The sequence below is a fragment of the Microcoleus sp. Pol10D4 genome (genome assembly GCF_036701555.1).
In the GTDB taxonomy this organism is placed as follows: domain Bacteria; phylum Cyanobacteriota; class Cyanobacteriia; order Cyanobacteriales; family Microcoleaceae; genus Microcoleus.
Genome location: NZ_JAUBRA010000007.1, coordinates 1 through 183,101 on the forward strand (window position 1 = coordinate 1; position 183,101 = coordinate 183,101).

Genomic DNA, 183,101 nt, shown 5'->3' on the forward strand with positions numbered 1-183,101 from the left:
GCCGCTTTTATCAACAAGGTATGCGGGCTGCAACCCTTATACAGTCTATCTCGTAGACCTCTTTGTCACCCCCCCAGCTTCCGGGCAAATTGCAATAAATTCGTTAAAATTTAAATTAGGGTTTTGCGGTGCCAATCATGTTATTTAATTTGATCCCAACTTGACACTAAATTACTAAATAATTAATAATTATTAGGGTGCGCCGAAGATCACTTTTTTGATAATTCGTTGGTGGGGGCGGGTTTTTGAGATTGTCGGTTTTAGGCAATTTTTGTTTGTAAAACCCGCCCCTACAGCATTTATCAGGCTTGATATTTTTTCAGAATAGCAACTTTTTCGGGGAAGATTTCGATCGCCATTTTGTCATCATAACGAGTCGCGAGCGATCGCCTCACTTCGCCCAAAAACAGCGGCTGCGACAACCCAGGTTCAGGATGTACAACTGTACGAACCCGGATTGTCATGTAGTCTCTGCCCCGCCCAGAGCGCCCTGGAGAGTACAAATCCGCAGCCGCTTGCTGCATCGTTGCTTCTAATTGCGATTCGGTGATCGTAGGTGGCACAGTAACTACTGTTTGAGCGCCGCCAGTATCGTAAACTAAAGAATAGCGCACCGCACCAGGAATTTCTGTACGGGAAAACAGTCCCAAACCCAGACCGAATATACTGGCAGCAATTACTCCCATAAAGCTGGTCACTCCTACCAATCGGAAGCGAAAACCCCATTTGAAGATAAATGCTATAACTGTTAAAATAGCTAAAGCTACTGTCAGAATTCCCGCCCATTGGGCGTACATTAAAAGATTAGAATTTACGTTCATTTGATGATTAGTTGACTGTTGACTGTTGACTGTTGATATTAGTTACCAATGCCCAATGCCCAATGCCCAATGATTAATTAAGCGTTTCGGGACACAAGCAGATAAGTCATCATATCGCCTTTCCCCTTCACTGGAATCACGCCGCGCTCCTCAAAAACGTACTTACCCCGCAAGCGCTCGTAGGTAGCAACTGTCACCTGAATGCTGCCGGGGACGCCTTGAGATTCCATCCGGGAAGCTGTATTTACCGTATCTCCCCACAAATCGTAAGTAAATTTTTTAGTACCGATTACCCCAGCTTCCACCGGGCCTGTGTGGATGCCGATGCGGATGCTGAGCGGCTGACCTCCCTTGGTACGGATCTTAGTCATTGCTGCTTGAATTTCCAGCGCCATTTCGGCGATCGACTCGGCGTGATCCTCGCTGGGCGTCGGCAAACCGCCAACCACCATATAAGCATCGCCGATCGTCTTAATTTTCTCAAGTCCGTAGCGCTCGGCCAACTCGTCAAAAGCCGAAAAAATCTCGTTGAGCAACTCCACCAATTGGGCCGGCGATAAATGAGACGAAAGTTTAGTAAAACCGACCAAATCGGCAAACATCACTGTTACCTCGGCGAAACTGTCTGCGATCGTAATTTCCCCGTGTTTCAGGCGCTGTGCGATCGCCTTCGGTAAAATATTTAACAGCAAACGCTCGGACTTTTCCTTTTCCTGGGCCAACTCATGTAAATACGCCTGTTCCTTATCCCGCAGTCGCTTCTTTTCTAAACAAGCGCTAATCCGAGCCTTGAGCAATACCGGATTGAACGGTTTAGAAAGATAATCCTCCGCCCCCAACTCTATACACCGGACGATACTGTCGATATCGTCCACCGCCGAAATCATAATCACCGGGATGTAGCGCAAATTCTCGTCCGCCTTCAGACTCTCGAGCACCTGATAGCCGTTCATTTGCGGCATCATAATGTCTAGCAGAACCAAATCAAAAGGAACGCTTCGCAACATTTCCAGAGCTTGGAGACCATCTTCAGCAACAGTCACCAGATGGCCTTGACGCTGAAGTCGGCGGGCCAGCAAATCGCGGTTTACCTCATTGTCGTCAACAACCAGCACGCTGCCCTCGTCACCTTTCATGTCAGGGCCTCTTTCAGAAGAGTTTCAATTTTACCCAAAAGTCGGGGAAACTCGACCGGTTTAGTGTCATAGTCATTGCAGCCTGCAGCCAGACACTTTTCACGATCGCCCGCCATTGCGTGAGCCGTCAGCGCAATCACCGGAATCCTGCTAGTTTCAGGAGCCGCCTTAATTTGCTGCGTTGCTTGCCACCCGTCGAGAACCGGCAGACTCATATCCATCAAAATCAAATCTGGTACTTTCGCGAGCGCCATCGACACTCCCTCAGCACCGTCAACAGCAATAAAGACCTCGTGTCCCTTGCGGGCCAGACGCCTGGAAAGCATATCCCTGTTCATTTCGTTATCTTCGACCAACAGGATTTTAGCCATTGGTGTTCTCCTTGCCTTTCGAGTCGTACCTGCGATCGAACCTGTTATTGACTATAGAGCGAACATCGCGCAATAAACTATCGCAACTGTAGACTCCCTTTTGTAGCACCCGCTCGACGTAGCCGTTTAGCTGCTGGCTTTCGGCCGATGTCAAGTCTTTCCCCGTGATCACAACAATCGGTATAGGATCTCCCGAATGGGATTTGCGAAGTTCCCCGATCAACTCAAAACCATCCATTTCTGGCAACATCAAATCCAGTAATATCAGGTGCGGGCGAGCAACTTTTAGCCGATCGAGAGCAGCGCGTCCGCTGTCAGCTTCCGTTACTGCCCAGCCTTGTGTTTCTAGTACGCATCGCAGTATTTCGCGCGTGGCAACGTCGTCTTCCACAATTAGAATCTGACAAGTCAAATTGTTACTTGCAACGCCGTCTTGGTCGCGTCGGTACTTGTTCAACAAGGCAGCCAGCCGTTTGCCGTCCACTGGTTTGGTGAGGTAGTCCGAGGCACCCAATGCAAAGCCGAGGCTTTTGTTGCCCACAAAGGATAGCAGGATTACGGGAATTTCGGCAAGGTCAGGATCTGCCTTCAGCGCTGAGAGTACCGCCCAGCCGTCCATTCCGGGCATGATCACATCCAGGGTAATGGCGTCTGGCCGTAGTTGCTTAGCGAGCCGGAGAGCTTGCTCGCCACCACCGGCGACTTCTACGTGCAGTCCTTGGCGACTGAGGGCGCGCTGGATTAAATCCCGCGAGATCGGGTCGTCGTCCACTACCAGCACCGTGCCGACAGCGGGGGCGTCGGGAGGGCTAGTGCTGTCGTGGACTTTGTTGGGGATTTCCGGCTGTTTGATGGCTTTCGGCAAGAGCACGGTGAAAGTGGTGCCGGAGCCCAAGGCGCTGCTGACCTCAATGCTACCGCCCATCATCTGACAGAAGCGCTGGCTGATTGCTAGTCCCAAACCGGTGCCACCGTACTCGCGGGTAGTCGAGGCATCAGCTTGGGTGAAAGGTTGGAAAACTCGCTCCAATTGCTCTTGTGTCATGCCGATGCCGGTGTCGGCGACGCGGAAACTTAAAAATTCGGAGTTGGAAATTAAAATTTGGGAAGATTCCTCTTGATTTTTGATTTTTAATTGTTCATTTTTAATTCTTTCCACTCCGATCGCAATTCTCCCGTTTTGTGTGAACTTGGCAGCGTTGCTGAGCAAGTTAAGCAGCACTTGCCGCACTTTGGTCATGTCCGCGTGCATAGTGTCGAGGTTGTCTGGAAAGTACACTTCTAGGGTATTACCGTTTTTCTCGACCAGTGGCCGGGCCGTAGCAACAGCACTTTCAATTAAGGTATGGATGTCGAAGGTTTCTAAGTAGAGATCCATTCGACCTGCTTCAATTTTAGAGATATCTAGGATGTCGTCGATCATCGACAGCAGGTGTTTGCCGGCGCTGCAGATTTTTTCAAGGTCGGGGACGAAAGCTTCATCGCCCAATTCTTCGGCTTCTTCTTGGAGCATTTCGCTGTAGCCGATGATGGCATTGAGCGGCGTGCGAAGTTCGTGGCTCATGTTAGCGAGAAATGTGCTTTTTGCCCGGTTGGCTGATTCTGCTGCTTCTAGGGCCGACTGCAAGGCGGATTCTGCCTGTTTGCGATCGGTGATGTCTTGGGTTGTGCCTTCGTAGTACAAAACGCTGCCGCTTTCGTCGCAGATGCTGCGGGCGTTTTCGGAAATCCAGATCGTGCTGCCGTCTCGGCGGTATACTTGGGATTCAAATTTTGACACTTGGTGGCGCGCGCGCAATTGGGCCATAAACTCGGCACGCCGATTCGGGTCAACGTAAAATTGGCGGTTGATATCTGTGAGTTCGGCTAGCATTTGGGCACAGGATTCGTAGCCGTAAATCTCGGCTAGTGCGCGATTGGCGCTGAGGTAGCGCCCGTCTGAGGTGGTCTGGAATATGCCTTCGACTGCGTTTTCAAAGATGTTGCGGTATTTTGTTTCGGATTGTCTCAAGACTGCTTCTGCTCGCTTGCGATCTAGGGCATTGGCGAGCATTTCTCCTACCATTTTTAGCTGTGTGGATATTGTGGATATTTCGGTTGCTCGACCTGCTGTTTGCTTTAAGCCATCGAATCCGAGAAATCCTACTAGGTTTTTATTAGAAATTAGGGGAATAATTATCAGTGATTGGATATTGATTAGCGGTTTTTGGGATTCTAAATTATTGAGGGAAGCGCCAATCGAAGCTATTGAGGCGGTTGCTGTTTGATTGACTGTTTGGGATGCGAAGTCTGTCTGGAATTGGGCTGAATTTTGACAGAGAAAATAGGCAATTTCGGCGATTGCTGAGGGCAGGAGTTCGCCGATTTCTGGAATATAATAGAGGCATTCGGCGCGATCAAGTTTTTCTGCGATCCAAGGGATTTGTGCGATGTCTATTGGTTTGTCGGTGCTGTCTTTGACTGCAGGAATGCTTTCGCCACACCACTCGTAGGTTTTGTCGGCGCGGGTTTTGTCTTCTGATAACAGGTAGATGTAACTGCGGTCAAACCCGCTCAAGGTGGCTATCGCTTCCAGGGTTCGATCGATGCTTTGATCTATTTCTGATAAGGGCTGGCTGATAAAATCGGTTGACAAACGGGCAATCAACTGAGCTAATTCTACTCGATACTGCAAATATTGTTCTTGTTTTTTGAGTTTAGTAACGTCTCGAAAGCTCCAGACTCTACCGACTGTTTTCGCTCCGACTTTTGATGGCAACGAATTTAATTCCAGAATTTTTCCGTCTTTAAATTCTAATAATTCGCTGATTTGAGTATCTGAATCTGCCGACACTTTAATCACGTTTTCGAGAAATCTTTGCGGGTATTTTAATTGTTCCCTGTCGAAGGGTAATCCTGTTTTGAGCGTGTTTTTGAGTGTGCCGAAGGTCGATCGGCTCAACTTTCCTTGGCTGGCGGACAAACCCCACATCTCTAGAAATTTCTGATTATAATCACATATATTGCCGTTTCTGTCAACCGCCAGAATTCCTGCATCTGTAAATTTTAGAACTGCTTGCAGTATCGAGAGCGATTGCTTGTGTTCTCTAATGTCAAAAATGTCAAAAAACACCAAGACTGATATTTCGCTGCCCTCAACTGCGGGATGGAAAAAATAGGAAACTGGTAACATCTTGCCGTCGCGACACAAAAACTCGTCGTCCCAGTTGTTGCAAGGTTGACCGGAAGCGATCGCCTCTTGTAAATCTAGTGTAGGTGCGATCGGCCTATCTTCACTCTTGCTTGGGAACTGTTTCGGAGCCGTCAAAACTTGGGATTTGTTGCCTTTGTTTTGCTTCCCGATGCGCTCTAGCAGGGAAACGCCTGCAAGTTCCGACTCTTGCCACCCCAGCAAGCGTTCTGCTTCTGGATTCACCGAGATTACACAGCCCTTCGCGTCAAGGATACACAATCCCGCCCCCCAACTGTTGACACTCGCCCGCAGTCGATCGAATTGTGAAGCTGTTGGAGAGTCTTTAGGGGACTGGGGCGAGTCAGTTAAATCCTTGAGCGCCACTGTCTCCGAGTTCCAGCAATCCTGCTGCTGAAGTTCTTGCTGACTCTGAACTCCGTCATAGCTACAACTTACCTGCTCTAATAAAAGCTGCCACTGCTCAGCAGTGGGAGGGGGAGACTCGCCGACTAAACCGAGCTGTTCGAGTTGGCGCTGGAGGTGGGGGTGCATATTTTCTGGCGCTTTGTAGGCAACTTTCTACAGTATATCTTGTTAATTAATAATATTATATATACGCAGCTATACAGTTAGTCGAAAGCTACGGGATCAAGCAAATACTAGGTTTGATCGAAAAGCCTATTGAGCATCTCTGCTCTCCAAAAAACTTTAAACTGCGCTAATTATATCCTAACGGCTTTAATGATTTGGCTATATGTTTAAAATCTCGATACCTGCTAGCGAAAGAATCAGCGAATTGCGGAGGCTAATAAAACCGGAAACGCTCGAAAAGAAATGTCAATAAATTATTATTTATCAGAATTTTCGGTTGAAATTGAAAGGTCGGTGAAAATAGCTGGCAGCCGAATGATAAAAGTAGAACCTTTGTCCTCCTCGCTGAATGCGGTAATGTCTCCGCCCATCATTTCGCAGAATTTCTTAGTAATGGTCAGCCCCAAACCAGTGCCGCCGTACTTTTTAGTAGTGGAGGAATCGGCTTGGGTGAAAGGCTCAAAGATTCTGGCTAACTGTTCGGGACTCATGCCAATGCCGGTATCTTTGACCGTAAAAATGATCCAATCTTGAGCGGAAGATAAGAGAGATAAGCTATTTTCAGCTTGGCCACCTTCTCTATACGCTCCAAGTTTTTTGTCTTTCTTTGCAGAGTCGGCGGGGGTTTCGACGGATCGGGTAACGGCGAAGGTAATCGCGCCGGAGCAAGTAAATTTCGCGGCGTTGCTGAGGAGGTTGAGCAGAGACTGCCGGAGTTTAGTCAAGTCGGTCTGCATCGAGCCAATATTTTCGGGGCATTGTATTTCTACAATATTGCTATTTTTGTCCGCCAGCGGCGCGATCGTGGCAACTACTTCCTCAACCAGAGTTGGAATGGTGAAAGTTTCGACGTGCAAGTCGGTGTGGCCTGCTTCAATTTTGGTCAAGTCGAGAATATCTTTAATCAGCGCGAGTAGGTGCTGACCGGCCGTGTTAATTCTCTGGAGGTCGTCGATGAACTCTTCGGCACCAAGGTCTCGGGCGTCTTCTTGCAGGATCTCGCTGTAGCCAATGATGGCGTTGAGGGGGGTTCTGAGTTCGTGACTCATGTTGGCGAGAAAAATGCTTTTGGATCTATTTGCAGCTTCGGCGGCTAATGCGGCCCGGCGGAATTCTTCGGAACGCAAGCGTTCGGTGATGTCGGTGGTCATGATTAAAACGCACTGAGTGCTGCCGAGGTGGATGAGTTCCAATGACAGCAGCCAGTCGCGGACTTCGCCGGCTTTGGTGCAAATTTTGATTTCTTGGTTGCTGATCGAATTTTGTGATTGCAAAATCTGGGCGAGCCGCCCCCCGTCTTCTGAATTGACAAACATTCCTAAGTCGCTGGGAGTGCGGCCGAGAAATTCGTGCCGCAGCCACCCTAATGAGCGCAAAAAGCTTTCGTTGGCATCGAGGAAGCATCCATCCGTGAGGGTGCAGATGCTGATCCCGACTGGGGAGGCGTGAAAGGCCTTGGAAAATCTTTCTTCTGAAGAACGTAGGGCGGCTTCGGCTTGCTTTCTGTCTGTGATGTCTTGGACGGTGCTGGTGATGTAGAGGGAGGTGACGGCCGCTTGTTCGTAGACTGTGCGGTTGCTACCGTTGGGGAGTATGAGTCTGTAGTCGATGCTGTAAGGCTGTTGCTGAAATAAAGCGGCTTCGATCGAGGTTTTGACTAATTCTCTGTCTTCAGGGTGCACGTATTCCAAGAAGGCTTCAAGGCTGGGTTCAAAAGTTCCCGGTTCCTGTCCCAGGATGCGGTAAATTTCCTCTGACCACCGCAATTGCTGCGCGTTGCGGTCTAAGTCCCAGTTGCCTAGCTGGGCGATGCGCTGGGCGTTAGCGAGGCTGGCTTCGCTGGCGCGCAGGGAGGCTTCTGCTTGGTGGCGTTCGGCGACGGTGGCAGCTAAGACTAAGCCGGTGACGGCGATGACGGCGATGAAGGCTTGCAGGGATAACAGTGCTTGGGGGATACTGCTGGCGTGTTTGAGGAAGGGGCCGCTGCCTCGGGCTATGCCCCAGATGGCGAAGCCGCAGAGGATGAGGTTGGAGAGGGCGGTGTAGCGCTGACCGAATCGAAAGGCAGCCCAAACTACTAGGGGAAATGGTAAGTATTCGAGGGGATAGCGGGCGTAGGCGGCGCGGGTGCGGGAGCAAAAGACGAGCCAGCCGACTGCTAGTAGCAGCAGCAGCCAAATCGCTTGTTCAGCTATCTGTTTGCGATGGGTGGGGACTTTGGGCAATTGTTGCCACGTCAGTAGCAGCGGGGCGACGAGCAAAATTCCCATAGCGTCTCCCACCCACCAAGTCCCCCAAATCGTGCCAAAATCGCTCCAGCTAGATATACCACTCAGACATACGAGGATGCTGCCGATTGTGGAGCTGATCAGGGTAGATCCCAAGGCTGCTAGCCCGACTATTCCTAAAACGTCTTTGAGCCGATCGAGCCCGGCGCTAAAGTTAATGCCCTGGAGTAGATAAGTTCCCGTCCACGCTTGCAGGCTTCTGGCGCCTGCCGAGATCAATGCCGTGGCGATGTTGGCCGACGGTACGTTCATGCTGAACAGGAAGCCTCCGATCGCGATTCCCGGCCACAGTTGCCGCCCAAACAGCAGCAGGGCGACTTGGGCAATTCCTGCTGCTGGCCACATCGGGTAAATTTCTGAACTGAGGGTGAGGGTGGAAATGGCGAATTGCGACGCCCAATAGTAGACCAGGGCGATCGCGCCTACTGCGAGGAAGTACCGCCAGGAATGTCCTTTGATTGCATTAAGGAACTTTGTCTGCATGGTCGTTTGGGGAAAAGGTGGACGGTTGTTGGGGTCTCAGTAGGTGGCACGGGACAGGCAGAGGGTAGAGAAAATGTTTCTATTAAGTGATGGTAGGTCATGAGTGGTAGGTAGTGGGAGAAGCTTTTGAGCTAACTTTTTGTGGTGCCGTTGAGGGAGTGGTTTTTTTGTTCGATCAAATCTGCCCATGAATTTCGGGAGTATCGCTTTTTTGTAAATATATCTCTAATGGCTAAGCAATTGGTTTGGAAATTTTTGGTTTTTGTTAAAAATTTATTACCGAGCGACAGCGGGTGTCTTTTTGTGTCGGGCGATCGTAACTCTATTCACCCTAACATCTTGCACGATGCTCAATAATACCTAAAATACCTAAAATACCTAAAATACCAATAACAGCGACGTAAAATCTCTGCTTTTCGGTAAGTTTGGGGCAAGAAACACGGTTTCTGATTAGAATTGCAGGCTGTAGTGATTTTCACTAGATTTTTAACCAATCAATCGAGGCTTCAAGTCTTTCGCTCGAATACAGTCAAAGCGGATAATTTACAGCTAAAAAAAATATTTTTTATTGTCTATTTCTCTTTGGCTGTTGTAATATCTAAGGTTAGTGTCAAACGCTCTTGAGATTCTTGAAGGGCGTCTTGGGGGTTGCGGCCGAGAAGGGTTGCCTCTATGGCGCGACCGAGGTTTTCTGATAGGCGGGAGTAACCTGATATAATGGGTCGCGCTCTGGCTGAGTTCATTTGTTCTAAAAATACTCGCAAAACAGGGTTTTTTTCCACAAAGCTTTGATAAGCTTGGCTCTGTCTCGATTTTAAGTTAATGGGCAAGTAACCTGTTCCCAATGCCCATGCTGTTTGGAATTCTTCACCTATAACGTATTCTAAGAATACTAGGGCTGCTCGCTCTCGTTCTGGCGAGGTTTTCATTAAAAATATGTTTTCACCCCCTACGACGGCTGCGGGGCGTTTGAGCATCGGTAAAGGCATTGCTGCGTAGTCGATCGCGCTTTGCTGCAACTGTGCTAGCGTCCACGGCCCGGTGATTTGCATGGCGACTTTCCCGGCGATGAAATTGTCGAGTTCGTAACCGCGTTCGGGTGCTGACAATATTGCTGAACCTTCTTTTAACAAGTCGCTCCACAATTCTAAGGCGGCCTGAGAACCGGGATTATCTATTTGAGGTACAGGACTTTGAGGTATTTTGCCTTTGAGTTCGCCGCCTGCGCTGAACATGAATGGCAGCCAGGTAAATACTGTCCATTCTCCTTTGCCTAGGGGGAGCACTATGCCGTGTTGGTCTGTGCGGCCGTCTCCGTTGGTGTCTCGCGTGAGCGATCGGGCTACTTGCTTTAATTGCGCCCAATTCTGCGGCACTTCTTTGATTCCTGCTGCTGCAAATAAGCTGGGACGGTAAAATATGGCGACGTTGTTTGTGCCTAGGGGAACTGACCAAGTATGTCCGCCAAGTTCCATTGACTCGAAGAGTGCCGGGTCAATTTCGGCTTTCCGGGGCGATTTGTCGAGCCAGTTTTCTAAGGGTTCAATTGCGTCGAGTTCTGCTAGTTTTCCTGCAATTGAGGGGCCATTCCACAACAAATCAGGCGGTGCATTTCCAACTATTGCTGTTAGTATTTTTGGTAGTTGTTGGTCGGGCTGACCGATGTAAACTGGTTTGATTTGGATGTTGGGATGTGTTTGGTTGAATTTGTCTGTAAGGGTTTGAAATACGTCGCGATTTGGCGGAGGATTGATGCCGTGCCACAGTGTGAGTTCGATCGGCTCGCCGTTTTTTGAGACTGGGGTGGTACTGTTTTGACAGCCGCTTAATATTAGCAGATTTAAGGCAATTAAAATGCCGATCGCTAGTTGGAGTGGTCTTTTAATTGCTTTGGATAATTTGGATAATATCATTTTTTAGTTAGATTCAGGGAAGAAGACTTTTTTAACCGCAGATGAACGGGGATGGACGCCGATAGTTAGAGGTTGGTAAAACGAGCTAAATCTAGAAAATCTGCTGGTAGCGGATTTCTTTCTGCATCCGAGGTGTTTTGAAACAAAACGGTGGAAGCTCCAGCTCCTAGTCTATCTTGTGGCCACATCCGATAGCAAGGAATTTCGGTCAGGTGCGATCGATATTTTTCTAAATGACGAACAGTGACTGACTGAAATTCGGGTAATTTGCTTAACAGCCATTCGCTGACTTGTTCATTTTCTGCGGTTGAATAAGTGCAGGTCATGTATGCAAGATAACCTTGGGGCGCTACAATTTTAGCAGAATTGGCTAAAATTATTTTTTGGCGGTTGGTATTGCTGTTGATGGTGACATGATGAAAGCAGCCGGGTGCTTTGTCTCCTTTTGCTAAAAGTGATTGACCAGTACAAGGAGCATCTACTATTACTAAATTAGCCGTTTGTGGCATCTTTTCGGCAAGTATTTTTGAATCGACGTTGGCGGCGGATGGTAGAATTTGGCAGCGTCTTAAATTAGAGATCAGCATTCCCATGTGTTTGCCTATGGCTTCGTTGCACAACAGCAATTCTGGGTTTAATGTTTTCCAGGCAAATATACTTTTTCCTCCGGGGGCGGCGCACATATCTAAGATTAGTTTGATGGGCAGGGGTATTGTTAACAATGTGGAGGCAGCGAAGATTGAGGAAAAGTCGAGACCGTAGTAATGTCCTGCTTGATGTAACGAATGTTTTCCCGGCTGGGATTCTCATGCCAGTCTATCTACAAATTCCGGTTGCCAAGCAACGGGAATTTCGACAGGAAATGGGTTTTCTGCTGGTTTTGGTTGCAGCCACAAGATGGCAGGATTAAAAGCTTGGGGATTGGTGACGGCATGAATAAACTTTTCTTGTTCGGCGGTGTCGGCAAATAAGCTGCGGCTGAGTTTAAGCAGGAGATTCGACGGCTTTTCCATGTTCGAGGAGATATGATCGCAATTTTGACAACTTTACCACCTATAGATTGTAGGCGATCGTCCTTCGGAACACCCCTCTCTCACTTTAATCAAGCAGTCCTAGGGTGCGTCGCCATTAAAAATCCTAAAGAGGGGTGGGGGGGTTTTGATCGTTTGTCGATGGGTAGCAAATATGTGGATGAACCCGCCCCTACATGATAAAATTATTGGTATAATCTTCCATAAAATCCGTAGGGACGGGTTCACCGCTCAATTGTGCCACCCACCAATCATCTGAATAAACCCGCCCCCACCCCAGCAACAGCCCCAAATAACGCTTAGATTCCATCCATATCTGGTTGATCAAACCTTAACCATACAAAATAGGAGCAATTTTTTATGACGAAATCATTACCAGGAAAAAAAAGTGTTTTGGTTCAGATTAAAAATGATGCTAATGCGAAACTTTTTTCGACCGAATATCAAGCAGATATTCAAGCTGGAGCCGCCCTCTCTATTGCTAATATCAATGCAGACACTGCGCTCTCTATTGCCAAGATTAATTCAGAAAACGCTAACAAACAAATAAAACTACAAGAAAATATTTCTATTCTCCAAGCCTTGCAACATCAAGCCACCCTTGATGTCACAAGGGAAGAAGGCGAATTAAACCGAGATTTACAGCAATACCTCGCAGAAATGAATAGTGCTTGTCAACGCAATGAAGGTATGCTAAACCGCGAGTTACAATATAAATTAGCGGATTTAAATTGGGCTTTTCAAGCCAATGAAGGCCAACTAAACCGCGAACACAGCGCCCAACTAGAAGTATTGCGCGCCGAATTGCAAAAATTTTGCCTCGCTGAACAGCGTCAGCTCCAACTAGAATTAAAACAGTTAGATGCTCTCTTAGCACGAGAGATTGCTCAGGCAAATCGCGAAACAGCAATTGCCACCATTGTCAAACAAAAAAACTTAGAAAATTCCCCAATTTTCGTCACCGCCGAAAACATTATTGCCAACATCAACCCTGAAGATACACCCATTTTACGAGTTTTCTTATCACCACCAGTCTTGACTCACGATGCTGCTAAACCAAATCAAAACTTTCCGGTATCTGAGGAATTTTTAAGCAATTATCTGCGAAACTTCCTAGACAAGTATATCACCGAGGGCCGGCCAGTGCAATTTATGGGCGGTTATTGGCGGAGTAATGTTTTTCGGGAAGAAGCGGCGGCGGAAAACTTATTTGCAGGTTTGCGGGTAATTCCCACACTCATTTTAGACTCATCCGCCACGCCCGATGACTTTTATTTGCGCTTTGGCTTTTGGCATATTAATTTCAAAAAATATCGTTACCAAACCCCAATTCATCAATTACCTTGGGTTGAGGTATTGTATGATTTTGCCAAACAACGGGCTGTGAATTGGCAAGGGAAACGACAAGCGTATATTGACTCTGGTAAGCCTGTGGCTGATTTTGATAGCCGTTATGGTGAGGAAACAGTTCAAGGCTATCAGCAAAATTTACGAATTTCGGAAATTGAACGCCGTGCCCTAGAGGAAGGAGAAGATTTAAGCGAAATTCATCGCCCTTATCATTTGCACAAAAATGATTACAATGATTTGGCCGAATTTATGGGGATATTCCATGCTTTAATCGCCGGGTTAATTGTTGATGAATATTGTCTGATATTTCTGCCTCCAAACGAGCAAAAAACACCTTTGCTGCCGCAGTTACTCCCGGAAATGTTGGCAAAAATGCCCGCAGAGGAACAGGAGACTGTCATAGAAATTGCAGTGGGTTATTATCAGGCATTATATGACAACTTGGCTGAAGAACAGTCGGCATTAATTCCTGATTTGCGTTTGGATTTAGCTGTATCTCTGTTGAGTTTGGCTGACAAGCAGTGGGCCGCAGCACAGTTATATTTGTCTGTCCAATATTGGTTAAAACTGCATGGTTTGCCGATTCCAGAACAAAGTCAGTTATTAAATGCTTTGGCTGCGGCTTTAACCATTGATGATGTGCCCTATTTAACCAAGCTAAATCAATGTTTGCAAGGTTTGGGGGCGGATTTACAACTAAGCGCGATCGAGTCTTGTTGGCAACGGGGTTTACAACGGGCAAATAATGGGGAATATTCCTCGGCAATTACAGATTTTTATCAAGTTTTACAGTTAGATAGTTCTCGCTTAGACGCGAATATTCAGCGCGGTTTGGCTTATTATCAAGTTGGCGATTATGAGGGCGCTATCGCAGATTTTGACCTGGTACTGCGATTAAATCCTAATGATGCTCATACTTACCATCATCGCGGGTTAGTTTATCATAAATTAGGACAGTTAGAACAGGCAGTTGAAGATTTTAATCGCGCTTTGCAAATTGATCCGAGTTTACCGGGTGTACTCCATATTCGCGATGTGGCTTTGGGTACATTAGAGGAGAGAAAACGGGAAGCAGAAGCGAAACGTCAACGCGAGGACGAAGAAAAAAGGGCGCGTCAACGCCGGGAAGCAGAAGCAATAGAACGTCAACGTAAACCAGCAGCCACGCAACCTGTGCAGGAGGAGTTTGGAGCTAACGACGGGGTGTCTTGCCTGGGTCTACTCTTCGTTGCTTTTTTGCTCTATTGCACTTTCTCTCAAGGGCATTAGCACTTTAAAAATTTAAGGAGTGATAGCAAACCGGGTTAAATAGACATAATTTCGGTAGGGGCTGGTTCACCGAAATATTTGCCACCAATCGACAAATTATCAAACCCGCCCCCACCCCACCGAGATGTTAAATAATTGATGGAATTTAAGGGTTGTTTGGGGTTATTGGTTGGGTGGGGGCGGGTTTATAGATATTTGGGGTGTCAATTAAAGATTGTTGATGAACCCGCCCCTACAAGTTTTCTTGAAGATTTTACCAAGAATTTGACCATCTATGTAGGGGGGTTCACGCCTGATACTTACAACCCATAGACAAACGATCAAAACCCCCTCCCACCTCACTATAAACTGCCGGCTTGTATAGATTTTTGCTAAATACGCCTCTATAATATGTTAGGGTTTTTTCGGGCAGTTCTACTTAACTAAAAGTATATGAAAATTGTTTTTTTTGGCACTCCCGATTTTGCTGTCCCTACTTTATCCAGTTTGCTAAGCCACCCAGAATTTGAGGTGGTGGGTGTGGTGACTCAGCCGGATAAACGCCGGGGAAGGGGCAATAAATTGATGCCTTCACCTATTAAAGATGTGGCTTTAAATCACAGTCTCCCGGTTTGGCAGCCGCAGCGAATTAAGAAAGATGCGGAAACGCTTGCTAAGTTGCGAGAAGCGGCGGCGGATGTGTTTGTGGTGGTGGCTTACGGCCAAATTCTTTCTCAAGAAATTCTGGATATTCCTAGTTTGGGTTGCGTTAACGTTCACGGTTCAATTTTGCCGAAGTATCGCGGTGCCGCGCCGATTCAGCGCTGTCTTTTTGACGGGGAAAAGACAACAGGAATTACTACTATGCTGATGGATGCTGGGATGGATACGGGGGCGATGCTATTGAAGGCTTTTGCTGGTATTTCGCTGTTGGATAATGCTGATTCTTTGGCGGATAGGTTGGCGGAAGTTGGGGCGGATTTGTTGATAGAAACTTTGGTAAAATTGAGAGACGATAAGGTTAAAGCTGTTGTTCAAGATGATGCTGAGGCGACTTACGCACCGATGATTAAGAGTGCAGATTATGTGCTCGATTGGTCGAAAAGTGCGATCGCCCTTCACAATCAAGTTAGGGGCTTTTTCCCGGATTGCACGACGACTTTTCGCGGCAATTCTCTGAAGGTGATAGCTACTGTGCCCGTCGGGCCGGAATATTGGCTGCAAATGCCAGCGGATTTGAGAGTTTTGGAACGCGAATGGCCTGTTTTAGCCCAGTTATCGGGCGCCAATGGGGAAGTTGTTAAGGTTGTGAAGGGGTTGGGAGCGATCGTCCAAACCGGTGATGGTTTATTATTGTTGCGGGAGGTGCAGTTAGCGGGGAAAAAGGTGCAGTCTGGGGTGGATTTTGCCAATGGAACTCGGTTGGCGGTGGGTGAGATTTTTGGGAGTTAAATAGTATATTTAGGGCGGGCAAGATGCCCACCCTACAATATTGGGCAGCAAAATCATCCTGTAATTAGATGCGCGATTATTGACTTAAAATTCCACCAAAACTTCTTCCGTATTGCCCAACAAACCTTGTGCCGCCTCTAACATACTCTCAGCAACATCTTTCAAATCTTCGCGACTTGCCAGATAAGTTTTCAAAGCTTCTAACGGTTCTATACTATTATTAGCATTCAATTCTGGCAAGCGCGGCCTCGCTAACTGACTGACTAATTCCGGCTGGATTGTGTAGCTGTGCGCTTCGCCCAGAAGTGCGTGCAATTCTCCGTTATCTATTAAATCCAATTGTTCCGATCGCAATTGGTAAATTAATCTCACAACTGCGTCTTGTATCTCTTTCTTGCCAATAGCTTTAACTAACTCGGCTTGCGGATTTTCCGATTCGGAAACATTCACTTTAATCGTCTGAAACACCCGTACTGGCAAAGTGCAAAATTCCCACTCAGCTTTCCCCCGTTCCAAATTAACTAGCACAAAACCTTTATCTTCTTTCTCTTCGCTAAAATCAACTCGTTCGATACTTCCGGGATAAATTACGGGCGGATTGTTGGAAGCATTGAGATTTTGGTGTTTGTGTACGTGGCCGAGAGCAACGTAATCAAAACAAGGGCGAGTTAGCATGGAAACCGGAATGTTAAAGCCTTTGCCAACTGCTAAAAAACGTTCGGCGCCCAGACTTGCTTTATCTGCCATTAAGTGCGCTAAAAGTACGGTTGGTATGTCGGGGTTTAGGCGGCGAATTTCGCCTTCCATTGCGATCGTCAGTTTTTCGGTTAACAATTGGTTAACATCGCCCATAGACAGGCTTTCAGTCTCGGAACGTGTCATTAAGGTCGATCGAGTCAACCAAGGCAAAGTAACCACCTGTACTGGCCCGCTGCGGGTTTGAATGAGGTGAGTGTCCAGGCGATCGCCTACAATAAACTTAGGTATTCCCAAAGTCCGATAAATTCCCAAACTCGCGCCACCTTGTCCCTGAGAATGTTGGTCGTGATTTCCTACTAGCAAAACAGTCGGAATTTGGGCGTCCACCAAGCGGCTGAATTGTCGGGCAAAAGCCTCTTTAACAAACGGTGGAGGCGTCGAATCAGGGAAAGCATCGCCGCCGAATATGACTAAATCTACGGGTTCAGAAATTGCTCTATCCATACATTTGCTCAGCGTCGCCGCGAAGTCTTCCAGCCGCGTATTTAAACCAGTTTCTGGATTAATCCGGCCGTGGGAAAAGCCGCTGCCCATGTGAATGTCTGAAAGGTGTAAGATTTTAATCATTGTTTTTTCTATTGGTTAGCTATCGTTTTGGTTCGTAGTGAGGACGGAAGTCCTCAGAAGAAGGACTTGCATTCCTGACTACGAACCAAAGAAAGTTGTTTTTCATACATCACAATATGATGCCGGGGACTTTTTGATAAATTTCGCTAATTGCACAACTAAAATTCGCACTAACAAATTCTACTCTATCTCCTTGTCCGTAAGTTTGAGAAACCCAATTTCCTGACTCATTCAGCCGAAAGCACTCAATTTTAATCTCAGATTGAGTGATGAGTACGTATTCTTGCAAACTCGGAGAAGTTTGGTAATCGGCAAATTTATCGCCTCTGTCGAAAGCTGCTGTTGAGGGCGACAATACCTCAACTACTAAAGATGGATATAAAATGAAATCTTCAGTAGTTGAGGTATCTCTTTCGTCGCAAGTCACCGCTACATCAGGATAGTAATAGCAATTTGCCTCTTCCAGTCGGACTTTTATATCTGATGATAAAACTAAGCAGGGTGTATTCAGAAGATGATTTCCCAGCAGCCGAACTAAATTACTACCAATAACAATATGAGGCTTTTTTGCCCCTGTCATTGCATAAACGTGTCCGCGTCTGTATTCGTGTTTGATCGGGCTTACTCGCTCGCCTTCTAGGTACTCTTCTGGAGAAATGTAGAAATTGTTTTTGCTGATAACCATTGATTTTTACTCGGCTGATTTTATCTGATACTATGTGTTGGAACTCGCATATTTGGGGAAGAAAACGGCAGTGCCGTTTCCCTACAAATTTAACAAAACTCCAGAAATCGTGCGTGCCATAATTTGCCACTTTCCGTCAAACCCTGCGATCGCACTTTAATTTTGACACTTTTGGGGTTAGCCTCGTAGAGTCGGGCAATTTCCTGCATTTCCTCCGCGCTAAACCCGGTTCCCACAGTTCCTACTGGGACTAATTTGCCCTCAATTTCTTGCGCTACTTTAACGGCGCTAAACGGCCGCCCCGCAACTTTTGTCGCCGTCAAACCCACAATAAACAAATCGTGTTCTTGACAGTATTTAGTTCTCACCATCGGATATTTCTTAACATCTTTTCCCCCGACATAGTGACAGTTGTGCAACATCCAAACTTCGCCTTCTTTATTTTCAGATTCCTGCTGATTTGCCAGGAATAGCTTTTCGGCGGTGGTGCGAAATGTCGGTACAACTTCAAAGGCTGGGGATAAATTCGCCAGCATTTCGCCAACTTCAACTCCCACTGCAATTCGTTCGGATTCTGCCACGGGAGTTAAATCATTGCCTTTGAAAAACAAACTTTTAAAAATGGCATAAATTGCGCTGGGCTGAGTAGTCGGAAAACCGCTTTCAATATTAACTGTAGCAGCTTGCGCCCCGGTACGGTGTTCGCTGCCTGTACAGCTTTTGTAATACAGTTCGCCGTCTAAAACAAAGGTGCCAATTTTAGCGGCTGTGTCGATTAAAGTGCGATCGATCTCAACCGATGCCTGTTGCCGCAGGTTAGTCGATCGCGATTGGTAGTATACTTTATCTGGCGTGGCAATGACCACTACTCGATTGCCGTCGCGTTTTGGCTGTCCCCAATAATCGGGATTTTCGATGTAATAAGAACGTTCACTCGGCGCGTCAACCGGCTGCATGGTGACAATCCTTCCCGGCTGTAAGTGCGGTGGTAATTCGGGAACTACGGGGTTATTAACAGTCTCTATGTTGGCAGCGGTAGCTGATTTTGCAGCAGCAAGATTGGTGCTAGATTTGTTTGGAGTATTGAGGGCGATCGGCTTTTCTCCGGTTTCCAATTCAAACGCTCTTTTCCAAAAGCCGATCGCCATTTCCGGGTATCCTTCCGACTCCGCGCACAGTGCAAAACCAATAACTTTTGCCGTTCCAATTCCCCGCCCGTAATCAGCCAAATACTGCACTGCCCCCGCTTCTCCCATCAAGTGCAATCCTCGCGTCACGATGCGATTGTTCCAGCGTTCTCGAATGTCGGCGCTAATTTTTTTAGCTGCTTTTCGCTTGGCTTCTGCGTATTCGGTGCAGTCCATACTGCCTCCTTTATGTAGGGCTATTTATATACTATACTAAAGATTGATTTATTAGTCAAGGTGGAGTTTACAATTAGGTTATGTCAATAAATTTAACTCTTTCATTGGTGAACTAGATTTATTTTTTTACCGCAGAGGCGCAGAGGACACAGAGGAAGAGAAGAAAGAGATAGTCAAGCGCGGTAATCTGTTGGCTGCCAATGCTAAGATAACTTCGATCGCGCATTGCGACCAATAAAGCCGTGAGTTGCGTCTTACTCGCGTTGAGTTCGCCAACTGGCGATCGCAGGTTTGAGAATTTAAGATCGAGTTTAATCTTACTGTTATGATGCGATTGATTTTGTACAGCAAACCCGGATGCCACTTGTGTGAAGGGTTGCAAGAAAAACTCGAACAGATTGAAAGCGTCAAGTTTCAACTCGAAGTCCGAGATATTACTGAACGCGAGGACTGGTTTCAAGCTTATCAGTACGAAGTTCCAGTTTTGTTTAAAGTGCAGCCGCAGCCAATAAATTCTGTTGGCGAGGCTGCATTCTCCGCTGAAGAACTGTTACCCCGTCCTTCTCCCCGCTGTAGTGTCGCCCAATTGGAGCAAATGTTACAGAAATATTTGCAAATCGATCCGTCACAATAATACGATTTACCCAAAAACTCAGGTTTTAATCCTGACTTCAGGGTGCTCGGTGTGCAGCTTACTCTAGGCCGATAGGTTTTACACCGCGCATAAAAAAACCTAGGGTTTGCACCGCATACAGCAAAAACCTGTAGAGAATGGCTCAAACAATGTGTTCCGCCAGTCATATTCAAGACATTCAAGCGAGGAGTTTTTTAGATGAAATTGAGAGAATTATTAGCAGCAGTTCCCAGCATTTCCTTTGACGCGCAACATCCCGCCCTCGATGCCGAAGTCAAGGGTTTATCCACTAATTCCCACGCTTGTCAGGCGGGTGATTTGTTTTTGGGAATGCCGGGAACTCGGGTAGATGGCGGAGATTTTTGGCAAAGTGCGATCGAATCTGGTGCAGTTGCCGCCATAATTTCCACCCAAGCAGCCGAGAAGACACCTTCCGAAGACGGGGGTAGTTGCGTCATCGCAGCAGCGGATATGGCTCAAGTTTGCGGTCAAATAGCAACTGCTTTTTACGGCAATCCAGCTAGCAAATTAAAACTTGTCGGCGTTACCGGGACTAACGGCAAAACTACCACAACTCATTTAATCGAATTTTTGCTCAATCAAATGCAGTTGCCGACGGCGATTTTCGGCACGCTTTATACTCGCTGGCCGGGCTTCCAACAAACTGCACTTTACACCACACCTTTTGCAGTTGACCTGCAAAAGCAATTAGCAGAAGCTGTAGTCGCCGGATGCAAACACGGGGTGATGGAAGTCAGTTCCCACGCTTTAGCGCAGCAGCGAGTTTTGGGGTGTAGTTTTGAAGTTGCTGTCTTTACAAATTTGACTCAAGATCATCTCGATTATCACCGCGATATGGAAGATTATTTTGAGGCAAAATCGCTTTTATTTAGTTCGGATTATCTCAAAAAGCGCGCTGTAATTAATATTGACGACCCCTACGGGCAGCGGATAGTTGAAAGTTTAAAGTCCGACCTAGTTTGGAGTTACAGCACTGTTCTGAAAACCGCAGATTTGTATGCTTTTGATTTGGAGTATCAGCCCAATGGAGTTAAGGGAATGCTGCACACTCCCAAGGGTGAAACAGCTTTTTCTTTGCCTTTAGTTGGTCAGTTCAATTTATCAAATATGTTGGCTGCTGTTGGTGCTGTTTTAGAATTGGGTTTAGATTTGTCCGCAATTGTGGAGAAGTTATCTCAGTTTTCAGGAGTTCCGGGACGGATGGAACGGGTGCAAATTAGTCCCGACCAAGATATTAGCGTTATTGTCGATTACGCGCACACTCCAGACAGTTTGGAGAACTTGTTGAAGGCGTCGCGGCCGTTTATTCCGGGTCAGATGATTTGCGTGTTTGGCTGCGGTGGCGATCGCGATCGCACTAAGCGGCCGATCATGGGTAAAATCGTTGCACAATTAGCTGATTTAGCGGTTGTTACTTCCGACAATCCGCGCACTGAAAATCCCGATCGCATTTTGGAGGATGTTTTAGCAGGAATTCCCGCCGCAGTAAAGCCGATCGTGATGTGCGATCGAGCCGCTGCAATTCGCACTGCTATTATGGAAGCTAAACCGGGAGATGGCGTGCTGATTGCAGGAAAGGGACACGAAGATTATCAAATTTTGGGCACCGAAAAAGTCCATTTTGACGATCGAGAACAAGCGCGAGATGCCTTGAAAGCGAGAATGAATTCGGTTAAGTGAATGCGGTTAACAGTTAACAGTTAAGTGAATTCACTTAACCGTTAACTGTTAGCTGTTCGCTGGCTGTAAAATTTATTGTATTTTTAAGTATGGATACGAAGGTATAATCTGATTTGCAGTAGATTATAATAGTAAAATAAAATATTTTAATAGCGAAATAATTATTGTTATGATAGAATTAACTGGCTATCAAATTCTCGCTCGAATTTACTCAGGCACTCGCACCCTAGTTTATCGCGGAATTCGCCTCTCGGACCAAAAACCGGTCGCCATCAAAGTCTTGCGGAACGAGTATCCCAGCTTCAGCGAACTCTTGCATTTTCGCAATCAATACACGATCGCCAAAAACCTGAATTTACCCGGAATCATCCAAACCTACAGCTTGGAACCCTACCGCAACGGCTATGCGCTGATTGTGGAAGACTTCGGGGGAATTTCTCTGAAGGAATGGACGGGGAAAGGAAAAGCCGTGCAATCTCTGGTTGATTTTTTCCAAATTGCGATCGACCTAAGCAACACATTAGATATACTTTATCGCCACCGCATAATTCACAAAGACATTAAACCCGCCAATATTTTAATAAATCCTGAGACTAAACAAGTCAAACTCATTGACTTTAGTATTGCATCTTTGCTGCCGCGAGAAACTCAAATGCTGATGAGTCCTAACGTGATCGAAGGAACATTAAGCTACTTATCTCCCGAACAAACAGGAAGAATGAATCGCGGCCTTGACTACCGCACCGACTTTTATTCACTAGGTGTAACTTTTTACGAATTGCTGACAGGAAAATTGCCATTTCAATCCAGCGATCCGATGGAATTGATCCACTGTCACATTGCCCAGCACCCACCATTTGTACATGAAATTAACCCCAAAATTCCCCTTGTTCTCTCGGAGATGGTCAGCAAATTGATGGAAAAAAATGCCGAAGCTCGGTATCAGAGTGCATTAGGGCTGAAAGCCGATTTAAAAACTTGTTTGCAACAACTCAATGAGACAGGTAAAATTGAGAGTTTTGCCATTGGGCGGCGAGATTTTTGCGATCGCTTTATCATACCCGAAAAACTCTACGGCAGAGCAACCGAAGTCGCTGCATTATTAGCAGCATTCGATCGAGTAGCAAACCCCTCTAATTCTCCTTCCCCAAAAGAGCCTATAACCGATAGAAACGAGGGAAAAGAAGACCTCCTTTTGATTAAGGAGGAGTGGCGTGACTCGAATTTATCCCGCAGCGAAATGATGCTAGTTGCCGGATTTTCCGGCATTGGGAAAACCGCTGTAGTCAACGAAATTCACAAACCCATTGTTCGCCAACGCGGTTATTTTATCAAAGGCAAATACGACCAATTTCAACGTAACATTCCCTTTAGTGCTTTTGTGCAAGCCTTCCGAGATTTAATGGATCAATTACTCTCAGAAAGCGACGCTCAGCTCAAACGATGGCAAAGGAAAATTATCAAGGCTCTTGGCGAAAATGGTCAAGTTATTGTAGAAGTAATTCCTGAATTAGAACGAATTATTGGTAAACAACAGCCTGTCTCTGAACTTTCGGGAAGTGCCGCCGAAAATCGTTTCAATTTACTATTTCAAAAATTTATCTCGGTTTTTGCTACAAAAGAACATCCCTTAGTGATTTTTTTAGATGATTTGCAATGGTCAGATTCAGCATCCCTGAAGCTTTTGCAAGTGTTGATGAGTGAAAAAGATAGTCAAAATTTGCTGGTAATTGGAGCCTATCGGGATAACGAAGTATCCCCAGCTCATCCATTTATGTTGGCAGTAGCAGAGATGGAAAAATCCCAAGTAACGGTAAATACTATTACCTTGCAACCTCTGAGTCAAGCCGATATTAACGATTTGATAGCAGATACCCTCTCGTGCGATCGCATTCTGGCTCAGCCATTAACCGAGTTAGCTTATCAACAAACCAAAGGCAATCCATTTTTTGCCACGCAATTTCTCAGGGCGCTAGAGGAAGATGGGCTGATTGTGTTTGACCCCACCCCCCTTTCCCAGGGGAGAGAGAGGGGGGTAACAGGGGGGTGGCAGTGCGATATCGCTAAAGTCAAAGCCCTAACTATCACCGATGATGTAGTGGAGTTTATGGCGGTGCAATTGCAGAAGTTGCCACCAGAAACTCAGGATGTGCTGAAGTTGGCTGCGTGCATAGGAGCGCACTTTGATTTGAATACATTGGCGGTAGTCAGCGAGAAGTCACCGGAAGAAACTGCTGCGGATTTATGGAAATCATTGCAAGAAGGATTCATCTTACCAACCAGTGAAATTTACAAGTTTTATCTAGGAAAAGAAGAGCGAACAACCAGCTCTGCATTGCCAACGACAGCAGCTCAATTACCTCACTACAAGTTTCTACACGATCGGGTTCAGCAAGCTGCTTATTCATTAATTCCTGATGACCAAAAGCAAGCAACCCATCTCAGAATAGGACAGTTACTTCTTCCGAATTTCTCCGAAGTTGAAAGAGGAGAAGAAGTGTTCGATATTATTAATCATTTTATCATTGGCTCCGAGCTAATAACGCAGCAAGAAGAACGAACAAGGCTTGCTAAAATTAGCCTCTTTGCAGGGCAGAGAGCCAAACTCTCAACGGCTTATGAATCGGCGACAAGATATCTCGCTTTCGGTTTAAGTTTCCTACCCAGCAATAACTGGGAATCTGCCTATAGATTAACATTTACGATGTATTTAGAAAGCCTTGAAGCTGAATTTTTGGCTGGAAATTTTGAGGAAGCTGAAAAGTTGACAGGCCTCGCATTTAGCTCTGCTAAATATATTCTTGATCGAGCTAAAATTATTGCTATTCAGCTAACCCATTATCAAAATAAGGCCCTGTATCAAAAGGCGATTCAGGTAGGAATTGAAGGACTGAAACTGTTAGGCTTAGAACTGGCAATTATGCCAAATGAAGCCGAGTTAGAAGGGATGGCTCTGGAAGTTAAAAAAACCTTAAATCAGCGCGCAGTTGCAGGACTAATCGACGCACCACTCATTGTCGATGAAGAACGTCAGATGCTGATCAAACTGCTAATGAACATGGTCCCGCCTACTTACCTAACTAATCAGGATTTGTTAGTGCTGGTTGTTTTACACATGACCAATCTCTGTTTGCAATACGGGAATACAAATGTGGCGGGTTTTGTTTATGTTTGGTATGGAACAATTCTCTGCCAACGCTTCCAAGACTATGAATTGGGCTATGAGTTTGGAGTTTTAGGGTTGAAGGTGAATGAAAAATTTCATAACACCACCCTGAATGGCAAAATTTATATGTCGTTCGGCAATTTTATCAACCATTGGCGCAAGCACGTCAGTTCCAATCTTCTTCTGCAACAAGCTGCTTATCAGGGGGCAATGGAGGTAGGGGATTTTTCTTGGTGTCATCACAGTGCTCTGTTCAGTTTCTGGCAGCAGGCGATCGTATCCAGCGATATTCACAGTTTGCTGGCTCGACATGAAAAGTACATCAGCTTTGCTGAACGGACGGAGATTACGACAGCATTTGCCCTAATTCTTCAGTGCAAGATCCTAGAGAATTTGCAAGGGCTAACGATAGGGAAGTATAGCCTGAGTTCTGAAACATTTGATGAAGAGTCGGCGCTAGCAACATTCAATGAAATTGGCTATGGCTATGGCAGTAGTACATACTATTTCGCTAAAGCTTTTTTGTTCTTCACCTATGGTGAGTATGCTAAAGCTTATGAAATGTTAGTAGCGGCGGCAGAGTTTTCTAATACACTTTATGGACAATTTCAACGTGTACTGCATTGTTTTTATCAGTCTTTGAGTGTATTGCAACTTTATGGGGTAGCACCGGAAAAACAACCAAAAGATTATCAAGAAGTTGTTCAGAAGAATCGGGAAAAACTTCAAGTTTGGGCAGACAACTGTCCTGAAAACTGTCTGTCCAAATTTATGCTTTTAGAGGCCGAGATGGCTCGTGTTGCTGAACAAAAATGGCAGGCTGCTGAGTTGTACGATCGCGCAATCTTCCTCGCTAAAGAAAACCAATTCCTCAACGAAGAAGCCCTCGCCCACGAACTCGCAGCTAAATTCTACCTCGACTGGGGCAAAGAAAAAGTCGCTGCTGGCTATATGCAGGAAGCCTACTATTGTTACGCCCGCTGGGGAGCCAAAGCCAAAACCGATGACCTAGAAAAACGTTATCCCGATCTGCTGCGCCCCATCTTACAACAGTCCGGCCAACCCCTCACTATTTTAGAAACCCTATCCACCCTCACCAATCCCACCTACTCAATTCATTCGAGCACCCACCACACTACCTCAAGCACCTCGATCAACCATGCTCTAGATTTTACGACCCTGCTGCAAATCTCCCAAATAATCTCCAGCACGATCGACCTGGATGAGTTGCTGCAAATTGTGACCCAAACCATGCTACAAAACTCTGGAGCCGATCGCTGTGCACTGATGCTCTGCCAAGATCAACAATGGCAAGTGCGGGCGATAGCTACGTGGGAAAACATTAGCCTGCAAAGGGAACCCCTAGAGAATAATCCCACCGTTCCTGTTAAATTAATCCAGTATGTCAAAAACACCCTAGCAGCAGTTGTCATTGATCACCTCAAAACTGATCTGCCTGTGATTGACGATTATTTAGAGCACCACCAACCAGAGAGTTTGCTGGGTTTGCCAATTCTAAATCAGGGGAATTTGGTCGGCATTTTGTATCTAGAAAATCGGATAACCAGTGGGGTGTTTAGTCGCGATCGCCTCCTAGTGCTGAATTTTCTCTCTAGTCAAGCGGCGATCGCTCTGGAGAATGCCCGCCTCTATCACCAAGTGCAGCAGACTTTGAATGAACTTCAGCAAACTCAGATGCAAATGATCCAAAGTGAAAAGATGTCAGCATTAGGTAATCTAGTGGCCGGGGTTGCCCATGAAATCAACAACCCCGTTGGTTTCATTGCCGGGAACATTAATGAAGCTCATGCTGGAGTCCAAGACTTAATTGATTATTTGCGCCTCTATCAAGAAAAGTTTCCGCAATCCGAAGCAGAATTGATTAAGAAAGCAGAGGCAATAGATTTAGATTATCTAGTAGAAGATTTACCCAAAATGTTGAGTTCCATGAAAATAGGATGCGAGCGCATCAAAAACATCAGCACCTCCCTCCGCACTTTCTCTCGCGCCGATACTGCCCATAAAGTTGAGGCTAATATCCACGAAGGACTCAATAGCACTTTGATGATTTTACGCCATCGCCTGAAAGCGAACGACAAGCATCCTGAAATTCAAATCATTAAAGAGTACGGCAAGATTCCCAAAGTAAAATGTTATTTGGGACAATTAAACCAAGTATTTATGAATTTGTTAGCAAATGCGATTGATGCCTTAGAAGAATCGAATCAAGGACGGAGTTTTGCCGAAATTCAAGCCCATCCCAATCACATCACTATTCGGACACAAGTAGAAAGTGAAAAGGTAAAAATTTCCATCGCCGATAACGGAAAAGGAATGTCAGACGAGGTAAAAAATCGTATATTCGACCATCTCTTTACCACTAAAGATGTGGGCAAAGGAACTGGGTTAGGACTGGCGATCGCACGTCAAATTGTAGAAGAAAAACACGGCGGAAAACTGAGTTGTTTTTCTACAACGGGAGAAGGAACCGAGTTTGTCATTGAGATTTTAATTGACTAATGACTAATGACTAATGACTAATGACTAATGACTAATAACTAATCACTAATCACTAATCACTAATGACTAATCACTATTGCAGCGGCAAAAATACCGTCATCACCTCACCCTTTTGGGGCCGCTGGCGAATTACCAACTTCCCGCCAGCAGCCCGAAATAAATTCTTAGTCACGCTCAAGTTTAAACTCAAACTTCCCGTCTCCGGCTGCACCATCAACAAAGGCCCGATCGATCGCAAAGGACCATTTGCCTTAGCTGCAAAAGTTGATGCGCCATTACCTTCAGGTAGGTGTTCCGATTCCAACTGCAACTTTAACTGATTGCCGGCTAATGTCACCTCCACCTGAATGCGACTCCCGGAAGGCAAAGTTCGAGTAAAATTCTCAATCAAATTAGTTAAAACCTGATCCAGCATCGTCGGATCGCTGACTACCGCAGGCAACTTTTTCGGCACAATAACTTCCAAAGTGTGGTTGCGAACACTCGCCTGTTTTTGCCAGCGGGGAATGCTATTTTGTAGCACTTCACCGAGGGACATTGCTGTTAGCTGCACGCCAGAATTTTTAGCGTGCGACATTTCCAATTCCACGGCGCGGAAAATTAAACCGAAGCGATCGATCTGAGCGGTACACTCAGCATCAATCATTTCCAAACGCTTGACCACCACCGGATCGAGTTTGGGACGTTTCAGCAGCAAGCGAGTCAGCGTGCGAATGGTAGCCAAAGGGGTGCGGACTTCGTGGGCGATCGCCTGTAGCAATTCCACCTCTTTAGTAGCCAGAGGAATTGGAGATTTGCAGTTGATATCTGTAGCCGATAACTTTTTATGCTTGGGGTTCAAACAATCATCAATTCTTTCATCCTTTATTCTGCCTGCTTCATCTTTCCCAACCGGCAAATTATGCAACAGCAAGCGGCTGAACTGCATCACCGTTTGATAATGGGGTTCCACAGGCAAAAATTGCTGGAACAGCGCGTCTAATTTAGTAGAATTATTAGTGAATTTGCTAACTGGTAAATTGAAGCTACCGTCAGAATTGGCAAGCAAACATTCGCTTTCAGTCACCCTGCGCCGCAAAACCTCCCAAGCTTTCGCCACTACTTGCGGATCGAAAGAAAATAGAAAAGCCGGAATTCCTGCAGAATTTTCACCCAAAACCATCACCAGGCTAAAACGAGCAGTTAAAACCAAACAAAACTGCTCGTTGGCTAAGGGATCGCCACTTGCCAAAGCCAAAGCCGGGGCCGCTGCAGGCGCTGATGTTTGCACATCAGCCGCCGGCATTAAAGCTAAAGTTTGTCTAGCCCGAAAAGACCACAAAGCTGCATCGTTATTGGGAATACTGGTAAAAATCCAATTGGCAAAGCCGTTGGCCCTCTCAGGGTCAGTCAAAACCGAAGACGGGCCAGACAACACCAATCCCTGACAGGAATTGGAGATTTTTGATCGAGCAAATTGTCGATCGACATCTGTTTTTTGTGCTGCTTTTTGCCGATCGAGCATTTGATTCAAAGCTGCGATCGCCCCGTACCATTCGTGTTCAGCTTTCAGCCGAGAAGCCCCACGGCTTGCAGGACACCGATGGCGGTTGTTTTCTCCCGCCAACTTAGCATCAAAGAGACTCAGGTCATTTTCTTGGCCTTCGGAGGCTAAAATTTCGCTTATTGTCGGTAAAAAGTAAGTATTCACAGTTATAAACCCACCTTCGGAGGCATGAAGGGTGAAGTATTTATGTATAGGAAAGTTCAGGAGTTAGGAGTCAAGCACCAGCACGATCAAAAAATCCCGCATAATTTCTTGCACCTTCCTCCTAACTCACAGGATATCCACATTTGTTAACTAACGATATTGGCAGAACCGTACCAATAAGTCGCAATCTCCGTGCTTGGGGCGATATTTTGCACGATCGCCCTGACAAAAGTGCAAAATGAAGTAAGTTAAACACCGTGCTTTCCTTATGCCCACCTCGATCGCCGACTCGAAAAATCTGCTGTCAGACTTAATGGCACGCTACCGCCACCAAGTCGATTATCTGGCAATTCGACTGGAAGAAGCCGAAGGCACCGACATCCTGCTGCGGGGCGAAAAAATTGAAACCCTCAGCGAAGGAGTCTCAATTGGCGGCCAAGTCAGAGCTTGTCACAAAGGCGGCTGGGGCTTTGCCAGTTTTAACCGACTTTCCACCCTCGCCGAAAGAATCGAAGAAGCCATCGCCGCAGCCAAACTGATCGGGGAAGAAGAAACGATTCTGGCGCCAGTTACCCCAATACAAGACATTTGCTTGCTGCCGCTGACTGGAACAGACCCGCGTCTGGTTCCCCTAATTGACAAAAAGCAATTGTGCGATCGCTACGCGGCTATTCTCCGCAGCATTGACCCCCGCATCGCCACAATCTCCGTGCGCTACGGCGACAGCACTCAGCGGATGATCCTCGCCACCTCCGAAGGCACCATGCTCGAACAAGGTTGGGCAGACATGGAAATGCGCTTTGCAGCCACCGCCCGCAGCGGGGAAACCGTACAAACAGGCCGCGAAACTACTGGTTCCCGCAAAGCTTACGAAGACTTAACCGATCTCGATGTTCAAGTTCGCAGCGCCGCTCAGAGAGCCGTAGATTCTCTAGCCTTACCCCCCGTCCAAGGCAACACCTACACCGTCGTCATCGACCCAATTTTGACCGGATTGTTCGTCCACGAAGCCTTCGGACACCTTTCGGAAGCAGACATGGCCTACGAAAATCCCGACATTTTGGAAATTATGACCCTCGGCCGCCAGTTCGGCCCCAAAAACTTGCAAATTTTCGACGGTGCAGCGCCAGAGGGACACCGGGGCAGCTATTTCTACGACGACGAAGGCACTCCCGCGACTACTACTCAGTTAATTAAAGACGGCGCTTTAGTCGGGCGGCTGCACTCGCGGGAAACTGCGGGCAAGTTGGGAGAAACGCCTACTGGCAATGCTCGCTGTTTGAATTATCACTATCCGCCGATCGTCCGCATGACGAATACTTGGATCGAACGGGGTGACACGCCAGTTGCTGACTTATTTTCTGGTATCAAAGAAGGAGTTTATGCGCGCAATTGGCAAGGCGGCATGACTAACGGCGAAATGTTTACTTTCAGTGCCGGCGAAGCTTGGATGATCCGCGACGGAAAATTGGACAATCCGGTGCGGGATGTTACTCTTTCGGGTAATGTTTTCAGCACTTTAGCCGATATTGAGGCGATCGGCGACGATTTCTACTGGGATGAATCCGGCGGCTGCGGCAAGGCAGGGCAAAGCGGTTTGCCCGTCGGCTGTGGCGGCCCGAGTTTGCGGATTCGCGATGTCGTTGTTGGTGGCGAAGCTGCTGAGGAGGATTGATATCAAGTCCGCTTAAATTCACATCAGGCATCATTCTTAGGAACAGGCTTTCCGGCTTGTTCCTAAGAAAATTAAATTTTCTTGTGGGGTTTCCCACCCGCCCCAAAAATATAGAAATCTTAATCCTAGATTTTTGTTGGCATTCCGAGATTTAATTCTACATATCACTGACGTTATCTCGGCGAGAGCACCCCGGAGTCGGGGAGGAGTTACAGCGTTGTGATTTGCTACCGCTATCTTTAGCTAATAACAGTTTTTGAGATGTAGTAAACTGATTTTCCGATCTTAAACTGTTTTCTGGTTTTTGAGTAACAGCTATGGCGCTAGCCAATAGTGCGCTTAATAATGCCAATTGCTTCAGAGTATACATTGTGAAGTTTTAGCTCAAAGTTTCTCCTCCCCGATACAGACTTTTTTTTGCATATCCGGAACTAATGGCGGTTAATTTTTAGTTTGATAAATTCTGAATTCCTTCGTTAATATAAAAAAAAGCAAAATTTACACAAGTAATAAGTCAGTAGATTTCGCTTTTTTTTTGCAAAAATAGCCATTTATTTGGGATTATCTCCCGTCGCCTCGTCCGGGCGGTTTATTTTTATCGTAATCTTCGTAAAAGGTTTGAGTCTCGGCTACGGCGGTTAAAATTTCGGGAGCAGAGTTGTCTTGAGCAAAAAAGGTCGATCGAGTTTCTAAGCTTTGAGCGTTAACTGCGGTACAACTCAGTAACAGGCTGGACATCAGGATGGAAGAGTAAACGCGCATCATAAATTTTGGTATTTGTATTTTCCCCTTCTTGATACGCAGTCTGTACTCTGCTATCAGGATAAAAAAAATAATTGTGGCGAAGTCATCAATTAGTAAGTGAGGGAACCTGCAATTTTTTTGATTTTTGGTTAAAAGCGGGTGAAATCCATTATCTAGCTCGCTTGTTCGCGGGTAATTTCTAGTTATCTGCTACTGGCGGGCAACCAGCAGAATTCAAGACCATGTTCAAAAAAAGAATGCTACTCTTCTATGCCCGTATTCCCAACTCTGGTAGTTATAAATCCTTCCCAAATCTAAAATCTAAAATCTAAAATGGTATCGCCTCTGGAATCCTCTGGAAACGACCTTCCAACAAGGAAACAAAAACCGCCAATTGTAAAGTTTTACGACTTTTATGATTAACTTCATAATTTATTGAGTTGAAGCCGCAATCGGGGGATTAAAGACATAACAGGAGAGTACCCAAGCCCGCCATCAGCACCTTAGATATCAATATCTTGGTCAAGCAGATTCCTTAAAGCGGGCAGTGCCTAATTTTTTACATTAACTTCATAAATGATTGCTATTGTATTTTTAAATAAATTGTGAACCTTTTATTTTTTCTGATCTTTTCTGATCTTTTCTGATCTTGCTTTGTGACAAGAGCGCTTACGCGCCACTCCGAAGGAGGAGTCGAAAGCGGTTGGGAAAAAAAAGCCCGTTGACAAAATCGTGGAGTCAATCTCAAATCTCAACTCTCAAATCGAACTGCCGCGCAGAAAGTAAAAAACCAGGTTTTAAAACTGATATCGCCGAGTCAATCTCAAGTATCAAATCTCACAGCGACTGACTTGCAAATCTACCTGCAGGAATAGCGAGTCGAGGGTTGACGAGTTGTCCAAAATAACATCAGCTTGTTGACACTTTTGAGCTAGCGGCAACTGGGCGTTAATGCGGGCATTAGCTCGATCGTAACTCAAGCCGTCTCGCTGCATTAGTCGTTCTAACTGCACTTTGGGTGAACAGTACACTACCCAAATTTCGGTACACAAGTCAGTCATGTTAGCTTCAAACAGCAGCGGCACTACCAAAACCAAAGTCAACGTGTCAGCCTTGGCACAGAAACCGGTTTTTTTTTCAACAATACTCGGTTCTAGCTTTTGATGATGGTGAAAAAAGCCGGTTTCTTGAGTCTTTGTACCTAAATCCTGTGTGTCTTGGGATACCAAACTCGATGCAGCAATGCAGCTTTGAGTTTCCTCAACTAATCGGCGGCGCACGTAAGGGTGAATCTGTTGTTCCAACCACTGCCGCTCGTCTGCGTTACAAAAAATAATACTTCCCAACTCGGGTCGATTTAAATTGCCATCCGGGAGCAAAATACCCGCGCCGTATCGTTTTACAATAGAGTCAAGTATTGGCGAACCGGGGTTCACAGCTTCGCGGGCGTAAATATCGGCATCTAAAATCGGAAATCCACAGGCATCTGCCAGATAATTAGATATGGCGGTTTTACCGGTGGCGATGCCCCCAGTTAAACCGATCAGACGGACAATTCGATCGCTCATAATTTTCTCTGTTTAAACTTCCTGTGTTTCGACACTTACTGTCAGTCTTTGCTATGTTGGTGACACAATCAAATTTAGACTTAAAATTTAAGATTTGCGATCGAGAGTTCGCGTTAGGAAGTGTCAGCGTTGGGGTGCGATCGACTCTTTTTTACCTAAAATCTCAATTTTAAACTCGAATTAAGGTCTAGACCGAGGCAAACTTATGAATGCTCAACGTGCTGTGCGGTCGATTCTGGCAGCAATTCCCCTTGCTGGATTTTTGATAGTAGATTTTTTCCCCAGCCTGGTTTTCCTCAAAGAAAACAGCAACGGATGGGTACTCGTGGCAATTTATCCCCAATCTCAAATTGCTGCAGCACAATCTATTACTCCAGCCCCAGACGGCACCGGAACCACTGTCACCATCCCAGGTACAGGGCTGTCTCCTCGCTACGATATTAAAGGCGGCACTCCCTCCAGAGACGGAGCAAATTTGTTCCACAGTTTTACTCGGTTCGGTCTGAATTCTGGCGAAACTGCCAATTTCATCACCAACCCAAGCGTTAAAAATATCCTCGGTCGTGTTGTCGGCGGGGATGCTTCCTTAATCAACGGTCTAATTCAAGTTAGTGGCGGCAATTCTAACTTGTTGCTGATGAATCCCGCAGGGATTATTTTTGGAACGAATGCCCGACTCGATGTGTCCGGGTCTTTTTTTGCTACCACTGCTAGCGGTATCGGTTTTGACAACGGCTGGTTCAACGGTACTGGGGCGATCGACTACGCAGCCCTAGTCGGAACGCCCAATGCTTTTGTTTTTGGCCCACAGCCCGGAAGTATTGTCAATGCCGGTAACTTGGCTGTCGGCACGGGGCAAAATTTGACTTTGCTCGCCGGTACGGTCATCAGTACAGGCCAACTTTCAGCCCCGGGCGGTCAAATTACTGTGGCGGCTGTCCCTGGTGAAAATCTGGTGCGGTTGAGTCAAAACGGACTTTTGCTGAGTTTAGAAGTTTCTCCAGCAGCCGGAGTGTCGGGTTCCGAAGCGGTTCCCTTCTCTCCGCTGACTTTACCTCGGCTGCTTTCGGGCCCCGGCGTGGCTAACGCTACGGGTATAACTACGAACGCTCAAGGTGAAGTCGTGCTCACAGGCGACCAAACAGTGCCTGCAGATGCTGGAACTGCGCTGGTAGCGGGTTCTGCAGACGTGTCTGCCAGGGGGGGCGTGGGAGGAAGCGTCAACGTGTTAGGCGACAAGGTAGGGCTATTGGGAGCGAAGATTGAGGCTTCGGGGCCAGACGGCGGCGGAACGGTGCGGATCGGGGGAGATTACCGAGGCGAGGGAACTGTGCCGAATGCCAGGATGACTTACGTGGATGGCAAAAGTTCGATCGCCGCCAACGCAACTGAATCAGGCAACGGCGGCAGTGTTGTTGTCTGGGCTGACAACACAACAGCATTTTTGGGCAGCATCACCGCAAATGGCGTTTCTGCAACGGCAACCGCAGGTGTTGGGGGGTTTGTGGAAGTTTCGGGCAAGCAAAGATTGATTTTTAACGGTACTGTCGATACTTCCGGGACAAACGGTTTGGGGACTTTGCTGTTAGATCCAGAAAATATTTTCATTACAGATTCCTCAGAAGGTGCGGGCGATGCGGCAATAATTGCCAACAATAATATTTTGGCAACAGGAACGCCACCAGGACAGGAAAACAATTCTGAGCCTTCGCTGACAATTTCGGCTGGAGCTTTGGAAAGTATGTCGGCTACGTCAAATGTGGTTATCGAAGCGCTCAATGATATTACAATTGCTGATTTGGCGGACAATCAGTTGAGCTTTCAAGCAACTACTGGTTCGGTAACATTTAGAGCAGATGCCGATCGCAATGGTGCGGGTGTTTTTTCGATGAATTCTGGAGATACAATTACCACGGCTGGCGGTGCGCTAGCCATTTCGGGAAGTCAAATTACTGCGGGCAATTTGTCTAGCAACGGCGGAAATATTAGTTTGATTAGTCCCGGTTCGACTGTTGCCAACAATATTTCTTCATCCAATCCCAGCACCGGCAGCAGCGGGAATATTGTGCTCGAAGGCCTGAACGTAACCGCGCAAAAACTTGATGCCAGCGGCCCGGAAGCGACGGGAAATGTAACTGTGACGGCTCAGAATGTTCTGGGAGTGAGCTCGCTCGCAGCGGGTTCTGGAAACATTACTTTGACTGGTAATGAAATTAATTTCAAAGGCGACAAAAATTCAGTCAGCGGCACTGGGTTTTTGGTACTGCAACCTTGGAGTCCCGGTCAAAATATTGCGATCGGCGGTTCTGGAGATGTCGGCACTAATATTTATTTGAATCTGACGGCAAGCGACCTCGGAAGTTTGGAAAATGGGTTTGCTGGAATTACGATCGGGCGCAGCAACGGTATCGGTTCGATTCTGATTGCCAACGATTTCACATTTTATGACCCGCTAATTATTCAATCGCCGGCGGGTTTGGGAACAATCACTAGCACAAGTTCCCTGACAGGCGCCGACAATGCCTCAATTACTATCAAAGGTGACGGCAATATCCGTACCGGAAATATCACTACCAACAATCAGGAAATTCGCATCGTCAGCACCGCAGGCAATGTCACAACCGGTCAGCTACTTACTGGAACAGCCCGCACCATCAACACTTCTGTCAATCCTTCCCAAGATATAGGCAATTCGGCGGGAGATGTTAGTGTTACCGCACAGGGCACGGTGACTGCAGGGGCGATCGACACGAGGGGCGATCGCGCGGGGAATGTGACGCTGACGGGGCGCAATGGAATCACTGCGGGGGCGATCGAAGCTGGTGGCGCCCAAACAGGGGGAGATATTACCCTGACGGGCAACGACATTGACTTGACGGGTGACAAAAATTCGATCGCCAGCAACGGCAATCTGGTGCTGCAACCGGCTGATCCTAGTCAAAATATTATAATTCAAGGTTCTGGCGATACAGAAGCTCTGAACTTGACTGCTGCTGAATTGAACACTTTTCGGAATGGGTTTGCTTCGATCACGATCGGAGGTTCTGACGGTAGCGGTGTGATCTCGATTGGTTCTCCAGCGCCAGATTCAACGCCGAATTCAACGCCAGTGGCGTTGACATTTCAAGATCCGACGACGATTCGATCGCCATTGGGCAGCGGCGCGATCGTGGGAACGGGTGCGATCGTCGGCACTGATAACGCCACGATCTCTCTGAGGGGCGGTACTGTAGCCGTCGGAGACGTTACCTCGACTGCGGGGATTAACATCACTAGCAGTCAAGGCAAGTTGACTGCTGCTACGGTTTCATCTCGCTCAACTTCAGGGGTGGCGGGCCCTATCAATATTCGCAGCGCCGGTGCGGTAGAAACCGGCAACATCGATGCTTTTGGTGCCATAAGTGGGGGAGATATTTCGATTGCGGCGCCGGGCCGGATCGTTACAGGGGTGATCAACTCGAGTTCGCAATCGGGAAGTGCCGGTTCGAGCCAAATTATCGGGCAGAAAGATGTTGAAGTTGTTTCGATCAAAGCTCGTGGCAATACGGGCGGCGATGTGGCAATCGAGGCTGGGGGAGCGTTTCGGGCTGCGGGAACAGGAACGGCTGCTGAACCCGCCCAGGTCAGCATTTCTACAGACGGGCTGGCTCAATCGGGTTCACAGACGCTGCTGCAAAGCACTTGCCCGTCGGGAACCTGCAGGGCGACGACTGTTGGGACGGGAAACTCGAAGTCGAACACTGCCACCTCCTCAACTGCGATCGGGCCGCTGGCGATCATCGTGCCGAGTCCGGCACCAACTACCAGCGTGGAACTGCAAACGACAGACAATTCTCAACAAATTGTGACTCAGGTGAGTCTCGGCCCCCCAGTGTCGGAGCCAAAGAACACTAACGAAAATATCTCGCCAGAACCTGCTGCTGCGCCTGTTGAGGCGCGGTCGAACGCGACTGCGAGATCATCGGTACTGCTGTCGCCGTCGGTGTTAAAAGACAATTTGGGTACGCCCGCGGCGACAGAAAACGCCAGCGTGGCAACAACTCCACAGAAGCCGACGAGTGCGGTGACAGCAGAAAGTATGGGGAATGTGAGAGTTCCTGAAATTTCTCGATCGAGTTCGATGGCACAAATAAATCCGATCGACGCAGTGCAGCAAAGGGATAGAACTCAGGGCCGGGAATTTGAACGTTACTTTGGGGGCCCTGTCACTGAAAAGTCAGTGACGCAGCAAAGTATTCGAGATACTCTCAGCAGCGTCAATCGGTTGACTGGGGTTAAACCCGCCATCCTTTACGTGTGGGCGAAAGAAAAACATTTAGAACTTGTGTTGTTATTGCCAGACGGCAAAAATGTTTTTAAAAGCGTGCCTGCAAGCCGCGAGACAGTGCTGCAAGTTGCTAAAGAATTCACTAATGCTATCAGAACTCCTAGGAGATTGAATGCTGCTGACTACAAGGAACCTGCCGAGGAACTTTACCAGTGGTTAATTGCACCGCTGCAACCGGAATTAGATGCTAACAAGATTGACACTTTGGTGTTTTCCATGGATGCCGGTTTGCGGACTTTGCCTTTGGCTGCTCTTTACGACGGCAAGCAGTTTTTGGTAGAAAAGTACAGTTTGGGGCTGATTCCGAGTTTGAGTTTAACTGATACTCGTTATGCCGATGTTAAGGGTTCTGAAGTGTTAGCGATGGGTGCGTCGAATTTTCCTGCCAAATACGATCAAAATCCTTTGCCTGCCGTGCCGTTGGAAATCTCGACAATTGTGGGCAAGATTTGGCCGGGTTCGTCTTTTCTCAATGAAGCTTTTACTTTGGCAAATTTGAAGCACAAGCGCAATCAACCGCAATACAAAATTATTCATTTAGCTACTCACGGCGATTTTCAGCCTGGGGGGGCCGAAAATTCTTACATTCAGTTTTGGGATACGAAGTTGCAGTTGAATCAGTTGGATCAGTTGAATCTATCTAACCCGCAGGTGGAGTTGTTGGTTTTGAGTGCCTGTACTACGGCGGTGGGAGACGAACAAGCTGAGTTGGGGTTTGCGGGGTTGGCGGTACACGCGGGGGTAAAATCGGCTTTGGCGAGTTTGTGGTATGTCAGCGATGTCGGTACTTTGGGGCTGATGACTGAATTTTACCAGCAGTTGCGTACAGCGCCGATTAAGGCTGAGGCTTTGCGGCAAGCGCAGTTGGCGATGTTGCGGGGTGAAGTGCGGTTGCAAGATGGTTATTTGGTACGATCGGGCAACAATCAAGCTCTGCCTTTGCCGTCGGAGTTGGCCACCAGGGGCGATCGGAATTTGTCGCATCCTTATTATTGGGCCGCTTTTACAATGATCGGTTCGCCGTGGTAATTCTGAAGGAAGAGGGTGCGATCGCCCAAAAAACCGGGAGAGAACAAGTCGCACAACTCAGAGGATGGGAATACCTAAAAAAGTGCGGTAACTCACACTAGAGACCGCGACCTCAACATCGAAAACGGGATAAAATGGAACAATAAAAATAAAAAAACTCTACTGCTAGTGCCAAAAATATTGATAGTAGACAAGTGTTTACTAAAAACTTTTAGCCCAGATAAATTATGATAATTTAATCCAAAAGTTTCGATTACCCAAAAACAATCGCTCTTGGTTATCAAGCCATAACGCTCTGCGGTGAGAATAAACTCAGTGGAAGCCACGCTTTCTCGGTTTTCGTTTAGCATTTTTAACAATATTTCATAATACTCTCATGAGGGGTTATAGGTAATAGATCCACTCTTTTGGGAGTAGAGACAAAAACGATTGGTTTTTAACGCACGGCTGATTTTGGAAATCAACTGCCTCTCACCACGTTGTCTAATTATATTAGTTAGCCATCATCTAGAGGATAAACATGAACACAGTTGCGACCTTTGCCTTTGGCAGCATAACAAGCTACATCAGCGGTCCTCATAACCTCCCTCAAATCTTGGCTGTCTTGGTTAATGGCAACAACTCCAATACTGACCCCGATGATAAAGGTTTTGCTATCCCAAATAAACCGAAACTGATGCACTAAATCTTTGAGGTTTTCCGCAATCTGAGCTGCTTTAGAGAGGGGACATTTAGTAATTAAAAGACCAAATTCATCACCTCCCAAGCGAGCCAGTATGTCATTAGCGCGGACTCCCTTTTGTAAAAGTGTAGTGATTTGGCGCAGTAGCTCATCGCCAGCACAATGACCGGCGGTATCGTTAACGACTTTGAACTTATCTAAATCTAAATAACAGAGAGCGTGCTGCTGATTGCTATCTTGAACAGAGGCGATCGCCTCCATTAGTCGCTGCTCAAATCCTCGACGGTTGATTAAACCTGTCAGAGCATCGTGACTGGCTTCCCAAGAGAGTTGACGAGCAAGATTGCGCGATTCGGTAACATCATGAAAGACGATAACGGCCCCGATAATTTGACCTTGGCGGTCTCGAATCGGTGCTGCTGAGTCCTCAATGGCATACTCAGTCCCATCGCGGGCAATGAGAATAGTATGGTTAGCTAAGCCCACAATGCGCTTCTCCAACATAGCCTTGCCGATCGGATTCTCTACTGGCTTTCGCGTTACTTCATTGACAATTTCAAAGACTGTAGACAGGGGGAGTCCCTTAGCCTCATGAGCCTTCCAGCCTGTCAGTTGCTCAGCGATAGGATTGAAAAATCGCACATTACCTTGAGCATTGGTAGTAATAACTGCATCACCAATCGATTGGAGAGTCACTTGAGCTAGTTCTTTTTCGGCAAAGAGGGAGGCTTCTAGACGTTGGCGTTCTTCCATTTCTCTCAAGAGACGTAAATTCTGCTCTTGGAGGCTTTGTTGCAACCGTCGGATGGTTAAGTGAGTTTCGACACGAGCTAATACTTCTTCGGCTTGAAACGGCTTAGCAATATAATCTACCCCACCAACAGCAAGCCCCTCAACCTTATTGAAAGTTTCATTGAGAGCACTCAAAAAAATTATCGGAATGCCTGTGGTTTGCTCGTCAGATTTTAATTGTTTACAAACTTCATAGCCATCAATATCAGGCAATTTAATGTCAAGTAAGATTAGTTCCGTCGATGGCGATTTGGCGGCTCGGAGCGCCATTGCGCCTGTTGTGACACTGCGAACTTTATAACCATGTCTCTTCAAAGTACGGCTGAGAAGATGCAGGTTATCAGGGAGATCGTCAACAATTAAAATATTGCCTCGGTAGTTGGTAGCTGGATCGCTAACTCTATTGCTAGTTGTATCGACAATCCTACTGATTTCCATAGTTTCTTGCCAGAGGACTATAAACCTATGAATAAGAGTATAGTTGAATTATTAGGTTATCCACTCACTTGACGCACAAAGAAGTCCTGCGATCGCAGAGTTCTAGGACTGGCACACTGGCACAGCCCCTACAAAATCTGACTTGTTGAGGTAGGGATAATCCGCCCGTGATTGCCCTTCTTCGTTTTGGGTAACATTAGGAGAACATTTTTTCAACCCAAGCAGCCGATTTATGAACAAGCACATTTCTTAAAGGGCAAGCCTACTCGTCATTGCGATCGGATGTCTCGTGCTGCTAGGTTGGCAATTTGACATCTCCCTACTCAAAAGTGGTTTTCCCGGTAAGACTTCGACCCTGAAGCGGGCAATGGCAGAACTCAATCGCTAAGCACTTCAGCACTCATGAATAATGCAGGTTATGTATGATTACACATTTTTTTGAGACAGGAGGATTCATTCCTCATGGTCACTGCTATCTCTGGCAAACAAACTTAGTAGGATTACATATTTTATCCGATGGTTTAATCGCTTTAGCTTACTACTCCATCCCAATCATGCTAATCTACTTTGTGCGACAGCGCCAAGATACTCCATTTCAGAAAGTATTTTTTCTGTTTGGCGCCTTCATAATTGCCTGTGGTACAACTCATATTATGGAAATTTGGACGCTTTGGTTTCCTACTTATTGGCTTTCTGGAGGAATTAAAGCTATTACTGCTCTGATTTCTATATATACTGCATCTGAGCTAGTGTTTTTAATTCCATCAGCCTTAGCTTTACCTAGTTCAGCTCAACTTATGGCGGCAAATCAAGCCTTAGAGAAGGAGATCAACGATCGCAAGCGGGCTGAAAACGAACGCGAACAAATTGAGGTGGCTTTACGAAACAGTGAAGAGCAGTTTCGCAATGCGTTTGAAAATGCGTCAATTGGAATGGCGATCGTTTCACTTGATGGGCAGTGGGTTAAAGTCAATCCTGCCTTATGTCAGATTATTGGCTACTCCTCAGAAGAGTTGTTAGCGTTAACTTTCCAAGACATTACCCATCCTGACGATTTAGACCTGGATCTTAGTTATGTACATCAGCTATTAGCAGGAACAATTTCAACTTACCAACTGGAAAAACGTTATTTCCATAAACAAGGACATATGGTTTGGATTCTTCTTGATGGCTCGCTAGTACAAGATGAACAAGGAAATCCACTGCATTTTATTGCTCAAATTCAAGAAATTACCGCTCGAAAAGAAGCTCAAAAGACGCTAGAGCTTCAGAGTGTTATTATGCACAACATGGCAGGCGGAGTGTGTTTAACTAAAGCCTCAGAACTCACGATAGTCTACACCAATCCCAAATTTGACGCTATGTTTGGCTACACAGATGGCGAACTCGCAGGTCAACCCGTTGGTGTCTTGAATTATGTCGATACAGATGTGACACCAGACGCAAGCGTTCTAGATATTGTCACTCAAATTGAGCAGAACAGAGAAGCAAAATATGAAGTCTGCAATAAGAAAAAAGATGGAAGACTTTTTTGGTGTAGGGTTCATACATCCATGTTTGAGCATCCTGAATACGGAACTGTATATGTTTCCGTTCAGGAGGATGTGACAGAGCTCAAACAAGCTGAGCAAGCCTTGCAAGCTACCACAAATCGCCTCAACTTTCTCTTGAACTACAGCCCCGTCGTTATTTTTAGCTGTAAACCTTATGGCAATTATGAAGCAACGTTCATCAGCGAAAATATCAAAGACGTATTTGGCTATGAAAGCATGGCGTTTTTAGGAGATGATGAATTTTGGGTGCATAACTTACACCCAGATGATTTAGAACGAGTGCTTAATGGCTTAGCCAATCCATTCGTCAATGATTTTTATTTACATGAATACCGTCTTCGTGGCTCAGATGGGGTTTACCGCTGGATACTATGTCAACTCAGACTAATTCGAGATCGTGCAGGTAGACCAGTGGAAATGTTGGGATATTTAATTGACATTAGCGATCGCAAACAAGCCGAGTTGGAACTTGAGCAAGCTAAAGAAGCAGCAGAAACAGCAAACCGAGCCAAAAGTATGTTCCTGTCCAATATGAGCCACGAACTCCGTACCCCTCTCAATGCTATTTTGGGATTTACGCAATTGATGAGTTACGATCCTGTTCTGACTCCCGAACTCCAAAACGATCTGGCGATCGTCAATCGTAGCGGCGAACATTTATTGGAATTGATTAACGACATTTTAGATTTATCCAAAATAGAGAGCGGACAGATGATACTCTATCTTTCTGACTTCGATCTAAAAAAATTGCTGCGTTCTATTGAACAAATGTTGCAAATTAAAGCCAAATCGAAAGGATTGAAAGTAATTGTCGAGCGAGATCCCAATCTTCCCCAATTTGTGCATACCGATGAGAAAAAACTGTATCAAGTCTTAGTCAATCTGCTGGGTAATGCGATTAAGTTTACTAATCAAGGAAGCGTCACCTTACGAGTAAGATCGGAACAGAGCAACCAAACGTCCTGTCGCCTATCTTTTGAAGTTGAGGATACTGGAGTGGGAATTGCTCCAACAGAAGTTGACAGCTTATTTAAGGCGTTCGTGCAAGCTGAAGCTGGGAATAAATTAAATCAAGGTACTGGTCTAGGTCTAGCTATCAGCCAAAGATTTGTCCAACTCATGGGTAGTCAGATTCGAGTTCAAAGCACATTGAATCGGGGCAGCATTTTTTACTTTGAAATTGGGGTAAACTTACCTCAAGCAGTCTGCCCTGCCTCAGAATTGCCTCAACAAAGAGTGATTGGTATAGCTGCAGGACAACCAACTTACCGCATCCTTGTTGTTGAAGATGTAGAGGAAAATCGTCGCTTATTGGTCAAACTCCTTACCTCAGTCGGTTTTGATGTGCGCGAAGCAACACAGGGAGTTGAAGCACTCGAAATCTGGGAAAGTTGGTTCCCAGACGTGATTTGGATGGATCTACGAATGCCGATCATGGATGGCTACACAGCTACCAAACGCATTAGAGAACACCCTAAGGGACAAGAGACTGTGATTATTGCTTTAACTGCCAGTATTTTTGAAGAAGATCAAGAGAAAGTTTTTATGGCTGGTTGTGACGATTTTATGAGCAAGCCCTTTCAGGAAAGGCTCATCTTTGACAAACTCGCTCAATACTTAGGAGTACAGTACATCTACACAGTTGTAGGAAAAGATCCCCAAAAACTAGGTGTTTACACTTTATCTCCAGAAGATCTAGCCGTGATGTCCTCTCAGTGGTTAGAACAAATGTATCAAGCTGCCTACTATGTTGATCCTGAAGTCATGAACGAGCTAATCAAACAAATTCCCGCATCTCAATCAACCCTTTCCAGTGCGCTAATTGATTGTGTCAATAACTTTAAATATGACCAAATTATGGAGTTAATTCGACCTCTGCTACCGAATCAAGTTTAGTTATCGAGTTTAAGGACAAATTTGATTCTATTACCATCAGCCACAACTAATCTTTTAACACTAAAGTGTCGATGCTGTCTTTGATGATAACGCCTTCATCTTCTTCGGAAATTTCTAGGAATTTTTGGGGTTTAATGTAGAAATGATGCAGATAAAACTCGCCCGCAAATAACAGCGGAGAGACGATCGATAAACTGATAATTTTTTCCAGCATGGGCGGAGAGGATCGCAAGTTGAAGTAACCCGCTTTAATCTGAATCCAACTCGCTCGGAGTTGCATTCCTCACTACGAACTGATAACGTTTATTTTACCGAAGATAATATAATTGATAATTGAATTCTGCTAATTCCAAATTTTTTGCAAATTGAGAACAAATCCCGGCAAAACATTTTCCCCAGAAAGAGTGAGAGGAGATTGTAAAACTTCCACATCTTGACCGGGGCGATAAATTTCAACTTCGCGTTTTTTGCGGTTAATCAGCCAACCCAAACGGCAGCCATTTTCCATATATTCTTGCATTTTTTCCTGAGTCTTTTTCAAACTGTCGCTGGGCGAGACTAATTCAATGACAAAATCGGGACAAAGCGGGATGAATTTTTCTCTTTGTTCGGGCGTCAAAGCTGACCAGCGGGATTTTTCTACCCAGGAGACATCAGGAGATCGATCGGCTTTATTGGGAAGGGTAAATCCTGTGGAGGAATCAAACACTTCGCCGAGTTCGGTTTGTTCGTTCCACACATCCAATTGTGTAGTCAATTTGACATTGCGTTTCCCTGTTTCTCCTCCGGTTGGCGGCATGACAATTAATTCTCCGTTGGCGTTGCGTTCGAGTTTCAAGTCTGGGTTTTCTTCGCACAGTTGATAAAACTGTTCTGAAGTTAGTTTGATAAGGGAGTTGAGGTTTAAGGTGATAGCAGTCATGGTTATTTACCTGCTGTTTTTATGAACTACATAATTAAGAATTAAAAATGGGATTACTCATTTTTAATTCTTAATTATTAACTTCTAATTCTACTGCAATTGCTTGATTCTGTTGAGTGCGTCTTGATAGGCGCTGGTTCTTCCGCCTTGCTTGTAAAGTTCTGCTGCTTTTTGAAAGTCAGCAATTGCTTTCGGTTGGTTTTCGTTTTCAAGGTAAGCTAAAGCTCGGTTGTAGTAGGCGTCGGCAAAACCGGGATTGGCTTCGATCGCCCGCGTGTATGCTTGAATAGCAGTGGAACCGCGTGTGGGTCCGAGTTGGGGCAAGCCGGCGGTGATGAAAGTGCGGGCATTACCGATATTAAAATACAATTCAGGGGTATATTTGGGCTTGAAAGCGAGTGCTCTGTTGAAATCGGCGATCGCCTCCCAAGCATCTCCTTGATCTAACAGCGAAAGCCCTCGAAAATAATAAGCTTGGGCATCTTGCGGATTGGCGGTGGATACCGGGCCGATCGTTGCGGGAGTATTGTCTACTTTCAACTCGGATTTGTTTATTCCCGCCGCCACCAGCTTCGCGATAAATGTATTGATGGGAACTGCTGCATTAAATCCGGTTTTAATCGGGGCGACTTCGCCGGAACTGGTTTGGGCGAAACCGAATTCGCCTTGTCCGTGTAAACCGATGACTCGGGCTTCGGAGTCAAAAACTGGGCCGCCACTCATGCCACTCCAAGTTACGGCCTGATACCGCAAAGTGTAACCTTCCGGGCGGTTGCGTGGGCGGCTGGTAACGAGTCCGGGAGAGAGTTCTGGTTCTCGTTCGGCGCCGAAAAGTCCGCCCGTAGCGGGATAGCCGTAAACGAAGATTTGAGTGCCGATGACGGCTTGATCGGAATCGGCGATCGTCGCGACTGGATATTCTTCGGGGCTTTCAAATTTGACTACGGCTAAATCCGGGTCAGTTTCGGCGGTTTGCAAGCGGGTGACTGCAGTTGCTTGATAGTTTTTGCCTTTAGAGGTGCGAACGGTGTATTTCACGTCTGCTTTTTCTACGACGTGGTTGACTGTTAAAACTGTGTAAGTTTTACCTGTTTTGGCAATTATTACGCCTGAACCGTCTCCGAGAGAACTGTTAATTTGTACTGTCAGCGGCCCGGCAATGCTGGCGACTTCTTGGGGCGTTTTGGCGATCGCGGGCTGACTGATGACTATGGTTAAGGCTGCGGTTGTTCCTGCTAGCAAGGTGGTTAGGGTGTCGTAACGAGAAAAGTTTATATTCATGGCTGTTGGTAATTTGTAGCTGGGTAGCGGGATTTGGGGGAGAAAGGGCGATCGGCGGTTGGTGCTTTTTTCTGTTTAGTTTTATTACTGATTTGACGCAAAGGATCTCGGCTTTGTTCTTTAGTGATAATTTTACTCGCTTTTTTGTTCCGCGATTTGCTATTTCAATGTAGGGTGAGTACGCCGCACCTTACTTAATCTCAATGAAGACTGCCCAACTTACTTATTAAAACTCAACAATACATGACTCGAACTCCCTGCTTAATTCTTCCTTAGTCATCGTTCCCCGTGCGACTCGCATGACTAAATCCTATACTCCAATCGTCCGTCAAATTCAGAGTGCAAGCATTTCAACGCAAAAAGGTATCTGTCACTGCAAAAGCCGTTCGTTTATTGCCGTCAATAAAGAGATGATTCATCGCTATGTGATAGAGATAAGCAGCAGCTTGTTCGGCAATTTTCGGATGCAAAAATTGACCGCCAAAAGTTGCTTGCGGTTGAGCCAAAGCCGACTCCAACAAGCCTTCATCTCTAACGCAGGGAGTGCCACCAAATCTTTCTATCTGTCTGGCGTGGATATTGACAACCATACTTGGGCTGACAAAATTAGGAGTTGGCAAGGCGACGATAAACCTCCTTTCTTTCGCGTTCTGAATCTAGATATGCCTGCCATGCTTTGGCTTCTAGTTTTTGTTGTTCTTCTTCTTCAGTTTTTAAGGAACGGACAAATTCAAGCACTTTCAGCAGCACGAGTTCTGGTACTTGGTCGAGTTATTGAAGAAGTTGGTCTTTTGCGGTCATGTTTCTTTCCTCCTAATGATCGTACAACTATTTTACAACCTCGCTTGTGCCCATTCAACGATCGCCTCAGTCAGCCCAGCCAAGGTATATTCCTTAGCTTCCACATCTAACTTACCCAATAAATTTTGGCAGCTTTTGGAAGTTTCCGGGCCGATGGATGCAATGCAAACGTTTTCCAACCAATCCTTAGACAAGGACAATTTTGGGCTTTGTTGTATGAGGTTGCAAAAGTTATGTACGGTTTTGGAACTCGCAAATGTTATGATATTTATCGCTTGATTTTGGAGTGCGGATAGGGCGATCGGATCTATAGTTTCGGGACAGCAAGATTGGTAAGCTGGCACTTCTATTACTTGCGATCCTTTGGCGGTGAATTCTTTAACTAAAACTTCTCTGCCGCCGCTTTCTACTCTCGGAAATAGGATTTTGCAGTTTTGCAAGTTATCGGGGAAGTTCTCGACTAGGGAATCGGCGATAAAGTTGGGAGGAATAAAGTCTGGTTGTAGAGAGTGCGATCGCAAACTTTCTGCTGTTTTTTTCCCGACAACTGCTATTTTAATACCAAACAAACTCCGCGCGTCTTTGCCTTTTGCTTGTAATCTTTGAAAAAAGCAGTCTACAGCGTTGTGAGAAGTGAGAATTAACCAGTGAAAGCTTGACAATTGCGCGATCGCACTATCTAATGGTTCCCAAGTGGACGGCGGCCCAATTACCAAGGCGGGCATTTCGATAACACGAGCTCCTTGTTGCTGGAGTTGATCGCTAAATTCAGCCGACTGAGAAACCGATCGCGTGACTAAAATGGTTTTTCCTGCTAGCGGCAATTTGCTATTATTAATGGTGACAGGTGTATCGATCATATTTGTGCTTTCTGGCTGGATTAAATATTCGCGCAATCTAACTACTTCCCCAATTACGGTCACGCAAGGCGACAGAGATTGACCTGCTGTTTGCTGTACAATGTTGGAGAGAGTGCCGAGCCAAATTTGCTGTTCGGGGCGGCCACAATCTCGGATAATGGCGATCGGAGTTTCGGGCGATCGTCCGTGCTTTTGCAATTGCCAGACGATCTCACTCAAATTTCGCCCTCCCATCAATATTACCAAAGTTTCTATATGCACTAGAGCTTCCCATTCCAAAGCATCCGGTTCATGGGCGCTCATCACTGCAAAACAGCGACTCATTACCGGATCTGTGAGGGGAATTCCTGCTAGTAAAGGTGCGGCTAATGCGGACGATATTCCGGGTATTACTTCAAACTCGCAGCCCGCTGTGATTAATGCTTGAATTTCGGAACTGGAGCGACCAAAAATAAACGGGTCGCCGCTTTTTAGCCGCACGACTTGTTTTCCTAGTTGGCAATTTTTTACCAGCAACCGATTAATTTCTTCCTGCTGGGTGGAAGGTTTGCCGCCGCGTTTGCCGACTTCGATTTTTCGACAAGTTGCTGGGATTAATTCGAGTTGCGGGATGTCGATGAGGGCGTCGTAGATTAAGACTTCGGCTTGGGATAGCAGTTTGTGCGATCGCACTGTCATCAAGTTACAATCTCCGGGCCCCGCACCGACTAGATAAACTTTCCCTTTTGGGTTTTTCACAATTCCTCCTCGATAGTATAGTTGTATGAATATTGCTAGCCTATAGATAAGACGCGCCAAGGCGCACCCTACACTATAGTAAGACGCGCCGAGGCGCACCCTACGGTATACTCCGCAGTTTATTGTATTAGAAAAGCTATTTATGCAGATTATCATCATCACGGCGGCCGATGCAAATTACTTTGAATTGGTGCGAGGTACTATTTTATCGGTGCGGGAAAAACCCGAGGGCGAAAATGTGGCGATCGGCTTTTTCGATCTCGGCTGCACTCCCGAACAATTGCAGTGGTTAAAAACAAAAGTTAATATCATTAAAAAGCCCGATTGGGACTTTGACTTTCCGGGCAGAAATGAAGCTCCCGAACATTTAAAAGGACTATTAGTTAGACCTTGTTTGCGAAAATACTTTCCCAATTTTGATATATACCTTTGGATCGATGCGGATGCTTGGGTTCAAGACTGGAGAGCAATTAATTTGTTGGTTGAAGGAGCATCGCGCCGGGGACTGGCAATTGTTCCCGAAGTTCACAGGGCAAGCTTGCAGCAGTACGGGCAACTACCTCAGTTTTGGCAGTGGGTTTATCAACAATATGAAGCTAACTTTGGTGAAGAAACCGCTAAAAAATTCTACAGTTATCCGATATTAAATGCCGGAGTTTTCGCACTACGAAAAGATGCTTTGCACTGGGAAATTTGGGCGGAAAAACTCAATCAAGGATTGCAAAGATCCGGCTGTGTCATGACAGATCAATTTGCCCTCAACCTCGCTGTTTACAGTGGCGAATTGTTCAATCTCACTGAAATGCTCCCAGCTTGGTGCAATTGGATATTCAACGGTTTTCCGGTTTGGGACAAGCAGCGAGGCTGTTTCGTGGAGCCGTACTTGCCGCAGGAGGCGATCGGCATTTTGCATTTAGCTGGTCACCAGCAGTTTGACCGAGTACAATTTATGGCAACTGACGGCGATATACTGGAAATTACCGTCCGTTATCAACCTAAAAAACAGGAAGCAATACAAATATTTCAAGAACAAAAAATGACTTACCAACAACCTGAACTTAGCAAAAATAATTTATTACAACCAGGGGATTATGTTTCCCCAGGGTTCCAAATAATTATACCTGACTCCTATTTTCCCAATATGATTATTGCTGATCCAAATACGAGTAACTGGCCTTATTTGCGCCGGGAAGTTCCGCATAATTGGTATGCAGACAAGCGCTATCCATTCATCGGGTTTTTGAATCGCGACGAAGCCCACATCCTTTACAATACAGCCCTGCAATTCAAAGGTAAAAAAGCCTTAGAAATCGGCTGCTGGCTGGGTTGGTCGGCCTGTCACTTAGCCCTCGCAGGAGTTGAGTTAGATGTCGTAGATCCGCTGTTAGAAAGAGAGGACATCAGACAAAGCGTAATCGATTCAATTCAAGGTGCTCTAAATGCGTCTGGCGTTCAAACCTCAGTCGAGCTAATACCCGGCTATAGCCCCCAAAGAGTAGAAGAATATTCCGCTCAATTCAACCGCAAATGGTCGTTAATTTTTATTGACGGAGAACACGGAGGTGATGGGCCGTTAAATGATGCCATTGCGTGTGAAAAATTGGCTGAAGAAGATGCGATAATTTTATTTCACGATTTAGCGGCTCCCGATGTTGCTCAAGGTTTAGATTACTTGAAACAAAGGGGATGGCAAACAGTAGTATATCAAACAATGCAAATTATGGGCGCTGCTTGGCGGGGCAATGTCGAGCCAGTAAAACATCAACCCGATCCCAATATTTCCTGGCAGTTGCCAGCACATTTGCACGGTTACAATATTAGCAGTTTAGAGGCAATTAATTCTCAAACAGCCAGCCAAACCAATCAAAACCAACAGTCATCTTATACAAGAGATTTTTACCAATTAATCGGAGAAGGAACTCGCACTTCTGCTAGAGAAATTATTCCCCTGCTGTTAGACTTGCTGCAACCGATTTTACCTAAAAGTGTGGTAGATGTGGGCTGCGGTACGGGAAGTTGGTTAGCTGCGTTTCAAAAATTGGGAATTGCTGATTGTTTGGGAATAGATGGCGATTATGTCGATCGCACTCTTTTACAAATTCCTTTAAATCAGTTCCAATCCGCCGATTTAAAGCAACCGCTACAAATAAACCGAAAGTTTGACTTAGCAATTTCTTTGGAAGTTGCCGAACATTTGCCGACTACCTGTGCCGAAAACTTTGTTAATTCTCTCACTCAACTAGCACCGGTGATTCTGTTTTCTGCTGCGATACCATTTCAAGGAGGCGTCGAACACGTTAACGAACAGTGGCCACAATATTGGGTTTATTACTTTCAGAAAAACGGCTATGCAGTTATTGACTGCTTGAGAAAAAAAATATGGAACAATGACAAAGTAGAGCCCTGGTACGCTCAGAATATCTTGATTTTTGTTAAACAAGAATACTTGTCGGGATATCCGAGGTTAGTAAATGAATATCAAAATACCGATATAAATCAATTAGCCATCGTCCATCCCAAGATTTATTTTTACAGTTTGCAAACTGCTAGAAATTCGGCACATAATTTACAATCAGAAAGTGTCAAACAAGTTACAGCATCGCCACAATTGGCAGATCGACCTTTGGTATCTGTGATTATTCCCTGCTACAATCAATCTCATTTTTTGGTGGAAGCAGTAACTAGCGTGATTAACCAAACTTACAAAAATTGGGAAATTATCATTGTCAACGACGGCAGCTTAGATAGTACCAGCACAGTTGCCAAAAATTTAATATTAGCAAATTCCCAATATCAAATTACTCTTGTAGAACAAACAAATCAAGGGCTTTCAAGTGCTAGAAATGCGGGCATAGCAACCGCAAACGGTGAATACATCATGCCTTTAGATGCCGATGATATCCTAGCTGAAAACGGCTTGACTGACCTTTTAGAAATATGTTTAAAATCAAATGTACCTTGCGTAGCCTTTGGTTCTTATCAAATGTTTGGCACTGAAAATCGCATAGTACCAAGTTACGAGTTGTATTCGTCCGAAAATATCAAGAAATCTAACATGATTCACCCGTCTTCACTTTATCACAAATCTATTTTGGATTTGGTCAGCGGGTACAAAGTTGGGATGAAAGAAGGTTACGAAGATTGGGAGTTTTGGGTGAACTGCCACAAGCACAATATTCCCTTTTTGGGAACGAGAGAAGTCGTTGTCAATTATCGGCGTTCCCAGGGTTCTATGTTGGCAAAAGCTCAGCAATATCATCAAAAGTTGGTAGCACAAATTGTTTGTTACAACCGGGAACTTTACGATATGGAAAGCGTGAATAGTGCTGAAAAGCTATTGGGACAAATCGCAAGTTAATCTGGATTCTTTATTCTGTAGTCCGCAAAAACAAACTTTGTTTGTGTAGTAGCCACTTATGTTCGCCGGAAAAAGAGGATTATTAAAGCGAATTTGATATGACATCCAAAAAACGCTTAACCTGTTTTTCCCAAGTCCAATCCAGCATAAAGTTAGCCGCAGCTAAACCGATCCGTTTTGCTTCTTCGCGATTAGTATAAACTTGTTCCAAAGCCTCGACAACTTCTGCCACATCAGACTCTCCCCAACCTTCAACACCGGAAAAAGGAGCAGTCAGTTTAACTCGTCCTTGACTCCATAAAGGATAGCAAATGTGGCTGTAAATTAAGTCTAAGTGACCAGTATTTGCTGATAAAATAGTCGGGATTCCGCAAGCCATACTTTCCATTGCGACTAAATTAGTGCCGCCTTCACAGCGGTTAGTGAAAACAGCGCAGTCGGCTTCTCGCAAAATTTGTCCGGTGAGGTGATTGGGAATTAAGGCGATGTCTATAAAAGAGTCAATCGGCAAACCGTTAGCGACTAACCATTGGGAAATTGCTAAACTTCCGTCGCGGTTGATATTGGGAAGTCCAGCAACGTTTCCGGTTTGTTCGATTCCTAGCATATATTGAGGCCAGAAGTTGTGCCATGTTGTTAGTAACAAAGCCTCTGGATGTTTGGCGCGAAATCGTTTGAAAGCGGCAATTACAATATCTTGACCTTTGCGATATTCCAGTTTTCCACCTGAGAAGATGACGAAGCGATCGCCAAATAGATTAGATTTGGGTGCAGGATGGAAAATTGTTGGGTCAATTCCTTGATGTACCATCGCCACATTAGTCAAGCCGCAGCTTCTCAAAACATCCGCATTCCAGTTGGAACCTGCGACAATCGCGCTATATTTTTTGGCTGTTTCTAGTGCTTCTGCTGTGATTCGTGTGTCTTCAAAAAATATGACTCCTATTTGACAAGCGCTGGTAATTTGATTGTCAACTCCAGAGGATGCTAAATTATTCCCCAAAGCGTAAAGTACGGGAAAATTACAACTGATTTGTTTGTCGGAATTGGCTGCTACTAATTTCTGAAAAGTTTTGTGCTTTTCAATTACAGGTAACAACAGCGATTTATGCAGCGGATTCATTGATTCTGAGGTGATTGATGGCGGTGCTAAAAGTGCAACTTCCCAGGCTGGATTTTGCCGCAGTTGTAGTGTTAAATTCATGGCGTAAATTCCCCAGCCACTGGTGATGCTGATCGGCCAACTGATGCCCATTCCGGTAATTTGTGGGGGAGTTTCTGGGGGTTGGATTTGAGGCGGAGTTTCTGGGGGTTGGATTTGAGGCGGAGCCTCTGAATATGCGTTACCAGGCAGAGCCTGGTAACGAGAGAGAGGAGGGGAAATTAGCTGTTCTAAGGCTGCTTTTATACGATCGCAAACTCCATCCCAATCACCGACTTTTTGCTGCCTAAACAACCGCACAGTGGGATACCAAGGGCTATCTTCGCGTTCCAGCATCCAGCGCCAATCGGGCACGAAAGACAGCAAAATCCAGACTGGTTTGCCCAAAGCACCAGCCAAATGCGCCACAGAAGTATCTACGCAAATTACTAAATCGAGTTGCGAAATAATTGCTGCTGTATCGGCAAAATCGACGCAATGTTCGCTCAAATCTTCAATTTGGTGTTGATTTAATAAAGTGCGTGAAGCGCAGCTATCCTGTAGGGAATCACCCGCTGACAAATCTTTCTGAAGACTGTAAAAACTCACTCCCGGAACATCTACAAATTTCAAAAAATCGCTCAATTTACACGATCGCCGATGATTGTTGCGGTGCAGCGGGCCGCCCGCCCACACAATACCTACTTTTAGTTTATTGTTCGCCTCTAGGAAAAATTTAAAATCCTGTGGCGGAGCTAAATAAGGAATATTCGCCGGTATATTTTCCAAAGTCGTTCCCAGAATTCGCGGCAAACTTAGCAGCGGGGCTTGCACTTGAAAATCTATCAAGTCGCTAGGCTTGACTCCTACTCGATCTACTCCTGCAATTCCTTCAAATAAACGCTTCAGCAAGACATGACAAGCAACAATAACTTTGCCACCTTTTTGCTTAACTAACTGCGCGTAGCGGATAAACTGTATCGTATCACCAAAACCTTGTTCAGGGTGCAATAAAATTGTTTTTCCCTGCAAATCCGAGCCGTCCCAAAGTGGTTTCTCAAAAGAGCGCGGATCCAATTGTTGAGTTTGCCAGCGCGATTCGTACTCCGCAAAACCACGCTCAAAATTTCCAGTTAAGAGCAAAGCTAAGGCTAGTCTCAAGCGCCAATTTGGCGAGTTGGGACGTAGTTGAATTGCTTTATTGTAGAAGTCGATCGCCTCTGCGACTTTTCCTTGTTCTTCGAGGGCAGAACCCAAGTATAAGTTTGTTTCACTCAGGTTGGGATTGGTTTCTAGCGCTTGTTTGTAATGCGAAATTGCCTCGGTTATTTGCCCGTTTTCCTGTTTGAGATAACCTAAACAACTGTGGGCTTCTGCGTGGCTGGGTGAGGCAGCCATTACTTGTTCATAACGAGCGGCAGCTTCTGCTTTTTTACCTTGTTTTTCTAAGGCATTTGCTATGTGAAATTGTACCTGTGCGGGCGACAAGGCAAATCGAGGCGAAGCTTCGGTGTCTGCGTTATCAGGCACAGCCTGGGAACGAGTAGAGATTAGGTGTTTTAAGGCTGTTTTTACGCGATCGCAAACTCCCACCCAATCGCCCGGTGTTTGCTGCCGAAACAGTCGCGCAGTCGGATACCAAGGGCTATCTTCGCGTTCCAACATCCACCGCCAATCCGGCATAAAACATAGCAAAATCCATACCGGTTTACCCAAAGCACCGGCTAAGTGCGCGATAGCAGTATCCACGCAAATTACTAAATCTAGTTGCGATATCACCGCCGCAGTATCGGCAAAATCGTTCAAATTGTCGCTCAAATCTATCACGGGAATTTGAGTTAACAAAGTACGATCGCCCGCTGACATTTCTTTCTGAAGACTGTAAAAAGTTACACCGGCAATATCTAACAATTGCAGGAAATAGCTTAAATCGCTCGATCGCTGAAAATCCTTCAAATGTTCCACACTTCCCGCCCACGCAATCCCAACTTTAAACTTACCATCGGAATTTAGAGAAAATTGCCAATTCGGCGGCGCAGCTAAATAAGGAACATTTGCCGGTATATTTTCTAAATTTGTTCCGAGAATATACGGCAAACTCATCAGCGGTGCTTGCACTTGGAAATCGGGCAATTCATCCATCCGAACCGCCACTTGTCCGATGCCAGGAATCTGCTTAAATAAACGCTTCAGTTCTTGATAGCAAGAAATGATTACTTTGCCACCTTTTTGCTGGATAATTGCCGCGTATCGCACAAATTGAATCGCATCGCCCAAACCTTGTTCGGATCGGAGCAAAATAGTTTGCCCGTTCAAATCTGAACCGTCCCAAACTGGTTGGTCAAAATTCAACCGTGGTAATTTTTTCGCCTGCTCAGTTTGCCAGCGCCACTCGTATTCTGCTAAACCGCGCGGCAAGTCCCCAGTCAATAACAAAACTAAGCTTAAATTGAAGTGAGCCTTAACACAATTTGCATCAATTTCGAGAGCTTTCTTGTAACAAAAAATTGCTCGATTTACGTCTCCTAATTGTTCAACAGCACTCCCTAAATTAGTAATAGCTTCTAGATAATTCGGATTCAAAGATATTGCTCGTTCCAAACTAGAAATTGCCTGTTCTATTTTGCCCGCAGCCAAGCATAATGTTCCCAGGTGATAGTACCCTTGAGGATTGTTCGGTTCTACTCCAATTGCACGCTCGTAAAGGCGTTCAGCCTCGGCTAGCTGAGATTGTGTTTGCATTGCCGCACCCAAATTTACCAGCGCTGGCACGTAATTGGCATTGACAGAAAGTGCTTGATGAAAACACGCGATCGCACTCGGCAACTCGCCCTGCTGCTGGAGGATCGCGCCGAGATTGTTGAGAGCTTTGACGTAAACCGGATTCAGGGCGATCGCCTTTTGAAAGCAAGATACAGCATCGGGTATATTGCCTTGATCTTGCAGCAAAATACCCAAGTTATTGTGAGATTGAGCGCAGTTAGGGTCGATTTCGATCGCGCGCTGATAATAGGTGGCAGCTTCGGCTAAATTGCCTGTTTGGTGCAGCGTCACTGCCAAATTAGTGGTGGCTTCTATCGAATTAGACTGCAAAACCAAAGCATTTTTAAAATAAGCGATCGCCTCGGCAAATTTTCCTTGCGACTTGAGAATATTTGCCTGATTGAACTGTTTTTGATATAATTGAATATTGGTCTGAGTTTCTATTGGCGGTCGAGATTCTTGATGCTGACAAATTCTTTCTCTCAACGCCAAAGCAGCCCGATCTAAAACTCCTTCCCAATCCCCCGCTGTTGACTGACGAAACAGCCGCGCCGTCGGATACCAAGGACTATCTTCGCGTTGCAACATCCACCGCCAATCCGGCACAAAACACAGCAAAATCCACACTGGTTTGCCCAAAGCACCAGCCAAGTGTGCCACACAAGTATCTACAGAAATCACTAAATCCAGAGCCGATATTACAGCCGCAGTATAGGCCATGTCTTGCAAATTAGAGCTTAAATCTGTTACGGGCATTTGCTCTAACAAAGCGCTATCGTCTGCTGTCATTTCCTTTTGCAAGCTGTAAAATTCTGCTCCCGGAATATCTAACAGTTGGGACAACAAATTTAGCGGTAACGATCGCACTTTATTTTGGGAATGTTGAGAATTTCCCGACCACACAATCCCTATTTTCAAATTAGCAGTTTGGCGAATAGTACATTCCAAACCGGGCGGCGAAGCTAAATAAGGAACATTCGCCGGTATACTTTCTAAAGTTGTTCCCAAAAGGTGCGGCAAACTCATTAGATGCGCGCGAACTTGAAAATCTCGCGCATCCTCTGGATTAACTATTAACTCATCGATTCCCGCAACTTGTGCAAACAAGCGGTGCAAGTGCGGCAAACACCAAACAATTACCCTACCGCCTTTCTGCTTGACTAAATCTGCGTAGCGGATAAACTGAATTGCATCGCCTAAACCCTGTTCCGGGCAAAGCAAAATAGTTTTTCCTTGCAAATCTTTGCCGTCCCAAATCGGCTGTTGAAAACTGTAGTCCGGGTACTCTTTTTGTGGAAGCCGCAGTCGCCATTCGTACTCGGAAAAACCGCGCTGAAAATCTCCCGCCAGCAGCAAAGCTAAACCTAAATTTAGGTGAGATTCGGGGCTAGCGACATTGAATTTAACTGCTTGGCTGTAGTAGGTGAGAGCATCCGCAAATTGTCCGCGATTGTGCAAAGCACTTGCCAAACTGTAGAGGGGATTGATATAACCGGGTTTGAGTTCGATCGCCCGACGGTAACAATCGATCGCCTCTGCCATTTTTCCCGCTTCCTCAAAAGCTTTGCCGAGATTGTTCAAAGCTTGTGGAAAGTCGGGTTTCAGGCTCAAAGCTTGCTGATAGCAGGCGATCGCATCTTCAATTTTGCCCTGTTTGTGCAGGACAATTCCCAGATTGCAGTGAGCCTGTGCACTGGCTGGCAATTTCTGAATCGCCTGCTGGCAAAAAGCTAGAGCCTCATCTAACTTATCTTGGTTTGACAGCCAACTCCCCAAAGCGAGATCAGTTTCTGCCAAAGCCGGTTGCAGCGCCAGAGCTCGCTCGTAGTATGCGATCGCACGGTCAATTTGGCCCTGTCGGATCGAGGCGTAAGCTAAATGCTGCAGGGCGTCCACATAATTTGGCTCGATCGCGATCGCCCGTTCGTAATTCGCGATCGCCCGTTCGTAATTCGCGCCCGCTTCCTCCCCTTGTTGCTCCAAAGCAATTCCCAAATTCAAATAAGCCACCGCGCAATTAGGATTGACTTGAATCGCTTGCTCATAGCAGCTTATAGCCTCCGCCACATCCCCTTGCTCTTCCCGCAACAGGCCCAAATTAATCAGCGCTTCCGCGCAATTCGGGTTCAAAGACAGCGCCCGCTCGTATTCTGCGATCGCCTCTCCAGTCTCCCCTGCTTCCGCGAGCGCGCTGCCCAAATTGCTCGCAGTTTCCGCCAAATTCCCGTCGATTGCTAAGGCTTGTCGGTAGTGCGCGATCGCCTCTGTTAGCTGGCCGCTGTGCTGTTTGACAACGCCTAAATTGCTGTGCGCCGCTGCGTAATTAGGATTGATCGCGATCGCCCGCTCATAACATTTGATCGCACCGCCAAAATCGGCTTGCTGCTGCAAATCCACGCCCAACCGAAACTCTGCATCCGCCGAATCCGATGGCACAAATGCAGCCGCAACCGCGCCTAGAGCTTCCGCCACCCGATGGAAAACGTCCTCCCAGTCGCCCCGCTGATGCTGGCGAAACAGTCGCGCCGTCGGATACCAAGGACTATCTTCACGCTCCAACAGCCACCGCCAATCCGGCGAAAACGCCAGCAAAATCCACACTGGTTTGCCCAAAGCGCCCGCCAAATGGGCGACAGCGGTATCGACACTAATGACTAAATCCAGTTTGGCGATCGCAGCCGCAGTATCGGCCAAATCGCCAAAATGCGGGCTCAAATCTACGATCGACGTTTGATTCAACAGCGCGCGATCGGCCTCGGAAACCTCTTTCTGCAAGCTGTAAAAACTTACTCCCGAAACCTCCAAAAGCGGCAGAAACTGACTCAAACTGCACGAACGCTGCTTGTTTTTGCGGTGTTTTGGATTCCCCGCCCAGACAATGCCAACTTTCAAAGTGCGATCGGGCAACAGTCCAAATTCAGCACCTGCTGGCGGAGATAAATAAGCAGTATTTGCCGGTATTGTTTCCAGATTTGTACCGAGAATATACGGCAAACTCAACATCGGCACTTGCAAGTCAAATTCCGGCAACGGCTCGCCTTTAACTATTAGCAAATCAATGCCGTCAACCGTGGCAAACAAACGGTGCAATTGCGGGTAACAGCCAACAATGACCCTACCGCCTTTATTTTTGACGATCGCAGCATAGCGAATAAACTGAAGCGAATCGCCTAAACCTTGTTCGGCGTGCAGCAAAATAGTCTTTCCCTGCAAATCCGAACCATCCCATAGCGGCCGGTATTCTCTCGCCGAAACAGTATTATCCGGCCCCGTCAAAAAACAGGAATGACCAGTATGAAATTCTTTTATTTGCCAGCGCCACTCGTATTCAGCGAGACCATTTTCCAAATCTCCCACCAACAGCAAAGCCAAGGATAAATTCAGGTGAGCGCTAGCGTGATTTGGACTTAAATGAATCGCTCGTCTGTAGCAGGATATCGCATCTTCTACCGCGCCTTTTTCCAGAAACGTCCTGCCTAAATTGTTGATAGCTTCCACAAAATCCGGCAGCAATTCTAGAGCTTTGTGATAATACTCCAGCGCATCTTCTAAATTGCCCTGTTCTTGCAAAACAGTTGCCAGATTGTTATAAGCTTCCCAGCTATGCGGATTAATTTCCAGCGCTCGCCGGTACAACTCGATCGCCCTGAAAAGTTCGCCTTTTTCTTGCTGCGCCACAGCTAAATTAATCAGTGCGGGTACGAAATCCGGTTCAGCGACAAGAGCTTGCTCATAATGTGCGATCGCCTCTTCCACTTTACCTTGTTCCTCAAAAATCTTTGCCAAGTTGTAAGCTGTTTGAGGAATATTTGGATCGATGGCTAAAGCTTCTCGGTAATGCGACATAGCTGCGTCCAATTCGCCCTTTTCTTGCTTGAGAAAACCAAAATTAATCCGCGCTTGGACGCAATTTGGATCAAGAGATATTATCTGTTCGTAAAGGGCGATTGCCTCTTCCCTATCGCCTGTTTCCATTAAATGCTCTGCTTGCCGCAATAAATCCTCTAAAACAACCAAGTTCTCCCCGCCGTTTCCGATCGCAACAGATGTCTCAATTCCCTGCGATTGCTTATCTGCGGAGCCTTCTGCCAACTCTTCGCTCGCAATCAAAAATATTTTTTCACTCTCTTGAACTACGCTTGTATCTGCCTTTTTGAGGGTCACAGAATCGATGAAAGCCGTATGATTAGCAGTCATTGCGAGTGAAACGAAGTCAAGCGAGTCTTTGGCATAATCCTCGGAATAACTAACAGTATTGGCGCTCGCAAAAGAACTCAAAGCCGCCTGTACATCCTCAAACAATTCTTGCCAAATTTCCGGCTGATCTTGGCGAAAAAGCCTCGCAGTTGGATACCAAGGATTATCTTCACGATCCAGCAGCCAACGCCAGTCAGGAGCAAAAGAAAGCAGCACCCAAACCGGTTTTCCTAAAGCACCGGCTAAGTGCGCCACAGCCGTATCGACAGTAATGACTAAATCCAGTTGAGATATAGCCGAAGCGGTATCAGCAAAGTCGTTCAAATGCGGAGTTAAATCCGGCACTAAGTGTTGATGCAACAAAGTGCGATCGCTCTCGGACAAGTTTTTTTGTAAACTATAAAAAGCAATTCCCGGAACATCCAAAAATCGAATAAAATCGCTCAAACTGCAAGAACGCTGATTGTCTTTCCGACGCTTCGGACTCCCAGCCCAAACAATCCCTACCTTCAATTTGGCATCAGAAGAAAGCGCAAATTTGCACTCAGCAGGCGGAGCTAAATAAGGAACATTTGCCGGTATTGTTTCCAGAGTTGTCCCGACAATTCGCGGCAAACTCATCAGAGGTGCGTGAACATCAAATTCTGGCAAACCTTCCAAACTAACTGATAAATATTCAATACCAGCAACTGTCGCAAACAACCGCATCAGTTCTGGATAGCAAGCCACCATAACTTTAGCGCCTCTGCTGCGAAGAATCGGCGCGTAGCGAATAAACTGAATAGAATCGCCAAAGCCTTGCTCGACGTGGAGTAAAATAGTTTTACCCTGCAAATCCGAACCATCCCAAACTGGCTGTTTAAATTGCCTCGGTTGTAGTTGCGGAGTGCGCCACCGCCACTCATATTCAACAAAACCGCGCTGAAAATCTCCGAACAATAGCAAAGTCAAACCTAATTCCAGGTGTGCGATGGCGTTGTCGGGCTGCAATTCCAAGGCTCGACTGTGACAAGAAAAAGCCTCTTGAAACTCTCCTAAATCGACCAAAGCGTGTCCGACATTGTTAATAGCCTCCACGAAATCTGGCTTTAAGTTTAATGCTTGTCGGTAGTGGGATATTGCTGCTTTTGCATTGCCTTGTTCGTGGTAAAATGCTCCTACATTGTTGTGAGCTTCGGGATTGTTGGGGTCGAGTTTTACCGCTTGCTGGTAGCAGTTGAAAGCTTCGGCTAATTTACCTTGCTGCTGGAAAACTGTTCCCAATTCCATCAGGGAATATGTCAAATTTGGATTAATTTTTAAAGCGTGTAGGTAACAGGCAATTGCCTCGCTTAATTGATTTTTTTGTTTAAATAAATGTCCTAAGTTGTGCGCTGTTTCGTGCAGGTTGGGGTCAATTCGCAGCGCTGTTTGGTAATATAAAATTGCTGAGTCTATGTCAGCGAGTTGCTGTTTGATCCAGCCCAAATTATTGTAGGCGAGTGCGGAATTTGGCTGGATTTTGATGACTTGTTCGTAACTGGCGATCGCCCTTTGATACTCGCCTACATCCAGTAAAAGATTAGCCTTATTTAAATGTGCTTCTACAAAATCGCGGTTTTGGGCGATCGCCTTTTCGTAAAAGTCGATCGCCTCTGCAATCTTTCCCTGTTGTCTCGCCGCTATTCCCAACAAACACAGCACGTTTGCTGATTCCGGCTGCACTTCTATTATTTGCCGATACAAATTCTCAGCTTCTAACAAACGTCCCGCTTGGTGATGTTCCCAAGCTAATTTCAAAGAGTCTTCGGCACCCAGTTTGCAGGCAGATTTCCGCGATTTTTTTTGAGAAGCCATAGTTGTCTTGGTTGTTTGGGAGTTCGCTAACTTGTAATTGCCAATTTGTTCTAATTTGTTAACTCTTCCTTCCTTCTTCCTTCTTCCCCCTTCCTTCTTCCTCCTTCTCCCTTCCTTCTTCCTTCCTCCTTCGGACTGATATCCGTTACATCCCGTACATTGCTCGTTGCCGAACTGCCTTCTTCCTTACATCCGTTACATCCGTTACAAAATCCGTTGCCGAACTTCTTCCTTCTACCCCAACAAACAAGCTGCGGGAAAAATCAGATATTCTAAGAAAAACAACTTCCAGATAAATTGATAAAATGCAGCAATTTCTATTTGATCGTCCAAATCAACTTTTGCGCTCCAAAACCACATCAAACCCAAAGCCGCCAAATGAGAAACTGCCAGAAACACTAAATTAACATTAGACAACACGATCGCTCCCGCCAAAGTCGCGCCCAAATAACAAACCGTCAACACCCAGCGAGATAAATTAAAGACGGCCGGCTTGCCCAGCTCAATCGTAAACGTAGTAATATTATATTGCTTGTCCCCTTCCATGTCCGGGATATCTTTAAAAATGGCGATCGCAAACGTAAACACCACAACAAAAACCGTCAGCACCCAAACTTCCGCAGGAATCCCAAAAGACACACTTTCCAAATTCCAGCCAGAAAAAGCGCTTTTCGCCCTTCCCAAACCCAACACCCAATTAAAGTGCAAAAATAACCCTAAATTTACGATCGCGCCCCGCACCGTAAAAATGCACAGCGCCGCCCAAAAAGGAAACCGTTTCAGCCGAATTGGGGGGAGAGAATAAGCAGTCCCGATCGCCAAACTAACACCAACGGTAGCCAGCAAAAATGGGCCTTGTAAAACAGCGGTCAAAATTGCTATAATTCCCGTTGCAATTACAATTAATTCCCCGGTTTTCCGAGAAAACACTCCCGATGCGATCGGCAAATACGGCTTATTAATTTTATCAATTTCAACATCTTCTAACTGGTTTAATCCCACAATATAAATATTGCCACAAATGCAAGCCAACCAGGCAAAAGCTAGGGGCCCAAATATAGGATTTACAAACAGCCGCGCACTTTGGGCGATCGCGTACAACGCCAATACACTCAAGCTAGTACCCACAATTGTGTGCGGCCGGGAAAACTCCCAAAATGCCCTCACCCAGCTTTGCGGAGCCGAGGCATTTTTATCAATCCAAGACTTGCCAATCGAATCGTTGCCCATAAATCTCACACCCGCACCAAACAAATAATATTCTCTAGGGTGTGCAAGGCACACCTTACTCATCAACTCAAGACTCAAAACTTCTCTGATATATGCCTGTTATTTTACAGCACAAATCAGCCCAAAACGAATCAACCCGCTCTGATATCCACGGCTCATCAATCCGAGAGCAAGTGCTGCTTGAATAGTAGTCCAACCGCTCGTTAGCAAACCCCAAATCGCGCTCGGAGTCAAAGCAGAATCAATCACCACATCCCAAAAAGGAGCAACAGCTTTTGACCAATCAGCGCTGCGAATACTTGTCAAAGGCAAACTGCGGACAATTTCCTCGTATTCCGGCAAAGAAATCACATAAGGCAAAGCATAAACCCGGTAAATTTCTGCCAACTCCTTTCTCTCTTCATCAGTTAATTCTCCCGCCGTTTCTCCCACCGGGCGGTGACACCAAGTAGCCAAAATCAAAGTTCCTCCCGGCTTGAGTACGCGGCAGCATTCCTGCAAAAACTTAATTTTGTCGGGCATATGTTCGCCACTTTCGAGCGACCAAACCAAGTCGAATGACTCGTCAGGAAAAGGCATATTCAAAGCATCGGCCACCAAAAAATTCACATTGCTTTCTTGCCCAGCAATTTTAGCGCGTTCGGTTGCTCTGTTGGCCTGTACCGGACTCAGAGTAATTCCGGTAGCTGTAACGCTACCGCCCGTTTTGTTGAGTTCGGGCGATCGGCTAAAATCACGATCGACCCCGCCATCCAACTTTAAATTATTTTGAGCGATCGAACTAAACTTTTCGGTCAAATACAGCGTGCTGCCGCCGATCCCGCAACCGACATCGAGAATGCGGTAAGATTCACACAGTGCCTTGTCTGAGGGTACTCCAGCCCAGCCCAGCAGTTCTTCTATCAAATCTATCTGAGCCTGTCGGCGCTCTTTTTTCAAATTGCCATCTGGGCCGTAGTAACCGTGGTGCATATGTTCGCCCCACACCTGCTCCCACAAACCGCTAGAAGCGTCGTAAAGTTGCTGAATTTGCTGGTAAAGTGTTGATGTCATCGCCGGATCGCAAGTTATTAAAGGAATTCTACCGTTATTTTCTCGCTGTTGTCATAGAATTTGGCGATTGAGTTCGACCGGTCTCCGGCATTCGCCAAACAGAGATGTTCTGATTTCAAGCCCGAGGATCGATTTGCGGGTTGCGTCTCAAACCTCAAATCTAAAATCGATTTGTGGCTTCCCTCTCAAACCTCAAATCTAAAATCGATTTGTCGTTCCCTCTAAAATCTAAAATCTAAAATCTAAAATCGAATGACTGTCTCGCGAACCATTGCTTTGGGCTTTCTCGCTGTCATCCTCGCAGGTACTCTATTGCTGATGATGCCCTTTTCCACAATTGATGGAACTTGGAGCGATCCAATAACAGCACTGTTTACCTCTACTTCCGCTGTCTGCGTCACGGGATTGTCGGTTGTGGATGTAGGAAAATATTACTCTTTTTGGGGGCAACTGTGCCTAGTTTTACTGGTGCAAATAGGAGGCTTGGGCTACATGACAGCCACGACTTTCTTGCTGCTATTATTGGGCCGCCGCTTTGGCTTGAAAGACAAAGTTGCCCTGCAACAATCTCTCGACAAATCCGGGCTAGCCGGCGTAGTACAACTCGTGCAGTCAATTCTAGCAACAACGCTTTTGTTGGAATTAACAGGAGTGTTTTTGCTGATGACGGTTTTCGTCCCCCAATACGGATTTAAAGAGGGTGTGTGGTCTGCTATATTTCACAGCGTTAATTCGTTTAACAACGCCGGTTTTAGCATCTATTCAGATAATTTGATCGGCTACATCAATTCGCCTATGGTTAACTTCACAGTCAGCGGTTTAATCATATTTGGGGGAATTGGCTATCAAGTAATTATGGAAATGTACCTGTGGCTGCGCGATCGGTTCAATAAAAGCCCTATCTGCACAGTTTTTTCCCTAAATTTCAAAGTCGTTACCAGTACAACTGCCGTTCTTTTAATTTTAGGAACGCTAGCCTTTTTGGTGCTCGAATACGACAACCCAAACACTTTCGGCGCTCTAAATTTTCCTCAAAAGGTGATGGCAGCTTGGTTTCAATCTGTTACTCCCCGCACGGCGGGGTTCAATACAATTAGCATTGGCCAAATGAGCGAAGCCTCGCTATTTCTGACTATCGCGCTGATGTTTGTCGGCGCCAGTCCCGGCAGCACGGGTGGCGGAATCAAAACCACAACTTTTAGGCTATTGTTTTGCTGTACCACAGCAGTTATCGAAGGCCAGGAAGATGTGGAGTGCTATCAGCGTCAAATCCCGCCAGCAATGATTCTGAAAACCATTAGCGTAGTCTTCGGTTCCCTGTTGGTCGCGTTCACATCTGCAATTTTAATCGAGGTGACCAATCCCCAAGTAGAATTTATCGCAGCGCTGTTAGAAGCAGTTTCAGCTTTTGCTACGGTCGGTCTTTCGACTGGGATTACACCCACGCTTTCAGCGATCGGTAAGCTAGTTTTGATTGCTACAATGTACATAGGTCGGGTTGGCGTGTTGCTGCTGATGAGTGCTGCCTTCGGCGATCCAAAACCCAGGTCTTTTAAGTATGCCGAGGAAAGTTTGTTAGTGGGATAAAAAATTCTGCCTCGTTGCTGATAATCTAAACAATGGGTGACAACCCAAATCAACTTTTACTACTTACCCAAAAATCAAAAGGAGGCGGCGCTGTCTCTGCTAAAATTTAAACAGCAAGACGCTCAGCGCTGGATATTCAGTGAACCTGTCATCTTTAAATTTTTTTCGCACTTTGCGCGCCGACAACAAGCAGTTTGCAGTTATTGGTTTGGGACGCTTCGGCAAAGCTGTGTGTTCTACTCTGCACGGTTTGGGTTACGAAGTCCTGGGAATTGACACCGATGAAAAAAAAGTAACTCAAGCTTTGAACGATCGTATTGCTGCTCACGTTGTGCAGTTAGATTCTACTGAGCCTAGCGCTCTTGGGGAAGCTGGTATATTTGAGTTTGAAACAGTGATTGTGGCGATCGGCAATTACCTAGCAGAAAGCATTACCACCACCCTAAATCTTAAGGAAGGCGGGGTAAGTCACGTAATAGCCAAAGCTTCTTCGGAAACTCACTTAAAACTGTTGAAAAAAGTCGGCGCAGATCATGTAGTTTTTCCAGAACGAGAAATGGGCTGCTCTTTGGCCCGCCTTCTTACAAAACCCAGCATTTTAGAACGCTTTGACCTCGACCCAGCTCACAGCATCGTTGAGTTGCTCGTTCCTGAAAAGTTTGACGGTAAAACCATCTCCGAATTGGAACTCCGGCGCAGGTATGGTTTGAACTTGCTAGCAGTCGGCCGCGCCGAAAAGTTCGAGATTAATCCGGAGCCAAGCGAACGCTTGAGAAAGGGCGACGCGATGGTAGTAATTGGTTCTAATAAAGATATCAATCGCTTGCCAATTTAACAGCTCGCCATTTTACGCACATACACCAACACTCCTGGACTCTGAAACCCGGTTTCTTGGGTTCCGAGTGTCTAAGTCCTAAGCAATTCTTGCGGGATGTGTGAAAATTTCAGACCCTCACAAACCCGGTTTATCTAAGATAAACCGGGTTTCTCTGTCAATATGTATGTTCTAATTTTTAACTGAAATATGTAAATTGAATTTCACCAATTCTAGGGTTGGTTCCGTCTTTGCGACTCCCTCTGAGAACCTAGCCAGACAAATCGCGAAAAATTTTAACAAAGTAGCAGCACTCGATCATCGCGCTCCCGCAAATCATAGGAGCGCTAGCCTTGAAAATTCAGCCCACTTTCAAGATTTTTTGCAAATAAGCTTTGCCAAAAACCACCACCGCCAAAACTAGAGCGAGTTCAACAGGCCAAGGACACGCCGCCACAAACCAAATTAACGAACACACTCCAATAATTGCAGCTATCGGAGCCGGAATTCCGTCTAGCGTTCTGTTGTCAGTCCCGGCAGTCACCCACCAAGCAACCAAGCAGACCGTCAAAGGAATCAAGCAACTTGTGATCATGATTTTTACCCCATCAATGTTTTTTACATATGGCATCTGAGCATATTGTTACAATACATCAAAGATTCAGAAGTGTACCATCAATTGCGATAAAATTTAAGGTTAGGTAATTCATACTCTGGGGTGATATATTTTGTGATTTTTAGCTTAGCCTCTCTCAGAAGGCATAAGTAGGTTGGCATCAGGCAGGATTGTGGAATTTTTATTTCGGCAGAAGTCCTGAAAGCTTTCTACCTTGAGATGAATTGCAATGCACCCATGTCTGCAAGTTATAGTGAGGATTGCAGTCAGTTACTGTAGAGCGTGAATCAATGCTGGGCAAATTTTTTCGCAAGCCAGAATCAGAAAACAGCGATCGCGTCCCCCCGGGTCAATACCTCGCCAACGGCTTTCCTGTCCTGACCTACGGCGATACACCCTCCGTCAGCATAGAGAGTTGGGAATTTAAAGTCTGGGGATTGGCAGAACCAAAAACCTTCACTTGGTCGGACTTCCAGGCCATGCCCCAAAGTAACTTTACTGCGGATTTTCACTGCGTCACTCGGTGGTCAAAACTCGACGTGCAGTGGACGGGAGTCAAAGTCACAGATTTTATGAACTACATAGAAGTCGATCCGAAAGCTTTGCACGTCCTGGAACACTGCTACGGCGGCTACACCACTAACATTGCGATCGCCGACTTCCTCCGAGAAGAAAACTTTTTCGCCCACACCGTCTTTGGCGAACCTCTATCCGCAGACCACGGCGGCCCGATGCGGCTGGTAGTTCCCCACTTGTACGCTTGGAAAAGCGCTAAATGGATTAACGGCCTGGAGTTTACAGAAACCGAAGAACTCGGTTTTTGGGAACGCAACGGCTACCACAAGCGGGGCGAACCTTGGGCAGAGGAACGCTACAGCGGTTTGTTTTGATGCGGGCGATGGGAACCAAGGACTTACCCAGAGCTTCTCTATACAATCTTTGTTGAGAGGCAATCCGGTCTTTTACCGCTTCAATCTGCGGAAATTGCATCTCCTCGATCGCATCTTTGGGATATCTCACGCCAGGGGCTCTATTTAATTCAACCAAAATACGTAGACCCAACGATCGCATTTTGTACGTAATTTACCCGATAGATAAACTACTTTAACTCCCCTACACAAGCCCCAAAAAACAAATATTGCCAGTTTCTGGCTAATAGAAAACTTCTGGAACTATCAGTACCCACGAATATTACCGTATTTATACTTAAGTGTTCGCTATTGAGTATTGAGACTTGAGAATATAATAAAAAATTAGCCTAAGCCCGATCCAAATCACTTTGACGGGCCCGCGCTCCATGCCCGCGAATGCAAGGTTTCAAGCCACAATATTTATAATTATTTAGTGGGTATTATGAGGGAGCGATCGCCCGCAGATAGATGCGATCGATAGCATTTGTGAAGGTTATGTAAAGGCTTGATAAAGAATATGTCAAAATTCACCTAAAGTGAACCAAATACAAACAAAGTATCGCATAATGAAAATATTAAGACCATCGCACAAAAGGAACAGGTTATGAATACCAAACTCTTATCCGCCCTCACAGCTACCGCCGCCGCCACAGCTCTGTTTGGCGCCGGAGCTCCAGCTCAAGCCTTCTCCTTTGGTACCAACGGCATAACATTCAGCCAAGATACAAGCGTCAAGTTTAACTTCAAAGAATCTCACGGTGGGTATACCTCCTCTTTGGGCATCTACACCGTGAAGGACTCGGCTGCCACTCTAGTTAACACCCTGTTTTCGGAAACTAAATCCTCAGACAACCAGTGGGAAAACGAATGGAAAGGAACTCTGGGCAATACAGTCCTGGGTTCTGGCTCGGCAGTATTCACATTCCTGGCCAATCAAATTTATACTTTGGGACTCAACAGCGGCGGCAACGGCAGTGTCTACTCGACCTCAGCCTTGAACAGTGGCAGCCAGCAAGCGGTGTTTGGCGGGCAAGGGGAACTGTGGAGCGCGCTCGACAAAGAAACCACGAACGTCTTCCAAGCTGCCGGAGACTTCACAAATGCAACAGGTTCTCTGTTTAATGGAGGCACACTAATCTCCTTCGACGATCGCGGTGGCGGAAACGACAAAGACTTCCAAGACTTCACAGTGAGCGCAGAAGCAGTTCCCGAACCAATGACAATGACTGGTTTGGCTCTCGGTTTGGGTGGTTTGGTTGCAGCACGCCGTCGCCGCGCTAGCAAGACGACTTCATGATTTTTTTCAACCGGAACAATCTCATCAATGACGTTTGACAAAATAAAATTCAATTAGGAGGCGCGCTAATGAGAAATCGGCTCGCCTTTTGCTTGATTTGAAAAGTCAGAAGGGAGAAGTCATATCAATTCTGGTTGCACTCCTCATGATTGTTGACTGTTGACTGTTGACTGTTGACTGTTGACTGTTGACTGTTGACTGTTGACTGTAGAAGGAGGGGTCGCCAAACTGAATGATGGTTGAGTGTTGGATGTTGACTCGATTTTACGCCCCACGATGAAGCGCGGATTTGATATCAGAGGGAAGTTCGGCCACGCAGCAGCGTACGGGATGTAACGGAGTTAACGCATGGGTGTGGAGGGAAGAAGTCAAGCGTGAAGAAGTCAAGCGTGAAGCAAGAAGATTTTTCCAACTCTCCCACTCTGCCACTCTCTCCCTATCCCAACTCAAAATTCAAAACTCACGGTAAATTGTTCGATCGTACAAAGTCACCAGTACCGGTTGAGTAATTTTAATGTCCCCCCGGATGCACGCTACTTTAATCGCCAGCACAGCCCTGGTGTTTGTCCGTCGCACCTGTGCTTGTTCGCGCAGCGTCCAATAGCGGACAATAAGATGCAAAGAACCATCCTTAAAGCCTGAAGTATCAACATCATAGGCTAAATTTAAAGGCAAGTTAGTTCGCCTCTGGATCAGGCTTATTAGTAAGCTGTTGTGCATTTAAATTGTATATTGAGGGCGGGTTATCCTGCCCAATCCCTACTCCCCACACAAGTAAAAATTTATTTGACTATGCAATTTCAATGCGGATTAGCTTGCCCGCACTGAATTGGTAAATACGATCGCCTTCGGCATGATAACTCGTTCTCCCCGATCAATAATAATTTGAGTTGAACGCCACAAAATCTTTTCAACAGTACCTTCAAAGCCTTCTACAATTATCCGATCGCCCCCTTGAAACGATTCGTGCAACAGCAAAAAAAATTCCGCTAAAAAGTATTTTAAGATGTCTTGGAACGCGAAACAAATCCCTACTGAACCAAGTCCTAACCAACTGATCATATCTGCAGGCCGCCAAGCTGGGAACGCAATTACGCAGGCGCTTAAACTGCCAGCAGCCCAAGTGAGAGTGTCAATCGATTTTAGATTTTAGATTTTAGATTTTCGATTGAAGCCTTGACCCCACGGATCAATTCGGGGGCTTGTATCCTGGATGCTTTCGGTCAAATAATTGAAGAATGCCACGCTAACACAAAAGATTGAGATTGATCGCCAGACAGGAATGTTTGACTCTGGCTGTGCAGGTGACTCCATCGACTCGTTCGCTAATCATTAAAACACAATCAAAATTTAAGATTAGCAGCGCCGACCCCGATCGAGTAAAATCACAGCACTTGCCCGCCGATGGGTTAATCTGCTAAAACTAACAAAGTTTGATGATTTCTGAGAAATAACATACATGGTTGCTACATCCGTCAAGATTAAACACGAAGTCAAAGACTTGTCCCTCGCCCCCTTGGGAAAGCAACGCATCGAGTGGGCCGGCCGGGAAATGCCCGTTTTGCGGCAAATTCAAGAACGCTTCGCTAAAGAAAAGCCTTTCGCTGGCATTCGCTTGGCTGCTTGCTGCCACGTAACCACAGAAACTGCTCATTTGGCTATCGCCATCAAACTCGGCGGTGGCGACGCCGTACTGATCGCCAGCAACCCCCTGAGCACTCAAGATGACGTAGCGGCTTGCTTAGTTGAAGACTACGGCATTTCCGTCTTCGCCCTGAAAGGAGAAGACGCGGCTACCTACGAACGTCACGTCTACACAGCCCTAGACCACCGCCCCAATATTATCATCGACGACGGCAGCGACGTGGTAGCCGCACTAATCCAGCACCGCCCGAACCAAATTTCCGACTTAATCGGAACTACCGAAGAAACTACCACAGGCATCGTGCGCCTGCGGGCCATGTTGAAAGACGGCGTGCTGACTTTCCCCGCAATGAACGTCAACGACGCCGACACCAAGCACTTCTTTGACAACCGCTACGGTACCGGTCAATCTACCCTAGACGGCATTATCCGCGCTACTAATATTTTGTTAGCCGGTAAAAATATTGTGGTTGCAGGTTACGGTTGGTGCGGCAAAGGCACGGCACTGCGCGCCCGTGGTATGGGTGCTAACGTAATTGTCACCGAAATTGATCCGATTCGGGCGATCGAAGCAGTGATGGACGGTTTCCGCGTCATGCCGATGGACGAAGCAGCAACAGTCGGAGATATATTCATTACTGTTACGGGCAACAAACACGTCATTCGTGCCGAACATTTCGAGACAATGAAAGACGGCGCAATTGTTTGCAATTCCGGTCACTTCGACATTGAAATTGACCTCAAATCCCTCGGCGCAAAAAGCACCGACGTGAAAACAGTCCGGTCTTTCACTCAAGAATATCACCTCAATAATGGCAAGTCGATTATTGTGTTGGGCGAAGGTCGTTTGATTAACTTGGCAGCCGCCGAAGGACACCCCAGCGCCGTGATGGATATGAGCTTTGCTAACCAAGCTTTAGCCTGCGAATATCTAGTTACGAACAAAGGCAAACTAGAGCCTGGTATTCACTCAATTCCCGTGGAAGTTGACAAAGAAATTGCCCGTCTCAAATTGGAAGCAATGGGTATTCACATTGATACCTTGACTGCCGAACAAATTGAGTACACAAACTCTTGGACTTCGGGCACTTAATCATCGTTTATCGTTCCCCCGCTGTGCCGGGGAATCAATACAAGGAGGCTCTGCCTCCCTCATGGGGAGTCGAGGCAGAGCCTCTAGATATGTGTTGCCAGACAGAGCCTAGGAACGAGCGAGGACTAATGACTAATGACTAATGACTACTGACTTCTTCTTACCAAATTATTAAATCAAAATGGTTGAATGGATAACTAACACAATGCAGTCGATGGGCTATCTCGGAATTGGCCTGTTGATGTTTTTAGAAAATCTTTTCCCGCCCATACCCTCAGAATTGATTATGCCACTGGCAGGATTCACGGTATTCAAGGGCGGAATGGAGTTTTCACCGGCGATCGCAGCAGGAGTAATCGGTACAGTGGTGGGGGCGCTTCCCTGGTACTATGCGGGTAAATTATTGAGCGAAGAACGCTTGAGGAATTTAGCCGACAAATACGGCAAGTGGATCACAGTATCGGGCGCCGATATTGACAAAGCAAATAGATGGTTTAACAGACACGGCAACAAAGCCGTGTTTTTGTGTCGCCTCGTACCGGGAGTTCGCACCCTGATTTCCCTGCCCGCTGGCATCAATAATATGCCTTTAATTCCTTTTTTACTATACTCAACAGGTGGCACTCTTTTATGGGTAAGTTTCCTGACTTTTGCCGGATATAAACTAGGGGAAAATTATACACTTGTAGATGATTATCTGGGCCCGGTTTCCAAAATAGTTGTGGTGATTATAGTCATCTGGTGTATTTTGTGGATTGTGAAGAAGAATATGCAAAAAGAATAAAATTTTAGATAAATGCAGACATCCCCAAAAACATCTGCGTTTATCTGCTGTTATCTGGGGTTAAAAATCAATTTATCAAAAATTCATACAAATCTTTAGGATTGATTGAGGTTTAGGCAGACAATCGTGGCAAAATAGGGAACATTCCTATCCGCGCTGTTAAGATATGTACGAAAAAATTGTAGCCCCAACAACAGGTTCTAAAATTACTTTCAAAGACGGTTCGCCGATCGTCCCCAATGACCCAATTATTCCCTTCATTCGCGGCGACGGTACGGGCGTTGACTTGTGGCCTGCATCCCAGAAAGTCATGGATGCTGCGGTAGACAAGGCTTACGGTGGCGATCGAAAAATCAACTGGTTTAAAATCTATGTAGGCGACGAAGCCTGCGATGTCTACGGTACTTACCAATATCTGCCCCAGGATTCCTTAGACGCGATTAAAGAATACGGAGTCGCCATCAAAGGGCCACTGACAACCCCAATCGGGGGCGGAATTCGATCGCTAAACGTAGCTTTGCGGCAAATATTTGACCTTTACGCCTGCGTGCGGCCCTGCAAATATTATGCTGGAACACCATCGCTACACAAAACTCCTGAACTCCTAGATGTAATTATTTACCGGGAAAATACAGAAGATATTTACCTCGGAATTGAATGGGCTAAAGGCAGCGAAATCGGCAAAAAATTGATTGAATTCCTCAATAATGAGTTAATTCCTGCAACACCAGAACATGGCAAAAAACAAATTCGTCTCGATTCTGGAATCGGAATTAAACCCATTAGCAAAACAGGTTCTCAGCGTTTAGTACGGCGCGCCATTACCCACGCTTTACGGTTGCCGAAAGATAAGCAGCAAGTGACTTTGGTGCACAAAGGCAACATCATGAAATATACAGAAGGAGCTTTCCGAGATTGGGGTTATGAATTAGCAACCACCGAATTTCGCCAACAGTGCGTAACGGAAAGAGAGTCTTGGATTCTGGGAAACAAAGAAAAAAATCCCGACATTAGCTTAGAAGATAATGCTCGCCAAATAGACCCAGGATACGATGCTTTGACCCCAGAAAAACAAGCCAAAATTCGTCAAGAAGTAGCCGACGTTCTGTTTGCAATTTGGGACAGTCACGGCAGCGGCCAGTGGAAAGAAAAAATCATGGTCAACGACCGAATTGCTGACAGTATTTTTCAACAAATTCAAACCCGACCGGCCGAGTATTCGATTTTGGCGACAATGAATCTGAACGGGGATTATTTGTCCGATGCGGCCGCCGCCATTGTTGGCGGTTTGGGCATGGGCCCAGGCGCGAATATTGGTGATAAATGTGCAGTTTTTGAGGCAACTCACGGCACTGCACCGAAACACGCTGGTTTGGATAAAGTCAATCCCGGTTCCCTGATTTTGTCCGGGGTGATGATGTTAGAATACATGGGATGGCAGGAAGCAGCAGACCTGATTAAGAAGGGTTTGGGAGCGGCAATTTCTAACGGTGAAGTTACTTATGATTTGGCGAGGTTGATGGAGCCGCCGGTGCCTGAGTTGAAGTGTTCGGAGTTTGCTGAGGCGATTATTAAGCATTTCGCCGATTGAGTTTGAGGGCTTTTTTTGAACGGGCTAGAAGCCCGTTCCACAACCAGTAAACTTGCTTTGTGGGGTGTCCCGCCCACCCGAAAATACAATTTAGATGCGCGGTTTATAATGATGGAACAGCCATTCCGCGCTCAACGGCGGGACGCTTCTGCAAAGTTTCTACCCAACGTTTGAGGTGGGGGTGGTTGTCGAGGGTTAATCCTTGAAATTCGTAAATGGCAACCCAGGGATAGGTAGCAATATCGGCGATCGAATAGTCGCCGCAGATGTATTCATATTTTGCTAATTGAGTGTCTAATACTCCGTAGAGACGCAAGGTTTCTTTTTCGTAGCGCCCGATAGCATAGGGAATTTGTTCGGGTGCAAAGCGTTTGAAGTGGTTTAGCTGACCAAACATCGGGCCGACGCTGGCCATTTGAAACATCAGCCACTCTATAACTTGAAAGTATTTTTGTTTGTCTGTGGGCAGAAATCTGCCGCTTTTTTCGGCAAGATACATCAGAATAGCGCCAGACTCGAAGACGGTGATGCCGTTATCTCGATCGACTATCGCCGGAATTTTGCTGTTGGGGTTGATTGCAATGAATTCTGGGCTAAATTGGTCGTTTTTTGTGATGTCGATGACGTGCACGTTGTAGGGTAAACCTATCTCTTCGAGCATGATCGAGACTTTGCGACCGTTGGGGGTGGTAAAAGTGTAGAGGTCAATCATAGTTGTGATGTTAAGTTGAAAGTTTGCAAGGCAGGAAATAACCCGATATACTATCACAATTTGGACGAAAATTGCAAATTTTTGATATATTGTGTTAAAATTCTATTCTAATAATAGAAGAATAACGATCGCTCGAAATGGACATTCTTGAAATTATCAAAGACGATTATCAAAGATTTCCCGATAATCAGACTTACAGCATCTATGCAAAAGATGTTTATTTTGAAGACCCAGTGAATCGATTTACAGGAGTCGATCGCTACCGCAAAATGATCGGGTTTATGGGGACTTTTTTTCAGGATGTAAATCTCGACTTGCACAACATTTCGCAGTCGGGAGATACTATAGACACTCGCTGGACTCTGAGCTGGAGCGCACCGCTACCTTGGAAACCTAAAATGGCGATCGCCGGTAGAAGTGAACTGAAAGTCAACAGCGACGGTTTAATTGTTTCTCACATCGATTATTGGGACTGTTCGCGGTTGGATGTACTCAAACAGCTTGTATTTCCTCGGAAAACTAATATTTGAGAATTTTTTTTAGGTTTTTTAACAATAAAAAATAGTGTTTCAAGAGCGAGCTCCCTTTTTTAACCGCAGATGTTAGCAGATCAACACAGATGAACGCTGATGGATTTTTATTTGTTGCAATTGATATCTGAGATAAGTAATTTGAACTAATCTTGACATGGCAGCAATTTCCTGGATCACGGGAAATGTGCTGGGTTCAGCGGCTGCTTGTCGCCAAAATTAATTCCCCCACTAAATTAATCTCTGTTACATAACGTTACAATAAAGAAGTAAAGAATTTTCAGGCGAGCTAAACAATCAATGCGCTTAATATTAATGACCGGAAAAGGCGGCGTCGGCAAAACCTCCGTAGCCGCTGCGACGGGGCTGCGGTGTGCCGAATTGGGATACAAAACCCTAGTGCTGAGCACAGATCCCGCTCACTCCTTAGCCGACAGCTTCGACATGGAACTGGGACACGATTCGCGGCTGGTGAAACCGAATTTGTGGGGAGCCGAATTAGACGCTCTCAGGGAATTAGAAGGCAATTGGGGAGCCGTTAAGCGCTACATTACTCAAGTCTTGCGAGCGCAGGGACTCGAAGGGGTGCAAGCTGAAGAATTAGCCATCTTGCCAGGAATGGATGAAATCTTCGGTTTAGTGCGAATGAAGCGGCATTACGACGAAGGCGAATTTGATGTTTTAATTATCGATTCTGCTCCGACGGGCACAGCATTGAGACTGCTAAGTTTGCCGGAAGTTGGCGGTTGGTACATGAGAAAATTTTACAAGCCGCTGCAAGGCATATCAGCCGCCCTTCGACCTTTAGTTGAACCTATTTTTAGACCAATTGCGGGTTTTTCTTTACCAGACAAAGAGGTGATGGATGCACCTTACGAATTTTACGAACAAATCGAAGCTTTGGAAAAGGTTTTAACTGACAATACTGTGACTTCGGTAAGGTTAGTTACCAATCCCGAAAAAATGGTAATTAAAGAGTCTCTGCGCGCTCATGCCTATTTGAGTTTGTACAATGTAGCCACAGATTTAGTAGTAGCTAACCGGATTATTCCCGCAGAAGTAACTGACCCATTTTTCAAACGGTGGAAAGAAAGCCAGGAACAGTACCGTCAGGAAATTCACTCAGATTTCATGCCACTGCCAGTTAAGGAAGTGCCACTTTATTCTGAAGAAATGTGCGGTTTGGCCGCTTTGGAACGGTTGAAAGAAACGCTTTACAAAGACGAAGACCCAAGTCAAGTTTATTACAAAGAAAATACGATTAAGATCGTGCAGGAAAACAATCAATATAGTCTTGAACTGTATTTGCCCGGAATTGCTAAGGATCAGATCCAGTTGAGCAAAACTGGAGATGAGTTGAATGTTCGGATTGGCAATCACCGCCGTAATTTGGTGTTGCCGCAAGCTTTAGCGGCGCTGCAACCTTCGGGGGCGAAAATGGAGGATGATTATTTGAAGATTAAGTTTGCTTAACAACACTTACGCACTATCAACCTAAAAAACCCGGTTTCTAGGAAAAATCGTGGATAATCCCTTGAGATATTCACGCAGAAACCGGATTTTTTGCCCGCGTGCAGGTATTGAGCTATTCAGCAGACTTACGCCATTCTTGTCCGAGGCGAACTGCTTTGTCAAAAGTAGGATGGTTGGGTCTGCGTTTATGAGACAGTGACTTTTGTAATGGTATCAATTCCGATTGTACCGGAATGATTTAACCGCAGAGGGCGCAGAGGGCGCAGAGTCTGCAGAAGAGAGAGATGAATAATTCCGATGTCAACGGATTTGATATGAGATGCTGCTGGCTAGAGACAATTAACAGGACTCAGCACGAAGGACTTCGTTTAATGCCTCATCAATCACTGCATCGCTGACACCTCGACGCTTCAAACTTGCTACTAAGGCTGTTACTGTCTCGCTCTCAAATCGTTCTAAATCAACGCGCAAACCTTGACCGATATAAGCACGAATTAATGGCTGATAACCAGAAAAACCCAACAATGGTGCAACTTTTTTTAAATCTTCCACAACATCTTCGGGCATACGAATCGTCACGCTAGTCATTGGACGGTTGCGGTTTAATCGCTGCTTTAATGCTTCAACCTTCATACTCTGCCCTCTCCTGACGAGTTGCTTTACGTGCTGAAATAATCCGAATGACATTTTCTTCACGCTCAATGTGAACCACATACAGTAGATTCCACCGACTATCTAGCCCAATCACAGCCTCACGCGCTTCCTCATTGCGGCTGGCATCAACGACAACTAGAAATGGGTCAAAGAAGGATTCAGCAGCTTGTTGAAAAGTAACCCCATCATGATTCGTGGGATTTATCCGCGCTTTTCCCTCGTCCCATACAAAGGTAATGCCATTGAGCACGAAGTATACATTCATGCTCCCTAGTATAGGTAAAATGTATTTACAATGTCAATACGTTATTCACAAAAAACGATCGTTTTCAAACTACTGCCACAGCCTGTGCTGCTTATTGGGGCCTTTCAATTATGTTTCTGCATCAATATTTCAAAGTCCACTAGATCCACTAACCCATAACCATCCTCAGAGAACCGATATTCTCCTCGTTCTAGTGCATCTGCAAAGGTCTCCAAATAAACTCGAAAATTAGGTGCAATAAGCCCTCTAGTAGGTTCCTGCCACTCAACAATAATGACTTGTCCAACATTTCCGCCTGCTGCTGGGGCTAAATCTACGCATTCGCAAGCACCATTGCTTTCGTTTGTGAATGGAATCCAATTCGGCTTCCACCAACCGTTCCAGATTCCTTCAAAAATGTCGTCACCATCGCACCTAAAATTATCGTCTGAACAATTCTGCCATTTTTCAGATATTTCGATCGCGCTTTGGATAGAGAGGAACTCCAAGTTGGGGAACAGGGAATAAGATTCTTCATCCTGACCGTTATGCACGCGGTAAGACAGCTTGAAATCTTCGGGAAACTCTACACCAAAGAATGCTTCTGCCCGATAAATCTCCTCATCATTAGCGCCCGGTCTGAGACTTTTGAGCACTTGAGGTGCATTGGCTGCCAGCCAATTATCAATTCTTTCCCAAATTATTTTCATGAGAAAACATCCGAAGCTGGAAACTCAGTCTATAGGAGAACTCAGAGGAAAGTGAGATAGCGGTTTTAATGCCTAAAATTAAAGCGGGGTGCTGACTCTCTTTCCCTGCTACTTTTTATCTACTCTAACGATCGCTCAGGTGATTATAGCAATTCTAACCACGCTCAACTGCTTCAATCTGAACCTTTTTTCCATCTTCTTTTCCCTCCTCTGCGTCCTCTGCGGTTTGTGCAATATTTCCTGGATTCAGCTCAGTTTTTTTCTGCTGGCGTTCCGACACTGCTTTTTCCAGCATTTTCAACCTTTCTGGGTCAGCATTCGATCGCCAAAACAACTTATGATCCTTAATTTTAATGCAATTTTCCTCCAAACACTTCATCCATTCCCGATATTTTTTAACTGCGCCACGATCGATAATATCTAACTTTTCTTCTTGGCGGGTGAGTTTCGCAAACTTGTCATAATGGGGATAACTAGCAGTAACAAAAGCTTCTTTTCTTGCTAAACTTGGTGGATTATACACATCAGAATAGTCTTGATAGCTCACAGAAAGGTCGCGCGAATCTATGTGCCTATAATTGTGAAGGGCTGGATGCGGGTTAGTGTCAAAATCGGGATAAAATAAATAGAAGATTTGAGGTTAGCGAGCCTGAAATTTGATGATTGTAGCGCCGTCAATCCTGCCAATTGTGCGGGCGGTTTGGTAGCTTTGGAACGCTTGAAAGAAACGCTTTACAAAGACGAAGACCCTAGTCAAGTTTATTACAAAGAAAATACGATTAACATCGTGCAGGAAAACAACCAATATAGTCTTGAACTGTATTTGCCCGGAATTGCTAAGGATCAGATCCAGTTGAGCAAAACTGGAGATGAGTTGAATGTTCGGATTGGCAATCACCGCCGTAATTTGGTGTTGCCGCAAGCTTTAGCGGCGCTGCAACCTTCGGGGGCGAAAATGGAGGATGATTATTTGAAGATTAAGTTTGCTTAACAACACTTACGCACTATCAACCTAAAAAACCCGGTTTCTAGGAAAAATCGTGGATAATCCCTTGAGATATTCACGCAGAAACCGGATTTTTTCCCCGCGTGCAGGTACAGGGTAAACGCATCTAAATTAATTTGAATAAAAAGTAAAAAAGTGGATTTGTGCATTACTAAATAACTAAAAAAACCTTCTTAAAATTCTTAACTTTAACCCCAATTAAGCAGATTAAATCAAAAATTTAAGAATTTCTAAATTTTTTAAAGCCGGATAAATTTCACAAGAGATGGGTGTTATGTCGATTCCGGTTGCACCGCTCGTGATGGTTGACTGTTGACTGTGAGTCAGAAAAATGAAAATTGCACGAATTATTTGTTGCCAGCTTGATTCGACTTTACGCCCGACGATGAAGCGCGGATTTGAGATCATTCCAGCGCAGCCGGATTTGATATTACAGGGGTCTTGCCAAAACTCGTCTACAGCATATTGTGACTGCTACAGCTATGAATATTTCAAGAATGTGGGCGTTTTGCCGTAACATTACGATTGGCTTGACCCGTGTCTCTAGTTTTTCTGCTCTTTTTCCCTCTGGCTCATCAGAGTTTTTTTGTATGATTATGGGATGTTTAGTTTTACCATTTTTACTTCGCCAGCAGTCTCTTTCCATCGCCGATTTTTATCTTAACTTTTTGAGTTTCTTCAAGTGCGATCGCCTCAAATTTTCCACCAACTGCCGCAACTGGTTCAAATTACCCGATTCCCCGCCATACTTCCAGCGCACGTAAGCTTGCGAAACTTCATCAATCACCTCAGCTTCATCAGTTGCATGATTCCCGCGCATTGCCTCAGCATACTCCAAAGGCGTTTGAGCGCGAGGTTTCACAAAACCCCTACTCGCCAAATCCTTCAGCATTTCCTGATAAACCCCCTCCACCGGCGGCAACTTCGCCAGCCAGCGGCGGTGGCGCCACTTGCGCCACACTTGCCAAATTAACCAGACAATAAAGCCAAAGCCGATCGCAGCAATCAAACCAGTAAATAACCCCACCCAACCCTTAGCAAACTGTCCCAGAAACCAGCCCACAATCAAACTTATCCAGCCAATTAGAAAACCTATAACTGAATCCAGCCCGCTTCTGAGAGGAGTCGGTAGCCACCCCGCGATCCACTTCCAAAACGATTCCAGCGCACTAAAAGTCTGGTTGTCTTCCACCGAAGCCGGAATCAGCGGATAACCGGGAATCGGATTGAAAGCAAACCAGCCATTATTGGGAAAATATACCTCCGTCATCAAAAAAGCGTCGGTATTTTTCACAACATAGTAACCAGTAAACGGGTTGAATTCTCCCGTATCGAAACCGCCCACCAGCCGCGCCGGAATCCCGATCGACCTCAGCATAATTGTCAGTACCGTCGAAAAGTGGTCTGGATATCCACCTGTAACTTTTTTGCCAGCCTGGGTGTTTTTGTAGCCAAACAGAAAAGCCTGGACTAAATCTTCACCTTCTTCTAAGTAAGGCAAAGCTTTTTCTATTTTGTAATTCGGATTTTGCTTTAAATATTGAGCCAAATACAAAGCTTTTTCGTAAGGAGAATCGATCGCTCTATCAGACTTAGCTACTCTCGTCCTTGCTAGCAATATTTCCTCAGTTTTTGCCCGCACCTTTGCGACAATTTCCGGCGGCACATCCAAATAGAAATTGCGAATATTTTTCGGGTAATTAGTACCACTTTTACCCAACAAAGCTCGATCGCGAAAAGGCACATTAGAAATCACCGTATAAGTCACACCCTCTCCCAATTCTGCAGGCGCTCGCAAACCCCCCTCCGCATCAAGGGCCACATCAGGGCTCGGAAAATAAAGCTCCTTCGGCTTGTTTAAAGCCGGAATCAAATTCGGCAAGGGAGCAAGAATAGTATAACTTTGAATCACCTCTTGAGTGCGAGGCGCATTGGGAAACGGATTCAGATAAAATTGATAGGACCACCTAGGTCTAGTCAGCTTTTGAGCTTGTTCGTTGCGAGAAATTTCCCAACCCTGACCGGTGTATTTGTCGAAGCCTAATACTCGCCAAAAACCCGCAGCCTGCGATCGTACCCGCATCACCACTTGAGGTTTCATTTCCCCCCGCAAATTTTGATTAATTCGCTGGTTGAAACCGTAATAAAAAGTAGAGTCCACCTCTCCTGGCCCAGAGTCTGGGTTTCTCCCCCTTCCTCCGCCAGTTCCTTTTTCATTTCCCCCTCTGACATACCCTGGATTCAGAATGCTGCGCGAGTCAAACTCCCCCTGATATTGAATAGGAGCACTCACAGGAAAAGTCCGTAACTGATAGCCAGGGAGGCGTGGCAAAAACGCAAAAATAGTCAGCCCCAACCCGACAGTTATCAGCAGCAGCCAAGCAAAATTCTTTGGGGATAAAGTCGCAGCAAATAGCGACAGGCTTTCATTTTTCCCTTTACCTTGTGCTTTTTGGCCAAGGGCCTCTGGCTTCAAAAATCCCAAGCGCGATCGATAATCCAAAACCAAAGTCGGAAGCGCTAAAGCCAAAAACACCAACAACAGCGGCCCAAAAGTCAAGGTTTGGCTGAGAGTCGCTGCCACCCCTAACAAAATTAGCCCGATTACCATCGAATAGCCCAAATCCTTGCGGCGGGGCAAATCGAAACTGTGCAGCACTTGAAGTTGGATTAACAGTTGCGCCAAAACTAACCGCGTATCGTTCAATTCTCCCACCAAGCGGCTAAAAAAAGCGAACAGCGCCACCAGCATTCCAATAGCTATGCAGAACTTAGCAGCTACATTGCGATCGCGGCGGCGGTACCAACTCCAAGTTGCTCCCACAATACTAACAGGCACAGCCCACAGGTTCTGGGCTTCTTCAGCAGCAACGTCAGTAGCTACAATTCCCACAATTACCAACAACTGAACTAGGATTCGCAGCAGTAAAGAATCCTCAATCACCGGCGGAGGCATGGCCTCAATCTGCTCCCACAGCTTACCCAAAACAGGTATATTTCGCAGGTTATCAGTTGTCATGTGCACCCATCCAACTATTTTAGATTTTAGATTTTAGATTTTAGATTAAATCCACAGATAAATCTGGATTTTACCTAATCTCTCAATCTTATTTCCCTGTCAAACGATTTTAGATTTTAGATTAAATCCACAGATAAATCTGGGTTTTAACTAATCTCTCAATCTTATTTCCCTGTCAAACAATTCTAGATTTTAGATTTTAGATTAAATCCACAGATAAATCTGGATTCCAACTAATATCTAAATCTTATTTTTCTGTCATTAGATTTTAGATTGACTCCACAGATGAATCTGGGGGCTTGAACTAAGATCTAAACTTTTTCACTTTCCACGACAGCAGTCGAGGAATTGCATCTGTTTTTGTGTGAGGTCAAACCAGAGAGTAAAAACCTAAATTATTTACTCTAATTAGACCTTTCTAGTTGCTATCTTGTCCTGTCCAAATTGGACGAATAGCAAACATCAAAGGTCTAGTCTCGAAGTTTTGGAATCGAACTTCTAGGGCATAAGTCTTGTTCGGTTGTGGGTCAAACAACTCAACACTTAAATGCCCGGAATTTGGACGATGTGCAGTTGCTTCGGCATCTCCTCCCTTGAGTTCCAAACTTCCTGCCCCCGGAAATTGGCACTCAACTCTTAAACAAGGCATGGGCTGTTCTCTGTTGCGGTTCGACAGGTATTGAGCCTCCAGAGTCAGCGAACCCAAACCAGTCAGCCACTCCCGGAAAACCGGTGGCTGATTCACAGGACAATCCAAAGTTAGAGACTCAATGATTTCCTTGGCTGCCAACAACGACAGCACCATTTGTTGATCGGTACTCGCGGCTTCGTAATTCGGGAAATCTTCTAAATCTAGAAGTCCCCGCAAAGAACCTCTGAGCACTAAACCAGCTAATTCGTTGAGTTCCTGAGACTGGCCCGGAAATAAGCTATCTACAGCGCGAACTAACTTCGAGCCTTGCCGCAGCGACGACATTACCAGTTCCTGACAAGGTTCTAGCAGTTGAGCAAAAACCCCTTGGGCGATCGGAATTGGCAGGCGGCCCCACCTGATATTTTGCAGTTGGGGAGTCCAGATGTGTAGGGGGGGAACCCATTGCGGGGCTACATCGTCTGGGTAATCGTGGTCGTAGCTTTTGAATTCTGTTTCCCAGGGGAACAGCGGCGGGTTGGATTCAATTTCGGCTCTAAGCCTTTCTTTTAACAAGGTCTGAAAACGGTCTTGCACGGTCGGTATTTCTCCAATTGTCTGCGGTTGTGCGGGTGCATTGCTGTGCGCCCCCACTTGATAGTCCAGCGGGTCTGGTTCGTCCCATTCCCAATATTCCACCCCGGAATTGTCTTCTGTGTCGCCCCACTCTTCTGAGCGAGGGGATGGATTGAGGTTTTCCTCATCTTCGTTAGAGGTATTCGCGATCGGCGCCTGCAATATCCAGTCTAAAAAATGGCGATCGAAAGCCTCTGCATCCCTGTTCGTTTCGTTATTCATCACTAGATGCCCCTTCTCCGGAATCTGAACGATTTCGCAATTCCCAGGCAAGTTCCAGCAATTTAAACCACCGTTTCTGTACCTGGGCTACCGTGCTGCCGAGGGTTTGCGCGATCGCTGACTCTGACAGACCTTGTTGCTTCAACTTTAGCAAACGCTGTCCCTCTGGGCCAATTTGCTCGCCAAAAGCCTGCCACTGAGAAGGCAACAAACCCAGATTTCGATCTAAGTCTGCTTCCAGCCACTGGTGAACGAGTTCCCAACGATGCGACATGGCGAACCTGAGCAAATGGTACTTGAAGCGCTGCTGCAAATAGTCTCTTTGGCGGGGAGTTATGCCCAGAAGCGACTCTATTTCATTAGTCGGCAAGTCTTGCAAGCGCAGCACGAAGTAATCGGCGCAGTCTTGTTGGTTGCGCTCTTTCAAGTAAGCCACTAATTCCTCAATCACGTTTTGCCGCAGAGATTCTGACTCGTCGCCTACGGGACGAATTGCCGCCGAACCCTGTCCGGCCATCGCTTCCCGCACGGAGTGCACCGAGGTGTCGTTCCAAGTTTGGTCGGAATCTGAAGCCCCTCCGTCGGCGGCTTGTTCCATATCTACGGAGGTTTCTTTGGGCTGCTGCTGGGAAAAGGTTTGGGCCCGTAAAATAATTAGTTGCTGGCTGCGGTTCCGAGGTAAAGGAATGCGCCGCTTGCCGAAACGCTCTACAAAGGCCATGTACTCTGCTAGTTCTAAGCGAGTGCGGGGACTGTAGGTGGGTGGTAGTTGGGTTTCGCGCCGGAATGCCTTTAAAGCTTCGAGATAAAACCCTTGCAAAAAATCTTTGATCAGTTCTACTCGCGCCTGATAGCTAGACTGCACCTGCGGAGGGGTGATGTAGCGATAGACGATCGCGCTGAGGGTACTGTGCAATTCTACTCGCCCGGGCCCGGAGCCTAAATTGTAATAGTGGAGGCATTGTTGCAAGCGGTGCTGAGCGAGGCTCTGGGCTGAACCTTCTATATCTCCGGAGGATTGAATCCGCTGGCTTTCTGTGCATATCCTGTTGACTTCTGCTGCGAGGCGCCCTGCTACATCTTGGCAGTTCTGCTCAGACGCGCGAGTGGACTTTTTAAGTTCGTCTAACAGCAGTTGAAATATGGTTTCCACGCTCTGGCAGATTTCCCGCATGATGGTTTACAGCTAACAATGAAAGTAGCACAGTTAGTCAAAGTATGGATAAATCTTTCCTAACGCTACTTTACCCCGTATTCCCCAGATAGGACAAACTGCAATGCCCTCGATCTCCTCCTTCGCGCAAACACAGAGGACTGCTTTTTAAATCTGTCCTGGACGCGTCATCCATCAAGAACCAGGTTTAAACAGTTGCCATTGCAACGATGGTTCATCCGAGTGTGGGGTTTGACAAGGCCTCCATGCGGGGCGAAAACGCGACACTGCCGTTGATAGCTTCGGCTTAGTGCTGTGGTGGTCACAGCAGCAAGTGTTCCTGATGGTGAAGCGAGCAAACAGTTTCTCCCGGCGGTCTACCAGATGCGACAAAGGGTTTCACGGCTGTATTCGATCGGGGTCTTGCGCCACTTTTGCCATAAAGTTTAGACAGCGATCACCCGTCTGTTTCTTGGCAGCATCCTTCAACGTCGATTTAACGGTTTCATTCAATATCATTTGTAGCATCCCAATCACACAGATCAGAACCGCTCATGTCCGACAATCTGTTTCCTAGCCTTCTATGATAAATGGGGTTATATTTCATTGCAAATCTCTTATGCCGTCATTGAAAGCAGCCCACACAATTAAGTGTGTGTGATGTTCGTTAACTTCGGCATAAATTCCTTATAAATTCCTTGATTTTTACTGGCAATCAGAATGCAGCCTTTTTCTATAGCGGGATTGAGCGGGCGATCGCCTGCAGCCCAATCGGTGCGATCGCCAAACAAAGGCGCTGCGGAACAAGAAGTTTGATTGCATCTATCTAAGGGTATCAATATTGCAATTACTTTCACCTGAAAAGCAGATATTTTACTAAAGTGCGATCGTCTTCGATCGTCCTCTGGGTTGATGTAAGTGGCGGGCGAAATTTGTTCTAATAGTAAAGTTAGATTTGAAGGAACAATTTTCAATGCGTAAGTTAAACATAGGTCTATCTGACGAGCAGCGTGCAGGCGTTATCGAACTATTGAATCACGACCTGGCAGATGCTTATCTGCTGTTAATCAAAACCAAAAAGTATCACTGGGATGTAGTTGGCCCACAGTTTAGATCGCTCCACCAGTTGTGGGAAGAACACTATCAGGCGTTAACATTAAATATCGATGCTATGGCCGAACGGGTGAGAACTTTAGGTGGCTATCCAATTGGTACTGCTGAGGGTTTTCTGAAGTACGGCTCGATTCAAGAACATATCGGCGATTTGCCTTTGGCTACAGAAATGGTAGCGCGTTTAGTTGATGACCACGAACTGATTATTCGCAATCTCCGCAAACACGTTGAACAGTGCGGTGAAGAGTTTAAGGATGATGGAACCGCAGACTTTTTGACTGGTTTGATGGAACAGCACGAGCAAATGGCTTGGATGTTGCGCTCGTTTATTGAAGGGGAATCCCTTGCGCCAGACGGCCAGCACCCAAAAGCTCAAACTGCTACCGCTTCTCACGCTTAGAGAGATTAAGTAGACGGAAGAGGGAAGTTCGGCAACGGATTTTGTAACGGATGTCAGTCCGATGTCTGTCGGAAGAAAGAAGAATGGAAAATTTAGATTTTTTTATTTAACCCTCTTTCCTCATTCTTGATCGACCAACCAGGCAGAATTAAACCCCCTCTAGCTTCCTGAAAAACCCGGTTTCTTCAACAAACCGGGTTTTTCAATTTAGGGTTTATGTAGATTTTCGATTTCCTAAACTATTGAATCGCATTCTTTCGTATACCTGCGATGGCAACATTCTGTGAGCTTTCGTCCGCGCCTCAATCCTTGCCAGTGTCGTCCCTTCACTCGATTCAGATGCTGGTTTTAACTGTAACCCGGAGGCAGGTGGCGGTGTAACTATTATTTTTAATATACTTTCTAGAAAGAGCAGATACAAATTGTGGCGCAAAAGTGCCATTGATAAATCTTCTTTGAAAGCTCGATACAGCCAAGATAATGTACTACGGTGATTGCCGCTGCGGTTGTTTTTGACAGCTAAGTAAATGTAAAAATTGCTGCTAGACCAGCGATAAATGCTGCTGGGAATTTCGGGATGTTGCTGCCGGACATCGGCCATAATTAAAGAGTGAGATTTTGCCATTGCTGCATAGTTGCTAGACATACTGCTGGCAATCTGCCGATAGCCCACTAAGTATTCTGGTACGACTTTAAATTGATAATGTTCGGCTATGCGGAGGTGAAGTTCCCAGTCTTCGCAGCCTTGAGCATTTTCTAGTTTAAGTTGGCCGTTGTAACCGCCGACTTTTGCAAAACAAACGCGGCGGATTAGAGATGAGCTGGCATTGCCTATAAAATATTTATAAATTAATGCTGTGTAAACTTCTCCTTCGATGGTGGAGTTATAAAATCCACCTGTGAGCAAGTTTTTTTCATTTATATCAACTGACCAGGAATAGACAACTCCGACAGATGGTGCTGAGGAATTCAGGCATTTCACTTGTTTTTCTAGGTTTTGCGGATACCAAATATCGTCGGCATCGATGGGAGCAATATATTCGCCTTTTGATTTTTCAATTGCTAGGTTGCGGGCGACGGCGACGCCGGAATTTGGCTGGTGGAATAAGCTGACTCGGCTATATTTTTGAGCAAAAGATTGGACGATTTTGGCTGTTGTATCTGTAGAACCGTCATCAACTACTAAAACTTCTATGTTTTGATAAGTTTGAGATAAAACAGACTCTAAGGTTTTAGCAATAAAATTGTCAGCGTTGAAAGCTGGTATGATGACTGAAACTAATGGCTGATTTAAAGTGTTTTGGGAGGTGTTCATGTAATATAAAAAAGGGTTTCTGTAAAAGTTTTGGTTCAAAGGGAGCTAGCTAAGGGTATGTTAGCAAATTACGAAAGCTCGATCGTACAGCGTCAGAAATTTTAAGACGTATATTTGACGTATATTTAAAATATCTTGCCAAAAGTAATAAAATGTGCATTGACTCCGCAGTCGCGATCGAGACTGGGTGCAGGAGTCACTCGCGGATGAGGTCTGTAAAAAAAATTATACCGCGCAAGTGCTGACAGTTCGTGGGTATCCGTATAAATTATGTTTGATTTTATACGGTGTGCCTACTTATAAAATCAAAGTCTTGTGTATTGCAGCACAGCCCCACCAAAATGCTGCTGGGGCTTTTTCCCAACTTTACACAAACAATCCTATATTTAAAGATTTTGTAAAGCTGTTGTCTGCATCAGGTCAGTCTCAGCAAGATATGGCGTAGAATACAGGTATGAATTGGGGAAAATTCAATCGAGAATGCCAGCAAAAAATCTAGTTGAATACAAACAGCAATCGAGTTATAAATAAAAAAGTAGAGCTAATTTTACCCTTCGTAAAGTAGCAACAATAAAATCCCAGCAAATTTTAGCCCCTGCAACTTAAACAATTTAGGTAATGATTTCTACCGCCGACCCCACTGTATCCGTTATTATCCCAGTCCACAACGGGGGCTCTTACTTCCGCACCTGTTTGTCAAAACTGGCTCAAGCTGTGCCCAAACCGATAGAAATTATTGTAGTAGCAGATGGCGAAAGTGACGGTTCCTGGCGTCTGGCCAAGGAATTCGGCGCCAAAGTGATCAGGATTCCCGAATGCGGGGGGCCAGCGCGGGCAAGGAATTTGGGTGCCCAGGCTGCAAAGGGAGATATTCTGTTTTTTGTGGATGCTGATGTGGCTGTTTGTCCAGAAGCTGTGGGCTATGCGATATCGGTGTTCAAAAATAATCCCTACTTAGCTGCTTTCATTGGCTCTTACGACGATGATCCTGGAGATCCTGATTTTCTATCGCAGTACAGGAACTTGCTGCACCACTACGTGCACCAAACAGGTAACGAAGAAGCTTCGACTTTTTGGGGCGCTTGCGGAGTGATTCGCCGGGAAATTTTTTTGCAAATGGGTGGCTTTAATGAGAGTTACCGCCAAGCTTCGATCGAAGATATTGAGTTCGGCTACCGTTTGAAACAAGCAGGTTATAACATTCGGCTGTGCAAAACATTGCAGGTGAAGCATTTAAAGCGGTGGAAACCTATGGGTATGGTGAAAGCTGACTTTTTCTACCGAGCACTGCCTTGGACAGAACTGATTTGGCGCGATCGCAAATTGAATAACGACCTCAACTTGCAAGTTTCAAACCGCATCAGCGTGATTTTAACTTATGCAGTGCTGCTGGCAGTTTTGGGGACGTGCTGGTCGCTGAGCTTTCTGCTACTGGCTGGTTTGCTGGCAATACCGCTGGTAGCAATTAATGCACCACTTTACCGATTTTTTCACAGTAAACACGGTATCCTATTTGCCCTGAAAACTATTCCGTGGCACTGGCTTTTCTACTTTTACAGCGGACTGGCATTCGCGATCGGCACGGGTCGCTACTTATACCAAAAAAAGCCTGTGACTGGCAAAGTTAGCTTGCCGGTATCCGCTCAATAAATCAAGGTAAATTGTGCTTAAACATCAGGTCGATCGATAGTTGATCAGGGTATTCACGGGTGCATCTCTCCCTTGGACAAGTTATAAATAACTGTATAGTTTGGATAAAAAAGCTGGAGGTAGGCTGAGTGAAACATTATCCTGTTGCGATCGTCGGTGCAGGCCCTGCGGGTTTGACGGCAGCTTACGAGCTAGTCAAGCAAGGCATCATCCCTGTTGTACTAGAAAAAGGTGATAAAGTTGGGGGAATAGCTCGCACAGAAACCTACAAAGGCTATCGTTTCGACATTGGCGGCCACCGCTTTTATACTAAAGTTGAAGCTGTGCAGCATTTGTGGCAAGAGGTGCTGGGAAATGAGTTTATTAAAGTGCCACGATTGTCGCGAATTTTTTATCGAGGGAAATTTTTTAACTATCCGATCAGTGCCTTCAATACTCTCTTTAATTTGGGCATAATTGAGAGTACGCTGATTATTTTGAGTTATCTGAAAGTGAGAATTTGGCCACTTACGGAAGAAAAAACTTTTGAACAGTGGGTGATCAATCGTTTTGGCGAACGCTTGTATAAAACATTTTTTAAGACTTACACTGAAAAAGTTTGGGGCATTCCTTGTTCGGAAATCCAAGCAGATTGGGCGGCGCAGCGGATTAAAGGATTGTCGCTTACTACTGCAATTATTAATGCTTTGTTTGGCAGCAACGACACTAAAACATTAATCAAAGAGTTTGATTATCCAGCTTTGGGCCCGGGGATGATGTGGGAAAAGTTTGCGGAAGCTGTGGAGAATAAAGACGGCAAAGTTTATCTCGATACTAAAGTGATTAGCTTTGAGCGTGAAGGTAATAAGATTAAAAGTATTACTGCGGAGCAAAACGGAGAATTAGTTCAATATTCTGCTGATAATTTCATTACGAGTATGCCGATATCGGCGCTGGTAGCAAGAATGAAACCGCAGCCCCCCGAAGAGGTATTGCACGCCGCGCGATCGCTCAAATATCGAGATTTTTTGATTGTAGCGCTGATTGTCGATCGCAAGGATTTGTTTCCTGACAACTGGATTTACATTCACTCCCCCGAAGTCAAAGTGGGACGAATTCAAAACTTTAAGAATTGGAGCGCCGCTTTAGTTCCTGATGTCAGCAAAAGTTGTTTAGGAATGGAATATTTCTGTAGCGTAGGCGACGAGATTTGGGAAATGTCGGACGCGGAACTTGTCGAATTAGCAACTCGCGAGTTGGTTGGTTTGGGGTTAGCAACAACTGCTGATGTGCAAGATGGAGTTGTGATACGGCAACTTAAAGCTTATCCAGTTTATGATGGGGAATATCGAGGACACTTGCAGGTACTTGAAGGTTTTTTGAAGGGATTTGAGAATTTGCAGACAATCGGGCGAAACGGTATGCACCGATACAACAACCAAGACCATTCCATGCTGACGGGAATCCTGGCTGTGAGAAATATTCTCGGCGAAAAGCACGATTTGTGGGATGTGAATACTGAGCGATCGTACTATGAAGATTTTAGTGTCGATCGCTCAAAGGAGAAAAAGGATTCGGATTTGATTTCGCAGTCAATATAGCCAGCCGAAATAGGGATTGCCATGAAAAAAGCGAACCTGCCAAACTTAATCGGCTTCGCAGCAAGCATCTTCGTGCTCCTGCTTTCAGTTCAGTGGTTTGTCGCTATCCAACTCGACTTAATCGAAGCGATAGCCGCGATCGCATCTGCTTGGAGCGTTTGGCTACTTGCTAAAAACAATCCCCTAGGCTGGTGGATCGGCTTAATCGGAGTTATCGCCTACGCTGCGGTGTTTTATAAAGTTAAACTTTACGGCGAAGTTGCGATTCAAACCTTCTATTTAATCACGAGCTTGCAAGCAATTTATATTTGGCTGCGGGGCGGCGAAAACAGCACAGAAAAACCTGTATGTCGCATTCCCCAACGCTGGCTCATCCTCACCGCAGTCTTAGTTACAGTTGGCGTATTTGGCTTGCGAACAGTATTAGTATATTTGGGCGGTGCAGCACCATTTTGGGACGCCCTGACCACCATCTTAAGCGCGATCGCCCAGTTGTACCTGATGGAACGCTATCTCGAAAGCTGGTATTTGTGGATTCTTGCAGACACGATTTACGTTCCCTTGTATGCCTCGCGCGGGCTATATCTGACGAGTATTTTGTACGCGATATTTTGGTTGATGGCAATTTACGGACTGCAAAATTTTCAGAGGATTTACTCGGAACAAAAGTTAAAACAGCAGCAATCTTTATGATACTCGGTGTTACTGTAGGCAAATTTTACCCCTTCCACAAAGGACACGACTACTTAATTCGAGAAGCTAAAAAAAAGGTTGACCGTTTAATCGTTCTCGCCTGTTACAAAACAAATCAAGCAGTTGCAGGAAGCGTTAGAGCCGACTGGATTCGGTTTTTGCATCCCGACGCAGAAGTTATCGAAGTGCTCGACAATTTGCCGGAAGCCCCCGAACCTTGGGCTCAGAGGGCTCTTGAGGTGCTTTCCGGGCGAAAACCCGATATCGCTTTTACTTCAGAAGATTACGGCGAACCTTGGGCAAAACTGATGGGATCTCAACACTTTGCAGTCGATCGCGAACGGCTCAAATTCCCGATTTCTGGAAAGGAATTGCGATCGCACCTAGCCGAACACTGGCAAATGCTGACTCCCCCAGCCAAGGCCTACTTTGCCAAACGAGTCTGCGTGCTGGGTGTAGAATCGAGCGGCACAACTACCCTGGCGCGATCGCTCGCACAGCACTACCAAACTGTTTGGGTTCCCGAATACGGCAGGTGTTACTGGGAAGGTAGGCAATATTCCCCCGATCCTGAAATTTGGGACAGCTATGAATTTGTAGAAATTGCCAAGAAACAAGCTGCTATAGAAGACGATATTGCTACTCGCGCTAACAAAGTAGTTATCTGCGATACAGATTCTTTAGCGACTTGTATTTGGCACAAACGTTACGTTGGTTCGGAACACCCGATGATCGAGCAAATTGCAGACAGCCGCCGCTACGATTTATATATTTTGACTCAGCCGGATTTCGGGTTTGTTCAGGATGGAACGCGAGAAAGCGAACATTTACGAATGACTATGCACCAGCGGTTTGTTGAGGTTCTTCAGAAGAAAGGAAAGCGGTATATTACGGTGGGAGGAACGCACGAGTTGCGAATGTCGGAGGCAATTGGGGCGATCGATTCGCTGTTGGTTTTTGAACCGTTAAAGGAGCTAGAGTAATGATTAATTATGAATATTTTAGTGCAGAACGCTCACAGGAAAAAAGGGATTCATCTTTGATTTGGCAATCAAGCTGATTTGACGCTGGGGGGTTGAAAAAGGGAAAGGAAATCTGTATTTTCCTTTCTCTTTTAAATTTTAACTGGTTTAACTGGTTTTAACTGGTTCCCACGCTCTGCCTGCAAACCCATTTCGCTCTTGCTCTGCCTCGTGTGCTGGAAGCAGAGCCTCCCGGTAGGCATTCCCCGGCAGAGCCTGGGAACGAGAAACAGAGGCTGGGAACGATAGAAAACGAGAGAAACAGCTTGTTGCAGCGGTGTATCTTTAAAAGTTGGTCTAAAATTTGAAAATTTGTGCTAACCCTTGACTACATACTTAAAACAGTGGAAATATGCTAAAACGCAACCAACAAACGAACCAACCTATGAACTTTTCCAAGAAGTCAGGGGGCAAAAGTGCCACATCCCCAAAAATCAACTCAACACACAATCTCGGCGTCGGAGGATTGCGGAAATTACTTTTTGCCGCCGGAATAGCCTCTCTGTGCGCTAGCTGTCAAAATCCTCAAGCACCCACCGCCACAACTCCCGGAGGCAGCCCCGGAACCAGTCCCGCAGCCACTCCCGTCGCAGTCAGCAGCCCCGGAGACCCAAATACTGTCAAAATTGTCTCCATGCTGCCGATGACAGGCAGCGCCTTGGGTCAATCTCAAACAATGGTCAACGGCATCCAACAAGCCCTCGCCGAAACCAACTCCAAAGCTTGCGACGGCAAAATCCAAATCCAATACGAAGTTTTCGATGACGCCACCGCCGCCGCCGGCAAATGGGACCCGGCCCAAGTAACGTCGAACTCCAACAAAGCAGTCGCTGACGGTTCCGTAGTTGCCGTCATTGGTCACTATAACTCCGGTGCCGCCAAACTTTCCATTCCGGTGCTCAACCAAGCTAACATCGTCATGATCAGTCCGGCCAACACTTATCCGGGACTGACTAAACCAGGAAAAGGCGAAGCCAAAGAACCCAACGTTTATTATCCCGCTGGCACTCGCAATTTCACCCGCGTTGTCCCCGCTGACGACCTTCAAGGGGCTGTAGCTGCCAACTGGGCGAAATCTTTAGGCGTGCAAAAAGTCTACATTCTTGACGACCAAGAACTCTACGGCAAAGGCATCGCTGATGTTTTTGAAGCAACTTCTAAAAAGTTGGGAATTCAAGTCCTCGGAAGAGAGGGAATTGATATTAAAGCTAGCGACTACAAGGCGTTAATGAATAAGATCAAAGCTTTAAATCCCGACATGATTTACTTTGGAGGCACTACTCAAAGCAATGCCGGACAAATAATTAAAGACATGAGAAATGTCGGAATGACGCCTGATGCAGTTAAATTCATGGGGCCCGACGGCATTAAAGAGCAAGCTTTAATTGACGCGGCGGGCAAAGATGCTGAAGGAATTTACGCTACTTTTGGCGGCTTGCCTCCTCAAGAATTGACTGGTGCGGGCGCGAAGTGGTACGAAAGTTACAAGGCAAAATATAATGCTGAACCGGAAGCTTATGCAGCTTATGCCTATGAAGCTGCTAAAGTTGCGATCGGCGCAATTAATAAAGTTTGCAAAAATGACCGCGCTGCTATCCGCGAAGCTGTCTTGGCAACTAAAGATTTTAACGGGGTACTCGGCACTTGGAGTTTTGACACCAACGGCGACACGAGCTTGACTACAATGTCAGGAAATGTTGTTAAAGGTGGCAAGTGGGAGTTCGTGAATGCGCTCAAGACCGAATAATTAATCAGAAGGAAGAGGGAAGTTCGGCAACGGATTTTATAACTGATGTAACGGATGTAACGGATATCGCGAAGAAGGAAGAAGGAAGAAGGGATAATAAAAAATTATGCCTTTTTCCTTCTCCCTCCAATGTCCCATGCCCGATTCTCGATTCGCAATTCCCAATTCGCAATTCCCAATTCGCAATTCCCAATTCGCAATTCCCAATTCCCAATTACTCAAAAACATGAAGAACTGGAAAAGTATTCTCTTATATCTAGGTGTAGTTTATATAGTTTTGCTATTAGGCCCGATCGCAGGATTTGATTTGCCAAAAATCGTTGGAGAAATAGTCAGCAATCCTGAAGTTTTGATTCAACAATTATTAGTTGGTCTTGTCAACGGCGCGCTGATTGCAATTATTGCTTTGGGTTACACTATGGTTTATGGCATTATTGAGTTAATCAATTTTGCTCACGGCGATTTATATATGTTGGGGGCTTTTGCTTCCCTAACCGTGTTCGGGGCTTTTGGGATGCAAGATGGCGCACCTTTGGCTATTGCTATACCGGTGATGTTAGTTGCTTTAATTGTATGTTCGGTGTTTTGTGCTGGACTCAATATTGTTGTGGAAAAGTATGCTTATCGGCCTTTGCGAAATGCTCCTCGTTTAGCTCCTTTAATTTCTGCAATTGGAGTTTCTTTTATTTTCCAAAATATGGGCCTGTTTTGGGGAGGATTGAAAGCTTTTATTCCGGTGATGGGTTCTAATTCTGCGGCTCCGAAAAGCTTTCCCGATTTGTTACCGCGAGTTGATATTTTCAAAGCTTTGGGAATTCAAACGAGTATTGTATTTACTACGAAAGATTTAATTGTGTTGGTGGTGGCGGTGGTATTGATGGTTTTGCTTCATGTGTTTGTGCAATACACTCGTCTGGGAAAGGCGATGCGGGCAACGGCTCAAAGCCGCGATGCTGCTAAAATTATGGGAATTAATGTGGATCAGATTATTGCTCTGACTTTTTTGATTGGGGGAGCTTTGGCTGGTTCGGCTGGGATTCTGGTTGGTTTGTACAACAATACTATTGTGTTTACGATGGGGTTTACGGCAGGTTTGAGGGCTTTTACGGCGGCGGTTTTGGGGGGGATTGGGAATATTGTCGGGGCGATGTTAGGGGGGGTTTTGATTGGGTTGCTGTCGTCTTTGAGCGATCAGTATTTGTCGAGCCGCTGGACTAATGCTTGGGTGTTTGGCGTTTTGGTGGTGATTTTGGCTTTTCGGCCAGGGGGCTTGTTGGGCGAGAATGTCCAGGAGAAGGTTTGAAATTGCTGGGTTTAAATAATGGCAAGAGATACTTATCGGGACTTCAACAAAAAATATGAGCTAAATGAGTTCTAATGCTTGAAGAGCAAGTATATAACGTTTTAAACAATGAGCAATGAAAGAGACGACCCCCGCCGCCATGCCCCCCTGCTGTGATAAATGGTGTCAAAGATTTGACGATATCTTTGGTCATCAAGCCCAAAAACGGAAGTTTAGGAACTATTTAGGCGGATTATTGGGATCTCAGGAGCGAAAAAACCTCTCGCAGATGGCGACAAACGCCGTTGCTTAAAGTTGTGCTGTGATTCAATGTCAAACAATCAAGGCAATGGGAAGTCAAAAATATGTGGGTAGGTTAACTGAATACGGGCGCTCGATACCTCGCCATAGTAGTTTTTGGATTGGATTATAGGGTAAATGTTGGGCGCAGCGAGGCGGAGGGAGTTGGCATGGAATGCAAGTCAATAGATTATTACGCTCATTAATCGGAATTAGGCGCAATAAACTACGATTTTTTCCGAGGGGTATGAGGGCTATGTCATTGATTATATCAATGTTTTGACTCTAGTTGTCACCCCCCTCAGCGGTAATGCTTGTATCACACTTTAAATGCAAAACAGCTTATGTGGATTGTCCAGTAACCCACTCACTCATGCCATTCCAATAATCTACTCCCGACAAAGAAGACCCCAAAGTACCCTAGTTTGAGCGCTTGGTTGTTTTAATTTTGGGAGGAATTCGATAAATGACCCAGTTGGGTGTTTCCTGATAGAGTTCCAATTTTTTTTGAATGTATGCAACCAATTTAGGGTTATCTTTTGCAATTTGATTATTGCCATATTTAACAATTCCCATCCAATCTGCTCCCTGGGTAATCAAATCTTCCAAGATGGCAATTAAAGTATCCTCGGTTATGGGATATTTCCAATAAATACTATTCTTTCTCATGCTCTCTTGAGGACTCGAAGGAGGAGAACCCCAATAAATAGCAGGAGGAAAAACCCAGCCACGTCGGCGACTATAATAGATAGCGACGGGATCGCCCCCTCCACGATTAGCTATAGTAACAACAAGGTCGCTTGGTTGAGTTATTTGCTGCAAAGCTATCCCTAGTTCGTAGCCATCTTTGGCCACCGGAGAATAGCACCATCGGTTTAACTGTCTATAACCAATTCCAGAAATGATTAGTAGTATTGCCGTTATGAGAGCTAATGCAGAAGATGAACCTCCGGCTCGCTTGGCGAATGAAGCAAGTGCTATCACGCCATTTCCTGCTAGAGCGGCGGCGGCTGGGTTAACAATATTTAAATTAGAGTAATTTGTAACGAGCTGTTGAGCGCCAATGAAGTAATAAATGGCAAAAGCAAGTATCCACCAATGAAACATCCCTGGTACTCGTGCGGCTACATTACTTGGCTGCTGTTCTGATTCTTGGGTAGCAACTTTATAATGAGGGGGAACGAATAAACCAATAGCAACAAGTAGCATGATGGGATATGTCCAAATCCGCCGAGAAATAAGATGATAAAGTTCAGGGAGAAAATATTTCTTTTGTACCCATTCCTGTAACCCATGATCCCAGAGCCAGTTCCCGCTGCCCGCAAAGTGGTAAGGCGGATAGGTGAGAGCAAGATGCCTCGCCCACAAATAATAGGCAGCTACTGGCAGGAGGATGGAAATGGCAGCGACTCCAATTACTATCAGCTTTTTCGGGCGCAGTAATCCTCGATGGCCCAGGACAACAAATATTGTATAGAGCATCGGAATGCCAATGATTAAACCTGGTAGTTTGGTTAAAAAGCCCCAAGTTGCAAAGAGGGTGGCAAGCAATAAATAGTACCAGCGGTCAGTTTGTAGGTAAGCAATCAGCATCCAGAAACTTGTTACAACTAATGCCACCATTGCCGGGTCGGGAAGGAAAGACCGATCCACATATATATGGCCTGGAAAAATTGCGAGAATTGCGGCACTCATAAGAGCGCGATCCCGATCCCAAATATGAGAAACTAACTGATAGAAGGCAAATATTCCCCACAAGCTAAACAGGACAACGACGCTGCGTCCCACCCAATCATGCTGTCCCAATAAAGTATAGAGAAGGGCTGTAATATAAGTAACTGTTTGAAATTCCCGTCCATTATAGCTAGGTCCTGGCCCATCCCAGCTAACTTCAGGGTAGAAGATATTCCAATTTTTGCGATAGAAATTTTCGGCCATCATGGCTGTGCTTGACTGACGCCAACTAAAGCTATCAATAAATGGCTGATCGATATGAAGAAATCTCCAAATAGCTGCAACTACAAGAATTGATATCAGGAGATAAGTGGTGCTCCTATAAATTGGAATTTTCATGTTGGCTCTGATGATATAAAAAACATCTGACCTATAAAGCTACGCAGTAAGCTAGTGGAACTTAGACAAGGGCAGCGCTAGCTAACTAACTTTACACCTTGGAAGATATCTTGGTCAAGTGGAGTACGCTAACCAGCAAAGAGGGGGAGCCTTCACAGCCTGCTCCCCCAAAAGGTTGCAGGTTTTCTCCTGCGTAATTCTTGTTTTAATTGTCTGATATCGAGTTGTGCTTAAAAATTCCTATTTATAAGTGCAAAATAGAAATAGGAAGAGTCAACAGTTTTATCATGTATCTGAAAGATTCTCCCCAAGTGATCGCAGTTATAGAAAACCAGCGTTGCTGAAATGAGATCCGATCGAGCGAGGGAGTGAAAGAGCGATAAAATAATGAACATTAAATAAAAATACATGGAATGTCTTGAATGTCAGTCAAGTCATGTTAATAAAAGTTGGTATAAAATAGCTAAAATGACTTCCTCTTGTGGTGTGAGGGAAACTATTTCGGCCATCTCGAATTGACTTTTGCCGTTGCTTTGAGTTCCTGGCGCGTGGAGGGGACGATTTCCGTTTTGATGTCCCAAGAGCGTCAGTGTGCTGCTACTTCCTTCACTGGTACTGTGGGTGAGGCGAGTTTTCACCTTCAACTGAGGTGCTAAATTCCAGTTCGCGATCAGAAATTCTCACTCGGCGCTGCTTTCACCATTGAGGCAATCCTGCGTCGCCAATGTCACCGTTGCCGCATCTTGCCAAGGCTGAGTGATGTCTCCTTCCCGGTAGCATAGGGTAATGGCGATCGTGCAGTCTCCCTGGTTTTCAGAGCCAATAACTAGCTTGGTTGCTTGCGACTGAAGGAATCCTTTTGCAACAAGGATTGTCGCCCATCGGAGAGCATCTGCACCCGGCACTTGTACGTGTAGTTGTCGGAAGTGGGGAAATCGGTCGCCGAGACCTCGGTTAAGTGGATAATTCGTTGATTGTCGTGCATACTAGGGTGAAGAATTATGTAAGGAGAGCAAGCCGACTACCCATGCAGCAAAAACTTAAACTATATGTTAAGGATGAAAAATAGTCAGCGTTCGCCGTCATCTTCCTACTACTGAAAAAATACTTAATGGGGCGATCGCCAACATTGATTTTTTATTTTCAAGTATAAGATAGCGCTTCCCAATTGAGTGGAATACTGTACGCCCAATCAAACATTCCCTGGTTTTAGCCAGCCAAAAACTTCGCCTAAAGTCAACTGCATTTCCGGCATAAATTTGGGCATCGGAAGTATATCTGTTGGTTCTTGTAAGGAAATAGGCTGCTGCTTTGCGGTATAGGCTAAAATGTTTTTTTCATCGGGATATAGCAACCAACCTATCTGATAACCGGCATTCAAACAGTGCAAAATATTGTTTGTGACTTGGGTTTGGCTTTGGGCTGGGGACAATATTTCTATTGTCTAGTCTGGGTGAGCATTAAATGTATTGGCAATTTAGCCGTCAGCGTCTAGGGGAATGCGATTCCAAAGAAAAATGGCGACATCGGGAACAATAGAACGTCCGCCAAAGGTGCAGCGAAGTTCTGGTAGGGCTAGGGCAATTTGCGGTTTCTCTGCGATGTCGTTTGTGACTGTTACGAGTCTGCCTTGTAGTTTGCTGTGTTTTCCTTGGGGCATAGGTTTTTGGACGATCGCACCTTTGATGTATTCGCTAGCGGGTTTGGTTTCTGGGAGTTGCAAAAACTCGTCGAGGGTGATAGTTTTTTGAGGTGCTTGTACCATATAGCGATCGCCCGTTTGAAGCGTGTTGCGGTAACAGTTCCAGTATATTTGAAGTTTCGTCACTTTTGGTGCAATAATCGAACTCAAAAGACTCTAAACTGTAGCTAGCCCGATCGGCAGTTTCCAGAGCCAGCGGTCGATAGAGTTGCTTGAGGTGAGGCAGAAGTTGGCACTACCCGCGTCAGTCGCATCTATAACTGCGATTCCTAGCATTTTTTCATCTATAGCAATCCTAAATGAGTCGTAAATTTTTGACCCCACCCCAACCCTCCCCTTACTAAGGGGAGGGAGTAAGAAATTCACAAATGATTTAGGATTGCTATAACTACTGACTGCTGACTAATAACTAATGACTAATGACTAATAACTTCTTCCTATGTCAAATAAAATAATTAATGCGATCAAATCGAGCGGTATTTTAGGGGCTATCGGCTCTTTGACTGTTCTGTTATTCGGCGGTTGGAGCGGCACCGTGATCGGCTGGCTGATGGGTACGGCTGCGGGCTTTATGAGCTGTCGGGATCAGAAGGTTTACAGCCCGAAAATGGGTGCTGCGATCGGCAGTTTAGCGGGATTGGGATTGGGAGTTTGGCTGTTAGTTGCGAGTGTGGTAGAAGGGGTTTTGATTAGACCTTTTTCTGGTCAACCTGCTGTTGCTTTGCCGACGACGCTGCTGTACGGGATTTGCAGTTTGACGATCGCAATTTTGACAGCTACGTTAATGGGTGCTTTGCAGGGTTTGCAGGGGGAACGCCAGCGGCTGGCAACTCTGGTGACATTAGCTTTTATTCTAATTCTATTTCCGTTTATCGACATTCAGGCTCAGACCGGCTGGATTGCTACTGTAGTACAGATTCAAATCTTTATTATGTTGGCGCTGGGTTTGAATATTACTGTGGGTTTTGCGGGTTTGTTGGATTTGGGATATGCGGCGTTTTTTGCGATCGGCGCTTACACAACGGCTTTGCTATCTTCTGGGCAGTTAAATATTGCTTGGAATTTTTGGGTGGTATTGCCGATCGCCGCTGGTGTAGCTGCGATCGCGGGCGTAATCCTGGGTATTCCGACACTGCGGCTCAAGGGCGATTATTTGGCGATTGTTACCCTCGGTTTTGGCGAAATTATCCCGGTTGTCTTTAGGAATTTAACTGCGATTCGGATCGACGAACCAGTCTCGAAGATTGTTGCGGCTGTTTTGGGTAAACCCGAGTTGGTGCTGTGTCTGGTTGGGTGCGATCGACCTTTTAACCTCACCAACGGCGAAGCGGGAATAAACCCGATCGGGCGTCCATCTCTCCCCATCGTCGGTACTTTCAGCACCGGCAACTACTTTCCCTGGTACTACCTAATTTTACTGCTAGTTGTCTTTGCTTACTTCATGATTTCGCGGCTGCGAGATTCCCGCTTGGGCAGGGCATGGAATGCCATGCGCGAAGATGAGTTAGCGGCGAGTGCGATGGGGATTAACCTAGTCAAAACCAAACTTTCGGCTTTTGCGATGGGAGCGACGTTTTCGGGATTTGCAGGCGCATTTTACGCCGCCTATATCAGCGCAATTTTTCCCAGCGTTTTCGATTTCTCGGTGTCGGTAATCATCCTGTGTATGGTGATTTTAGGCGGTTTGGGGAACATGACCGGGGTGATTTTGGGCGCTATCATTATCATGTCTGCCGATCGACTTTATCTGCCACAATTAGCGCAAGTCCTCAAGGGTTTTCTGAATACTTTTGTACTCCCCAGAATTGCAATTCCCCAGTTGCGAGACTTTCTGGCCACCAGTTTAGACCCGATTCAAATGCGCTTATTCCTATTCGGCCTAACTCTTGTTGTCATGATGCTCGTGCGGCCGGAGGGGCTGATTCCTGATAAGATACACCAAGCTGAACTGCATTCGGATGGTGAAGCGAGCAATGAGTCTTTAGCAGATGCTAGAAGTCAATAAGTAGGTAAGGGCAAAAACCATAGTATTTTGTAGGCGGGTTTAGCTAAGAATCTAGGATGCAAGGGAGTTTATGGGTGTAAAAACCCCGGCCCCATCTAATGTTTATTTCTAACCAACTACTTAGTAAGGGTGAAAGATTAGCCATGAAAAATGTAACTGGTACTGCTTTTATAGTTGCGGAATTTAGAGCAGAAGAGAATGAAGAGGCAATTCCTCTCTATACTGATCATGTAGTGAAAATCTGGCTGAATGAGGAAACAAAAAAAATAGCTAGCCACATAGCTCAAAGCTCTCCCGCCGCTAAAGAAATGGTTAAGTTGCGGACTAAATATTTTGATGATGTTTTGTCCAATCAAATTTTAGGAGGTTGCAAGCAAGTAGTTATTTTAGGTTCAGGCTTGGATACTCGCGCTGCTAGAATTAATGGCGAAAAAGTAACTTATTTTGAAATAGACGACCGCGCGACTCTTCAATTAAAAGAAGAAATTCTCAAAGCTAACAAAGTTACTGCGAATGTCCGCTACCTTCCCGGCGATTATGTAAAAGACGGTTTAATCCCCTTGCTGAAACAGAGTGAATTTGATTTCGCTCGACCGACATATTTTTTGTGGGAAGGCAACACTACTTTGGTTGACAAAAAAGATGTCATACTTGTGTTAGAACAAATTCGTGACAATGTTCATAATTTCCGATTGTCCTTTGATTATATGTCGGAAAAGGTGATTTTGAGAACGACGGGCTACCAAGATATCAATGATTACATAGATAAATACGAAAGTATGTATGCACCGTGGATTACTGAGTTTGAAAAGATTGCAACTTTGGCTGACGAACTCAATCTCAAAGTTATTGAAAACTTTTCGACTGCTGATTTACACGCACAATATCGCCCTGGCCGTTCGCTAGAATCTAATCTTTTTAAGTTCTATTTTGTTTGTACGTTAGAGAATACAGTAGGGTGCGTCAGTCAAGAGATTTGACTCAACTCACACAATTTGCTGCTGACACACCGCAGAGTACAGACGATCGCACTTTGTCTGTACGCTAGAAAATGCAGTAAGTAGTCGGACAAAAGTAAATAGCACGCTCATTAACTTTTGTTGCATAAGGGCACTGAGGCGATCGCCTCGGTGCGTGTCAAATTAAGGAAGTCGGGGCTCGGTTCCTTGTTTGGCGTGTATCAATGCTGTACCCTAATGCCTCCAAAAGTATTTGCCAATGTCTCAGGTAGGCTAAACTAGGAATTAACCAGCTTGACCGTCACGGCACCAGGATTAGCCATCCTCTGTATCGTCTGGCCAAGGCGGAATCCCTCCAATTATTCAAAGCTATGACTTTAGCGACAAAACAAATCATTGAAAAAAGCAATTACACCGAAGAAATTAAGGGAGTTGGAGAACAATTTGCAGCGATACAACAATCCTTAGAAAAAGCATTCCAATCTCAAGATGCTCTGGCACCAGAGGAGGGTCTTAGAGAGCTGCTGTCAATCTACGACCTTTATCTCCATATTGAATCAGAAAGCAATCCTTCTGAGAGACATAAAAGCTTAGAAGAACTTGAACGTAGCCTCGAAGCATTTAAGACAAAGTACAAAGACTTTGCCCCGAAGGAAGCTGTTGATGGCATAGAAAATGTACAACTTTGGGCTAAAATATCTAGAACAATGATGTCTGCCCAACTTTATATGCTTGCTGCATCTCTTGAAGACAACGAAGTAAAGCAACTAGGATTGTTTTACACAGGACTCATCAATTTATTAGATATTGCAGAAAATTATCTAAGCTTCTTTACCAAAAGAGGTCGCGAATTAGCCAAAGATCTAGCTCAGACATTTATCAGCTATAAAACATTTGAAGATTATGCCAAGAAAAGACCAGCAGATGAAATCACCAGCCAAGCTATAGCCATAAGAAATGCAGCCAAAGCAATTTTGTGGGAAATTGATAGACACGATCGCAAAAAATTCTCGTATAAAGCACTCTATGAAGAAGCTAAAAATGCCATAGAAACAGATGATAAAAAAGAACTCCTTAAAACTTTGCATTCCTGGCGTGAAGAGGACCTTCGTGAGCTGGAAAAGCTATCGGACAACTAGCAACCTAATTCATGAGTACGTTAATTTTTTTAGATACGGGTGTCCTCGGACAACTCATACATCCCGATCTTGAGCAAATCAAAACTAGGTTGGCTCAAAACGCTAAAAGCGAAGTTAAGGAATCGATTCTAGAAGCAAGTGAATGTGATGACTGGTTAACGACGCTAATAAATGAAAACACTCCTGTAGTTATATCCGAAATCGCAAACTATGAAGCAAGGCGCGAGCATCTCAGACGAATCAGCGATCGCCAATCAGGATCAGAAGAGAAACAAAAAGCTATTAAAGCTATTCAAAGGCTAGATGCGCTAATCACAAAAAAAGGGGTTACACATTTTCCAGTGACTTGCGAAGAGGGCAACGTAATGCAAGAAGCGGCTGAGCTATGGGCTTTTGCACGCAATAATTCTTATGCAGCCCACGATGCAGATTTAATTATAGCCGCTCAAGCCATCATTATTAAGAGAATAGGAATAGATGTAATCATTGCAACAACTGATACCGAAGACTTTAACCGATTGCTAAGACAGCACCACATTGAAGCTAGACGCTGGAGAGATATTAAACCTTAGCTGAACTGTCTCTCATTTAATTTTCCACTGTTTTTGTCCTAAAACTCAAGGGGCAACTCTTTAACAACTTAACTAATATCAGGAAACACAACCAAAATGTCATTATTAGAAGCACAGCAACTTACAATGCGATTCGGGGGTTTGACGGCAGTCAACCAGGTTAGTTTAACATTGGAAAAAGGCTCGATCGCCAGTTTGATCGGCCCCAACGGTGCGGGCAAAACTACTTTTTTCAATATGCTTACGGGTATTTACAAACCGAGTGGCGGTCAGTTGCTTTTGGAACAGAAGAATATCACGGGTTTACCGCCCGATCGCCTGACAACTTTCGGCATTGCTAGAACTTTTCAAAATATCCGCTTGTTTAACAACATGACTGTCCTGGATAATGTTTTAGTAGGTAGACACTGCCGATTGAAAACAGGTTTGTTGGGTGCAATCCTCCGCCCTCCCGCTGCGATGATTGAGGAGCGGGAATCTAAAATAAAAGCGCTCACTATGCTTGATTTTGTCGGTTTAGGTGCTGCTAAAGCGTCGGAGTTGGCAAAAAACCTTTCCTACGGCGACCAGCGAAGATTGGAAATTGCGAGGGCTTTGGCTTCCGATCCTAAAGTGCTGCTTTTGGACGAACCTACGGCGGGGATGAACCCGAACGAAACGGCTGATTTAACTCGCTTTATTTATCGGATTCGCGATGAGTTGAATTTGAGTATTTTGCTGATTGAACATGATATGAAGGTGGTGATGGGAATTAGTGATCGCGTGAGTGTTATGGAGTACGGTACTAAAATTGCTGAGGGAACTCCGGCCGAAGTTCGCTCAGATCCCCGCGTAATTGAGGCATATTTAGGAAAAGAAGAAGATGGACATGATTAATGGGTATTGTGTGCCGACAGATAAGTGAGGTCGGCAGTGTTTATCCTCGGAAGAAGCGATATAATGTTCTACCAATTAACCGCAATAAAATTAGGGGCGGGTTTCACCAAAAATCTGTCTTTCAAACCGATAATATTTATCAACCCGCCCAGGGCGACAGCATTTTATAACGAGCAATTCAATGGAAACCATAAAATGTGCGCCTTGCACATCCTACGGATTTACATTTGGGGTTTTTCCTAAACTTTTGATTTGACTTCCGACATTGTTTTCTTGTGTTTTCTCTGCCTGACAAACAATCCTAAAAATATTGCAGTACCTAATACTGTGCTCGGTTCGGGAACTGCTTCTGCTTCTGCTTCTGCTTCTGTCTCTGCGATATTGTTCTTAAGTTCTACTAACCTTAAGTTAGTAGCGCTGTTGAATGTCCGCGAATATACCCCAGAAGTGTACAGCAGGCTAGCTGCTGCATTTTCTTGAGCCAGAAAATTAAAGTTAATTTGTGTGGGTCTAAAGCTGTTGCTAACGAAGGCATCTGCATAAAAGCCACTAGAAGAGTCTAAACCGATGGCAAATTGAAAAGAGTCTAACAAAATGTTAGTAACAGTGTTAATCACGCCGAAAGATATACTCCCATTCGCCCTGGCGCGTTCGGATTGGGGGTTGTTAACTGATGTTAAAAGAGCTAAAAATGTCTGAAAAGTGAAGGAAAAAGTTTCTTCAGCATCAATGGAGAAGTCGCCGATCACTGCTGCTTGACTTTGGGCGAAACCGGAATAGTTATTCCCGCTGCCTATGACTGCACTTTGCGAGAGATTTGCTGCCAGCAATTCGTGGCAGTTAGATATAAAAAATGCCTCAGCTTTCACTTTGCTCATGACTGCACCGTTGTTAGCTATTGTCTCAGCGTTAGTGTTAGTAGATGTACCTGTGTCAGTGGGTGCGTGACTGAAGTTGTCAATCGTTACTGCTGCTGCTGAACCTGCTATTGTGGCAGCACTGCTGGGCGCTATACCTACACTCAAGCTGGTTACTAAAGGAGTTGCTAATAAAAATGCGATCGCTCCGGTACTGTGATGTAATTTCATGGTAAATTTCCTTAAATTTGAAAAATTTTAAGTGCTGTTCTTGGTAATGTAGCGGTTGGTTTCGCTTACGTATTAATACTACCTATTTACTTAGAGATTTTTGTAAAGCTACTGTCAAGAAAGCTTGTGTTTAAGTAAAAATTATGTAAAGTTGGTCGCCACAGCTACTAAAAATACATTGTATGGGCGCTAAGGCTGGTGTTGACCTAAGTAAAATTACTGGTTACTCTAAAAAAAGTTAATTTTAAATAAATGCAATAAAAATTTATAATTAGTCTGGATAATATAATAAAGCACAAAGCAGAAAGAGTAATTATGTTGGAAATTAAAGACATTCACACTTACTACGGAAATATCCACGCTCTCAAAGGAGTATCGCTAACAGTCTCGCAGGGAGAAGTTGTGACATTAATCGGCAGCAACGGGGCGGGGAAAACGACCACTCTCCGCACGATTCAAGGACTGCTGCGCCCGCGCCAAGGCACTGTATTATTTGAGGGAAAGCCTTTAGAAGCACTATCTACAGAGGCGATCGTCCGTTTGGGGATTTCTCAAAGTCCCGAAGGGCGGTTGATTTTTCCGCGCATGACGGTGCAAGAAAACCTAGAAATGGGCGCTTATCTCCGCAACGATACTCTCGGTATCAAGTCCGATATGGAAAAAGCATTAAATTTATTTCCTCGTTTGCGAGAAAGAATTAGTCAAAAAGGGGGAACTCTCAGCGGTGGCGAACAGCAAATGTTGGCGATCGGCCGGGCTTTGATGTCGCGCCCCCGCTTGTTATTATTGGACGAGCCGAGTATGGGATTGGCACCGATGTTAGTCAGTCAAATTTTTGCGATCGTCCGTGATATTAATGCTGAAGGAACAACTATTTTACTGGTGGAACAAAACGCCCGCATGGCTTTAAGTGTAGCCCATCGCGGCTATGTCATCCAAACTGGTCAGGTTGTAGTCGCTGGTACTGCTAGCGATTTGCAGTCAAATGAAACTGTTCGCAAAGCATATTTAGGTGAAAGTTAAATATGGGAATTGGGCATTGGGAATTGGGCATTGGGCATTGGGCATTGGGCATTGGTAATTGGTTATTGAAACTGACAAATAACCAATAACAACCAACAAATAAAAAATAACAAATTACCCTATTTGCGATCGCAACTTCCCCGTTTCCAATTCCGTCTCAAAAGCCGCTCGCACCTTTTCCCACTCCGCTTGGGCTTCCAACAGGCGATCGCGCGCCGTACTCACATCAAAAACCTGTTCTCCTCCAGACTCAACTGCCACGCGGCCCATATACTCCAACTCCTTGCAAACAGCAGAAAAAGACACGGCTCCTAAATTGGCGCTGCTCGACTTCAGCGTGTGAGAAGCCAGCTTCAAACTATCAGCATCGCCCAGAAAAATAGCCTCCTTAATAGTTTCTAAATGTTGCGGTGCGTCTTCCAAATATATCTTAATCAGCTCCCCCAAAAAATCTGGGTCTTCATCATCGTCTAGCTCGCGGAGATTTTGCAAAATATGAAAATCAATCGGCGAATCGGCTCCCGGTTGAACGCTCGAAGATGCCGCAGCATCACTGTCAATGTGATCAGAAATATCTTGATTGTTTTGCTCAGTAACCGCATCCAATTCATCCCGCTTCAGAGGTGAGCACTTGCTCAAGGCGATCGCCAACTCTTCCCGGCGCACCGGCTTAGTAATATAATCGTCCATACCTGCTTCCAGACACTTTTCGCGATCGCCCTGCATCGCATTAGCAGTCATCGCAATAATTCTCGGCTTCTTGTTAGCAGGCCATTCCTGACAAATGCGGCGCGTCGCTTCCAACCCATCCATGTTCGGCATCTGCACATCCATCAGCACAACATCGTAAGATTGCCGCTTCAAGGCCTCCAAAACCTCCAACCCATTAGCTGCAATATCAGCCCGATATCCTATCCTGTCGAGTAAATGCGTAGCGACTTTTTGATTCACCACATTGTCCTCAGCCAGCAAAATCCGAATCTGAGCAGAATTAGTTGCATCCTGTCCGGCAGAATTCGTCGCAACCTGCCTCAAAACAGCAGGCGTCCGCTGCACGCGGTGTTGTTCTTGAGAATTTTCAAAATACTTCAATCCCGAAGTCAAAGTCACCACATTTGAAACTTCTCCCCTGCCGCTTCTGCCAGTAACATATCCAAAAACTTGCAGCAACACATTATAAAACTGGGACTGTTTTAAAGGCTTAGTTAAAAAAGCGGAAAAATGTACTTCTGTAGTTTCAAGTTTTTTCCAAACTTCGGCCTTACTTAAATAAGTAAACAGCACCAAAGGTAGTGCTATTTTGCGAGGGCTTTTAACGCTGACATTCGGATTTAGACCGTCGCCGCCGGACAAATTGCTCAGCTCAAATTTCCGAATCTCCACAGCCAAAGCCACACCGTCCATATCTGGTAGATTCATCGCCAAAATAGCTAAATCGAGCGGCGAATTTCCTTTGATGATTTCCAACGCCTCAGCACCCGAAGTTACAGCCACGGGTATCATTCCCCAAGACTCTGCCTGCCGGATCAAAACTTGCCGATTAATGGCATGATGCTCAACAATTAACAAGCGCTTACCAGCGGCAAATTCGGGCCTTTTTTCCTCAGCCCGGATGTCATTCGCTTCCGCAGTCACCGTGAAATAAAAAATCGAACCCGAACCCGACATCGACGGCGGAGTAAATTCTGCAGGCGACATTCCAGCGATACTTTGTCCGATCCCAGAAACTCCCGGTTGAGACTTAAAACTTCCCGGAGTAACCTGGCTGACAACCCACATTGTACCGCCCATCATATCGCTCAAACGCTGGCTGATAGCCAGTCCCAAACCCGTCCCGCCGTAATGTCGCGTTGTCGAAGCATCCACCTGCGAAAAAGCTTTAAACAGGCGATCCATCCGGTCTGGCGGAATGCCAATTCCCGTATCTTGGACAGCAAATTGAATCTCGTATTGTTTGCTACGTGCCAACTCTCCCTGATTAATTGCTAGCGGTTGTGGCGCTAGAATATTAATTTTATCTGGTGAACTATTAGCAGCTACCTGTTCAATTTGCCTAGCCGTACAGCACACCACAATTTCTCCAGATTCTGTAAACTTAACTGCATTGCCCAGCAGATTTACCAAAATTTGGCGCAGTCTCGTGACATCTCCTAAAATGTTTTTCGGAACAGAATCATCAATAAAGTAAGCCAGCTCTAAACCTTTTTCTGAGGCTCTCGGAGCCAGTAATTCCAGAGATTCTTCTATACAGTTTTGCAGCTCGAAGGGGCTGCGTTCCAAATCCAATTTTCCTGATTCAATCTTGGAAAAGTCGAGAATATCGTTAATAATAGTCAGCAAAGCATCGCCGCTGGTACGAATTGTCTCCACAAAATCCCGCTGTTCTGGAGTTAGTTCCATATCCAACAGCAAGCCCGTCATCCCGATTACCGCATTCATCGGAGTGCGAATTTCGTGACTCATAGTCGCTAAAAATTCGCTCTTAGCTCTATTAGCAACTTCCGCCGCTTGTCGTGCTTGATCCAAAGCTTCATTTTGCTCTGCTAACTGTCGCTGTCGCTGAACTTCGGTTTCTAAAAGTTGTGCTTGAGCTAAGGTAATGCCGACTTGAGCAGCAACATCTTCTAATAGTTCAATTTCGTCGGGATTCCACTGCCGAGTTGCATCGCACTGGTGCAAAGTAATAATTCCATTCGGTTCTCCTTGATAGGAAGTGCGAACAGCCAACATAGATTTTAATCCGATGCGGCGGCACATCGGCCCCGAAGATTCCAGCAAAGGATCGGCAAACACATCGGGAGATGCTAGGGCTATATCTTCAGCGAGGAGTTTTTCTGTGTAGGGGTTATAAGTGACAGAAAGTTCTAAATCTAAAGCCGATTCGTGACCGGGTTCTAAGTATTCCGCAACGCAAGGAAGGTGGGGATAAGGTTCAGAAAGATAGGTGTGAATTGTACAGCGATTGACACCAAATACGCGGCCGATTTGGGTGGCGGTAGTTTGAAAAATTTCTTGAGTGTCTAAGGTCGATCGCACTTTTTGAGTAATTTGTTTGAGTAGTAAAACGCGCTGGTACTGACGTTGCAAAGTTCGCTCTCGCTCTTCGCGGGCAATTTCTGCGCCGATGTAATTGCCCATCAACTTTAAAATTTCAAAATTTAGCGGTTTAAAAGGAGATTTAGTGGTGCGAGAAGTAAAGCTCAAAGTACCAAAAATTCGCCCTTGCACCATTACCCTCGTGCCCACAAAAGCCTCCAACTTGCGGACGCTGTAAGCGGGGTGGTTGCGCCACTGAGTAGTGCCGGCTGATTCGACAGAAATAGGTTCGCTCGATCGCAAAACCTCTCGCTCAAAGGTTCTGCTCAAAGCAAAACCGTCTCCTTTAGCAAATCCAAAGGGAAAATCTTCCGGTACATAAGCCGCAATCACTTCGTAGCGATCGCCCAAAACCCTCCCCAACAGCCCGATATCCATCCCAAACTGACTACAGCCCATTGCCAGCAACCGCATCGTTCGATCGTCAAAAGAGCCTTCCGAACTCACCATTACCTCGTAGAGCGATCGAATTGCCCGCTCACTTTCCCGCAGTTCCTCAACTCCTTCGAGGCGGTTGCAGACATCGTGCAAAGTCCCGAAAATTCCCGCTATTTCGCCTTGCGAATTCCGCCGGACTTGGGCAAATAGTTCTACGGAAACAAAGCCGGAATTACTGTGAATTCCCAAGGAATTTTTGCCCGAAACCGACTTAGACTTAAATCGCAGTTCTCGCCGTTCAAATTCCGACTTCCCCGACAGCAAAGACTCCAATAAATTTGCACATTGCTCGCGCTCATCTGGATGCACCCACTCTAAAAAATTAGTTTGCAAACTTTCGGAAACCGGAAAATTCGTAATTTCCGTCCAAGCGCGGTTGAGGAATTTCCAAACCCCCGCCGCATCAATGTGGAAAATTACTGTTGCTTTCAGAGAGTCAAATAGATGGAATTGTTCTCGATCATGCTCGCGGTTTTTGACTTCAAACTGCTTGTTTAGAGTAATATCTGTATGAGTTCCTACTACCCGCAGCGGTTTGCCAGTAGCGCTGCGTAAAACTTGACCTCGGTTCAGCACCCAGACAGTGCTGCCGTCTTTACAGTACATCCGATATTCGGCTGCAAAATCCGGTGTCTTTTGGGCGAAGTGTTCTTCTAAAGCTGCCTTTACCGAGTCAATATCATCTCGGTGGATGCGACTCCACCATTCCGATCGGCGATTCGAGATTTCCCCTTCTTGGTAGCCCAGCATTTCTTGCCACCGCGCCGAATAAAAAAACTCATCTGTTTCGAGATTCCAGTCCCAAATCCCCTGATTGTTGACTGCTGGGGGGAGATTTGGCCGCTCTACGAAAGTGTGGTGAGAAATTTCAGCTATCTCGTGGCTATTTGCTGCTGTCCGCTGTATTTCTGCTGAGAGTTTTTTGTATTGAGCGTTGCTAGATTCTAGCTGGCGCTGCAAAGCAATTAAGCCAGAATGCAGAGATTTTGAATCCAGCGCTTGTAAAAGGATAGTTTTAGGATTGATAATCCCGATCGGGTGATTTGTTTCGTTGATGACTAATAAAGGCAACTGGCAGTAGTGTTTTTGCAGCAGCGCGACGGCTGCTTCGAGGCTAGAGTGCGATCGCACCAGCGGGGGCGAACTGCTGCAAATTGCTCCCGCTTTAATTTTGTTAGAGTCTCTTCCCAGGGCCTGCAACTGCACAATATCCCGCGAACTTACCACCCCAACCAGTTTGTGAATGTTGGGATTTGTAAATTTGGAATTGTGAGCAGCACCAGTCGAGTGTTGATCGGGGGTTTCAGTGATTAATACATAACTAACATTGTGTCTAAACATCAGTTGCGCCAAATAGCGAACCGAAGAATTAGAAGGAGCGTGAATTATTCGTGAGCCTGCTATTTGAGGGATTTGATAAAGTTTAATTAAACTTGCAGGTAGCTCTAATTTCTGATGCAGAATTGGCAGCGGCGGAGGGAACGCGAAAGCGGCAGGTGGCGAAGCGCTGCTAATTGCTTTTGGTGTCGATTCCCCAATTCCCTGCAACATTTGCACCAAGCTTTGAGAGCTAATTAAACCAACAAGTTCTTCAGTGTCGCTGACGACGGGCAAATGGCTAATCTGATTTTTCTCCAGCACATTTGCTAAGGCAAAAAAGTCGGGAATTTCCGATTCTCGGGCTACAGTTACGGTTCTGATCATGATTTGCTCGATCGCAAATCCCCTCAAAGCAGCGCCGATCGAATTTAGCTGTACGATATCTCGCGTTGTAAAAATCCCCAGCACTGTCTGGCCGCCCGCATAGGGAGCTTTTGAGCCGTTGAGAGGCAGCCCGTTGCCTCCTGCGTGTAGCGCACGCGGTACACCGTTGTAGAAACCCGACTGTTCCCGCGATTGTGGGGAAGTCCCGTTCATAGGATTTCCGAGTTGAGAATTCCCGCGCGGTTCTACCACGAGGACGTAACTGGCTCCTGTGCTACTCATCAGCTCGATCGCCTTTTCTACAGGCGTCTCAGGGGTGACTGTGAGGGGATTGCGGTTGATGACCTGACTGAGGGAGGGAATAAACATCAGGGGGCATAAAAGTGATATTTGTTGGAAAAACCCGATCGCAAGCAGCAGATTGATTGAGAGGCTTGGCCCGCGAGATTTCCAAGCGCGCTCAAAGTTTCTGTACGATTAAACTGACCCCTACTTCCAGCATCTTGGCATTTAAAATTAATTCCGTGCCATATCCTGAGAATTGACGGCTTCTGACTTTCAGAACCAATGCTATCTGCCAGAGGGCCCAGATGAAGGCGGGCGGGTAATTCCTCGCCTAGCCTAACTGCTGCGGGTTTACGAGCAAGAATTTCTGCGATTGTCTAGACTGCACCCTACTTTCTCGCCCTCAACGGAACTCTCGCTCGCATTCTGTTTGAGGCAAGATACCTGCACGCTACCAATTTACCAGCGACAGGAGGGGAATCACAACAGGACGACTTAGGTATGGCAACTGTGCAATTAGGGGTTCGAGGGTTCAAGGGTTCCAGGGTTCCAAGGCCAAGCAGGCAGAAAATAAATAATTCTGAGCATAACTAATTCTATCTTATCCCAATTATGGCCCAGAGGATTTGAGCTTCAATTCTGGCGATCGAACTTAATGAGAATAGCGCTGTTCCCCGCCAGTGCAAAACTTGCATTGCCGCCCTTGAGCCTTAAGCTACCAACAACCTCATCCATTGTTTTAGAACTGAACTCCCGCACCGTGCCATTACCAGTTTTTATCAGCTCCGAAATATCAGCATTAACAGTGTAAGATGTCGCTCGGTCATTGACAACCAGCAAGTAAACATTCTTGCTAGCATCAAGAGTTGCAACTGCCATTAAATCCGAACTGTTAGTGATAGGAAAAAAGGTAGCTTTCCCGCCCTGCAAAGCCCTAATTCCCATCCGCAAAGCATAGTAGCCCGCGCGCCGTTTTCCCCCGTCCCCTAGCAAACCTTCCGCCCCTGCGGGCTTGCCCCAGTCGTACAAACAGAATATGTGACTTCCGTAAATATAATTATCCCCGGGTTCAGAACCTCGAATCAAATTCTTAATCAAATTTAAAGCTAAAGATAAATCGCCATAGCTAATGTTGTAAGTTCCCCATTCTCCTACCCAAAGCTGCGAGTTAGCGCGGACAGTACCGTTCATCCAGCCGCGCACTTTGCGAGTGTAGTTAGAAATATCTGCATCGTAGTTGTGGACATTGACTGTATCGAAATAATTCGGTATTTTCTGCAAAGCACTAGCCGGCCAATTGCTGCCGCCTATGGTTTTCGGGCCGTGGATGCGGTAAGTGCGCGAAGGCAAATAAGTTTTATAAACAAAGTCGATCGCATCTTTTGCCACCTTAACCAATTCAAAATAGTCAGCCCTAGTCCCGCCCCAACCCTGATCGCGATTGTCCGGTTCGTTGTGAATTTCCCAATCATCAACGCGGTAATCATTGCGAACATTCAGCCAATAAACCGTAGCAAAAACGTGTTCCCACCACTCGTTCCAATCTTCTCCTGTGCGCGGCGGATTCAGTTGCAGTGCCCAACTCGGATTCCAGTTATTATCAACATTGCGAATACTCACCACCGGGCGAATATTTGCTTGTTTGAGACTATTAAAAATAGTCCTGGCATTGCCTTGCCAAACCGTACCTGGTCGTCCCGACCACCAATAATCGCTACCCTGGGGCGGATTAGTCATAATCTGATCCCAATGCGCCCAATTAATTATATTTGGATTTGTCTTAATTTCGTCAATAGATGGCCAACCGTATTTACCGTCGTCGTCTTCAGCTTCCCACCGGGACATCCCGCCGTAAATGCGGTAGGTATTAATTCCCAAATCTTGCAAATCTTTGATGTCAAAATTGATATTGCCCTCGACTGCACCAATGTAGCGAGTGCTGACACCCGCAGCAGTACCGGAAATTTTAATTGTTTCGATGTTTTGAGCAAAAGTTGTCGTTCCGCTGAACAACTCTAGGCTGAGGGCAATTAAAAGGCCTAGAAACAAATTCAGAATTCTAGTTTTTGATAACACTTGATTATTAACTACTAATTTAGGTTATTTTATGGCCGAGGTAAAGACACCCCTCGCTAATCTAACTCGACGGGCTATCGAGTTTGTTAGCTGTCGTAATAAAAAAGCATTAACTATACCAATTTCAAGAATTAACACATAAAGTAAAATAGCACAGGTAGCAGTCAAAAGTGAAGGTTCACCTCGAACAACCCCAGTAAAATATTTGGGTATAACAATTAATCCTATAAATTGCGTTAAGTATCTGGCGGGGTGACAACGCCGCTGGAAACCCAGACAGGGATCATATTTGATAGGCTTGTGTTAAAAAAGATAGGTCAAACTAAAGTTACACTCGACCTATCAAAATATATGTTACCTAAATTCTATCAGACTCACTTTCAAAGACAGCTATCCCGTTCTCAGTTTTTAGTTCTAGAAATAGTGCTTAACCTCCAGCCCTGTCAAGGTAGGTCTTAAAATCTCTCTAATAGTCTAGGGATTCGGAATTCAGGCTTGAGGCTTTAAAAATTGTTACTCTATTAACCAGCCCTGTCAAGCTTCTTCTTTTAACAGATGATTAAGAATAAACTAGGTTTATTGCCGATCGCCAGTCCGTAGGATGAGGTAAAGTCGATCGATCGTACCAATAGGCTATGAGGGCAGTGTTCACCCACAAAATACGAGATTTCAAGCGTTTGAGGGAGTTATATACCAGGCTCGGCAGTCACGCCAGACAGGGCGGCTCATCAGCATCAAGCCGATCGCATTTGCCGCATAACCGCAGCGTGAACCATCCCTAAATTGCGCGCTGCGGTTATGCGGCGATGTTTTTTGAGCACGGATTATATCTAGTGTCAGAGCATTCCAGAGGACGATCGCCTTTTGTTCGCTGGTAACAAGAAAACATGGACGCCCAAGCTACAGATAAAGCGAGTTTGGGCTTTATCTGGGCTGAAAATTTGTTTAAGTCCGGTTAGGAAAAAACGCTTTTATTAATTAATTAGACGATCGCCAATAAAAACATTAAACCCTCAGCAATTGCCGAGGGTTTATTTTCAAAATCATACAAATTTTCCGAAAAAAAATATCTCGGTCTAAAGGTAGATGATATTTGTGACTAACCCAGGTTACTTTTAGTGGAATTATATACTTGTTTAGAGCCACAAAACAGGCGCATCAAAAGCGCAATAATTAGACCCAAAGCCCCACTGGTGAAGCAACCTAAAATATCGATGGATTTCTCTAGAGTAAGTCTTAAAGGAGCATAACAATGTTAGATATTGATGAAATGAGTTCAAAAGAAATACAAGAACTTTTGCAGCAAGTAGGACACGGACACCTAGGCTGTGTATTTGAAGGGCATCCCTACGTTTTGCCAATGCACTATTATCTCCAAGATTCGGACATATACATTTTCACAACAGTCGGGATGAAAACGAAGTATATGGACGGCAATCCAGAAGTCTGCTTGCAAGTGGAAGAAATCCGCGATATGGAACACTGGCGCAGCGTAGTCGTGAACGGGCGAGCAGAACGCCTTACGCAGCAGGAAGACATCGATCGCGCGATGCAATTGGTCAAAGAACACAACCCCAAACTTTCGCCCGCCATCAATCGCACCTGGATTGACTCGCAAGGGCGTGCGGAGACCATCGCAATTTACCGCATTCAGCCATGGGAAATGAGCGGGCGCACGACGGAGGGAATCAGCAGTCGGTGAACGTCGAGACTCACTTGTAACCGGGTTTTTTACGAAAATACTTAATTAAGATTTTCAATCTCGGTAAAAAACCCGGTTTACGAGCGTCAGGGCGCCTCCAAGACTATAAATTCCTAAAAAGTGCTACCGGGGAAAATAGTGCCAAATATCAGCTCAAACAGCTTTGCTTGCCAAAAAATCTCTCATGTACCGATTCACTAACTGCGGCTGTTCCTGCTGCACCCAGTGACTGCAATTAGGAATGTAATGAATCTGAAAATCCCGGACGTAATCTGCGGTTCCGTAGGTTAACTCTTTGCCGAGGGCGGCATCATTTTCTCCCCAAATCATCAGCGTCGGAACTTGCAGCACGCTCCAATTCGCGCGATCTAGAAATCCGCTAGCCAGATTGCGGTAATAATTGATAGTAGCAGTCAGAGCGCCCCGTTTGGCAGCCGCATCTTTGTAAGCTTCGATATCTGAGGGACTAAAGGTGCTTTTGTCAACTGCCATACCTTCCAAAGCAGCAGAAATTGCCTGATAGTCGCCCAACTGAATTAACAACTCCGGCAAAACTGGCAATTGAAACAAAAAGATGTACCAACTTCTCAGCAATTGTTGGGGAGTGCGTAACCCTTCAGCAAACTTAGCCGGATGCGGTAGATTCATCACAATTAATTTATCCACTATTTGGGGATAAGCATAAGCAAAATTCCAGGCGATCGCGCCTCCCCAGTCGTGACCAACTAAGACGCAACTTTCGTATCCCAAACCCTGAATAATGCCCTTGACATCTTGCACAAACTCTGCCATCACGTAAGCAGATTGATCGTGAGGTTTGTCGCTGTCGTTGTAACCCCTGAGATCAACAGCGACGACTTTATAATCTGATGCAAATTCCGGGATTTGATGCCGCCAAGAATACCAAAATTCAGGAAATCCGTGCAGCATCAGCATCAGTGGCCCAGAACCTTGAGTGACATAGTGCAGTTTGATGCCGTTCGTAGCGATAAATTCGTGTTTCCAAGCAGCTTCTAGCACAGACATATTTGATGCTTCCTCTAGCTTTCGAGATATCGTAGCAGTTCCTCTGTTTGACAGGAACCAACTTTAGGCATATCTAGCAATTCTCCCAGCACTTGTAAACTCTTCCTTTTCTCTTCATTTGTGGAACAGGCGTCCCGCCGGTGGTTCTTCGCGCAAAAAAAGCCGTAGCTTGCGGGGCGGGAGACCATCGCCCGTTTCCCAAAAAGATTGCTATCTCTGTCAAAATAATAGTATAATGTCGCTGGCATCCAGACAACTGTTAAGCCAAAAATTACTCATTTTCGATCCCGCGAAAATCCCGAAGCGCAACAATTTGAGGTGTTGTGAGGGTGCAAGTTCAAGAATTAAGATCGGGCGAGTGTACTAGGAATTAAAGGAGTTAATACTATGTCGGGCGATCGCCTGCAAAACATTGTTAACCGCTTGACAGATCGTCTAAAGCGCGATGTATTAGTTGAAAAATCCCTCTACGATATTCGAGAAGTTTTGCAGAGCGATCGCGCCGTACTGTACTATTTTTACAGACAGTGGCAAGGTCGAGTGACTTACGAGATGTTGAGTGCGATCGAACTCTCTATCTTGGGTTCAACAGGGCCAGATGAGTGTTTTAACGACGAATACGCTGCTTTGTACGAAGCCGGCAGAGTTAAAGCAATTGCAGATATTGAAGTAGAAGCAATTAATCCATGCCACCGAGATTTTCTGCGTAGCCTGAAAGTTCGCGCCAATTTAGTTGTGCCAATTTTAACGAACAAAGGACTGTGGGGGCTGTTAATTGCTCATCAGTGCAGCGGGCCCCGCACTTGGTTGCGATCGGACATTGAATTCATGCAGAGAGAAGCCCAAAATATGGCAATGTCTCCCACAATTCAAGATAGTTAATATCGCATCTACTATTAGTACATAATATACCAGGATTTCACCCTCGAATAATGTAACCGATCGCCCCCTTGGAGTAGTATGAATCTCAGTGTTCAACCGTTTTCGAGTTCGGGTGCATTCTCTCGGCGATCGAAAATGACCAACCAACCGGAATCTTGTCCCCATCTAGCGAGATATCCATCTAACTGTTCCCAACCTTTGTCTCTAGCAAGAGTTGGCGGCAAGGAGTTTTCGGATGCTGGGGGAACGAAACCCAAGAATGATATCTTGAGGAGACACGCCACGTTGAATCAGTTCTCGATCGATGTAGATTTCGGTACTGTTGTGTTGAATCCAGATTTTATTTTCGATGATATCAAGCTGCATGGCACACCCATAGAGGCGATATTCGTCGCGCCATTCGTTGTGCATGACGAGGTATCGATCGCGGGCGAAATCGAATATTAGCTGAGCATTTGCGTCATTTTTAGAAAAGTCTTCGAGAAAGTCACAAACAATTTTGCGGTATTCGTTTAGTCTATCCATTGGTCGATCGCCTCACGAGTTGGATTGTAAATAATTAGTCGGATTTCATAACGTTCGATGACAGTTTTAGCGGGTTCAAATCTGAGAAACATTTGGTAGGTATCCGTGGGCACTGCCAGATACAGTATACGTTCTGGTTCGCTAGAGACTTCGATGGCAATGCGATAGTTGAGGAATTGACCGAGGGCTGTGTGGAATTCAGAAATGGTGGAGCCACCTGCGAAACTTTTGACTTCTACAGCTATTTTACGTCCTTCTTTTTCAGCGGCGATCGCTTCTTCGGCTGCAAGATCGATGTAGACATCAGCAACACCATAGCGTAACTGGTAGGGATCGTGGGTAATCTTCCAGCCATCTTTTTGTAGGGCGATTTTGACCGTGTTGTGGAAGAGATCCTTTGCCATTTTTAGATTGTACCCAAGGATTTATATCGGAACTTAAGGGTGCACCGACTTCCACCGAAACCATGACGGCGGTGTATTGTCCGCTGTCGGTGAGTTGTTTGGCTAAAGCTAGCATGGCGGTGGTTTTACCGACTTGTCGGGGTGCATGAATGACGAAATAGTTGCGTTGAGCGATTAACCGTTCTAAGCCCGGTAAGCGCAGTGTTGGGGGTAGCACGTAATGAATGTCTGCTTGGCATGGGCCTGCGGTATTGAACCAGCGTGGCATAGGTTAACTGGGGTTAATGGGGTTGCTCTCAGTTTACTGTGCTGTTGTTGGAATGGTGTTCTATTGTTAAGCGGGGGTTTGTAGCGACTCATAGGGTTGGATGAGAATCTCAGCGGGAATTCCTAACTCTTGATTCAGCTTCCGAATCATTTCCAGAGTCAAGGAGCGTTTGCGAGATAATATCTCATAAACTTTAACTCGACTGCCAATACATTGTTCCAAATCGCTACCAGACCATCCGCGGGCGTCCATGTAGTATTGAATGGCTGCAATTGGATCCGGGATTTCGATCGGAAAGTGTGCCTTCTCGTAAGCTTCTACTAGGGTACTGAGCACATCTAGGCGATCGGACTCAGGTGTATTAGGAGCTGCATTAAACAGCAACTCAACCTCTCGAAGGGTTTCCTGATAGTCGGTTTCGGTTCTAATTGGACGTATTTCCATATATCAATTTGTGTTTAGATTGTTTCTGCATCTACCTTGTCATACTCGGCATGAGTGCCAATAAAGCGGATAAAAATAATGCCGATGTCATAACGAATGGCAACAATCAGCCGATAGGAATTGCCTTTGATGTTAAACACAACACGATTGTTCGCAATGATGCTAGCATTACGATGAGCGGACTTAACATCGACTGGACTCTGCCAATCGGCGTGAGACGCTTCGTAGTACCAAGTTTTTAGTGCTTCTGAGGCATCTGGATGAGTTTCCCAAAAGTTTCGCAAGGTGCTGCGGGACAAAATACGCATAGAACTTATAGTAACTCGATCTTAAAACGGGAGCAAGAGGCGCTTGAAGAGATGCCAAATCTTTTTCCAAATTAAGCCTAACGGCTTGGGCTTCAGCAGCGGCGAACCTGTAGATCGGAAAGGCAGTCGGGTTGCTTCTAGCCTTCAAAATCACCGCGATATTGTGGGCGCAGAGCACCGTCTGCTGGAAGCCCTTGTTAGTAGCCAAGAGTGGCTAGACGAAATCGGCTCAATTCTTCTACCCATTGCTTTGATACTGATAATAATATTTGTGATGTCTCTCGAAGACATTCAGGCGTAAAAAAAATTAGATCCTCACCAAGTTCTCGGTTGAGAAAAGGAGTCACGTTTCCGTGACAAAGATCATTTCTTAGGGCAACGATCTTGACATCTACACGGTTAGGTTTAGTTGTTGCTAAATTTGCACTAAAGTCACTTTCACCTGGAAATGCTAGGGCTAGAATTGGCATTCCCTTGTCGCCTGCTTTATTTATCAGACTATTACTCAGCAACTTATAATCGCTCACATCTTCGTTAAAGGACTTGCCTGCAAGTTGATGAATGGTTATTCGGAGGGTTGCCTCTATACCATTGATGAGTGATAAGACTCCTGGTATATATAGCTCCTTCCGCAGCGCTTGTGCGCCTTGCACAAAAAACCAGTGCATTTCTGAACCACGCAGTGCAAAAAAAAGTCCATCATTGGGTTGGTCAAATACCGAAACCATGTCGCTCATATTTTTACCTTGAATGTATAACCAACGTAGTAGAATACCAAGCTTATTTTATAACTTGTACTCTTAATAGCAACTAGCTTGATGACTTGGCAGCTAACTTCTAATTGTATCGCAGTTGCGGTACAGTAAGGGATATAATCCAACAATACCGCAGCTCGATCGCCTACATCTTTCTTACTCCCCATCAGCATCTCCCTTCCTCGAAGGTTAGGTGCTGTAGTGAGAATTAACTAACAGCTACAGCCTCCCCTAAAGGATGCTGCTGCAAAACCGCTTGCAAATACTTCCCAGTATAAGACCTCTGATTTGCCGCCACATCCTCCGGCGTCCCCGCCACAATAATTTCGCCGCCCTTATCTCCCCCTTCAGGCCCCAAATCGATCGCCCAATCGCAGCACCGAATCACATCTAAATTGTGTTCGATTACCAAAATTGAATTACCCTTATCCACCAATCTTTGCAGCACATTTAACAAATGGTGAACATCATAAAACGACAAACCAGTCGTCGGTTCATCGATCAAATAAAGCGTCTTCCCAGTAGCGCGGCGCGATAGTTCCGTTGCCAATTTTACCCGCTGCGCTTCGCCCCCAGAAAGCGTCGGCGCCGGCTGTCCCAACTGAATGTAACCCAAACCGACATCAACTAAAGTTTGCAGTCTGGCGCCCGCCCTGGGAATATTTTTAAACATTTCCAAAGATTCCTCGACAGTCATGTTCAAAACATCAGAAATCGACTTGCCTTTGTACTTCACTTGCAGCGTTTCCCGGTTGTACCGTGCACCCTTGCAAACCTCGCACTGCACGTAAACATCCGGCAGAAAATTCATCGAAATCACGTTCACGCCTTGGCCGCCGCAAGCTTCGCACCTTCCCCCTTTCACGTTAAAAGAAAACTGCCCCGCTTTGTAGCCTCTGGCCTTCGCTTCAATGCTTTCGGCAAACAAATCCCGAATCACGTCAAAAACTCCCGTGTAAGTAGCGGGATTAGAACGCGGAGTGCGGCCGATGGGAGATTGATCGATGACAATTACCTTATCAACCACATCCTCTAGAGAGCGTTCGCCCTTCGTTTTGAGGGCGCCCATATCGGGCGGTAAAGGCACTTTTTTGGTGAGATAGTGTTGCAGCGACGGGTACAGCAATTCATTGATTAAAGTGGATTTTCCCGAACCGGAAACGCCTGTCACGCAGACGAGTTTTCCCAGGGGAATTTCCACATCGATATTTTTTAAATTGTTGCGCGTCGCATTTATGATTGAGAGAGCTTTGCCGTTGCCTTTTCTCCTTTCATTAGGGGTTTCAATTACTCGCTTTCCCGACAAATAAGCCCCGGTCAAAGATTCCTCGGCCGCCAGCAAGTCTGCTAAATTTCCTTGCGAGATTATTTTGCCACCGTGAACGCCGGCGCCGGGCCCGATATCGACAATGTGGTCGGCCGCTCGCATGGTTTCTTCGTCGTGTTCTACGACAATCAAAGTATTGCCTAAATCGCGCAATTTTGTTAAGGTTTGCAGCAGGCGAAAGTTGTCTCTTTGGTGCAGTCCGATGCTGGGTTCGTCCAAAACGTAGAGAACACCCGTCAAACCCGAACCGATTTGAGTCGCTAGCCGAATTCGCTGGGCTTCTCCGCCAGAAAGCGTCATTGCTGCGCGGTCTAAAGTCAGGTAATCTAACCCGACATCGAGCAAAAATTGCAGCCTTGCTTTGATTTCTCTCAGGGCTAAGTCGGATATTTGGAATTGCCGATCGCTCAATCCCAAATTATTTACTCGTTCGCGGCATTCGCGAATCGAAATACTGGTTAAATCCACAATTCCGTACTGTCCCAACCGCACCGAAAGCGCCTCTGTTTTCAAGCGCTTGCCGTGACAAACCTCGCAAAAGCGATCGACCCGATACTGTTCCAACTTCTGCTTGATCAAATCAGAACCAGTATCGTCGTACTGGCGCTGCAACATGGCAATCACGCCATTAAAATCTCTCCTCAAATCAGTGCTGCCGTCGCGCTTTTTACTTTCTGCGGTGCGCTTGGACTCATTGCCGTACAAAATTACCCGCTGGTGTTCGGGCTTTAATCGATACCAAGGAGTGTCGATATCAAACCCGCAAGTATCAGCAATACTGAAAAGCAAAGAAAGATAATAAGAATTGTCTTTGTCAGACCAAGGCGCGATCGCACAATAAACAGGCGCTTTCTCGTCGGGAACTACCAACTCCGGCGCAAAAGTCCGCAAACTCCCCAAACCGTGGCAGTTCGGACACGCGCCGTAAGGCGAATTAAAAGAAAATAACCTGGGTGAAAGTTCTTCCATTACCGCGCCGTGTTCGGGACAAGCAAAGTTTTCGGAAAATACGATCTGCCCCTGTGGTTGGGAATTTTCATCAGTCGGTAACTCTTCAATTATCGCAACTCCCTCTGAATGGCGCAAACAAGTTGCCAGAGAATCAACTAAACGTTCTTCTAAACCGGGTTTTTTAATTAACCGATCGACAACTATCTCGATATTGTGCGTTAGATTTTTATCTAATTCGATATTTTCCGAGAGTTCTAAAATTTCTCCGTTAACTTTGACGCGAATAAATCCTTCCGCAGCTAAACTCGACAATAATTTGCGGTGAGTGCCTTTTTTTCCGCGCACAACTGGTGCCAGAAGGTGAAAGCGAGTGCCGTCTGGAAGTGCCATGACTCGATCGCACATTTCATCAATTGTCTGCGGCGCAATGCAGCGATCGCAAATCGGACAGTGCGGTTCACCGGCTCTGCCGTAGAGCAATCTGAGATAATCGTAAATTTCTGTAACAGTGCCAACAGTCGATCGCGGGTTATGAGAAGTTGACTTTTGGTCGATCGAAATAGCCGGACTCAACCCCTCGATCGCGTCCACATCCGGTTTGTCCAACTGTCCCAAAAACTGGCGCGCGTAGGCGCTGAGAGACTCGACGTAGCGGCGCTGTCCCTCGGCAAAAATTGTATCGAAAGCCAGGGAAGACTTGCCAGAACCGGAGACGCCAGTAAAAACGATCAGTCGATCGCGCGGCAGTTCCAGATCGATATTTTTCAGGTTGTGCTGTCTCGCACCGCGAACCCGAATCGTATTTTGGTTGTTAGAGTGAGAATTCGTCACATTATGCCCGTTGCGGGATGCACTTGGCTGGCTGTTTGAGGTTTCGGCGCGTTGGGACATGAGAGTAGTGCAAAACAGTGCTTAACCATCTTAGCGCTGCCGATCGAATAGCTGGCATCCAAACTCAAGAATATCAAAGAATTGTCAAATAAGTTTCCGTCGGCCCGTCCGGCAAAACCTTCAATCTTTGATTTTTCAAATCCACTTCAATTCCCAGCGCTTCCATCGGAATCACGCCTAAAAGTGGCGTTTTCCCCTCTGGCAATTCCAAACACTCAAAAGTCCCTTCGCGCCCGCACAGAGAAATCGAAGCATCCCGAAAAATCCTCGCCTCACTAATACCCGTGGCTGTTTCCACAACCACTTGCTTGAGAATTTTCAAACCCAGTCTGGCGATGACATCTTTAGGCAAACACAAAGTTGTCGCGCCCGTATCCACCAAAACATTTTCTAGAGTAACAGACCTGACTTGCTCGATTGGAATCAGACCATCTTCTGCTTTAGCTTCATCAATCCGATTCGTAATTACTAGGGTTGTGATCACTTTTCCCATTGGGGTTTCCGTAGTTGTTTCCATTACGTTCAGATTATCATAAATTGCTGCTTTAATTTTAGCACATATTTCCACATTTTGTAGGGCGATATACTCCCACTTTGCACCCCCCACCTGACGAATAGCTCTGACTAACTTCTCAACTTATTGCACACCAATAAACTTGTGAGTTTGCAAAGATAACTTGTAACTAGGATTTTGTTTTAGCAATTCCAATATTATGGGAATCGCAGAATCTTTCGAGTTCCATTCTGGTTGCAAAAAAACCGGAATATCCACATTACTTGCCAAATGCTTGTGATAAAATTCAACTTCTTCGCCAGTGCTAATCACCAACTTAATTTCATTTGCTCTAGTCCAAAAAAGCTCTTGCACCGGATATTTAGGATTGACGTGTTCCTTCGGAGAAAGAGTAATCCAAGCCTGCGGGGAAACATCCTGCCAGCAAGCACCCGAAGTTTCAATACTCACCTGCTTGTCAGCTTCTAACAAAGCTTCAACTAACTCAGGCAAATCGCGGTGAATGAAAGGTTCGCCGCCAGTAATGACCACCCTCGGAGACTGCAATTGAGCTAGCAATTGGGCGATCGACTGCGGCACAGACGGCAAACCTTTGCCCCCATTCTCGTAGCCTGTGTCGCACCACGGACACCGCACAGGGCAACCTGCCAATCTAATAAAATCAACTAAAGTCCCCGTCCAGTAACCTTCGCCTTGAACAGTACACTGAAAAGTTTCATGAATTGGTAATTTTAGTTGTAAATTAGACACCGGAAGTTACGCCTCAAATCAATTAATTACGTTGTTTAGATAGAATCTTCTTAAATTGTTATTTCTTCGCGGTTTGCAGCAAATAAAAACAGTCCTGAACCTATAAACTGGGTTTCTGAAAAAAAATTATCCGTTTTATCCCAGAAGCTTGACTCAGCAATCCGGTTTCTTCATAGCTTTGGTATGAGTCCTTAGAAATCCACCACAAACCGCAAACAACTCTTTAATTATCCTGTTCAGGTTCCATCAGAGTAGCCCAGCGACGTTTTAATGCCAAAGTCAATCCGTCAGCAATGGGGACAACACTGAGAGTAACTCTGGGATCGTTACGCAATTTGTCGTTGAAACTACGAATGGCGAGGGTACTTTCGTCTTGTACTTGAGGATCAGCCACTCGTCCAGACCACAGAACATTGTCAATTACAATTAAACCGCCATTGCGTACAAGTTGCAGCGATCGCTCAAAATAAGCCTCATAATTTTCTTTATCGGCGTCGATGAAGGCAAAATCAAAGGTTCCAGCTTGTCCCTCGGCTATTAGTTTGTCCAGAGTATTTATTGCTGGGCCCAACTGCAAAGAAATCTTATTAGCCACGCCCGCAGCTTCCCAATAGCGTCGTGCGATCGCAGTATATTCCTCGCTGACATCGCAAGCAATAATCTGACCGTTAGGAGGCAGCGCCAAAGCTACGCACAGCGAGCTATAACCAGTAAAAACACCAATTTCTAAGGTTTTGGTCGCTCCCATAAGCTGCACCATGAGCTCCATAAACTGACCTTGTTCGGGAGCAATCTGCATCTGGGCCATAGGATGCTTAGCAGTTTCTTCCCGTAGTGAAGCGAGAATATCTGGCTCCCGCAGAGAAATAGATAACAGATAATCGTAAAGTTGATGTTCTAGGCCAAGAGTTGAGTTCGCCATCGGTTTGTCCTTGCTGCTGACTTTTGATTTTAGATTGTAGACGCCCTGTTAATGGAAATCGGAGAATGTAGAGTTAATTTAGGCATCTATTTTGCTGTGGCTGAGGGCAGGTTGCAGTAGCAGTGTCTCGGTTACACAGAGGCAACTTGCAAAACGCGCGCTCTACTTCCAAATCAGTTTATCTCAGCTACAGGTGATTTAGCAGCTCTGGAAAAGAAAAATTGATAGAGGGGAGCCTTTTGAGATTCCTGCTGTTCTAGCACCGCGTAACGCCGTTAGTGATACGACTTCAAAAGATTAATGCAATTGTAGACAATCTACAAACCCATACATAATAAGCTATTGCCATCTCAAATTTCAAATAAATCTCAAATGGTATGAGTTGAAGAGAAAGTGACTTCATCCTGATCACAAAGTAGACGAACTGCGAAAAACATAAGTATGTCATTGCCAGTGAAATGAAACAATCCCAGAGGTTGTGATTCGTTTACATTTTGTTACATTGTCAAATTTTTGTGTGTCGCTCTACTCAATAGCCAATGAGTAATTATTAAGGACTTATATCATGTCCGATCGATTATCCCTAATACGGTAGGGGCGGGTTCACGAACAATATCTGCCAATAATTGACAATCTCAAAAACCCGCCCTTTTAATCGCTCCCAAACCAACAAACCGTTTCATTTAACTATTATGGATGGGTTCAAGCCCGTGTATGTTGCTGGAACAAACCAGGCGTCTGGAAACCCTTGTCTCCCGGAGTATTACTAATCACAAATAAACAGGGTTCAATAGGACGATTTCTTAACTGTCATACCTTATGAATCCATACCTAAACAATCTACCCCAAATCTCAACTACCTTCCACGATTGAGGTAGAGCAAGTATTTGTGGGAAAAAACAGGTTTATCGCAACCCTTGCCCTGCACTTTTACTCATAACTAATGAAGCGGGACTAATAGGACGCTCACTTAACTGTCACAGTTTATTACTCCAGACCTAAAACACCTACCCACAATCAAAACAACATTCCACCAAGGCATCGCTATGTATTACACTTTCGCAGGTTTTGGTGCCGCCACAGGCATATTTTTGCTGCTAGTTTTTGCCATTCTGCAATGGCTGCACGTCTCCGCCGGCAGTTTTATTGATTGGGTAATTGCCATTGCTATTTTTGAATGGCTGTTGCTGATAGTTACAGTTCCCTGGAATATCCATTTTGAAGCTAAAGAAGTTTTAGCGCAAGCCGCAGAATCGACTAAAAAAAACATTGCTGTCGATCAGGAACAAGTCAAATACGTTACTGTATTAGTTAGCCGATCGCTCTTTGCGGCGATCGCACTTCACCTGTTTAGCGCGATCGCACTTTACGGCCTAGCCGCCGCCGGAATTAGTGCTATTGGCTATCTCAGTTCCGGTGCTGCACTGCTGTTAACTGTACTGCGTCCAGCTATCCGAGGTTATCAGTATTTAGCCCAGAGGCTAACAACTATCCGCAGCCAATTTTTGTACCCCCGTGAAGATATTGTCGAACTCCGCAGCCGCTTTGCAAAGTTAGAATCTACAGTTAGAGATTTGACCGATCAATTAAGTTCAGACAATCCGAATTCGTGGGTGGCTGTCCAAAATCGGGAACGGGAAGCTATCAGAAGAGAATTAACTACGGTATCCGCATCTCTACAATCTTTGCAAGCGACAAATCAGGCAGAACATACTAAACTGAGAAGAGATGCAGAAAGTGCGATCGCCCAACTCACCGATGACGGACAATTTCTCAACCACGTCCGCGAAATCATCCGCTTCTTTAAAGAATCGTAAAGTCAGTTGATAGTTGACTGTTGACTGTTGTCTGTTGACAGTTGACAGTTGACAGTTGACAGTTATCATTAGTTACCAATGCCCGATGCCCGATGCCCAATTCCCAATTCCCAATTCCCAATCTTTAGATAGATGCCAAATAGTCGCATATAGTTAATTTTTAAATAAAAACAGAATTTTCTCACTCTTCAGGAAGACTAAATAAAGGTATTTTCCCTCACAGCAATTTTTCGCAAACTATAACCAAAGATAGTTTGTGAATGAGCTAGCTTTGGCTTAATATTTAAACATAAGCCAAAGACCTTTTTGAAAAGATAACTCAGGAATAAATCATGACTAATCGCCAACCAATACCCCCCAAAAAAGAAGTTAGCAAATCAACACCGGCCGACGAACAAATCGAAGCCGATATGGAAGCCCCCCACTACGATAGGGGCATTACTCCTGCGGAGACAGCAGCGCGGCAAGAACGCGAAGGCGCTAACTTCATGCACACCACCAACGAAGGGAAGCAGAAAAGTGCAAAAACTGATGACCAAACTGATGACGAAAGCATTCACACCACAGATGGTTATACAGTAGACAAAGAAGGTCTAGTTAACAATTACGCGATCGAACCGGAAATGTACGTCAACGAACCGGGCGATTTGAGAGCAAAAGAAGAAGCCGAAGCCGCAGAACGCGCTCGAATTCTCGCAGAAATCAAAGATAAAAAAGGCGAGGAAGGAAAACTGACAATGGATGAAGACACCCGCGGCAAAGGGCCGGGCATTATCTAGATTGTGTGGTTGGTAGTTGCGTTTCAGCGCGCGAAATTGCAACTGCAAACCCAAGGGGCGGGTTTTTATAGTTCCGGCAGTTATTCCTAGATATTTCCGGTAAAACCCGCCCCTATTTTGTTTTCCACATCTGTTTTTTGAGTTGAGAGGTTACATATTACATCTCTCAATTACCGTGTCAATCGGCAAGTTTTCAGACCCAGCTCAAAAACGCCTTAAAATTCCTCAAGCTTTAACATTTTCCCTCAGCCAATTAAACTTAGCCTCAGCTAGCGCCAAATTTTCCAGGACGTTAGGATTGATATCCTCTCGTTCAAACTCTGGTCGATCTAATTCTATATTGCGACCATATTCTATATGTCTGATCGTACCGCGCATCCTGTCTGCCAGACACAGTGAAATTCCATAATAAAACCGGGAAGCAAAGCCCATATCGTTTTGAAGTTTGATTACTAACTGCCGCCTAGGAATTGCCAGCAAGTGAGTTTCTTCGATCGCCTTTACCGTTGCCAAAGGAGGGCGGGCGTCAATGAAAGAGACTTCTCCCACCAGTTCTCCGCTGGCTATTTTAGCGAGTTCTCTAGTCCGCTCAGCCTCGATTAAAACACTCAAACTCCCATTCAAAACAATGTAGAGCGCATCTATCTGTCTCCCTTCATGGATCAAAATCCCGCCCGGATCTAGAACTTCTTTTTTACCTTTATGGACGATCCAGTTGATATCGTCATTATTTAACTGGCTCAAAATAAAAAGTGCTTTTTTTCTGCTGCTGTCGGCCATAAGTTTTAGCTCTCGATCGCTTCTTCTTTATATAAAATTTAGATGGCGCGCGATCGCAACTTCTTCCGAAGCAGTCCTCGCTCAATACAGTTTTTTTACCCTGCCTAACTTCTTCGCACAACCCATATCGGGCAGGCTTTGCCAATAGCAGATGAATCACGCTGAATCATGATCTCTCAATACTAGCATTTGTTAAACAATCTTTTTTAACTCGATCGACCTCAAAAAACTCGTGTGAAATTGGCGTCTCAAAAGCAATTGGGTTCACCCGCCCCGCTTGGCTGTGGGATGGGGCGCGGCAGACAATGCTCCGCGCCCAGTCTTGCTCACTAAATCGATCGCAAATCAGGATAGCCCGCCAACATATCGTCAGCAGTCAGAGTGTCCCCGTTCGCTTGAGGAGTCCACAGCACCTCAACCGCCAGCAACTGCTCGCTCGATACTCCGCCAATCTGACGCAAAGCTTGGCGCAAATCTTCAGAGTTTTTCACTGCTGGCAATTGCAATTTGCCTTGAGTACCGACAATCACCGTCACCACAATAAATTCCCCAGGATCTGAATTCAAATCAGAAGCAACCAGCGCCCCATTTTCCTGCAAACCTGGCAGGATATTGCTGCTCCCTGCTTGCCGGAGCTGATTGTTATAATTCGAGAGCGTTTCTTCAGTAAATTTACTACGTTCTGCCAAAGAAAGTTGATTAAACTTAGCTTCGGCTGCTTCCAAGCGAGTTTGCACAGATTCAGCGCCCGCGTAAACCCAGTATTCAGGATGCCGCAGCAGCGCCAGAGTAGATTCTTGCAGCACTTGAGCACGACCTGTCGCTGTATCGGTATCCGCTTTTTGCGCTAAGGAGTCGAGTTCGGCTTGCAAACCGCGGGCCTCTGCTAGCAAACCAACTTGCAAGCGGGCGACAGATACAGTGGTAGTGGCGGCGCTGTTGCCGAGTTCGTCAGTTCCGCCCCCGGCGCGGCGGAAGCTTTGGACGAGGAAATTAGCGATCGAAATAAAAATCAAAATCGAGAACAGGCCACCAAACCCGCCCCCAAAGCCAAAAAACGGCAGCAAGAACGGGAAACCAAAGCCACCTCCGAAGCCGCCGCCCGGATAGTAGCCCCCTCCCGACGGTGCGTAAGTGCGACTAGGAGACGAGTAACTGCGCGCCGGAGCTCTAAAAGATCCGCCGCCGATGCGTCCTCCGCTGCGGGCAGCCAGAGCTCCATCAGCGTTACCGAGGGCTAGCGTCAGTACCAGACCGATCGCAAATAGTGATTTCAAAAGCGGTTTGATCTTTGAAATTAGTTGCTTGTACATAAGACCGTTACTATTCGATACATTTATAATTTACAGTCTATCCTCGCTTCTGGGCAGCCTGGTTATAGGTATGAAGCCAGCGAGATATCCGTACCAACCGATCCAACCACAGTTAGGCCTGAGTTTGCAAACGAGAAAAGCTAGAAAGGACTTGCATTCCTTACTACTTATATTCTTGCACCATTCTCAAGAGTCGGCTTTCGGGTCTGTTCCACAAAGACTGAATTTCCTGTGGGGAGTACGGGTTGGGATCTTCTAGCCCGCCCATAAAATGGTTATTGAGAATGGTGCAACATCTCAGTTACTACAAACGATCGACATCCTGGCTTTTACAGAACTTTACTTAAGTACAGGGCGATCGGCCAACAATAAGCTCTAGACTTTTAAAGAAACGCCGCGAGTCCTCAAAAACAAGGCTTTATCTACCGTAAAAAAAACATTATGTTTCCAACTCACCGCCCCCGCCGCCTCCGCAACCATCCCCAACTCCGCCGGATGGTACGCGAAAATATCTTGACAACCAGCGATTTAATTTACCCCCTATTTGCCGTACCGGGGGAATCTTTTGCTAAAGAAGTCACATCAATGCCGGGAGTTTACCAGCTATCGGTAGACAAAATAGTAGAAGAAGCAAAAGAAGTCTACGACCTCGGCATTCCGGCTATTATTTTATTCGGCATTCCCGCAGATAAAGACACAGATGCTACAGGTGCTTGGCACGACTGTGGCATCGTCCAAAAAGCAACGGAAGCAGTAAAAAAAGCCGTACCAGATTTAATCGTCATGGTCGATACTTGTCTGTGCGAATATACCAGTCACGGTCACTGCGGCTATTTGGAAGTCGGAGATTTAAGCGGCCGCGTCTTGAACGATCCCACACTAGAATTGCTCAAGAAAACCGCCGTTGCTCAAGCTAAAGCAGGCGCAGATATTATCGCACCTTCGGGAATGATGGACGGTTTTGTCGGAGCAATTCGTGAAGGATTGGACTCGGCTGGATTTGAAGATATTCCTATCATGTCTTACGCCGCAAAATACGCCTCAGCTTATTATGGCCCATTCCGGGATGCGGCCGATTCTGCTCCGCAATTTGGCGATCGGCGCACCTATCAAATGGACCCAGGAAACGGCCGCGAAGCTCTTAAAGAAATTGCTCTCGACATTGCCGAAGGCGCAGATATGCTCATGGTTAAACCCGCTTTAGCTTACATGGACATCATCTGGCGCGTGAAGGAAGCAACTAATTTGCCAGTTGCTGCTTACAACGTTTCTGGAGAATATGCGATGGTGAAAGCCGCCGCCCTCAACGGTTGGATAGATGAAGAAAGAGTAGTGATGGAAACTTTGACAGGATTCAAGCGTGCTGGTTGTGATTTGATTTTGACTTATCACGCCAAAGACGCCGCCCGCTGGCTGCAAAACTGATTCACTTGATTTGAGATTAGAGATTAAAGAATTGACTCCACAGCACAATCATCGGGTGTTTTCGTGGAGTCAATACCTCTATCGATAGATGATTTTTGAGGAAGCAATTAGGCAACAGACTAGCTATCGCTTACGCTTACCGATAAACGACGCCTCGAAACCGGGTTTTTACAGTTTCGGTGGGCTGTAACGAAATAGACGTGAGAAAAAACCCGGTTTCTCTGTAGATAAACTCCAAACCCCTAAAAAATCAGTCATTCCCCATCTAAAATCTGAAATCTAAAATCTAAAATCGTATGAGTTATAAGTTGGGAATTTTGACTCAAAGATTTTTTTACAGAATTTACCCCAAAAAGTATTAATAATCACTGAAATTAGTTAAAAAATATGTATAACTAAAAATAGTTTTGTAAATGGGGAACTAAATCCTTGATTGTTCCCACGCAAAATTAACTATACCCGCTAAGACAGTAAAAGTAACACAGTTTAGATACAACTTGAAGGCAGATTGAGCATGACATCAACGACTAGGGATTCCAGTCACATTCAATTTTGTATAGGTCGCGATCGCGCAGACATCGCACAGATCCAAGAACTATTTAAAGCCGCCGCCTTTTGGGCGAGGGAACGCAAGATAGAAGATTGGGAAATTGCGATCGCCAACAGCGAACCAGTTGTTACAGTTTGGGACGGCTCACGGGCGATCGGCTTTGCCAGAGCCACCTCAGATGGGATCTATCGAGCTACCATCTGGGATGTCGCCATTCACCCGGATTACCAAGGTGCAGGACTCGGGCGCAAATTAGTGCAAACCGTCTTGAGTCACCCTCGAATGTGCCGAGTAGAGCGAGTTTACCTGATGACAACTTACAAACAAAGCTTCTACGAGCGCATCGGTTTTCAGCCAAACGCTAGCACCACAATGGTACTTGAAAATCAGCTTCTCGAAGAGAATCTAGAATTAGAAATTAGCAACGGCCAATTGCTAACTGCTAATTGTTAAATAATCAGAAGATTGCCACCAAAATCTATAATATGTAGGGTGCGTAAGGGCGCACCTTACTACTTATAAATTACCCACAATCAGGACACAGCAGTGCCGTTTCCCTACAATTACAGGCAATCAGGACACAGCAGTGCCGTTTCCCTACAATTGATCGAGCGATAGTTATATTAAATCCGTTAGGATCGCAACGATATAAATGGAGGACACGGCAGTGCCCTGTCCCTACAATGTTCTCTCCCTTCTTCCTTCTTCCTTCTTCCTTCTTCCTTCTTCCTTCATCACAAAGTTGCCAAAGGAATAGAACACTGAGTCCGGTTAAAATTGCACTCTTCGGACTCAGAAGGTACAGCCAGAACCTCCAACTTTCCGCTCATCAAACTTAAAAGAGTCTGATTCATCAATAACCTCATTCCAGAAGACACCTGAGAATTATCGCTACTCTTGGTAACATCACACTCCAAATCGTGCTTCAGCAAATCCCAAGACTCGCTCCAAGCGCTCACTGAACGCTGATCGTCCACCCAAATGTGAACGTATCCAGATTCCGGCGAAGAATGCGCCGAAACAGAAATACTCCCCTCCTCCATCTGAGCCACAGCAGTATCTACCAAATTGACTAAAACTTGCCTAAACCTCGGCAAATCTGCCAATACATAAATCCCCGGATCTGGCGGCAATATCTCCAAACGAATGCCGCGATTAGCAGCTTGCAAGTAAGTTAAATCATCAACCTCGTCCAAAACCTTAGCTAACTGAATCGGCTCAATATCCATCGTTTCAGTGCCGTGTTCAGTTTTAGCAACAGAGATAATTTCATCTATTAATTTCACCAGCTTGAGTGCCGCGACGTGAGCTTGCTCGACAAACTCTCGTTCCTCAGCCGGATCGTCGCACAAATCCGAGAGAATTAATTGCAGCGTACCAATCATAGTGCTCAGGGGCGATCGCAACTCGTGAGAAGTCCGAGCCAAAAAACCCGCCTTAAATTGGCTCATCTCCGATGCCATCTGATAAGCCAATTGAGTTTGCTTAAGTTGGTCGGAAAGGGCATCAAACTTCTCTAAGTGAATTTCTTGAGGAGGAGGTGGCACTTTGGGTGCAGGTTCGGGCTGTTGCGAGCTTTTTTGCCGGCGGCGCCAAATCAAACTGCTTCCCAAACCCAGCCCCAGTCCCATACCTAAATATATAAATTCGCTCCAGCCGATCGGCGCCATATTGCTTTGCCTTGGAGTTTAGCTTTTAGCATTCTAACTCGATCGCGCCTTGTCGCAATATTTCCCAATGGCTGCCACTCCATTTAGCCACAGTGGAAGGCAAACTCGAAGCTGTTGCCGCTGTTGCTAATTCAGAAGGCACTAATGTCAAGACTTCGGGAAACACAGCCTCAATTTCTGCCACCGACTCCAGAGGCGGCTGACCGGATAAATTAGCGCTGGTAGTCGCCAAAGGGCCTGTCTGATCTAGAATTTTGAGCGCAAGGGGAAAGTTAGGAACTCGTACTCCGATTGTAGTCCGATCGATGGGATTGAGAGCCGCCGGGACTTTTGCCGAAGCCGGCAGTACCAAAGTTAACGCCCCCGGCCAATAGGATTCGGCCACTTGCTGCCACAACTTTAACTCTGCTGGACTCCCCTGCACGTAAGGCCACAAAGCTCTTGCCGATGCTGCCATCAAAATCAGCGGTTTGTCTTGACTGCGGCGTTTAGCGACAAAAATCAACTCCGAGCGATCGGGACGCGCAGCCAAAGCGGGTACAGTATCTGTAGGAAAACTGACGATATGATTACCAGAAATTGCCCCTTGAACTAGGGCATCGATCGAAACTTGTGTCATGAAATTTTAGATTTAAGATTGTAGAATTGCGGCATATTCTTGAAACCTAAAGACGATAGGCTAAAGCAAACCGATCGATCCCTGCTAAATCCGAAAATATCTGAACTTTGCCATAACTCCCGTGACTTTGCAGCATATCAGCTACCGCCTCAGCCTGTCCCGCCATCATTTCCACCAACCAAACTCCCCCAGATTCTAAATAATCGGGAGCCGTTTCTACCAAATGCCGAATGCACTCTAACCCGTCAAAACCGCCGTCTAAGGCCAGATGAGGTTCGTGCTTCAAAACTTCCGGTTCCAGAGTCAGCACCGTGCTGCTGGGAATGTAAGGGGGGTTAGACACCATGCCGCTGACTTGACCTTTGAGAAATTCTAGCGGTTCCCACCACGAACCTTGATAAAAATTAACTCGCGATCCAAAACCCAAATTCCCAGCATTCAGTCGAGCCACTGCCAAAGCTTCCGAACTGCAATCTACTGCATAAACCCTAGCATTTGTCAACGCACAAGCCAAGCCGATCGCGATCGCCCCGCTGCCCGTCCCCAAATCCACCCAATGCGATTTTGGATTGACACCATAGCTTTTAACAGCTTCCACAGCCAAATCGATCAGCAATTCCGTTTCAGGACGCGGAATTAGCACCGCCGGCGTTACTTTGAGCGAAAAATGCCGCCAATGTGCAACTCCCGTTAAATACTGCACCGGCACCCGTTCCTGTAAGCGCCGCTGCCACAATTGAGCAAGTTCAGATAAAGACAACTTTAATTCTATTTTTGGCAAATCTTTAAACGATTCCAAACGCAGAGCCAACCTATCCAAACCAGCCAGCTCTTTCAGTAGCCAGTCGATTTCTGCTAGGGGAATGTCAGAGGCGATCGCCTCGGTTTTAGCTTGATTCGCCCATTCCCAAAGCTCTAAACCAGAAACAAACATAAGGCTTTGTAATAATTGCTAATTGCTAATTGCTAATTGTTAATTGCTAATTGCTAATTCGTAAATAGTAGGTTGAGTCGAGAAACCCAACCTACTAATTAATGACTGATAACTGATGACTAATGACTGATGACTGCTGGCTAACTATTAGCGAGCCGGTCGAGCTGGAGCCGGAGCTGGAGCCGGCCGAGCTGGAGCCGGAGCCACCTGTGGATTTTGACCCCCACCAGCAGGTTGGAGCGATCGCACAAATTCCAGCGACTCCCGCGACGGAATCAAAATCATTTGGGTCAAAAACGGGTCATTCTCAGTGGGCAAAGCTTCCAAAATCCTCTCCAAATTCACTACCTCAATCTTAATTGTGGCAGTCACGTTCGGCTGCTGCTGCTTAAAAGCCTCGATGCTTTCCTGCAAGTCCTCCTTGTTAAAAAACAAGGGAAGCTCCACTTTCTCGCCTCGCTGAATCGTCAAAGGAATATTTTCCGGGCCACCTGTGGCAAAAAACAGAGGTACACCGTTGAACTCGTTAACTTGTTGCCCAGTCTGCTGAAGAACTGTTTTAGCCGACTGCACCTGCTGCGCCGCCGGAACAAAAGCAAACACCACCTGATCCGGCTTGCCTTTATTTTCTTGAGCGAGCCGATAAATTCCCCCCAGCGACACCAGCGTCACGCGCGCCGACGCCGCCAACTGAGGATTTCTGGTTTTCAGTTGATCGACAAAAGCTTGAGCGTCTTTCTGGCTGATGAAAATTCTCGCTAACGAAGCATTACCAGTTTGACCCTCACCTTGTTTGGGAACAGAAGTGATGACGAACGAATTCTGACCGTCGGTAATCATAAATACCGGCACCTCGCGCAATTTTTCCAAAATTTGCGGCTCCGGCAGTGCCAGTGCAGACATCTTGCCAATTGGGGAGGGGCCCAGCAGAGTGCAGCCGACAATTCCCAATATTGCGCCCAAACGAACTAATGATTTCATGTTTTTTCCATCAGGAGCGATCCTGAAACACATTAACGCAAAGACTGGCGAGTTAACACGATCGGCAAAAACTGCCTCAATTTGTTTTCATTTTGACAAAATGTAAACATCAGAGACAGTTATGCTTCAATCTATTATTTAACATTGTGCGATCGGGATGACAGGATTTGAACCTGCGACATCCTGCTCCCAAAGCAGGCGCGCTACCAAGCTGCGCTACATCCCGGTGGTATAGTTAGCTAACCTCTAACCATTAACACACAAAACCGCTTGCTTGTCAAGCTTTATTAAATATTTAGCTCTCCATGCAGCGAAGGCGAAGTTTTTTTCAGGTTGTGCGGTTTGACCCCACCCAAAAACCGATACCCGCCCCTGACTCCTATCGTGAGCTGCTCAAATCCACTGACAATACTTGCACAGCTTCATAACGGCCCTGATGCCGGGATACATCCAAGCGTAACTGAGGGCAGCGCACAGGTGCAGTCGGTGTTGGCAGCGTCAATATTGTATTGTATTTCCTCAACAAATCAACGCCGACTGGCACCTCGCTCGCTAATCTGGATACCAAAACATACCTTTAATCCCCTCTGGATCGGACATAAAGCCCAAATTGCGGTAAAAATCCACCACTTGAGGGTCAGCAAATAAGGTAATGTTGCTGATATCTTCACTGCGGAGTTTTTTTATGATGTATTTCATCAGCGCCTTGCCCATGCCTTTGCCCTGGTAGTCGGGATGAACTACTACATCCCAAAGCGTGGCATTAAAAGCATGGTCTGAAGTCGCTCTGGCGAAACCCACCAGCCGTCGCTGGCTGCCCCGCATCTCCCACATAGAGACGACTAGGAAGCTGTGCTGAATAGCTTTTTTGACTTTACGCAGGGGACGGCGGGACCAACCCACTGCATTACAAAGTTCTTCGAGTTCGTAGAGGTCAATGTCCCGATCGCAACTGAAAAAGATGCGAGCGTTGCCGCTGGCGGGTTTGCGAAACGTTGGGGAAAGCGGATCGCCTAACCCAACAGCCACATCTTCCTCAAAATCCGCTGTTTGGGGTACAGAGGCAGACTCAGAACTACTAAATAAGTTTTTCCAAAAACCCATGCAGGCGCGGTTAAGGTAGTAGAAGTTGGACGACGAGAAAGAGAACCAGACAGATAAACCCACTCCGATCGGCGTAGGATCAATTGCCGGTAGCCTCTTGAGGAACAGTTTACGGTACACTCATCTTACGCCGAAAACAGGGATTTGTCGTCCAACATTGAGTCTGCGCTTTTTTGATTCTGTCAAGTCTGGTAGAACTGTTCTGCTAGCCAGTGCCCGGACAACCCGCTTTTAAGGTAAAATTTGTTGCCGAACCAGGACAGAGACATTTTGGGAAATGCTTCTTTTGAGTGCCGCCGATCGCGCCGGAACTTATAGCCTTGGTAGGAAATACCACTGGAATGGCGCAACGGTGACATTCTCGTGATAAGTTCTCAGACAGATTTGACTTTTGCTTTTAGTGAGGAGACGGGCACAATTTAAGTCGAATCGTCGAATCGAAAATCCCATTGCCATAAGGCATGGAAGAGTCAATACCAGTATATCTCCCGCACCTTCTCCTCAATTATGGCTTCGGGTTTAAAACCATCTACACTAGAACTTCTCAAGCGCTTTAACCGAGCGTTTCCGCAGTTTTATGAGCAATTTGTCAGCAGCGAAATCCAGTTGCAAAACCTCAAATTAGCTTACCAGCTTTACAAAACTCGGCAAGCAGTCATCGAAATCCGAGCCGAAGGTAACAAAAGTGCCCTGCATTTTGCTTACCGGAACCAGTCTTTTCTATTGAGCGATATTTTTGGAGTGCTCGCAGCCTATGGACTGACGATTCACAGTCTGAGTCTGTACGGTCAAATTTACCCGCCGATGCTGGTATTTATCAAATTGGTCGTATCTCGCGGTGGCAAGGTACTGGCAGATAAAACAGCAGAAAACGTCTGTAGAGCCGTTCGAGAGGCCTTAGCAGGGCATTTTGAGGTTGAAGAGATGTTGGCGGTGGAATTTAATTTAGACGCGGGTTTAGAAGATGTGGCAACTGAATTCTACGTCGATCCGGTTTTCCACTTGCCAGCTTTGCTGATTGAAGCAGATAATCAACCTGGACTTTTTTACAAAGTTATGTATGCCATCTGGCAAGAGGATTTGTTGGTAGTAAATGCTAATTTGCTGGTTTGGCGGGGGCGAACTCGCCTGATTCTCTACTTGTTGGGGCCCAATGAAAGTTTAATTCCCGAGTATCTGGGGCAGAAAATCGCTGAGGGGGTGCGACAAAGATTGCTAGGCGAGCGATTTTAGGCCAAGCTGCCGATGCTCCCTAAATAACTAGATTTCTATAAGTAGACCTGAGTTTGCAGAAGTTTTCCAGTGAGATAGGGTAAAAAGCTCGGCAAAATTGTTCCTACAAACGAGTGTAGATAGCGGTTCTCATAAACATGGGACACGCCGAAACGATGTTGTCAAGCTTTTTAAGTTTTACAGCGCCTACTTACTTAAATAAGCTCGCGGGACTACAGGCAAAAGTCACAAATATCCGAAAAAATTCGCTTATAAAATTACGTATCACCTCGCCCAAAACTAAGGATAGCTAACGCTAGCTATAGAATTAACAGATTCAATAATTGTTGAATGGTAACAATTTACTTTATTCAATCATTGAATGTAGGAGGTAGTAATGTAATTTGTAACTAGCCTACAAAAAAATCTAATTTGACACTGAAATACCCAGGGTTTATGACTCTCAACTCTGCTAAATATGGGGAAATTATTGGCGCAAAAAGCCCTTAAAAAATCGCGTTGATTTATGTCGCAATTGCGCTCATACAGCAGAGCGTCAATTTAAGATCGCGCGTAAGTATTCAGGTCAAAAATAGTTGAAAGTCCAGGAATCTGGTAGTCAGATGAGGGAAAAACAAGAGTCAGCAGCACTGAAAATTAAAATAGTTGAGCAGTGGAGCTATGAAGAACTGGTCAAACTCGTTGGGAGTACAGAAATATGGTAATGTAATCAGATGAGCGAAAAACCAGAGTTAACAGCACTAAAAATGGAAGTAGTTGAGCAGTTAAGCCGTGAGGAACTGATCAAAATTGTGCTGACACAACAGAAGCTCATAGAAAAATTACAACAAGAACTCGAAAAGCTCAAAGAGAAACAGCCGAGTAATAGTAAGACATCATCGAAACCTCCATCCAGCGATCTACTACAGAAATCAGAGAAAGCCTCTTCTGAGAACTCCTCCTCCTCAGAGTCCGAACCCAAGCGCAAACCAGGAGGACAGCGAGGACATATCGGCAAAACCCGAAAAGGATTTGGGCGAGTAGATAGATATCAAATCAGCTCTCCTGACTTTTGTGAGCATTGTGGCAGCAAAGAATTAAGTGAGATAATTGGTTACAGCAAGCAGCAGGTAGCTTGTTTGGTCGCTAAACCAATTGAAGTAGTGGAATATCAACGGGTGAAGTGTCAGTGTAATGAATGCGGAGCAATGGTGATTGGCTCACCAGCATCCGGGATAGTCCCAGGACAAGACTTAAGTATCGACCTACAAGCATTATTGGTATGGTTAGGTAATTATGGACATATATCCTATGAAAAGCAACAAGAATTCCTGCGGGAATTAGGTGGCATTGAAATTGGTATAGGCACATTACAAGCCACAAATGGGCGGGTAGCCGATGCCGTCAAGCCTGCCATTGAAGACTTGTGGAAATGGGCACCGTTACAAGCGAACGTCCATGTCGATGAAACCCCTTGGTGTGTCAAGGGAGTCAAAGAATGGTTATGGACAGCTACGGGTCAAGATTTTTGCCTGTTTCATGCTGCGGATACTCGGAGTAGAGCCGAATTAGAGACGATGCTGGGGAACGAGTTTGCTGGTGTGTTGAGTTCCGATGATTTTAGCGTATATAACGGTATTGTGGTTGGAGCGCAGCAAAAATGTCTAGCCCATCTACGGCGACATTTTAAGAAAATTCTTCAAATTAGTCACGGTAACAATACAGTCGTCGCCTCTGCGTTCTTGGAATTAATTGATGAGGCATTTCGACAACATCGAAAATGGCGCGAACACGCTGAAGAACTCGATTATCACACTTGGGCGAAGGAGTTTAAGGTCAGACTGGCAGAATTGTTAAATACTTGGCAAGGTCAGGTTGGTTATGCCGCTGGACTTTTACTGCGGTCGTTACAGAATAAAGCGCACCAATGGTGGTATTTTTTAGACCATCCTGAAATTCCCCCTGACAATAATTTGGCGGAACGTTCTCTGCGATTAGCCGTGACTAAACGTAAGGTATCTGGTGGTTCCCGGTCAATGTCTCGGTTTGAACAAACTGCTGATTTGCTATCTGTGATTCAGACTTGTAGATTTCAAGGTAAAAGTGCAATGGCTTTTTTCCGTGATGCTCTATCTGCCCATTCTTGTAACTTTTTCATGCCTTCTCTGATTCCACAATCAAAGACCTGAATCCTTACGATCGCGCTTTGCAGCAGGAAGTAAGCGGTAAATCGATAAAGTTGAGTCTTTTTGACTTACTTATAGCGCTTCTTGGGTAGATGAGGTAAACAATTCAACTGAAAAAGCTTGATAACACAGGGTTTCGGCTTACTCCATCTTTCTGAGAAAGGCTATACATAGGTTTACATCGGTCTTATGGAGCGGGTAGGATAAAAGTATGGCAACAATCGACATCCTAGGGGTTCGGCACGCTTACGATTTGACGGCTCCGACTGCAACTTCCCCGGCTCTGGTATTTGTCCACGGCTGGCTGTTAAGCCGCCACTACTGGCAACCTTTGACCGATCGCTTGGCATCAAACTATCAGTGCCTTACCTACGATTTGCGGGGGTTTGGCGATTCTCAATCCGACGGTGGCGTTCATCATGGGCATTCCGAACCGCTAAATTCCTGCTACACTCCCGCAGCTTACGCTCGCGATTTGGAACTTTTACTCGAAAAACTCGATATATCTTCTGCTTGGCTGGTGGGACACTCTCTGGGAGGTACGATCGCCCTTTGGGGAGCCAGCAAATTCTCCGATCGCGTTAAAGGCGTTGTCTGCATCAATGCAGGGGGCGGCATCTATCTTAAGGAAGAATTCGAGCGGTTTCGATCGGTCGGCAAGCAGCTAGTGAGAATGCGTCCCGGCTGGCTGCCTCGCTTGCCGTTAGCAGATTACGTGTTTGCCCGCGATTCTGTAGCCCGCTCGATCGGCAGATCCTGGGGACGGCAGCGCTTAATAGATTTCGTGGGAGCTCATCCAGAGGCAGCTTTGGGGGCTTTATTGGACTCCACCACAGAAGCGGAGATTCACCTATTGCCACAAATTGTGTCCCAACTCAAGCAGCCTGTTTATTTTATTGCCGGTACTAAAGACAAAATTATGGAACCAAAATACGTGCTGCATTTGGCTAGCTTTCACTGGATGTTCCAAGGTTGCGGCGAGAATGTCCTTCAGCTACCCGATTGCGGCCATTTGGCAATGGTGGAACAGCCGGATGCAGTGGCTAGTTACCTGCAAAATATTCTTAAAGAACACACTTAAAGGGCATTTGCTAAAGCGAAACCGAGGAATGGGGCATTGGGCAAATCTCCGGTTCGGGGAAGCGAAGCTTCCCAAATAGAAAGTTACAAGTTAAAAGTTAAAACATTTTTCCCTGTTCATTCCCTCAACATCGATCCGTAAAATCACGTACACAATCCGTAAAATCACGTACATAATCTGTTGCTGAACTTCCTTCGCCTAAATCTGTTATCTTAAATAGATAACTCTGCCCGATCGCCCTTAAGGACAGAGCTTCTGACTCGATAGTGGCAAATTGTCTGAATACTAATTCTGCTTAAATATCTGTGCGCGTTAACCTCACCGATCGGCAACAACACATCCTTTGGGCAACGGTTCGCCACTACATAGCTACAGCGGAACCCGTTGGCTCAAAAGCTTTGGCTGATGAATTCAACCTCAGCGTCAGCCCAGCTACAATTCGCAATGCGATGGGGACTCTTGAAAAAGCTGGACTGCTTTATCAGCCCCACACTTCGGCAGGACGAGTCCCCTCTGACTCCGGCTACCGAATTTACGTAGACCAGTTGATTCAGCCCTCTGATACGCTGGCCCGCAAGGTGGAACAGGTACTAGACCAGCTCAATTGGTCGGACGGCCGCATGGACGCGGCACTCCGTGGCGCTGCTCAAATCCTGGCAACTATCAGCGGTTACATAGCCATGATCACCATACCGCAAACCAATATGGCTTGCTTGCGCCACTTGCAACTGGTGCAGCTAGAGCCGGGAAAGGTGATGCTGATCGTGGTGACGGATGCTTACGAAACTCAGTCGGTTTTGGTGCAGTTGCCGAGGGACGCAGAAGGTAACACGCCTGATGTCGAAATCGTCGATCGCCAGTTGCAGATTTTGTCGAATTTTTTGAACAGCAAGCTGCGGGGACGATCGCTCTCGGAACTCTCGGCTGTAGACTGGAGCGAGTTAGACCGGGACTTTGAGCTGTACGCTGAGTGGATGGGAACCATGCTGACTGCTTTGAGCAGCCGCCAAAGCAATCCAACCTACACGCGGATTTTGATCGGCGGTTTGGCAGAAGCGCTGCGCTTGCCTGAGTTTTCGCAGTTACAGCAAGTTCAAACCCTGGTGCAATTGCTCGAACAAGAGCAGGAACTGCTTTGGCCTTTGATTTTTGAATCGCCGGAGTTGGAGACGCCAGGGAAGCGGGTAACGGTGCGTATTGGTTCGGAAAATTCCTTAGAACCAATTCGTGGCTGTACTCTGATTTCTTCGACTTACCGCCGGGGATCAGTGCCGGTGGGTAGTGTTGGGGTTTTGGGGCCGACGCGGATGGTTTACGAAAATGCGATCGCGGTTGTGGAAGCTGCTGCTGATTATTTGTCAGAAGCTATTGGTGGAAATCGAGTTAGTTTTCCTGATGGCGATCGAGGGCGATCGGATAATCCCTTGTTAGATGCACCCTAATTTGATAGCCCTAAGCTTAACTGGCTTGGGGTTTTATTGTCTGTGGATGTACTCACAACCTTTAAAAACAGGGTTTGGTGACAAAAAACCTAGGCTTTTATCCTACATTCCACACCCTGGGGTATTATAAGCATAATTACGCAGAAAACTATATCTCCAAAGTAACAAATTATGCCTTTAAAAAGTTATTTAACCGTCAATATACGGTAATATAGTATAATTTATAGTTTTATTGCTGGATCAAAATAAGTAAAAACCGATAGTGACAGTTGAGGGTGCGGAATGTGGGTTTGATACTCTTTTTGGGGTAAGAAACTAAAGCTTCGCGCTTGACAAGAAAGTTTCGTAAACAACCCTGTTTCTCCGTCCATGAGCGGCTCGGAAAGTGGTAGGAGTTAGGGGCGATCGACCTTCCAGGGATCGAGAGAAAGATATGGCGATGGCGAGCGATCGGGCATTGACAGAAAGTGGTCGCGGAGCGTTAGTCCAACGGCGGGTTTAGCAGCCCAACTGACGAGTTTTGTTGCCAACCGGGTGGGCGGCTAAACCCGCTCTAGGGATAGCGGCTACGACCAATGAATAGATGAGGCGCGTACCCTGGGATCGTCGATTCCCAAGGCAGCAGAATGTCAAAATATTAAGACATTTTAGAGAGTTCGTCAAAAACAACTAAAAAAGATTAGTGTGGATAGGAAAGCAATATTTCTTTTGGGAATAGCCCGGGTTAGACAATTGCAAATAACTTGCAGTGAATTTGGCTTGATTGCTACTCCATAAAAAATTTAACCGCTGAGTTAAGATCGAAACGGAATTTAGGGAATTTTCTTTTAGCATTCAATGAAATCGACTGATAAAACTAAGAATACCTTTGCGATAACAACGCCTCTGTATTATGTAAACGATTTACCTCACGTTGGCAGCGCTTATACGACTATGGCTGCGGATGCCCTAGCCCGATTTGAGAGGCTGCGGGGCAAATCTGTTTTGCTGGTTACGGGGACGGACGAACACGGGCAGAAAATTCAGCGGACAGCCGAGAGTTTGGGACGATCGCCCCAAGCTCACTGCGATTCAGTGGTTCCGGCGTTTGAGGCGCTGTGGGAGCAACTCGACATCCAGTACGATCGCTTCATCCGCACAACTTCGCGGCGTCACGAGTACATTGTCAAAGAATTTTTCCAGCGCGTCTGGAACTCCGGTGACATCTACTTGAACCAGCAACAAGGCTGGTACTGCGTCTCCTGTGAAGAATTTAAGGATGAACGGGAATTGTTGCCGGGAAATCGGTGTTCTGTCCACACCAGCAAGGAAGTTGAGTGGCGCGACGAGGAAAATTACTTTTTTCGCCTGTCGCGGTATCAAGACCAACTGCTGGTCTTGTACGCAGAACGTCCCGACTTCATCGCGCCGGAAAGCCGACGCAACGAAGTGCTCAGTTTCGTCAACTCTGGACTGCAAGACTTTTCGATTTCTAGAGTGAATCTAGCATGGGGTCTGCCAATGCCAGTTGACCCCAGTCACAGCATCTACGTCTGGTTTGACGCTTTGCTGGGATACGTCACCGCCTTGCTAGATCCGGACAGCGACCCGATGTTGGAGAATGCTTTATCTAAATGGTGGCCGGTTGACTTGCACTTGATCGGCAAAGATATTCTTCGCTTCCACGCAGTTTACTGGCCGGCAATGCTGATGTCAGCGAATCTACTGGTGCCGGGTCGCGTTTTCGCACATGGGTTTTTGACCAAAGACGGCAAAAAAATGGGGAAAACGGAGGGTAATACTTTAAACCCTGTTGAATTGGTCAACAAATACGGCGCTGATGCAGTACGTTACTATTTCCTCAAAGAAATTGAGTTCGGAGAGGACGGCGATTTTAACGAAACTCGGTTTATCAATATATTGAATGCTGAGCTAGCAAATGATTTGGGAAATTTGCTTAATCGTACCCTAAACATGGCTCGCAAATATTGCGGTGGCTCCGTACCGAATGTGTTGGCAGAAAACATTGACGGCGACAACCTTCTCAAGGCTATGAGCCGGGATTTGGGCGAGCAAGTAGCGAGTTTTTACGAAGACTTGGCTTTTAGCAAGGCTTGCGAAGCCGTGCTTGCATTAGTTCGAGCCGGGAACAAGTTTATTGACGTGCAAGCGCCTTGGAGTTTGTACAAGCAGGGACAGATCGAAAGTGTTGAACAAGTGCTATATTCTGTTCTGGAATCTGTTAGACTAGCATCTTACCTTTTATCGCCGATTATTCCGAATATCAGCAATGCTATCTATCAGCAGCTAGGTTTTTCAATTGACTTTAACGATCGGGTTACAGTTAACAGTTTAGCGAATTTTGCAGCTCATGCTGCCTGGGGCGCTTTGCCTGCAAACCAAACTCTGGGGGAACCCCAACCTGTTTTTAAGCGGATCGAACTGCTGTAAACAGTACCTTCATAGTTGGCAGCCAGCGCTCTGGGTGTTATGACAGACTACGAATTAGCAGTTATTTCCTTACCAATCTTTCATAAAAATTGAGGCATAACAATCATGTTGAATAGAATAGAAAGCAATGACCTTTTTACGCCGGAACAGGTGCTAGAAAATCGGGGTCGAGTAGCAATTTTTATTGACGGCTCTAACCTTTTTTACGCGGCTTTGCAGTTAGGAATTGAGATTGATTACACTAAGCTGCTGTGCCGTTTAACTGCGGGCTCGCGGCTGCTGCGCTCTTTCTTCTACACGGGTGTCGATCGCACAAACGAGAAACAGCAGGGGTTTTTGCTGTGGATGCGCCGCAACGGCTACCGGGTGATTTCTAAGGATTTGGTACAGTTGCCAGATGGTTCTAAGAAGGCGAATTTGGATGTAGAAATCGCTGTGGATATGATGGCTTTAGTGGGATCTTACGATACGGCGGTTCTGGTGAGCGGTGATGGCGATTTGGCTTATGCTGTGGATGCTGTGAGCTATCGCGGTGTGCGGGTTGAGGTGGTGAGTTTGCGATCGATGACGAGCGACAGTTTGATTAATGTAGCCGATCGCTATATCGATTTGGAAATGATTAAGGACGACATCCAAAAAACATCTCGCCCTAATTATGCTTACCGCCCTTTGTCGGGTCTGAGCTTGATGGAGGAACACGACGACAGATAGGGATTTGGTAATGGGTAATTGGTAACGGGGAATGGGTGATGGTTAATGGGTTGAATCATTGAGAATTAGAAGTTAAAAATTTAGACCAAGTATGACACATTTTTAATTTTTGATTAATTGTTTTTCAATACCCAATTATTAATTACCCATTACCCATTACCAATTCCCAATTACCAATGATTAATCTCAAATCCCAAATTCCGAATCTCAACTCCCCAAAATTGAGGCTGTTATTTTTAGCAGCACTGATTTTGGGGATTGGTGCTTGTGCGGTTCCGCAAGAGACTCAAAAAAACAAATTAGCTGAGGATCTCCAAACTGCTCAACAATCAAACAGCACTTTAACTTTGAACAAAGTAACCCTAGAACAAGCAAACGAAAAGGGCGAGACGTTCTGGAAAGTAAACTCGCAAAATGCCGTTTACAGCAAAGACAAAAAGATAGTTAACGTTCAGAAACCCGTGGGCAAATTGTTTCAGGACGGCAAAGAAATTTACGACATTCAGGGAGAAACGGGGCAGGTATTTCAGGAAGGAAATCAGGTTTTTCTCAAAGGTAACATAGTCGCTACTGACCTGAAAAATGGAGTGGTATTGCGGGGCAATGAGTTGGAGTGGCGGCCAAAGGAGGATATTTTAGTTGTCCGCAACAATTTGACGGGAGAGAACAAACAGGTGACGGCTTCAGCGAAGGAAGCGCGGGTTTTCAGCAGGGCTAAGAGGATGGAGTTATTCGGTTCGGTGGTGGCAAATGTTAAAGATCCGGTTTTGCAATTGCGAACCGAGCACTTAGTGTGGTTTGTGGAGCAACAAAAGGTAAACAGCGACCAACCGACTCAAATTGACAGATACAAAGATAAAATAGTAACAGACAGCGGTTTTGCCGACCAAGTAGATGTAGACTTAAAAACCAAGATTGCGACGCTGACAAAAAACGCTCAGTTGATGCCATCAGACCCGCCGCTGCAAATAGAAAGCAGTTTGATGAGTTGGAATTTTCCGGCGCAATCTGTGGTGTCGCCTGGGCCTGTGAAGGTTTTTCACCGCGTGGAAAAGGTGACGATGACTGGGGATACGGGTCGGGGAGATTTAGAGAAAAAAATCTTTTATTTGACGGGAAATGTGGTAGGAATCGGGGAAAAACGTCAAGCTCAATTAAATACCGATCGCGTAACTTGGTATTTAACTAACCAGACTTTTGATGCGGAAGGAAATGTGGTTTACAAGCAACTAAATCCGGTGTTTAATTTGACAGGGCCGAGGGCGGCGGGAGAGTTGAAAAATCAAACTGTGATTGTCAAAGGTGACGGTGGCGGTGGTCAAGTGGTTACGGAATTTGTACCGGACGAGTACAAGGGAACTTTGGGACAGCAATAATTGCGATCGCAGATGCGGGCAGATGAACACCCATAAACGCAAATCTAATTAAGATTAGATTGAGCAAGCAGGGGTTGGGATGACAACAAATTTACAAACAATTTTAGAAAGGCTTGATGAACCTATCTTAATTGACTGATTAAGTTGGAGAGAGTTTAATGCTGTTGAATTGCATATCTCGCCTCCGGGGGGTGCGGCTGTCGTTTTTAGATGGGGTGTGGGAGATTAGACTTATGCCTGGAAGAAAAAACGAAACTGCCAAACAGCGGATTTCAACGCTATCTCGCTCAGCCCCCTATGTTTCCGGCGATCGTCCGTGCAGCCAAATCTTTTTCAGCTTCGCATCTGATTCAACATGAACTAATGGCAATGTTTAGTTTAGGGTTGATTGAGGCACTATGCACTCTACATTATTAGGACTTACGCATAGATCCTCCAAACGCCTTGACCAAGGGACTTTCAAGTGGCTGCCGGGAGCGGTTCCGCCTTTTTGAAGCGGTTTCTCCCTTTTTAAGCGTTGGTCTGAGGATCAGGATGGCTGTGGGTTTCAGACCGTATAATGCGTAAGTCCTGAATATAATTGTATGCTTAGATCACTTCATATTGAGGTCAAGACCTACAAGTAAATGGAGGTGTACTCAAGGTGTACTCAATATAGAGGGAATCAAGAATTTCCTTAGAGCTGACTTTAAAAGACCAAGGGTGAGCGACTGTCGTTATTGATACAATCCAAATACTAAAATGACTCCGCCATGACACTAAGCGCAAGTGAGAATGAACTTGCAAAAAACCCTCAAAAAATCCCGCTGCGCCTCGTCTTAGTCGTACCATTCGTCCTGCAAATCTTTGCTGCTGTGGGGCTGACAGGTTGGCTCTCGCTACGTAACGGCAAAACTGCCGTCAACAACGTTACTAGCCAATTACGAACAGAGGTACTCGCCCGCATCAATCAACAATTAAACACTTACTTGGAAACGCCCCATTTGGTCAATGCCATCAGCGCCGATGCCATTCGCCGCTTTGGATTATGGAATCCAGACAATATGGGTTCTATGAGAAGCTACTTCTACTGGCAGCTCAAGCAATTTTCCACTGTTAGTTACATCAGTTTTGGAGGGGAAAAAAAAGAATACGCGGGTGCTGGATATAAGGATGATGGCAGTGTGGTTATTGAAATAACCGATCGATCTACTAATTTTCTCAATACGATCGTCAAGGTAGATGGAGAGGGCAACCCGACTCAGTTTAAGGAAACCCACCCAGACTACGATCCCCGCATTCGGCCCTGGTATCAAGCTGCAAAAGTTGCAGGCAAACCCCAATGGAATAAAATTTATCAATATTATATTCAACCTAGCCTAGGAATCTCCGCTAGCCGACCTGTTTACGATAAGAATGGTACTTTTCGAGGAGTTGTAAGTACGGATCTATTTCTCTCAAAAATCGGCGACTTTCTCCAAACTTTAAAAATTGGTAGATCGGGAAAGACTTTCATCATCGAACGCTCTGGCTTGCTAGTGGCTTCTTCCACCGCCGAAAAGCCATTTATCAAAAGCCAAAATCGCCCACAAACGCAACGATTAAAAGCGATTGAAAGCAGTGTACCTTTGATCAAGGGTACAGCGCAACATTTAATAGAACGCTTTGGTAACTTTACCGAAATTGACAGCAACCAGCAACTAGACTTCATGCTAGATGGTCAGCGGGAATTCGTGCAAGTATCCCCATTCCAAGATGGTCGAGGTCTTGATTGGCTGATTGTTGTAGTCGTTCCAGAAGCCGACTTTATGGAACAGATTAATGCCAATACCCGCAGCACTATCCTACTCTGCATTTTAGCGTTAGTGCTAGCGACGTTGTTAGGAATCCTCGCCTCCCGCTGGATTACCCATCCTATTTTTATTTTGAGTAAAGCGAGTAAAGCGATCGCTAGCGGTCAATTAGACCAAAAAGTAGACGTAAATGGGATAGATGAACTGGGAGTTCTCGCTCAATCTTTTAACCAAATGGCACAGCAATTGCGCGAGTCTTTTGCTGCTTTAGAAAAGACCAACTCAGATCTAGAAAATCGAGTAGAAGAACGAACAAGTGAGCTAAAAGAGGCAAAAATTGCCGCTGATACTGCTAACCATGCCAAGAGCGAATTCCTCGCCAACATGAGCCATGAACTCCGCACACCCCTGAACGGAATTCTAGGATACTCTCAAATTATGGAACGCGATAAAACTACCACTCCTAAACAAAAAGATTCTATCCACATTATTCACCAGTGTGGTTCGCACTTACTCACGCTGATTAACGATATTTTAGACATTTCTAAAATTGAAGCCCGTAAAATGGAACTTTACAGTTCAAATTTTAATTTTTCTTCTTTTTTGATCGGGGTTTTGGAAATGTGCCACATCCGAGCTGAACAAAAAGAAATTACGTTTAATTATCAAGTCTTAAATCAACTTCCTAACGCTGTCAATGCTGATGAAAAACGACTGCGCCAAGTTTTGATTAACCTTTTGGGCAATGCTATTAAATTTACAGAAAAAGGTGGTGTTATTTTTAAGGTAGGCGTAATAGGTGAGGGGGAAGACTCCGACCAATCACAACTTACTAAAATTCGTTTCCATATCCAAGATACGGGGATTGGAATGGCACCAGAACAGTTAGAAAAAATATTTTTACCGTTTGAACAAGTCGGAAATAGCCAGCAGAAGGCAGAAGGCACTGGGTTAGGATTAGCGATCGCACAGAAAATTGTTCAACTGATGGGAGGCGAAATAAAAGTCGAAAGTATACTCGGTCAAGGCAGCATTTTTTACTTTGATTTAGAGTTAACTCAATCATCGGAATATATTGAGTACACTTCGAGAGATAATTTAATCAATTTAACGGGATTTAAAGGAAATAAAAATAAGATCATGATAGTAGATGATCGATTTGAAAATCGAGGTTTTCTTATAAATCTTTTAGAGCCACTAGGTTTTCAAATCATGGAAGCTTGTGATGGAAAAGAGGGCTTAGATAAAGCTGCTGAGTTTAAACCTGATCTGATTATCACAGACTTAGTGATGCCAGTAATGGATGGATTTGAAATGTCGAGGCGCTTCCGAAAGTCATCAGAGTTTAAGGATGTAATATTGATAGCATCCAGCGCCAGCGTGTTTGAATTCGATCGGCAAAATAGCCAAGAAGCAGGTTGTAACGAGTTCCTGTCAAAGCCTATCCAAGTAGAAGAATTGCTAGAAGTATTAAAAAATTACTTACAAATAGAATGGATTTACGAGCAACCTGCGGATTTGGCGAACCAACAGCAGGAAGGTTTCACTGATTTATTAAACGTTCAGAGTGATGAGCTTGTGATACCGCCATCAGCAGAGCTGGTAGCGCTGTTTAATGCAGCTCGGATCGGCGATATTGAAGTGGTTGAGCAGGAAGCCAATAGACTCAAGCAGATAGACGGCAACTATATACCATTTGCTAATAAAATCTTGCAATTTGCCAAAAATTTTGAAGAAAAAGAACTACTAGCTTTTGTAAAAAAACATTTGGGCTAATAAAATGGTTAACAAAAAAGACAATGTAATTTTAATTGTTGACGATAACCCGAATAACCTAAAACTTCTGTTCGATTTTTTGAAGGAGTCAGGCTTCAAGGTTTTAGTAGCTAAGGATGGGGAAAGTGCTATTGATAAGCTACAACAAGTTTTGCCAGATATCATATTGTTAGATGTGATGATGCCGGGGATAGATGGGTTTGAAACCTGCTACCGCTTAAAAGCATCGGTGGCCACGAAAGATATCCCTGTGATTTTTATGACAGCTCTTACGGATCGCGTGGATAAGGTGAAAGGTCTGTCACTGGGGGCAGTAGATTATATTACCAAACCCTTTCAGCAAGAAGAGGTCCTAGCCCGCGTGCAAATACACCTGAGACTGCGAAATTTGACCAAGACGCTGGAAGAGCAAAATGTGCTTCTCAAAGAGGAAATTGAAGCGCGAAAAGAGGCGGAAGCGGCCTTGCAGAAACTCACTTCTGAGTTAGAGGAACGGGTGGCTTCTCAAACGGCTGAACTTAGACAAGCCTGCAACGAGCTTGAACAGGCTCAAGTTCAGTTGCTGGAAAGAGAAGAAAAATTAGGACATGATGCTTTTCACGACGCGCTAACGGAGTTGCCTAACCGCGCTTGGTTTATGAATCGGCTGCAACAGGCGATCGACTTGTCGTACAAACGTGAAGATTATCTATATGCGGTGCTATTTATTGATCTAGATCGTTTTAAAGTAGTGAATGATAGCCTCGGACATTTGGTTGGGGATCAATTACTAAAAAGCATTGCTCGTCAACTGCAAGTTTGTTTACGCCATACAGATGCAGTTGCGAGGTTTGGAGGAGATGAATTTGTGATCTTGCTGGAAGATATTCAAGATATTGATGAACCAAACAGGGTGGCTGAACGCATCCAAAATCAATTAAGGCAGCCGTTTAATTTGAATGATTATGAAGTATTTACCGAGATCAGCATTGGAATTATCGTTAGCACAATGGGTTATGAGCGCCCAGAAGACGTACTCAGAGATGCGGATATTGCTATGTATTATGCTAAAGCTCAAGGTAGAGGGCGTTACGAAATTTTCGATCCAGCTATGCAAACTGTGGCGATGACGCGCTTGCAGTTGGAGAACGACTTGAGAAGGGCGATCGCGCTACAAGAATTTTGCGTTCACTACCAGCCAATTGTCTCCCTTTCTACCGGGCAACTGAGTGGCTTTGAAGCTTTGGTGCGCTGGTATCACCCATCTGGCAGAATGTACCCGCCTGCTGAGTTTATCCCTGTGGCTGAAGAAACTGGTTTGATCAATGAACTGGGGTGGTGGGTTTTGCAGGAAGCTTGTCACCAGATCAGTATTTGGCAGCAACAGTTTCCCCAAACACCTCCCTTGGCGATTAATGTCAATCTTTCCCCCGTGCAGCTCAAGCAAGTAAACCTAGTCAATCGAATTGAGGAGATTTTGCAGCAGACTGGCTTTCCAAGTTACTGTTTAAAATTAGAGATTACTGAAAGTTGCATTTTAGAAACAGTATCCAGGGAAGAAAAGATGTTGAAGCAGCTAAAAGCTCTAGGCATTCTGTTGTGTATCGATGACTTTGGCACGGGCTATTCTTCTTTAAGCCGCTTACACGAGTTTCCCATTGATACCTTAAAGATTGACCGCTCTTTTGTGAGCCGCATAGGGTTAGACAACAGCGGCGTAGAAATTATCCAGACAATTGTGACGCTGGCTCGCAGCCGAGATATGGATATTGTGGCAGAAGGCATAGAAACGCCAACACAGCTACAGAAACTGCGAGAGTTGGGGTGTGAGTTGGGGCAAGGATATTTATTTTCTAGGCCTGTAGACAGCGAAAAGGCAACCGAACTATTAGGCTTAAAAGTAGGGCTAGCAAGCTGGCCTGACATCTAGTTTGGCTCAATAAATTTTAGGAAACTCTTGTGGGATAGGCTCAAAAGCCTACTCTCATCATCATGCGAACTCAATTCTGCTGGGAATTAATAGTTAGTTTGGGTGGGATTTTTGGTATTTTATGAATTTATAAAATTTACGTCATGCCGGAACGTTAATTTTTAGGAATTCCTAGCGGGTTTATGCTCAGTAACACAGAATTTCCGATATTTTGATTCACTATTGTCTCGGACGATCGACTTTGAGTCGCACTCTTGCAGTGGATGCTGCCCCTTGGGGGGTGCGGAATCGGGGATTGCGAATTTGGTATCAAAAACTCTCTAACGCCACACTCGCCTTAAATTCAACACAAATCCTGGCAATACGTCTTCCCCGGATAACTCGGCAGGATTGATTAATATTTCTACTTCTACTTGTTGTCGATAAATCTCTACCTGCCGGTTTTGCGGGTCAATCAACCAGCCCAATCTTGCGCCGTTGTCGATGTATTCCCGCATCTTAGTTTGAAGGGTGGAGAGACTATCAGATGCCGAGCGCAATTCTACTACAAAGTCTGGACACAGGGGAACGAAGCCTTGGCGCTGTTTTGGAGTTAGTGCCTCCCAGCGAGTTCGACTCACCCAGGAAGCGTCGGGAGAACGGCGAGCACCATTGGGGAGGATGAATCCAGTAGAAGAGTCAAAACCTTCTCCTAAATCCTCGTGTGCTTCGCACCAGCGATCAACTTGCCCGCTGATGCTGAGATTGCGGCTGCCTGATTCTCCTCCTGTGGGTGGATTCACTATTAATTCTCCTGCGGCGGTTCTCTCTAATCTCAAGTCGGGATTTGCCAATGCTAGGGCCTCGAATTGCTCGCTACTGACAACAATCCCGATCGCGTTTGGCAATTCTATAGATATGGTTTCTGGTTCAGTAAATATTTGTACCATATTCAATTCCAGTTTTTTTTAGATTGAACTCGGCAACAAAAAAAAGTTAAAAGACTCTCGCACGGGGTGGGGCGGGTTTAGGAGATTGTGTGTTTTAGGCAATTATGATCGGTGAACCCGCCCCTACAATTTTTTGACAATCGTGCAATATGTTTGACGCTTTCTACAACTGTCCGAAACCTTTTTTAGGCTTATCTTTTTTCTTTTTCTTCTTCTGCTGGGCACCCATATAGCCACGGGAACCGGGCTGCATTCCGGGGCCGCCCATTCCTGGCATTCCAGGCATTCCGGGTAATCCTCCCATTCCTGTAAAGTTGCCTTGACTCATTTGCTGCATCATAGTACGCATTTTCTGAAAATCGCTAACCAGTTTAGTTACGTCGTTTTCAGCGTAGCCTGCGCCTTTGCCGATGCGGCGGCGGCGGGATGGAGAACTTGCTAAAAGTTCGGGATTGCGGCGTTCTTCAACTGTCATCGAATTAATCATGGCTTCGGTGCGTTTTAGCTGCACTTCTCCCTGCCGCATTTGTTCGTCTGAGAGTTTGTTCATCCCCGGAATCATTTTCATGATGCCGCCGAGGGAACCCATATTTTTTAACAGTCTGGTTTGTTTGAGAAAGTCGGTAAAGTCAAACTTTGCCGTGAGCATTTTCTCTTGCATTTTTTCGGCATCGGCGATGTCAAATTCTTCTTGCGCTCTTTCTACTAGCGTCAAGACATCGCCCATGCCGAGAATTCTCGATGCCATGCGATCGGGATAAAATGGTTGCAATGCTTCCACTTTTTCGCCGACGCCGACAAATTTAATCGGCGCGCCGGATATTTGCCGCACGGATAAGGCTGCACCGCCGCGGCTGTCACCGTCTAATTTGGTTAAGATTGCGCCGGTAATGCCGATTTGTTCGTGAAAGGTGCGGGTTAAATTGGCTGCTTCTTGGCCGGTCATGGCATCAACAACTAACAGCGTTTCGTGGGGTTGTACTGTTTGTTTGATGCGGCCCAATTCTGCCATCATATCTTGGTCGATTTGCAGGCGGCCTGCTGTATCGACGATGATGGTATCAATGCCGATTTGTTTGCCGTGTTCGATGCCTTGGCGGGCAATTTCTACGGGGTCAATGTCTTTGCCTAATTCAAATACTGGTACGTCAATTTGTTTGCCGAGGGTCAGCAATTGGTCGATCGCGGCTGGTCGATAAATGTCGGTTGCGACTAGCAGTGCGGTACGATTTTGTTTGCGGAGGTGGAGTGCTAGTTTGGCGGTAGCTGTGGTTTTCCCGGTTCCTTGCAAACCTGCCATCAGGATCACTGTGGGCCCGGAGTCTGCGGTGGCGAGAGGTACGTTGGTTTCCCCCATGACGCGCACGAGTTCGTCGTGGACGATTTTAATGAATTGTTGATCGGGACGGACGCCTGAAACGACTTCTGCGCCTTGTGCTTTTGCCGCTACCTCTGAGATGAAGTTTTTGACGACTTGGAGGTTGACATCGGCTTCCAGGAGGGCGCGGCGGACTTCTTTGAGGGCGTCTTGAATGTTGGACTCGGAGATTTTATTCTGTCCGCGCAGTTTTTTCCAGGTGGATTCGAGTCGATCGGCAAGGGCTTCAAACATAGGGCATTGTTGGCTAGTCAGTCTTTTTAATTTTAAGGCTAAATGGGGCTGTTTGGATGCAAGTTTTGGGAAAAGTTGGATGTTTTTATTTTTTAACCGCTGATGAACACGGATTAACGCGCTATGAGTTGGGATCTTTTGTTATATACTTACTGTCTATTAGTGATAATAATGCCTGCAATGATTAACAACGTACTAAAGAGATGAACTAAGGCGATCGGTTCATTGAGAATAAGCCACGCAGCAAGACCGCTAAAGACTGGAATCATGTAGTAAATTAAAGCTGTGCGGGAAGGGCCAATTAGGGCGATCGCCTGATTCCATGCGAGATAGGCCACTACTGAAGAAAGCACTCCAACGTAGAGCAATGCCCTCACGATGGCTGGATTAAAGACAACAGGATGATAAATCCAACATTCAAGGGCATATAAGGGTACTAAGAATAATAGCCCTAAACTAAAAGTACATAAGCTAAAGGTTGTGATGTGCATGGCCGATGGCTTGCGTTTGACTAACATGGTGTAGCCAGCGAAGATTATGGCCGCCAATAGCATATAAATATCGCCAATGGCGAAAGAAATATTGAGTAATTTTTCTAAAGAATCTCCTGCGAGCAAAAGTATAACGCCGCTGACTGTGATCGCAATTCCCGCGAACCGCGTCAGAAATATAATTTCTCCATAAAAAATTCTAGACATTAGTACGATAAAAATAGGGGAAGAAGCAGCGATTAATGACAAGTTTGTGGCCTGTGTTGTGTGACCTGCAATATAGATTAATGTGTTAAAAGCAGTCACGCCTAAAAACCCCGATACAGCCAAGTATGGCAGATGTTTTTGTACCAATTTCCAGTCTGCGATTGTGGTTTTGATAGCGAATGGTGTCAGAGTTACAACAGCGATCGTCCATCGCCAAAAGGCTAGTCCTACGGGTAGAATATCTTGATTAAAAGCTCTGGCAACAATGAAGTTACCCGCCCATATTAAAGTAGCAACTACTGCTAAAAAATAACCCATTAGTATAAGAGATTTAGGCTGTGATTTACCTAACTTCTCGCTACTTTTATAATTTTTATTATTCTTCATTATCATTTATGATATCGTTTGGAACTCGCTCGGTATTCGATCGACCTCCAGTATACCTAGCTCATCTGCCAGTGTTAAAACTTCGGCAATATCCATTTTAAGAATTCTGCAAAGTACGGTTGCCTATAGATAGATTGCCCGCTATCTGTAGGGACACGGCAGTACCGTGTCCTACGCAAAACTGCCGTGTCTCGTACCCGGAACTAACTCTATAGCCCGTCTAATTCCCTACAAATAACTAAGCCAAAAACTGGAATTGAGAACCGTTAACTGCCAAAGCAAACGGACTTGCTTGTTCAAATGCACCGATAAGTTCAAAGTTGTCCGTGTTTAAAACTATCCCCACAACTTGTCCGGTAATTATGTTTTCAATTACCATGTCGTTGATAATTCCGTCGTTATCGTAAGCAATCAAATTGTCATCTTCAAAGAAAAGGTCTAACTCTGTTAAACCGTCCGTCAAACCGATACGATCGCCCTCGTCAAAGTTAAAATCGGTAACGACATCTGCTCCATTTATACCAAATGCTTCATCGTTGCTTCTGAGCACAAATATGTCAGCACCGGAGCCTCCCGTGAGCACGTCAACTCCCCGATCGCCCGCTAAGAAATCGTTGCCCTCATTGCCGTCTAAATCGTCGTCTCCTTGCCCTCCCCGCATGATATCGTTCCCGAACCCTCCAAAGATAAGGTCATTTCCGGCGTCGCCCCTAACTACGTCGTTGCCATCATTTCCATCCAGGAGATCGTCTTCTTTACCGCCGTAAATTATGTCATTTCCGCCGCCACCACCGATAATATCATTGCCGTTATTTCCTAACAGCCGTTCGTTGGAATCCGACGAACCTCCTATAGTATCGTTGCCGTCGAGTCCCCAAACTCCCCAGGGAAAAGACGACAAATTTCCATTCCCTACGTTAATCTCATCGGGTGTAGCGAATCCCAAAAGACGTGGCCCGCCCCCAGCAAATACAGGAAATCCCGTCACATCGGCAATGAGATTGTTAACCGTTAAAGCCATAAGTATGTCCTTTCAAAAATCCTGTTAGCTGTATTATACATTTTAATTATTTCCTTGCCCAATAGCAAGTATGTTGGAATTTTGGCTGCAACTTTTATTTCCTCAATTAATGACAAGCAACCGGCTGGTCTAGAGTCAATTAGAATTACCAATACTTCGGCTAGGCGATCGTATAAGTTACCAATTCCCAATTCCCAATTACCAATTACCAGGGCTGTGCTTCATTCAACCCAAACCTGCTATAGATCTCGCCTTTGAGTCAAATAGCATTAGTTGCTGACACTATCCGCTACAGTCTACCGCTTATAATGGGTGTTACCCCCCAGGCAGTAAACACGTTAATATCACCTATAACGTCGAGACTGAGAGGTTGTTTGTGAATAAAAGTAAAAGTCCCTGGGCCCATCCTCCGAGAAAAAACCCAGTTTCCGATACCCATACACAAACTTTACAAACAGGATATAAGCTCTTTACAAAGTCATAATCGCCGATCGCTGACATTTTTTGGCAAAATCCACTGCTTTCAGGTGTTTTACTCATGTCTACTCCTAAATCGTCTTCCCATCAAAACAACAACTCCGTAAAATCACTGCCAGCGACAGATATCGTCCCAACAAAGCAAGACAGTAACAATCTGCCCAGCGAACCAAGTATAGAACAGCTACTGGAAGCTTTGGCGGGCAAAGTACCCAGTCAATCTTCAGAAATTGAACCCTTGAAAACGTGGAAACAAGATTTACAGCGATTGTTTCAATTTCTTGGCGATCGCCGCGTTTTAATCGCAGTAATGCAACCGGGAACTTTTGCCCTGCGGTACGCTAACGCAGCATTTTGCCGCTTGGCCGGTGGGGAGGAAACGTCCTTGGCAACTCAATCTATCAACGGTTTGTTTGCAGAAACCGACATCACTCTGCTGGAACTGTTCGATGATTGGGGCGGCAAAACTGCAGAACAATTGTACCGCCGCCATCTTTTGCACTGGGTATTTAAGCAATATTATCAAATTGACATCGACGGTTTGCGGGTCCTAGACGAACCTGTCACGGCGAGTGTAAAAAACCCCAAACAGCGAGAACCCAGATTTATAGAGTTTTGGCTGGGTTCGGAACAGTTAAAAATTACTCGAATTGATTCAAAAATAGATGAATTTGCGGATGTTTCTTTAAGATTAATGCCTGTTGCGGAACGGGAAGCTTGGCTGATGCAGCCGAATCAACTGGAAAATTTAGCCGATCGATTGCAGTTGGATAATTATCGCGTAGAAGGCTTGCTGCTGCTAGAAGGTTTTGATGTCACTGTGCAGGAGCAAATTCGGCGGCTGACTCAGTTATTGATCGATCAAGATTCGATGCTGCGGCCAGACAAATTTGAGAAAATCGATCGGTGTTTGCGATCGCTCTTCAATGCTGACGGCACTTTGCTGCTGCGGCCCGACGGCGAACAGGTACAGCTATTAGTTGCAAAAGACGGCCAACATTTGCAGCCGATTCTTTATTCAATGCACTCCCTAGAAGCTTCTCACTTTTTGAAGGCCACAGCAGCAAATCAAGTTTGGAACGTGCCAGACTTGCGTAGGGAGTGCGAAACCGAGTGCGATCGAACTTTGCGGAGAATGGGAACTCGATCGATGCTGCTGGTGCCCCTGGTAGTCAAATCCGTCACCCGTGAGGGGTGCGGGGTGCGGATTTTGGGTGTTGTGGGGCTGTTGTGCGATCGGCCAAACCACTTCAACGGCATTGACACTCAACACGCCCAAGAACTCATTCCCGCCTTCATTGCAGCCCTGCGGCAAGCCATCCAAGAACGGTTTACCCACATTCACAACATCCACCCCGCAGTCGAATGGCGGTTCGCCCAAGAAGCAGAAAGGCGAAGTTGGGGACTACCTGCTGAAACAATCGTATTTGCTGATGTTCATCCGCTGTACGGAATTTCGGACATTCGCGGTTCTAGCGACGAAAGAAACCGAGCCATTCAAACTGATTTGCTCGAACAATTCCGCTTAGGTTTAGTCATAGCTGATGCCGTTTGCGAAACACAAATTACCCACCTCGGCGAGCAACTGCGGCTCGACTTGCTCGACTACATCCAGCATTTAAAACAAAAAGTAACAGTCGATATGGAGGTGCGAGCCGCCGAGTATTTAAACGAGCATTTAGAAGTATATTTTGACTATTTTGTGCAGTGCGGGCCCAAGGTTCAGGCAGCCGTTGAAGCTTACCAAGCAGCCTGTGAAAACGAACATAACTGCGTTTACAGCGATCGCAACCGCTACGACCAAATGCTGAACTTAATCAGCACCAAACTCCAGGAAACCTGGGCCCGCTGGCAAGAAAAAATGCAGCAAATTCTCCCCCACTACTGCGACATCGAATGCACCGACGGCATCGATCACATGATTTATGTAGGAAAATCGATCGATCCCAAATTTAGCCAGTTTCACCTGCACAGTTTGCGGTACGAACAACTGCGAGCTATTTGCGATTGTGGCCGCACAGTTTTTCGCCTACAAGCCGAGTCTCAAATCAATATGGAACTCGCACATTTAGTCTTAGTGCAGAATACCACGATCGACATTTTTCACAACGAAAACACCGAAAAAATGTTTGATGTCAAAGGCACTCGCGACATTCGCTACGAACTTGTGAAAAAGCGGATCGAAAAAGCCGTTGACAAAGACGCACAAGAGCGAATTACCCAGTCGGGAATGTTGACTGTTGTTTATTCCACGGAGGAAGAGTGGGAAGAATATCAGCAATACTTGCGCTACTTGTCTCGCGAAGGTTGGGTAGAGCCAAAAGTTCAGACTGGCATGGTAGAATCACAACAAGGAGTTAGCGGTTTAAAATTCGCCCGCGTGCGTATTTTGCCTGACCCGGAATCTATTTCTACTATCTGTGAAGTTACAGTAGTCAGCGATTGAGAACCTGTTCAATTGCCTATTTGAGACCCAGTGCGATCGCTCCCATCTCCGGCTGTTTTAGGCCCAGTGCGATCGCTCCCATCCCCCTGAAAAACTTTGCAGCCAAAGCATTCGGGACTCACACACAAGACCAATATTACATTTTAAATGTTGGTTGACACAAATGATCAAGCCCACATTTTCACTTAGTTTATATTCCGTGTGATTGGAAATCGCCAAATACACGATCAAAATCACACTTAATTTAGATTAAGTAGTGTTAACCTAATAATAATTAGCTCCTGTAATTTATAAGTTAAGTTATGTTAAACTTATCAGAATACCAAATAAATTCTACTCTGCACGAAGGCGTCGAAACAATCATCTATCGCGGACAAACACCGAGAAAAGCGGCACCAGAAATTCTGAAAGTCCTCAAAGCCGAATATCCCACCCTCGAAGCCATTACCAGGCTCAAACACGAATATCAAATCCGCCAAAATTTAGACAGCGAACAAATCGTCAAAGCCATAAGTATCGAAACATTCGACCACCGATTAGGCATCGTTTTAGAAGACTTTGGCGGCGAATCCCTCGCAAAACTGCTGGAAAGAGAAACCTTGAGCCTGGAAGCCAAGTTACACATCGCCATCCAAATAGTCAAAGCCTTACAATACCTGCATTTTCATCACATTATTCACAAAGACATCAAACCCAGCAACATCATAATTAACTCGCAAACAAAACAAGTAAAAATCACCGACTTCGGCATTGCTACAAAACTCAACAAAGAAAATCCGCAATTTAACAATCCCAACTCAGTCGAAGGCACATTAGCCTATATGTCACCCGAACAAACCGGGAGAATGAACCGCACCCTCGACTACCGCACAGACTTTTATTCCCTTGGTATCACATTATATGAAATGCTGGCAGGAAAATTGCCTTTCTGCAGCAACGACCCCTTAGAAGTAGTTTATAGCCACATTGCAGTTCAAGCAATATATCCCCATCAAACCAATTCAGTAATACCTGTCGCCATCTCAGAGATAGTGATGAAATTAATGGCCAAGAATGCCGAAGATAGATATCAAAGTGCTGCCGGATTGTTAGCCGACTTAGAAATTTCTTTGGATCAGTTAGAAACCACCGGACAAATTGCCGACTTCATCCCCGGACGCTTAGATATTCTCAGCCAATTGTTAATCCCCCAAAAATTGTATGGTAGAGAACAACAAGTCAACGAACTATTAGCAGCATTTGAACGTGTAGGGGCGGGTTCACCCAAATCTTTGCAACCCAACCTAAATACAGAAAAACCCGCCCGCCCCAATGCAGAAACCCTTTCAGTCGCATCTTTTCCACCAAACCAAAATACAGAAAAATTCGCCCATTGCCAAAGCGAACTAATGCTAGTATCAGGCTACTCAGGCATCGGTAAATCAGCCGTAGTCAACGAAGTTAGCAAACCCATTACCCGGTCAAAAGGTTACTTCATCAGCGGCAAATTTGACCAACTAAAACGCAACATTCCTTATGCCTCATTAATCCAAGCATTTAACTCCTTGCTGCGACAATTGCTAACAGAAAGTGCTGTTTCCTTAGAAATATGGCGCACTAAAATTTTAACAGCAGTGGGAACAGACGGCCAAGTAATTGCCGACGTAATTCCAAAAGTTGAATTAATCATCGGCAAGCAGCCAGAAGTCCCAGAACTCGCCCCTGTAGAATCCCAAAATCGATTCAATCGGGTATTCAAAGAATTTATTCGTGTTTTCGCCCAAAAAGAACACCCCCTAGTTATCTTTTTAGATGATTTGCAGTGGGCCGATTCAGCAACATTAAAGTTGATGCAAATACTGATAACTGACCCTGACCAAGAATATTTGTTGCTAATCGGTGCCTATCGAGACAATGAAGTTAGTCCGACCCACCCCTTAATTCAGACTGTAGAAGAAATTGAAAAAACTGGTACAATAGTCAACAATATCGTGTTGCAACCGCTAGATTTAGCAAATGTGACGGAATTAGTCACTGAAACACTTAACACTTCCAAAGAAAAAGTAACAAATCTAGCCGAGTTAATCTGGAATAAAACGGGCGGCAATCCTTTTTTCTTGACCCAATTACTCCAAGCACTTTATCAAGACTCTCTTTTGAAATTTGAATTTAATCACATTATAAATGAGGGAAGTCAAGGTGGCTGGTATTGGAGTATCGATGAAATCCAAGCCATTGGAATCACCGATAAAAGTGTGGTGGAACTGGTAGCTTCTCGCATTGAAAAGCTGCCCACAGCCACGCAAGAAGTGTTGAAGCTAGCAGCTTGCGTGGGAGATAAATTTGCTTTAGATGTGCTGTCACTTGTTAGCGAAAAGTCAGCTAATACTACAGCTACTGAACTTTATTCAGCTTTGCAAGCCGGGTTAATTCTGCCCTTGAGCGATGCTTATCGCATTCCTTTAGTTTTCGATAGAGCCGAATCAATCAATCTCAAGTTAGACACTTCGCGGGTTAGTTACAGATTTTTGCACGATCGCGTTCAGCAAGCGGCATATTCGCTAATTCCCGACGACCAAAAGCAATCCACCCATTTAAAAATCGGTCAATTACTTTTACAGAATACTCCACTAGACAAGCTAGAAGAAAACATCTTTGATATCGTCAATCAATTGAATGTCGGAATTGACACGATTAGCCAACAGTCAGAAAAAACTCAGTTAGCACAATTAAACTTAACTGCTGGACGCAAGGCTAAAGCGGCTGCTGCGTATGAAGCTGCTGTTAGGTATTTGCGGGTTGCTATGGAATTATTGCCTGCGGATTCTTGGCAAAGCCACTATGACTTAACGTTAGAAATCTACGAGTCAAGAGCCGAATCTGAATACTTAAACATCAACTATGAAGATTCAAAAAAGCTGGTTGATATTGTACTGCAAAAAGCTAAAACCTTACTGGAAAAAGTGAATGTTTATGAACTTCAAATCCAGTCTTATAACGCTCAAAATAGAGTGGTAGAAGCACTCAATACAGGACTGGAAGTCCTGAAACTGTTAGGCATTTCTTTTCCTCAACATCCCCACGCGCTGAATATTATGGCGGGACTGAGTAATACCAAACTGAGCTTGGGATTGAAACGAATTGAGGATTTAGCTAACTTGCCAGAAATGATTGATCCCGAAAAACAAGCAGCCATGCGGATTTTATCAGGGATTCTTAGCAGTGCTATTCAGGCACAACCCCCACTGATACCGCTGCTGGCATTTAGGATGGTCAAGCTGTGTATTAAATACGGTAATTCGCCTTATGCAAGTATTGCCTACGTTTATTATGGCGTAGTTATGTGCAAGCTAGGGGACAGTAGTTCCGCATACCAATTCGGTCAACTGGCAATTAGGATGTTAGACAAATTTCCCTCCCGTTCAATCAAAAGTAGAGTTTATGCAACATTTGGTTCTTTTATTCACCACTGGAAAGCCGATCTCAAATCAGGATTAGCCGATCTCAAAGAAGGTTTTAAAAATGGGATGGAAACGGGAAATTTGGAATTTGCTGGTTATGCTATAGGTGCATATTGCTTAAACAAACTGTCGATAGGAGAGCCTCTAGATTTGGTGGAGCAGGAGACTGGTAAATATATGAAACTAATGCAGCAATCTCAACTTGAAATGGCTGTACAGTATATCAGTATAGCCAGGCAGACAGCCCTCAATTTGCGCGGTCAAGCTGTCGAACCCTGTCATTTAGTCGGTGAGAAATTTAATGAAGTTAAAATGCTCCCCATTTTAATAGAATGTAAAAACTTTTTTTTAGTGGGTTTGGTTTATCAAGCCAAAACTCAGCTTAATTTTATCTTCAGAAACTACGCGCAAGCATTAGATAATTCAATGTTATTTGAGAAACACGAGGAGTCTGTAGCCGGATTTGATGTGGTTGCTCGGAATAATTTTTACTCCTCTCTCAGTATCATAGCTTTGTATCCAGCAACGGGCAAAGGGGAACAAAAGCAATATTGGGAAAAAGTGCTGCAAAACCAAAAAAAGATGAAAAAATGGGCAGTTGATGCTCCGATGAATTATCAACACAAATACGACTTGGTAGCAGCGGAAACAGCGCGAGTTTTAGGGCAAAATACTGAAGCAATGGATTTGTACGATCGCGCAATTGATGGAGCAGCCAAAAACGGTTACATTCAAGAGGAAGCATTAGCCTATGAATTAGCAGGAGAATTTTATCAAGCTTTGGGTAAAGAGATAGTTTCGCAAGCATATCTGACTAAAGCTTATTATGGATATATCCATTGGGGAGCCATAGCTAAAGTTAAACACTTAGAATCAACACATCCTTTCTTAGCAGCACAGACGCGCACAATTCAAACCCCAACCCTCGATGTCACCCGCACTGCCACCGGAAATACTACCAGTAGTAGTTTAGGCGATTTCTTAGACTTAGCTACTTTTATTAAGTCGGCGCAAGCCATTAACGGTGAAATTGTTCTAGAAAAATTGTTGACAAAATTAATCAAAATTATTTTAGAAAATGCGGCGGCTCAAAAAGTAGTGCTGCTGCTGCTGAAAAACGATATTCTCTGCATAGAAGCTACTGGGAATTTTGCGGAGGATAAAGTGACAATTTTACAGTCTATTCCCGTAGAAAATTGTCAAGATATTCCCCTGTCTGTGATTAATTATGTACACAGCAGTCAAAAGCATCTGGTTTTAGACAATGCGACTGTCGCCGAACCTTTTAATGTAGATACCTACATTCAGAAATATCAACCCAAATCAATTCTCTGTTTGCCGATTATTTATCAATCTCAGCGGCGCGGAATAATTTATCTAGAAAATGCTTTGACGGTAGGAGCTTTTACAGCAGAGAGAGTAGAAGTATTCAAAGTGTTAATTTCTCAAGTTGCTATTGCTGTAGAGAATGCTGGTTTGTACGCGCGCGAGAAAGAAAAATCTCAACAGTTAGAAAAATCTTTCAATGAATTGCAACAGGCGCAACTGCAACTCATTCAAAGCGAAAAAATGTCGGCTCTCGGCAACTTGATTGCAGGGGTTGCTCACGAAATTAACAATCCGCTTGGTTTTATTGCGGGCAATCTTGATGCTGCTGCTGAGGCGAGCTTAGATTTGATTGATTGCTTACAACTTTACCAAGAAAAATTTCCTAATCCAGGAAATGAGTTAGAAGATAAAGCATCGGAGATTGATTTAGAATATTTGATCGAAGATTTGCCGAAAATGCTTTTATCTATGAAATCAGGTACAGAACGCATCCGCAATATTAGCAAGTCTTTGCGGACTTTTTCCCGCGCTGACAGTGCGAATAAAGTATCAGCAAATATTCATGAGGGCATCGACAGCACTTTGATGATTTTACAGTATCGTCTGAAAGCTAAAGATACTCGCCCCGCGATTAAAGTTATCAAAGAATACGGAGATATCCCGCCAGTTAAATGTTATTTTGGGCAACTGAATCAGGTATTTATGAATTTGCTGGCAAATGCGATCGAGTGTTTTGACGAATTCAATCAGGGTCGTACTTATGCTGAAATTGAAGCTTTACCGAATACGATCGCCATTATCACTCAACTCTCGGAGGATAACAACAGCGTGGTGATTACAATCAAAGATAACGGTCAAGGGATGTCATCGGAGCTCAAGTCGAAAATATTTGACCATCTATTTACTACCAAAGGAGTAGGGAAAGGTACGGGTTTGGGGTTGTCTATCAGCCGCCAAATTGTGGAAGAAACCCATGGCGGTAAACTAACTTGTGAATCAGTGCTGGGAGAAGGTTCGGAATTTGCGATCGCCCTTCCCCTGAATTAAGATTATGGAACTATGGCGTGTTTTAAAACCCGGAGATCCTCCCTAACCCCCCTTAATAAGGGGGGGACAAGAGTATCCTCAAAGTCAACCCCTACTCCCCTTTTTAAGGGGGATTTAGGGGGATCGAGACTCGGCTAAAAACGGCACAACACATATATGAAAATTTGTCAATGCCTAATTATTTCTGAAAAAGTCCGCTGTTCACAGTCTACATTCGGCAGTATGCAGTTACATTATTAGCTAAATGTAATAACTATATTTGATAGGAGTTTTTCGAGTGAACGCTGCCGAACAAGCCAAAAATATAGAAGTTGCCAGCAAAATTGCTGCGGTTGTTAATTTATTCAAGTCCGAATTCCCGGATGCAAAAGTCGATTTGAAACCTTGGATGAATGACGAGGATACCAGAGAACTTGTAGATCCAGATTCGATCGACATTGGCTTCCATTTTCCCGGTAGAAGTCGCTTGCTACAAAGCCGCAGTATTTTGATTCAAATCCGATTTTACCAAGATCCGGTGGAAGGATATCGGCGGGCGATCGGGGTTGAGGCCGCCGGTTACGATCATAGCGGTCAGCAGTGGCACTTTTCTACTGTGGAAAATTGGAATTTTCTCGGTCTAACCGAACCTGCGGTGGAGTCGGCGCAAAAACTCAAAGACTTTTGCCAGCAGATATTCGATTTGTTTAATCAATCTTTTTGAGGACTTCAGTTTTCACGGCTCTCCTGTTTGTAGTAAGGACTTTAGTCTTTGCTATTATCGCAATTGTCGATCGACCTACAGCCAACCGGATAAACAGATTTGTAAGTAGTCGATCGCTTGCCAAACAAAGTATAGCGGTTATCGCGGACTTGTTCGTACACGCGATCGCCCATCCACTTCATCCCCGGCATTGCCCGGTAAGCAGCCACAAACACCTCACCAGCAGGCATTATCCGCCCGATTTCCTCCGCCGCATCGCTACCTTGCCAGCGCCGTTCCGGGGTGTTGCTATCTATCAAAATCATCCCCATTTCGCAGTCTTGAGACGTAATTCCAAAGCGATTTAATTGCTCTAAATCTTGCATGGAAATATACTCAAAATTCTGGCCTTTATCTAAATTTTCTAGTAACTGCACCAAGGTAACGCAGAGATTGCAATTGCCGTCGTAAATTACGTTATATTTCATTAGTTGACTGTTGACTGTTGACTGTTGACTGTTGACTGTTGACTGTTAGCTGTTGACTGTTGACTGTTAACTGTTGACTGTTAACTAATGACAACTGCCAACTGACTAATGACTAATGACTAATGACTACTGACTACTGACTACTGACTACTGACTATTCCCCACAGGAATCTCGATCGCAAATTCCGTGCCTTGACCCGGTGCTGAATGGCATTTAAGCTGCCCGCCGTGTTTTTCCACCACAATTTGATAGCTAATCGACAGCCCCAAACCAGTACCTTTACCAGGTTCTTTCGTAGTAAAAAACGGATCGAATAGCCTTTCGTGAACATCTATCGGAATCCCCGGGCCGTTGTCAGCAATCCGAATCACAATATGAGAAGGATGCCGACTCGAAGCATCAGAATCTGCTGTTTCTGCCTGCATCACAGCATCCTGTTCATATTTTACATCCGTACAAATCCGCAGCGTCGGCGAAGGACAATAAGGAATAGGCCCCTGTTCCCCCTCCGCCCAATGTCCAGTCTCCATTGCCTCTTCCAAAGCATCAATTGCATTGCCGATAATATTCATAAAAACCTGATTCAACTGTCCCGCATAACACTGTACGCGGGGCAAATTGCCGAACTCTTTGAGCAGCACAATTTTTGGATGTCCTGCAGTTTCTTTAAACCTGTGCTGCAAAATCAACAAAGTGCTTTCAATCCCTTCGTGAATATCCACCTGCTTTTGTTCGGCTTCATCTAATCGCGAGAAATTCTTCAGTGACAGCACAATTTGGCGAATTCGCTCGGCTCCCATTTTCATCGAATTTAACAGCTTCGGCAAATCTCTGAGCAGAAAATTCAAATCGATATCATTTATCTCTTGTTGAATTGCCGGTGTTGGGTGCGGGTATTCCTGCTGGTAAAGTTGGAGCATTTTTAGCAAGTCTTTAAAGTAATCGTCAGCGTGCATGACGTTGCCGTAAATAAAGCTAACTGGATTGTTGATTTCGTGAGCAACCCCAGCGACTAATTGCCCCAAACTTACCATTTTTTCATTTTGAACCATCATGCTTTGAGTTTTATGCACGTCCCGTAGGGCTTTTGCCAATTCTTGATTTTTAGTCCTCAATTGACTTTCGGAAAGCCGCACCGCTTCTTCTGCGTGTTTGCGATCGGTAATATCTTTACGAATTGCTACATATTGATGGGGTTCGCCGTTCGTGTTTAAGAAAGGTACAATCGTAGTATCCAACCAGAATAATGTGCCGTCTTTAGCTTGATTTTTCATTTCTCCCCGCCAAACCTTTCCCTGGCGGAGAGTAGACCAAAGCTGCTTAAAAAAATCGGCTGGGTGATAACCAGAATTAACAAGTCTGTGGGTTTTGCCGATCAGTTCTTCTCGGGAAAATTTAAATAGTTCGCAAAATTGCTCGTTGACATAAGTAATAACTCCTAATTCGTCGGTATTCGAGACAATTGCCGATTGATCCAAAGCAAATTTTTCAAATTCCAACTCTTGGAGAGTTTGGCGCAATTCTGCTTCTGCTTGTTTGCGATCGCTAATATCGGTAATCATCCGCAAAACACCTGAAAATTCGCCCTCAGCGTCGAACATCGGCGTCGCCGAGACGATCGCCCACAAGTGAGATCCGTCTTTGCGAGTAAACTTAAAATCGTGACGTTCACGAAGGCCTTGCCGCCTGCGCTGGACATAACTTTCAGCTATTTCCCTAGACTCGCAGTCGATAAACTCAAATAGCGATCGCCCCACCATTTCCTCCACAGTATACCCCAGCATTTCGCCCATCCGAGAGTTAGCAAAAGTCGTGATACTTTCGCTGTCAAACATCCAAACGCCCTCCGAAGCCGTCTCGACAATGCAGCGGTAATAATTCTCCCTCTCCCTGAGTGTTTCCTCTGCTTGCTTGCGATCCGTAATATCAGTTTGCACCGCAATAAAACCTTCGAGTTCCCCATTTTCGTGATAAATGGGGGCGATCGAAAGTGCCACCCAATAACCCTTTCCCTCCTTTTTGTAATTGTAAATTTCCTGATTAAACGGCACACCTGCAGCCAAAGCCGATCGCAGTTTAGCAATAGTTCGCGGGTCTGTTTGAGGGCCTTGCAGTACATCACCCGGTTTTTTTCCATGTATTTCTGCCAGCACATAACCACTAATCCGAGTAAATCCTTCATTCACCCATTCAATGCAGCCTTGAGCATCAGTAATAATCACACCATTTTGCGTTTTTTGAGCTACAATAGCCAAACGCGACAATTCGGTTTCATTTTTTTTTCTTTCCGTAATATCTTCAGCAATACCCAGAATGTACTTAGGCGCGCCCGAATCGTCAAATAAAGGAACTTTTTTTGTGTGCAAAATCCGCTTTCCCCGATGGGGAAGTTGGATAGTTTCTTCAGGCAAATCGACGCCTTTTCTCGTTGCCAACACTTCTAAATCTTGTGCTTGCAAGTAATTTGCCTCCTCTGAATTCAACAAGTCAGCAGCATTGTTTAAGAGCACTTCATCCCTCGAATAGCCAAACAATTCTTCGCTAGCAGTATTCCAATAAATAAATTTTTGCTCGACAGCATCTTTAATAAAGACACTAATCGGCAGATTTTGCAGTACCGCATTCAGAAACTCTTGAGTGTTTCGCAGGTTTTCCTCAGCTCGCTTTCGTTCAGTAATATCCAAAATCACTCCGTCGAGATAAACAACCCGACACAGAGAATTTGCGATCGGCGAAACCGGCGAAACCGGCGAAACCACAGCCGACAAAAAGTCCTCAAGTTCCTCTTGTCCCTCTTGTTTTCCTCTAGCCTCTTCCGCCTCGCAGCAAACAGCTTTGCCTTTTTCGTAAACCCAGCTAATTTCGCCGTCAGCCCGGACAATCCGGTATTCAAGGATGTACGAAGTTCTGGTTGCTACACTTTTTTTGACAGTAGCATCCACATTTTTGCGGTCTTGAGGATGGATAATGCTGGAAAAAGAACGGACGCGATCGTTGATAAAATCAGAAGAGGGATAGCCTGATATTTCTTGAACCGTCTCGCTCAAAAACGCCATTGTCCGTGTTAATTCCTCGTCGTCCGTATACTCGCAGGTACAGCGGTAGACAGCACCGGGAATATTAGCTACTAAATTTTTATATTTTTCTTCGCTTTTTAACAAAGATGAGCCGTCTTCGTTATTGTGATCGCCGTTCTTAAATTTAGAAGAATTCGAGGAAATTTGCATGATTTTTTCACTTGTGAGTGCGGGGGCAAGTGTTACAGTAGATGACCCTATAAAAAGTGAATTAAATTTGCGAAATAATTCGTTATAAACTAATATAGTACAAAATTAGTTCTACGAACATTCAGAAAATTTGAGGGTGGCTAATAGGTAGAGCTAATCAAGGCTAGAGATAGAGAAAACAGTTCGGCAACGGATTTAACGCATTTAACGCATTTAACGGATGGATCTTGAGGATCGAGGGAAACAGGGAAGATTTTCCCACTCTCCCCCTCTCCCCATTTCTCCCACTCCCACTCCCACTCCCCCACTCCCTCACTCCCCCACTCTCGTTACAATAAGATAAGTTTCCTTGCTACCGATCGCCCCTCAAACAAAACACCATGACTCAACAACAACCCCGGATTTGCATTCTCGGCGGAGGCTTCGGCGGACTCTACACAGCCCTGCGCTTGAGTCAGTTACCCTTCTCCAAAACCGAAAAACCCGAAATTGTCCTAGTTGACCGCCGCGATCGATTTTTGTTCGTTCCCCTGCTGTACGAACTCCTGACCGACGAACTCCAAACCTGGGAAATTGCCCCACCGTTTGCCGAACTCTTGCAGAACACAGGTGTGCGCTTTTGTCAGGGTACTGTCTCCGGCATCGATGTGGAGGAAAAGCGAGTGCAGTTGCACGACGGGCCCGAAATTCCGTGCGATCGCCTGGTTTTAGCTTTAGGTGGCGAAACCCCTCTAGATATGGTCAAGGGTGCGGTTGAATATGCTTACTCTTTTCGCACTCTCGACGACGCCTACCGCTTAGAAGAAAGATTGCGGTTTTTAGAAGCCAGCAACACCGATAAAATTCGGGTTGCGATCGTCGGCGCCGGTTATTCAGGAGTAGAATTAGCTTGTAAATTAGCCGATCGACTCGGAGACAAAGGTCGCGTGCGGTTAGTCGAACAAAGCGACATGATTCTGCGGACATCACCGGAGTTTAACCGCGAAGCCGCCAGCCAAGCTTTAGAAAAACGGAAAGTGTGGATCGACTTAGAAACAGAAGTAGAGGCGATCGAAGCGGACACAATATCCTTACTTTACAAAGGACAATTAGATGTTCTCCCCGTAGACATAGTTCTGTGGACAGTAGGAACTCAAGTTAGTCAAGCAGTGCGATCGCTACCCCTCAAACAAAACCGCCGCGGTCAATTAACAGTCAATCCGACAATGCAAATAATCGACCATCCAGATATATTTGCCTTGGGAGACTTAGCTGAATGTCACGATGCAACGGGTCAAAAAGTCCCCGGAACAGCCCAAACAGCCTTCCAGCAAGCTGACTACACCGCATGGAACATTTGGGCATCCCTTACCGGCCGCCCATTACTTCCTTTCCGCTATCAGCCGCTAGGAGAAATGATGACATTAGGAATTGACAACGCCACCCTGGCCGGTTTAGGAATTAAACTCGACGGACAACTAGCCCACATTGCTCGCCGCTTAGCTTATCTCTATCGGATGCCAACATTTGATCATCAGTTAAAAGTTGGTTTCAATTGGATTAGCAAGCCGATTCAGGATTTGCTTAAAAGTTAGTTAATTGTTGACTATTAACTGTTAACCGTTGACGGTTGATTGTAGGACTTATGATGGCGGTTCCGAAACCGGGTTTTTCACGAAAATACTTCACTAATACCCGCATATTTGGTAAAAACCTGGTTTTTTCTGTCGGAGTGTAGATTCAGAGAATATTACGCACGCAAAAAGATGCCAACTTCCACATCTCAACAGCCCAAAACTGAACTTCCACCGTTGATAGAGCGGGAAATTCTCTTCGGAAATCCCGAAAAAACTAGCCCCCGACTTTCACCCGACGGCAAGTATCTTGCCTACATTGCACCAGATGAAAACAACGTTTTGCAAGTGCAATTGCGTACCGTCGGTCAAGCAGACGATCGCCAACTGACAGCAGATAAAAAACGAGGCATCCGCATCTTTTACTGGACTTACAGCGGCGAAGAGCTAATTTATCTCCAAGATGCTGAGGGTGATGAAAACTGGCATTTATTCTCAGTCAATATCCAGTCAAATCTGGTTCGCGACTTGACACCATTTCAAGGCGTTCAAGCTCAGACGATCGCCTTTGACCGCAAATTCCCCAATGAAATATTAGTGGGAATGAACATCCGCGATCGCAGCAAACACGACGTTTACCGCATCAACCTCAAAAATGGTGCCGTTGAATTTGAGACAGACAACCCAGGTAACGTCGTCCGTTGGATTGCTGACGCCCAATTCCAAGTGCGGGCGGCCACAGCCACTACTGCCGACGGTGGCTCAGAATTGGTGTTTCGGGAAACTGCCGACAAGTCTTGGGAAAGCCTGCGAAGGTGGGGGCCCGATGAGGAAGGTGGTGCCCTCATGTTCTCAGAAAACGGCAAAATTCTTTACATCATCGGCAATCATGATGCTAACGCCGAACGTTTGATCGCATTAGACTTAGAAACTAAACAAGAAACCGATCTCGCCTCTGACCCAGAATACGATGTCGGCAACATTGTCGGACACCCCACCAAGCGAGAGATTCAGGCGGTTTCCTTCTACAAGGACAAGCAAGAGTGGCAGATTTTAGACCAAAGTATAGCAGATGATTTTGAGGATCTCGGCAAATTTCGCCCCGGCGAATTCGACCTTACCAGCCGCAACCTCGCCGATACCACTTGGCTAGTCGCTTACAGAACAGACGACGGCCCAGTTTACTACTATGTGTACGATCGCGCCTCCAAAACCTTCACCTTTCTGTTTAGCAACCAACCCAAACTCGAAGGGCTACCACTATCATCAATCGAACCCATTTCTTACACCGCAAGAGATGGTTTAACCATTCACGGCTACCTGACAAAACCGGTTGGTGTCTCAACACCCGTACCCACAGTCTTGCTAGTTCACGGTGGCCCCTGGGCACGCGATACCTGGGGTTACAATCCACAAGCCCAATGGCTGGCAAACCGAGGTTACGCCGTTTTGCAAATCAATTTTCGCGGTTCCACCGGCTACGGCAAAGCCTTTCTCAATGCCGGCAATCGCGAATGGGCCGCTAAGATGCACGACGACTTGCTAGATGGAGTTAATTGGCTGGTAGAAACAGGAATTTCCCAACCCGATAAAATTGCGATTATGGGTGGTTCTTACGGTGGTTATGCTGCCTTAGTGGGATTGACTTTTAGTCCCGATGTTTTTGCCTGCGCCGTCGATATTGTCGGGCCAAGCAATTTGATTACACTGCTGCAAACTATTCCCCCTTACTGGGAACCGAGAAAAGCAAGTCTGTATCACCGCGTGGGCAATTTGGAAACAGAACCAGAGTTTTTGAAATCGATCTCGCCTTTATCTTTTGTCGATCGCATCCAAAAACCTTTACTAATCGCCCAAGGTGCCAACGACCCGCGAGTGAAAGAAGCAGAAAGCGAGCAAATTGTCAATGCCATGAAGCAAGCCGGCAAACCTGTAGAATACGTGCTTTATACAGACGAAGGACACGGATTTGCACGCCCGGAAAATCGGCTGCACTTTTATGCGATCGCCGAAGAATTCCTAGCCAAATATTTAGGAGGCAGATTTGAACCGGCGGGCAACATTGCCAATCATTCTGGTTTAGTGAATCCGCAAACAACAGTTGACAGTTGACAGTTGACAGTTGACAGTTGACAGTTGACAGTTGACAGTTGACAGTTGACAGTTGACAGTTGATAGTTGACAGTTGACAGTTGACTGACTAATAATTAATAACCATTAACCAATGACCAAAGTATTTTTTTTAGATGCCGCTGGCACACTATTTGACGTGCGCGGCAGCGTCGGCGAAGTCTACGGAAAATTCGCCCGCAGTTGGGGAGTAACTGTTTCTAACGAAGACTTAAATACAGCTTTTTTCCAAAGTTTTGCTGACTCAAATCCGATGGCATTTCCCGGAAGAGAATTAGCAAAAATTCCCCAACTAGAATTTGAATGGTGGCAAGCAGTTTGCGCGAACGCTTTTCAAAGAGCAGGCGTTTTCAATCAATTTTCAGACTTTCCCAAATTCTTTGCCGAACTCTACGCTCATTTTGCCACCGCCGAACCTTGGTTCGTCTATCCCGACGTATTGCCAGCATTAAATAAGTGGCAGCAACAAGGAATTGAATTAGCAGTAGTATCGAATTTCGATTCCCGAATTTATGCAGTATTAAAAGCACTAAACTTAGCGGAATATTTCACATCAGTGACAATTTCCACCGAAGTTGGTGCAGCAAAACCCCAGTCTCAAATTTTTACCGCAGCATTGCAAAAGCACAACTGCACTGCCGAGAATGTGTTGCATATTGGCGACAGCTTCAAGGCTGATTATTGTGGTGCTAAAAATGCGGGAATAAACGCAATTTGGTTGAATCGTCAACAGGAAAAAATAGATTCAGGAAAGTTGAATTTAACTGATTTCCAAAAAGTAGAAGAGTTTCCTAGTCTGGATTTTATATAAGTCTGTTCTGGACGCACTCCGACAAAGAAACCGTTTTTTTGACCTAATCTGCGGGTGGGAACGCCTCTTTTCGTAAAAAAACTGGTTTCGCATGATATCCCATGCGTCCAGGACTATAAATATGAATTTTATGAGGTTAAGGTTATGATTTTTATGAATTGACTTTGAGAGCTATTTATTGAATAATATGAGTAATTAAACCGCAGAGAGCGCAGAGGACACTGAGGAAGAGAAGAGAAATGTGATTTCTATATCTAATTTTTACTGGAAAAGAACTTTATGGAAACTCGACTCACTCAAACTCAGTTAGCACAGGTAGTCGCTGAAATCGACAAGTTATCGCAGCAGCGCGAGTTAGAATTGGCCCCAGATCAGGTAAGAGAAATTTTACGGGAGTTGAATCTGCCTGATGAGCTTTTAGAAGATGCGATCGCCCAAATGCGCCGCCGCGAAGTCCTAGAAAAACAGCAGCGACGCAACCGTTGGATCGCGATCGCCACGACAGCCGTTGTCATCTCTGCGATCGGTATAGGCGTACTGTTCGGGCAAAATCAGCAACAAAAAACTGCTCAAGTTGTGGGAGGAGAAGACAGGATTGCGCTATCGAAAAAAGGTGGTGACAGCCTTACTCAAGTCAACCGTCAAATTAATCCCCGCATCTACTACCAGGTGACGTTGAAAAATGCTCCGATCGGCAATCAGTTGTCTCTGCAATGCGATTGGATTAATCCCAGCGGTGACATTGTTCATCAGGGCAGGTATCAAACTCGCACGATCGATACTGCCGTTTGGAATACGCACTGCTTTTACGATCTCGGATCTGCTGCTGCCCCCGGCAAATGGGAAGTTCGGATGTCCCTGGATGGGCGCGTCATCAGCACTGAACCTTTCACGGTGAAATAAATAAACTTATCCAAAAAAGCCTGTTTTGAACAGGCAAGATGCCTGTTCCACAATGATTGGAGATATCTAAATAGACTTATCCAAAAAAGCCTGTTTTGAACAGGCAAGATGCCTGTTCCACAATAATTATTGGAGACATCTAATGGGTGCGATCGACAAACCTTCACATTTTATCGGCTACTGGGGAGAGGACGATCGCACAAAAACGCTCAGCCGTTTAGTCCCAGATTACTGCATTCGGCAGGGCAAATTATCCGAGTGGGCGATCGCCTCTGCATCTGTACTCACGGCTGACACAGTGACGCTGAATGCTTGCGGGCGATTTGGGCCAACCGATTTACCGGGAGATGCTTGGGCGGCGGTAGAAGCGAAACAGCTAAGGCTGGGGCGCGATCCGTTTGGGCGAGTTCCGCTTTACTGGATGCAGTTGGGAGAAACGATTTGGTTTTCGACGCAAATGCAATTGCTGCTACCGCTGATTGCTTCCCCTCAAATTAGCCCGATCGCCCTACACAGTTATGCTTGTTTTTCCTACGTGCCCACGCCGTTAACGCCGATCGAGCAAATTGCATCCGTAGCAGCCGGAAGCGAGATGATTTGGGAAATCGCCGATGTTAACGATCTGCCGAAAGTACGCGCGGCAAAGCTATCCCGTAGGGAATCGCTGCCATCGGCTTGGCAAGAAGCACCCCAACTACTGCGGAGTGAGGATGAGGCGATCGCACAATTGCAAGTGCTGTTGCAACAGGCGATCGATCGACAAGTGGCCGATTTGCCGATCGACGAACCCGTAGGCGTTTTACTCTCCGGTGGCATTGATTCTTCCCTAGTGACAGCGCTGCTAGTGAAAGCAGGCTTGCAAGTGCGCGCCTATGCCCTCGATTTTGGTGTCGAAGCCTATTCCGAACTGCCCTACGCCCAACAGGTGGCGGACTTTTTCCAGATTCCGCTGATCCGAGTGGCGGCGACGGGCGATGCAGTGTTGCGCGCGATCGGGCCAACCGCCAAAGCCCTCGATTTACCCTATGGAGACGGCACGACGGCTGCACTGTTTTTGCTCAAACAGGCGGCGGCGCAAGACGTGCGAGTTGTATTCAATGGCGAGAATGGCGATCAGCTATTTGCGGGATGGACAAACAAACCTTTGATTGCCAACGGAGTTTACAGTGCAGAACATCCTGCCGGAAAAGAAACCTTTGAACAGCAGTATTTGCGGACGTTTCAGCGATTTTATGGTTATGAAAAACAGATTTTTTCGCCAGAAATGCTCGATCGCATCCAGTCTCACGATTTGAGCGTTTATCTGCAAGACGCGATCGATCCCGAAACCTGTCCTTCCCTGTTAGCGAGGCTACGGCGCGCTTCGCTGATGCTCAAAGGTGCCCAAAATATTCAGCCGAGGGCAACGGCATTGGCGTTCGCTTGCGGTTTGTGGGTGCGATCGCCCTTCTGCGACCCCGACCTCACAGCATGGACGTTTCAACTCCCTGGCGAGCTGCTACTGCAAGGTGCGTGCGAAAAATACATCCTCAAAAAAGCCTCCGAACGCTGGTTGCCGCCGGAAATTGTCTGGCGGGAAAAGCGCGGGATGGGTGTGCCGTTGAAGGTTTGGTATTACCGGGAGTTTTGGGCTGCGATCGGAGATCGGCTGAATCCGAATGTGTTGCGATCGCAAAATTGCTGGCAGCCCCATTTGGCCGACTCGATGTTATCGGGACAACTCGGAGTTGCAATGCGCGATCGCTATATTGGCAATAATCTCTGGCTGCTGCTGATGTGGCAGGCATGGCGAACCGAGGTTTTAGGCGAAATTCCGGTTAAGCGATCGCTGGATCATGTGTTTTGGTTGCCACCGGCGATCGGCCAACGCATTTGGAAATATCGAAGGAGGTTGACTGTTGACTGTTGACTGTTGACTGTTGATTTTATAATCTTCCCTGTTTTGAACATCCGTTAAATCCGTTAAATAATCCGTTGCCGAACATCCGTTACATCCGTTACAAAATCCGTTGCCGAACTTCTTCTATATGACTGAATCTTTGCTACAGAATGAAACCAAAACAAATTCGCCGCCGTTCTCCGAAGCAATGGCCCAGCGACTTTTGTCAACTTATGGTTCGCCCTTATATGTGTATCAAGCCGATATCCTCCGTCAGACTCTTGAGCATATTACGCGATCGATCGACTATCCGCACGTTCAGTTTCATTTTGCTAGCGTCACCAACGGCAATATTGCTCTGTTGCAATTGATTCAGCAAGCTGGTTGGGGGCTACACGCGAATACACCGGGGGATGTTTTTTTGGGGCTGAAAGCGGGTTTTACGGGCGATCGCATTGTCTACACGGGCAGTAACCTCAACAGGGCGGATATTCAGCAATTGATTGAATGGAAGATCGATCGATTTAACTTCGATAGTCTGTCGCAACTCCAGGATTTTTGCGAATATTCCGGCAGTCAACCGCGATCGATCCGTGCCGAAATTGGACTGCGCCTCAACTCACCGGAATTGACGGGAGACAGTCGGATTGGAGTACGTGCCGCCGAATTTGAGAAAGCCAATAAAATCGCGCAGCAGCAGGGGTTGAGGATTACTGGATTGCATTTTTATCGGGGGACTGGAACTAACGCCACGAGTGCTTTTACGCAGGCGATCGATCGCCTGATTGCGATCGCCCAACAGTTGCCAGATTGGCGAACCCTTGATTTTGGCGGTGGTTTTGGCTATCCCTATCGAGGCGGTGCAGTGTTTGACTGGCGGGAGTTTGGTGCGGCGATTACTGAACGATTGAGTGCGCTATCTCGCCCGATCGAGTTGGTGATTGAACCGGGACGATCGGCGATCGCAGGTTGCGGCGTTTTGCTTGCGAAAGTTGTGTCGGTGAAGTGGTTGGGCAATCGGCAAATTGTCGGTGTGGATACGACTGTATCAAATCTATCAGTGCCTGCGGTGCACGGGGGCTATCGGGCGATCGCAACTTGGGAAACCGACGATGTATCGCGACATGAAACGGATATTTGCGGCAACACAACTTATTCGCGGGATTATTTGGGCCGCAACTGTTGGCTACCGAAACTCAAAATTGGAGATGCGATCGCGATTTTGGATAGCGGCGCTTACGGCTATGCGATGTCGTCACATTTTCTGCACCGCCCCCGCCCTGCTGAAGTGTTGATTGATGCTAAGGGCGATCGATTAATTCGACAGCGAGAAGACTATTCTATCTTGTTAAACGGGCAAATCTTTTAAACCGAACTATTCATCTCTCTCTTCTCTTCCTCTGTGCCCTCTGCGGCCTCTGCGGTAAAATCATTCCGAAACAACCGCCAACGATATAAATCCATTAAATTAATCAGGAGTAACCGAAATGGGAATGAAATGCGTCCAGTGTAACACCGACAACATTTTGAGAGATCGTACCAGGAACTCAGGTCGTTGCAAACAGTGCAACCATCTGTTTGTGTTTGAACCCACTACCGTCACCGATCAAAGATTCGCATTCACCGATCCGTTTTTCAAGAAGGCGATCGAAGATATTTCCAGCCAAAATATGTTATTCTTCACGCTCAAACAGTTTTTGTATTTTATTGACAAAAGGCTTAAATATCGTGCTTCAATTGGCCAATGGAGTTGGCTTGGTTTATACTTATTTTTCCCCGTTTTGGGAGCGATTTTCGTCTGGATTTTTATTAGTAATATGCTTCAAGATCCGCCGCAATTAGCAGTTTTTATTTTATTCATTTTTTACAATGTTTTGTGGATTGGGCAACTTTTTAAAAATAGCAACTCTTCTCAGCAAGGTATTCACAGCAGAAAAAATAATGCTAAAAATCTACAAATTTTAGGGATAATTATTTTAGTGATAGGTGTTCCCTTCAGTCTGATTATTAATTTTTTTACCGGGTATATCACAGTCTGTTTCCTAGGGCTATTTTCCTTGTGGCTCGGCACCTCACAAAAACGTCGTCAACAGGAAATTCGTGAAGTATTTCTCGTCAATGCAGCGCAGAGCGATGAATGGCTACAACGCTGGCAAAGGGTGAACGGAACGTTAGAAAAACTGCTGTCGGCTCCTCGTCAAAACGCTTTACCCGCCGCCATCGATCCCGAAATCACCGCCTACAGTTTCGATCGCGCAATTATCTGTGACAGTGACGAAATAGCTCAATTCCTCATTGCCAACAACGTCCATTTTGAAAACAACTGCGCGATTCTTAGTATTAGTGGCTATCCCCAAAGCATCTTCAGTACCGTGATTGAAATGCTGCGGCGTAATACCGATTTAAAAGTCTATGCACTGCACAATGCGAGCCCTGCTGGAGTTGGCTTGGTACATCAACTGCGAACCAGTCCAAACTGGTTTGGCAATCAAGCGGTGACGATTTTTGATTTGGGAATTTCTCCCCGTCAAATCTTAGCAACCCGCGATATGTTTGTGCAGCAATCTCAAACAGTCGCACAAACCGCCCGTCAATTACCCGACACAGTGAGGCAAGGTTTAACAGCCGAAGAACTAGCATGGCTGGATGCAGGGAATTTTGTGGAATTGGAATCGTTTACCCCACAGCGGTTGTTGCGCGTGGTGAATTATGGACTTGCTCAGAGTGGCGATCCGCAGACCAATGACGGCTTAATATTAGTGGATAATGCTGTCGGGTATGGTGGTGGCTATGTGTTTGTCTCCGATAGTTTCGGTTAGGGCGTGTTTTCAAGATTTTTTTAGACTTATTAATAATAACCTTAAAAAGTCTTGAAACTTAGTCTGAATAAGATTTTTAGCGCTCTTTAGTTAAAATCATAAAAAGCTTATCTGTGTAATGGCTTCAGCGATTTTAAAAGGAGGAGCAAAAAAGCTGAGATTAACTTGGTGAGTAAAGGTTTCAGATTTTTAAATTTCCCCCCACGGGGGGAAGTTTAGTTTAAATTGTGTGAAATTTGCCTTTAACCCGCTCTCGTCTGGTTTTGTTTGTGTAGGCGCGGTTTCTAAGAGACTGTTGGCGAATGTCTGAGGGGTGAAACCCCTCAGACATCGCCGTCCTGAATAGGCAGAATGATTGTGTAATCACGCAGCATATTAAATAATCTATTATGACT

130 protein-coding genes, 1 tRNA gene and 3 pseudogenes are annotated in these 183,101 nt (G+C 45.6%); 59 read left to right on the top strand and 75 right to left on the bottom strand.

Features of this window, described 5'->3' with window-relative positions; all coding sequences use genetic code 11:
• Positions 1–302: 302 nt before the first annotated feature.
• From QUA36_RS05875 to QUA36_RS05915, 9 genes are all read right to left on the bottom strand, one after another.
• Positions 303–821, bottom strand: a complete 519-nt coding sequence (locus tag QUA36_RS05875) for a Ycf51 family protein (protein ID WP_190663541.1) — start codon at positions 819–821, stop codon at positions 303–305.
• Positions 822–898: 77 nt separating this feature from the next.
• Positions 899–1,957 carry an adenylate/guanylate cyclase domain-containing protein gene (locus QUA36_RS05880; protein ID WP_333163553.1) on the bottom strand — a complete coding sequence of 353 codons (1,059 nt, stop codon included), beginning with the start codon at positions 1,955–1,957 and terminating at the stop codon, positions 899–901.
• Positions 1,954–2,328 (bottom strand): response regulator, encoded by a 375-nt coding sequence (locus QUA36_RS05885; protein WP_015177895.1) that lies wholly within the window; start codon positions 2,326–2,328, stop codon positions 1,954–1,956. The genes QUA36_RS05880 and QUA36_RS05885 overlap by 4 nt, the downstream gene beginning before the upstream one ends.
• Positions 2,321–6,052, bottom strand: coding sequence for a response regulator (locus tag QUA36_RS05890; protein WP_333456100.1), 3,732 nt, complete (start codon positions 6,050–6,052; stop codon positions 2,321–2,323). Before QUA36_RS05890 ends, QUA36_RS05885 begins: the two co-directional genes overlap by 8 nt.
• 296 nt (positions 6,053–6,348) lie before the next feature.
• On the bottom strand, positions 6,349–8,862 hold the full coding sequence (locus QUA36_RS05895; RefSeq protein WP_333163557.1) for an MASE1 domain-containing protein: 2,514 nt from the start codon (positions 8,860–8,862) through the stop codon (positions 6,349–6,351).
• Positions 8,863–9,434: 572 nt separating this feature from the next.
• The gene (locus QUA36_RS05900; protein ID WP_333456102.1) at positions 9,435–10,775 is read right to left on the bottom strand and encodes an ABC transporter substrate-binding protein; all 1,341 of its coding nucleotides are present in this window, start codon (positions 10,773–10,775) and stop codon (positions 9,435–9,437) included.
• A 65-nt stretch (positions 10,776–10,840) separates the two neighbouring features.
• Complete coding sequence (locus tag QUA36_RS05905) at positions 10,841–11,497, bottom strand: hypothetical protein (protein ID WP_333456103.1); 657 nt, start codon at positions 11,495–11,497, stop codon at positions 10,841–10,843.
• 84 nt (positions 11,498–11,581) lie between these two features.
• Entirely contained in the window at positions 11,582–11,788 is a 207-nt protein-coding gene (locus tag QUA36_RS05910; RefSeq protein WP_333456105.1) for a hypothetical protein, read from the bottom strand.
• Positions 11,789–11,978: 190 nt separating this feature from the next.
• Entirely contained in the window at positions 11,979–12,116 is a 138-nt protein-coding gene (locus QUA36_RS05915) for a hypothetical protein (protein ID WP_333456107.1), read from the bottom strand.
• Positions 12,117–12,166: 50 nt separating this feature from the next.
• On the opposite strand from QUA36_RS05915, the gene QUA36_RS05920 reads away from it, so the two are divergent.
• Complete coding sequence (locus tag QUA36_RS05920) at positions 12,167–14,425, top strand: tetratricopeptide repeat protein (RefSeq protein ID WP_333456109.1); 2,259 nt, start codon at positions 12,167–12,169, stop codon at positions 14,423–14,425.
• Positions 14,426–14,857: 432 nt separating this feature from the next.
• On the top strand, positions 14,858–15,856 hold the full coding sequence (gene fmt, locus QUA36_RS05925) for a methionyl-tRNA formyltransferase (protein ID WP_333456111.1): 999 nt from the start codon (positions 14,858–14,860) through the stop codon (positions 15,854–15,856).
• A gap of 84 nt (positions 15,857–15,940) precedes the next feature.
• Here the strand turns inward: fmt and QUA36_RS05930 are convergent, their stop codons facing one another.
• From QUA36_RS05930 to QUA36_RS05940, 3 genes are all read right to left on the bottom strand, one after another.
• Entirely contained in the window at positions 15,941–17,182 is a 1,242-nt protein-coding gene (locus QUA36_RS05930) for an exonuclease SbcCD subunit D (RefSeq protein WP_333456113.1), read from the bottom strand.
• A gap of 109 nt (positions 17,183–17,291) precedes the next feature.
• A complete protein-coding gene (locus tag QUA36_RS05935) occupies positions 17,292–17,867 on the bottom strand; it encodes a Uma2 family endonuclease (RefSeq protein WP_333456115.1) in 576 nt (191 codons plus the stop codon).
• Between the two features lie 89 nt (positions 17,868–17,956).
• On the bottom strand, positions 17,957–19,231 hold the full coding sequence (locus QUA36_RS05940) for an ATP-dependent DNA ligase (protein WP_333456117.1): 1,275 nt from the start codon (positions 19,229–19,231) through the stop codon (positions 17,957–17,959).
• 328 nt (positions 19,232–19,559) lie between these two features.
• On the opposite strand from QUA36_RS05940, the gene QUA36_RS05945 reads away from it, so the two are divergent.
• The 3 genes from QUA36_RS05945 (at position 19,560) to QUA36_RS05955 (ending at position 27,252) form a co-directional block, all read left to right on the top strand.
• On the top strand, positions 19,560–19,865 hold the full coding sequence (locus QUA36_RS05945; RefSeq protein WP_333454203.1) for a glutaredoxin family protein: 306 nt from the start codon (positions 19,560–19,562) through the stop codon (positions 19,863–19,865).
• A 198-nt stretch (positions 19,866–20,063) separates the two neighbouring features.
• Positions 20,064–21,566, top strand: coding sequence for a UDP-N-acetylmuramoyl-L-alanyl-D-glutamate--2,6-diaminopimelate ligase (locus QUA36_RS05950; protein ID WP_333456119.1), 1,503 nt, complete (start codon positions 20,064–20,066; stop codon positions 21,564–21,566).
• Positions 21,567–21,735: 169 nt separating this feature from the next.
• The gene (locus QUA36_RS05955) at positions 21,736–27,252 is read left to right on the top strand and encodes an AAA family ATPase (RefSeq protein WP_333456121.1); all 5,517 of its coding nucleotides are present in this window, start codon (positions 21,736–21,738) and stop codon (positions 27,250–27,252) included.
• A 73-nt stretch (positions 27,253–27,325) separates the two neighbouring features.
• Here the strand turns inward: QUA36_RS05955 and QUA36_RS05960 are convergent, their stop codons facing one another.
• Positions 27,326–28,942: a HAMP domain-containing sensor histidine kinase gene (locus tag QUA36_RS05960; RefSeq protein ID WP_333456122.1), complete on the bottom strand. Its 1,617-nt coding sequence runs from the start codon at positions 28,940–28,942 to the stop codon at positions 27,326–27,328.
• A 268-nt stretch (positions 28,943–29,210) separates the two neighbouring features.
• Here QUA36_RS05960 and QUA36_RS05965 point away from each other — a divergent pair, with 268 nt between their 5' ends.
• A complete protein-coding gene (locus tag QUA36_RS05965; RefSeq protein WP_333431793.1) occupies positions 29,211–30,617 on the top strand; it encodes a TldD/PmbA family protein in 1,407 nt (468 codons plus the stop codon).
• A gap of 561 nt (positions 30,618–31,178) precedes the next feature.
• Here QUA36_RS05965 and patX read toward each other — a convergent pair.
• Positions 31,179–31,382, bottom strand: a complete 204-nt coding sequence (gene patX, locus QUA36_RS05970; RefSeq protein ID WP_333163584.1) for a heterocyst-inhibiting protein PatX — start codon at positions 31,380–31,382, stop codon at positions 31,179–31,181.
• 809 nt (positions 31,383–32,191) lie between these two features.
• The gene (coaE, locus tag QUA36_RS05975; RefSeq protein WP_333453344.1) at positions 32,192–32,929 is read right to left on the bottom strand and encodes a dephospho-CoA kinase; all 738 of its coding nucleotides are present in this window, start codon (positions 32,927–32,929) and stop codon (positions 32,192–32,194) included.
• 205 nt (positions 32,930–33,134) lie between these two features.
• On the opposite strand from coaE, the gene QUA36_RS05980 reads away from it, so the two are divergent.
• A complete protein-coding gene (locus QUA36_RS05980; protein ID WP_333456124.1) occupies positions 33,135–38,285 on the top strand; it encodes a CHAT domain-containing protein in 5,151 nt (1,716 codons plus the stop codon).
• Between the two features lie 496 nt (positions 38,286–38,781).
• Here QUA36_RS05980 and QUA36_RS05985 read toward each other — a convergent pair whose 3' ends face one another.
• Complete coding sequence (locus QUA36_RS05985; RefSeq protein WP_333456126.1) at positions 38,782–40,197, bottom strand: diguanylate cyclase; 1,416 nt, start codon at positions 40,195–40,197, stop codon at positions 38,782–38,784.
• A gap of 422 nt (positions 40,198–40,619) precedes the next feature.
• Here QUA36_RS05985 and QUA36_RS05990 point away from each other — a divergent pair, with 422 nt between their 5' ends.
• A complete protein-coding gene (locus QUA36_RS05990) occupies positions 40,620–43,646 on the top strand; it encodes a PAS domain S-box protein (protein ID WP_333456128.1) in 3,027 nt (1,008 codons plus the stop codon).
• Between the two features lie 46 nt (positions 43,647–43,692).
• On the opposite strand, the gene QUA36_RS05995 is transcribed toward QUA36_RS05990, so the two are convergent.
• The 6 genes from QUA36_RS05995 to cobA all read right to left on the bottom strand — a co-directional run bounded on the left by QUA36_RS05995 (position 43,693) and on the right by cobA (position 48,248).
• Entirely contained in the window at positions 43,693–43,926 is a 234-nt protein-coding gene (locus QUA36_RS05995) for a hypothetical protein (protein ID WP_333456130.1), read from the bottom strand.
• A gap of 63 nt (positions 43,927–43,989) precedes the next feature.
• Entirely contained in the window at positions 43,990–44,568 is a 579-nt protein-coding gene (locus QUA36_RS06000) for a Uma2 family endonuclease (protein WP_333456131.1), read from the bottom strand.
• Positions 44,569–44,658: 90 nt separating this feature from the next.
• Positions 44,659–45,849: a tetratricopeptide repeat-containing serine protease family protein gene (locus tag QUA36_RS06005; protein WP_333162901.1), complete on the bottom strand. Its 1,191-nt coding sequence runs from the start codon at positions 45,847–45,849 to the stop codon at positions 44,659–44,661.
• A 350-nt stretch (positions 45,850–46,199) separates the two neighbouring features.
• Positions 46,200–46,439, bottom strand: a complete 240-nt coding sequence (locus QUA36_RS06010; RefSeq protein WP_333456133.1) for a Fic family protein — start codon at positions 46,437–46,439, stop codon at positions 46,200–46,202.
• A gap of 16 nt (positions 46,440–46,455) precedes the next feature.
• On the bottom strand, positions 46,456–46,599 hold the full coding sequence (locus QUA36_RS06015; RefSeq protein WP_333456134.1) for a DUF2281 domain-containing protein: 144 nt from the start codon (positions 46,597–46,599) through the stop codon (positions 46,456–46,458).
• Between the two features lie 83 nt (positions 46,600–46,682).
• Positions 46,683–48,248, bottom strand: a complete 1,566-nt coding sequence (cobA, locus tag QUA36_RS06020; RefSeq protein WP_333456136.1) for a uroporphyrinogen-III C-methyltransferase — start codon at positions 48,246–48,248, stop codon at positions 46,683–46,685.
• A gap of 142 nt (positions 48,249–48,390) precedes the next feature.
• Between cobA and QUA36_RS06025 the strand changes: the two genes are divergently transcribed.
• Entirely contained in the window at positions 48,391–51,606 is a 3,216-nt protein-coding gene (locus tag QUA36_RS06025; protein ID WP_333456138.1) for a glycosyltransferase, read from the top strand.
• A gap of 82 nt (positions 51,607–51,688) precedes the next feature.
• Here QUA36_RS06025 and QUA36_RS06030 read toward each other — a convergent pair whose 3' ends face one another.
• The 3 genes from QUA36_RS06030 to QUA36_RS06040 form a co-directional block, all read right to left on the bottom strand.
• On the bottom strand, positions 51,689–61,543 hold the full coding sequence (locus tag QUA36_RS06030; RefSeq protein ID WP_333456140.1) for a tetratricopeptide repeat protein: 9,855 nt from the start codon (positions 61,541–61,543) through the stop codon (positions 51,689–51,691).
• A gap of 234 nt (positions 61,544–61,777) precedes the next feature.
• A complete protein-coding gene (locus QUA36_RS06035; protein ID WP_333456141.1) occupies positions 61,778–62,836 on the bottom strand; it encodes a homogentisate phytyltransferase in 1,059 nt (352 codons plus the stop codon).
• A gap of 36 nt (positions 62,837–62,872) precedes the next feature.
• Positions 62,873–63,826: a methyltransferase domain-containing protein gene (locus tag QUA36_RS06040; RefSeq protein ID WP_333452274.1), complete on the bottom strand. Its 954-nt coding sequence runs from the start codon at positions 63,824–63,826 to the stop codon at positions 62,873–62,875.
• Positions 63,827–64,078: 252 nt separating this feature from the next.
• Between QUA36_RS06040 and QUA36_RS06045 the strand changes: the two genes are divergently transcribed.
• Positions 64,079–65,413 (top strand): TrkH family potassium uptake protein, encoded by a 1,335-nt coding sequence (locus tag QUA36_RS06045; RefSeq protein ID WP_333456143.1) that lies wholly within the window; start codon positions 64,079–64,081, stop codon positions 65,411–65,413.
• A 139-nt stretch (positions 65,414–65,552) separates the two neighbouring features.
• Positions 65,553–66,248: a TrkA family potassium uptake protein gene (locus tag QUA36_RS06050; RefSeq protein WP_333456145.1), complete on the top strand. Its 696-nt coding sequence runs from the start codon at positions 65,553–65,555 to the stop codon at positions 66,246–66,248.
• A 340-nt stretch (positions 66,249–66,588) separates the two neighbouring features.
• On the opposite strand, the gene QUA36_RS06055 is transcribed toward QUA36_RS06050, so the two are convergent.
• Positions 66,589–66,822 carry a hypothetical protein gene (locus tag QUA36_RS06055; RefSeq protein WP_333165369.1) on the bottom strand — a complete coding sequence of 78 codons (234 nt, stop codon included), beginning with the start codon at positions 66,820–66,822 and terminating at the stop codon, positions 66,589–66,591.
• 311 nt (positions 66,823–67,133) lie between these two features.
• Here QUA36_RS06055 and QUA36_RS06060 point away from each other — a divergent pair, with 311 nt between their 5' ends.
• Together QUA36_RS06060 and QUA36_RS06065 are read left to right on the top strand one after the other, a co-directional pair.
• Positions 67,134–67,733 (top strand): sulfite oxidase-like oxidoreductase, encoded by a 600-nt coding sequence (locus QUA36_RS06060; protein WP_333456147.1) that lies wholly within the window; start codon positions 67,134–67,136, stop codon positions 67,731–67,733.
• Positions 67,734–68,358: 625 nt separating this feature from the next.
• Positions 68,359–69,051 (top strand): PEP-CTERM sorting domain-containing protein, encoded by a 693-nt coding sequence (locus QUA36_RS06065; protein WP_333456149.1) that lies wholly within the window; start codon positions 68,359–68,361, stop codon positions 69,049–69,051.
• Between the two features lie 453 nt (positions 69,052–69,504).
• On the opposite strand, the gene QUA36_RS06070 is transcribed toward QUA36_RS06065, so the two are convergent.
• Entirely contained in the window at positions 69,505–69,771 is a 267-nt protein-coding gene (locus QUA36_RS06070; protein ID WP_333454688.1) for a hypothetical protein, read from the bottom strand.
• Between the two features lie 90 nt (positions 69,772–69,861).
• Entirely contained in the window at positions 69,862–70,113 is a 252-nt protein-coding gene (locus QUA36_RS06075) for a mechanosensitive ion channel domain-containing protein (RefSeq protein WP_333456151.1), read from the bottom strand.
• Between the two features lie 397 nt (positions 70,114–70,510).
• Here QUA36_RS06075 and ahcY point away from each other — a divergent pair, with 397 nt between their 5' ends.
• The 3 genes from ahcY to QUA36_RS06090 all read left to right on the top strand — a co-directional run bounded on the left by ahcY (position 70,511) and on the right by QUA36_RS06090 (position 74,163).
• Positions 70,511–71,788 (top strand): adenosylhomocysteinase, encoded by a 1,278-nt coding sequence (gene ahcY, locus QUA36_RS06080; RefSeq protein ID WP_333047387.1) that lies wholly within the window; start codon positions 70,511–70,513, stop codon positions 71,786–71,788.
• Between the two features lie 181 nt (positions 71,789–71,969).
• Complete coding sequence (locus tag QUA36_RS06085; RefSeq protein ID WP_333162929.1) at positions 71,970–72,572, top strand: DedA family protein; 603 nt, start codon at positions 71,970–71,972, stop codon at positions 72,570–72,572.
• A 166-nt stretch (positions 72,573–72,738) separates the two neighbouring features.
• Entirely contained in the window at positions 72,739–74,163 is a 1,425-nt protein-coding gene (locus QUA36_RS06090; RefSeq protein WP_333456152.1) for an NADP-dependent isocitrate dehydrogenase, read from the top strand.
• A 103-nt stretch (positions 74,164–74,266) separates the two neighbouring features.
• Here QUA36_RS06090 and QUA36_RS06095 read toward each other — a convergent pair whose 3' ends face one another.
• Entirely contained in the window at positions 74,267–74,875 is a 609-nt protein-coding gene (locus QUA36_RS06095) for a glutathione S-transferase N-terminal domain-containing protein (RefSeq protein WP_333162932.1), read from the bottom strand.
• Positions 74,876–75,012: 137 nt separating this feature from the next.
• Between QUA36_RS06095 and QUA36_RS06100 the strand changes: the two genes are divergently transcribed.
• Together QUA36_RS06100 and QUA36_RS06105 are read left to right on the top strand one after the other, a co-directional pair.
• The gene (locus tag QUA36_RS06100; RefSeq protein ID WP_333456154.1) at positions 75,013–75,405 is read left to right on the top strand and encodes a DUF2358 domain-containing protein; all 393 of its coding nucleotides are present in this window, start codon (positions 75,013–75,015) and stop codon (positions 75,403–75,405) included.
• Positions 75,406–75,705: 300 nt separating this feature from the next.
• Positions 75,706–76,878 (top strand): TRC40/GET3/ArsA family transport-energizing ATPase, encoded by a 1,173-nt coding sequence (locus QUA36_RS06105; protein ID WP_172188640.1) that lies wholly within the window; start codon positions 75,706–75,708, stop codon positions 76,876–76,878.
• A gap of 339 nt (positions 76,879–77,217) precedes the next feature.
• Here the strand turns inward: QUA36_RS06105 and QUA36_RS06110 are convergent, their stop codons facing one another.
• The 4 genes from QUA36_RS06110 to QUA36_RS06125 form a co-directional block, all read right to left on the bottom strand.
• Positions 77,218–77,511: a hypothetical protein gene (locus QUA36_RS06110; RefSeq protein WP_333123183.1), complete on the bottom strand. Its 294-nt coding sequence runs from the start codon at positions 77,509–77,511 to the stop codon at positions 77,218–77,220.
• Positions 77,501–77,797, bottom strand: coding sequence for a BrnT family toxin (locus QUA36_RS06115; RefSeq protein WP_333162936.1), 297 nt, complete (start codon positions 77,795–77,797; stop codon positions 77,501–77,503). The genes QUA36_RS06110 and QUA36_RS06115 overlap by 11 nt, the downstream gene beginning before the upstream one ends.
• Positions 77,798–77,901: 104 nt before the next feature.
• Positions 77,902–78,486 (bottom strand): SMI1/KNR4 family protein, encoded by a 585-nt coding sequence (locus QUA36_RS06120; protein WP_333456156.1) that lies wholly within the window; start codon positions 78,484–78,486, stop codon positions 77,902–77,904.
• A gap of 154 nt (positions 78,487–78,640) precedes the next feature.
• Entirely contained in the window at positions 78,641–79,009 is a 369-nt protein-coding gene (locus QUA36_RS06125; protein ID WP_333456158.1) for a hypothetical protein, read from the bottom strand.
• 174 nt (positions 79,010–79,183) lie between these two features.
• Here QUA36_RS06125 and QUA36_RS06130 point away from each other — a divergent pair.
• A pseudogene (locus QUA36_RS06130) lies at positions 79,184–79,477 on the top strand (ArsA family ATPase); the annotation flags it as partial.
• Between the two features lie 670 nt (positions 79,478–80,147).
• Here QUA36_RS06130 and QUA36_RS06135 read toward each other — a convergent pair.
• The 4 genes from QUA36_RS06135 to QUA36_RS06150 all read right to left on the bottom strand — a co-directional run bounded on the left by QUA36_RS06135 (position 80,148) and on the right by QUA36_RS06150 (position 86,127).
• Positions 80,148–82,511, bottom strand: a complete 2,364-nt coding sequence (locus QUA36_RS06135; RefSeq protein ID WP_333456160.1) for a transglutaminaseTgpA domain-containing protein — start codon at positions 82,509–82,511, stop codon at positions 80,148–80,150.
• 418 nt (positions 82,512–82,929) lie between these two features.
• Positions 82,930–84,000, bottom strand: a complete 1,071-nt coding sequence (locus QUA36_RS06140) for a hypothetical protein (RefSeq protein WP_333162946.1) — start codon at positions 83,998–84,000, stop codon at positions 82,930–82,932.
• Positions 83,993–85,174, bottom strand: a complete 1,182-nt coding sequence (gene hetZ / locus QUA36_RS06145; protein WP_333162949.1) for a heterocyst differentiation protein HetZ — start codon at positions 85,172–85,174, stop codon at positions 83,993–83,995. Before hetZ ends, QUA36_RS06140 begins: the two co-directional genes overlap by 8 nt.
• A 626-nt stretch (positions 85,175–85,800) precedes the next feature.
• Positions 85,801–86,127, bottom strand: a complete 327-nt coding sequence (locus tag QUA36_RS06150; RefSeq protein ID WP_333162951.1) for a hypothetical protein — start codon at positions 86,125–86,127, stop codon at positions 85,801–85,803.
• Between QUA36_RS06150 and QUA36_RS06155 the strand changes: the two genes are divergently transcribed.
• A complete protein-coding gene (locus QUA36_RS06155; RefSeq protein ID WP_333162953.1) occupies positions 86,127–86,666 on the top strand; it encodes a Dps family protein in 540 nt (179 codons plus the stop codon). The genes QUA36_RS06150 and QUA36_RS06155 overlap by 1 nt on opposite strands.
• 214 nt (positions 86,667–86,880) lie before the next feature.
• Here QUA36_RS06155 and QUA36_RS06160 read toward each other — a convergent pair whose 3' ends face one another.
• Positions 86,881–87,981, bottom strand: coding sequence for a glycosyltransferase family 2 protein (locus tag QUA36_RS06160; RefSeq protein WP_333456162.1), 1,101 nt, complete (start codon positions 87,979–87,981; stop codon positions 86,881–86,883).
• A gap of 618 nt (positions 87,982–88,599) precedes the next feature.
• Here QUA36_RS06160 and QUA36_RS06165 point away from each other — a divergent pair.
• The 7 genes and pseudogenes from QUA36_RS06165 to QUA36_RS06195 all read left to right on the top strand — a co-directional run.
• On the top strand, positions 88,600–89,631 hold the full coding sequence (locus QUA36_RS06165) for a glycosyltransferase family 2 protein (RefSeq protein ID WP_333456163.1): 1,032 nt from the start codon (positions 88,600–88,602) through the stop codon (positions 89,629–89,631).
• A 128-nt stretch (positions 89,632–89,759) separates the two neighbouring features.
• On the top strand, positions 89,760–91,211 hold the full coding sequence (locus QUA36_RS06170) for an NAD(P)/FAD-dependent oxidoreductase (RefSeq protein ID WP_333456165.1): 1,452 nt from the start codon (positions 89,760–89,762) through the stop codon (positions 91,209–91,211).
• 21 nt (positions 91,212–91,232) lie between these two features.
• Complete coding sequence (gene pnuC, locus QUA36_RS06175) at positions 91,233–91,904, top strand: nicotinamide riboside transporter PnuC (protein ID WP_333456167.1); 672 nt, start codon at positions 91,233–91,235, stop codon at positions 91,902–91,904.
• Positions 91,901–92,887 carry an AAA family ATPase gene (locus tag QUA36_RS06180; protein ID WP_333456169.1) on the top strand — a complete coding sequence of 329 codons (987 nt, stop codon included), beginning with the start codon at positions 91,901–91,903 and terminating at the stop codon, positions 92,885–92,887. Before pnuC ends, QUA36_RS06180 begins: the two co-directional genes overlap by 4 nt.
• A gap of 424 nt (positions 92,888–93,311) precedes the next feature.
• On the top strand, positions 93,312–94,673 hold the full coding sequence (locus tag QUA36_RS06185) for a branched-chain amino acid ABC transporter substrate-binding protein (protein WP_333456171.1): 1,362 nt from the start codon (positions 93,312–93,314) through the stop codon (positions 94,671–94,673).
• Between the two features lie 106 nt (positions 94,674–94,779).
• Positions 94,780–95,976 carry a branched-chain amino acid ABC transporter permease gene (locus QUA36_RS06190; protein ID WP_333456173.1) on the top strand — a complete coding sequence of 399 codons (1,197 nt, stop codon included), beginning with the start codon at positions 94,780–94,782 and terminating at the stop codon, positions 95,974–95,976.
• 115 nt (positions 95,977–96,091) lie between these two features.
• A pseudogene (locus QUA36_RS06195) lies at positions 96,092–96,262 on the top strand (IS701 family transposase); the annotation flags it as partial.
• Between the two features lie 413 nt (positions 96,263–96,675).
• On the opposite strand, the gene QUA36_RS06200 reads toward QUA36_RS06195, so the two are convergent.
• From QUA36_RS06200 to QUA36_RS06215, 4 genes and pseudogenes are all read right to left on the bottom strand, one after another.
• Entirely contained in the window at positions 96,676–98,328 is a 1,653-nt protein-coding gene (locus tag QUA36_RS06200) for a glycosyltransferase family 39 protein (protein ID WP_333456174.1), read from the bottom strand.
• Positions 98,329–98,762: 434 nt separating this feature from the next.
• Complete coding sequence (locus tag QUA36_RS06205) at positions 98,763–98,966, bottom strand: hypothetical protein (RefSeq protein WP_333456176.1); 204 nt, start codon at positions 98,964–98,966, stop codon at positions 98,763–98,765.
• A gap of 42 nt (positions 98,967–99,008) precedes the next feature.
• Positions 99,009–99,233: a hypothetical protein gene (locus QUA36_RS06210; RefSeq protein ID WP_333456178.1), complete on the bottom strand. Its 225-nt coding sequence runs from the start codon at positions 99,231–99,233 to the stop codon at positions 99,009–99,011.
• 287 nt (positions 99,234–99,520) lie between these two features.
• Positions 99,521–100,093, bottom strand: a pseudogene (locus QUA36_RS06215) (Uma2 family endonuclease).
• 376 nt (positions 100,094–100,469) lie between these two features.
• On the opposite strand from QUA36_RS06215, the gene QUA36_RS06220 reads away from it, so the two are divergent.
• From QUA36_RS06220 to QUA36_RS06240, 5 genes are all read left to right on the top strand, one after another.
• Positions 100,470–102,035, top strand: a complete 1,566-nt coding sequence (locus QUA36_RS06220) for an ABC transporter permease subunit (RefSeq protein ID WP_333456179.1) — start codon at positions 100,470–100,472, stop codon at positions 102,033–102,035.
• Between the two features lie 98 nt (positions 102,036–102,133).
• On the top strand, positions 102,134–103,015 hold the full coding sequence (locus QUA36_RS06225; RefSeq protein ID WP_333456181.1) for a class I SAM-dependent methyltransferase: 882 nt from the start codon (positions 102,134–102,136) through the stop codon (positions 103,013–103,015).
• A gap of 350 nt (positions 103,016–103,365) precedes the next feature.
• Positions 103,366–104,133, top strand: a complete 768-nt coding sequence (locus QUA36_RS06230; protein WP_333456183.1) for a hypothetical protein — start codon at positions 103,366–103,368, stop codon at positions 104,131–104,133.
• Positions 104,134–104,144: 11 nt separating this feature from the next.
• Positions 104,145–104,705 (top strand): hypothetical protein, encoded by a 561-nt coding sequence (locus tag QUA36_RS06235; protein ID WP_333456185.1) that lies wholly within the window; start codon positions 104,145–104,147, stop codon positions 104,703–104,705.
• A gap of 96 nt (positions 104,706–104,801) precedes the next feature.
• On the top strand, positions 104,802–105,581 hold the full coding sequence (locus QUA36_RS06240; protein ID WP_333456187.1) for an ABC transporter ATP-binding protein: 780 nt from the start codon (positions 104,802–104,804) through the stop codon (positions 105,579–105,581).
• 239 nt (positions 105,582–105,820) lie between these two features.
• On the opposite strand, the gene QUA36_RS06245 is transcribed toward QUA36_RS06240, so the two are convergent.
• A complete protein-coding gene (locus QUA36_RS06245) occupies positions 105,821–106,669 on the bottom strand; it encodes a PEP-CTERM sorting domain-containing protein (RefSeq protein ID WP_333456189.1) in 849 nt (282 codons plus the stop codon).
• Between the two features lie 315 nt (positions 106,670–106,984).
• Between QUA36_RS06245 and QUA36_RS06250 the strand changes: the two genes are divergently transcribed.
• Complete coding sequence (locus QUA36_RS06250) at positions 106,985–107,692, top strand: ABC transporter ATP-binding protein (RefSeq protein WP_333162984.1); 708 nt, start codon at positions 106,985–106,987, stop codon at positions 107,690–107,692.
• Positions 107,693–107,806: 114 nt separating this feature from the next.
• On the opposite strand, the gene QUA36_RS06255 is transcribed toward QUA36_RS06250, so the two are convergent.
• The gene (locus QUA36_RS06255; protein ID WP_333456191.1) at positions 107,807–113,299 is read right to left on the bottom strand and encodes a response regulator; all 5,493 of its coding nucleotides are present in this window, start codon (positions 113,297–113,299) and stop codon (positions 107,807–107,809) included.
• Between the two features lie 549 nt (positions 113,300–113,848).
• On the bottom strand, positions 113,849–115,291 hold the full coding sequence (locus tag QUA36_RS06260) for a hypothetical protein (protein WP_333456193.1): 1,443 nt from the start codon (positions 115,289–115,291) through the stop codon (positions 113,849–113,851).
• A 1,252-nt stretch (positions 115,292–116,543) separates the two neighbouring features.
• Here QUA36_RS06260 and QUA36_RS06265 point away from each other — a divergent pair.
• Positions 116,544–116,993, top strand: a complete 450-nt coding sequence (locus tag QUA36_RS06265; protein WP_333456194.1) for a pyridoxamine 5'-phosphate oxidase family protein — start codon at positions 116,544–116,546, stop codon at positions 116,991–116,993.
• A 153-nt stretch (positions 116,994–117,146) separates the two neighbouring features.
• On the opposite strand, the gene QUA36_RS06270 is transcribed toward QUA36_RS06265, so the two are convergent.
• A complete protein-coding gene (locus tag QUA36_RS06270; protein WP_333456196.1) occupies positions 117,147–118,019 on the bottom strand; it encodes an alpha/beta hydrolase in 873 nt (290 codons plus the stop codon).
• Positions 118,020–118,033: 14 nt separating this feature from the next.
• Positions 118,034–118,267 carry a hypothetical protein gene (locus QUA36_RS06275; protein WP_333456198.1) on the bottom strand — a complete coding sequence of 78 codons (234 nt, stop codon included), beginning with the start codon at positions 118,265–118,267 and terminating at the stop codon, positions 118,034–118,036.
• A gap of 139 nt (positions 118,268–118,406) precedes the next feature.
• Here QUA36_RS06275 and QUA36_RS06280 point away from each other — a divergent pair, with 139 nt between their 5' ends.
• Positions 118,407–118,901: a GAF domain-containing protein gene (locus QUA36_RS06280; protein ID WP_333456200.1), complete on the top strand. Its 495-nt coding sequence runs from the start codon at positions 118,407–118,409 to the stop codon at positions 118,899–118,901.
• Positions 118,902–118,993: 92 nt separating this feature from the next.
• On the opposite strand, the gene QUA36_RS06285 is transcribed toward QUA36_RS06280, so the two are convergent.
• From QUA36_RS06285 to QUA36_RS06340, 12 genes are all read right to left on the bottom strand, one after another.
• Complete coding sequence (locus QUA36_RS06285; RefSeq protein WP_333456201.1) at positions 118,994–119,125, bottom strand: hypothetical protein; 132 nt, start codon at positions 119,123–119,125, stop codon at positions 118,994–118,996.
• A complete protein-coding gene (locus tag QUA36_RS06290) occupies positions 119,106–119,426 on the bottom strand; it encodes a XisI protein (RefSeq protein WP_333456203.1) in 321 nt (106 codons plus the stop codon). Before QUA36_RS06290 ends, QUA36_RS06285 begins: the two co-directional genes overlap by 20 nt.
• Positions 119,414–119,830 carry a XisH family protein gene (locus QUA36_RS06295; RefSeq protein ID WP_190736701.1) on the bottom strand — a complete coding sequence of 139 codons (417 nt, stop codon included), beginning with the start codon at positions 119,828–119,830 and terminating at the stop codon, positions 119,414–119,416. The genes QUA36_RS06290 and QUA36_RS06295 overlap by 13 nt, the downstream gene beginning before the upstream one ends.
• Positions 119,730–120,098, bottom strand: coding sequence for a hypothetical protein (locus QUA36_RS06300; protein WP_333456206.1), 369 nt, complete (start codon positions 120,096–120,098; stop codon positions 119,730–119,732). The genes QUA36_RS06295 and QUA36_RS06300 overlap by 101 nt, the downstream gene beginning before the upstream one ends.
• A 66-nt stretch (positions 120,099–120,164) precedes the next feature.
• Positions 120,165–120,542 carry a transcriptional regulator gene (locus tag QUA36_RS06305; protein ID WP_333456208.1) on the bottom strand — a complete coding sequence of 126 codons (378 nt, stop codon included), beginning with the start codon at positions 120,540–120,542 and terminating at the stop codon, positions 120,165–120,167.
• A gap of 14 nt (positions 120,543–120,556) precedes the next feature.
• Positions 120,557–120,850 (bottom strand): type II toxin-antitoxin system HigB family toxin, encoded by a 294-nt coding sequence (locus QUA36_RS06310; protein ID WP_333198421.1) that lies wholly within the window; start codon positions 120,848–120,850, stop codon positions 120,557–120,559.
• 197 nt (positions 120,851–121,047) lie between these two features.
• Positions 121,048–121,587: a hypothetical protein gene (locus QUA36_RS06315; RefSeq protein ID WP_333456210.1), complete on the bottom strand. Its 540-nt coding sequence runs from the start codon at positions 121,585–121,587 to the stop codon at positions 121,048–121,050.
• Positions 121,584–121,772 (bottom strand): hypothetical protein, encoded by a 189-nt coding sequence (locus QUA36_RS06320; RefSeq protein ID WP_333456211.1) that lies wholly within the window; start codon positions 121,770–121,772, stop codon positions 121,584–121,586. Before QUA36_RS06320 ends, QUA36_RS06315 begins: the two co-directional genes overlap by 4 nt.
• Before the next feature lie 41 nt (positions 121,773–121,813).
• Positions 121,814–124,774 (bottom strand): excinuclease ABC subunit UvrA, encoded by a 2,961-nt coding sequence (gene uvrA, locus QUA36_RS06325; RefSeq protein WP_333456213.1) that lies wholly within the window; start codon positions 124,772–124,774, stop codon positions 121,814–121,816.
• 73 nt (positions 124,775–124,847) lie between these two features.
• On the bottom strand, positions 124,848–125,291 hold the full coding sequence (locus QUA36_RS06330) for a retroviral-like aspartic protease family protein (RefSeq protein ID WP_333456266.1): 444 nt from the start codon (positions 125,289–125,291) through the stop codon (positions 124,848–124,850).
• 120 nt (positions 125,292–125,411) lie between these two features.
• Positions 125,412–126,038, bottom strand: coding sequence for a 7-carboxy-7-deazaguanine synthase QueE (locus tag QUA36_RS06335; protein WP_333456215.1), 627 nt, complete (start codon positions 126,036–126,038; stop codon positions 125,412–125,414).
• 223 nt (positions 126,039–126,261) lie between these two features.
• Positions 126,262–126,960 carry a class I SAM-dependent methyltransferase gene (locus QUA36_RS06340; RefSeq protein ID WP_333453950.1) on the bottom strand — a complete coding sequence of 233 codons (699 nt, stop codon included), beginning with the start codon at positions 126,958–126,960 and terminating at the stop codon, positions 126,262–126,264.
• 1,046 nt (positions 126,961–128,006) lie between these two features.
• On the opposite strand from QUA36_RS06340, the gene QUA36_RS06345 reads away from it, so the two are divergent.
• The gene (locus QUA36_RS06345) at positions 128,007–128,777 is read left to right on the top strand and encodes a hypothetical protein (protein WP_333453949.1); all 771 of its coding nucleotides are present in this window, start codon (positions 128,007–128,009) and stop codon (positions 128,775–128,777) included.
• Positions 128,778–129,109: 332 nt separating this feature from the next.
• Positions 129,110–129,556, top strand: a complete 447-nt coding sequence (locus QUA36_RS06350) for a hypothetical protein (RefSeq protein ID WP_333163018.1) — start codon at positions 129,110–129,112, stop codon at positions 129,554–129,556.
• 225 nt (positions 129,557–129,781) lie between these two features.
• On the opposite strand, the gene QUA36_RS06355 is transcribed toward QUA36_RS06350, so the two are convergent.
• Positions 129,782–130,336: a cyclic nucleotide-binding domain-containing protein gene (locus tag QUA36_RS06355; RefSeq protein ID WP_333163021.1), complete on the bottom strand. Its 555-nt coding sequence runs from the start codon at positions 130,334–130,336 to the stop codon at positions 129,782–129,784.
• A gap of 329 nt (positions 130,337–130,665) precedes the next feature.
• A complete protein-coding gene (locus QUA36_RS06360; protein WP_333453946.1) occupies positions 130,666–131,649 on the bottom strand; it encodes a DUF1517 domain-containing protein in 984 nt (327 codons plus the stop codon).
• A 441-nt stretch (positions 131,650–132,090) separates the two neighbouring features.
• Between QUA36_RS06360 and hemB the strand changes: the two genes are divergently transcribed.
• The gene (gene hemB / locus QUA36_RS06365; protein WP_333456218.1) at positions 132,091–133,074 is read left to right on the top strand and encodes a porphobilinogen synthase; all 984 of its coding nucleotides are present in this window, start codon (positions 132,091–132,093) and stop codon (positions 133,072–133,074) included.
• A gap of 514 nt (positions 133,075–133,588) precedes the next feature.
• Positions 133,589–134,077 (top strand): GNAT family N-acetyltransferase, encoded by a 489-nt coding sequence (locus QUA36_RS06370; protein ID WP_333456220.1) that lies wholly within the window; start codon positions 133,589–133,591, stop codon positions 134,075–134,077.
• Positions 134,078–134,358: 281 nt separating this feature from the next.
• Here QUA36_RS06370 and QUA36_RS06375 read toward each other — a convergent pair whose 3' ends face one another.
• The 7 genes from QUA36_RS06375 to QUA36_RS06405 all read right to left on the bottom strand — a co-directional run bounded on the left by QUA36_RS06375 (position 134,359) and on the right by QUA36_RS06405 (position 139,269).
• A complete protein-coding gene (locus QUA36_RS06375; RefSeq protein ID WP_333456222.1) occupies positions 134,359–135,294 on the bottom strand; it encodes a HAMP domain-containing sensor histidine kinase in 936 nt (311 codons plus the stop codon).
• A gap of 25 nt (positions 135,295–135,319) precedes the next feature.
• Positions 135,320–135,913 carry an L-threonylcarbamoyladenylate synthase gene (locus QUA36_RS06380; protein WP_333451261.1) on the bottom strand — a complete coding sequence of 198 codons (594 nt, stop codon included), beginning with the start codon at positions 135,911–135,913 and terminating at the stop codon, positions 135,320–135,322.
• Positions 135,914–135,959: 46 nt separating this feature from the next.
• Complete coding sequence (prmC, locus tag QUA36_RS06385) at positions 135,960–136,847, bottom strand: peptide chain release factor N(5)-glutamine methyltransferase (protein WP_333456224.1); 888 nt, start codon at positions 136,845–136,847, stop codon at positions 135,960–135,962.
• Between the two features lie 147 nt (positions 136,848–136,994).
• Positions 136,995–137,828, bottom strand: coding sequence for a Tic22 family protein (locus QUA36_RS06390; protein WP_333456225.1), 834 nt, complete (start codon positions 137,826–137,828; stop codon positions 136,995–136,997).
• A 152-nt stretch (positions 137,829–137,980) separates the two neighbouring features.
• A tRNA-Pro gene (locus tag QUA36_RS06395) sits at positions 137,981–138,054 on the bottom strand.
• A 326-nt stretch (positions 138,055–138,380) separates the two neighbouring features.
• On the bottom strand, positions 138,381–138,932 hold the full coding sequence (locus QUA36_RS06400; protein WP_172187348.1) for a GNAT family N-acetyltransferase: 552 nt from the start codon (positions 138,930–138,932) through the stop codon (positions 138,381–138,383).
• A gap of 205 nt (positions 138,933–139,137) precedes the next feature.
• Positions 139,138–139,269: a hypothetical protein gene (locus QUA36_RS06405; protein ID WP_333456227.1), complete on the bottom strand. Its 132-nt coding sequence runs from the start codon at positions 139,267–139,269 to the stop codon at positions 139,138–139,140.
• 170 nt (positions 139,270–139,439) lie between these two features.
• On the opposite strand from QUA36_RS06405, the gene QUA36_RS06410 reads away from it, so the two are divergent.
• The 4 genes from QUA36_RS06410 to hrcA all read left to right on the top strand — a co-directional run bounded on the left by QUA36_RS06410 (position 139,440) and on the right by hrcA (position 144,853).
• Positions 139,440–140,165, top strand: coding sequence for a hypothetical protein (locus QUA36_RS06410; protein ID WP_006631881.1), 726 nt, complete (start codon positions 139,440–139,442; stop codon positions 140,163–140,165).
• A gap of 713 nt (positions 140,166–140,878) precedes the next feature.
• Positions 140,879–142,333 carry an IS66 family transposase gene (gene tnpC / locus QUA36_RS06415; protein ID WP_333456229.1) on the top strand — a complete coding sequence of 485 codons (1,455 nt, stop codon included), beginning with the start codon at positions 140,879–140,881 and terminating at the stop codon, positions 142,331–142,333.
• A gap of 208 nt (positions 142,334–142,541) precedes the next feature.
• Complete coding sequence (locus tag QUA36_RS06420; protein ID WP_333456231.1) at positions 142,542–143,411, top strand: alpha/beta hydrolase; 870 nt, start codon at positions 142,542–142,544, stop codon at positions 143,409–143,411.
• 299 nt (positions 143,412–143,710) lie between these two features.
• On the top strand, positions 143,711–144,853 hold the full coding sequence (hrcA, locus tag QUA36_RS06425; RefSeq protein WP_445251234.1) for a heat-inducible transcriptional repressor HrcA: 1,143 nt from the start codon (positions 143,711–143,713) through the stop codon (positions 144,851–144,853).
• 395 nt (positions 144,854–145,248) lie between these two features.
• Here hrcA and QUA36_RS06430 read toward each other — a convergent pair whose 3' ends face one another.
• Positions 145,249–145,383 carry a hypothetical protein gene (locus QUA36_RS06430; RefSeq protein ID WP_333456233.1) on the bottom strand — a complete coding sequence of 45 codons (135 nt, stop codon included), beginning with the start codon at positions 145,381–145,383 and terminating at the stop codon, positions 145,249–145,251.
• A gap of 307 nt (positions 145,384–145,690) precedes the next feature.
• Here QUA36_RS06430 and metG point away from each other — a divergent pair, with 307 nt between their 5' ends.
• The 6 genes from metG to QUA36_RS06460 all read left to right on the top strand — a co-directional run bounded on the left by metG (position 145,691) and on the right by QUA36_RS06460 (position 154,827).
• Positions 145,691–147,283, top strand: a complete 1,593-nt coding sequence (gene metG / locus QUA36_RS06435) for a methionine--tRNA ligase (protein WP_333456235.1) — start codon at positions 145,691–145,693, stop codon at positions 147,281–147,283.
• A 105-nt stretch (positions 147,284–147,388) separates the two neighbouring features.
• Positions 147,389–147,994, top strand: coding sequence for a LabA-like NYN domain-containing protein (locus tag QUA36_RS06440; RefSeq protein ID WP_006631885.1), 606 nt, complete (start codon positions 147,389–147,391; stop codon positions 147,992–147,994).
• Positions 147,995–148,170: 176 nt separating this feature from the next.
• Positions 148,171–149,370: an LPS export ABC transporter periplasmic protein LptC gene (gene lptC, locus QUA36_RS06445; RefSeq protein WP_333166686.1), complete on the top strand. Its 1,200-nt coding sequence runs from the start codon at positions 148,171–148,173 to the stop codon at positions 149,368–149,370.
• Positions 149,371–149,528: 158 nt separating this feature from the next.
• Entirely contained in the window at positions 149,529–149,729 is a 201-nt protein-coding gene (locus QUA36_RS06450) for a hypothetical protein (protein WP_333456237.1), read from the top strand.
• 393 nt (positions 149,730–150,122) lie between these two features.
• Positions 150,123–152,918: an ATP-binding protein gene (locus QUA36_RS06455; protein WP_333456239.1), complete on the top strand. Its 2,796-nt coding sequence runs from the start codon at positions 150,123–150,125 to the stop codon at positions 152,916–152,918.
• A gap of 4 nt (positions 152,919–152,922) precedes the next feature.
• The gene (locus tag QUA36_RS06460; protein WP_333456241.1) at positions 152,923–154,827 is read left to right on the top strand and encodes an EAL domain-containing protein; all 1,905 of its coding nucleotides are present in this window, start codon (positions 152,923–152,925) and stop codon (positions 154,825–154,827) included.
• Positions 154,828–155,147: 320 nt separating this feature from the next.
• Here QUA36_RS06460 and QUA36_RS06465 read toward each other — a convergent pair whose 3' ends face one another.
• The 4 genes from QUA36_RS06465 to QUA36_RS06480 all read right to left on the bottom strand — a co-directional run bounded on the left by QUA36_RS06465 (position 155,148) and on the right by QUA36_RS06480 (position 159,474).
• A complete protein-coding gene (locus tag QUA36_RS06465; protein ID WP_333166677.1) occupies positions 155,148–155,756 on the bottom strand; it encodes a Uma2 family endonuclease in 609 nt (202 codons plus the stop codon).
• A gap of 163 nt (positions 155,757–155,919) precedes the next feature.
• On the bottom strand, positions 155,920–157,368 hold the full coding sequence (ffh, locus tag QUA36_RS06470; RefSeq protein WP_333451245.1) for a signal recognition particle protein: 1,449 nt from the start codon (positions 157,366–157,368) through the stop codon (positions 155,920–155,922).
• A gap of 149 nt (positions 157,369–157,517) precedes the next feature.
• A complete protein-coding gene (locus tag QUA36_RS06475; protein WP_333456243.1) occupies positions 157,518–158,453 on the bottom strand; it encodes a DMT family transporter in 936 nt (311 codons plus the stop codon).
• 238 nt (positions 158,454–158,691) lie between these two features.
• Positions 158,692–159,474, bottom strand: a complete 783-nt coding sequence (locus tag QUA36_RS06480) for a calcium-binding protein (protein ID WP_333456245.1) — start codon at positions 159,472–159,474, stop codon at positions 158,692–158,694.
• 538 nt (positions 159,475–160,012) lie between these two features.
• Between QUA36_RS06480 and QUA36_RS06485 the strand changes: the two genes are divergently transcribed.
• From QUA36_RS06485 to QUA36_RS06495, 3 genes are all read left to right on the top strand, one after another.
• The gene (locus QUA36_RS06485; RefSeq protein WP_333456247.1) at positions 160,013–162,397 is read left to right on the top strand and encodes a GAF domain-containing protein; all 2,385 of its coding nucleotides are present in this window, start codon (positions 160,013–160,015) and stop codon (positions 162,395–162,397) included.
• Positions 162,398–162,699: 302 nt separating this feature from the next.
• A complete protein-coding gene (locus QUA36_RS06490; RefSeq protein ID WP_333456249.1) occupies positions 162,700–168,213 on the top strand; it encodes an AAA family ATPase in 5,514 nt (1,837 codons plus the stop codon).
• 277 nt (positions 168,214–168,490) lie between these two features.
• Positions 168,491–168,916 carry a hypothetical protein gene (locus QUA36_RS06495; RefSeq protein WP_333166661.1) on the top strand — a complete coding sequence of 142 codons (426 nt, stop codon included), beginning with the start codon at positions 168,491–168,493 and terminating at the stop codon, positions 168,914–168,916.
• A gap of 41 nt (positions 168,917–168,957) precedes the next feature.
• Here QUA36_RS06495 and QUA36_RS06500 read toward each other — a convergent pair whose 3' ends face one another.
• Both QUA36_RS06500 and QUA36_RS06505 read right to left on the bottom strand, forming a co-directional pair.
• Complete coding sequence (locus QUA36_RS06500) at positions 168,958–169,383, bottom strand: DCC1-like thiol-disulfide oxidoreductase family protein (RefSeq protein WP_333456251.1); 426 nt, start codon at positions 169,381–169,383, stop codon at positions 168,958–168,960.
• 147 nt (positions 169,384–169,530) lie between these two features.
• Complete coding sequence (locus tag QUA36_RS06505; protein WP_333456253.1) at positions 169,531–172,611, bottom strand: PAS domain S-box protein; 3,081 nt, start codon at positions 172,609–172,611, stop codon at positions 169,531–169,533.
• 380 nt (positions 172,612–172,991) lie between these two features.
• Here QUA36_RS06505 and QUA36_RS06510 point away from each other — a divergent pair, with 380 nt between their 5' ends.
• From QUA36_RS06510 to QUA36_RS06540, 7 genes are all read left to right on the top strand, one after another.
• On the top strand, positions 172,992–174,185 hold the full coding sequence (locus QUA36_RS06510) for an NAD(P)/FAD-dependent oxidoreductase (protein WP_333454149.1): 1,194 nt from the start codon (positions 172,992–172,994) through the stop codon (positions 174,183–174,185).
• A gap of 171 nt (positions 174,186–174,356) precedes the next feature.
• On the top strand, positions 174,357–176,276 hold the full coding sequence (locus tag QUA36_RS06515; protein ID WP_333456255.1) for a S9 family peptidase: 1,920 nt from the start codon (positions 174,357–174,359) through the stop codon (positions 176,274–176,276).
• Positions 176,277–176,388: 112 nt separating this feature from the next.
• A complete protein-coding gene (locus tag QUA36_RS06520; RefSeq protein WP_333456257.1) occupies positions 176,389–177,105 on the top strand; it encodes an HAD-IA family hydrolase in 717 nt (238 codons plus the stop codon).
• 279 nt (positions 177,106–177,384) lie between these two features.
• Positions 177,385–178,008, top strand: a complete 624-nt coding sequence (locus QUA36_RS06525; RefSeq protein ID WP_333456259.1) for a DUF3859 domain-containing protein — start codon at positions 177,385–177,387, stop codon at positions 178,006–178,008.
• A 142-nt stretch (positions 178,009–178,150) separates the two neighbouring features.
• The gene (locus QUA36_RS06530) at positions 178,151–179,917 is read left to right on the top strand and encodes an asparagine synthetase B family protein (RefSeq protein WP_333456260.1); all 1,767 of its coding nucleotides are present in this window, start codon (positions 178,151–178,153) and stop codon (positions 179,915–179,917) included.
• Positions 179,918–180,035: 118 nt separating this feature from the next.
• The gene (locus QUA36_RS06535; protein WP_333456262.1) at positions 180,036–181,256 is read left to right on the top strand and encodes a decarboxylase; all 1,221 of its coding nucleotides are present in this window, start codon (positions 180,036–180,038) and stop codon (positions 181,254–181,256) included.
• Positions 181,257–181,467: 211 nt separating this feature from the next.
• On the top strand, positions 181,468–182,706 hold the full coding sequence (locus QUA36_RS06540; protein WP_333456264.1) for a hypothetical protein: 1,239 nt from the start codon (positions 181,468–181,470) through the stop codon (positions 182,704–182,706).
• Positions 182,707–183,101: the final 395 nt, after the last annotated feature.

Excerpts from the sequence above, each read along its gene's own strand:
- QUA36_RS06200 (WP_333456174.1), bottom strand. The coding sequence starts at position 98,328 with ATGAAAATTCCAATTTATAGGAGCACCACTTATCTCCTGATATCAATT.
- QUA36_RS06505 (WP_333456253.1), bottom strand. The coding sequence starts at position 172,611 with ATGCAAATTTCCTCGAATTCTTCTAAATTTAAGAACGGCGATCACAAT.
- QUA36_RS05995 (WP_333456130.1), bottom strand. The coding sequence starts at position 43,926 with ATGCAACTCCGAGCGAGTTGGATTCAGATTAAAGCGGGTTACTTCAAC.
- QUA36_RS06075 (WP_333456151.1), bottom strand. The coding sequence starts at position 70,113 with ATGATCAGTTGGTTAGGACTTGGTTCAGTAGGGATTTGTTTCGCGTTC.
- QUA36_RS06055 (WP_333165369.1), bottom strand. The coding sequence starts at position 66,822 with ATGATCACAAGTTGCTTGATTCCTTTGACGGTCTGCTTGGTTGCTTGG.
- QUA36_RS06235 (WP_333456185.1), top strand. The coding sequence starts at position 104,145 with ATGAGTACGTTAATTTTTTTAGATACGGGTGTCCTCGGACAACTCATA.
- QUA36_RS06005 (WP_333162901.1), bottom strand. The coding sequence starts at position 45,849 with ATGAATATAAACTTTTCTCGTTACGACACCCTAACCACCTTGCTAGCA.
- QUA36_RS06000 (WP_333456131.1), bottom strand. The coding sequence starts at position 44,568 with ATGACTGCTATCACCTTAAACCTCAACTCCCTTATCAAACTAACTTCA.
- QUA36_RS06270 (WP_333456196.1), bottom strand. The coding sequence starts at position 118,019 with ATGTCTGTGCTAGAAGCTGCTTGGAAACACGAATTTATCGCTACGAAC.
- QUA36_RS05910 (WP_333456105.1), bottom strand. The coding sequence starts at position 11,788 with ATGGAAAAGCCGTCGAATCTCCTGCTTAAACTCAGCCGCAGCTTATTT.
- QUA36_RS05950 (WP_333456119.1), top strand. The coding sequence starts at position 20,064 with ATGAAATTGAGAGAATTATTAGCAGCAGTTCCCAGCATTTCCTTTGAC.
- QUA36_RS05915 (WP_333456107.1), bottom strand. The coding sequence starts at position 12,116 with ATGGAATCTAAGCGTTATTTGGGGCTGTTGCTGGGGTGGGGGCGGGTT.
- QUA36_RS05955 (WP_333456121.1), top strand. The coding sequence starts at position 21,736 with ATGATAGAATTAACTGGCTATCAAATTCTCGCTCGAATTTACTCAGGC.
- QUA36_RS06465 (WP_333166677.1), bottom strand. The coding sequence starts at position 155,756 with ATGGTACAAATATTTACTGAACCAGAAACCATATCTATAGAATTGCCA.
- QUA36_RS06225 (WP_333456181.1), top strand. The coding sequence starts at position 102,134 with ATGTTTATTTCTAACCAACTACTTAGTAAGGGTGAAAGATTAGCCATG.
- QUA36_RS05930 (WP_333456113.1), bottom strand. The coding sequence starts at position 17,182 with ATGATTAAAATCTTACACCTTTCAGACATTCACATGGGCAGCGGCTTT.
- QUA36_RS05895 (WP_333163557.1), bottom strand. The coding sequence starts at position 8,862 with ATGCAGACAAAGTTCCTTAATGCAATCAAAGGACATTCCTGGCGGTAC.
- QUA36_RS06265 (WP_333456194.1), top strand. The coding sequence starts at position 116,544 with ATGTTAGATATTGATGAAATGAGTTCAAAAGAAATACAAGAACTTTTG.
- QUA36_RS06140 (WP_333162946.1), bottom strand. The coding sequence starts at position 84,000 with ATGAATAACGAAACGAACAGGGATGCAGAGGCTTTCGATCGCCATTTT.
- QUA36_RS06380 (WP_333451261.1), bottom strand. The coding sequence starts at position 135,913 with ATGACACAAGTTTCGATCGATGCCCTAGTTCAAGGGGCAATTTCTGGT.
- QUA36_RS06420 (WP_333456231.1), top strand. The coding sequence starts at position 142,542 with ATGGCAACAATCGACATCCTAGGGGTTCGGCACGCTTACGATTTGACG.
- ffh (WP_333451245.1), bottom strand. The coding sequence starts at position 157,368 with ATGTTTGAAGCCCTTGCCGATCGACTCGAATCCACCTGGAAAAAACTG.
- QUA36_RS06095 (WP_333162932.1), bottom strand. The coding sequence starts at position 74,875 with ATGATTGACCTCTACACTTTTACCACCCCCAACGGTCGCAAAGTCTCG.
- QUA36_RS06010 (WP_333456133.1), bottom strand. The coding sequence starts at position 46,439 with ATGGTTGTCAATATCCACGCCAGACAGATAGAAAGATTTGGTGGCACT.
- QUA36_RS05875 (WP_190663541.1), bottom strand. The coding sequence starts at position 821 with ATGAACGTAAATTCTAATCTTTTAATGTACGCCCAATGGGCGGGAATT.
- QUA36_RS05990 (WP_333456128.1), top strand. The coding sequence starts at position 40,620 with ATGATTACACATTTTTTTGAGACAGGAGGATTCATTCCTCATGGTCAC.
- QUA36_RS06035 (WP_333456141.1), bottom strand. The coding sequence starts at position 62,836 with ATGAGTAAGGTGTGCCTTGCACACCCTAGAGAATATTATTTGTTTGGT.
- QUA36_RS06115 (WP_333162936.1), bottom strand. The coding sequence starts at position 77,797 with ATGAATGTATACTTCGTGCTCAATGGCATTACCTTTGTATGGGACGAG.
- QUA36_RS06315 (WP_333456210.1), bottom strand. The coding sequence starts at position 121,587 with ATGAGCGACATGGTTTCGGTATTTGACCAACCCAATGATGGACTTTTT.
- QUA36_RS05880 (WP_333163553.1), bottom strand. The coding sequence starts at position 1,957 with ATGAAAGGTGACGAGGGCAGCGTGCTGGTTGTTGACGACAATGAGGTA.
- QUA36_RS06370 (WP_333456220.1), top strand. The coding sequence starts at position 133,589 with ATGACATCAACGACTAGGGATTCCAGTCACATTCAATTTTGTATAGGT.
- QUA36_RS06410 (WP_006631881.1), top strand. The coding sequence starts at position 139,440 with ATGGCTTCGGGTTTAAAACCATCTACACTAGAACTTCTCAAGCGCTTT.
- QUA36_RS06515 (WP_333456255.1), top strand. The coding sequence starts at position 174,357 with ATGCCAACTTCCACATCTCAACAGCCCAAAACTGAACTTCCACCGTTG.
- QUA36_RS06040 (WP_333452274.1), bottom strand. The coding sequence starts at position 63,826 with ATGACATCAACACTTTACCAGCAAATTCAGCAACTTTACGACGCTTCT.
- QUA36_RS06090 (WP_333456152.1), top strand. The coding sequence starts at position 72,739 with ATGTACGAAAAAATTGTAGCCCCAACAACAGGTTCTAAAATTACTTTC.
- QUA36_RS06025 (WP_333456138.1), top strand. The coding sequence starts at position 48,391 with ATGCAGATTATCATCATCACGGCGGCCGATGCAAATTACTTTGAATTG.
- QUA36_RS06070 (WP_333454688.1), bottom strand. The coding sequence starts at position 69,771 with ATGCACAACAGCTTACTAATAAGCCTGATCCAGAGGCGAACTAACTTG.
- uvrA (WP_333456213.1), bottom strand. The coding sequence starts at position 124,774 with ATGTCCCAACGCGCCGAAACCTCAAACAGCCAGCCAAGTGCATCCCGC.
- QUA36_RS06135 (WP_333456160.1), bottom strand. The coding sequence starts at position 82,511 with ATGACAACTGATAACCTGCGAAATATACCTGTTTTGGGTAAGCTGTGG.
- hetZ (WP_333162949.1), bottom strand. The coding sequence starts at position 85,174 with ATGCGGGAAATCTGCCAGAGCGTGGAAACCATATTTCAACTGCTGTTA.
- QUA36_RS06520 (WP_333456257.1), top strand. The coding sequence starts at position 176,389 with ATGACCAAAGTATTTTTTTTAGATGCCGCTGGCACACTATTTGACGTG.
- QUA36_RS06220 (WP_333456179.1), top strand. The coding sequence starts at position 100,470 with ATGTCAAATAAAATAATTAATGCGATCAAATCGAGCGGTATTTTAGGG.
- ahcY (WP_333047387.1), top strand. The coding sequence starts at position 70,511 with ATGGTTGCTACATCCGTCAAGATTAAACACGAAGTCAAAGACTTGTCC.
- QUA36_RS06305 (WP_333456208.1), bottom strand. The coding sequence starts at position 120,542 with ATGGAAATACGTCCAATTAGAACCGAAACCGACTATCAGGAAACCCTT.
- QUA36_RS06400 (WP_172187348.1), bottom strand. The coding sequence starts at position 138,932 with ATGGGTTTTTGGAAAAACTTATTTAGTAGTTCTGAGTCTGCCTCTGTA.
- metG (WP_333456235.1), top strand. The coding sequence starts at position 145,691 with ATGAAATCGACTGATAAAACTAAGAATACCTTTGCGATAACAACGCCT.
- QUA36_RS06350 (WP_333163018.1), top strand. The coding sequence starts at position 129,110 with ATGACTAATCGCCAACCAATACCCCCCAAAAAAGAAGTTAGCAAATCA.
- QUA36_RS06085 (WP_333162929.1), top strand. The coding sequence starts at position 71,970 with ATGGTTGAATGGATAACTAACACAATGCAGTCGATGGGCTATCTCGGA.
- QUA36_RS06120 (WP_333456156.1), bottom strand. The coding sequence starts at position 78,486 with ATGAAAATAATTTGGGAAAGAATTGATAATTGGCTGGCAGCCAATGCA.
- QUA36_RS06345 (WP_333453949.1), top strand. The coding sequence starts at position 128,007 with ATGTATTACACTTTCGCAGGTTTTGGTGCCGCCACAGGCATATTTTTG.
- QUA36_RS06295 (WP_190736701.1), bottom strand. The coding sequence starts at position 119,830 with ATGGCAAAGGATCTCTTCCACAACACGGTCAAAATCGCCCTACAAAAA.
- QUA36_RS05900 (WP_333456102.1), bottom strand. The coding sequence starts at position 10,775 with ATGATATTATCCAAATTATCCAAAGCAATTAAAAGACCACTCCAACTA.
- QUA36_RS06510 (WP_333454149.1), top strand. The coding sequence starts at position 172,992 with ATGACTCAACAACAACCCCGGATTTGCATTCTCGGCGGAGGCTTCGGC.
- QUA36_RS06440 (WP_006631885.1), top strand. The coding sequence starts at position 147,389 with ATGTTGAATAGAATAGAAAGCAATGACCTTTTTACGCCGGAACAGGTG.
- QUA36_RS06355 (WP_333163021.1), bottom strand. The coding sequence starts at position 130,336 with ATGGCCGACAGCAGCAGAAAAAAAGCACTTTTTATTTTGAGCCAGTTA.
- QUA36_RS06300 (WP_333456206.1), bottom strand. The coding sequence starts at position 120,098 with ATGCCACGCTGGTTCAATACCGCAGGCCCATGCCAAGCAGACATTCAT.
- QUA36_RS06535 (WP_333456262.1), top strand. The coding sequence starts at position 180,036 with ATGACTGAATCTTTGCTACAGAATGAAACCAAAACAAATTCGCCGCCG.
- QUA36_RS06100 (WP_333456154.1), top strand. The coding sequence starts at position 75,013 with ATGGACATTCTTGAAATTATCAAAGACGATTATCAAAGATTTCCCGAT.
- pnuC (WP_333456167.1), top strand. The coding sequence starts at position 91,233 with ATGAAAAAAGCGAACCTGCCAAACTTAATCGGCTTCGCAGCAAGCATC.
- QUA36_RS06275 (WP_333456198.1), bottom strand. The coding sequence starts at position 118,267 with ATGCCAGCGACATTATACTATTATTTTGACAGAGATAGCAATCTTTTT.
- QUA36_RS06165 (WP_333456163.1), top strand. The coding sequence starts at position 88,600 with ATGATTTCTACCGCCGACCCCACTGTATCCGTTATTATCCCAGTCCAC.
- QUA36_RS05945 (WP_333454203.1), top strand. The coding sequence starts at position 19,560 with ATGCGATTGATTTTGTACAGCAAACCCGGATGCCACTTGTGTGAAGGG.
- QUA36_RS06030 (WP_333456140.1), bottom strand. The coding sequence starts at position 61,543 with ATGGCTTCTCAAAAAAAATCGCGGAAATCTGCCTGCAAACTGGGTGCC.
- QUA36_RS06530 (WP_333456260.1), top strand. The coding sequence starts at position 178,151 with ATGGGTGCGATCGACAAACCTTCACATTTTATCGGCTACTGGGGAGAG.
- QUA36_RS06320 (WP_333456211.1), bottom strand. The coding sequence starts at position 121,772 with ATGGGGAGTAAGAAAGATGTAGGCGATCGAGCTGCGGTATTGTTGGAT.
- QUA36_RS06105 (WP_172188640.1), top strand. The coding sequence starts at position 75,706 with ATGCGCTTAATATTAATGACCGGAAAAGGCGGCGTCGGCAAAACCTCC.
- QUA36_RS06180 (WP_333456169.1), top strand. The coding sequence starts at position 91,901 with ATGATACTCGGTGTTACTGTAGGCAAATTTTACCCCTTCCACAAAGGA.
- QUA36_RS06455 (WP_333456239.1), top strand. The coding sequence starts at position 150,123 with ATGACACTAAGCGCAAGTGAGAATGAACTTGCAAAAAACCCTCAAAAA.
- QUA36_RS06045 (WP_333456143.1), top strand. The coding sequence starts at position 64,079 with ATGACTGTCTCGCGAACCATTGCTTTGGGCTTTCTCGCTGTCATCCTC.
- QUA36_RS06375 (WP_333456222.1), bottom strand. The coding sequence starts at position 135,294 with ATGGCGCCGATCGGCTGGAGCGAATTTATATATTTAGGTATGGGACTG.
- QUA36_RS06155 (WP_333162953.1), top strand. The coding sequence starts at position 86,127 with ATGCGTAAGTTAAACATAGGTCTATCTGACGAGCAGCGTGCAGGCGTT.
- QUA36_RS06475 (WP_333456243.1), bottom strand. The coding sequence starts at position 158,453 with ATGAAGAATAATAAAAATTATAAAAGTAGCGAGAAGTTAGGTAAATCA.
- QUA36_RS06065 (WP_333456149.1), top strand. The coding sequence starts at position 68,359 with ATGAATACCAAACTCTTATCCGCCCTCACAGCTACCGCCGCCGCCACA.
- QUA36_RS06160 (WP_333456162.1), bottom strand. The coding sequence starts at position 87,981 with ATGAACACCTCCCAAAACACTTTAAATCAGCCATTAGTTTCAGTCATC.
- QUA36_RS06485 (WP_333456247.1), top strand. The coding sequence starts at position 160,013 with ATGTCTACTCCTAAATCGTCTTCCCATCAAAACAACAACTCCGTAAAA.
- QUA36_RS06185 (WP_333456171.1), top strand. The coding sequence starts at position 93,312 with ATGAACTTTTCCAAGAAGTCAGGGGGCAAAAGTGCCACATCCCCAAAA.
- QUA36_RS06525 (WP_333456259.1), top strand. The coding sequence starts at position 177,385 with ATGGAAACTCGACTCACTCAAACTCAGTTAGCACAGGTAGTCGCTGAA.
- QUA36_RS06255 (WP_333456191.1), bottom strand. The coding sequence starts at position 113,299 with ATGTTTATTCCCTCCCTCAGTCAGGTCATCAACCGCAATCCCCTCACA.
- QUA36_RS06330 (WP_333456266.1), bottom strand. The coding sequence starts at position 125,291 with ATGGAAACAACTACGGAAACCCCAATGGGAAAAGTGATCACAACCCTA.
- tnpC (WP_333456229.1), top strand. The coding sequence starts at position 140,879 with ATGAGCGAAAAACCAGAGTTAACAGCACTAAAAATGGAAGTAGTTGAG.
- QUA36_RS06480 (WP_333456245.1), bottom strand. The coding sequence starts at position 159,474 with ATGGCTTTAACGGTTAACAATCTCATTGCCGATGTGACGGGATTTCCT.
- QUA36_RS05890 (WP_333456100.1), bottom strand. The coding sequence starts at position 6,052 with ATGCACCCCCACCTCCAGCGCCAACTCGAACAGCTCGGTTTAGTCGGC.
- QUA36_RS06340 (WP_333453950.1), bottom strand. The coding sequence starts at position 126,960 with ATGGCGAACTCAACTCTTGGCCTAGAACATCAACTTTACGATTATCTG.
- QUA36_RS06240 (WP_333456187.1), top strand. The coding sequence starts at position 104,802 with ATGTCATTATTAGAAGCACAGCAACTTACAATGCGATTCGGGGGTTTG.
- QUA36_RS06250 (WP_333162984.1), top strand. The coding sequence starts at position 106,985 with ATGTTGGAAATTAAAGACATTCACACTTACTACGGAAATATCCACGCT.
- QUA36_RS06490 (WP_333456249.1), top strand. The coding sequence starts at position 162,700 with ATGTTAAACTTATCAGAATACCAAATAAATTCTACTCTGCACGAAGGC.
- QUA36_RS06310 (WP_333198421.1), bottom strand. The coding sequence starts at position 120,850 with ATGCGTATTTTGTCCCGCAGCACCTTGCGAAACTTTTGGGAAACTCAT.
- QUA36_RS06450 (WP_333456237.1), top strand. The coding sequence starts at position 149,529 with ATGCTGTTGAATTGCATATCTCGCCTCCGGGGGGTGCGGCTGTCGTTT.
- lptC (WP_333166686.1), top strand. The coding sequence starts at position 148,171 with ATGATTAATCTCAAATCCCAAATTCCGAATCTCAACTCCCCAAAATTG.
- hemB (WP_333456218.1), top strand. The coding sequence starts at position 132,091 with ATGTTTCCAACTCACCGCCCCCGCCGCCTCCGCAACCATCCCCAACTC.
- QUA36_RS06230 (WP_333456183.1), top strand. The coding sequence starts at position 103,366 with ATGACTTTAGCGACAAAACAAATCATTGAAAAAAGCAATTACACCGAA.
- QUA36_RS05885 (WP_015177895.1), bottom strand. The coding sequence starts at position 2,328 with ATGGCTAAAATCCTGTTGGTCGAAGATAACGAAATGAACAGGGATATG.
- QUA36_RS06280 (WP_333456200.1), top strand. The coding sequence starts at position 118,407 with ATGTCGGGCGATCGCCTGCAAAACATTGTTAACCGCTTGACAGATCGT.
- QUA36_RS06390 (WP_333456225.1), bottom strand. The coding sequence starts at position 137,828 with ATGAAATCATTAGTTCGTTTGGGCGCAATATTGGGAATTGTCGGCTGC.
- QUA36_RS05965 (WP_333431793.1), top strand. The coding sequence starts at position 29,211 with ATGCCCACCTCGATCGCCGACTCGAAAAATCTGCTGTCAGACTTAATG.
- QUA36_RS06060 (WP_333456147.1), top strand. The coding sequence starts at position 67,134 with ATGCTGGGCAAATTTTTTCGCAAGCCAGAATCAGAAAACAGCGATCGC.
- QUA36_RS06245 (WP_333456189.1), bottom strand. The coding sequence starts at position 106,669 with ATGAAATTACATCACAGTACCGGAGCGATCGCATTTTTATTAGCAACT.
- fmt (WP_333456111.1), top strand. The coding sequence starts at position 14,858 with ATGAAAATTGTTTTTTTTGGCACTCCCGATTTTGCTGTCCCTACTTTA.
- QUA36_RS06360 (WP_333453946.1), bottom strand. The coding sequence starts at position 131,649 with ATGTACAAGCAACTAATTTCAAAGATCAAACCGCTTTTGAAATCACTA.
- QUA36_RS06190 (WP_333456173.1), top strand. The coding sequence starts at position 94,780 with ATGCCTTTTTCCTTCTCCCTCCAATGTCCCATGCCCGATTCTCGATTC.
- patX (WP_333163584.1), bottom strand. The coding sequence starts at position 31,382 with ATGATGCGCGTTTACTCTTCCATCCTGATGTCCAGCCTGTTACTGAGT.
- QUA36_RS06460 (WP_333456241.1), top strand. The coding sequence starts at position 152,923 with ATGGTTAACAAAAAAGACAATGTAATTTTAATTGTTGACGATAACCCG.
- QUA36_RS05935 (WP_333456115.1), bottom strand. The coding sequence starts at position 17,867 with ATGGTTATCAGCAAAAACAATTTCTACATTTCTCCAGAAGAGTACCTA.
- QUA36_RS05985 (WP_333456126.1), bottom strand. The coding sequence starts at position 40,197 with ATGGAAATCAGTAGGATTGTCGATACAACTAGCAATAGAGTTAGCGAT.
- prmC (WP_333456224.1), bottom strand. The coding sequence starts at position 136,847 with ATGTTTGTTTCTGGTTTAGAGCTTTGGGAATGGGCGAATCAAGCTAAA.
- coaE (WP_333453344.1), bottom strand. The coding sequence starts at position 32,929 with ATGAGCGATCGAATTGTCCGTCTGATCGGTTTAACTGGGGGCATCGCC.
- QUA36_RS06500 (WP_333456251.1), bottom strand. The coding sequence starts at position 169,383 with ATGAAATATAACGTAATTTACGACGGCAATTGCAATCTCTGCGTTACC.
- QUA36_RS05980 (WP_333456124.1), top strand. The coding sequence starts at position 33,135 with ATGAATGCTCAACGTGCTGTGCGGTCGATTCTGGCAGCAATTCCCCTT.
- QUA36_RS06110 (WP_333123183.1), bottom strand. The coding sequence starts at position 77,511 with ATGAAGGTTGAAGCATTAAAGCAGCGATTAAACCGCAACCGTCCAATG.
- QUA36_RS05940 (WP_333456117.1), bottom strand. The coding sequence starts at position 19,231 with ATGGACTGCACCGAATACGCAGAAGCCAAGCGAAAAGCAGCTAAAAAA.
- QUA36_RS06290 (WP_333456203.1), bottom strand. The coding sequence starts at position 119,426 with ATGGATAGACTAAACGAATACCGCAAAATTGTTTGTGACTTTCTCGAA.
- QUA36_RS05920 (WP_333456109.1), top strand. The coding sequence starts at position 12,167 with ATGACGAAATCATTACCAGGAAAAAAAAGTGTTTTGGTTCAGATTAAA.